General features: G+C 68.4%; 220 protein-coding genes, 3 tRNA genes, 1 rRNA gene, 1 other RNA gene and 1 pseudogene. 114 read left to right on the forward strand and 112 right to left on the reverse strand.

Translation table 11 applies throughout. From position 1 onward, the window contains the following. Window positions 1-110 (reverse strand): 16S ribosomal RNA (locus NO930_RS00005); the annotation flags it as partial. Window positions 111-579: 469 nt separating this feature from the next. Next, complete coding sequence (locus NO930_RS00010; protein WP_137784511.1) at window positions 580-909, reverse strand: non-histone chromosomal MC1 family protein; 330 nt, start codon at window positions 907-909, stop codon at window positions 580-582. Window positions 910-1,111: 202 nt separating this feature from the next. Between NO930_RS00010 and NO930_RS00015 the strand changes: the two genes are divergently transcribed. Beyond that, the gene (locus tag NO930_RS00015) at window positions 1,112-1,315 is read left to right on the forward strand and encodes an AbrB/MazE/SpoVT family DNA-binding domain-containing protein (protein ID WP_049984018.1); all 204 of its coding nucleotides are present in this window, start codon (window positions 1,112-1,114) and stop codon (window positions 1,313-1,315) included. Between the two features lie 135 nt (window positions 1,316-1,450). Next, entirely contained in the window at window positions 1,451-2,506 is a 1,056-nt protein-coding gene (locus NO930_RS00020) for a quinone-dependent dihydroorotate dehydrogenase (protein WP_256402103.1), read from the forward strand. 42 nt (window positions 2,507-2,548) lie between these two features. Here the strand turns inward: NO930_RS00020 and NO930_RS00025 are convergent, their stop codons facing one another. Beyond that, window positions 2,549-5,257, reverse strand: a complete 2,709-nt coding sequence (locus NO930_RS00025; protein WP_256402105.1) for a valine--tRNA ligase — start codon at window positions 5,255-5,257, stop codon at window positions 2,549-2,551. A gap of 61 nt (window positions 5,258-5,318) precedes the next feature. Beyond that, window positions 5,319-5,996, reverse strand: coding sequence for a class I SAM-dependent methyltransferase (locus NO930_RS00030; protein WP_137783335.1), 678 nt, complete (start codon window positions 5,994-5,996; stop codon window positions 5,319-5,321). A 212-nt stretch (window positions 5,997-6,208) separates the two neighbouring features. Here NO930_RS00030 and NO930_RS00035 point away from each other — a divergent pair, with 212 nt between their 5' ends. Further along, window positions 6,209-6,652, forward strand: a complete 444-nt coding sequence (locus NO930_RS00035; protein WP_137783334.1) for a DUF2391 family protein — start codon at window positions 6,209-6,211, stop codon at window positions 6,650-6,652. A 29-nt stretch (window positions 6,653-6,681) separates the two neighbouring features. Here NO930_RS00035 and NO930_RS00040 read toward each other — a convergent pair whose 3' ends face one another. Then, window positions 6,682-7,278, reverse strand: a complete 597-nt coding sequence (locus tag NO930_RS00040) for a magnesium transporter (RefSeq protein WP_137783333.1) — start codon at window positions 7,276-7,278, stop codon at window positions 6,682-6,684. Further along, window positions 7,275-7,847 (reverse strand): magnesium transporter, encoded by a 573-nt coding sequence (locus NO930_RS00045; RefSeq protein WP_137783332.1) that lies wholly within the window; start codon window positions 7,845-7,847, stop codon window positions 7,275-7,277. The genes NO930_RS00040 and NO930_RS00045 overlap by 4 nt, the downstream gene beginning before the upstream one ends. 281 nt (window positions 7,848-8,128) lie before the next feature. Here NO930_RS00045 and NO930_RS00050 point away from each other — a divergent pair, with 281 nt between their 5' ends. Beyond that, window positions 8,129-8,707 carry a DUF7090 family protein gene (locus NO930_RS00050; RefSeq protein ID WP_137783331.1) on the forward strand — a complete coding sequence of 193 codons (579 nt, stop codon included), beginning with the start codon at window positions 8,129-8,131 and terminating at the stop codon, window positions 8,705-8,707. A 75-nt stretch (window positions 8,708-8,782) separates the two neighbouring features. Here the strand turns inward: NO930_RS00050 and NO930_RS00055 are convergent, their stop codons facing one another. Further along, window positions 8,783-9,697, reverse strand: a complete 915-nt coding sequence (locus NO930_RS00055) for a DUF7089 family protein (RefSeq protein ID WP_256402106.1) — start codon at window positions 9,695-9,697, stop codon at window positions 8,783-8,785. Next, window positions 9,697-9,786 carry a hypothetical protein gene (locus NO930_RS14130; RefSeq protein WP_425601432.1) on the reverse strand — a complete coding sequence of 30 codons (90 nt, stop codon included), beginning with the start codon at window positions 9,784-9,786 and terminating at the stop codon, window positions 9,697-9,699. The genes NO930_RS00055 and NO930_RS14130 overlap by 1 nt, the downstream gene beginning before the upstream one ends. A 177-nt stretch (window positions 9,787-9,963) precedes the next feature. Here NO930_RS14130 and NO930_RS00060 point away from each other — a divergent pair, with 177 nt between their 5' ends. Next, on the forward strand, window positions 9,964-10,455 hold the full coding sequence (locus tag NO930_RS00060) for a hypothetical protein (RefSeq protein ID WP_256402107.1): 492 nt from the start codon (window positions 9,964-9,966) through the stop codon (window positions 10,453-10,455). Window positions 10,456-10,541: 86 nt separating this feature from the next. Here the strand turns inward: NO930_RS00060 and NO930_RS00065 are convergent, their stop codons facing one another. The 4 genes from NO930_RS00065 to NO930_RS00080 form a co-directional block, all read right to left on the reverse strand. Continuing rightward, complete coding sequence (locus NO930_RS00065; RefSeq protein ID WP_137782925.1) at window positions 10,542-11,723, reverse strand: aspartate kinase; 1,182 nt, start codon at window positions 11,721-11,723, stop codon at window positions 10,542-10,544. 344 nt (window positions 11,724-12,067) lie between these two features. Then, on the reverse strand, window positions 12,068-12,763 hold the full coding sequence (locus tag NO930_RS00070) for a Zn-ribbon domain-containing protein (protein WP_137782924.1): 696 nt from the start codon (window positions 12,761-12,763) through the stop codon (window positions 12,068-12,070). A 192-nt stretch (window positions 12,764-12,955) separates the two neighbouring features. Next, window positions 12,956-13,393, reverse strand: coding sequence for a DUF2073 domain-containing protein (locus NO930_RS00075; protein ID WP_137782923.1), 438 nt, complete (start codon window positions 13,391-13,393; stop codon window positions 12,956-12,958). Continuing rightward, the gene (locus NO930_RS00080) at window positions 13,393-14,034 is read right to left on the reverse strand and encodes an Era-like GTP-binding protein (RefSeq protein WP_049984005.1); all 642 of its coding nucleotides are present in this window, start codon (window positions 14,032-14,034) and stop codon (window positions 13,393-13,395) included. Before NO930_RS00080 ends, NO930_RS00075 begins: the two co-directional genes overlap by 1 nt. 1,159 nt (window positions 14,035-15,193) lie before the next feature. Between NO930_RS00080 and NO930_RS00085 the strand changes: the two genes are divergently transcribed. Beyond that, window positions 15,194-16,957 carry a Cdc6/Cdc18 family protein gene (locus NO930_RS00085; protein WP_137782922.1) on the forward strand — a complete coding sequence of 588 codons (1,764 nt, stop codon included), beginning with the start codon at window positions 15,194-15,196 and terminating at the stop codon, window positions 16,955-16,957. 52 nt (window positions 16,958-17,009) lie between these two features. Here the strand turns inward: NO930_RS00085 and NO930_RS00090 are convergent, their stop codons facing one another. After that, entirely contained in the window at window positions 17,010-17,921 is a 912-nt protein-coding gene (locus NO930_RS00090; RefSeq protein ID WP_137782921.1) for a S24/S26 family peptidase, read from the reverse strand. A gap of 93 nt (window positions 17,922-18,014) precedes the next feature. Here NO930_RS00090 and NO930_RS00095 point away from each other — a divergent pair, with 93 nt between their 5' ends. Continuing rightward, window positions 18,015-19,673 (forward strand): DNA-directed DNA polymerase II small subunit, encoded by a 1,659-nt coding sequence (locus NO930_RS00095; RefSeq protein WP_256402108.1) that lies wholly within the window; start codon window positions 18,015-18,017, stop codon window positions 19,671-19,673. Window positions 19,674-19,845: 172 nt separating this feature from the next. Here NO930_RS00095 and NO930_RS00100 read toward each other — a convergent pair whose 3' ends face one another. The 4 genes from NO930_RS00100 to NO930_RS00115 all read right to left on the reverse strand — a co-directional run bounded on the left by NO930_RS00100 (window position 19,846) and on the right by NO930_RS00115 (window position 22,627). Beyond that, window positions 19,846-20,478: an IMPACT family protein gene (locus tag NO930_RS00100; RefSeq protein WP_137782919.1), complete on the reverse strand. Its 633-nt coding sequence runs from the start codon at window positions 20,476-20,478 to the stop codon at window positions 19,846-19,848. After that, window positions 20,475-20,966 (reverse strand): hypothetical protein, encoded by a 492-nt coding sequence (locus tag NO930_RS00105; protein ID WP_256402109.1) that lies wholly within the window; start codon window positions 20,964-20,966, stop codon window positions 20,475-20,477. The genes NO930_RS00100 and NO930_RS00105 overlap by 4 nt, the downstream gene beginning before the upstream one ends. 40 nt (window positions 20,967-21,006) lie before the next feature. Then, window positions 21,007-21,612, reverse strand: a complete 606-nt coding sequence (gene pspAB, locus NO930_RS00110) for a PspA-associated protein PspAB (RefSeq protein WP_137783246.1) — start codon at window positions 21,610-21,612, stop codon at window positions 21,007-21,009. A 100-nt stretch (window positions 21,613-21,712) separates the two neighbouring features. After that, window positions 21,713-22,627, reverse strand: a complete 915-nt coding sequence (locus NO930_RS00115; protein WP_256402110.1) for an MBL fold metallo-hydrolase — start codon at window positions 22,625-22,627, stop codon at window positions 21,713-21,715. A 115-nt stretch (window positions 22,628-22,742) separates the two neighbouring features. On the opposite strand from NO930_RS00115, the gene NO930_RS00120 reads away from it, so the two are divergent. Both NO930_RS00120 and NO930_RS00125 read left to right on the forward strand, forming a co-directional pair. Next, a complete protein-coding gene (locus NO930_RS00120) occupies window positions 22,743-23,699 on the forward strand; it encodes an NAD(P)H-binding protein (RefSeq protein ID WP_256402111.1) in 957 nt (318 codons plus the stop codon). Next, entirely contained in the window at window positions 23,696-24,364 is a 669-nt protein-coding gene (locus NO930_RS00125; RefSeq protein WP_137783249.1) for a DUF7530 family protein, read from the forward strand. Before NO930_RS00120 ends, NO930_RS00125 begins: the two co-directional genes overlap by 4 nt. Window positions 24,365-24,504: 140 nt before the next feature. On the opposite strand, the gene NO930_RS00130 is transcribed toward NO930_RS00125, so the two are convergent. Further along, window positions 24,505-24,672: a DUF5786 family protein gene (locus tag NO930_RS00130; RefSeq protein WP_230455336.1), complete on the reverse strand. Its 168-nt coding sequence runs from the start codon at window positions 24,670-24,672 to the stop codon at window positions 24,505-24,507. Between the two features lie 194 nt (window positions 24,673-24,866). On the opposite strand from NO930_RS00130, the gene NO930_RS00135 reads away from it, so the two are divergent. Next, window positions 24,867-25,916, forward strand: a complete 1,050-nt coding sequence (locus tag NO930_RS00135) for a DUF5784 family protein (RefSeq protein WP_137783250.1) — start codon at window positions 24,867-24,869, stop codon at window positions 25,914-25,916. Window positions 25,917-25,972: 56 nt separating this feature from the next. Here the strand turns inward: NO930_RS00135 and NO930_RS00140 are convergent, their stop codons facing one another. Further along, entirely contained in the window at window positions 25,973-26,257 is a 285-nt protein-coding gene (locus NO930_RS00140; RefSeq protein WP_137783251.1) for a DUF5789 family protein, read from the reverse strand. Window positions 26,258-26,400: 143 nt separating this feature from the next. Between NO930_RS00140 and NO930_RS00145 the strand changes: the two genes are divergently transcribed. From NO930_RS00145 to hemB, 3 genes are all read left to right on the forward strand, one after another. Beyond that, entirely contained in the window at window positions 26,401-27,198 is a 798-nt protein-coding gene (locus NO930_RS00145) for a PHP domain-containing protein (RefSeq protein WP_256402112.1), read from the forward strand. Between the two features lie 101 nt (window positions 27,199-27,299). Then, complete coding sequence (locus NO930_RS00150) at window positions 27,300-27,464, forward strand: DUF6757 family protein (protein WP_199242194.1); 165 nt, start codon at window positions 27,300-27,302, stop codon at window positions 27,462-27,464. 139 nt (window positions 27,465-27,603) lie between these two features. Continuing rightward, entirely contained in the window at window positions 27,604-28,584 is a 981-nt protein-coding gene (gene hemB, locus NO930_RS00155; RefSeq protein ID WP_256402113.1) for a porphobilinogen synthase, read from the forward strand. A gap of 330 nt (window positions 28,585-28,914) precedes the next feature. On the opposite strand, the gene NO930_RS00160 is transcribed toward hemB, so the two are convergent. Beyond that, the gene (locus tag NO930_RS00160; protein WP_049983993.1) at window positions 28,915-29,157 is read right to left on the reverse strand and encodes a ferredoxin; all 243 of its coding nucleotides are present in this window, start codon (window positions 29,155-29,157) and stop codon (window positions 28,915-28,917) included. Window positions 29,158-29,313: 156 nt separating this feature from the next. On the opposite strand from NO930_RS00160, the gene NO930_RS00165 reads away from it, so the two are divergent. After that, entirely contained in the window at window positions 29,314-29,568 is a 255-nt protein-coding gene (locus NO930_RS00165; protein WP_092566782.1) for a DUF7967 family protein, read from the forward strand. A 58-nt stretch (window positions 29,569-29,626) separates the two neighbouring features. Here NO930_RS00165 and rnpB read toward each other — a convergent pair. Beyond that, window positions 29,627-29,988, reverse strand: an RNA gene (rnpB, locus tag NO930_RS00170) — RNase P RNA component. Window positions 29,989-30,146: 158 nt separating this feature from the next. Here rnpB and NO930_RS00175 point away from each other — a divergent pair. Continuing rightward, window positions 30,147-30,749: a TIGR00296 family protein gene (locus NO930_RS00175; protein ID WP_137784038.1), complete on the forward strand. Its 603-nt coding sequence runs from the start codon at window positions 30,147-30,149 to the stop codon at window positions 30,747-30,749. Window positions 30,750-30,779: 30 nt separating this feature from the next. Here NO930_RS00175 and NO930_RS00180 read toward each other — a convergent pair whose 3' ends face one another. Next, entirely contained in the window at window positions 30,780-31,943 is a 1,164-nt protein-coding gene (locus NO930_RS00180; protein WP_256402114.1) for a nicotinate phosphoribosyltransferase, read from the reverse strand. 63 nt (window positions 31,944-32,006) lie between these two features. After that, window positions 32,007-33,815 carry an Hvo_1808 family surface protein gene (locus tag NO930_RS00185; protein ID WP_256402115.1) on the reverse strand — a complete coding sequence of 603 codons (1,809 nt, stop codon included), beginning with the start codon at window positions 33,813-33,815 and terminating at the stop codon, window positions 32,007-32,009. A 74-nt stretch (window positions 33,816-33,889) separates the two neighbouring features. On the opposite strand from NO930_RS00185, the gene NO930_RS00190 reads away from it, so the two are divergent. From NO930_RS00190 to NO930_RS00240, 11 genes are all read left to right on the forward strand, one after another. After that, window positions 33,890-34,465 carry a cysteine hydrolase family protein gene (locus NO930_RS00190; protein ID WP_137783741.1) on the forward strand — a complete coding sequence of 192 codons (576 nt, stop codon included), beginning with the start codon at window positions 33,890-33,892 and terminating at the stop codon, window positions 34,463-34,465. A 91-nt stretch (window positions 34,466-34,556) separates the two neighbouring features. After that, the gene (locus NO930_RS00195) at window positions 34,557-35,114 is read left to right on the forward strand and encodes a hypothetical protein (RefSeq protein WP_256402116.1); all 558 of its coding nucleotides are present in this window, start codon (window positions 34,557-34,559) and stop codon (window positions 35,112-35,114) included. Between the two features lie 95 nt (window positions 35,115-35,209). Next, a complete protein-coding gene (locus NO930_RS00200; protein WP_255511567.1) occupies window positions 35,210-35,338 on the forward strand; it encodes an HVO_2523 family zinc finger protein in 129 nt (42 codons plus the stop codon). 205 nt (window positions 35,339-35,543) lie between these two features. Then, a complete protein-coding gene (locus tag NO930_RS00205; protein ID WP_256402117.1) occupies window positions 35,544-36,509 on the forward strand; it encodes a phytoene/squalene synthase family protein in 966 nt (321 codons plus the stop codon). 3 nt (window positions 36,510-36,512) lie between these two features. After that, entirely contained in the window at window positions 36,513-36,722 is a 210-nt protein-coding gene (locus NO930_RS00210) for a hypothetical protein (protein WP_137783738.1), read from the forward strand. Between the two features lie 64 nt (window positions 36,723-36,786). Continuing rightward, the gene (gene hisD, locus NO930_RS00215) at window positions 36,787-38,064 is read left to right on the forward strand and encodes a histidinol dehydrogenase (RefSeq protein WP_256402118.1); all 1,278 of its coding nucleotides are present in this window, start codon (window positions 36,787-36,789) and stop codon (window positions 38,062-38,064) included. A 177-nt stretch (window positions 38,065-38,241) separates the two neighbouring features. Further along, window positions 38,242-39,459, forward strand: a complete 1,218-nt coding sequence (gene phnD / locus NO930_RS00220) for a phosphate/phosphite/phosphonate ABC transporter substrate-binding protein (RefSeq protein ID WP_256402119.1) — start codon at window positions 38,242-38,244, stop codon at window positions 39,457-39,459. 3 nt (window positions 39,460-39,462) lie between these two features. Beyond that, complete coding sequence (phnC, locus tag NO930_RS00225) at window positions 39,463-40,353, forward strand: phosphonate ABC transporter ATP-binding protein (protein WP_256402120.1); 891 nt, start codon at window positions 39,463-39,465, stop codon at window positions 40,351-40,353. Between the two features lies 1 nt (window position 40,354). Continuing rightward, entirely contained in the window at window positions 40,355-41,155 is an 801-nt protein-coding gene (gene phnE / locus NO930_RS00230; protein ID WP_137783430.1) for a phosphonate ABC transporter, permease protein PhnE, read from the forward strand. Beyond that, complete coding sequence (gene phnE, locus NO930_RS00235; protein ID WP_137783431.1) at window positions 41,155-41,955, forward strand: phosphonate ABC transporter, permease protein PhnE; 801 nt, start codon at window positions 41,155-41,157, stop codon at window positions 41,953-41,955. The genes phnE (NO930_RS00230) and phnE (NO930_RS00235) overlap by 1 nt, the downstream gene beginning before the upstream one ends. Beyond that, window positions 41,952-42,638, forward strand: a complete 687-nt coding sequence (locus tag NO930_RS00240) for an HAD family hydrolase (protein ID WP_137783432.1) — start codon at window positions 41,952-41,954, stop codon at window positions 42,636-42,638. The genes phnE (NO930_RS00235) and NO930_RS00240 overlap by 4 nt, the downstream gene beginning before the upstream one ends. A 44-nt stretch (window positions 42,639-42,682) precedes the next feature. On the opposite strand, the gene NO930_RS00245 is transcribed toward NO930_RS00240, so the two are convergent. Then, window positions 42,683-43,390, reverse strand: coding sequence for a DUF8054 domain-containing protein (locus NO930_RS00245; protein ID WP_137783433.1), 708 nt, complete (start codon window positions 43,388-43,390; stop codon window positions 42,683-42,685). 127 nt (window positions 43,391-43,517) lie between these two features. Between NO930_RS00245 and NO930_RS00250 the strand changes: the two genes are divergently transcribed. The 7 genes from NO930_RS00250 (at window position 43,518) to hisG (ending at window position 47,131) form a co-directional block, all read left to right on the forward strand. Further along, window positions 43,518-43,892 carry a HesB/IscA family protein gene (locus NO930_RS00250; protein WP_049983979.1) on the forward strand — a complete coding sequence of 125 codons (375 nt, stop codon included), beginning with the start codon at window positions 43,518-43,520 and terminating at the stop codon, window positions 43,890-43,892. Window positions 43,893-43,998: 106 nt separating this feature from the next. Then, window positions 43,999-44,244, forward strand: a complete 246-nt coding sequence (locus NO930_RS00255; protein WP_137783434.1) for a DUF5816 domain-containing protein — start codon at window positions 43,999-44,001, stop codon at window positions 44,242-44,244. 98 nt (window positions 44,245-44,342) lie between these two features. Beyond that, complete coding sequence (locus NO930_RS00260) at window positions 44,343-44,678, forward strand: DUF7116 family protein (RefSeq protein WP_137783435.1); 336 nt, start codon at window positions 44,343-44,345, stop codon at window positions 44,676-44,678. 167 nt (window positions 44,679-44,845) lie between these two features. Continuing rightward, complete coding sequence (locus NO930_RS00265) at window positions 44,846-45,046, forward strand: dodecin (protein ID WP_137783436.1); 201 nt, start codon at window positions 44,846-44,848, stop codon at window positions 45,044-45,046. Between the two features lie 107 nt (window positions 45,047-45,153). Then, window positions 45,154-45,831 (forward strand): DUF7119 family protein, encoded by a 678-nt coding sequence (locus NO930_RS00270; protein WP_137783437.1) that lies wholly within the window; start codon window positions 45,154-45,156, stop codon window positions 45,829-45,831. Between the two features lie 48 nt (window positions 45,832-45,879). Further along, a tRNA-Lys gene (locus NO930_RS00275) sits at window positions 45,880-45,953 on the forward strand. A 287-nt stretch (window positions 45,954-46,240) separates the two neighbouring features. Next, on the forward strand, window positions 46,241-47,131 hold the full coding sequence (gene hisG / locus NO930_RS00280) for an ATP phosphoribosyltransferase (protein ID WP_256402121.1): 891 nt from the start codon (window positions 46,241-46,243) through the stop codon (window positions 47,129-47,131). A gap of 55 nt (window positions 47,132-47,186) precedes the next feature. Here the strand turns inward: hisG and NO930_RS00285 are convergent, their stop codons facing one another. From NO930_RS00285 to NO930_RS00300, 4 genes are all read right to left on the reverse strand, one after another. Beyond that, a complete protein-coding gene (locus tag NO930_RS00285; protein ID WP_256402122.1) occupies window positions 47,187-47,432 on the reverse strand; it encodes a GIY-YIG nuclease family protein in 246 nt (81 codons plus the stop codon). A gap of 69 nt (window positions 47,433-47,501) precedes the next feature. Further along, a complete protein-coding gene (locus tag NO930_RS00290) occupies window positions 47,502-48,245 on the reverse strand; it encodes a DNA polymerase sliding clamp (RefSeq protein WP_256402123.1) in 744 nt (247 codons plus the stop codon). A 194-nt stretch (window positions 48,246-48,439) separates the two neighbouring features. Then, on the reverse strand, window positions 48,440-49,714 hold the full coding sequence (locus NO930_RS00295) for an MFS transporter (RefSeq protein WP_137783115.1): 1,275 nt from the start codon (window positions 49,712-49,714) through the stop codon (window positions 48,440-48,442). 64 nt (window positions 49,715-49,778) lie between these two features. Further along, on the reverse strand, window positions 49,779-51,200 hold the full coding sequence (locus NO930_RS00300; RefSeq protein WP_256402124.1) for a phosphohexomutase domain-containing protein: 1,422 nt from the start codon (window positions 51,198-51,200) through the stop codon (window positions 49,779-49,781). 90 nt (window positions 51,201-51,290) lie between these two features. Here NO930_RS00300 and NO930_RS00305 point away from each other — a divergent pair, with 90 nt between their 5' ends. The 5 genes from NO930_RS00305 to NO930_RS00325 all read left to right on the forward strand — a co-directional run bounded on the left by NO930_RS00305 (window position 51,291) and on the right by NO930_RS00325 (window position 54,982). After that, on the forward strand, window positions 51,291-51,842 hold the full coding sequence (locus tag NO930_RS00305; RefSeq protein WP_256402125.1) for an NADPH-dependent FMN reductase: 552 nt from the start codon (window positions 51,291-51,293) through the stop codon (window positions 51,840-51,842). An 83-nt stretch (window positions 51,843-51,925) separates the two neighbouring features. After that, window positions 51,926-52,474 carry a Holliday junction resolvase Hjc gene (gene hjc / locus NO930_RS00310; RefSeq protein WP_137783112.1) on the forward strand — a complete coding sequence of 183 codons (549 nt, stop codon included), beginning with the start codon at window positions 51,926-51,928 and terminating at the stop codon, window positions 52,472-52,474. A gap of 88 nt (window positions 52,475-52,562) precedes the next feature. Then, entirely contained in the window at window positions 52,563-53,489 is a 927-nt protein-coding gene (gene rio1, locus NO930_RS00315) for a serine/threonine-protein kinase Rio1 (RefSeq protein WP_256402126.1), read from the forward strand. 82 nt (window positions 53,490-53,571) lie between these two features. Then, on the forward strand, window positions 53,572-54,324 hold the full coding sequence (locus NO930_RS00320) for a hypothetical protein (protein ID WP_137783110.1): 753 nt from the start codon (window positions 53,572-53,574) through the stop codon (window positions 54,322-54,324). 115 nt (window positions 54,325-54,439) lie between these two features. Continuing rightward, a complete protein-coding gene (locus NO930_RS00325; RefSeq protein ID WP_092561759.1) occupies window positions 54,440-54,982 on the forward strand; it encodes a KH domain-containing protein in 543 nt (180 codons plus the stop codon). An 18-nt stretch (window positions 54,983-55,000) separates the two neighbouring features. Here NO930_RS00325 and NO930_RS00330 read toward each other — a convergent pair whose 3' ends face one another. From NO930_RS00330 to trpY, 6 genes are all read right to left on the reverse strand, one after another. After that, window positions 55,001-55,657, reverse strand: a complete 657-nt coding sequence (locus NO930_RS00330) for a lactate utilization protein (RefSeq protein WP_137783109.1) — start codon at window positions 55,655-55,657, stop codon at window positions 55,001-55,003. A 308-nt stretch (window positions 55,658-55,965) separates the two neighbouring features. Next, complete coding sequence (thsA, locus tag NO930_RS00335) at window positions 55,966-57,615, reverse strand: thermosome subunit alpha (protein ID WP_256402796.1); 1,650 nt, start codon at window positions 57,613-57,615, stop codon at window positions 55,966-55,968. Between the two features lie 215 nt (window positions 57,616-57,830). Further along, window positions 57,831-59,168, reverse strand: a complete 1,338-nt coding sequence (gene hemL, locus NO930_RS00340; RefSeq protein WP_256402127.1) for a glutamate-1-semialdehyde 2,1-aminomutase — start codon at window positions 59,166-59,168, stop codon at window positions 57,831-57,833. A gap of 256 nt (window positions 59,169-59,424) precedes the next feature. Further along, on the reverse strand, window positions 59,425-61,143 hold the full coding sequence (locus tag NO930_RS00345; protein ID WP_256402128.1) for an ammonium transporter: 1,719 nt from the start codon (window positions 61,141-61,143) through the stop codon (window positions 59,425-59,427). A 524-nt stretch (window positions 61,144-61,667) separates the two neighbouring features. Next, window positions 61,668-62,699 (reverse strand): DNA repair and recombination protein RadA, encoded by a 1,032-nt coding sequence (gene radA, locus NO930_RS00350; RefSeq protein ID WP_137783092.1) that lies wholly within the window; start codon window positions 62,697-62,699, stop codon window positions 61,668-61,670. A 222-nt stretch (window positions 62,700-62,921) separates the two neighbouring features. Beyond that, on the reverse strand, window positions 62,922-63,422 hold the full coding sequence (gene trpY / locus NO930_RS00355) for a TrpY family transcription regulator (RefSeq protein WP_137783093.1): 501 nt from the start codon (window positions 63,420-63,422) through the stop codon (window positions 62,922-62,924). A gap of 165 nt (window positions 63,423-63,587) precedes the next feature. On the opposite strand from trpY, the gene NO930_RS00360 reads away from it, so the two are divergent. Then, a complete protein-coding gene (locus tag NO930_RS00360) occupies window positions 63,588-65,813 on the forward strand; it encodes an ATP-dependent DNA helicase (RefSeq protein WP_256402129.1) in 2,226 nt (741 codons plus the stop codon). Window positions 65,814-65,886: 73 nt separating this feature from the next. On the opposite strand, the gene NO930_RS00365 is transcribed toward NO930_RS00360, so the two are convergent. Beyond that, window positions 65,887-66,261: a DUF7473 family protein gene (locus tag NO930_RS00365; RefSeq protein WP_137783095.1), complete on the reverse strand. Its 375-nt coding sequence runs from the start codon at window positions 66,259-66,261 to the stop codon at window positions 65,887-65,889. A gap of 106 nt (window positions 66,262-66,367) precedes the next feature. Beyond that, complete coding sequence (locus NO930_RS00370) at window positions 66,368-66,925, reverse strand: TATA-box-binding protein (RefSeq protein WP_049983960.1); 558 nt, start codon at window positions 66,923-66,925, stop codon at window positions 66,368-66,370. 86 nt (window positions 66,926-67,011) lie between these two features. Here NO930_RS00370 and NO930_RS00375 point away from each other — a divergent pair, with 86 nt between their 5' ends. The 3 genes from NO930_RS00375 (at window position 67,012) to rpiA (ending at window position 70,295) form a co-directional block, all read left to right on the forward strand. Next, window positions 67,012-68,121: a THUMP domain-containing protein gene (locus NO930_RS00375; protein ID WP_256402130.1), complete on the forward strand. Its 1,110-nt coding sequence runs from the start codon at window positions 67,012-67,014 to the stop codon at window positions 68,119-68,121. Window positions 68,122-68,273: 152 nt separating this feature from the next. Then, on the forward strand, window positions 68,274-69,401 hold the full coding sequence (locus NO930_RS00380; protein ID WP_256402131.1) for an ORC1-type DNA replication protein: 1,128 nt from the start codon (window positions 68,274-68,276) through the stop codon (window positions 69,399-69,401). A 129-nt stretch (window positions 69,402-69,530) separates the two neighbouring features. Beyond that, window positions 69,531-70,295: a ribose-5-phosphate isomerase RpiA gene (rpiA, locus tag NO930_RS00385; protein ID WP_256402132.1), complete on the forward strand. Its 765-nt coding sequence runs from the start codon at window positions 69,531-69,533 to the stop codon at window positions 70,293-70,295. Window positions 70,296-70,403: 108 nt separating this feature from the next. Here rpiA and NO930_RS00390 read toward each other — a convergent pair whose 3' ends face one another. Then, complete coding sequence (locus tag NO930_RS00390; protein WP_004047560.1) at window positions 70,404-70,571, reverse strand: DUF1931 family protein; 168 nt, start codon at window positions 70,569-70,571, stop codon at window positions 70,404-70,406. Window positions 70,572-70,754: 183 nt separating this feature from the next. Between NO930_RS00390 and larB the strand changes: the two genes are divergently transcribed. Then, entirely contained in the window at window positions 70,755-71,540 is a 786-nt protein-coding gene (gene larB, locus NO930_RS00395) for a nickel pincer cofactor biosynthesis protein LarB (protein WP_137783722.1), read from the forward strand. Between the two features lie 9 nt (window positions 71,541-71,549). Here larB and NO930_RS00400 read toward each other — a convergent pair whose 3' ends face one another. The 3 genes from NO930_RS00400 to NO930_RS00410 all read right to left on the reverse strand — a co-directional run bounded on the left by NO930_RS00400 (window position 71,550) and on the right by NO930_RS00410 (window position 75,458). After that, the gene (locus NO930_RS00400; protein WP_256402133.1) at window positions 71,550-73,328 is read right to left on the reverse strand and encodes a histidine kinase N-terminal 7TM domain-containing protein; all 1,779 of its coding nucleotides are present in this window, start codon (window positions 73,326-73,328) and stop codon (window positions 71,550-71,552) included. Window positions 73,329-73,407: 79 nt separating this feature from the next. After that, window positions 73,408-74,817, reverse strand: coding sequence for an MFS transporter (locus NO930_RS00405; protein ID WP_256402134.1), 1,410 nt, complete (start codon window positions 74,815-74,817; stop codon window positions 73,408-73,410). Window positions 74,818-74,864: 47 nt separating this feature from the next. Next, window positions 74,865-75,458 (reverse strand): DUF7474 family protein, encoded by a 594-nt coding sequence (locus tag NO930_RS00410; protein WP_137783065.1) that lies wholly within the window; start codon window positions 75,456-75,458, stop codon window positions 74,865-74,867. Window positions 75,459-75,667: 209 nt separating this feature from the next. Between NO930_RS00410 and mdh the strand changes: the two genes are divergently transcribed. Further along, a complete protein-coding gene (mdh, locus tag NO930_RS00415; protein ID WP_137783064.1) occupies window positions 75,668-76,582 on the forward strand; it encodes a malate dehydrogenase in 915 nt (304 codons plus the stop codon). A gap of 47 nt (window positions 76,583-76,629) precedes the next feature. Here mdh and NO930_RS00420 read toward each other — a convergent pair whose 3' ends face one another. Next, on the reverse strand, window positions 76,630-77,934 hold the full coding sequence (locus NO930_RS00420) for an O-acetylhomoserine aminocarboxypropyltransferase/cysteine synthase family protein (RefSeq protein WP_256402135.1): 1,305 nt from the start codon (window positions 77,932-77,934) through the stop codon (window positions 76,630-76,632). Between the two features lie 136 nt (window positions 77,935-78,070). Here NO930_RS00420 and NO930_RS00425 point away from each other — a divergent pair, with 136 nt between their 5' ends. Beyond that, window positions 78,071-79,297 (forward strand): SPFH domain-containing protein, encoded by a 1,227-nt coding sequence (locus tag NO930_RS00425; protein WP_137783062.1) that lies wholly within the window; start codon window positions 78,071-78,073, stop codon window positions 79,295-79,297. A 38-nt stretch (window positions 79,298-79,335) separates the two neighbouring features. Here the strand turns inward: NO930_RS00425 and NO930_RS00430 are convergent, their stop codons facing one another. The 3 genes from NO930_RS00430 to uvrB form a co-directional block, all read right to left on the reverse strand. Then, on the reverse strand, window positions 79,336-79,935 hold the full coding sequence (locus tag NO930_RS00430) for a hypothetical protein (RefSeq protein ID WP_256402136.1): 600 nt from the start codon (window positions 79,933-79,935) through the stop codon (window positions 79,336-79,338). Window positions 79,936-80,022: 87 nt separating this feature from the next. Beyond that, on the reverse strand, window positions 80,023-80,556 hold the full coding sequence (locus NO930_RS00435; RefSeq protein WP_137783060.1) for a hypothetical protein: 534 nt from the start codon (window positions 80,554-80,556) through the stop codon (window positions 80,023-80,025). 95 nt (window positions 80,557-80,651) lie between these two features. Further along, on the reverse strand, window positions 80,652-82,706 hold the full coding sequence (uvrB, locus tag NO930_RS00440; RefSeq protein ID WP_256402137.1) for an excinuclease ABC subunit UvrB: 2,055 nt from the start codon (window positions 82,704-82,706) through the stop codon (window positions 80,652-80,654). 425 nt (window positions 82,707-83,131) lie between these two features. Between uvrB and NO930_RS00445 the strand changes: the two genes are divergently transcribed. The 9 genes from NO930_RS00445 to argF all read left to right on the forward strand — a co-directional run bounded on the left by NO930_RS00445 (window position 83,132) and on the right by argF (window position 92,614). Then, on the forward strand, window positions 83,132-84,358 hold the full coding sequence (locus NO930_RS00445) for an argininosuccinate synthase (protein WP_256402138.1): 1,227 nt from the start codon (window positions 83,132-83,134) through the stop codon (window positions 84,356-84,358). Continuing rightward, window positions 84,359-85,861, forward strand: coding sequence for an argininosuccinate lyase (gene argH, locus NO930_RS00450; protein WP_256402139.1), 1,503 nt, complete (start codon window positions 84,359-84,361; stop codon window positions 85,859-85,861). A 272-nt stretch (window positions 85,862-86,133) separates the two neighbouring features. After that, a complete protein-coding gene (gene lysW, locus NO930_RS00455; RefSeq protein ID WP_049983816.1) occupies window positions 86,134-86,322 on the forward strand; it encodes a lysine biosynthesis protein LysW in 189 nt (62 codons plus the stop codon). A gap of 34 nt (window positions 86,323-86,356) precedes the next feature. Further along, window positions 86,357-87,274 carry a lysine biosynthesis protein LysX gene (gene lysX, locus NO930_RS00460; protein ID WP_256402140.1) on the forward strand — a complete coding sequence of 306 codons (918 nt, stop codon included), beginning with the start codon at window positions 86,357-86,359 and terminating at the stop codon, window positions 87,272-87,274. Then, entirely contained in the window at window positions 87,271-88,377 is a 1,107-nt protein-coding gene (gene argC / locus NO930_RS00465) for an N-acetyl-gamma-glutamyl-phosphate reductase (RefSeq protein WP_256402141.1), read from the forward strand. Before lysX ends, argC begins: the two co-directional genes overlap by 4 nt. After that, window positions 88,374-89,327 (forward strand): acetylglutamate/acetylaminoadipate kinase, encoded by a 954-nt coding sequence (locus NO930_RS00470; RefSeq protein WP_256402142.1) that lies wholly within the window; start codon window positions 88,374-88,376, stop codon window positions 89,325-89,327. Before argC ends, NO930_RS00470 begins: the two co-directional genes overlap by 4 nt. Continuing rightward, entirely contained in the window at window positions 89,324-90,451 is a 1,128-nt protein-coding gene (locus NO930_RS00475) for an aspartate aminotransferase family protein (RefSeq protein ID WP_256402144.1), read from the forward strand. The genes NO930_RS00470 and NO930_RS00475 overlap by 4 nt, the downstream gene beginning before the upstream one ends. Beyond that, on the forward strand, window positions 90,451-91,620 hold the full coding sequence (locus tag NO930_RS00480; protein ID WP_256402145.1) for a [LysW]-lysine hydrolase: 1,170 nt from the start codon (window positions 90,451-90,453) through the stop codon (window positions 91,618-91,620). The genes NO930_RS00475 and NO930_RS00480 overlap by 1 nt, the downstream gene beginning before the upstream one ends. Window positions 91,621-91,714: 94 nt before the next feature. After that, entirely contained in the window at window positions 91,715-92,614 is a 900-nt protein-coding gene (gene argF, locus NO930_RS00485; protein WP_137782542.1) for an ornithine carbamoyltransferase, read from the forward strand. A 28-nt stretch (window positions 92,615-92,642) separates the two neighbouring features. On the opposite strand, the gene NO930_RS00490 is transcribed toward argF, so the two are convergent. Next, window positions 92,643-93,755 carry a pyridoxal-phosphate-dependent aminotransferase family protein gene (locus NO930_RS00490; protein ID WP_256402146.1) on the reverse strand — a complete coding sequence of 371 codons (1,113 nt, stop codon included), beginning with the start codon at window positions 93,753-93,755 and terminating at the stop codon, window positions 92,643-92,645. Between the two features lie 277 nt (window positions 93,756-94,032). Here NO930_RS00490 and NO930_RS00495 point away from each other — a divergent pair, with 277 nt between their 5' ends. Both NO930_RS00495 and NO930_RS00500 read left to right on the forward strand, forming a co-directional pair. Beyond that, window positions 94,033-96,384: an amino acid permease gene (locus tag NO930_RS00495; RefSeq protein WP_256402147.1), complete on the forward strand. Its 2,352-nt coding sequence runs from the start codon at window positions 94,033-94,035 to the stop codon at window positions 96,382-96,384. A gap of 177 nt (window positions 96,385-96,561) precedes the next feature. Beyond that, window positions 96,562-96,894, forward strand: a complete 333-nt coding sequence (locus NO930_RS00500; protein ID WP_137782544.1) for a hypothetical protein — start codon at window positions 96,562-96,564, stop codon at window positions 96,892-96,894. A gap of 4 nt (window positions 96,895-96,898) precedes the next feature. Here NO930_RS00500 and NO930_RS00505 read toward each other — a convergent pair whose 3' ends face one another. From NO930_RS00505 to NO930_RS00525, 5 genes are read right to left on the reverse strand one after another with little or no spacing between them, the layout of a single operon-like run. Then, a complete protein-coding gene (locus tag NO930_RS00505; RefSeq protein WP_256402148.1) occupies window positions 96,899-97,978 on the reverse strand; it encodes an Mrp/NBP35 family ATP-binding protein in 1,080 nt (359 codons plus the stop codon). Between the two features lie 11 nt (window positions 97,979-97,989). Further along, window positions 97,990-98,778 (reverse strand): TorD/DmsD family molecular chaperone, encoded by a 789-nt coding sequence (locus NO930_RS00510; RefSeq protein WP_199242121.1) that lies wholly within the window; start codon window positions 98,776-98,778, stop codon window positions 97,990-97,992. 6 nt (window positions 98,779-98,784) lie between these two features. Then, window positions 98,785-102,042 (reverse strand): molybdopterin-dependent oxidoreductase, encoded by a 3,258-nt coding sequence (locus NO930_RS00515; RefSeq protein WP_256402149.1) that lies wholly within the window; start codon window positions 102,040-102,042, stop codon window positions 98,785-98,787. After that, window positions 102,039-103,310, reverse strand: a complete 1,272-nt coding sequence (gene nrfD / locus NO930_RS00520; protein ID WP_256402150.1) for an NrfD/PsrC family molybdoenzyme membrane anchor subunit — start codon at window positions 103,308-103,310, stop codon at window positions 102,039-102,041. Before nrfD ends, NO930_RS00515 begins: the two co-directional genes overlap by 4 nt. Window positions 103,311-103,314: 4 nt before the next feature. Then, window positions 103,315-104,358, reverse strand: a complete 1,044-nt coding sequence (locus tag NO930_RS00525) for a 4Fe-4S dicluster domain-containing protein (protein ID WP_199242122.1) — start codon at window positions 104,356-104,358, stop codon at window positions 103,315-103,317. A 339-nt stretch (window positions 104,359-104,697) separates the two neighbouring features. Here NO930_RS00525 and NO930_RS00530 point away from each other — a divergent pair, with 339 nt between their 5' ends. After that, entirely contained in the window at window positions 104,698-106,536 is a 1,839-nt protein-coding gene (locus NO930_RS00530; protein ID WP_137782547.1) for a bacterio-opsin activator domain-containing protein, read from the forward strand. A gap of 11 nt (window positions 106,537-106,547) precedes the next feature. Here NO930_RS00530 and NO930_RS00535 read toward each other — a convergent pair whose 3' ends face one another. Continuing rightward, window positions 106,548-107,795, reverse strand: a complete 1,248-nt coding sequence (locus tag NO930_RS00535; RefSeq protein WP_256402797.1) for a CobW family GTP-binding protein — start codon at window positions 107,793-107,795, stop codon at window positions 106,548-106,550. A 134-nt stretch (window positions 107,796-107,929) separates the two neighbouring features. Between NO930_RS00535 and NO930_RS00540 the strand changes: the two genes are divergently transcribed. From NO930_RS00540 to NO930_RS00565, 6 genes are all read left to right on the forward strand, one after another. After that, window positions 107,930-108,145 carry a hypothetical protein gene (locus NO930_RS00540; protein WP_137783746.1) on the forward strand — a complete coding sequence of 72 codons (216 nt, stop codon included), beginning with the start codon at window positions 107,930-107,932 and terminating at the stop codon, window positions 108,143-108,145. Window positions 108,146-108,356: 211 nt separating this feature from the next. Next, window positions 108,357-109,808 (forward strand): APC family permease, encoded by a 1,452-nt coding sequence (locus tag NO930_RS00545; RefSeq protein ID WP_256402151.1) that lies wholly within the window; start codon window positions 108,357-108,359, stop codon window positions 109,806-109,808. Beyond that, on the forward strand, window positions 109,798-110,451 hold the full coding sequence (locus NO930_RS00550; protein ID WP_137783748.1) for a potassium channel family protein: 654 nt from the start codon (window positions 109,798-109,800) through the stop codon (window positions 110,449-110,451). Before NO930_RS00545 ends, NO930_RS00550 begins: the two co-directional genes overlap by 11 nt. Window positions 110,452-110,540: 89 nt before the next feature. After that, window positions 110,541-110,837, forward strand: coding sequence for a DUF7990 family protein (locus NO930_RS00555; protein ID WP_049983831.1), 297 nt, complete (start codon window positions 110,541-110,543; stop codon window positions 110,835-110,837). Window positions 110,838-110,865: 28 nt separating this feature from the next. Then, window positions 110,866-111,837, forward strand: coding sequence for an ArsA family ATPase (locus NO930_RS00560; RefSeq protein WP_256402152.1), 972 nt, complete (start codon window positions 110,866-110,868; stop codon window positions 111,835-111,837). Between the two features lie 275 nt (window positions 111,838-112,112). Continuing rightward, window positions 112,113-113,969: a carbon starvation CstA family protein gene (locus NO930_RS00565; RefSeq protein ID WP_137783236.1), complete on the forward strand. Its 1,857-nt coding sequence runs from the start codon at window positions 112,113-112,115 to the stop codon at window positions 113,967-113,969. Between the two features lie 100 nt (window positions 113,970-114,069). Here the strand turns inward: NO930_RS00565 and NO930_RS00570 are convergent, their stop codons facing one another. Further along, window positions 114,070-114,741: a DUF8052 family protein gene (locus tag NO930_RS00570; protein ID WP_137783237.1), complete on the reverse strand. Its 672-nt coding sequence runs from the start codon at window positions 114,739-114,741 to the stop codon at window positions 114,070-114,072. Continuing rightward, the gene (locus NO930_RS00575; protein ID WP_137783238.1) at window positions 114,734-115,114 is read right to left on the reverse strand and encodes a cupin domain-containing protein; all 381 of its coding nucleotides are present in this window, start codon (window positions 115,112-115,114) and stop codon (window positions 114,734-114,736) included. The genes NO930_RS00570 and NO930_RS00575 overlap by 8 nt, the downstream gene beginning before the upstream one ends. Before the next feature lie 133 nt (window positions 115,115-115,247). On the opposite strand from NO930_RS00575, the gene NO930_RS00580 reads away from it, so the two are divergent. The 4 genes from NO930_RS00580 to NO930_RS00595 all read left to right on the forward strand — a co-directional run bounded on the left by NO930_RS00580 (window position 115,248) and on the right by NO930_RS00595 (window position 116,964). Further along, window positions 115,248-115,481 carry a DUF8007 family protein gene (locus tag NO930_RS00580; protein WP_137783239.1) on the forward strand — a complete coding sequence of 78 codons (234 nt, stop codon included), beginning with the start codon at window positions 115,248-115,250 and terminating at the stop codon, window positions 115,479-115,481. 57 nt (window positions 115,482-115,538) lie between these two features. Continuing rightward, entirely contained in the window at window positions 115,539-116,225 is a 687-nt protein-coding gene (locus NO930_RS00585; protein WP_256402153.1) for a DUF5828 family protein, read from the forward strand. A 45-nt stretch (window positions 116,226-116,270) separates the two neighbouring features. Next, complete coding sequence (locus tag NO930_RS00590) at window positions 116,271-116,510, forward strand: DUF8001 family protein (RefSeq protein ID WP_137783241.1); 240 nt, start codon at window positions 116,271-116,273, stop codon at window positions 116,508-116,510. Between the two features lie 64 nt (window positions 116,511-116,574). Continuing rightward, window positions 116,575-116,964, forward strand: a complete 390-nt coding sequence (locus tag NO930_RS00595) for a helix-turn-helix domain-containing protein (protein WP_256402154.1) — start codon at window positions 116,575-116,577, stop codon at window positions 116,962-116,964. Between the two features lie 38 nt (window positions 116,965-117,002). On the opposite strand, the gene NO930_RS00600 is transcribed toward NO930_RS00595, so the two are convergent. Then, a complete protein-coding gene (locus NO930_RS00600) occupies window positions 117,003-117,596 on the reverse strand; it encodes an IMP cyclohydrolase (protein WP_137783243.1) in 594 nt (197 codons plus the stop codon). Window positions 117,597-117,818: 222 nt separating this feature from the next. On the opposite strand from NO930_RS00600, the gene NO930_RS00605 reads away from it, so the two are divergent. Continuing rightward, window positions 117,819-117,891: transfer RNA gene (locus NO930_RS00605), tRNA-Gln, on the forward strand. A gap of 148 nt (window positions 117,892-118,039) precedes the next feature. Here the strand turns inward: NO930_RS00605 and cgi121 are convergent. The 12 genes from cgi121 to cheY all read right to left on the reverse strand — a co-directional run bounded on the left by cgi121 (window position 118,040) and on the right by cheY (window position 131,407). Then, complete coding sequence (gene cgi121 / locus NO930_RS00610) at window positions 118,040-118,669, reverse strand: KEOPS complex subunit Cgi121 (protein ID WP_425601433.1); 630 nt, start codon at window positions 118,667-118,669, stop codon at window positions 118,040-118,042. After that, window positions 118,666-121,113 (reverse strand): ATP-dependent DNA helicase, encoded by a 2,448-nt coding sequence (locus tag NO930_RS00615; protein WP_256402155.1) that lies wholly within the window; start codon window positions 121,111-121,113, stop codon window positions 118,666-118,668. The genes cgi121 and NO930_RS00615 overlap by 4 nt, the downstream gene beginning before the upstream one ends. A 67-nt stretch (window positions 121,114-121,180) precedes the next feature. Further along, complete coding sequence (gene htpX / locus NO930_RS00620) at window positions 121,181-122,053, reverse strand: zinc metalloprotease HtpX (RefSeq protein WP_137783382.1); 873 nt, start codon at window positions 122,051-122,053, stop codon at window positions 121,181-121,183. A 77-nt stretch (window positions 122,054-122,130) separates the two neighbouring features. Beyond that, window positions 122,131-123,867, reverse strand: a complete 1,737-nt coding sequence (gene flaJ, locus NO930_RS00625) for an archaellar assembly protein FlaJ (RefSeq protein WP_137783383.1) — start codon at window positions 123,865-123,867, stop codon at window positions 122,131-122,133. 57 nt (window positions 123,868-123,924) lie between these two features. Next, complete coding sequence (locus tag NO930_RS00630; protein ID WP_137783384.1) at window positions 123,925-125,598, reverse strand: type II/IV secretion system ATPase subunit; 1,674 nt, start codon at window positions 125,596-125,598, stop codon at window positions 123,925-123,927. A gap of 21 nt (window positions 125,599-125,619) precedes the next feature. Then, on the reverse strand, window positions 125,620-126,372 hold the full coding sequence (gene arlH / locus NO930_RS00635; protein ID WP_137783385.1) for an archaellum protein ArlH: 753 nt from the start codon (window positions 126,370-126,372) through the stop codon (window positions 125,620-125,622). Further along, window positions 126,373-126,843 (reverse strand): archaellum stator protein ArlG, encoded by a 471-nt coding sequence (arlG, locus tag NO930_RS00640; protein ID WP_256402156.1) that lies wholly within the window; start codon window positions 126,841-126,843, stop codon window positions 126,373-126,375. Continuing rightward, on the reverse strand, window positions 126,844-127,317 hold the full coding sequence (gene arlF, locus NO930_RS00645) for an archaellum stator protein ArlF (protein WP_137784512.1): 474 nt from the start codon (window positions 127,315-127,317) through the stop codon (window positions 126,844-126,846). After that, window positions 127,307-129,214: a FlaD/FlaE family flagellar protein gene (locus NO930_RS00650; protein WP_256402157.1), complete on the reverse strand. Its 1,908-nt coding sequence runs from the start codon at window positions 129,212-129,214 to the stop codon at window positions 127,307-127,309. Before NO930_RS00650 ends, arlF begins: the two co-directional genes overlap by 11 nt. 101 nt (window positions 129,215-129,315) lie before the next feature. Continuing rightward, a complete protein-coding gene (locus NO930_RS00655; RefSeq protein ID WP_256402158.1) occupies window positions 129,316-129,846 on the reverse strand; it encodes a chemotaxis protein CheD in 531 nt (176 codons plus the stop codon). Next, a complete protein-coding gene (locus tag NO930_RS00660) occupies window positions 129,843-131,051 on the reverse strand; it encodes a chemotaxis protein CheC (RefSeq protein ID WP_256402159.1) in 1,209 nt (402 codons plus the stop codon). Before NO930_RS00660 ends, NO930_RS00655 begins: the two co-directional genes overlap by 4 nt. Then, window positions 131,051-131,407 carry a chemotaxis protein CheY gene (cheY, locus tag NO930_RS00665; RefSeq protein WP_137784070.1) on the reverse strand — a complete coding sequence of 119 codons (357 nt, stop codon included), beginning with the start codon at window positions 131,405-131,407 and terminating at the stop codon, window positions 131,051-131,053. The genes NO930_RS00660 and cheY overlap by 1 nt, the downstream gene beginning before the upstream one ends. Window positions 131,408-131,670: 263 nt before the next feature. Here cheY and NO930_RS00670 point away from each other — a divergent pair, with 263 nt between their 5' ends. Then, window positions 131,671-132,120 carry a zinc ribbon domain-containing protein gene (locus tag NO930_RS00670; RefSeq protein WP_256402160.1) on the forward strand — a complete coding sequence of 150 codons (450 nt, stop codon included), beginning with the start codon at window positions 131,671-131,673 and terminating at the stop codon, window positions 132,118-132,120. Window positions 132,121-132,165: 45 nt separating this feature from the next. On the opposite strand, the gene NO930_RS00675 is transcribed toward NO930_RS00670, so the two are convergent. From NO930_RS00675 to NO930_RS00690, 4 genes are all read right to left on the reverse strand, one after another. Next, window positions 132,166-132,945: a DUF7500 family protein gene (locus NO930_RS00675; protein ID WP_256402161.1), complete on the reverse strand. Its 780-nt coding sequence runs from the start codon at window positions 132,943-132,945 to the stop codon at window positions 132,166-132,168. 84 nt (window positions 132,946-133,029) lie between these two features. Then, window positions 133,030-133,752 carry an archaellin/type IV pilin N-terminal domain-containing protein gene (locus tag NO930_RS00680; RefSeq protein ID WP_256402162.1) on the reverse strand — a complete coding sequence of 241 codons (723 nt, stop codon included), beginning with the start codon at window positions 133,750-133,752 and terminating at the stop codon, window positions 133,030-133,032. Between the two features lie 2 nt (window positions 133,753-133,754). Beyond that, window positions 133,755-134,372, reverse strand: coding sequence for an archaellin/type IV pilin N-terminal domain-containing protein (locus tag NO930_RS00685; RefSeq protein WP_256402163.1), 618 nt, complete (start codon window positions 134,370-134,372; stop codon window positions 133,755-133,757). A gap of 378 nt (window positions 134,373-134,750) precedes the next feature. Then, window positions 134,751-135,089, reverse strand: a complete 339-nt coding sequence (locus tag NO930_RS00690; protein ID WP_049983856.1) for a hypothetical protein — start codon at window positions 135,087-135,089, stop codon at window positions 134,751-134,753. A gap of 186 nt (window positions 135,090-135,275) precedes the next feature. On the opposite strand from NO930_RS00690, the gene NO930_RS00695 reads away from it, so the two are divergent. After that, complete coding sequence (locus NO930_RS00695; protein ID WP_008847358.1) at window positions 135,276-135,614, forward strand: helix-turn-helix domain-containing protein; 339 nt, start codon at window positions 135,276-135,278, stop codon at window positions 135,612-135,614. Between the two features lie 70 nt (window positions 135,615-135,684). Here the strand turns inward: NO930_RS00695 and NO930_RS00700 are convergent, their stop codons facing one another. Continuing rightward, window positions 135,685-136,413, reverse strand: a complete 729-nt coding sequence (locus NO930_RS00700) for an RAD55 family ATPase (RefSeq protein WP_137783498.1) — start codon at window positions 136,411-136,413, stop codon at window positions 135,685-135,687. A gap of 144 nt (window positions 136,414-136,557) precedes the next feature. Between NO930_RS00700 and NO930_RS00705 the strand changes: the two genes are divergently transcribed. Together NO930_RS00705 and NO930_RS00710 are read left to right on the forward strand one after the other, a co-directional pair. Continuing rightward, the gene (locus tag NO930_RS00705) at window positions 136,558-137,121 is read left to right on the forward strand and encodes a response regulator transcription factor (protein ID WP_137783497.1); all 564 of its coding nucleotides are present in this window, start codon (window positions 136,558-136,560) and stop codon (window positions 137,119-137,121) included. A gap of 143 nt (window positions 137,122-137,264) precedes the next feature. Continuing rightward, on the forward strand, window positions 137,265-138,770 hold the full coding sequence (locus tag NO930_RS00710) for a molybdopterin-dependent oxidoreductase (protein ID WP_256402164.1): 1,506 nt from the start codon (window positions 137,265-137,267) through the stop codon (window positions 138,768-138,770). A 25-nt stretch (window positions 138,771-138,795) separates the two neighbouring features. On the opposite strand, the gene recJ is transcribed toward NO930_RS00710, so the two are convergent. Beyond that, window positions 138,796-140,214, reverse strand: a complete 1,419-nt coding sequence (recJ, locus tag NO930_RS00715; RefSeq protein ID WP_256402165.1) for a RecJ family nuclease — start codon at window positions 140,212-140,214, stop codon at window positions 138,796-138,798. A 179-nt stretch (window positions 140,215-140,393) separates the two neighbouring features. Here recJ and NO930_RS00720 point away from each other — a divergent pair, with 179 nt between their 5' ends. Continuing rightward, on the forward strand, window positions 140,394-141,707 hold the full coding sequence (locus NO930_RS00720; protein WP_256402166.1) for an O-acetylhomoserine aminocarboxypropyltransferase/cysteine synthase family protein: 1,314 nt from the start codon (window positions 140,394-140,396) through the stop codon (window positions 141,705-141,707). Window positions 141,708-141,712: 5 nt separating this feature from the next. Then, complete coding sequence (gene metX / locus NO930_RS00725; protein ID WP_256402167.1) at window positions 141,713-143,008, forward strand: homoserine O-acetyltransferase MetX; 1,296 nt, start codon at window positions 141,713-141,715, stop codon at window positions 143,006-143,008. Between the two features lie 90 nt (window positions 143,009-143,098). On the opposite strand, the gene NO930_RS00730 is transcribed toward metX, so the two are convergent. After that, entirely contained in the window at window positions 143,099-143,587 is a 489-nt protein-coding gene (locus NO930_RS00730; RefSeq protein ID WP_137782878.1) for a DUF5807 family protein, read from the reverse strand. A 305-nt stretch (window positions 143,588-143,892) separates the two neighbouring features. Here NO930_RS00730 and NO930_RS00735 point away from each other — a divergent pair, with 305 nt between their 5' ends. After that, window positions 143,893-146,325, forward strand: a complete 2,433-nt coding sequence (locus NO930_RS00735; protein WP_256402168.1) for a DEAD/DEAH box helicase — start codon at window positions 143,893-143,895, stop codon at window positions 146,323-146,325. A gap of 1 nt (window position 146,326) precedes the next feature. Here NO930_RS00735 and NO930_RS00740 read toward each other — a convergent pair whose 3' ends face one another. From NO930_RS00740 to NO930_RS00755, 4 genes are all read right to left on the reverse strand, one after another. Next, a complete protein-coding gene (locus tag NO930_RS00740; RefSeq protein WP_137782876.1) occupies window positions 146,327-147,154 on the reverse strand; it encodes an MBL fold metallo-hydrolase in 828 nt (275 codons plus the stop codon). Window positions 147,155-147,257: 103 nt separating this feature from the next. Beyond that, window positions 147,258-147,761 (reverse strand): Tfx family DNA-binding protein, encoded by a 504-nt coding sequence (locus tag NO930_RS00745; protein ID WP_256402169.1) that lies wholly within the window; start codon window positions 147,759-147,761, stop codon window positions 147,258-147,260. Window positions 147,762-148,013: 252 nt separating this feature from the next. Next, on the reverse strand, window positions 148,014-148,490 hold the full coding sequence (locus tag NO930_RS00750; RefSeq protein WP_137782874.1) for a TRAM domain-containing protein: 477 nt from the start codon (window positions 148,488-148,490) through the stop codon (window positions 148,014-148,016). A 125-nt stretch (window positions 148,491-148,615) separates the two neighbouring features. Further along, the gene (locus tag NO930_RS00755) at window positions 148,616-148,963 is read right to left on the reverse strand and encodes a hypothetical protein (protein ID WP_137782873.1); all 348 of its coding nucleotides are present in this window, start codon (window positions 148,961-148,963) and stop codon (window positions 148,616-148,618) included. A gap of 95 nt (window positions 148,964-149,058) precedes the next feature. On the opposite strand from NO930_RS00755, the gene NO930_RS00760 reads away from it, so the two are divergent. Beyond that, window positions 149,059-149,331: a glutaredoxin family protein gene (locus NO930_RS00760; RefSeq protein ID WP_256402170.1), complete on the forward strand. Its 273-nt coding sequence runs from the start codon at window positions 149,059-149,061 to the stop codon at window positions 149,329-149,331. A gap of 7 nt (window positions 149,332-149,338) precedes the next feature. Here NO930_RS00760 and NO930_RS00765 read toward each other — a convergent pair whose 3' ends face one another. Next, entirely contained in the window at window positions 149,339-151,027 is a 1,689-nt protein-coding gene (locus NO930_RS00765; RefSeq protein WP_256402171.1) for an HVO_2922 family protein, read from the reverse strand. A 266-nt stretch (window positions 151,028-151,293) separates the two neighbouring features. Here NO930_RS00765 and ligA point away from each other — a divergent pair, with 266 nt between their 5' ends. The 3 genes from ligA to NO930_RS00780 all read left to right on the forward strand — a co-directional run bounded on the left by ligA (window position 151,294) and on the right by NO930_RS00780 (window position 155,480). Further along, a complete protein-coding gene (ligA, locus tag NO930_RS00770) occupies window positions 151,294-153,528 on the forward strand; it encodes an NAD-dependent DNA ligase LigA (protein WP_256402172.1) in 2,235 nt (744 codons plus the stop codon). Window positions 153,529-153,591: 63 nt separating this feature from the next. After that, entirely contained in the window at window positions 153,592-154,653 is a 1,062-nt protein-coding gene (locus tag NO930_RS00775; RefSeq protein WP_256402173.1) for an ABC transporter ATP-binding protein, read from the forward strand. Next, window positions 154,650-155,480 (forward strand): ABC transporter permease subunit, encoded by an 831-nt coding sequence (locus tag NO930_RS00780; RefSeq protein ID WP_137782869.1) that lies wholly within the window; start codon window positions 154,650-154,652, stop codon window positions 155,478-155,480. Before NO930_RS00775 ends, NO930_RS00780 begins: the two co-directional genes overlap by 4 nt. Before the next feature lie 22 nt (window positions 155,481-155,502). On the opposite strand, the gene NO930_RS00785 is transcribed toward NO930_RS00780, so the two are convergent. The 3 genes from NO930_RS00785 to NO930_RS00795 all read right to left on the reverse strand — a co-directional run bounded on the left by NO930_RS00785 (window position 155,503) and on the right by NO930_RS00795 (window position 159,535). Continuing rightward, window positions 155,503-157,446 carry an ATP-binding protein gene (locus NO930_RS00785; protein ID WP_256402174.1) on the reverse strand — a complete coding sequence of 648 codons (1,944 nt, stop codon included), beginning with the start codon at window positions 157,444-157,446 and terminating at the stop codon, window positions 155,503-155,505. Window positions 157,447-157,661: 215 nt separating this feature from the next. Beyond that, on the reverse strand, window positions 157,662-157,991 hold the full coding sequence (locus NO930_RS00790) for a DUF8022 family protein (RefSeq protein ID WP_256402175.1): 330 nt from the start codon (window positions 157,989-157,991) through the stop codon (window positions 157,662-157,664). Next, window positions 157,991-159,535: an acyl-CoA carboxylase subunit beta gene (locus tag NO930_RS00795; RefSeq protein ID WP_137783655.1), complete on the reverse strand. Its 1,545-nt coding sequence runs from the start codon at window positions 159,533-159,535 to the stop codon at window positions 157,991-157,993. The genes NO930_RS00790 and NO930_RS00795 overlap by 1 nt, the downstream gene beginning before the upstream one ends. A 294-nt stretch (window positions 159,536-159,829) precedes the next feature. On the opposite strand from NO930_RS00795, the gene NO930_RS00800 reads away from it, so the two are divergent. From NO930_RS00800 to rpl12p, 3 genes are read left to right on the forward strand one after another with little or no spacing between them, the layout of a single operon-like run. Further along, a complete protein-coding gene (locus NO930_RS00800; RefSeq protein ID WP_137783654.1) occupies window positions 159,830-160,468 on the forward strand; it encodes a 50S ribosomal protein L1 in 639 nt (212 codons plus the stop codon). Continuing rightward, entirely contained in the window at window positions 160,465-161,505 is a 1,041-nt protein-coding gene (locus tag NO930_RS00805) for a 50S ribosomal protein L10 (protein WP_256402176.1), read from the forward strand. The genes NO930_RS00800 and NO930_RS00805 overlap by 4 nt, the downstream gene beginning before the upstream one ends. 18 nt (window positions 161,506-161,523) lie before the next feature. Then, the gene (rpl12p, locus tag NO930_RS00810) at window positions 161,524-161,862 is read left to right on the forward strand and encodes a 50S ribosomal protein P1 (protein WP_256402177.1); all 339 of its coding nucleotides are present in this window, start codon (window positions 161,524-161,526) and stop codon (window positions 161,860-161,862) included. A gap of 126 nt (window positions 161,863-161,988) precedes the next feature. Here the strand turns inward: rpl12p and NO930_RS00815 are convergent, their stop codons facing one another. Both NO930_RS00815 and NO930_RS00820 read right to left on the reverse strand, forming a co-directional pair. After that, complete coding sequence (locus NO930_RS00815; protein ID WP_137783980.1) at window positions 161,989-162,249, reverse strand: hypothetical protein; 261 nt, start codon at window positions 162,247-162,249, stop codon at window positions 161,989-161,991. Window positions 162,250-162,337: 88 nt separating this feature from the next. Beyond that, complete coding sequence (locus NO930_RS00820) at window positions 162,338-162,808, reverse strand: hypothetical protein (protein ID WP_256402178.1); 471 nt, start codon at window positions 162,806-162,808, stop codon at window positions 162,338-162,340. Between the two features lie 166 nt (window positions 162,809-162,974). Between NO930_RS00820 and NO930_RS00825 the strand changes: the two genes are divergently transcribed. Continuing rightward, window positions 162,975-163,166, forward strand: a complete 192-nt coding sequence (locus NO930_RS00825) for a hypothetical protein (RefSeq protein ID WP_137783982.1) — start codon at window positions 162,975-162,977, stop codon at window positions 163,164-163,166. An 86-nt stretch (window positions 163,167-163,252) separates the two neighbouring features. After that, window positions 163,253-163,468, forward strand: coding sequence for a DUF7472 family protein (locus tag NO930_RS00830; RefSeq protein ID WP_137783983.1), 216 nt, complete (start codon window positions 163,253-163,255; stop codon window positions 163,466-163,468). A gap of 3 nt (window positions 163,469-163,471) precedes the next feature. Here NO930_RS00830 and NO930_RS00835 read toward each other — a convergent pair whose 3' ends face one another. Together NO930_RS00835 and NO930_RS00840 are read right to left on the reverse strand one after the other, a co-directional pair. Continuing rightward, window positions 163,472-164,692, reverse strand: coding sequence for a DNA primase (locus NO930_RS00835; protein ID WP_256402179.1), 1,221 nt, complete (start codon window positions 164,690-164,692; stop codon window positions 163,472-163,474). Between the two features lie 63 nt (window positions 164,693-164,755). Beyond that, on the reverse strand, window positions 164,756-165,427 hold the full coding sequence (locus NO930_RS00840) for an HVO_2922 family protein (RefSeq protein WP_256402180.1): 672 nt from the start codon (window positions 165,425-165,427) through the stop codon (window positions 164,756-164,758). Between the two features lie 214 nt (window positions 165,428-165,641). Here NO930_RS00840 and NO930_RS00845 point away from each other — a divergent pair. From NO930_RS00845 to thrC, 4 genes and pseudogenes are all read left to right on the forward strand, one after another. Continuing rightward, window positions 165,642-165,845 (forward strand): annotated as a pseudogene (locus tag NO930_RS00845) (DUF8107 family protein); the annotation flags it as partial. A gap of 108 nt (window positions 165,846-165,953) precedes the next feature. Continuing rightward, a complete protein-coding gene (gene upp, locus NO930_RS00850; RefSeq protein ID WP_256402181.1) occupies window positions 165,954-166,631 on the forward strand; it encodes a uracil phosphoribosyltransferase in 678 nt (225 codons plus the stop codon). Window positions 166,632-166,710: 79 nt separating this feature from the next. Next, the gene (locus NO930_RS00855) at window positions 166,711-166,923 is read left to right on the forward strand and encodes a DUF7569 family protein (protein ID WP_256402182.1); all 213 of its coding nucleotides are present in this window, start codon (window positions 166,711-166,713) and stop codon (window positions 166,921-166,923) included. Between the two features lie 93 nt (window positions 166,924-167,016). Then, the gene (gene thrC, locus NO930_RS00860) at window positions 167,017-168,300 is read left to right on the forward strand and encodes a threonine synthase (RefSeq protein WP_256402183.1); all 1,284 of its coding nucleotides are present in this window, start codon (window positions 167,017-167,019) and stop codon (window positions 168,298-168,300) included. A 162-nt stretch (window positions 168,301-168,462) separates the two neighbouring features. On the opposite strand, the gene serA is transcribed toward thrC, so the two are convergent. Next, window positions 168,463-170,067: a phosphoglycerate dehydrogenase gene (serA, locus tag NO930_RS00865; protein ID WP_256402184.1), complete on the reverse strand. Its 1,605-nt coding sequence runs from the start codon at window positions 170,065-170,067 to the stop codon at window positions 168,463-168,465. A gap of 285 nt (window positions 170,068-170,352) precedes the next feature. On the opposite strand from serA, the gene NO930_RS00870 reads away from it, so the two are divergent. Then, window positions 170,353-171,639: a hemolysin family protein gene (locus NO930_RS00870; RefSeq protein ID WP_256402185.1), complete on the forward strand. Its 1,287-nt coding sequence runs from the start codon at window positions 170,353-170,355 to the stop codon at window positions 171,637-171,639. A gap of 102 nt (window positions 171,640-171,741) precedes the next feature. Continuing rightward, the gene (locus NO930_RS00875; RefSeq protein WP_137784480.1) at window positions 171,742-172,572 is read left to right on the forward strand and encodes a hypothetical protein; all 831 of its coding nucleotides are present in this window, start codon (window positions 171,742-171,744) and stop codon (window positions 172,570-172,572) included. On the opposite strand, the gene NO930_RS00880 is transcribed toward NO930_RS00875, so the two are convergent. The 5 genes from NO930_RS00880 to NO930_RS00900 form a co-directional block, all read right to left on the reverse strand. Continuing rightward, the gene (locus tag NO930_RS00880) at window positions 172,556-174,049 is read right to left on the reverse strand and encodes a HEAT repeat domain-containing protein (protein WP_256402186.1); all 1,494 of its coding nucleotides are present in this window, start codon (window positions 174,047-174,049) and stop codon (window positions 172,556-172,558) included. The genes NO930_RS00875 and NO930_RS00880 overlap by 17 nt on opposite strands. Window positions 174,050-174,203: 154 nt before the next feature. Next, window positions 174,204-174,800: an RNA 2',3'-cyclic phosphodiesterase gene (thpR, locus tag NO930_RS00885; RefSeq protein ID WP_256402799.1), complete on the reverse strand. Its 597-nt coding sequence runs from the start codon at window positions 174,798-174,800 to the stop codon at window positions 174,204-174,206. Window positions 174,801-174,915: 115 nt separating this feature from the next. Beyond that, window positions 174,916-175,122, reverse strand: a complete 207-nt coding sequence (locus tag NO930_RS00890; RefSeq protein WP_137783796.1) for a DUF8015 family protein — start codon at window positions 175,120-175,122, stop codon at window positions 174,916-174,918. Further along, window positions 175,122-175,322, reverse strand: coding sequence for a hypothetical protein (locus NO930_RS00895; protein WP_137783795.1), 201 nt, complete (start codon window positions 175,320-175,322; stop codon window positions 175,122-175,124). The genes NO930_RS00890 and NO930_RS00895 overlap by 1 nt, the downstream gene beginning before the upstream one ends. A gap of 46 nt (window positions 175,323-175,368) precedes the next feature. After that, on the reverse strand, window positions 175,369-177,192 hold the full coding sequence (locus NO930_RS00900) for an excinuclease ABC subunit C (protein ID WP_256402187.1): 1,824 nt from the start codon (window positions 177,190-177,192) through the stop codon (window positions 175,369-175,371). A 194-nt stretch (window positions 177,193-177,386) separates the two neighbouring features. Between NO930_RS00900 and NO930_RS00905 the strand changes: the two genes are divergently transcribed. Continuing rightward, window positions 177,387-179,012 (forward strand): methyl-accepting chemotaxis protein, encoded by a 1,626-nt coding sequence (locus NO930_RS00905; RefSeq protein WP_256402188.1) that lies wholly within the window; start codon window positions 177,387-177,389, stop codon window positions 179,010-179,012. A gap of 63 nt (window positions 179,013-179,075) precedes the next feature. Here NO930_RS00905 and NO930_RS00910 read toward each other — a convergent pair whose 3' ends face one another. Continuing rightward, complete coding sequence (locus NO930_RS00910; protein ID WP_158298387.1) at window positions 179,076-180,218, reverse strand: mandelate racemase/muconate lactonizing enzyme family protein; 1,143 nt, start codon at window positions 180,216-180,218, stop codon at window positions 179,076-179,078. A 199-nt stretch (window positions 180,219-180,417) separates the two neighbouring features. Here NO930_RS00910 and NO930_RS00915 point away from each other — a divergent pair, with 199 nt between their 5' ends. The 3 genes from NO930_RS00915 to NO930_RS00925 all read left to right on the forward strand — a co-directional run bounded on the left by NO930_RS00915 (window position 180,418) and on the right by NO930_RS00925 (window position 182,812). Continuing rightward, window positions 180,418-181,878, forward strand: a complete 1,461-nt coding sequence (locus NO930_RS00915; protein WP_256402189.1) for a cytochrome P450 — start codon at window positions 180,418-180,420, stop codon at window positions 181,876-181,878. Next, complete coding sequence (locus tag NO930_RS00920; protein WP_256402190.1) at window positions 181,875-182,048, forward strand: hypothetical protein; 174 nt, start codon at window positions 181,875-181,877, stop codon at window positions 182,046-182,048. The genes NO930_RS00915 and NO930_RS00920 overlap by 4 nt, the downstream gene beginning before the upstream one ends. Window positions 182,049-182,131: 83 nt before the next feature. Then, entirely contained in the window at window positions 182,132-182,812 is a 681-nt protein-coding gene (locus NO930_RS00925; RefSeq protein WP_137783154.1) for a molybdenum cofactor guanylyltransferase, read from the forward strand. A 46-nt stretch (window positions 182,813-182,858) separates the two neighbouring features. On the opposite strand, the gene fdhF is transcribed toward NO930_RS00925, so the two are convergent. Continuing rightward, window positions 182,859-185,000 (reverse strand): formate dehydrogenase subunit alpha, encoded by a 2,142-nt coding sequence (fdhF, locus tag NO930_RS00930; protein ID WP_256402191.1) that lies wholly within the window; start codon window positions 184,998-185,000, stop codon window positions 182,859-182,861. 262 nt (window positions 185,001-185,262) lie between these two features. On the opposite strand from fdhF, the gene NO930_RS00935 reads away from it, so the two are divergent. After that, window positions 185,263-186,432 carry a glutathione-independent formaldehyde dehydrogenase gene (locus NO930_RS00935; RefSeq protein WP_137783156.1) on the forward strand — a complete coding sequence of 390 codons (1,170 nt, stop codon included), beginning with the start codon at window positions 185,263-185,265 and terminating at the stop codon, window positions 186,430-186,432. Between the two features lie 60 nt (window positions 186,433-186,492). Here the strand turns inward: NO930_RS00935 and NO930_RS00940 are convergent, their stop codons facing one another. After that, entirely contained in the window at window positions 186,493-186,660 is a 168-nt protein-coding gene (locus NO930_RS00940; RefSeq protein WP_199242187.1) for a hypothetical protein, read from the reverse strand. Between the two features lie 198 nt (window positions 186,661-186,858). Between NO930_RS00940 and NO930_RS00945 the strand changes: the two genes are divergently transcribed. Beyond that, the gene (locus tag NO930_RS00945) at window positions 186,859-187,011 is read left to right on the forward strand and encodes a hypothetical protein (protein WP_196219634.1); all 153 of its coding nucleotides are present in this window, start codon (window positions 186,859-186,861) and stop codon (window positions 187,009-187,011) included. On the opposite strand, the gene NO930_RS00950 is transcribed toward NO930_RS00945, so the two are convergent. Next, window positions 187,008-188,126, reverse strand: a complete 1,119-nt coding sequence (locus NO930_RS00950; RefSeq protein WP_256402192.1) for a CobW family GTP-binding protein — start codon at window positions 188,124-188,126, stop codon at window positions 187,008-187,010. The two genes, NO930_RS00945 and NO930_RS00950, sit on opposite strands and share 4 nt — an antisense overlap. A gap of 102 nt (window positions 188,127-188,228) precedes the next feature. On the opposite strand from NO930_RS00950, the gene NO930_RS00955 reads away from it, so the two are divergent. Next, window positions 188,229-188,894, forward strand: a complete 666-nt coding sequence (locus NO930_RS00955) for a hypothetical protein (RefSeq protein ID WP_256402193.1) — start codon at window positions 188,229-188,231, stop codon at window positions 188,892-188,894. Window positions 188,895-188,912: 18 nt separating this feature from the next. Here NO930_RS00955 and yqeC read toward each other — a convergent pair whose 3' ends face one another. Continuing rightward, the gene (yqeC, locus tag NO930_RS00960) at window positions 188,913-189,677 is read right to left on the reverse strand and encodes a selenium cofactor biosynthesis protein YqeC (RefSeq protein WP_256402194.1); all 765 of its coding nucleotides are present in this window, start codon (window positions 189,675-189,677) and stop codon (window positions 188,913-188,915) included. A gap of 113 nt (window positions 189,678-189,790) precedes the next feature. Here yqeC and NO930_RS00965 point away from each other — a divergent pair, with 113 nt between their 5' ends. Beyond that, window positions 189,791-191,650: an aldehyde ferredoxin oxidoreductase family protein gene (locus tag NO930_RS00965; RefSeq protein WP_256402195.1), complete on the forward strand. Its 1,860-nt coding sequence runs from the start codon at window positions 189,791-189,793 to the stop codon at window positions 191,648-191,650. Window positions 191,651-191,662: 12 nt separating this feature from the next. On the opposite strand, the gene NO930_RS00970 is transcribed toward NO930_RS00965, so the two are convergent. Both NO930_RS00970 and NO930_RS00975 read right to left on the reverse strand, forming a co-directional pair. Continuing rightward, window positions 191,663-192,208 (reverse strand): 2'-5' RNA ligase family protein, encoded by a 546-nt coding sequence (locus NO930_RS00970; protein WP_256402196.1) that lies wholly within the window; start codon window positions 192,206-192,208, stop codon window positions 191,663-191,665. A 3-nt stretch (window positions 192,209-192,211) separates the two neighbouring features. Next, window positions 192,212-192,400 carry a DUF7554 family protein gene (locus NO930_RS00975; protein ID WP_137784129.1) on the reverse strand — a complete coding sequence of 63 codons (189 nt, stop codon included), beginning with the start codon at window positions 192,398-192,400 and terminating at the stop codon, window positions 192,212-192,214. Window positions 192,401-192,489: 89 nt separating this feature from the next. On the opposite strand from NO930_RS00975, the gene serB reads away from it, so the two are divergent. The 3 genes from serB to NO930_RS00990 all read left to right on the forward strand — a co-directional run bounded on the left by serB (window position 192,490) and on the right by NO930_RS00990 (window position 195,097). Continuing rightward, window positions 192,490-193,137 (forward strand): phosphoserine phosphatase SerB, encoded by a 648-nt coding sequence (gene serB, locus NO930_RS00980; RefSeq protein ID WP_137784128.1) that lies wholly within the window; start codon window positions 192,490-192,492, stop codon window positions 193,135-193,137. A gap of 92 nt (window positions 193,138-193,229) precedes the next feature. Then, window positions 193,230-194,042 carry a lycopene cyclase domain-containing protein gene (locus NO930_RS00985; protein WP_256402197.1) on the forward strand — a complete coding sequence of 271 codons (813 nt, stop codon included), beginning with the start codon at window positions 193,230-193,232 and terminating at the stop codon, window positions 194,040-194,042. After that, window positions 194,039-195,097 carry a Brp/Blh family beta-carotene 15,15'-dioxygenase gene (locus NO930_RS00990; protein WP_256402198.1) on the forward strand — a complete coding sequence of 353 codons (1,059 nt, stop codon included), beginning with the start codon at window positions 194,039-194,041 and terminating at the stop codon, window positions 195,095-195,097. The genes NO930_RS00985 and NO930_RS00990 overlap by 4 nt, the downstream gene beginning before the upstream one ends. Window positions 195,098-195,112: 15 nt before the next feature. On the opposite strand, the gene NO930_RS00995 is transcribed toward NO930_RS00990, so the two are convergent. The 5 genes from NO930_RS00995 to NO930_RS01015 all read right to left on the reverse strand — a co-directional run bounded on the left by NO930_RS00995 (window position 195,113) and on the right by NO930_RS01015 (window position 200,947). Continuing rightward, on the reverse strand, window positions 195,113-196,000 hold the full coding sequence (locus NO930_RS00995; RefSeq protein WP_256402199.1) for a YkgJ family cysteine cluster protein: 888 nt from the start codon (window positions 195,998-196,000) through the stop codon (window positions 195,113-195,115). Window positions 196,001-196,085: 85 nt separating this feature from the next. Further along, window positions 196,086-197,255 (reverse strand): ABC transporter ATP-binding protein, encoded by a 1,170-nt coding sequence (locus tag NO930_RS01000; protein WP_256402200.1) that lies wholly within the window; start codon window positions 197,253-197,255, stop codon window positions 196,086-196,088. Beyond that, window positions 197,245-199,050, reverse strand: a complete 1,806-nt coding sequence (locus NO930_RS01005) for an ABC transporter permease (protein ID WP_256402201.1) — start codon at window positions 199,048-199,050, stop codon at window positions 197,245-197,247. Before NO930_RS01005 ends, NO930_RS01000 begins: the two co-directional genes overlap by 11 nt. A gap of 7 nt (window positions 199,051-199,057) precedes the next feature. Continuing rightward, window positions 199,058-200,356 carry a thiamine ABC transporter substrate-binding protein gene (locus NO930_RS01010; protein ID WP_256402202.1) on the reverse strand — a complete coding sequence of 433 codons (1,299 nt, stop codon included), beginning with the start codon at window positions 200,354-200,356 and terminating at the stop codon, window positions 199,058-199,060. A gap of 57 nt (window positions 200,357-200,413) precedes the next feature. Beyond that, window positions 200,414-200,947, reverse strand: coding sequence for a hypothetical protein (locus tag NO930_RS01015; RefSeq protein ID WP_137783623.1), 534 nt, complete (start codon window positions 200,945-200,947; stop codon window positions 200,414-200,416). A 122-nt stretch (window positions 200,948-201,069) separates the two neighbouring features. Between NO930_RS01015 and NO930_RS01020 the strand changes: the two genes are divergently transcribed. Beyond that, window positions 201,070-201,813 (forward strand): MBL fold metallo-hydrolase, encoded by a 744-nt coding sequence (locus tag NO930_RS01020; RefSeq protein WP_137783622.1) that lies wholly within the window; start codon window positions 201,070-201,072, stop codon window positions 201,811-201,813. Window positions 201,814-201,986: 173 nt separating this feature from the next. Then, window positions 201,987-202,727, forward strand: a complete 741-nt coding sequence (hisA, locus tag NO930_RS01025; RefSeq protein WP_256402203.1) for a 1-(5-phosphoribosyl)-5-[(5-phosphoribosylamino)methylideneamino]imidazole-4-carboxamide isomerase — start codon at window positions 201,987-201,989, stop codon at window positions 202,725-202,727. Between the two features lie 24 nt (window positions 202,728-202,751). Here the strand turns inward: hisA and NO930_RS01030 are convergent, their stop codons facing one another. Both NO930_RS01030 and NO930_RS01035 read right to left on the reverse strand, forming a co-directional pair. Then, window positions 202,752-203,543 (reverse strand): universal stress protein, encoded by a 792-nt coding sequence (locus NO930_RS01030; protein ID WP_256402204.1) that lies wholly within the window; start codon window positions 203,541-203,543, stop codon window positions 202,752-202,754. Between the two features lies 1 nt (window position 203,544). Further along, entirely contained in the window at window positions 203,545-204,927 is a 1,383-nt protein-coding gene (locus NO930_RS01035; protein ID WP_256402205.1) for an APC family permease, read from the reverse strand. A 132-nt stretch (window positions 204,928-205,059) separates the two neighbouring features. Here NO930_RS01035 and hisB point away from each other — a divergent pair, with 132 nt between their 5' ends. Further along, complete coding sequence (gene hisB, locus NO930_RS01040) at window positions 205,060-205,656, forward strand: imidazoleglycerol-phosphate dehydratase HisB (RefSeq protein WP_256402206.1); 597 nt, start codon at window positions 205,060-205,062, stop codon at window positions 205,654-205,656. Window positions 205,657-205,677: 21 nt separating this feature from the next. On the opposite strand, the gene NO930_RS01045 is transcribed toward hisB, so the two are convergent. The 3 genes from NO930_RS01045 to NO930_RS01055 form a co-directional block, all read right to left on the reverse strand. Continuing rightward, on the reverse strand, window positions 205,678-205,935 hold the full coding sequence (locus tag NO930_RS01045) for a DUF7561 family protein (RefSeq protein ID WP_137784547.1): 258 nt from the start codon (window positions 205,933-205,935) through the stop codon (window positions 205,678-205,680). A 149-nt stretch (window positions 205,936-206,084) separates the two neighbouring features. After that, window positions 206,085-206,168, reverse strand: a tRNA-Leu gene (locus tag NO930_RS01050). 30 nt (window positions 206,169-206,198) lie between these two features. Then, window positions 206,199-207,356 (reverse strand): PAS domain-containing sensor histidine kinase, encoded by a 1,158-nt coding sequence (locus tag NO930_RS01055; RefSeq protein WP_256402207.1) that lies wholly within the window; start codon window positions 207,354-207,356, stop codon window positions 206,199-206,201. 109 nt (window positions 207,357-207,465) lie between these two features. Here NO930_RS01055 and NO930_RS01060 point away from each other — a divergent pair, with 109 nt between their 5' ends. Both NO930_RS01060 and NO930_RS01065 read left to right on the forward strand, forming a co-directional pair. Beyond that, a complete protein-coding gene (locus NO930_RS01060; RefSeq protein WP_256402208.1) occupies window positions 207,466-208,023 on the forward strand; it encodes a DUF309 domain-containing protein in 558 nt (185 codons plus the stop codon). 87 nt (window positions 208,024-208,110) lie between these two features. Beyond that, entirely contained in the window at window positions 208,111-208,914 is an 804-nt protein-coding gene (locus NO930_RS01065) for a M14 family metallopeptidase (protein WP_256402209.1), read from the forward strand. Here the strand turns inward: NO930_RS01065 and NO930_RS01070 are convergent, their stop codons facing one another. Then, window positions 208,915-209,304, reverse strand: a complete 390-nt coding sequence (locus NO930_RS01070) for a cupin domain-containing protein (RefSeq protein ID WP_256402210.1) — start codon at window positions 209,302-209,304, stop codon at window positions 208,915-208,917. It lies immediately after the preceding gene. A 146-nt stretch (window positions 209,305-209,450) separates the two neighbouring features. On the opposite strand from NO930_RS01070, the gene NO930_RS01075 reads away from it, so the two are divergent. From NO930_RS01075 to NO930_RS01090, 4 genes are all read left to right on the forward strand, one after another. Further along, window positions 209,451-210,638, forward strand: coding sequence for a CBS domain-containing protein (locus NO930_RS01075; RefSeq protein WP_137783424.1), 1,188 nt, complete (start codon window positions 209,451-209,453; stop codon window positions 210,636-210,638). An 89-nt stretch (window positions 210,639-210,727) separates the two neighbouring features. Further along, a complete protein-coding gene (locus NO930_RS01080) occupies window positions 210,728-211,603 on the forward strand; it encodes a tetratricopeptide repeat protein (protein ID WP_137783425.1) in 876 nt (291 codons plus the stop codon). Further along, window positions 211,604-211,903 carry a DUF424 domain-containing protein gene (locus NO930_RS01085; RefSeq protein ID WP_137783426.1) on the forward strand — a complete coding sequence of 100 codons (300 nt, stop codon included), beginning with the start codon at window positions 211,604-211,606 and terminating at the stop codon, window positions 211,901-211,903. Between the two features lie 10 nt (window positions 211,904-211,913). Continuing rightward, a complete protein-coding gene (locus NO930_RS01090) occupies window positions 211,914-212,321 on the forward strand; it encodes a hypothetical protein (protein WP_256402211.1) in 408 nt (135 codons plus the stop codon). Between the two features lie 61 nt (window positions 212,322-212,382). Here the strand turns inward: NO930_RS01090 and tatC are convergent, their stop codons facing one another. Then, entirely contained in the window at window positions 212,383-213,507 is a 1,125-nt protein-coding gene (tatC, locus tag NO930_RS01095) for a twin-arginine translocase subunit TatC (RefSeq protein ID WP_137783428.1), read from the reverse strand. A 120-nt stretch (window positions 213,508-213,627) separates the two neighbouring features. On the opposite strand from tatC, the gene NO930_RS01100 reads away from it, so the two are divergent. The 4 genes from NO930_RS01100 to NO930_RS01115 all read left to right on the forward strand — a co-directional run bounded on the left by NO930_RS01100 (window position 213,628) and on the right by NO930_RS01115 (window position 221,486). After that, entirely contained in the window at window positions 213,628-215,865 is a 2,238-nt protein-coding gene (locus NO930_RS01100) for a twin-arginine translocase subunit TatC (RefSeq protein ID WP_256402212.1), read from the forward strand. Between the two features lie 71 nt (window positions 215,866-215,936). Continuing rightward, window positions 215,937-218,891 (forward strand): excinuclease ABC subunit UvrA, encoded by a 2,955-nt coding sequence (gene uvrA / locus NO930_RS01105; protein WP_256402213.1) that lies wholly within the window; start codon window positions 215,937-215,939, stop codon window positions 218,889-218,891. 116 nt (window positions 218,892-219,007) lie between these two features. Next, on the forward strand, window positions 219,008-220,330 hold the full coding sequence (gene hisS, locus NO930_RS01110; protein ID WP_256402214.1) for a histidine--tRNA ligase: 1,323 nt from the start codon (window positions 219,008-219,010) through the stop codon (window positions 220,328-220,330). Between the two features lie 82 nt (window positions 220,331-220,412). Beyond that, window positions 220,413-221,486, forward strand: a complete 1,074-nt coding sequence (locus NO930_RS01115) for a CNNM domain-containing protein (RefSeq protein ID WP_256402215.1) — start codon at window positions 220,413-220,415, stop codon at window positions 221,484-221,486. A 31-nt stretch (window positions 221,487-221,517) separates the two neighbouring features. Here NO930_RS01115 and NO930_RS01120 read toward each other — a convergent pair whose 3' ends face one another. Beyond that, window positions 221,518-221,940, reverse strand: coding sequence for a DoxX family protein (locus NO930_RS01120; RefSeq protein ID WP_256402216.1), 423 nt, complete (start codon window positions 221,938-221,940; stop codon window positions 221,518-221,520). A gap of 85 nt (window positions 221,941-222,025) precedes the next feature. Then, window positions 222,026-222,619 carry a DJ-1/PfpI family protein gene (locus NO930_RS01125; RefSeq protein WP_137782785.1) on the reverse strand — a complete coding sequence of 198 codons (594 nt, stop codon included), beginning with the start codon at window positions 222,617-222,619 and terminating at the stop codon, window positions 222,026-222,028.

Raw genomic sequence — 222,619 nt, forward strand, 5'->3', positions numbered from 1 at the left:
GTAGTTTGGCCACGTGTTACTGAGCTATTCGCCACGAGTATGAACTCGTACGACTAGCATGGCTAAATCGAATCCCAATAGCAATGGCCTCCGGCAGGATCAACCGGAATGTATACCTCTGTACCTGGTTCCCGGTACAGAGGGGGTGTTGGCGGGTGTTGACTCGTTGTCAACACACCATTGCATGGTCTGATATGGTGTCCAGTGCACCCAGCGACCTGGATGACACCGAACGACCACGGCTCACATCAGATTTCCTCTTACGCCGGAGCGCAGGGGGCGAAATCCTCATCTTCGCGGACCTGATTGTACCCTTCGAGGGGATATAAACCCGTCGAAGCGTGTCAGGTCCAGCGAAACCGGGCCGAGTTGAACGGCCCGAGTTCGCGGATGCGTTCTTCGCATTAGTCACGATGGCCGGGTTGTATTTAACCCCGTCGAACTATCGGCGCTACGTCATGCGGTTTCATGCCGGGGGGCGTCGCGCCGAACGGCTCCGAAACCGTCGAGAGAGGGGGACGAGATTCGCGGCGTTGCCACTGGACCTCCGGCGGTCTCGTAAAAAATCGTGCGAGAGAGCTACGCTTCGTCGATGTACTCGATCCCCTGTTTCGAAACGTTGGCTTTGGTGATGTCGTTGAGGTCGTTGAGCCAGAAGTCATCGTCCGCGTCGTCGACTTCGGGAGCGCTGTCCTTCCACGCCCATCCCTCGTACTCGTGGACTTTCTTCGTCCCCTTTTCTCGGAGGCGAAGCGTGATCCGTTCGGCCTCGTCTTCTGAGGGAGCGGGATCGAGAGTTCGTGCTGCCTTGAGCGCGGCCTGCCGAGGCATATTTCCGGAGAATTCGCTCGTTTCCGATCCGTCTTCGTCTCGAAGGGCAAAGTTTCGCTTACCGTCTTCACGTACCATGGTTTATCCTCCATGGGAACCCAGCACACAGTCGATAATAAATATATCGGGGAAATGAAAGCTGAGGTGCAAAACATTTATATAGTAACTCCGCTCCGCCTAGCGATTCTAGGTAGATGTAACCGGGAGCCGGGCGGTCCGGCAGGGTATGTAAACAACACTTATGTGTCTGCTATGGCGAAGTGCGACCAGTACAACCGCGATGGTCCGTAAAAAGAAGCTCAGCCCGAGTGGTGCGAAGGACGACGACGGGAAGTACCACAACGTCCACGTGAACCTCCACGAAGACGAGCTCGCTGTCGCCGGAATGGAGATAGGCGACGAGGTGTTCGTCCGGGTCCGAGACGGGAAGATAATCATTCAAAAGGCGGATTCGAGCCCCGAAGACCTCGAACACGATTTCTGAGTATCGGCCGAACCGCGGTGTTCCCACCACAGACGCGACCGGAGCGAGGGTACGCGCCGCCACAGCGGGCTGGGTCATCGGTGCGGCGCCGCGTCGGTCGGCGGATTGATACCTGCTCGTACTGAGTCGGAAACGATGAACGCGTACGACCTGTTGAAGCCGGTGTTGTTCAGGCTTCCACCGGAGACCGCACACGGGCTGACACACAAACTCTTGGAAGTGACACAGGGGACGCCGGTCGCGGCGTCGCTCCGGTCTCGGTACGCGGTCGACAGTTCTCGCCTGAGCGTGAACGCGTTCGGGCTCGAATTCTCGAATCCGGTCGGAGTCGCCGCCGGGTTCGACAAGAACGCGGAGATCCCCCGTGCGCTCGCGTCGCTCGGCTTCGGCCACGTCGAGATCGGCGGCGTGACGGCCGAGCGCCAGCCGGGGAATCCGCGCCCGCGGCTGTTCCGTCTCACGGAAGACGAGGCGTTGATAAACCGGATGGGGTTCAACAACGAGGGCGCGGACATCGTCGGGGAGCGGCTCGATCGGGAGCCGCTTCCCGACGTTCCGGTCGGGGTGAACATCGGAAAGTCGAAGACGACGCCGCTCTCCGACGCGGCCGCCGACTACCGATACACCTACGAGCGCGTGGCAGAGGCGGGCGACTACTTCGTCATCAACGTCTCCAGCCCGAACACGCCCGGTCTCCGGGATCTCCAGAACCGCGAGGCGCTGGAGGAGATTCTCGGAACGCTCTCCGACGCCGGGGCCGAGCCCCTCCTCGTGAAGCTCTCGCCCGATCTACCGGAACCGGCCGTGGAGGAGGCGCTGGCCGTCGTCGACGAGTGCGGCCTAGACGGCGTTATCGCGACGAACACGACCACGTCGCGGCCCGATTCGCTGCAGAGTCCGAACCGCGCCGAGCGCGGGGGACTGTCCGGACGACCGATCAGAAACCTCGCCACCGAACGCGTTCGATTCGTAGCCGAGCGGACGGACGTTCCGGTGATCGGGGTTGGTGGGGTCACGGACGCCGAAAGCGCCTACGAGAAGATACGCGCCGGAGCGTCGATCGTACAGCTGTACACCGGGCTCGTGTACGAGGGGCCGACGGTCGCGCGCGACATCAACGAAGGCGTCCTCGAGCTGCTCGAACGAGACGGGTTCGAGACGGTCGAGCAGGCGGTCGGCGCAGACCTGTAGCGTGGAGGAGACGCCCGCAACTGCAGACGAAACGGGAGACTGTTACGCGTCGTTGTTCACGATGACGACCACGTCGTCGGCTTCGAGCAGTTCGCCGTCACCACGGTACTGTCGGGTTTTTTCGATCGAGAACTCGTCGGCGAGGAGGGTGACGCCCGCGACGTGGAGTTCGTCGCCGTCGATCTCGTAATCGTCCTGCGCCAGCGCCGCCTCGATGTCACCGACCTGGTCGCCGTACTTCGGGCCGACCGTGGCGTAATCGAGATCGATTCCCGTGATCACCGTTTCGACGGGCGCGTCGGCGTCGGGGTGGACCGTGAGATCGGCGACGTGCATCACGCCCGTGATGTCCGCCTCGAAGCCGCGAACGTCCGCGTACACCTCGACGGCGTCGAGTTCGGCGTTCAGGGGGAGCTGGTTCTCGCTTTTGTACTTCCGGATGACGCCGACGACGGCTGTCGCGGCCGCGCCCGCGTCGCGGTCGGCGTCGACGCCGAGCGGTTCGGGCCAGTCGGTGAGGTGGATCGAGTCGGTGGCACCGCCGGCGGCGTCGTTCGGCTCGACCGCGTCCGCGTACATGTCGTGCCACAGCTCTTCGGTGACGTGTGCCAGGAGCGGCGCGAACAGTTTCAGGAACCGACGGTGAGCGGTTCGAAGCGTGTACGCCGCGGCGTCGTCGTCGCGCTGTTTGGCGATTTCGAGGTAATCGTCACAGAACGTGTTCCAGAAGAAGCTGCGGAGGCCGTCTCGGGCCTTCGAGAACTCCCGGTTTTCGAGCAGGTCGGTGAGACGGTCGATCTCCGAGTCGAGTTCGGCGAGGAGCCATCGGTCGAGTTCTCGGAGGTCGCCGTCGTCCGGTTCGGCGGGGAACGGCTCCGGGGCCAGCGACTCGACGAGCTTCGACGCGTTCCACAGCTTGCGGATCAGCTTCTCGCCCGCGCGGAGGTCCTTCTCCTTGAACGGGAAGTCGTCGCCGACCGCGGTGCCGGCGGCCCAGTAGCGCGTGGCGTCGACGGGGAACTCTTCGAGCACCGCCTCGGGTTCGACGACGTTACCGACGGACTTGGACATCTTCTCGCGGTTCTCGTCGAGGACGTGACCGTTGATCATCGTCTCCTCGAATGGGACCTCGTCGGTGTGCTCGTAACACTTGACGAGGGTGTGGAACAGCCAGAAGCTGATGATGTCGTGGCCCTGCGGGCGGAGGTCGAACCGGTATAGCTCGGGGTGCTCCATGGTGAACTCCTCGGCCTCCGCGTCCCAGTCCCAGCCGGCGTTGATAAGCGGGGTGAGACTGGAGGTGGCCCACGTGTCGAGCACGTCGTCCTCGGGTACGAACTCGTCGTGTCCGCACGCCGGGCAGGCGTCGACGGGCGGGTCGTCCGAGAGGGGGTCGACGGGCAGGTCCGTCTTTTCGGCGACGATCTCCTCGTCGCACTCGGCGCAGTACCACACGGGGAACGGAATTCCCGAGGAACGCTGTCGCGAGATGAGCCAGTCCCACTGGAGCCCTTCGACCCAGTGTTCGTACCGCGTGAACATCTTCTCGGGAGACCACTCCATCTCCCGGCCGATGTCGAGGTACTCGTCGGTCTTATCGAGCATCTGAATGTACCACTGCTCGGTGACGAGGAACTCGACGCTCGTCCCGCACCGCTCGTGGACGTTGACGGTGTGGGTGATCGCGCGGCGCTCTTCGAGCGCGCCCGCCTCGTCGAGGTCGGCGACGATGGCCTCTCGGGCCTCCCCCGAGTGGAGCCCCTCGTACTCCTCGGCGACCGCGGTCATGTGACCGGACTCGTCGATGGCGACGCGGAGGTCCAAGTCGTGGACTTGGTACCACTCGATGTCGTTCTGGTCGCCGAAGGTACAACACATCACGATCCCGGAGCCGGTCTCCATGTCGACGCGCTCGTCGGCGATGATGGGGACCTCGTGGCCGAACAGCGGGACTTCGGCGGATTCGCCGACGAGCTGTTGATTCTCCTCGTCGTCGGGGTGGACGAAGACGGCGACGCACGCGGGGAGAAGCTCCGGGCGCGTCGTCGAGATGGTGAACGTCTCGGCGGCCTCGTCGGCAGTGTCGGCGGCCTCGGCAGCGGCGTCGCCGCCGTTCGCGCCGGTCGCCTCGTCCCGCACGACCGGGAACGCGATGTCGTGGAAGTGGCTGTCCTGCTCGTCGTCTTCGGTCTCGACCTGCGAGATGGCGGTCTCGCACTCGGGACACCAGATCGCGGGGGCTTTCTCGCGGTACTCGCGCCCCTGGTCGTACAGATCGACGAACGAGAGCTGGGAGACGCGCTGGACGCGCGGCTCGATGGTCTGGTAGGTGTGGTCCCAGTCGACGGAGACGCCGAGTGCCTGGACGTTCTCCGTGAACTGCTCCTCGTAGTCGGCACAGACCTCCCGGCACTTCGCTTGGAACTCGCGTCGCTCGAAATCCTGGTGGCGGATGTCGAGTTCGTCCTCGGTCAGGCGCTCGGAGGCGATCCCGTTGTCGTCGTAGCCGAACGGAAAGAAGGTCGTTCCCCCGTTCATGCGTTCGAAGCGCGCGACGAAGTCTTGGAGGGTGAATCCGTAGAGGTGGCCCATGTGGAGGCTCCCCGACACCGTCGGCGGCGGGGTGTCGATGGAGAAGACGGTGTTCGGATCGACCGGGTCGTCGTCGGGATACGCGTACGTCTCCTCGTCGACCCATCGCCGCTGCCAGCGCGGCTCGACGGCGTCGGGGTCGTACTCACCACTGGGCATTTCACACGCACGTTCCGGTGGTTCCCTCTTAACGGCCTCGGTTGTGCAGAGGCCGATCGGATCAGGGCGCGACGCCGACGGTCAAGAGCGTCCCCCACGTTCGGTAGCGGTCCACCATCTCTTCGCGGGAGTCCCAGTCGTCGGTCGGGAACGCCGACTCGGGCGGGATGTCGATCTCGCGGTCCGAGACGGCGTCCTGTTCAGCGACGTACAGGCCGGCCTTCCTGAACGCCTCGCGGTACTCAGCGCGCGACCAGCGCGTCATCTCGATGGATATCTTCTCCTGCCACGCGTGCGTGGACTCGCTCTCCTCGAAGAAGTTCACCGCACAGTAGAACGTTCCGCCAGGTCTCAGCACGCGTCGGACCTCTTCGAGGGTGTGAACCGGATCGCTCGCGTAGTAAAACGCCTCCATCGAGAAGACGTGGTCGAGGGAGTCGTCAGCGAAGGGGAGGTCGTCGAAGTCGCCGACCAGGAATCCGACCGCGTCGTCGTCCGTGTACCCGCGTGCGTTCCGGACCATTTCGGGTGCGCCGTCGAGCCCATATCCGCGGCCGATCCCGCGCTCGCGCAGCGCGCGGAGGGCGTAGCCGGACCCGGTACCGAGGTCCAACACGGCGTCTCCCGGTTCGACCGGCATCCGCGCGAGAACGTGTTTTGCAGTGTGCCAGTGTCTGTCTTCCATGCCACGGTCACGCCCCGAGGCGGCCCAGTCGTCGAACTCCTCTCGAACACTCATACATGCCCGCACGCGCGGGCGAGTGAAAACGAGTTCGGAGAGGCCGCGTTCGGAGGAGCCGAGAGACGAACGCGTTCGGAGAGCGAAGAGAGGACGCGGATCCGAAGTGAACACGGAACCCGGCGAGAGGCCATCGGGGGAGGCGCTAAATCATAACGATGTCGTCGCGGCGGAGCGCCGGTGTTTTATCGGTTCGTCTCGCTTCAGAGCGCATGAAGCGGCCGAAGACCCTCCGCCGACCGAAGTTCCGCGTCGCCGACTCCGCACAGCAGGCGGTCGGTGGGTTCCTCCTCGCGGGACCGTTCGTCGTCACCGAGGAGGTGTGGGTACTCGCTGCAGGAATGAACTGGGTTCAAGGAGTGTTGACCGCCGCGATCGCCGCGCTCATCGGCTACGCCGCGCTCTACCGGGCCGACACGGACCGCGATCCCGAGGACGAGCGGGACATCGTCGGGATACCGATGCGGTTCGTCTCGCTCATGATCGTCGCGTTCGGGTCGGTGCTCGTGCTCGCGGTGCTTTTCGACGCGCCCGACACCTTCCTCGTCGAGGCGGGGGTCACCGGCGTCGAGTTGTGGGCGACGACGTTCAAGGCCGTCTCGGTCGGGGCCGTCTTCAGCGTCGTCGGCGCGGCGACCGCCGACAGCGTGTTCTGAGATCGGCCGATCGTGATGCGGTCGCCGGGTCACACCACGAGTGTGACGACGGCAAAGAGGATCAACACGCCGGCGATGTCACAGACGTTGGTGACGACGGGGATCGTCGTGTCGTCGGGGTTGAGACCGACTCGATAGGACGCCTCCACCGCGGCGACGCTGGTCACGACGACGAGCCCCGCGAGAAGCATCCCCGACGACAGGGAGACGAGAAGCACCCGACCGAGACCGAGCGCACCGCCCAACGCGAGGCCGATTGCCCACGCGGCGACGCCGACGACGCCGAAGACGGTTCCCGCGAGCGCGAAGACGGCACCGGCGTTCGCGCGGAGTTCGGGGTTGGCGAGGCTCAGCTCGTAGGTCCCGAGGTGCAGTTGGGTGGTGAGCCGCGAGCAGGTGATCGACGCGAGATTCCCCGCCGTGCCGATCTGGACCGGAACCAACACCAAGAGGGCCGGGTACCGGACCAGCGTGGCCTCGTACGTCTGGAGGACTGTCCCGGAGACGAGTTGCAACACGGAGAGAACCGCGAGGAGCGGGACCATCGTGCGGACGATCCGAGGGATAGACCACTCGTCGGGCAGCGGGCGGTCTGGGCTTTGGGAGGCGTCTCCGGGAGCGCTCATACCACGCCCCCCACGACGACGACGCCGACGAGGAGGAAGAAGACGCCGAAGACGTCACCGAGGGTCGTCACGACGGGACCGATCACGTTGTCGGGGTCCAGTCCTCGGCGGTAGCCGACGAAGATGACCGTAATGAGAACCGATATCATGAGCACCGCCGAGAGGAATCCGGCGACGACCATGATCCCGACGAGTTCGAGGAGGCTCCCGTCTGAACCGAGGAGACCGAGCCAGAGGTACGTAACGACCGCGATGAACACGGAGACGCTCATTCCGTTGATGAACGAGGCGACGATAGCGTTCGTGAGTCGCCTGTCCAACTGGAAGCGCGGCTCGATGAGCCCTTGATGGAGCCCGGTCGAGAGGCGCGCGCCGAGAGAGCCGTACACGCCGCCGCGGGTCGCGAGGAACGCGGGCAACAACAGGAGGAGCCCCGGAACGTCGGCGATGAACGATCGCATCGTCTCGGTCCCGAGGATCGTCCCCGCGAACAGCCCCGCGACGAGGCTGACGAGTATCACGGGGAGCGCCTGCCGGTAGACGTCGCGAGCGGTCGCGTGGCCGGGCATGGAGTGGACTCTCGTAGGGAACGATGAAAAAACCGACCGAGTCGGCGGTCCCGGAAAACGACCCGACCGAGTCGGTGGTCCCGCGACGTCAGCCGTTGGCTTCCGCCTCGTGACTCTGCGATCCCGGGAGTTCGACGCGAGGGCGGACCCGGGGGACCGGCCACAGTCGCACCGGACGGACCGGTGACGTGAGCGGGCGTGGCCGACACCGGTCGGTGCTGTCGCGGACGGCTTCCTGTCGCGTCCCGCACGATTAAGTCGGTCCGCCGACTTCCGTTCGTATGGACTACTCGCTCGCCATCGAGAACGGGCCGGAAACGATCCCCGGTGGGACGGGGCTCTTGCTCATCCACCCGAGCATCGGCGAGACGGACCGGATCGACACGGACTTTCTGAAGACGGACACGGACGCGTTCCTCGTCGTCTCCACGCGAACGACCGCCCGGGAGGTCGAACAGAAGTTGGAGTACTACGACGTCGACGAGACGAAGGCGACCATCCTCGATACGCTCTCCGTCGAGCGGGGCTACTCCCGCCGGTCGGCAGAGAACGTGTACTACGTCTCCGCACCGGACGACCTCGACGGGGTCGTCGATCGCGTCGAGCGGTTCCTGACGGAAAACGACGGGAAACGGCGCGTCTCCGTGGACTCGCTCACAGAGATGGCGTACTACGCCGACGACGAGGCGGTCTACGAGGCCGCAGCCGACATTCTCGATCTCCTCGACGAGCACGACGCGGTCGGGATATTCCACCTCTCCGAGGAGGTCCACGAGGTCGCGACGCTCGATCGGTTCCGCGATCTGTTCGAAGGGGTCATCGAGCTGGACGGAGACGGAGACGTCGAAGTCGACATCTGAGTGTAGGGACCGATCAGCGTTTGCTGCTCCGCCGATACGTTAGTGACTTCTCCGATCAATCGGTGACTTCTCCGATCAATCGGTGACTTCTCCGATCATCGAGTCGAACGTCTTCTCTGCCCACTTCACCGCGTACGACGCCCCGCGGTCACGGTACGCCGAGGTGTCGAGCGCGGCGAACGGTGCGGGGAGATCTAGGCCGTGTCGGACCGCTGAGCACGCGTACTCGGTCGCGCTCGCGAAGTCGGTCTCGCCGCGGGCGACTTCCGCGGGGAGATCTCCGAGACGTCCGTCGAGGCGATCGCCGGCGTCGGTCCACGCCTCGAACAGCCGGGAGACGGCGGGACCTCGGAGGTGAGAGGCGGCCGGCTCGGCGTCAGACAGGTCTCTCCACGAGGCGAAGACGTCTCGCGTGTGGAGTCCGACCCACGCGTCGAACAGCGCAGTCGCTATCTGAAAGACGTCGGTCGGAGTCTGTCCGGTCGTCGACGCTCCCGTCTCTGGGTCCGGACGGCGTATCGCGGCGTCGAGATCGCGGTACCGGTCGGCGAAGAACGGGAGGAAACTCTCCGGGAGGTGAGTCGACGGCGTCGCGTCAGGGAGCGCCCCCGGCGCGGGATCGGCCCCGATCTGGACCAGCCGATCGGCGATCAGGAACGCGAGGAAGTCGTCTGGGGTCCCCTCCGCGCGAGCCTTGACGAGCACCGCCTGAGGGTCCGTCTGGGTGGTTCGGACGACGGTTCCGCCGCCGGGGAGTCCGACGGTGAAGGTTGGGCCCGCGTACGTTCGAAGTAGCTCTGGGACTTCTGACGGGAGCCACTCGGACGGAAACGACGCCGGGGCGAGTCCGTCGACGAACAGTCCGAGATCTTCCGCCGCGGCGGGCGGGAGGGTCTCGAAGTCGGTGTCGACATCGAGGACCGGTGAGTCGGGTGCGTACTGATCCCGGACCGCGTCGAGGTCGTCGTCGAGCGGGCGGGAGGAGAACATCAACCGAAGACGTACGAGAGGACGATGAGAACGGACACGACGGCCGAAACGCTGATCGTACCGAACACGATCTGAGTTGGTTTGTTCATGTCTCCCGTCGGGCATCCCATCGCTTAAATCCATCTCACTCGGTTCGTGACGACTGGATCGTAGCGCCGGGCCGCCGGCCGTCACAGACGCCGTGTCGTCACGCGGTTGGTCGGTCTGTTGCAGGCCGGGTTTTGTTGCAGGCTGGGTTTTATACGAACACTCGATGAACTCACGGTATGCGGATTCGCGACGCACTGGAGGCCGATAGCGGGGCCATAGCCGCGGCGACTGATCGACCGCGGAGCGTCGTGATCGACACGATCCACGAGCGCTCCGTTCGGGTCGCGGTCGCGGAGACGGACGAGGAGTGGTCGGGATCAAACGGCGATCGATGGGAAGAACACGGCGGCCCGAAGGAGATCGAGAGTGACGCTGGCGGCGACCGCGTGATCGGGTTCGTCGCGTTCGACGCGCGCGGCGACACGGTTCACGTGAGTGACTTCGCAGGGGAGGACGCGGTGGTTCGTCGGTTGCTCGACACGCCCCTCCGGTTCGCGGCCCGAGAGAGAATGTCTCTCGAAGTGGTCGTACCGACCGACGATGACAGACCGGTGTTATCGGAGATGGGGTTCGAGGCCATCGGATCCGGGCCGCGGTTCCGCGGGCGAGAGACGACTCGGTACCGGATCGACGCCGACGACGTCGACATGGACATCGATACAAGATAGCGACACGGAGGATCGACGTCTCGAAACGCGAGAGTGCAGCGACGTCTCGAAACGCGAGAGCCGGAACGGTCCGACCGGCGGTTAGCTCAGTCGAACCGCTGCTGAACTATCTCGAGTGCGTCTTCTCGGTCGTCCCAGTCGACGAACACCGCGACGGACGTGGCGCTCGTGATGAGGTCGATAATGTTGATGTTGGCCTCCGCGATCGGCGCGATGATGTCCTGTATGACGCCGGGACGGTTCGGGAGTTCGCCGCCGGTCACGCGGATGACCGCGATCGGATCGGCGACGGTGACAGACGAGAGCGCCTCGTCGGTGACGACCGCCTCGTGAAGCAGCGCCTCGGCCGTCTCGGCTTTGTCGACGTCGACGTAGAACGTGACCGAATCCATCCCCGAGGCGACCGCGTCGATGTTGATCTCCTCTTCGCGGAGCGCGCTCGCGAGCTGTGAGAGGATTCCGGACCGATTTCGGATGGCTCGCCCGGCGATGGTGAGACACGCGAGGGGCTCCTCGCGCATGTCGATAAGACTCTCGAACTGCCCCTCGATGCGCGTGCCGCCGCGCAGCAGGTCTCCGTGCTGGTAGTGGACGACTCGAACGTCGAGGTCCTCGTCCTTGTACGAGAGCGCCGACGGGGCGACGACCTCCGCGCCGCGGAACGAGAGGTTCCGTAGTTCGTCGACGGTGATCTGGCCGACGTTCCGCGCGCCTTCGACGACGCGGGGGTCGCCCGTCATCACGCCTTCGACGTCGGTGACGATCACGACCTCGTCCGCGTCCATGTAGTTTCCGAGCATGACGGCGGTCGTGTCGGACCCGCCGCGACCGAGCGTGGTGACGTTTCCGTCGTGATCCTCGGCGAGGAATCCGGTGATTATCGGGACGACACCGTCCATTCGGGAGGCGATCTCTCTTGCACGCTTTTTCGTCTCCTCGATGTCCACTTCGCCCACCTCGTTCGTGATGACAGGCCAGTCCGGGTGGCCGGGCTCCAGGAACACCGCGTCGATACCGCGGACCGAGAGCGCGGCTTTCAACATTCGAACGCTCGTCCGCTCGCCCATAGAGACGATCTCCGCGCGGTCGGCGTCGTCCGTCTCGAAGGTGATGTCGTCGAGGAGGTCGTCGGTCGTCGACCCCATCGCGCTCGCGACGACGGCGATTTCGTGCCCGGTCTCGACCGCGCTCGCGACCGAGTCAGCCGCGCGTTCGATCCGATCGCCACTTCCGAGGCTCGTTCCGCCGAACTTGGCGACTACGCGCATGCGATTACCCCCTGACAGTTACGGGAAGCGTGACGACAGTCACGAGGGGCGTGATCGCGACGGATGCCGGATCTCACGAAAGATGCTCCGGCGTCGAGCCGTCGCCGTGCCAATAGTGAACGCGGGCGGAAACCGCTGTCTGGAACGTGACCGGTAAACATGCGCACCCCTATCAGGGGAAGCCGCATAACTGTGTCTTCTTCGACATTGGACGAGGAAATGACAAATGTGGGTAGTAGAAACCCGTGTCGTGTGCAATAAACCCACATATGGGCAGTATTTTCGGTTGAGGGCCGGGAGTATCTGGGTTGCTGGCAGAAAAGCCGGTGAAATGAAAACCCGAATTACTCGTCGTCGATTCCCCACGCGTCGGGCATCTCGATGACGTATCGACCGTCCTCTTGGAGAGAAATGATGTATTCTTGACGGTCGTACAGTTCCATCAAATTGAGCTCGTACTGTCCCGGACTCACGATGCGAATGCTTTCGAACTGCTCGTTGAGTTCCTCGCGAAGGTTGTCGATATCCGGGCGGGACTCCGCGGGTACGTCGGAAGCGTACTCCTCCGGAGGCGGGCCGTCGGATCCCGACGAGTCGGTGACGTCGCGGCTTGCTCGGTCCAGTTCGTCGGGCGAGACGACGTCGGAACGAGCGCTCGCCTGAGCGGTGTCCTCCTCGCTGCGTCCGCGAACCTGCTCGGAATCGGCACCAGACCGCGACGACGAGGGATCAGAGGGAGAGGACGGGTCCGGAGCAGACGACGAGTCCGAAGCAGACGATGGATCCGAGGCAGACGACTGAGATGATTCAGAAGTCGGCTGGGCGGGACCTGTCGGCTCGTCCGGTTGGGTCGCCTCGCTCGATCCGCTCATCTTGTCGGCTCTCGTCGGTCGTTCTCGATCAGGCGTGGAGCCGTCAGAAGACGAGGCGCTCTCGGGTTTGAACTGGAATTTGTTGCCACCACAGTCCGGACAGCCGGAGAGCATCTCTTTGGATCCGTCGGGAAACGTCCGGCCGCAGGTGGTACATTGGTGTGGCATTTATATTGGTGAATGTCGGCTGAGGTGATTTCGAGCGCGTGGGCGTCGGTTTCGAGCGCGCGTGAGTGGTTGCATTGACCGGATGGGTTGAATGGTTGGTTGACCGGGTGGCGTTAGGTATGTGACGTCGTGGGGTGTGTTACGTCGTGGGGTGTGTTACGTCGTGGGGTGTGTTACGTCGTGGGTATGCCATTATTTCCGTGAGACCAACGTGCTGATGAGGTTCTCGTCTTTGTGCAGCGTCTCGATGCGGTTGGCCGGGCCGATGACGGTGAGCTTCTGTGCCGATTCACGGCCCATCAGTTTGTCGAGGAAGCTCTGGTCGCTCGCCTCGGCTTTTGGATAGGTCTCGATCTCGATTCCGGTGAAGTCGTCGGGGCTGATCTCGGTCATCGTCACCTCGATCAGCTTGGATTCCTCGTCCGGAGAGAGGCCTTCCTCCAAGATGACGATGTTGCCGTCGCGGACGCCGTCGAGGATGAGGCGGATCTTCTCCATGCTGGTGAGCCCCTGCATTCGAGCCCCGCTTATCATGTCGATACGGACGCCGCTGTCCGACGACTCCCCGTCGGACACGGGATCGTCGGAGGGAGCGTCACCACCGTCGACGTTGGGGGTAGGTTCAGGCATCAGCCGAAGTACTCCGCGATCTTCGTATACACTTCGTCCATGTTTTCGCCTTCGAGCGCCGACAGCGGGATCGTCTCGTGTTGCGGGAAGGCGTTCGCGATCTGTTTGACGTCTGAGTCGGGGAGATCCGTCTTGTTGGCGAGGATCAGCGCCGGCAAGTCCTGTGACTCGATGATCCCGATGAGCATCGTGTTTACCTGCGTGAACGGATCGGTCGTGGAGTCGAGGACGTAGATGACACCGTCTACGTCTTCACGCAGCCAGTGCATCGCCTCGGCGACGCCCTCCGTGGCCTCGCGAGAGCGGCGGACAGCGTCGTCTTTGTCCATGTCGTGGTCGAGAAACTCCTTGTAATCCACCTTCGTCGTCACGCCCGGGGTGTCGACGATGTCGATCGTGACCTTCCGACCGTTCCGCTCGATTTCGACGTTCTCCTTGCGGCGGGCGCGTCGGGTCTCGTGTGGAATGTGGCTCTCTGGTCCGACGGCGTCTCCAGTCCAATCACGCGCGATCCGGTTTGCGAGGGTCGTCTTCCCGGCGTTCGGCGGTCCGTAGATCCCGATCCGCTTGGGCTCTTCGGCCGCGAACAACCCGTCCGTGACCCGTGATATGCTGTCTTTGAGATTCGTTAGCAGTCCCATCCTGACCTCCAGATTCTGTGTTCTCTCCCAAACGCTTCGTGCCGCGTGGTATCGCTCGGTACTGTGTACCTGCCGGCAGTTCGGGGAATTGTCGTAGAATCCACGCCCCTCTCACTTAACAACTGCGTCAGACACACCGATGGGGTCGATAGACGGCCGACTGTTGGCGGCGTCACCGTAGTCAGACGAGAGTCGTTCGGTCAGTCTGCATGTGGAATGGTAGAACGCACCATGAGTACGTTGATCATACAACCTCGACCCGTAGCGTCCGTTCCAGCTGTATCGTCTCCCTCCCCCACCCCTTCGTTTCGACTGGAAACGTGATTAGGAGGGTGACACCGCGAGCGGGTTACTTTTCATCTCTTCTCAATCAGTTAAATAATAGAAAGACGATCACACAATATATTGATCTAGCGTACCGAGGGTACTGTTACATAGTATAGTATATAAAACCATCCGGTTCAGGATCCGAGTTTTACCCCACCCCTCCATATCCGAGTTCCACCCGAAACGAAGGGGTGTGGGGGTACACATCACCGGGTACACATCACCGGGTACACATCACCGGGTACACATCACCGGGTACACATCACCGACGACTACTGATGTTACGTGGTATCAGCACAAACTGGTACCAACGGACGGCCGCTTCTCTGATATGCCAACACTCACCGCGATATTCCCGTTGTCACCATCAAAGCGCATCCGCTTCTATCACCCCGATACATCCGTCTGAAACGCGGTTGAGACTCCGGGTACGACAGTCCACGCTGTGGATAGGCTATTGATCACACGTCACATAACACGGTATAACACCTCACGCTGTGAGTAGCTCCGTCTGACTCTGTTCTGTCTCTGTTCTGTCTGTCTCTGTTTCGGGTTCGGACTGATCTCCGGCTCGGGCTTAGACCCGGATCCGGCTCCGCAGCGGATGACGTATCGCAGCGGATGACGTATCGCAGCGGATGACGTATTCGTCTGCCAGGCTCCGTCGTTTCGGGTCTGGAGAGCAACACTTTTGTGCCACCTATTCGTCTGGTTCGACTGCATCAACTGGACACATTGAACGAACGCAATCGTTGAATGTCGAGGTCTCAACGCAGTACACAGCACACTTCATCCGCGCGTGCGGATCTTCCACCTGAAATAGGGGGGTTACATGGACGAAGACGAACATACACCGCAGGCGGGCGAACCGGGAGACGACGACCAGTCCAGCGAGGAATCTTCCGAGACGGGGGAGGAACCCACCACCGGCCCTGCCGAATCGTTGTCTCCGTCGTCCCCGACACGTTCCCGGTCTACCGACGAGACATCTCCGTCACCCACTGATTCCGAGCCAGATCGCGACCCCGACGCGCCTGCCGATTCCACCTCGAACGAGTCTCCTTCGGCCACCCCCGCTTCGAGCGTTCCGGATGGCGTCTCTTCTGGCACGACGAGCACCACGGACGGCGACATCGACGTCGGCAGCGGCGGCAGGGACAGGTCGTCGCCGGACGTCGACTTCGACGGTGTCGTCCTTGACGAGGAAGAGGACAATCAGGGGCTGTTCGACGACCTCCTCTCGGGTGAGCCCATCTTCGAGAACAAGGAGGTGCTTCGCCCCTCGTACACCCCGCACGAACTGCCTCATCGGAACGATCAGATCAATCGGATGGCGACCATCCTCGTCTCTGCCCTCCGCGGTGAAACGCCGTCTAACATTCTCATTTACGGCAAGACGGGCACCGGAAAAACGGCGTCCGCGAAGTTCGTCTCACAGGAACTCGAATCGACGTCACAGAAGTACGACGTCCCGTGTGAAGTCGAGTATATCAACTGCGAGGTGACAGACACCCAGTATCGCGTGCTGGCCCAGCTCGCGAACACCTTCATCGAAAAGAACCAGCAGGTCATCTCCGACCGGCTGGACCGGCTCAGGGACCTCCGTACTGCGGCCGACGACGACCCCCGGACGCTCTCGGAGACGGAGTTTTCGACCATCGACGATCTCGATGCCCGCATCGCGGAGCTCGAATCCGACGCCGACGAGATGGAGGAAGTCCCGATGACCGGCTGGCCGACAGACCGCGTCTACTCCACGTTCTTCGAGGCCGTGGACTACCACGAGCGCGTGGTCGTGATCATGCTCGACGAGATCGACAAGCTCGTCGAAAAGAGCGGCGATGACACGCTGTATAATCTCTCCCGGATGAACTCCGAACTCGACCGCTCGCGCATCTCTATCATGGGAATCTCAAACGACCTGAAGTTCACCGACTTCCTCGACCCACGGGTCAAATCGAGTCTCGGTGAAGAAGAGATAGTCTTCCCGCCGTACGACGCGAATCAGCTCAGAGACATTCTCCAGCACCGCGCCGACATCTCGTTCAAACAGGACGCGCTCACCGACGACGTGATCCCCCTGTGTGCGGCCTTCGCCGCTCAGGAACACGGTGACGCCCGGCGCGCGCTCGACCTTCTCCGCACCGCCGGCGAACTCGCCGAACGCTCGCAGGCCGAAGTCGTCGCCGAAACTCACGTGCGGCAGGCACAGGACAAGATCGAACTAGACCGCGTCGTCGAAGTCGTCCGGACGCTCCCAACACAGAGCAAGATCGTCTTGTTCGCTGTTATCCTCCTCGAAAAGAACGGTGTCCACAACATCAACACCGGTGAGGTATTCAACATCTACAAGCGACTGTGCGAGGAGATAGACGCCGACGTCCTCACCCAGCGCCGCGTCACCGACCTCATCAGCGAACTCGACATGCTCGGCATCGTCAACGCCGTCGTCGTCTCGAAGGGTCGCTACGGCCGAACCAAGGAGATGGGACTCTCGGTTCCAGTCGAAGAGACGGAGGCGGTCCTCCTTTCGGACTCGCGGCTCGGCGACATCGAAAACGCTCAGCCGTTCGTTCAGGCTCGGTTCGACAACTGACTCACACAGCGTCGCTGCCCGCACAGACACCCTCTCACATCTCCTCTTCCACTTACCCGGCGACCGCGTCGATCGCGTCTCTCGGCTCCGCTTTCCCCGTGGCGACCAACCGGACGTATCCGAGGTAGGGGACGCGAACCCGAGCGACACCGGTCACCCAGTCGCGCTTGACCGGCTCGGCGATCCCCCGCGCTTGATCGTAGACACCGTTGTTATCGCCGAGCGTGATGTAGCCGCCGTGCGGGGCGGGACAGTTGCGGAGGTCGCTGCAGCTCTCGGCGCTGTGATACGCGCTGTCGGCCCTATCGTACCAGTTCTCGCCCTCCTCTACGTGAAACATCGCCCGGTGGATGATCGGCGAGGCCGTCCGCCCCGGCGGCTGGTAGATCACCACCGATCCGTAGGAGCCGAACGTCCGGTAGTCGACCCGTTCGCCGACGTCGTGCGTCACGACGCCGGTCTCGTCATCTGCGGCGTCGGGCGCGAGCCGACCTGGCTCCGTGACGAACACCAGATCGCCGACTTCCATGTTCGGCTCCATACTTCCGGATTCGACGGCGACCATCGGCGGCCACACCCCACTGACACCGAAGAGAAGCAATCCGACCGCGAGCACGATCGCGACGCTTGAGAGTATCTCCCGAATCCACATCAGCGCGCCCTCTCTGTCGTGTCGGAACCGATCCCACAGCCCCCGATCCGACTCTACTCCGTCTCCATCGGACTGCGTCGCCCCCCTGTGATCCGTCCAGTCGGACGGGTCCGAGGATCTATCCCCCCCTATCGCGCCGTCGCGCTCTCCCCCTCCGACATCCTCCGACGACTCGTCACTCTCCAACGACTCGTCACTCTCTCCCGGCTTGCCGACCTCTCCCGGCTTGTCGACCTCTCCCGGATCGTCGCCCCCCGGATCGGTTCCGTCGGAGCGTCCTTCGTCCGACCCCGTCCGATCCCCTTCGTCCATTGCAGTCAGGTTGCGGGGTTTCGGTCATAAGCTTCCGGGTCCGCTCCGATCGGTCCCGGAACCGTTTTGAGCGGTACTCCCCTTTCGGTCTCTGTGCCGCTGGAGTCCAACGCTCGTATCGTCAGGGAGCTGGCCAACCGGGGATATAACGCCGAACGTGAGGCAGTCACCCTGTTGGCAAACGAGTCCGACCCCGAAGCCGCCATCGACGCCGCCGTCGACACGGCTCCCGACGACGCCCTCCGAATCACCGCGGATCACGTCCGGGCAACCGCCGACGATCGGTCTCTCGACCCGTCCGACGCGTCTCTCGACTCGATCGACGCGTCTCCCGACTCGACCGACTCAGGTGAGAAATCCCCCACGCAGAACCCCAACTCCTCCACTGACGCTGCCGCCTCGCCCGACCGATCTCCAGTCGAAACGGAGGGGTCTGTCACAGGACAGCCCCGGAACGAGGACGCCACCCAACGGTCACGTTCGGGAGAGGAGTCGTCTGCGGTAGCGTCGTCCGACTCTTCGGCTCGCTCCCCGGGCGAATCCGCCCAGCGTGAGATCTCGGTCGGAAACGACATGACCGGACACAGCACCGGGACGGGCGAGTACGCGGACTTCGTCCGAACCTTCAGAGACCGCTACGAGCGGCTCTCGAAGCTGCTCCGCGGACGCGTCAATCACCGACCCGCCGAAGCCATCGCGGACATGCCGGGCGGGAGCGACGCCGCGATGATCGGATTAGTCAACGACGTCCGCTCGACGAAGTCCGGACACTGGCTCGTCGAACTGGAGGACACGACGGGGACGTTCCCGGCGCTGATCATGAAAGACAGGGGGCTCGCCGACGTCGTCGACGAGATTCTCATGGACGAGTGTCTCGCGGTAGAAGGGACGCTCGCCGACGACTCCGGCATCCTGTTCGCCGACTCGCTTCACTTTCCCGACGTTCCCCGGACTCATCAGACCGGCGCGGCCGACCGCCACGTACAGGCCGCGCTCATCTCCGACGTCCACGTCGGCAGCGACGAGTTCATGGCCGACGCCTGGAGCCGGTTCACCGACTGGCTCCACACTCCCGAAGCGGAGCCCGTCGAGTACATCCTTCTCGCCGGCGACATGGTCGAGGGCGTCGGTGTCTATCCCAACCAGGACGAGGAACTGGAGATCGTCGACATCTACGAACAGTACGAGGCGTTCGCGGAACACCTCAAGGAAGTGCCCGGGGACACGGAGATCGTGATGATCCCGGGCAACCACGACGCCGTCCGGCTCGCGGAGCCGCAGCCGGGGTTCAACGACGAAATCCGCTCGATCATGGACGTCCACGACGCGCGGATCGTCTCGAATCCGGCCACAGTCTCCGTCGAGGGCGTCGACGTGTTGATGTACCACGGCGTCTCACTCGACGAGGTGATCGCGGAGTTACCCGAGGAGAAAGCGAGCTACGACGAGCCGCACAAGGCGATGTATCAACTACTCAAAAAGCGACACGTCGCCCCGCAGTTCGGCGGGCACACCCGCGTTGCACCCGAGGAACGAGATTACCTCGTCATCGACGACGTTCCGGACGTGTTCCACACCGGTCACGTCCACAAGCTCGGCTGGGGGAAGTACCACAACGTCCTCGCGGTCAACTCCGGCTGCTGGCAGGCACAGACCGATTTCCAGAAATCCGTCAACATCGACCCCGACGCCGGGTACGCTCCCATTCTCGATCTCGACACCCTCGATATGACGGTCCGGAAGTTCACGTAGTTCACGGCTCCCCATTGAATTCAGCTCTACCGGACCCAACGGCTTACGTCGGATACCGCGGCCACCGCCCCCGTGAGCTGATACTCGTCCGCGGCGCACTGGACGGGAGCGCGACGCACCGCCGTGGGAAGCCACCAGCGTCGCCTGTTCGCCACACCGACGGTCTCGTCGGCTATCGATCGATCTCCACCCGACCGCTCGTCGCGTCGTTGAGCCGCTCGACCAGTTCCGTCACTTCATCGATCGGTACCCGAAGCTCGAACCGCACCCGCTCGCCGTAGTCGGCGTCGAACTCCACTCCCGTCGACTCGATCACTCCTCGGACCGTCCCCGAGTCGTCGTACTCGGTCCCGACGACGAGAGTGCGGTGCGGCCGCTCCTCGACCACCCCGGCCGCGTCGACGCCGTCCTTCACCGCGCGCGAGTAGGCGCGCGCGAGACCGCCGACGCCGAGGTTCGGTCCGCCGTGGTACCGCGTCACCACCGCGACGACGTTGCGGATCTCCCGCTGCTGGAGCACGTTCAGCGCCGGCTTTCCGGCCGAGCCGGTCGGCTCGCCGTCGTCCGACGAGTACTCCCTGAGCATCACTTCGGCCTCGGAAACACGCTCGGAGGGCTCGCCGGCGGGCACTCGATAGGCCGGCACGTTGTGAGTCGCGTCGTCGTACTCGTCGGCGACGGCATCGACGAACGCCTCCGCCTCGTCGACCCCGCCGACCGGTGCGACGTGCCCGAGGAACTTCGATCCCCGAACGTCGAACCGCGCGGTCGCGCGTTCGGCGACCGTTCGATACGCCTCTGTCACGAGGCGGTCTCCTCGCGGTCCTCGCGGTCCGAGTCGTCTCTCCGGTCGTTCCCGTCACCGCCCCGTCGCCGCTCGACCGCGACGCTCGTCGGCGGCGCGAGCCGATACAGCGCGAGGTAGGCTCCGATCCCGCCGAGCTCGACGACCGCCGCGGCGATCGCGAGGGGGTCCGCAGAGAGCGTCGCGGGGGCGTCTGCGCCGTGCCACGCGAGGTACCCGACGAGGAAGGTCCCGAGCGTTCCCGCACCGAGCGCGTACAGTCGGCGGTACTCCCCGCCTCGGAGGGTCGCGGCGGCGACCGCGACGGCCAGCGCGCTCCCGGTGACGAAGAGGTACGGGCGCGCGTCGGGCGGTGCCGCGAGCCGCGGCCACGCCCACAGCAGGTGGATCGCCGCGGCGGCGACCGCGGTCTGGACGGCGACACCTCGGAGGATTCGCTTTATTTGGCTATCGTGTCCCGCGGTCGACGCGTCCGTTTCGTCGCTCATGGGTCCGCACTCATACGGCGGTTCGCGGCCACACTTCGGTTCACTCCCACGGGTGGTTCCCCGGTTCGTCCGGCCACAGGGGGTACCAGTACGACTCGTCGTCTTCGAGGCCGAGCTCGCCGTCGAGGACCGACTGGAGCTTGAACTCGATCCGCTGGTTCCGGTCGTTCGTCCCCCTCGGGGCGAACGGGTAGTACGCGCCGCGGCGGAACGAGTAGATCCAGTAGGCCGGGCCGTCGCCGCTCTCGAAGCCGAAGACCCCAGCGAGCAGCCGCGAACCGAACCCCTCTTCGATGAACTGGTCGGCGGCGAAGTGGACGCTCGTCACGAGGTCCTCCGGGTCGTCGTCTTCGAGCACGAACCACTCGTAGCCGTGGTCGTCCTCGTGGCGGTGGAATCCGGTTCCGGTGTCGATCTCTCCCGCTTCGAGGATCGCTTCGACCGTCTCGACGGCGTCGTCGAAGCGAGTGCTGTCGACGCCGGAGAAACACAGCGCCGCCTCGCCGCAGTGGTCGTACCCGAGGTCGGCCTCCATCGTCATGTACGCGGTCGACATCCCGAAGAGGTCCTCGGGGTCGGCCTCGCGCGTCGCGTCCGTCTCGGCGCTCGTCCCGAGCACGGCGCGGATCGTGTCGAAGATGCCCATCTATTTCGGCGTGTAGTGGCCGAGGGTTTAGGACGTTTCCGTCGCCACCTCCGTCAGCGTCGCCCGGCGCGTTGGCGTCGGGGCCTCCGGCGCGTCCCGGTCACTCCTCGTCTTCGACGTAATCGAGATACGCGAGGACGCCACGCGTGTTCAGACCGGCGTTCGCGCGCGCACGTTCCGGGTTCCAGTAGTCGACGTCTCGGCTCGCGGTCTCGAAGTGCTCGACGACCGCGTCGTCGTCGCTCAGTTCCTCGCGTTTCGCCCGGACGGCTTCGACCCACTCCACGTACGCCCGCTTGGCCTCGCCGGCCAGCACCGGATCGTACTCGCGGGGACCGAAGTGGCCGAAACAGAGGTAATCGGGGTCGAGGTCGTCGATCGTCTGGATGTCGTCGAGACACTGATTGAGATCGAACTGCGGCGGGGGACTCGTCGCGACGATCTCGTCGGCTTCGGGGACGTAGATCCCGGCGCCGTCGGCCGCGAAGACGACGTCGGCGTCCGGGTCGTGATACACCGCGTGGTGCGGCGCGTGTCCGGGCGCTTCGTGGACGACCAACTCCCGCTCACCGAGGTCGATCCGGTCTCCCTCGGCGAGTCCCGATATCCGATCTTCGGGCACCGGAGCGGGGTCGTCGTAATACTGCCACTGGTCCCCGACCGCGGACTTCGTCCCCTCGACGAGCGCCTCGGGATCGACGAGGTGTCTGACGCCCTTCTCCGGAACGAGCACCTCGGCGTCGGGATAGCGTTCGGCGAGGTGGCCCGCACCCCCCGCGTGGTCGAGGTGCGCGTGAGTCGCCAGTATCCAGGCGAGGTCGCCCCGACCGATCCCGATCTCCTCTATGGTCTCGAACAGCGCCTCTCGGTTCCCGCCCGTCCCGGTATCGACGACGATCGGCCGCTCCGTGTCGTACACGTACACCGCGCCGTACTCGTCCGTGTCGAACATCCCGGTGTCGTGGACGTACAGGTCCTCGACGCCGCGGACCGGTTCGAACGCTCCAGCGTGCATGCCGCAACCACCGCTCTGTGACCCCTTTTACCAATCGGTATCCGCCGCCGCCCGGTCGCGGTCCCCGTCACGTCCCGGGGTGGGGGATTATTGTCCGCCGGTCCGATGGATATCTATGCGAGTGCTCGTCACCGGCGCGACCGGCTTCGTGGGGAGCCGACTCGTCCCGGCGCTGCTCGACAGCGGTCACGAGGTGACTGCTCTCGTCCGTGACGCCTCGGCGTACGCCCCGCCCGACGGCGTCCGGGTCGTCGAGGGCGACCTCCTCGAACCGGAGACGCTCCCGCCCGCCTTCAGGACCGACGACGGCGTCCCCGTCGACGCGGCCTACTACCTCGTCCACTCGATGGACGGCGGTCCCGGGTACGCCGAACGAGACCAGCGGTGCGCGCGTCACTTCGTCGACGCGGCGTCGAACGAGGGCGTCGAACGAATTCTCTACCTCGGCGGCCTCGGCGAGGACCGCGCGGAACTCTCCGAGCACCTCCGGTCCCGACGCGCGGTCGAGCGCATTCTCGCCGACGGCGATCCGGCGCTCACGACGCTTCGGGCCGCGATCATCGTCGGTGCCGGAAGCGCCAGCTTCGAGGTCATCTACGACCTCTCGCGGCGGCTTCCGGTGATGATCACGCCGAAGTGGGTCGACACGCTGTGTCAACCGATCGCGATCGACGACGTGATAGCCTACCTCCTCGGCGCTCTCACCGCACCGGAGACGGCGGACGACACCTTCGAGATCGGCGGGCCGGACGTGCTGACGTACGCCGAGATACTCCGGACGACCCGCCGACAGCTCGGCCACCGTCTGCGAATCCTCAGAGCGCCGGTGTTGAGTCCGGACCTCTCTGCGGCGTGGCTCCGGTTCGTCACCGACGTGAACCCCTATCTCGCCCGCTCGCTGGTCGAGGGGCTCCGGAACACCGTGATCGTCGAGGACGACCGGATCCGAGAGATCGTCCCCGTCGAGTTGACTCCGTTCCCGGTCGCCGTGGCGCGCGCGATCGACGAGTCCCGAACGAGTGAATCGTCGTCGGACGGCGGCGACGCCGGCGAGAGAGCACCCTCGTCATGACGCGCGAGTACGGCGAGACGTGGGTGTACGAGAGTCTCGTCGGCGGTATTCCGGGACTGGGGCTCTCCCGAACGCTCGCGGTCGCGATCCAGTTCGTGCTGTTTCAGGTCGGCGTCCTGACGCTGGGGTGGTACTACGGGGTCTGGAACGCGGTCGTCGCCGGCACGGTCGCGGTGGTCGTCGCGGCCGCCGGGAGCGTCGAGATGCACCGACTGGGCGAGCGGAATCGACTGCTTCCGACTCCGCCGTCGCACAAACGCCTCCTGTTCGGGTCGAGCATCGAGATCGTGTTGGGCGTGCTGGCGTTCATCGCGCTCATGACGTACCTGTTCGCGTGGGACGGAACTCTCATCGACCGGCTGTTCGGAGTGGACCCTCCGGTTCCGGTCGTCTACCTCACGCTTCTCATCTTGTGGGACCTGACGTACCGGATCGGCACCTCGTGGTGGAGCGCCGTCGTCGCGCTGTGGCGCGCGGTCCACGTCGATTTAGATCCCGACGCGACCGCGACGGTTCGTCGACTCGACGCCGAAAACATCGGGTTTTCGGCGCTTCAGCTCGCTCTCGTCCCGTTTCTGTTCACCGAACCGATACTGCTCGGCGCGGTCGTCGGTCACGTCCTCGCGGTCGCGATCGTCTGTACGGCGGCGATCCTATTGTCGTGAGTCCGGTGCCGACGTGCTGTCGTGAGTCCGGCACTGGTCGGTGTGTCGAGTGCGGTGACCACGGCATTCGTGGCCCGATCGATCCGGACGGCGCGCGGCCGTCTCACCGACGAAACTGGAAAAGACTCCGTCCGCTCCGCTCACGCGCCGTTCAGCTCTTGGAACTTGTCGAGGAGTGCCTCCGCGGAATCGCCGGAGTCGTACGTGAGCGACCCGGAATACTCCGGGCGCTCGGCGTCGAAATCGGCGTCGACTTCGCTGGTCTTCTTCTCGCGACGCTCGTGTTCGGCCTCGTCATAGGCACCCATTGACATGGTACGGCTTCACTTGGACGCTGTCTGGTAAATATGTATCGGTGAAACACCTACGTCTCGAAACGAACGGCCGCGTGACGATCTCGCGCCGGAGCGCGACGGCGTGGGAACCGGCGGAACGCGCTTTTCGACGCACGTGCCTCTCGTCCCACCGGAACGAATTAATCACCGGCCGCGGTACGATCGCCGTGGCACAACCGCTCCGATTCAGGCGCGCCCCCGGTCGCTGGGACGCGGACCGCGTTCGATCGACGCTCGAACGCCCGCTCGACGAGAACCTCGGAGCGACCGCGGGGAGCCCGTGGTTCGGTTCGCCCCCGGGGTACGACGCCCGCCGGTTCGATATGGACGACGGCTCGTTCGCGCTGTTCTGTTGGACCGACGACGACCGCGATCCCCCGCCCGGCGTCTCCGGCGGACCGGTCGGCTACTGGATCGGCAACACCGAGACCCCGAGCGAACTCTGGCGGACGGACAAGTACGGCTTCGACGCGGTGCCGTACCCCGTCTCGCGGTGGGTCCAACGCGAACTGCTCGCCGCGCTTCACGACGACGAGCCGTGGCTCGCGGCGTATCCGCACGTCTCGTGGTACTTCCTCCCGGTGTTCTGTTCGAAGGACGGCGCGGAGACGACCCGCGCGTTCTTCCGCGACCACGCCGCCGGGTTCCCCGACGCGACCCGCGAGGAGGGAACCGGCTTCGTCGAGGCCACGCTCCGCCCGGGCACGCTCGACCCGTATCGCGAGACCATGGCCGGAAAGCTCGGGACGTCCATCTCTCCCGACGTCGTCCGGATGAGCGCCGCCATCGCCGAGTTCACCGCCGCGTGGCTCCTCTCCGACTCCGGGTACGAGGTCACGCCCGAGATCGAGGTGACCACGGGCCACTCGCTCGACTTCCGGGCGACGGACCCGGACACCGGCCGCGCCTCGCTCGTCGAGGTGACGCGTCCGCAGCCGGTGTCGTCCCGGTCGGCGAGCGACCCGGTCGCGGCGGTCCGCGACACAGCGGAGACGAAGACGAGCGGACAGCTGGAGGCCCACGGCGGCGGGGTCACGCTCCTCGTCGACTGCTCGTCGTTTCCCGCTTCCGACTGGAAGCGGATCCGCGAGGCGCGACCGGCCGTCCGACACAAACCCGCGGTCGTGCTCCGCGCGCGTCCCGACGGCCACGTGGAGGGGTACCGAAAGGGATCGCTACCGATAGATCTCTCTCCGGCGGTCGACTGGCTGTCCTAGCGATCGGCAGGTACGACGGAATCCGCAAAAAACGGAACGGGCGGCTGGCTGCCGGCTCAGAACGAGACCGGCGAGGGTCCGTCCTCGGCGTCGGTCGTCGGGTCGCGGTCCGAGTAGAACCGCCGACCGATCCCGCGGTGACAGACACCGGCGCGGAGCGTCGTGAACACGTCTTCCGCGTCGTCGAAGGTCTGCTCACCGAATCGCTCCAGCACGTCTCCGAGACGCTCGGAGCCGTCGGCGAGCTCTACGGTCGCGTTCCCGTGGGCCGCGATCAGTTCTTCCGAGGTCGTCGGATATTGGTGCCGTTCGAGTCGGTCGTCGACGCCGTTCAAGCGCATCAACTACTCCAAATCGCCGATGGTTCTTAATGATTGTCCATGTATGACCTTAGTTCGGGGAATCCGATTATAGTTCCTTATATTGGTTCGCGTTACCGTGATCCAATCGCCGTCGATTAGTACGCCGCCGGCGAACTCGGTCCATGAACACGGATCGGTTCGTCGCGGACCTGCACGCGCACACGACGGTCTCCGACGGGACGATGACCGTCGCGGAACTCGTAGCGACGGCGCGGGAGTCGGCGCTGGACTGGGTAGCGGTCACCGACCACGACCGGATCCATCCGGCCCTCGACGCGCCCGTCGTCGAGCGCGACGGCGTCCACGTCGTTCGGGGTATCGAACTGCGCGTCGACGCCGGCGACGAGCGGATCGACCTCCTCGGTTACGCCGTCGAACACACGCCGGCGCTCGACGCGGAGATCGAGCGACTCCAGACCGACCGGAAGCGGCGCGGAGCCGCGATCTGCGACGCGGTCGAGGCGCAGTTGGGGATCGACCTCGGGCTCGATCCGCGTCCCGGGCTCGGCCGCCCTCACATCGCCCGCGCCATCGATGAGTCGCCCGCGCCGTACGACTACGCCGAGGCGTTCGAGGAACTGATCGGCGACGACGGCCCCTGCTACGTCGCCCGCGAGGTGACGGACCTCGACCGCGGCGTCGACCTCCTGTCCGAGGCGGCCGCGGTCGTCGGACTGGCACATCCCTTCCGCTACGACGACGTCGACGCGGCCCTTGACATCGCCCGCGACCTGGACGCAGTCGAGCGGTTCTACCCGTACGGTCGCCCCGTCGACGACGCTCGCGTCGAGCGGGTCGCTGCGGAATCCGACCTCCTCTTGACCGGAGGGAGCGACGCCCACGCCCGGACGCTCGGCGAGGCGGGACTGACCGCCGAGGCGTTCGCGCCGGTGCGGGACCGGTTACCAGCGCCGCCGTAACCGACGCACTCGGCCGCTACCCGCGCCTCGCCGCGCCCCCGGATTCCGAACCTTCCGGATCGACGAACAAGGTTAAGCCCGACGCCGATAGAGTGGACGATATGCGGTGTCACTACTGTGAACGAGAGGCCACGTACGAGGCCGAACAGAGCGGCGTGGTCGTCGGACTCTGTGAGGAACACTTCAAAGAGCGCGTCGAAGAGCTCGCGGAGTCCGACGAACTCGCCTCGCTCCGCGACCGGATCGACATCGAATCACAGGAGTAGTTCCCGTCTCACGCCGTCGTCGGACCCGCCCGCCGCTCCCGCACGCCATCTCCTACCCTCTATCCACCGTCCGACCGCTCCTTTTGGCGCGCTCGCCGGTGACGGAGCATAAAAGGCCGACCGGAGCCAACCCCCGGCCATGCACCCGACCGACCGGCCGCGGCGGCTCCGGACCGACGGCGTCCGCCCGCTCGTCAGCGAGACCTCGCTTTCGGCCGCGGACCTCGTCGCCCCCGTGTTCGTCGACGCGACGACCGACGAGCGCGTTCCGATCGAGACCATGCCCGGCCACGAGCGCGTCCCCGTCGACGAGGCCGTCGACCGCGTCGAAGAAATTCTGGAGACAGGGGTCGAAGCGGTCATCTTCTTCGGAATCCCCGAGTCGAAAGACGCCGAGGGGGCCCGCGCGTACGCCGACGACGGCGTCGTCCAGCGCGCGATCCGTCGCGTCGACGCCGAGACCGACGCGTACGTGATCGGCGACGTCTGCCTCTGTGAGTACACCGATCACGGTCACTGCGGCGTGATAGAGCCGTCTGCGGAGACGGACCCGACCCTCACCGTGAAAAACGACGAGACCCTCGACCTGCTCGCCGAGACCGCGGTGTCGCAAGCGGACGCGGGCGCGGACATGGTCGCCCCCTCCGCGATGACGGACGGACAGGTCCGGGCGATCCGCGAGGCGCTCGACGCGGCGGGCCACGAGGACGTGGCGCTCATGAGCTACGCCGTCAAGTACGAGTCGGCCTTCTACGGCCCGTTCCGCGACGCCGCCGACGGCGCGCCCGCGTTCGGCGACCGCCGGCACTACCAGATGGATCCCGCGAACCGCCGCGAGGCGCTCCGGGAGGCTCGGATCGACGCCGAGGAGGGCGCGGACGTGCTGATGGTGAAGCCCGGGCTCCCCTACCTCGATATCGTCGCCGACCTCCGCCGGGAGTTCGACCACCCGATCGCCGCGTACAACGTCTCCGGCGAGTACGCGATGATCCACGCGGCCGCGGAGAAGGGTTGGCTCGACCTGACCGAGACCGCCCACGAGTCGCTGCTGTCGATCAAGCGCGCCGGCGCGGACCTGATCGTGACGTACTTCGCCGAGGACCTGGCCGAGCGGCTGTAGCGCGGGCACCGACGACGTAGCGCGGACACCGACGACGTAGCGCGGGCACAGACGACCCGGAACACCGGAGCCGGGCTGTCCGCCCCGGCGCGCCGGCGAGCGGTCGCCATCGGCGACCGCGAGACCGTCCGCGAGGGAGCCCGCGGCGGCGTTCGTGAGCGCCGCCGCGGCGAGGCTGGGGAGGCGTGAGGTCGGCGATCGCCGACAGCCCAGCCGATCGGACCTTCCCGCCCGCGCCTCCATCGCCGCCCGCGCCGCCCCGCTGCCCCGCTGCCCCGCTGCCCCGCTTCCCCGCCGCCCTCGCCGCCCGCGCCGCCGCCTCGCCCCCTATCAGACGACCTGTTCGCCGTCGTCGTCGTACACTTCGATCGCGTCGACGGGGCAGGTCCGCGCCGCGAACTTCGCGTCGAGTTCCTCGCCGTCCGGCACGTCGAGGACGAACAGGTCCTCGTCTCGCTCCTCGCTCCCTCGCAGGTCGGCTTTCCCGTCGGTCATGTCCTTCTCGAAGGCGTCCCACTCGGCCACGCACTGGTACATCCCGACGCAGGTGTCGCGGTCGAACTCCACGTACATGTCCACCGCTTCGGCGAGGCGGTACAAAGCGATGGCGACGAACGACAGAGAGTGACGCCGAGCGACAGAGCGTAACGACTCGACGGGGACGGGCCGTCCCCGACGACCCGCCATCCGACCGTCCCGTTTAACCATCGGTGGGACCCACGGGCGCGTATGACCACCGTCTGGCTCGTCGACCGCCAGTTCGATTCGAAGGGACTCGTCCGGCTCACCTACGCCACTGAGGACGGCGAGCGCATGCACACGAAGGAACTGGCCGAACAGCGGCTCGTCACGGGCGACGGGATCACGGCCGGCCGCGAGGTCGACGAGAGCGCCCTCGGCGAGACCCCGGCCGACGAGCGCGAGCGGTTCGCCGCGGAGGCGTCGCGGATGGCCGCCGAGCACGACCCGGACGACGTGGTGTGAGACTCGTTCGGACGCCGATCGGCGACTGCCCCCGGCCGCGCCGCTCGGCGTGCGAGCGGACTGAGGGGAGTAAGCCCCCTTCGGTTCGTCCCGACATTCGGCTGAGCGTCCGCGCCGTGGCCGGACTACCTTGTGGCGCGGACTTGCACCGGCGAGGATTCGCCGTTCCATCCGTTCCCACCCGTCTGCCCTCACCGGGTTAGCTCCCTTCCCTTGCGGGTCGGTTCGCTCGTTCGCGGGGGCCCCGCGAACGCCGCCGGTCGCCGAAGCGACCGAACGCGGATCATCGGTCGAGGTGGGGGGTGTCGTTGCTGTTCCAGAGCCAGCCGTCTCCGACTCCGGGCGTGTGCCCGGTCGCCCGTCCGGCCGGTGGGGGGACTTTCCTCATGCCGGAGGCACGGGAGTCGGGCTCCCTCTGTCCGTTCTCCTGTTTTCGTCGGCCGCGAATAAGCGATCCGGTCATCGACGATCTCGGTCCGGTCGTTGACGACGCCCCGGTCGCACATCCCGTGTGAGCGGAAGTGAGACACCGGCTGGCAAGGGAAGCGTTCAAGTCGTCAGGAACGTAATGGACTCTCATGTCCGAGGCTCAGACCGTTCAGCTGTCGTACGACGACGGTGCACGAGCGGTCGAACTCGCGCGGGAGGCGGTCGAGTCGTTCGTCCGACACGGACAACGAGAACAACCGGGAAGCATGCGCGAAGCGTTTTACGCCCGAACTGGCGCGTTCGTCAGGCTGGAATCCACGCGCGGTCGAGGCCGGCTCCGGGGCTGTGCCGGCGCGTGGAAGACGTCCGACCAGCTCGGCCACGCGATCGTCGAGGCCGCTATCAAGGCCGCCTCCGGCGACTCCTGCGGGTCCGAGGTCGAACCCAAAGAACTCGACAATCTCACCGTCTCCGTGTTCGTCGTCTCGAACACGGTGCTCACGAACGACCCCCTCGCGGACCTCGAGATCGGCACTCACGGCGTCGCCGTCGACGGCGGCAACGCCCACGGCTGGCTCTATCCGACGGTGCCCGTAGAGAACGACTGGTCGGGTGCCGAGTTCCTCTCGCGCGCCTGCCGGAAGGCCAAGCTCGCGCCGAACGCGTGGGAAGACGACGAGACGATGGTGACGCTCATCGAGGGACAGGTGTTCCGAGAGCGCCCCGACGGCGGTGCGGTCGAGGAGCTGTAGACGGTATCGATCTCCGGCTTCGAGACTTCCTCACTCCGTTTGCTTCGCGTAGCCGACCGCTTCCGCGTCTACGAGCGCCCTCTCCGCCGCGGCGTCGAGGTCGAACGGAGCGTCGTCGACGATTTCGCCGCCACGGATCACCGGCACCATGAGCGACTCGGCGTCGTCGGGCCCTGCCCGGTCAGCGAGCCCGACCGCGTGCGCGCCGTCGGCGGTCCGATACACGTCTTTCGCGCCCGAGAGCTTTCCGCGCTTCGCGGCGGGCTCGCCGTCGACGCTGACCAGATCGAGCGCGAAGTCCACCGGTTCCGCGTTCGAGACGTAGCCGCCCACGCCGAACCCGTCGACCACGTCGCGGAGCTCGCGGAGGTCCGTGGGACCCAGCCCGCCGGAGACGTACACGTCGACGTCGGCGTGCCCGCGCGCGTCGAGTTCCCACTGCACCTCTCTGACGATGTGTCTGAAGTCCCCGCGCCGCGACCCGGTGGTGTCGAGCCGAACGCCGTCGAGATCGTCGCCGAGCGTCTCGACCGCGCGGAGGACCTCGTCGACCTCGTCGGAGTAGGTGTCACAGAGTGCGATTCGCGGGACCGACTCGTCGACGCCCTCGTCGAACGCCCGCCACGCCGCCTCCTGCTCGCCGCGGCCGAAGCAGATCGCGAGCGCGTGCGGCATCGTCCCCGACGCCTCTCGGCCGATCAACTCGCCCGCGGCGACGTGCGAGAACCCGTCGAGGCCTCCCACGAGCGCGGAGCGTTCGACGACCGCGGCCATCGAGGGATGGACGTGTCTCGCGCCGAACGAGAGAACCTGCGCGTCCGGCGCGGCCGCCCGGCAGTCGAGCGCGGCGGTCGCGATCCCGGACGCGTGCGAGAGGAACCCCAGGAGCGACGTTTCGAGCCGGGCGAACGCGAGGTACGGCCCCTCGATCCGCATCACCGGCCCGCCGTCGAACAGGCGTCCCTCGGGGATCGCGTCGACGTCGACGTCGCGGCCGGCGAGCAGCGCGACGGCGTCTTTCAGTCCGGCGACGGCCTCGAACTCGCCGTCGGGGAACTGGTCTGCCGTCACCTCGGCGACGACCCGGGGGTTTCGGCCCGCTCGTCGCAAGGCCGTCTCGGTCCGATCGAAGTACGCGTCCGTCGCCCGGCCGTCGCGGATCGCGTCCGCGCCGACGATGTCGAACTCGGTCATATCGGGCGTAGGTCCGCCGGGGAGGAAAAGCCATCCGAGTCCGGCCCCGCCGCCTGCCGCGTCTCAGCGCCGCCGACGGGCCGCGACGGCGATCGCCGCGACCACCGCGACGAGGGCGGCTACGACGCCGAATCCGGGCGTCTCCTCGTCGGTGTCCGACCCGATCGAGTCGTCGGATCCCCCCTCGCCAGACCCGCCGCCGCTCTCGGAGTCGGGGCCGCTTACGTCGCCGCCGTCGGCTCCGTCGAAGTCGCTCTCGCCCTCGTCGACGCCATCGCCCGCCGCGTCGGACCCGCTCGCGGTCCCGGGGAGATCGAGCCCGATACCGGGCCGGAGTTCGAGCACGCCGCCGGGCTCCGGCGCGTGCACGACGGTCACCGTGGTGTTCTCGCGGGTCACGCCGTAGGCTCCGGGGAAGTCCCCGTCGTCGATCTCGTACACGTCGCCCGTCACGTAGGGGTCGTCGCCGTGGGCCCCGAGCATCGTGCGGTACGTCTCGTAGAACGCGGTCGCGTCCGCCCGCGTCTGCCACTCGGTCACCCAGACGTAGCCGTCGCGCGTCTCGCCGCCGTCGTCGTTCCGATACGGGTACAGTTCGTCGCCGGCCCAGCCGGCCGTCGCCTCGTGCGCGTAATTGTAGTTGGCGCGGGTCCGGAGGCTCGCCTCGGGCCGCGTGTGGATCCGGACGTTCGCCGCCCGGCTCTCCGTCGGCTCGAGGACCGGGTACCCGTACTCGAAGCTCTGGTACCAGAACATGACGAACATCGAGGCCTCCCCGGCGGTCTCCGCGCCGTCGACACCCTGGTTCGGGTACGTCTCCCACCCGTCGGTCGCCGTGTCCTCGAACTCGACCGCGCGAGTCTCGTACCCCGGTCGTTCGTGGATGACCTCGGCGGTCGACTCCGGCGGGTCCGTCATCGTCTCGTTGACGGCCGACCACCCCTCCGACTCGACGAGCGACTCGACGTAGAACGCCCCCTCGGCGTACGGCTGGAGGACGGTCTGGAGGATTCCGAAGTTGTAGTCGGCCGCCGATCCGCCCCCGCCACCGCCGCCAGACGGACCGTCCAAACAGCTCCAGTTGTCGGCACAGCGCGTGGCGTACCGCTCTTCGATGTGGACGGCTTCGCCCTCGACGATCCCGTCGACCGCGAGGTCGCCGTCCTGCGTGGCACCGACGTACCGGGGACGCGTGAGGTCGTGATACTGGTCTTGCATCCCGTGAACGAGCTCGTGTGCGAGCGTCGACGGGTCTATCTGAACCGCCTCGCCCTCGGGGACCACGAGGACGATCCGGTCTTGTGCAGGTGAGTAAAACCCCGAGACAGCGCCGCCGAACACGGTGTCTATCTCCGCTGCTGCGGTCGTGTCCTCGCCGACGACGAACAGCGCCTCCCACACCTGGTCGTTCCAGCGCTGCGACGCCGAGAGCGACCCGTTCGTCTCCCCGGCTCCACCGCCGCCCATCGACCCGTTCGCGAACTCCGCCCGCGTGACGGTCTCGACCGGCACGCCCTCGCGGAAGGGCCGCTCGCGGATGTGTTCGACCCGCGCCATCGTCAGGTGCGTCAGGGCCTCCAGCTCCTCTTCCGTGAGTCCGTCGTCCTGATCGAACGACAGCTCGTCCTCGTAGTGGGTCCCGTTCCAACAGCCGACTACTTCGGTGTTGTCGCCGGTGTCACACGTCGCCGGCGTCGCGCTCGACGTGGCCCCCGGACCCGACGCGGCCGTCGCGGGCTGTGGCGGCTCGGACGCGAGGGTCGGCGAGGAAGCGTCCGCGACGCCGCCGACATCGGCCGCGGCGACGCCGCCGCCGACTGCGAGGAGGGCTACTGCGGCGAGGACGAACGAAAGGGTGTGAACCCGTCGCATATGGCCGATTGCAGTCGACCGGGTAAGTAGTTTGTCGGTCCGGTTTTTTCAGTCGCGCCGCGTAACCCCCGTCCATGCCGTACGATCCGACCGAGACCGCGGTGATCGTCGTCGACATGCAGAACGGCTTCTGTCACCCCGACGGGAGCCTCTACGCGGAGCCGAGCGAGGCGGCAGTAGCGCCCGTCTCGTCGCTCGTCGAGCGCGCGCGAGACGCCGGCGCGAGCGTCGTGTACACCCGCGACGTCCACCCGCCGGAGCAGTTCGACGGGGCGCACTACTACGACGAGTTCGACCGGTGGGGCGAACACGTCGTCGAGGGGTCGTGGGACGCCGAACTCGCGGACGGCCTCGACGTGCGAGACGCCGATCACGTCGTCGAGAAACACACCTACGACGCCTTCTACCGGACGGACCTCGAAGGGTATCTCGACGCGCACGGCATCGCAGACCTCCTGATCTGCGGGACGCTCGCGAACGTCTGCGTGCTCCACACCGCCGGCAGCGCCGGACTGCGCGATTACCGCCCCGTCGTCGTCGAGGACGCGCTCGGCTACATCACCCCGGAGCACCGCGACTACGCCGTCGACCACGCCGACTGGCTGTTCGGCGAGACGACGACGCGAGACGCCGTGTCGTTCGCCGAGTGAGACCGGTCACCCCGCTCGCGGTCTCTCCGTCGATTATCAGCCGCGTGAATCGGCGTGAAACGCTTTTTACCCCTGAGTCGGACCCTCGGCCATGGAACTCAGTCGACGCGGCGTGCTCGGTGGGATCGGGTCCGCGTTCGCGATCGGCGCGATCGGCTTCGCCGGAGCGACCACCGTGACCGACGAGGGGAGCCTCTCGACCGACGCCGGGAGCGCGCCCGGCGTCGGCCCCGACGGCGACGGAGCCGGCGGTAGCGGCGAGGCCGACTCCGTCGCCGTCGACTCGTCCGCGCCGTTCGAGGCCACGCTGCTCGCCGACGGCGACGACGCCGGCACGCTGTTCGACGCGGCCGACCTGTCCCGCGTGCAGGGCGTGATCTCGGAGGAGCGCGAACACCTCGTGTACGTCGCCCTCTCCGAGGCCGGCATCGGAGCGGTACAGGACCGGCTCGCCGAGGCGGGCGCGACCGACGAGCCGAACCGGTTCGTCGTGTCGATGAATCTCGACGGGACCGAGGTGCGGCGCGTCGAACTGGACGAGTCCCGCGTCACGGCGCTCACGGACGACGAGTGGGGCGGCGTCCTGACGCTCCCGTTCGGGCAGGAACCGGTCGCCGTCGAGGTCTACGAGTCGCTGGCGAGCGAGTGATCGGCGCGGTGACGCGGGTGAGCGAGTGATCGGCGCGTGGGCGAGCGCGGCCGGCGAGCGGGACGATTATGCCCACGCCGGTCACATCCGATCGCATGGACGACTCGGCGGAGCCCGGCGGACGGCCGTGTCCGATGTGTGAGACGCCGATGTATCACCGACACTGCAAGTACGTCTGTCCGGCCCACGGCGTCGTCTACGACTGTAGCGACACCTTCTACTGAGCGTTCTCACGCCGTCGGCTCCCGGTCCGTGCGACCGCCGACTCCCGGTCCGCGCGAGTCGACGTGCGGCCGTATCGACCCCTCTCGGCGGCGGTGATCGCTCCGAAATCGACACCGTGCGAACTGTTATGTTCGTGGAGTCCCAGTTTTGTTCCATGATTGGCGACCCGCTACCGATCCGCCCTGCCGGCCCGCAGAGGGCAGCATGGTAGAGAAGACACAGGTCGCCCGGAGCAAGCGGATCCAACGCCGCACCGGCAAGACCTTCCACGTCGCGACGCGGGTGCTCCCGGAACGGATCCGCCGCCCGACGTACGTGCTGTACGGCTTCTTCCGGATCGCAGACGAGATCGTCGACGCCCCCGACACCGGCCCGCCGGACGAACAGCGCGCGGAACTCGAACGGCTCCGCCGAGCCGCCCTCGGCGAAGAGCAGGCCGACGATCCGGTGTTGGACGCGTTCGCGACCGTCTGTGCGGAACGCGGCATCGAGGACGGCGACGTCCACGCGTTCGTCGACGCGATGGAGAGCGACATCGACACCGACCGCTACGAGACCTACGAGGAGTTGGAGACGTACATGAACGGGTCGGCGGCGGCGGTCGGCCGGATGATGACGGCGATCATGGACCTGGATCCGGAGACGGAGGCGCGGGCGCTCCCGCACGCGACGAAACTCGGCGAGGCGTTCCAGATGACGAACTTCATCCGCGACGTCCGCGAGGACGTCGTCGAACGCGACCGGATCTACCTCCCGCTCGAAACGCTCGACGCGCACGGCGTGAGCGAACGCCAGATCCTCGAGCTGGAGTTCGACGACCGCGTCGCGGCCGCGATCCGCTCGGAGCTCGCTCGCACCGAGCGGCTCTACGAGGAGGGGGTCGCGGGGATCAAGTACCTCCCCGAAGACTGCCAGTTCGCGGTGCTTCTCGCGTCGGTCCTGTACGCCGACCACCACCGGCTCATTCGGAACCTCGGATACGACACCGTCTCGACGACGCCGGAACTCTCCCTGACTCGGAAGCTCTCGCTTCTCGTCCGGACCCGCTGGAAGTGGCAGTGGACGCGCGACCCGGAGGCCGTCTTCTACGAGATGTGCCGCGGCTTCGACGCCTCCCGCGACCACCGCGAGCACGGACCGCACGGCCCGAGCGTCGCCCAGACCGACTGAGCGATGGACCGGTCCCGATTCGTCTCTCTCACGCTGCTCGCGTTCGGTCTCGGCTGCGCGGCGTTCATCCTCCGCGGTCTGGCTCGGACGTTCGGCTCGTATGACCTCGCCGTGGCGGTGTCCGCGCCGGTCCTGTTCGCCGCCGTCGCGCTCCTCGCGGGTCTTTCTGTCCGCGCGGCGCTCGACGTGACGGGCGTTCGCCCGCTGGAGTGATGGATCTACTCCCCGGGGCTCCCGAGTCGGAATCTCCTTCCCGCCGCGGCCCCGAGACGGCCGCATGAACGTACGAACCGTCGCCGATCTCTCGCCGGCCGAGCGCCGCGCCTTCTTCGAGCGCGACGCCGGCGTCGAGGCGGTGCGCGACGACGTGAGCGACATCGTCGGTCGGGTGCGCGAGGAGGGCGACGCCGCGCTGCGCGAGTTCTCAGAGGAGTTCGACGGCGTGGCCGTCGGCAACATCGACGTCACAGACGACGCCGAGCGCGCGCACGCGGAACTCGACGACGCGAACGACCCCGTCCTCGACGCGGTCCGCGACGCCGCCACGAACATCCGCGAGTTCCACGAGCGACAGCGTCCCGAGGACTGGCGCGAGGAGTTCGGCGACCGCGAGCTCGGTCGGCGGTTCCGCCCCATCGACCGCGCCGGCGTGTACGTCCCCGGCGGGGCGGCGGCGTATCCCTCCAGCGCGCTGATGGGCGTGATCCCCGCGACCGTGGCCGGCGTCGACCACGTCGCGGTCGCGACCCCGCCCGCCGACGACCTCAATCCCGTCACGCTCGCGGCGATCTCCGAGGCCGGCGCGGACGCCGTGTATCAGGTCGGCGGCGCACAGGCGATCGCCGCGCTCGCGTACGGGACGGAGACGGTGACGAACACGCAGAAGATCGTGGGGCCCGGTAACAAGTGGGTCACCGCCGCGAAGGCGGTCGTACAGGGCGACGTCGAGATCGACTTCCTCGCGGGCCCGAGCGAGGTGCTCGTACTCGCCGACGACACCGCAGACCCCGAGCTGGTCGCGGCCGACCTCGTCGCGCAGGCCGAACACGACCCGAACGCCTCGGTCGTGGCCGTCACCGACGACGCGGACCTCGCCGCCGCCGTCGCCGACGCGGTCGACGCACAGGTCGCGGGCCGCGAGCGCGAGGAGACGATCCGGGCCGCCCTCGACAACGAGGCCTCCGGAGTCCTCCGCGCGCGCTCGATGCCGGAGGCCGTCCTGTTCGCCGAGGAGTACGCCGCAGAGCACCTCTCGATCGTGGCCGACGACGACGAGGCGCTGCTCGCGCGGATCTCGAACGCCGGCTCCGTCTTCCTCGGGCCGCACTCGCCCGTCGCCGCCGGCGACTACGCCACCGGGACGAACCACGTCCTCCCGACGAACGGCGGGGCGAAACGCTACGGCGGCCTCTCCGTGGACACGTTCCTCCGGTCGTCGACGGTCCAGCGGCTCGACCGCGACGCGCTCTCGGACCTCTCCGAGACGATCACGACGCTCGCTGACGCGGAGGGGTTAGAGGCGCACGCCGAGAGCGTCCGCAAGCGGTTCGAGTAGGGCACAGAGCGTGCCGAACACCTTTTTGCGGCCGCGTCTCGCGCTCCAGAGAGATATGTACCGGTCAGTTCGACACCGATCGATACGGAGCGGCACGGAGGATCTATATCCGGTCGAAACTGCTACGTACGGGTCATAGCAGCCTTCTTACGCCGATACTCGTATCACGCATTCGTAATGGTGGACGATTCCGGAGGACGGACGGAAGCGAGTTCGAGACGGCGGTTCATTCTGGCTGGCGGCGCTGTCGGGATAGCCGGTCTGGCCGGCTGTTCCGGCGGCTCCGGCGGCGGCTCGTCCGGCGAGACCGTCGGGACGGGAGGCTCCGGCGGGGACGGCGGGAGCGGAGACTCCGACGAGTCCGGGGATCCGCTTTTGGCCGAGTCGAGCGCGTTCGACGCGCAGGAGCCCAACTGGGAGGAGAACAACTACCTCGCGACGCCGCTCGTCGACGCCGGGTACGAACGCGGCGGACAGGCGGACTTAGAACGGATGGGCAACCGCGAGGTCGAGGAGGTACCCCACGGTGAGCCGGTTCGAGAGACGCCCGAGGACGAGAGCGAGTGGCTCGAACCCGACACGCTCGTGTTCACCGAGAGCCCGAGCGAGGACGTCCAGGGGCGCTACGAGGAGGACTTTCAGGCCGTCTTCGACCGCATCGAGGAGGAGACCGGCCTGCCGGTCGAGTACAACCGGGTGAACAACTACGCCGCCTCGGTCGAGGCGATGCGCTCCGAGCGCGCGCACATCGCCAACTTCTCGACCGGGACCACCGCCTTCGCGGTCAACCTCGCCGGCGCGGTGCCGTTCGCGGCCGGCGTCGCGCCCGACGGCGCGTTCGGCTACCGGCTGTTCGCCACGGCCCGTGCCGACGCGGACGAGATCCAGAGCGTCGAGGACTTCGCGGACGACGACGTCCGGATGGCTCACGCGGAGCCGGCTTCGAACTCCGGGCACCAGGCCCCCTCGGCGCTCTTCGACCAGTACTTCGACGTGACCGCCGGCGAGGACTACGAGATCAACTTCTCCGGCGGCCACTCACAGACCACCCGCGGGATCGCGGCCGGCGACTACGACGCCGGCCCGATCTGTTCGACCTGCATGCTCGACACCGTCGAGGCCGACAGCGGCCTGAGCTTCGACGAGTTCAAAGTCGTCTGGGCGTCCGCCCCGTTCCCGAACGGCCCGATAGCCTACCGGTACAACCTCCATCCGGACATCATCGAGGGGATCCGGGCGGCGTGGCTCGATTCCGACTTCGCGGACACGCGGTACGCGGAGCGCACCGGCTACGAGGAGTACGTTCCCGTCGAATACCGCCGTCACTGGTACGACATCATGGTCATCCAGCGGTACAACGGCGTCGAGTACACGCAGGGCTCGCTGAGCGAGTGACCGATGACGCTCGACGTAACCGGCCTCCGGAAGGTCTACCCGACCGGCGACGAGGCGCTGAAGGGAGTCGACGTCTCGGTCGGGGGCAGCGAGACGACGGCGATGATCGGTCCGAGCGGCGCGGGAAAGAGCACGTTCATCAGGTGTATCAACCGCCTCACGGAGCCGACCGAGGGGTCGATCGAACTCGACGGCACCGACCTGACCGGACTCGACGACGACGGCCTCCGCGAGGCGCGCCGCGACATCGGGATGATATTTCAGGAGTACAACTTGGTCGAGCGGCTCACCGTGATGGAGAACGTGCTCACGGGACGGCTCGGATACGTCTCGGGCTGGCAGGCGTTCCGGCGCTCGTTCCCGCCCGACGACGTCGAGCGCGCCTACGAGATTCTGGAGCGAGTCGGGCTCGGCGAGATGGAGGACAAGCGCGTCGACGAGCTGTCCGGCGGGCAGCGCCAGCGCGTCGGCATCGCCCGCGCGGTCGTCCAGCAGCCGACGATCCTCCTCGTCGACGAGCCGACCTCCAGCCTCGACCCGGAGACGTCGAACACGGTGATGCGGCTGCTCACCGAGATCGCGGCCGAGCGGGAGATCCCCGTGTTGATCAACATCCACGAGGTCGACCTCGCGACCGAGTACGCGGACCGGATCGTCGGCCTCCACGACGGCGAGGTCGTCTTCGACGGCCCGCCGGACGACCTTCACGACGGGGCGCTCGACCGCGTGTACCGCGGCGGCGACCCGCCCGAATCGGACGCGCCGCCGGCGGACGAAACGGCCGCGTCCGACTCGTCCGTCGGGTCGGAACCGGGCGGGGAGCGGGCGTCCGCAGACGGGGTCGTGTCCCCCGACGGCGGGACGACAGACCGGCCGGGGCCGGGTGAGCCCTGAGATGGCGGCCGAACGGCGCAGCTGGCGACGCCCCACGGCGTTCCGCCGCCGGGAGTTCACGTGGGCCGCCTACCTCGGGCTCGCTGCGTTCTTCCTCTGGTCGGCGTGGGGCGTCGGCGCGGACCCGTCCCGGATCGCGAGCGGGCTGGGGCGGGGCCTGACGCTGCTCGGCGACTTCTTCCCGCCGGAGGCGACGCCGCGGCAGGCCCGGCGGATCGCCGACAAGATGGTCGAGAGCGTCGCGATGGCGATGGTGTCGACGGTCACCGGGATCGCGATAAGCGTCCCCGTCGCGTTCATGGCCGCCGAGAACCTCTCGCCGAAGCCGCTGTACTACCTGAACCGCGGGTTCATCTCGCTGTCGCGCGCGCTCAACGCGATCATCGTCGCAATCCTCGTCGTGAAGGCGGTCGGTCTCGGCCCGCTGGCCGGCGTCATCACGATCACGTTCAAGACGGTCGGCTTCTTCGCGAAGCTGCTCGCGGAGGACTTAGAGGACATCGACATGGGGAGCGTCGACGCAGTGCGGGCGACGGGCGCGTCACCGATCCAGACCCTCGTCTACGGCGTCGTTCCCCAGATAATCCCGCGGTTCGCGGGGCTCAGCGTCTACCGCTGGGACATCAACATCCGGACCTCGACCATCGTCGGCATCGTCGGCGCGGGCGGGATCGGCTCGGTGCTTCTCACCGCGTTCAACCGGTACGCCTACCAGTACGTCACCGCCATCCTGATCGCGATCATCGCCGTCGTGCTCGTCGCGGAGGGCGTGAGCGCGGTGGTCAGACGGAGGTACCAGTGATGTCCGGAATCGACGCCGCTCGGTCGTGGGACCGGTTCGACCGCCGCCGACGGATCGGCCGGTTCCTCGGCCTGCTCGGCGCGTTCGTCGTCTTCGCTGCCTCGTGGCGGTACCTCGACACGGGGATCACGAACGTCGAGACCGTTCCCCGGGAGATCCGCGACCTCCTCACGCGGATGTATCCGCCGGACGTGGCGTACGCCCCGGAGATCGTGGAGCCGCTGATCGAGACGGTCCACATCGCCGCGCTCGGCACCGCAGGCGCGCTCGTGCTCGCGATTCCGGTCGCGCTGCTCGCGGCCGAAAACACCACGCCCAACGCCGCGACCTACTGGCTCGGAAAGCTGATCGTGACCGTGAGCCGGTCGGTGAACACGATCGTCTGGGCGCTGATCTTCGTCGTCGTGTTCGGCAGCGGCCCCCTCGCCGGTGCCGTCGCCATCGCGTTCCGGTCGGTCGGCTTCCTCGGGAAGCTGCTCGGCGAGGAGATAGAGGAGATCGACTTCGGACAGGTCGAGGCGGTCCGCGCCGCGGGCGCCTCCTCGGTGCAGGTGCTCCTCTACGGCATCCTCCCGCAGGTCAAGCCGGCGCTCGTCGGGCTCAGCGTCTATCGGTGGGAGATCAACGTCCGAGACTCGACCATCCTCGGGTTCGTCGGTGCCGGCGGCATCGGCGTCCAGCTGTTCCGCGCGGTCAACGCCTTCGCCTGGCAGTCAGTCGCGACCATCCTGATCGTCGTCCTGGGGGTCGTCCTCGCGAGCGAGGCGATATCGGCGTCCGCACGGAGGATGGTGCGATGACGCCTCTCGACGCGTCCGGCTCCGAGGCGCTCCTCTTCGACATGGACGGCGTGATCCTCGACGGCTGGGGAACCGACGAGGTGGTCCACGCCCGCGCGGTGGACGACGTGCTCGCGGACCGAGACCTGGACGCGAGCGACGACGTGTGCTCGACGCTGGCGCGAAACGCCTACGACGACGACTTCCGAGCCGCCTGCGAGACGCTCGGTGTCGATCCGGCCGCGTTCTTCAGCGCGCGCGAGGAGCGCAGCGCGACCCGCTCCGTCGAACGGCTGGCCGCCGGCACGCGGCGACTCTGTCCCGACGTCGACGCGCTCGACGAACTGGTCGACCGCGCTCCGGTCGGGCTCGTGAGCAACAACTACGATCCGACGGTGTCGTTCGTCGTCGACCACTTCCGGCTCGACGCGTTCGCCTTCGCCCGCGGTCGGGACCTCGGTCCGGAGGGATTCCGCCGACGGAAGCCGGACCCGCACTACCTCAACGAGGCGCTCGACGCGCTCGACGCCGCTTCCGGACTCTACGTCGGGGACCGCGCGACCGACGTCATCGCGGCCGAACGCGCCGGCCTCGACGCCGTCTTCCTTCGCCGCGACCACAACGCGGACGTCGACCTCGCCGTCGAGCCCGCCGCCGAGATCGCGAGCCTCCGCGACCTCCCCCCGCTGATCAACGCGCCCTGAGAGCGCATCGCGTTCACCTGTTCTCGCTCGCGGTCGCTAGCGCGTCAGCGCTGGTCGCCGAAGAGGATCGCGTCGCAGTCGGTACAGGCGCGGACGGACAGGTCCGGGTCGCCGTTCGGATCGTCGAGGCACTGCCCGAGCGTCGTCTCCGCTATCGGTCCGTCACAGACGGGACAGGTGTCGAGAAGCATCCGGATGGGACGGGCCGCCTCACGGGAGAGCGCGTCGCCGACGCCCCGCTCGCGAAGCTCCGACGCGGCCGCGACCTCGGCGAGCGCTATCGCTCGGGGGAGCCACACGCCGGGCGCTCCGGCGAGCATGATCCGCCCGTCGTGAGCGTATCCAGTGACGCCCTCCCCGGAGATCGCGGCCGCCCGCTCGGCGAGGCTCTTATCGTCCTCGTCCCGGAGCGACCCGATCCGCGCATCGAGCGCCTCGCGGAACGACTCCGTGAGTCCGACCGTCTCTTCGTCTTCGGCCAGCGCGTCGATCTCGATGAGCCGCGACATCACGGTCTCCGGATCGATCGCGTCCCCGTCGCCGACGCCTCCGACGGCCGCGGCGTCGGACTCCGGGGGCGATTCCGGCTCCGATGGCGCGTCTGTGGCGTCGCGGGCGGCCGAGTCGCTGTCTCCGGACTCTCCGTCTGTGGCGTCTGCGGTGTCGGCGTGTGGATCGGTCACGCCTTGGCGGTCGTCGTCGAGCGAGGTAGGTCTGACGGCCGCGGCCGCTCCCGCGCTGACCCCGCCCACGTTGCGGCTGTCCGGGCGACGCGGAACACCCGAGTCACCGGGCCGTCGCGTCGATGTAACCACTCAGGGTCACGCCGGCCGCGGACTCGCCGGCAGGGTTTTGACCGCGCAGACGAAACGAGCGACCATGAGTACCGAGACGGCCGACACAGACGGCGGCGGGAGCGAGCCGGCGATCGAGGTGACCCCCGACGCCGCGTCGGAGGCCCTCTCTCTCCTAGAGGGCGAAGGCCTCGACACCGACGAAGCCGGACTGCGGCTGTTCGTCCAGCAAGGCGGCTGTGCGGGCCTCTCCTACGGGATGCGTTTCGACACGGAGCCGGAGGCCGACGACCTCGTCGTCGAACACCACGGGCTCCGCGTGTTCGTCGACCCCGCGAGCCAGAACTACATCGGCGGAAGCACGCTCGATTACGAACACGGCCTTCAGGCAGCCGGATTCGAGGTCGAGAACCCGAACGTCGTCTCCGAGTGCGGCTGCGGCGAATCGTTCCGGACGTGACCGACTCTTCCCACCGATCCCGCGCTCGACGCTCGCGATAGCTCGATCTACCGCGCGTCTGTCTCCGAGTCGCGTTTTTATGCCCGTCCGGACGGTACCGGGTCGTATGAGTCTCGACGCCTCGACGACCACCGACGGTGAGCGCGTGTACACCGACCGGACGCTGGCCGAACGCGGCGCGGACGGCCCCTTCTACGTCGTGTTCGAAGACGCCGACGGATCGTCGCGCTGGGGGTTCCGGTGTGGCAACTGCGACTCCTTCGACACCGCGATGGACACGATGGGCCGGATCCAGTGTACCGACTGCGGGAACATCAAGAAGCCCGACGAGTGGGACGCGGCCCACGAGTGACCCGCCGAGCGCCCGCCACGTCCCACGAAGGACGCGTGCTCGCGCCGCACCAGAATCGTGAGAAACTTTATCACGGATGGCGGCCAACGTCGAGATAGATGGCCCCTGCGAGCATCCCACCGACGACGGAGGCCAGAGACGTCTTTCGTGAACTCGGATACACCGTCGGAGAAGACGGGCGCGAGTTCGTCGCAGAGCGGAAGTGGCGGCGCGTCCTCGTGACGGTGTTGTGTCTCGACGACGACCTCGACCCGTATCTCGCAGACGGAGGCGACACTCCTCGGCTGCGGTGTTTCGTCACCTGGCGCGAGAACGCGGGCGACCTCCGGGACCGACTCGTCTCGAAGAAGCCGCCGTACGACTGGGCGGTCATCGGCATCGAGGACGACGGCGCGGACTTCGCGGTGATGGAAGGCGCGCCGGGCAGTCCGTAGCCGCGTCGACCGTTCGGGTCCCGCCGACTGCAGGCAGTTAGTTCCCGTCGACTCCGAGCGGTCAGTCCCCGCCGACTGCGGCCGGCCGGTCTTTCTCGTCTGCCTAGTCCTCACCGACCGTAGCCGGGGATACATTCAAATCCCCGTGTTCCGAACCAACACGTGACATGGTATTTAAGAAGATCACGATGATCGGTACGAGCGAGGAGAGCTTCGAGGCCGCGGCCGACGACGCGATCGACCGCGCCGAGGACACGCTCGAAAACGTCTACTGGGCGGAGGTACAGGAGTTCGGCGTCGAGTTACAGGAGGCGGTCGACAGAGAGTATCAGGCCGAAGTCGAGATCGCCTTCGAGCTGGCCGACTGAGAGTCGCGACCCGGGCGGCACGGACGCCGCGGCTCCCGTGTCCTAGTCGGGAGCGAAACCTGCCCGAGTGCCGGCCGCTTATGTAGGCGGCCGCGAACGAATACGACATGACCGAGGACTCACGCGCGGACCGTCGCTCGCCCGTCGGCGAGCCGGTCGTCCGGTCGGACCCGGCCGTCACGGGCGAGCGCGCCGCCGAGGCGGTCGGCTTCGACCCGGACGACCCCGAGAGCGTTTCCGAGGCAGCCGAGACGGTGGCGCGCTTCGCGTCCGGCGACGTCGGCGACGACGACCACGTGTTGATGCTTCGCGGCGCGGCCGCGTGCGCGGCGCTCGTCCGCGGCGTCGGGTCGTACAAGACGGCGGCCGAGCGCGCCGGCGACGACGTGAGCGTGGCGTTCATCCGCAAGTGGGCGCGCGTCCACGACCTCCCGCAGGCCATTCGCCGGCAGGTCGCGAGCGGGCAGATAGCGCCGAGCGCGGCCAAACACATCGCGCGGCTCGGCGGCACGGACCGCTACCTGCTGGCGTGGGCGACCATCGACGGCGACCTGACGGTCCGGGAGGTCCGATCCATCGCCTCGGCGGTCAACGACGGCAGCGACGTCGAGAGCGCGGTCCGCGAGACGGGCGTGCAGCTCGGGCACGTCGGCGTCGACCTCCCGCTCGACACCTACGTCGAACTCCGGCGGCGCGCCTCGAACGAGAGCCGCGACCCCGGCGACATCGTCGGGGCAGCGCTCGACGACTACTTCGACGCGGACGGCGCGTCCCGGTCGCCGTAGCGCGTTTCTAAACGTTTATCCGTGGTGTGCTCGTAGTCGCGTCCGTCTGGGCCGGTAGCTCAGTTAGGGAGAGCGTCCGGCTTTTAACCGGACGGTCGGGGGTTCGAATCCCTCCCGGCCCGTGTCCTGTCGCGAGCATATCGCGAGCGACAGGTCTCGGTGAGGGATTCGAAGCAGGGAACGGAGCGAAGCGGAGTGACCGTGGTTCGAATCTCGTCGCATCCGTTGGATGCGACTGACCCACGCTCGCTTCGCTCGCGTGGATCCCTCCCGGCCCGTACTTCTCGCGGCGAGCACTCCGCGAGCCGAGAAATCGTCGGCGGGGTGAGTTCGAACGAACCCGCTGCTCACCGCCGACCGCGCTCGCCCGGACGAAAACGTTTCCCGCGCGCCCCGCGAGTCGTCGGGTATGCGCATCGCCGTCCCCAACAAGGGCCGCTTACACGAGCCGACGCTCTCGCTTCTCGAACGCGCCGGCCTCCACGTCGAAGAGACCGCGGACCGCCAGCTGTACGCTGACACGGTCGACCCCGAAGTGACGGTGCTTTACGCACGCGCGGCCGACATCCCCGAGTACGTTCGCGACGGCGCGGCCGACCTCGGCGTCACCGGCCTCGATCAGGCCGCGGAGTCCGGCGGGGTCGCCGACGACCCCGGGGGGGCCAGCGACGACGACCTCGTCGACCTCCTCGATCTGGGGTACGGCTCCTGTCGCTTAGTGCTCGCCGCGCCGGAGGACGGTGACGTCACGGCCGTCGAGGATCTGGCGGGCGCGACGATCGCCACCGAGTTCCCGACGGTCACCCGGGAGTACCTCGATCGGAAGGGAATCGACGCCGACGTGGTCACGGTCACGGGCGCGACGGAACTGACTCCCCACGTCGACATGGCCGACGCCATCGTCGACATCACCTCGACGGGGACGACGCTGCAGGTGAACCGCCTCGCCGTGATCGACGAGGTGCTCGCCTCGTCCGTGCGGCTGTTCGCCCGCGCCGACGTCGCGGACGACCCCAAAGTCGAGCAGGTGCGGACGGCCTTCGAGTCCGTGCTCGCCGCCGACGGCCGCCGCTACCTGATGATGAACGCGCCGAAATCGCGTCTCGACGAGGTGAAAGACGTGATCCCCGGGCTGGGCGGCCCGACCGTGATGAACGTGGAGGCCGACGAGAACGGCAACGGGATGGTGGCCGTCCACGCCGTCGTCGAGGAGCGCGACGTGTTCGCGACGATCTCGGAGCTCAAGGAGGTCGGCGCGAGCGGCATCCTCGTCACGGAGATAGAACGCTTGGTGGAGTGATCGGACCGGCCGGCGTCCGGCTGCGTCCCCGTTTCGATCAGGTGTCCGTCTCCGGTTACGTCTCGATCAGTCGGTCTTTCTCCGGGCGCGTGAGCGACTTGATCGCGTGTTCCCTCGACATCGCCGCCGACTTCGAGTCGAACGACTCGACGTGTCGTAGCGTCACCGGCGTCCGCCCGCGGGTGTACTTCGCTCCCTCGCCGGCGTCGTGTTCGGCGACGCGTCGCTCGACGTCGGTGGTGTATCCGGTATAAAGGGTCCCGTCGGCACACTCGATAACGTACACGTAGTGGTCTGTCACGGGAGTGTGTGGGTCTCGGTCGAGTTCGCGAGGCGGTCGGACGGCGCGGTGACGAACCGTTCGGCCGGCTCAGTCGCTCTGGATCCGCGGTGCGAGCATGAACGTCACGTTGCCGAGCCCCTCGGCGAAGCCGTAGTGAAGTTTGACGGGGAACTCCTCGCCGAGTTCGACGGTGACCTCGGCGTCGGAGGGGATCGCCTTGTTCATGTCTTTGAGATAGTCCAGGCTGAAAAGCGAGTCCGCGGGACCGGCGGTGAGTGCGATGAGGTCCTCGCGGGTGAGTTCCAAGTCGACGTCGTCGGTGTCGCCCTCCGCCTCGATGTAGAAGGCCTCGTCGCTCTCGTCGACGCGGAGTCGGATGTGGTCGGAGACCATGTCGGCGGCCGTGATCCCCCGGCCGATCTGTGCGCCCTCGACGACGATCTCGGCGGCGAGATCGAGGTCGGGGATGTCCGGCTCCTGGCGGATCGAGTCGGGGTCGATGAGCGCGAGGGTGTAACTCAGTCCGTCGATCTCGATGTGGAGTTTCCGGGTCTCCTCGTCGAGTTCGAGGTGGATCAGGTCGCCGGAGTTGGCCATGCCGGCGATGTCTTCGAGGCGGGCGAGGTTGACGCCGATAACGCCGCCGTCGGCCTCGTAGGACTCGAACGCGGCGGCTTCGAGAGTGAGATCGACCATCCCGACGTTGGCGGGATCGACCGCCCGGATCGAGAGTTCCTCCTCGTTCAGGCGGATCTTGCACTCGTCGACCAACACGCTCACCGAGTCGAGCGCGTCCTGAAACGTCGACGCGCCCACGATGGCCTTGAACATATACGTTCGGCTAGGGCGGTATCACCTAAAAAGGCACCCGATCGGAGCGGCATCGCCCCGCCGGGCGGATGTCGCTGGAGCGGCCGGATCGGCGGTGAGTGAGACGCCCGCTCGGAGCGACCCGGGCCGCGCCGCATCGAACGCGAGGACGCCGACTGTGGGTCCCGCCGACGTCGGTGAAACGGCCGTGCGACTCACGGCCGCCGTCTGCGCGCGAACCAGACGGCACAGCAGATGGCGACCACGACGGCGACGGTCGTGACCGAGAACGCGACCCGGTAGCCGAAATCTGTGTACGCGACCGCGCCCGCCACGACGTCTTCGGTCCGGTACCGGTCGAGGACGGCACCCATCAGCGGCGGCAGTGCGGCCCCACCGAAGAATCCCGCCCCGTTGACGGTCGCCGTTGCGACACCGCTGGCCCCGGCCGGGTACTGTTCTTTTATCACCGGTAGCGAGAGCATCGTGACCCCGAGACTGAACCCGATCACGAAGTAGACGACCGCGATCACCGGCAGCGGCGGCGCACCGAAGATCGGGATCACCCCGAGTGCGGCCGCGAAGAGTCCGAGTCCGGCGATCATCGGTGCCAATCGGCGTCCGATTCTGTCGGAGATCCACCCGACCGTCGGCCCGCCGATCAGCATCCCAACGGCCCCGACCAGCGTGTAGTACGACGCGGTCGTGACCGGGAGCCCGTGGACGACGACCAGGTACGGTACGCCCCAGAGCCCGATCACAGTCAGGATCGTTCCCATGGAACAGAAGAAGACCGCGGAGAGGAGCCACTGGTCGGGGTCGGCGAGCAGCGTCCGCACGTGGCTGACGGTTTCGCCGAACGTCACCGCGGGCCGCTCGGGGACGTTATCGATCGGATCGAGCCCGGCCGCGGCCGGCGATCGACGAACGAACAGCCAGACGCACCCTGCCGCGACGAGCCCGAAGCCCGCGAACGCGAGGATCGTCGACCGCCAACCGAACCACCGGATGAGATACGCCAGCGGCGTCGTCGCGACGATCGCGCCGAGCCCCGCGGTCCCGGCGGTCAGTCCCGTCATCGTTCCGAACTCGTCGGCCCGAAACCAGTTCGCGCAGAACCTGATCGTGGAGATGAAGACGACCCCGCTTCCGAACCCGATCACCGCTCGAAAGAGGAACGCCGAGCGGTATCCGCCGCTGAGGGCGAATCCGATCGCACCGCCGCTGAGGGTGACGGCCCCCGCCGTTCCGACGAACCGTGCACCGTACCGATCGGCCAGCATTCCCGTCGGGATCTGGACGGCCGCGTAGATGACGAAAAACGAGGCGTGAAGCGTCCCCAACTGGGCCGCCGTCACTCCAAACGCCGAAATCAACCGTTCGGACAGCACGGCCGTCGACAGCCGGTGGACGTTGACGAGTAAGAACACCCCGACGAGCGACCCCCAGGCCACCCAGCGCCGTCGTGTCGGGTCAGAAAGAAGCTGCATACTCCCCCCTCTTCGCACCGGGCCGAAAATACCCTTGGGTCGACCCGACCGCCCCGTCCGGCTCCTAGATCAGCGGCTCGACGATATCGCGTCCCTCGTCGAGCAGATCGTCGACCGCCGCGTCCGAGTCGGCCTCTGCGTACACGCGGAGCTTCGGTTCGGTTCCCGAGGGCCGGACGAGCAGCCACGACCCGTTCTCTAAGAGGAGCTTGAACCCGTCGAGGGTGACCACCTTCGCGACCGGGGAGCCGCACACCGCCTCGGGGATGTGGTCTTCGAGGTCGTCGAGGACCGCCTCCTTCCTCTCGTCGGGGCAGTCGAGCGACACCTTCCCGGCGGCGATGTGACCGTGTTCGTCGAGCAGCCGGTCGACCCGGTCGTCGAACGGCTCCGCGGCGTGTGCGCTCGCGGCGAGGAGCGCCATCAACACGCCGTCCTTCTCCCGGACGTGTCCCCGAAGGGTGAACCCGCCGGACTCCTCGCCGCCGAACAGCGCGTCGTGGTCGCCCATCGCTTCGGCGACCCACTTGAAACCGACCGGCGTCTCGTACACCTCCTCGCCGTGCGCCTCCGCGATCCGGTCGACGAGGAACGTCGTCGAGACGGTGCGGACCGCCGGGCCGGCGTCGGTTTCGAGCAGCCGGTCGTAGCAGGCGGCGTAAAACAGGTTGGCGTCGAGCACGCCGCGGTCGGGGGTGACGACCGCGATACGGTCCGCGTCGCCGTCGTTGGCGACGCCGAGATCGATGTCGCTCTCCGGGTCCGTGACGCGGTCTGCCAGCTCGCCGAGGTGTTCCGCGGAGGGCTCGGGGGAGTCGCCGCCGAACGTCACGTCGCGGTCACAGCGCAGCCTGACCACCTCGGCGCCGGCGGATTCGAGGAGCGCATCCGTGACCCCCCGACCGCTCCCGTGCATGCCGTCGTACGCGACCGTGAGTCCGGAGAGATCGACGCCGCCTCCGGGCCCCCCGGCACCCGTGCCCGCCGCGACGTTCCCGACGACCGCGCGAGCCGCCTCCGCGTGGCTGCTCACGAGATCGACGCGCGAGACCTCGCCGCGCTCGGCCTCGGGGAGCAGCTCCGGCTCCGCGAGCCGATCGACCACGTCCTCGGTCACGTCCGGAAGCGCGGGCGCGCCGTCGTGCGGAATGAACTTCACCCCGTTGTACTCGGGCGGGTTATGCGAGGCGGTGACCATGCACGCGCCCGCCAGCCCCCGGTCGACGATGGCGTGGGCGATGACCGGGGTGGGTACGTCGCGTTCGGGCAACAACACGTCGAAGCCGTTGCCGGCGAGCACTTCCGCGAGGCTCTCGGCGAACCCTTCGGAGGTTTCTCGCGCGTCGTAGCCGACCGCGACCGGCTCGTCGTGACCCGCCGCTTTCAGGTGGTCTGCGACCGCCTGCCCGACGATCCGCACGCGCTCGTCTGTGAAGACGTCCAGCGTGGCCCGCCATCCGTCCGTGCCGAAGGCAATCTGATCCATGTCCGTCACGTCGTAGGCGGGAACAATAAGGCCCGGTGTCGTCCGGACGGCGAACGCTCCCGTTTTATCGCGGCGGTCCGAAGCCGCCACATGACTCGAATCGTCGCCATCTCCGGGAGCCGACGGGAGGGGAGCACGACGCGAGCCGCCCTCCGTGTCGCCCTCGACGCCGCGGGCGACGCCGGAGCGGAGACGGACCTGATCGACCTCGGCGCGGTCGACCTCCCGCTATATCACCCGGACGAGGACGCCCAAGGCGACAGCGAGGCGCTCACGCGGCGCGTGCGCGAGGCCGACGGCGTGCTCGCGGGCACTCCCGTCTACCGCGGATCCTACTCGTCGACGTTCAAGAACTTCCACGACTTCTGCGGCTCCGACGAGTACGCCAACACCGCGGTCGGACTGCTCGCGACCGCCGGCGGCGGCTCCTACGGCGGGACGCTCGAACACCTCCGGTCGACGTTCCGGAACGTCCACGCCTGGACGGTTCCCGACGAGGTGGGGATAGAGCGCGCCTCCTCGAAGGTCGCGACGGGCGGAGACCCGCATGACCACCCGCGGATCACCGACGACGACCTCCGCCGGCGCACCGAGCGACTGGGTCGGGTCGTACTCGAACACGCGGAGCGGATGCGGGGGTGAGGACGGCGGCGTCCGCCGCGCGGGCTCCGCGACCCGTCGCCCTTTTGAGCGCCTCGCGCCTACGGCGTCCATGACCGAATCGGGTGACGACGACCGTGGCTGCTAACCGGAAGGGCGACCGCCGCGAGCGAGAGCTGGTGAACGCGCTGGACGACGCCGGGTTCGCCGTGATGCGCGCGCCGGCCAGCGGCTCGTCGACGGAGCGGGAGCTGCCGGACGTGCTCGCCGGCGACGGCGAGACGTTCTACGCGATCGAGGCGAAATCGAGCGCGGGCGACCCGATTTACCTCACCGGCGAAGAGGTCGAGGCGCTGCTGTTTTTCGCCCGCAACTTCGGTGCGAAGGCGCGGATCGCGGTCCGGTTCGACCGCGAGGACTGGTACTTTTTCCATCCCGGCGACCTGTACACCACGGACGCGGGCTCGTATCGCGTGAAAAAGGAGACGGCGCTCGCGGACGGGACGGACTTCGCCGAGTTCGCCGGCGAGACGCGGAAGGTGACGCTCGACGAGGTCGGCGGCGGAGGCGACGGCGAGGACGGTTCGGACCCAGAGACCGAAGAGCGCCGGGCGGTCTTGGAGGCCGTCCGAGACGGACACATGCCGGTCGACGACGCGCTCGACGTGTTGTGACGCCTCTGTGGCGCGGTCGACGCGATACCGATGGCGGTTCGATCCGGACCCTCTCGCTTATCCCTCGCGATGTCGAACGTCCACCCGAATGAGCGATTTCGGCCTGTTGGAGCCCGCTGACGACCCCGGCGACGAGTGGGAACAGCTCGACGTCTCCGACACCGAGGCCGACCGGATCGCGCGCCGGCAGGACCGCGAGTTCGACGAGTTCCGCAAGCGGATCAAGGACACGGAGCAGTTCAAACTGCAGGAGTCGGTGTTCGACGACGCGACGCTCGCGGCCGTCTACAAGCTCGTACAGGACGGCTACGTCGATGCCTTCGGCGGCCCGGTGTCGACCGGCAAGGAGGCGAGCGTCTTCGAGGCGCTCGGCGGGCAGGCCGGCGAGCGACCGGAGCCGGGCTCGGCCGCGGCCGGCGGCGGCCCGGAGGGCGTCCATCCGGAGCGGGAGGTCGCCGTGAAGGTGTACCGAATCAACTCCTCGAACTTCAGACAAATGCGCGAGTATCTGGAGGGCGACCCTCGGTTCGAGGGGATCGCGAACGACAAGAAGGCGGTCGTGCTCGCGTGGACTCGCAAGGAGTTCGCCAACCTCGAACGCGCCCGCACGGCGGGCGTGCGGGTCCCCGAGCCGATCGCGGTCCAGCGGAACGTCCTCGTGATGGAGCTCGTCGGTCACGCCGACGACCGCGCGCGTCGACTGAGCGAGGTCGACGTCGAGAACCCCGAGACCGCCTACGAGGTCGTCCGCGAGTACATGCGACGGCTCTACCGCGCCGGCCTGATCCACGGCGACCTCTCCGAGTACAACATGATCATTCACGAGGGCGAGCTGGTGGTCATCGACATGGGACAGGCGGTGACGGTTCACCACCCGAACGCCGGCGAGTTCTTAGAGCGCGACTGCGAGAACGTGGCTGCCTTCTTCACCCGACAGGGGATCGACGTCGACCCGGACGACCTCCGCGCGTACGTGACCGAACCGGAGCCCGACCCGAGCGGCTCGCCGGAGTAGGGGTGACCCGAGGAGTCGGACGAACGGGCCGAGTGATCGGGCGAACGGACACACTGATTTGGCTCCCGATCGATGCGCACCCATGCCCTCCACCACCGGTCCCTCGCCGGCGAGCGACGCGATCGAGTCGGCCGCCCGCCGATACCACCGGGCCGAACGCGCCGCCAGTTGGCTCGTCGCTCTCCTCGCCGTCGCCGTCGTTCTGGCGGCGATCGACACGCTCTCGCTCCTCCCGGCCGCCGCGGTCGCGGTCGGTATCGTCGCCATCGCCCGCGTCCCGCTCGTGTCCCGAAGCGGGCACACTCGACTGATCACCGACGCCGAACCGACGGCGGTCGTCGCCGCGTTCCGGAGCGCCACTCCACCGATACTCGCCTTCCAGTGGGCGGTCGCGGACGAGGTCGATCCCGGCAGCGGGGTCGGCGCGAGCGACGACGGACGCGACTCCGTCGGAGGCTCGCCGACCCGCGCGACCTACGAGCTCTCCTACCTGTTCGGTCTGCGGTCGGTGTCGATGTCCCTCGTGGTCCGGTCGCTGGACGCTGCGAACGGCATCGGATCGGCCGGAGTCGACACTGGAGCGGCCACGAACGGGAGCGACGCGGTCGACACGCTCGAAGTGAGTGCCACGGCCGGCGGGCGGCCGTGGGGCACCTACCACGTGTCGGTGCGCGAGGCCGACTCCGGGACGGTCGTCGACGCGGAGATGACGACCGACAGGCGGTTCGACCTGCGGTCGGTTCCGCAGGCGCTGGTCGCGGAGCGGTACGTCGAGGCAGTCTTCGCTGCTCAGGGGTACCGAGTCGCCGACCGCTCGGTGTCATGGTCAGTGTGACCGACCCGCACGGGAAGAAGAGAACCCACGGTAGCCGGCCGCACGCGTCCGGTATCAGCACCCACACCGTCGCTCTCGGAACACGTTTAAAAGGCTTCGCCGGGTAGCGATCCGCATGCAACACGTGACGGTTCCGCAGGACCGGATCGGCGTCGTCATCGGCGCTGGCGGCGAGACGATGCGGGAGATAGAGGAGCGGGCGAACGTGCGGCTCGACGTCGACTCGGAGTCGGGGAGCGTCGCCATCGAGGAGCGGGACGACCCCGTCGCCGCGATGGTGGCACCCGACGTGATCAAGGCCATCGGCCGCGGCTTCAAGCCGGAAACGGCGCTTTCGATCCTCGACCACGACCTCCGCACGCTCGACCTGATCGACCTGTCCGAGCACACCCGCAACGACAACGACCTCCAGCGGAAGAAGGGTCGGATCATCGGTGAGAACGGCCGGACGCGGGAGCTACTCGAAGAGCTGTCCGGCGCGAACGTCGTCGTCTACGGCTCTACCGTCGGCGCGGTCGGCCAGCCGGAGGAACTGGAGGTCGTCCGCCGGGCGGTCGGGATGCTTCTCGACGGCGCGCCGCACGGCGCGGTGTACTCGTACCTCGAACGGATGTCGAACGAGCTCGACGACGACGTGAGCTTCAACGCGCCGCAGTAGCGCGCTGGGACGCCGCAGCTAGTAGCCGAGCTGCTCGCGCACGAGGACGACCGTCGTCCGGCCCTCCTCCGTCTCGCGGCGGTAGACGAGCTGTTTGGCGATCGCCGACTCGACGCCGTACGCCTCCTGAGCGCGCTCGTTCTCCAGCGGGTACGCGACCGACTCCAGCCGGTCGAACGCGTCCGAGAGCGTCGGGACGATCTTGTTCGTGCCGCTGACGATGACCACGTTGCCGGCGGCGAAGGGATACGCGCCGATCCGGCTGCCGGAGAGATCGGCTGCGACCAGCTCGCCCGTCTCGGCGATCGCGTTGATCCCGCCGAGGAAGTAATCGGCCGTCTGCGACTCGCGCCGTGCGGCCTGTCGCTCGGCGTCGTCGTCGATGCTCCAGATCTCGTCGGGGAGACTCTCCCACTCGTGGTCTCCCTCGCTGAGGAACTCGTCGAAGCCGATCTCTTCGAGCGTCGTCGAGTGCCCGTTCATCACCGACGCGCCCGCGGGGATCTGCTCCGTGACCGCGTCGAGCGCCTCCTCGGCGTCGTCGACGACGACCACGTCGAAGCCGCGCTCTTCGAGGCTCTCTACCGTGGCCTCGACCGTCTCCTCGTCGGCAGGCCGGTCGAGCGTCTCGTCGATCTCGGTGTCGTCCGCGTAGTCCGCTTTCTGTTGTGACATTGTGATTCGAAATCGAACGGACCGCGCCGCGCCGCCCACGGCGGACCCGTCTCGTGGATCGATCGGAGGCGCGGACGCCACTTAACGACTCGCGAACACCCGTGTCGGGTGGTTACACCGATGTTATCGCCTAATAGTGAACCGGCCGCTCGTCCGCCGAACGACGAGCCGGCGGCTGCGCGGTCGTCGCGTCGTCGATAAAAATCGCGTGTCGTCGGAGCCCGCAGTGGGCGCGACGGTCGGTCGGAAGACGGTTCGGCGGAACGGCTGCGGTCGGAGTCAGGGTGGGTGTGAGCTCTCGCCGAACTTCACATCGCGCCGCCCATGCCGCCCATGCCGCCCATGCCGCCCATGCCGCCGGGCGCGCCGCCGGGGCCGCCCTCGTCGCCGTCGTCGTCGGAGCCGCCGCCCTTGAGGTCGCCGGCCGCGATGACGTCGTCGATGCGGAGGATCATGACGGCCGCCTCGGTGGCGGACTCGATGGCCTGGGTCTTGACGCGGAGCGGCTCCACGACGCCCTCGGCCTCCATGTCGATCACGTCGCCCGTGTAGGCGTCGAGACCCGCGCCGAACTCGCCGCCGTCGTGGCGGGCGCGGAGGTCGACGAGCGAGTCGATGGGGTCGAGACCCGCGTTCTCGGCGAGCGTGCGCGGAACGACTTCCAGCGCGTCGGCGAACGCTTCGACCGCGAGCTGCTCCCGGCCGCCGACGGAGTCGGCGAAGTCGCGGAGCTGGAGGGCCAGCTCGGCCTCGGGCGCACCGCCGCCGGGCAGGACCTGCCCGTCGAGAAGCGTGGTGCGGACGACGCCGAGCGAGTCCTCGATGGCGCGCTCGACCTCGTCGACGACGTGCTCGGTGCCGCCGCGGAGGATGAGGGTGACGGACTTCGCTTCTTCGACGTCCTCGACGAAGATGCGCTCGTCGCCGCCGATGTCCTTCTGGGCGACGGAGCCGGCGAAGCCGAGGTCGTCCGACTCGATGTCGTCGAGGTTGGAGACGACGCGGCCGCCCGTCGCGCGGGCGAGCCGTTTGAGGTCGCCGGATTTCGCGCGGCGGACCGCCAGGATGCCCTCCTGTGCGAGGTAGTGCTGGGCCATGTCGTCGATGCCGTCGCCGACGAAGACGACGTCAGCGCCGATGTCGACGAGGTGGTCGACCATCTCGCGGAGCTGTTCTTCCTCCTGGTCGAGGAACTGCTGGAGCTGGTCGGGGTCGGTGACGTTGACCTCGGCGTCGATCTCCGTCTCCTTCACTTCGATAGCGCCGTCGTACAGCGCGACGTCGGCGTCCTCGACCGCGAAGGGCATGTTCTCGTCGACGCGCTCCTTGTCGACGATGACGCCCTCGACGAGCTCGGACTGGTCGATCGAGCTACCGACGACCTTCTCGACGGAGACGTTCTCCGTGTCGATGTCGTCGTCGTCGGCGACCGCGAGCACGGCGTCGACGACGAGCTCGGCGAGCAGGTCCTTGGAGTTCTCCGCGCCCTTGCCCGTCATCGCGGTCTGGGCGATCTCGACGAGCGTGTCGTAGTCGTCCTCGGAGACGTCGATGGCCTCCTCGTCGAGGATCTCCTTGGCCTTCTCTGCGGCCTGACGGTATCCCTGTGCGAGCGTGGTCGCGTGGATGTCCTGGTCGAGAAGCTCCTCGGCCTGATCGAGGAGTTCACCGGCGACGACGACGGCGGAGGTGGTCCCGTCTCCGACCTCCTCCTCCTGCGTCTCGCTCACCTCGACGATCATGTTGGCCGCCGGGTGGTCGATGTCCATCTCTTTGAGGATGGTGACGCCGTCGTTCGTGACGACGACGGACCCGCCGGAGTCGACGAGCATCTTGTCCATCCCTTTCGGGCCGAGCGTGGTGCGGACGGACTCCGCGACCGCCTTGCCGGCCGTGATGTTCATGTTCTGGGCGTCCTTTCCGGAGGTGCGCTGCGACTCCTCGGAAAGTACAATCATGGGCTGATTGCCCATCCGCTGGCGCTGTGACATTACAGCCCTTGATTGTTTGTGATTCTATATAAACCTTTTGCTGGCGCCGTGCGAAATCGCCACACGGGGACGGTTATACTTCTGGTGTGTGGCTCGTTATCACGGGTGTTTATATAGAACGGCAGACAGTCAAAAGCGCCGCAGTCGGTACGATACGATCGGAACGAACGGAACGAGACCGATCAGATCGCTTCGCGGTACGCGTCCAGCGTCTTTTCGACGTCTGCCTCCGTGTGCGCGTAGGAGGTGAACTGGCACTCGAACTGGTTGGCGGTGAGGAACACGCCGCGGTCTTTCATCTCCTGCCAGAACACCCGCTCCCAGCGGTCGGTCTCCGCGGCCGCCACGTCCGCGCCGGTCTTCGGGCAGGCGTCGTACCGCCCGCAGTCCGGGTCCTGCCGGCACCCGCCGGCACAGCGGTCGCTGGAGTCGTCGGTGGCCTCGCGGGTGAATATCGTCTTGAACATCGAGTCGGTGCCGACGACCGTGTACTCGGGCGCGCGCTCGGCGCAGATCTCGGCTATCCCCTCGCGGAGCTTCCGCCCGAGGCGGTTGACGTGCTCGTACACGTCGTTCTCGGCGGCGTACTCCAGCGTGGCCTTGCCCGCGGCCATCGTCACGGGATGACCGGAGAAGGTGCCGGACTGGAACACGTCGCCGGCGGGCGTGAACCCCTCGATCACCTCCGCTTTCCCCCCGATCGCGCCGACGGGGAACCCCCCGCCGATGATCTTCCCGAAGGTGGTGACGTCGGGCGTGACGCCGAACTTCGACTGCGCGCAGCCGAGGCCGCCGACGCGGAACCCGGTGATCACCTCGTCGAAGACCAACAGTGCGCCGTGGTCATCACACAGGTCTCGGAGCGTCTCGTGGTAGCCGTCGACGGGCATCACGATCCCGGTGTTCGCCAAGATCGGCTCCACGAGCACCGCGGCGATGTCGTCCCCGTGTTCGGCGAACACCTCTTTTGCGGCCTGCGGATCGTTGAACGGGATCGGGAGCGTGTGTTTCGCGAACTCCGCCGGAATCCCCGCCGTGGAGGGGTGGGCGTCCCCCGGCGACCCTTCGACGAGCGTCGACTCCTGTGCGCCGTGGTACCCGCCCTGCATCACGACGATCTTGTCGCGGTCGGTGTGCCCTCGCGCCAGTCGCACCGCGGAGACGGTCGCCTCCGTCCCGGAGTTGACGAACCGGATCGACTCGACGCTCGGGACGTGCCGGGCCACGAACTCGGCGTGTTCGACTTCGACCTCCGTGGGCGCGCCGTACATCGGCCCCGCCGCCGCGTGCGACTGGACCGCCGACTCGACCGGGTCCGGGAGGTCGTGGCCGTACAGGAGCGGCCCGTACCCCATCACCCAGTCGACGTACCGGTTGCCGTCGGCGTCGATCACGTGGCCGCCGTCCCCGCGTTCGACGAAGAAGGGATGTGGCATCGTCGCGCGGACGGAGGAGTTGACCCCGCCGGGCGAGACCGACAGCGCGCGGTCGTACAGCTCCCGTGAGCGCTCGTGGTTCATGTCTCGGCGTTCGGCCGGCGGATGAAAGTAACTGCCGACCCGCGGCCGTCGCGGCCGTTCGGGCTCGTTCCGATGCAATCCGTCCCGGCGCGTCGCCGCCGCGTTCCGTCGAGCGTCTCCAGCCCCTTCGAAACCGGACGACCGCAAAAAAGCCGCCTCAGTTCGTCGCCCGATCAGTCGGTTCGATCGGCCGGTTCGATCGGCCGATTCGATCAGTCGATCGAATCGGAGCCCGCGAGCCGTATCGTTGCCGACCTCACACGGCCTCCGGACCGGTCGTTCCGGTGCGGACCTGCAGTGCGTCCTCGACCGGCATGATGAACACCTTGCCGTCGCCCGGCTCGCCGGTCTTGGCCGCGTCGGCGACCGCCTCGGCGACCTCGTCGGCCGGGATGTCGGCGACGACGATCTCGATTTTCACCTTCTGGTGGAGGTCGACCGTGAACTCCTCGCCGCGCCACTGGCCCTTCTTCGCGGGCTGGCTGCCGCGACCGGAGACGTTCGTCACGGTGAGCGAGGGCGCGTTGATCTCCGCGAGCGCCTGTTTTATCGCACCGAGCTTGTCGGGGCGGACGACTGCCGTGACCATCTTGATCTGCGTACCGGCCTCCTCGCCGCCGTCAGCGCGCGGCGAGTCGTTCGTGGTGTCGACGACCGACGGGCCGCCGTCGGTCGCAACGCGGTCGCCGCCGAACTCGGGGTAGGTCTCGACGCCGTGTTCGGAGATGTCGAGGCCCTCCTGCTCGTGCTCGGCGGTGACGCGTGCCGCACCGCTCACCTTGAGCGCGTACCAGACGACGGCGGTCGCGGTGAGCGTCCACCCGCCGATGATGACGACGCCGACGAGCTGTGCGATGAAGTGCGCACCGACGCTGGCGCTGAGCTGTCCGGGTGCGGCGACGAACGGGAACAGCAGGGTTCCCAGCACGCCGGCGCTACCGTGGACGGGGAACACCGCACAGACGTCGTCGATCTTGAGCGTGTCCGAGACGAACTCGAAGACGATCGGGAGCTGTCCGCCGGCGAGGAGGCCGACGACCAGCGCGCCCCACCACGCCGTGGTGTCCGGAATGGCAGTGATACCGACCAGTCCCGCCAGCAGGCCGTTCGCGACGTAGAGCGTGTCGACCTTTCCGGTCTTCAGCCACACGACGAGCGCGGCGCCGATCCCGCCGGCCGCCATCGCGATCGTCGTCCCCATCGCGACGAGGTTGAGGGTCAGCGTGTTGAACATCCCGCCGCTGACCACCGAGGCCGTACCGACGTTGAAGCCGTACCACCCGAACGCGAGGATGAGCGTTCCCAGCACGGCGAACGTCAACGAGTGTCCGGGGATGACGTTCGTCGAGCCGTCCTCGGCGTAGCGGTCCATCCGCGGACCCAGCACGGCGGCGGCCGTGAGTCCGGCGATACCGCCCATGCCGTGGACGATCATGCCGCCGGCGAAGTCGTGGAACGCGGTTCCGGTCAGCTGTGCGACGAGTCCGTCGCCGGAGGCCGACCACGTGAACGCGATGACCATCGGGTATATGACCGCGGCCAGGAGGAACGTGTAGGTGACGTACGCCCGGAGCTTCGCGCGGCCGGCGACCGCGCCGGAGACGATGGTCGCCGCCGTCATCGCGAAGACGGCACCGTAGAGCCAGTTGACGTACGGCCCGACCGAGCCGGCGGAGACGGCGAGTTCACCGCCCGAGAACAGCGTCCCGGCCGCTGAGACGGGTCCGCCGGAGCCGCTCATCACGCTGGTGAACGCAGTTCCGATGAGGAAGAACACCGTTACGCCCACGCTCCACGTCAGGAGGTTCTTCGTCAGCTGGTTGGCGACGTTCTTCGAGCGCACCTGCCCCGCTTCGAGCATGGCGAAGCCGGCGTGCATGAAGAAGATGAGGAACGTCACCATGAGGATCCACGTTCCGTTCATCGCGGACGCGAACGTGCTCGGGTCGACGCTCGCGAGGACGCCGGTCGTCACGAGGCGACCACCCCTACTGCCCGTTCGTCCGTTGAGCAACGCGCTTCGTTCGTGTTCATGTGCTGAATCACATTTCCACCCGGGGAATGGGAATTATATAAATGCTAGAGTTGAAATACTAAAGAAATATTTGAAATAATGCAGGCGATGTCCGATCTACTGCAGAATCAATTGTATATAAGGACGTAAAGCGCGAGATTGTCTGGCAATACTTGCGATCTCTGCTGACGAATGTATTGTAGGAAATCAGACACAAACGCGCAGTTTCACCGATCAGACGGCTCACGACGCGGCGCGCGGCCGCTATCGGCGAGTATTGCCGACCCGATCTGCAGCCGATCGGCACCGCGCGCGGCCGTCTCGCCGTCTGTCCCCCCAAACCGGCCGATACCGGCCGATTCGCGAGCCAGATGTAGAATTTGACGTTTGTCAACCTCGGATCGAAACGAGAACCGGTGCGTCCACTCGGAACGGAAGATAGGGGTCTGTTTGGCTACCGATCTCGCGTGTCGGACGATATCCGGTTACTCCGGCTTCAGTCCCTCGCCTTGGACGCGCATCACGGCCTCGCCGTCGGCGAGGTTCGGCGCGTCGACGAGCCGGACGATCCGCTTGTTCCCCTTCGACTTCCGGAGGTAGATCCGGAACGTCGAGGCGTGTCCGAGGATGTTCCCCCCGATCGCTTGAGTCGGGTCCCCGAAGTACGAGTCGGGGTTCGACGCGACTTGGTTGGTGACGAGGATGGCGGTGTTGTACAGGTCGCCGAGTCGCATCAGGTCGTGCAGGTGTTTGTTGAGCTTCTGCTGACGCTCGGCCAGTTCACCCCGGCCGACGTACTCGGCACGGAAGTGAGCGGTGAGCGAGTCGACACAGACGATTCGGATGGGCCACTCGCCCTCTTCGTGTTCTCCCGCGAGCTCCTTGGCCTTCTCCGCGAGGAGGATCTGGTGGTTGGAGTTGAACGCCTTCGCGACGTGGATCTGGTCTAAGAACGCCTCGACGAGCTCCTCCATCGCCTCCTCGTTTCCGGGCGTGCCTTCGATCTCGCGCCGTTCCATCTCCTCGGCGAGGATCTCGTCGTCGAGCCCGCGAACCATGTCGTCGATCCGCTCCGGCCGGAACGTGTCCTCGGAGTCGACGAAGATACAGCCGCCGTCGAGTCCGCCGTTCTCCGGCGGAAGCTGCACGTTGACGGCCATCTGATGCGTGACCTGCGACTTGCCGGACCCGAACTCGCCGTACACCTCGGTGATCGATTGGGTCTCTATCCCCCCGCCGAGCAGATCGTCGACCTCGTCGATCTGCCACGAGAGCTTCCCGATCTCCTGCCGGCGCTCCAACACGGTCGCTCCCGTCTCGAACCCGCCGACGTCGGCCGCGTCGCGGGCGGCGTTGATGATGTCCGCCGCCGAGGACTCGCCGATGTCGGCGGTGTTGGACATCTCGCCGGGGCTCGCGACGGCGATCGACTGATAGCTCTCGAACCCGTTCTCGACGAGCTTGTCTGCGGTCGCGGGGCCGACGCCGGGGAGGTCTTCGAGTTCGTCTTCAGGCATGTACGCCTTCCTTGCTCGCCATCGGGTATAAAGACTGGTTTACACCCTAGTGAAAGTGAAAATCCAGCGCCCCGCCGTCGCTCGACGATGTGACATCCCTCGAACGGCTTCACGGTTGGCGCGTACCCGGATCCGCTGGCGAAACTGGTCGTGTGTCGCACCGCGATCACCCCTCTCCGTGACTCATCTCCCCCCCAACTCCCGGCGTCCCCGCGGCCTTCCTCAGAACCCGACGCGACGGACGTAGCCGAGATCACGGATCTCGACCAGCAGTTCGCCGGGAAGGTCGGCGTCCGTTATGACGTACAGCTTCGGGTCGTCGGTGAACTCGGGATCCTCGCTCAGAACCTGCCGGATCGAGACGCCGTGATCGGCCAGAATCCCCGTTACCTCGGCGACGATGCCGGCCTCGTCGGCGGCCGCGACCTCGATAGTGAGCACCGTGAGATCGAGCACCGGTGCGAGATCCATCAGGCTCGGCACCGACGAGATGTTCGTGAAGATACGCTTCAGCTCCGGATCGTCTAAGATCGCGTCCGTCGTCGAGTCGACCACGCGCCGATCGACGTCGAGTTCGCGCGCGATCCCGGTGTACGGGATCTCGATGCCGCCGGAGACCACGCGCCCCTCTTCGTTGACCGAGAAGCCACGCTCCAAGAAGAGCCGGATGACGGCCTGCTGGCTGGGTGACCCCTCGAACTTTTCGAGGATCTCGTCGAACATTCGTTACTCCGGCTGGTCCCCGCTCGGTGTTAAACCGTCGGGTGCGCCGGAGCGGCAACTCGCCTGAGCGCCGGACCGACGCGGCTCCGGTTCCGCCGAGCCTCCCACGACCACTTTCGCCCCGCCACCCGACCGTTTTTAGCCGATGCCGCCGAATCTCACCCCGTGTCAGAGCCGTCGCATCTGCGGTTCTTCCCATACGAGGAGCCGTACCCGAACCAGCGCGAGGCGATGGACAGGGTCGCCAACGCGCTGGACCGCGGACAAGACGTGCTGTTCGAGGGCGCACCCGGTACGGGGAAGACCCTCTCCGCGCTCGTGCCCGCGCTCGAACACGCGAGGGAGCACGACCGCACGGTGGTCATCACCACCAACGTCCACCAGCAGATGCGCCAGTTCGTCGAGGACGCCCGCGCCATCACGCGCGAGGAGCCCATCCGCGCGGTCGTGTTCAAGGGTAAGTCCTCGATGTGTCACATCGACGTGGACTACCAGGAGTGTCAGACCCTCCGCGACACCACCCGCGACTTGGTCGAGACCGAGAGCGAGGTCCGCGAGCTTGAGGCGCGCCAGCGCGAGCTGTTGTCCGAGAGCCGCGAGGGCGACGCGGGCGCGGCGGAGGCGCGCGAGTCGGTCATGGAGGCGCTCGACGAGCTGGAAGACGAGATCGACGAGTACGAGACCGCCAACGTCTGTGCGCACTACCGGAACAACCTCACGCGCGACACCGAGGAGTTCTTCGCGTGGCTCTTCGACGACGTGCGCACGCCGGAAGACGTGTACGCGTACGCGGACGAGCGCGAGCTGTGCGGCTACGAGCTGTTGAAAGAGGGCATGGAGGGCGTCGATCTCGTCGTCTGCAACTACCACCACCTGCTCGATCCGCAGATCAGAGAGCAGTTCTTCCGGTGGATCGACCGCGACCCCTCGGAGATCGTGACCGTGTTCGACGAGGCGCACAACGTCGAGGACGCCGCCCGCGACCACGCGACTCGGACGCTGACCGAGAACACTCTCGACGCCGCCCTCGACGAACTGGCGGAGAGCGACGACTCGCGCGCCGAGGCTGCCGAGCACGTGGTCCGCGCGTTCCGCGACGCGCTCGCGGAGACCTACGACGAGGCGCTCGGGTTCGGCGACCGCGACTCTGTCGGCGAGGCGTGGGAAGACGTGTCGATCGCGAACGACGACCGCCGCGACGACCTCACGCTCGCCTTCCTCCGTCAGTACGAGGGCGCGGGAATCGACACCGAGACCGAGCTCGCGGTCCAGCTCGGGCAGGCGATAGACGAGGAGTACGAGCGGCGCTACCGGGACGGCGAGACGACGACACGCAGCGAGTCGCAGACGCTTCAGGTCGCTCGGTTCGTCTCGACGTGGATGGACGAGGGGACGGAGCTCGGACAGTACCCCGTCGTCTCGGTCCGCCGCGACGCGGCGACGGAGGAGGTGTACGGGCGCGCGGAGCTGTACACCTGCATCCCTCGCCGGGTCACCGAACAGCTGTTCGACGAGGTCGCCGCCTCGGTGCTGATGAGCGCGACGCTTCGCCCCTTCGACGTCACCGAGGAGGTGCTCGGGCTGTCCGACGCCGCGTCGATCGCCTACGGGATGGCGTACCCCGAGGCGAACCGCCGGACGTTCGCGGTGGACGTTCCGCCGCTGTTCTCCTCGGAGCGCAACGATCCGGAGACGCAGGAGACCGTGGCCGCCCTCCTTCGGGACGCGATCCGGTTCACGCCCGGGAACACCCTCGCCTTCTTCCCCTCGTACGCCGAAGCGGAGCGGTACTACGAGCGCCTCGGCGGCGGGGGTGGCGGAGCCGGCGGAGGCAGGGGCGGCAGCGCGTCCGACCCCGGCACCGCGGACCTCGGCGACCTCTACCTCGACGGTCCCGGCGAGGACGAAGAGCGGCTCCGCCAGCGGTTCGTCGAGAGCGAGAACGCGACGCTTTTCACCTCGCTGTGGGGGACGCTCGCCGAGGGCGTGAGCTTCGACGCCGACGACGCCCGGACGGTCGCGGTCGTCGGCGTCCCCTACCCGCATCTCTCCGACCGGATGGAGGCGGTTCAGGCGGCGTACGACAGGGCGTTCGCCGACCGCGACCGCAGCCGCGATCCGGGGTGGACGTACGCGGTCGAGGTCCCGACGATACGCAAGACTCGACAGGCGCTCGGACGGGTCGTCCGGGGGCCCGACGACTTCGGGGTTCGGATCCTCGCCGACCGCCGCTACACGACGGCGGACATGGGGAAGTACTCGGTCCGCGGGTCGTTCCCGCCCGAGGAACGCGAGGAACTGATCGACGTCGACCCGACGAAGCTGAAGTTCGCGATGCTGAACTTCTACGGCGACCACGACGCGTACGACGGGCCGCCGCCGGAGCCGTGAGAGGGCGGTCGACCACCCGGTCCGCGGGCCTTTCGGTGTGACTGCACTACCTCCGCGACCGCGGCGACGGGTCTCACCCGGGCATCGACGCCAGAAGCACGCCGATCCCGAGCACGATGATCCCGAGAAGTGTCGTGATCACCGCGTGTATCGCCGTCATCACGACGACCGCGCGGCGGGGCTGGTCGTAGCTCCACGCGAACATGACGCCGTCGACGAGGAGCGCGAGGGGGACGAGAAGCGCCTCGGTGACCGAGAACGCCCCGCCGACGACGCCGATCACCGCCGGAAGCGGACCGATGTAGAGCGCCCTCCGGGGGTCGACGTCGCCGAGGACGTTCCGCGCGGCGAGGTGGGCGGTGACCGAGAGGAACGCGGCGAACACGAGCGTCGTGCCCAACACCGATATCGGCGTGACCGCCTGAAGCGGGACCGCTTGAAGGCTCATGGCCGATGTACGAACCAGCGGTAAAAGTGATCTCGGTCTCGACGCGGCCTCCTGACCGGCCTCGGACCCGCCGCGGCCGCCGAACCGGGCGTCTCCCGCGACCCGCTTACCCGAGCAGGCCGAGTCCGTCCAGTTCCTCGGTGATCACGTCGACGGCGGCGGCCGCGTCGTCGGGGCTCGTCCCACCGGTGATGACCAGCTTCCCGCTGCCGAAGAGCAGCGCCACGACGTCCGGATCGTCGATCCGATAGACGAGACCGGGGAACTGCTCCGGTTCGTACTCGATGTGTTCGAGTCCGAGGCCGATCGCGATCGCGTTCAGGTTGAGGTCCTCGCCGAGGTCGGCGGAGGTGACGATGTTCTGTACCGTTATCTCGGGGTCGCCGACGGGGATCTGTAGCGCGCGGAGCTCCTCGAAGACGATGTCGAGGCTCTCGTGGACGGCGTCGATGGAGTTCGCCCCGGTACAGACGATCTTGCCGGACCGGAAGATGAGCGCGGCCGACTTCGGATCGGTCGTGCGGTAGACGAGCCCGGGGAACTGCTCGGGGTCGTAGTCGGCACCTTCGAGATCCATCGCGACGCGCTGGAGATCGAGTTCCTGGTCGATCCCCGTGGAGGCAACGACGTTCTCGATCGTGATCGTTTCCTTCGGGTCGGCCATCACTGGTTCGACGAACGCTCGAAATGAATAAAAAGGTGGCTAGTCGAACCGCTACGCTCTTGCGACCGGCCGCCGGACGCCGTGGCGTGTACTGGCTCGAACTCGCGGGAGAAGAGGACGCGTTCGCAGCGTACGAGGCGTCGACCGCGGCCGCCGGCGTCGACCTCCTCGCGCCGGGGATCGCGAGCGCGGGGAGCCTCGGCAGCACCGAGGGCGCGAACGCCTCGCCGGTTCGGCGGCTGGCGTACACCCGCGCGGCCCACGAGGCGGTCGCCCGGGCCGACGCCGACCTCGACGCGGCGGTCGCCGCGCTGGAGGCCGCGCCCATCGACCGGACCGGAACGGTGGCCGTCAGGGCTCGGAACGTCAGGAACACCACCGCCGTCTCGACGAACGCGGCCGAGCGCGCGCTCGGTGACGTCCTCGTCGCCCGCGGCTTCGCGGTCGACCTCGACGACCCCGACCACGTCCTCCGCGCGCTGTTCGCCGCCGGCGACCGCCCCGACCACGCGGCGGTCGCGGGCGCGGACGGCGGCGACGCGTCCGTCTGTGCGCTGGGGTGGACGGCGACCGAGGCCGACCGCGACTTCGCCCCGAAACCGACCGACCGACCGTTCTTCCAGCCGGGGAGCATGGCCCCGGCGGACGCCCGGGCGTACGCCAACCTCGCGGGTGCAGCATCCGGGCGCACGCTCCTCGATCCGATGTGCGGGACGGGCGGGCTGCCGCTCGAGGCCGGACTCGTCGGTGCCGACGTCGTCGCCTGCGACGCGCAGTCGAAGATGGTCCGCGGGACGCGTCGGAACTTTCGCGAGTACCTGGACCCGCCCCCCGCCCTCCGAGGCGACGAACGCGACCGAGGCGACGGACGCACGATGGAGGACTGGGCCGACCGTCCCGCGTGGCACGTCGCGCGCGGCGACGCCACCGATCTGCCGGTGCGCGCCGACGCCGTCGACGGGGTCGCCTTCGACGCGCCGTACGGTCGACAGTCGAAGATCGCTCGCCACGAGCTAGCAGACCTCGTCTCCGGCGCGCTCGCGGAGGCCGCGCGGGTCGCTCCCCGCGCGGTCGTGGTCGCAGACAGGGACTGGCGCGCCGAGGCGCGCGCGGCCGGCTGGACGGTCGACGCCGTTTTCGAACGCCGGGTCCACCGGTCGCTGACGCGCCACGTGCTCGCGCTCGACCGCGAGTGAGCGCCGTCCCACGGCGATTCCGGGCGGCGAGACCGTCCCGTGAGTGAACTCCCGCCCGGCGAAAACGCGGCTGTGAGGCTCGCAGACGGCTCGCTTCAGTTTCACCCGCCCTGCGGGCAACGATTAAGTAGACGGCCTGACGTGGTGTGGACATGACCGGGGACGCCGGCGGCGACATGCTGTCGTGGGACGAGTCGGTGTTCCGCGACGAGTCCGTCTTCGAGATCGACCACGTCCCCGAGACGTTCCGGCACCGCGAGAGCCAACTAGAGAGCTTAAAATACGCGCTTCGACCCGCAGTCCGCGGGTCCCGCCCGCTCAACACGGTGGTGCGCGGCCCTCCGGGGACGGGCAAGACCACCGCGGTCCAGAAGCTGTTCGGCGAACTCGGCACCCGCACCGACGTCCGGACCGTTCGGGTCAACTGTCAGGTCGACTCGACCCGGTACGCCGTCTTCTCGCGGCTGTTCGAGGGGATATTCGACTACGAGCCGCCCTCCTCCGGGATCTCCTTCAAGAAGCTGTTCGGCCAGATCACGGACCGACTCGTCGAGGAGGACGACGTCCTCGTCGTCGCTCTCGACGACGTGAACTACCTCTTTTATGAGAACGAGGCCTCAGACACCCTTTACTCGCTTCTGCGTGCCCACGAGGCACACTCCGGCGCGAAGATCGGTGTCATCGTCGTCTCATCCGATCTCGGCCTCGACGTGATCGACAACCTCGACACCCGCGTGCAGTCGGTGTTCCGCCCCGAGGAGGTGTACTTCCCCGTGTACGGCGCGGCAGAGATCTACGACATCCTCTCGGAGCGCGCGAAGCGCGGCTTCCACGACGGCGTCATCGGCGACGGCGAACTGGAGCGCGTCGCCGACCTCACCGCCGACAGCGGCGACCTCCGCGTCGGGATCGACCTGCTCCGCCGGGCCGGACTCAACGCCGAGATGCGCGCCTCGAAGACGATCGCCACCGAAGACGTCGAGTCGGCGTACGACAAATCGAAGCACGTCCACCTCTCGCGGTCGCTCCGGGGGATCTCGGAGTCCGAGCGCGACCTCGTCCGCGTGCTCGCCGAACACGACGGGAAGCGCGCCGGCGAGGTGTACGAGGCGTTCCACGACGAGACCGACCTCGGGTACACCCGCTACTCCGAGATCGTCAACAAGCTGGACCAGCTCGGCGTGATCGACGCCGAGTACGCCGACGTGGACGGCCGCGGACGCTCCCGCGAGATCTCTCTCGCGTACGACGCCGAGGCGGTGTTAGACCGGCTGGAGTGACTCGTCAGCCCTCTCCGGCCTCGACCCCGATCTATCCTATCCTGCTCTGTCCTATCCTGCTCTGTCCCGCTCCGCTCTGATCCGCCGCGCGCCGACGCCTTTTCAATCACCCCCGCCGACTCTGGAGTCATGAAGACGAGCGGCGGGAGCAACGCGGCGAAGCGCAGGGCCGGCGAGTCGGCGGCGGCGGCGGTCGACGACGGCGACGTGGTCGGGCTCGGGACCGGCTCGACGGCCGCACACGCGATCCGCCGGCTCGGCGAGCGCGTCGACGCCGGACTCGACGTACGCGGCGTGCCGACCTCCTTCGCGAGCCGCGAACTCGCCGCCGATCAGGGGATCCCGCTCGTGGACCTCGATCGGGCGGTCGGCCCGGACGCACCCGGGATCGACCTCGCGATAGACGGCGCAGATCAGGTGGTCACTGTCGCCGAGAGCGGCGGTGGTGCCGGCGAACACACCGGCGGCACCGGCTCTCTCGGTCCGGCGAACGCGCTCGTCAAGGGCGGGGGTGCCGCTCACGCCCGCGAGAAGCTCGTCGACACGGCCGCGGACCGGTTTCTCGTCGTCGCCGACCCCTCGAAGGAGACGGCGGTGCTGGATCGGCCCGTTCCAGTCGAAGTGCTCCCGGCTGCCCGGTCGGTCGTCGCCGAGGCGGTACGGTCGGCCGGCGGCGACCCGGAGCTTCGCGCGGCGGAGCGGAAGGACGGCCCGGTCGTCACCGACAACGGGAACCTCGTGATCGACTGCACGTTCGGCGGCATCGCGGACCCGAGCGCGCTGTCGGCGACGCTCTCCGGGACGCCGGGCGTCGTCGAACACGGCCTCTTCGTCGACCTCGCAGACGAGATCCACGTCGGGACCGAGACGGGTGTGCGAGTCGTGACGCGATGACCGACCGCCGCGTGACTACGTCGACCGGCTCCGTACGCGGACGGTCGCGTCGCTCGCGGATGCAGGCCAGTACGACAAAATAATCGACGGACCGCGAACGCGTCCGTCTTAGAGGTCGCGAGGCTGGACCGTCTTCCGGTCGTTAGCCTCGGCGCGGCGCGCAGCGTCTTCGAGCAGCTCGTCCACTTCGTCGTCCAGCGCGTCGTAGAAGTCCGAAGCGACGTTCTTGTCGTCCAGGGCTTCCTTGACGGCCGCTTTGACAATAAGGTCTGCCATGCGCTCGACGCTATCCGTCGACCGTTAATAAGAGTTCCTGAATTCGCCCGCGAGGGACGTCGTGCGGGCGGTTCGCGGCGATATCCGTCACCGGACACTGATAAACCTTGTGAGAGCCGGGACGGCGAGCGGCGGTTCGGCCCCGATCGATAGCTTCGACATCGTTCGCCACCGACGACCGGTATGCGCGACACGCTAGAAGCGCTCGACGCCGGCGATATCGGCGTTTCGGAGGCCGAATCGCGGCTGGCTGGCTACGCGACCACGAGAGCCGGACGGTTCGACGCCGCCCGGGAGGACCGCCGCGGGATTCCGGAAGCGATCCTCGCCGAGGGGAAGACGCCAGCGGAGGTCGCGGCGCTCACCGCGACCGCGGTCGAGACGACCGGCCGGGCGCTCGTGACCCGAGCGGACGACGACGACGCCGCCGCGATCCGGACCGAGGTCGACGGAGGCCTCATCGGGCGGTCGGCGGAGGCCTCGCCGAGCGTCGACCACGACGAGCGGACGGGGACCGTCGTCGTCCACGCGGCCGACTTCGATCCGCCGTCTCTCGCCGCGACGGTCGCCGTCGTCTCAGCCGGAACGGCCGACGCCGCGGTCGCCGGCGAGGCTGCCGCGGTCGTCCGCGAGGTCGGCGCGACGGTCGACCGAGTGGACGACGTCGGCGTCGCGAACCTCGACAGAATCCTCGACCAGCGCGACCGGATTCGCGAGGCCGACGTCGTCGTCGTCGCCGCCGGCCGCGAGGGGGCGTTACCGACCGTCGTCGCCGGCCTCGTGGACGCGCCGGTGATCGCGCTGCCGGTCTCGACCGGCTACGGCGTCGGCGGCGAGGGGGCCGCGGCGCTGTCCGGCGCGCTTCAGTCCTGCTCGGTGCTCACGACGGTGAACGTCGACGCGGGCTTCGTCGCCGGCGCGCAGGCCGGCCTCATCGCGCGGGCCGTCGACGCGGCCCGCGACGCGTGAGTCCCGCGGTCACGGTTCCGTCCCGCCGACGGGGATCGTCACCGTCACCGTCGTCCCGCGCGGGTCGCGGTCGGCGTAGTCGACGTCGGCCCCGATCGCGTCGGCGGCCCACCCCACGACCCAGAGCCCGAGCCCCGAGCCGTGTTCGAGCGCCGTCTCCCGTCCCGACTCTACCGCGCTGACCTCGTGGGACGGGACCCCAGGCCCGTCGTCTTCGACGGTGAGGACCCACCGCCCGCCACCGGCGTCTCCGCCGGACTCCACGCCGGAACCGTCCGCCGAATCCTCTCGCCGGAGCGATACTCGGACCCACGTCCCCCCGTCGTCACGCTCGACGCCGTCCCCGTCGTGGTGGTCGACGGCGTTCTCGACGGCGTTCTCCGCGATCGCACGGAGCGCGTCCCGTCTGAGTCGAACCGTCCGATCGCCGCCGTCGTCACCCTCGCCGGCGTTCCCGGGAAACTCGATCACGGCGTCGGGGTCACGGTCGCGGGCGTCGGACACGACCGACCCGACGACGTCGTCGACGCTCACCTCGGTCGCCTCCCCGTCGTCAAGCACGTCCTCGATGGTCCGGGCCTTCTCGCCGAGGGCGGCGAGCGCCCCGGCGCGCCGCTCTATCGCGTCCGCCATCCGGACGAGTTCGGGGTCGTCGAGCCGCTCCGCGAGCAGTTCGCCGTACCCGTGGACGACGCCGGCGTCGTTCCGGAGGTTGTGTCTGAGCACGCGGTTGAGCACCGTCAGCTGCTGGCGACGCCGCTCCCGCTCAGTCACGTCGGAGAAGACGACCGTGCGTCCGACGCGGGTGCCGTTCGGGTCGGCGAGCGGCGCGGTCGACACCGCGTACGTGCGGCGGCGTCCGTCGACGACGAACTCGACCTCTCCCCCGTCTCCGTCGAGCGATATCGAGGTGTCGAGGAACGCGTCGAGGGGGCGGTCGCGGGCCGTCTCGGCTGTGACGCCGAGCAGCGACTCCGCCGCCGGGTTGAGCCGGACGATGTGGCCGTCGGGCGCGAGCGCGACGATCGGGTCGGCGAGGTCGTCGACCGCGGTCCGCTCTGCGGCGCGGCTGGTCGTCGGATTGCGGTCGAACATCTCTGCGCGGCCGAACGCGTAGGCGTCGAGCAGGGCGTGAGGCACGAACATGATCGGCGCGAACTGCAGCTGCGGGACCGGACCGACCCCCAGCGTCCACGCGACGAGCGCGAAGCCGGGCGGCAGCGAGCTCAGTGCGACGGCCGCGGTCTCGCGCCGATACAGCGGGCCGTAGCTGAGCAGCGTGTCGACGAGCAGGAACACCGCGCTGGCGACGAGCACGCTCTCGACGGCGACGACGACGTACGCCCACGGCCCGAGCGCGTACGTGACGGTCTCGACCCCGAAGACCGGAGTCGACCGGAACGCGGTCCAGAACCCTCCGTGGAGCGAGTTCGTGAGGAGCGCGAGTGTGGAGAAGCCCCCGAACGCGACGACGGCCGCGAACAGCCGGCCGCGGATCACGTCTCCCCGCCCCGTGTACTCCAGCGCGAAGCCGAGAAAGCCGACGCCCGTCCAGACGATTCCGAGCCACATCGCCGCCTCCAGCGCGGCTCGGAGCAGGGGGTCTGTGACGAGCAGGCCGACCCCGTAGGAGAGACACCAGGTCGCCTGCGCGAGGAAGACGCCGAGAAACCAGTCGACGCCGGGGCGACCGCGGTGTTCCCGTATCGTCCACGCGAGCCAGAGCGCTCCCGTGCCGCCGGCGATGGACCCGACTGCGGGCCATGCTGGAACGGCGTCGAAAGCCATGTGTGGCTACGACGGAGACGGATGGCCTAAAGCTGTCGTGCGATCGCTTCGGCGCACGCCGGGCGCGACATCGCCGAGTTCACGCCGCCGAGCGTCGCCCGAACGCGACGGCGACGGGGACGAGGAGCACCGCGCCGACGAGGAACGGCGACGCGACCGCGACCGTGTACAACACCGCCATCAGCGGCGGGCCGACGGTCCGCCCGAGGCTCGACGCGCCCTGCGTGACGCCGAAGGCCGCGCCCTGATCCGTGTCGGCGGCCGACGCCGAGACGAGGGTCGCGAGCGAGACGTTCACGAGTGCGTTCCCGAGCGACAGCGCCGCCAACGCGGCGAGCAGCGCCAAAAGCGGGAGCGTGAGCCACGCCGGGCCGCCGACCGCGACGGCACCCGATAGCCGGTCGACGAGCCCGGTCGCCGGAATCGCGACGAGCGCGACCGCGAGCACGACCGACCCGGCCGCGACGAGCGTCCGCGACGAGACGACCCGCGAGAGCCGCCCGACGAGCACGCCCTGATTCACCGCCCCGAGGACGCCGACGTAGGTGAGCAGGAACGCCGCGGCCGTCGCGTCGTAGCCGAACGCGTCCGCCACGTACGGGATGAACATCACCTGTACGCCCGCGAACGCGACCGCGACGACGAAGTACGCGAGCGTCAGCGGTCGGAGCGCCGCCGAGGAGAGCGCGTCGCGAAACTGACCGACCGCGGTGGTGCGCCGGCTCCTCTCCGGGTCGGTCGTCGGCCGAGTTCGGTTCGGCTCTTCGAGGAAGGCGAACCCGACGGCGACCGCGAGGAAGCTCATCCCCGCCGCTGCGAAGCTGGGGAGCGAGTACGCCGTCGCCGGAACGAACGCCGGGAGGAGGGCGTCGGCGCGGGCCACCACCGCGTCGGCGGCGAGCAGCCCGCCGATCGCCGGGCCGAAGACGAAGCCGAGCGCGAACGACGCGCCGACGAGCCCGAGCGCGCCGGCCCGTCGGTCCCGCGGGGTGATGTCGGCGACGTACGCCTGCGCGGCGGCGATGTTGCCGCCCATCGCCCCCGCGAGCGTCCGCGAGGCGAAAAGCGTCGTCAGCGCGGCGGCCGTCCCGAAGCGCGCGCCAGCCTCCCCGGCGTAGCCGAACGTAACCCACGCGACGCCGGCGGTCGCGAGCGACGCGAGCAGGACGGGCCGCCGTCCGATCCGGTCGGAGAGTCGGCCGAGCGTGGGCGCGGCGAGGAACTGCGCGAGCGAGTACGACGCCGCGAGCAGGCCGATAAAGGCGTCGCTGACACCGAAGGACCGCACGTAGAAGGGTAAGATCGGGATCACGATCCCGAACCCGACGAGATCGATGAACACGACGCCGATCACGACCGCGAGCGCGCGCCGCGGGTTGGCGACGGCGGGGGGCCGTTCGGGGTCGGCGTCGCGGTCGCCCTCGCCGCCCGCGTCGCGGTCGCCCGCGTCGCCGCCGATCGACGCGACTCCGGCCTCCGGGTGTGTCACGGTGGCGAGAGGTCGCGCGGAAACTTAAGAAGGCGGTCGGATCGGTGCTACAGGTGGCGTTCGATGACGCGTTTCGCGGCCTGTCCCTTCTCTTTCCACCCGTATCCCTCGTCGTAGACGTGGCGCTTTCCGTCGACAAGCTCCTCGGGCGTCGACTCCTCGAAGCCGCCGCGGTCCCACGCGCCCGACTCGCGGAGCCACTCGATCACGTTCTCTCTGGTCTCCGGCCACGAGAGCCCGACCATCTCGTACCACGCGACCATCGCGAAGACGGCGTTGTCGTGACAGCCCGGGACGGAGCCGTGCTCGTAGACGGTCCGCATCGGATCGCGGGTCGGCTCCGAGACCCGCTCTTTGAACTCCGCGGCGGTGAGCAGCCGGAGCCGGTCACCGTCCTCGACGACCCGCTGGTCGCGTTCGAGCGCGCCCAGCGCGGCCTTGTGGAGTCCGCCCCACTCGCCGTGGACCGCCTCGCGCAGGGTCGACTCGGTCAGTCCCTCGCGCTCGGCGGTGAGGACGGTCAACAGGTCCGTGTACGCCTTCTCGATGGTCGGCCAGTTCACCCCCTCGAAGTCGCAGTCGGCGTCGTGGAGGCTGTTTGTCGTCCGGCAGCCGGGACACGGGTAGCGGAACGTCGGCACGAGCGGAACTGGGACGCCGCCGAAGTTAGTGGTTTCGCGACGGCGTTCCGGCCGGGACTGCGCGCTCGGACCAAGGATCTGCGCGCCTCTGCGCCGGCACCTGCATCACACCTGCGTCACGTCTGCGCCGGTCCTGAGACCCGTCCGCGCTGGCGCCCGCCCGCGGTTCCGAAACGTTTACTCGACAGCCAGACGCGAATACACACCGTATGACAAAAGTCAGCGTTGTCGGTGCGGCGGGGACCGTCGGAGCGGCGGCCGGGTACAACCTCGCGTTGCGCGACGTGGTCGACGAGCTCGTCTTCGTCGACATTCCGGACCAGCGCGAGACGACCATCGGGCAGGCGGCCGACACGAACCACGGGATCGCCTACGACTCGAACACGACCGTCCGGCAGGGCGAGTACGCGGACACCGCCGGCTCGGACGTCGTCGTGGTCACGGCCGGCATCCCGCGCAAGGAGGGCCAGACGCGGATCGATCTGGCCGGCGACAACGCGCCGATCATGGAGGACATCGGCTCCTCGCTCGCAGAGCACAACGACGACTTCGTTACCGTCACCACCTCCAACCCGGTCGACCTCCTGAACCGCCACCTCTACGAGGCGGGCGACCGCGACCGCCACAAGGTCGTCGGCTTCGGCGGTCGGCTCGACTCCGCGCGCTTCCGGTACGTCCTCTCCGAGCGCTTCGACGCGCCCGCAAAGAACGTCGAGGCGACGATCCTCGGCGAGCACGGCGACGCGCAGGCACCGGTGTTCTCGAAGGTGCGCGTGAACGGCCGCGACCCCGAATTCGACGCCGACGAGAAAGAGGAGATCCTCGAAGACCTCCAGGAGTCGGCGATGGACGTGATCAGCCGGAAGGGCGCGACCCAGTGGGGCCCCGCAACCGGCGTCGCCCACACCGTCGAGGCCATCCTGCGCGACACCGGCGAGGTGCTCCCCTGCTCCGTCGTGCTCGACGGCGAGTACGGCTACGACGACACCGCGATCGGCGTCCCCGCGAAGCTCGGATCGAACGGCGTGGAAGAGGTCGTCGAGTGGGACCTCGACGAGTACGAGTCCGACCTGCTCGACGACGCCGCGGAGAAGCTCTCCGAGCAGTACGAGAAGATCGCGTAGATCGCCGCGCGACGCGTCGATAGTTCGGTCGCCGCTTCGAGGGCCGCTCAGGCGGTCGCGCGCTCGATCGCCGCTTCGAGGTCGGCGACGATGTCTGCCGGGTCCTCGATGCCGACCGAGAGCCGCACCATGTCGCCGGTGACGCCGGCGGCCTCCTGTTCCTCTTCGGTGAGCTGCTGGTGGGTCGTCGAGGCCGGGTGGATGACGAGCGTCTTCGCGTCGCCGACGTTCGCGAGCAGCGAGGCCAGGTCCGCGTTCTCGACGGTCCCCTTCGCGGCCTCGTAGCCGCCCTCCAGCCCGAAGGTGATCATCCCGCCGTAGCCGCCCTCCAGGTACTCCGTCGCCTCCTCGTGGGTCTCGTGGCTCTCTAAGCCGGGGTAGTTCACCCACGCCACGTCGTCGTGCTCGTCGAGGTACTCCGCGACGATCCCGGCGTTCTCGCAGTGGCGGTCCATCCGCAGCGGGAGCGACTCCGTCTGCTGGAGCGTGTTCCACGCGTCGAACGGCGACTGCTGGTCGCCTAGGTCGCGCAGCCCGCGGGTGACCGCCGCGAACGTGAACGCCGCCTCGCCGAACGCCTCGACGTAGTTGATCCCGTGGTAGGCGGGGTTGTCCTTCGCGATCTCCGGGAACTTCTCGGGGTGCTCCGCCCACGGGAACGAGCCGCCGTCGACCAAGATTCCGCCGACCGTGGTGCCGTTGCCGGTGAGCCACTTCGTCGTCGACTCCCAGACGAGGTCCGCACCGTGCTCTAAGGGCTGACAGAGGTACGGCGTCGCGAACGTGTTGTCGACGAACAGCGGGACGCCGTGGTCGTGGGCGATGTCGGCGATCCGCTCGATGTCGGGCGTGACGAGGGCGGGGTTGCCGATCGTCTCGATGTGGACGTAGGCGGTGTCCTCGTCGATGGCGTCGGCGTATCCCTCGTAGTCGAGGGGGTCGACGAACCGCGTCGTGATGCCGCGGCGCTCGACGGAGTGCGTGAGGTACGTGTAGGTTCCGCCGTACAGCGCCGACGAGGAGACCACGTTGTCGCCGGCGGACGCGAGCATGAACGTCGCCAGATCGAGCGCGGCCATGCCCGACGAGGTCGCGACCGCGCCGACACCGCCTTCGAGCGAGGCGATCCGCTCTTCTAAGGCGGCGTTCGTCGGGTTCATGATCCGCGAATAGACGTTGCCCGCCTCCTCTAACGCGAACAGCCGCGCGGCGTGGTCGGCGTCCTCGAACTCGTAGGAGGTCGTCTGGTAGATCGGCGTCGCCCGCGCGCCGGTGGCGGGGTCGGGAGCCGATCCGGCGTGGACGCTTCGGGTGCTGAACTCGCGGGGTGCGTCGTCGTCGTCGGATGGCATGTACCACTCTGCACGCGCCGGACTCTTAAAGCCGCCCGCAGTCGCCGGCGTTTCCGCTATCTCGGATCGGATCGCGAGGCGAGCGGGCTCCGCTCCTCGTGCCAACGGTTAACAGCGTCCGGCCGTAACGTCTCACATGGGAACTAACGGTCCGCGCGGCGACACCGTCGACATGTCGGACGCGGTCGGGGCGGTCCCCGACTCCGTCTGGCAGTACCTCGCGCTCGGCGTCGCGGTCGTCGTCGGGTTCGCCCTCCTCAACCAGAACCTCGTCTTCGGCGTCGCCGCGCTCGCGCTGCTCGTCGCGGTCGTCACCGTCGTTAGTGCCGTCGAGATCGTCGACGCCTACGAGAAAGAGGCGCTCACGGTGTTCGGCGAGTACCGCAAGCTGCTCGAACCGGGCGTCCACCTCATCCCGCCGTTCGTCTCCCGCACGTACCCGTTCGACATGCGGACACAGACGATCGACGTGCCGAGCCAGTCGGCGATCACGCGGGACAACTCGCCGGTGACCGCTGACGCGGTCGTCTACATCAAGGTGATGGACGCCAAGAAGGCGTTCTTGGAGGTCGACGACTACAAGCGCGCCGTCTCGAATCTCGCCCAGACCACGTTGCGGGCCGTCCTCGGCGACATGGAACTCGACGACACGCTCTCGCGGCGCGATCAGATCAACGACCGGATCAACGAGGAGTTAGACGAGCCGACCGACGAGTGGGGGATCCGCGTCGAGGCCGTCGAGGTCCGCGAGGTGAGCCCCTCACAGGAGGTCCAGCGCGCCATGGAACAACAGACCGGCGCGGAGCGTCGTCGTCGGGCGATGATCTTGGAGGCGCAGGGTGAGCGTCGCTCGGCGGTCGAGCAGGCCGAGGGTGACAAGCAGTCGAACATCATCCGGGCGCAGGGTGAAAAGCAGTCGCAGATCCTCGAAGCGCAGGGCGACGCGATCTCGACCGTGCTCCGCGCCCGCTCCGCGGAGTCGATGGGAGAACGCGCCATCATCGAGCGCGGGATGGAGACCCTAGAAGAGATCGGCAAGGGCGAGTCCACGACGTTCGTCCTCCCGCAGGAACTCACGAGTCTCGTGGGCCGCTACGGCAAGGCGCTCTCCGGCTCCGACGTCCAACAGATGGACGGGCTGGAAAGCAAGGAGTTCGACGAGGAGACGGAGAAGATGCTCGGCTTAGAGGACATCGAGAGCGCGCTCGAACAGCTCGACACGGTGGCAGACAGCGACCTCCGGACCGACGAGACTCGAGACGCGGACACGGCCCGCGACACCGGTATCGCCGGAGAGGAAGACCTCGACCGCGAGGCCGACCGAGACGTGGATCTGGAGACCGAGACCGAGCGCCCGGGATAACGCGGACACGGATTTCTGACGCTCGGAGTTCGTCCGCGTCAGGGTCGCCACGTCCCCGGATCGAGCGCCCAGAGCGACCCCACCGCGACCGCGCCGGCGACGCCGCCGGAGGCGAGCGCGAGCGGGGCCTCTGACCCGCTCGCGACCGCGGCGAGCAACAGCGCCGACCCGACGAGCAGCGTGACCGTGTCCTCGGTCGTCGCGGCGCGGACCACCGGCGCTATCGCCCCGCCGCCGAGGGCACCCGCCGCGACTACTGCCGGAAGCCCGCTCCCCAGCGCCGTGAGCGCCTCCGGAGCGGCGAACGCGGCGAGCGGCGCTCCGAAATCGGTTCCGATCCCGGTGCCGAGCGCGAGCGCACCGACGGCACCCAGCGCGGGCGAGAGGAGTGCGGCGCGCGCGGAGAGGTCGGCGTCGACGAGCGCGGCCGCACCGGCGACGAGAAACACCGATCCGGCCGCGAGGAGCGCGGGCGCGGCGAGAAGCGAGAGCGGCGACGGCGAGACCGCGGCGGGGCTGCCGGACGCGCCTCCGGCTTCGGGGACGATCACGGGCGCGACGGCGGCCGCGCTCGCGAACGCGACCGCGGCGAGCGCGAGGAGGACCGATCCGCGGATCCGGCGGGACACAGAGAGCATACCGGCGAGAGGCCGCCGAGCCACTAAACGATCGCGGGACGCGGCCGCGACTGGTGGGGGCGGACGCAGTTTGGTGGACGTCGACGCTCAGATCGTCACGCCGGCGCGCTCCCTGTCGACGGAGACGATGACGCGCTCCGGCGTTCCCTGTCGGTCGGTGAGTCTGAGCAGCAGGGTCTTGACGACCGGGTCGTCGAGCTTCTCGACGTCGACGTCGGGGCCGGGCTGGTCGAGCGCGACGCGGAGCGCCCCGTCGCCGATGCGGCTGATGGCCCCGAGTCGCAACTCGACCTCGGGCGCGGTGAGCCGCTGGGCGACGACGAGGATCGACTCGCCGCCGTCGTCGACGAACTCGGTCGCGTCGACGAACGACCGCGTCTCGGCCGCGTCGGAACGGAGCGCCCCGAGCGCGCTGGCACCCGACTGGTACGACGCCGCGTGGACGTGGAGCTCTGCCGGGAGCGCGCGGATGCTCTGTCCCTCGACGAGGGGGTTCCCGTCGACGTAGCGGCTCCGGACGTCGAGGTCTCGGGGGGTCGACGCGGCCACGTCGCGAATCCGGTCGGTACAGCCCGCGGTGGCGGCGGCGAGGGCTCCGACCACGACCGCGCGTCGGTACATGGGCTCGACTCCGGCGGTGTCGGGTAAAAATCTCTCCCTCGGCGTTCCGTCGGCTGAGAATCGGCGCGCCGACGCCAGGCGACCCGAAGGCCCGACTACTCCTCGCCGATCGGCGCGGGGACGCCCTCGTCTCCGTCGCCGATCTCGAAGGCCCGGCGGAGCTCGGCGATCCGGTCGCGGATGTCGGCGGCCAGCTCGAACTCCAGGTTGCTCGCGGCCTCGTCCATCCGGTCTTCCAGCGCGTCGATCTGCGCTCTCGCCTCCTCGGCGCTCTCCACGTCGCCGACGCTGACGGAGGAGGTGTCCGTCTTCGAGCCCGGCAGGTTCGTCTCGCCGACGGGCTTGTCGATGGTGGTCGCCTCGTACCCGTGCTCGTCGTTGTACTCCAGTTGTATCTCGCGGCGGCGCTGCGTCTCCTCGATGGCGGCCTCCATCGAGTCCGTCGTCCGGTCGGCGTAGAGGACGACCTCGCCGTTGACGTTGCGGGCGGCCCGCCCCATCGTCTGAACGAGCGTCGTCGTGGAGCGTAAGAACCCCTCCTGGTCGGCGTCGAGGATCGCCACGAGGCTCACCTCGGGGATGTCGAGTCCTTCCCGCAGCAGGTTGATCCCGACGAGCACGTCGATGTTGCCCAAGCGGAGGTCGCGGATGATCTCGTGGCGCTCCAGGGTGTCCGTCTCGTCGTGCATGTACGCCACGTCGATACCGGCCTCCTCGAAGTACTCCGTGAGGTCCTCCGCCATCCGCTTCGTGAGCGTGGTGACGAGGACGCGCTCGTCGCGTTCGATCCGCTCGTCGACGCGTTCCAAGAGGTCCTCGACCTGTCCCGTCGCCTCCGTCACCTCCACCTTCGGATCGACGAGGTGCGTGGGGCGGACGATCTGCTCGACGATCTGCTCCGAGGTCTCGCGCTCGTAGTCGCCGGGCGTCGCCGAGACGTAGAGGGTGCGGTCGGTCTTCGCCTCGAACTCCTCGAACGTCAGGGGGCGGTTGTCGTAGGCGGTCGGCAGCCGGAACCCGTTCTCGACGAGCGAGTCCTTCCGCGACTTGTCGCCCTCGTACTGTCCCTTTATCTGCGGAATCGTCTGGTGTGACTCGTCGATCACGGTGAGGAAGTCGTCGGGGAAGTAATCGAGTAAGGTGTACGGCGCGTCGCCCGACTCGCGGTCGTCCATGTGGACGGAGTAGTTCTCGATCCCCGAGCAGTAGCCCGCTTCCCGGAGCATCTCCAGGTCGAAGGTCGTGCGCTCCTCGATTCGCTGGGCGGCCACCAGATCGCCCTGTCGCTCGAAGTAGCTCACGCGCTTCTCCATCAGATCTTCTATCTCCGCTATCGCCCGCTCCAGCTTGTCGTCCGGGATCGAGTAGTGCTCCGCGGGGTGGAGCATGACCGCGGGCTCCTCGCTCACGACCTCGCCTTTCATCGGGTCGACTTTCACAATCCGGTCGATCTCCTCGCCCCACAGTTCGACGCGGACCGCGTACCGACCGTACATCGGGTATATCTCCACGGTGTCGCCGCGCACGCGAAAGGTGCCTTGCGTGAAGTCCACGTCGTTGCGCTCGTAGTTCAGGTCCACGAGGTCGGCGAGCAGCTGGTCGCGACCGACCGCCTCGCCGACCTCCAACCGGAGCGCCATCTCCCGGTAGTTCTGCGGGTCGCCGAGCCCGTAGATGGCGGAGACGGAGGCGACAACGATGACGTCGTCACGCGTCAGGAGCGAGCGCGTCGCGGAGTGGCGGAGGCGGTCGATCTCCTCGTTTATCGACATCTCCTTGTCGATGAACGTGTCCGTCTGCTCGACGTACGCCTCCGGCTGGTAGTAGTCGTAGTAGGAGACGAAGTACTCGACGGCGCTGTCCGGGAACAGCTCGCGGAACTCCTCGTACAGCTGGGCGGCGAGCGTCTTGTTGTGGGCTAAGACGAGGGTGGGCTGGTCCAGCTCCTCGGCGACCCACGAGACGGTGTTCGTCTTGCCGGACCCCGTCACGCCGAGGAGCGTCTGTCTGTCAGCGCCCCCCTCGAACCCCTCGACCAACTGCGCTATCGCCTCGGGCTGGTCGCCCGCGGGCTCGAACGGGGCGTCGACGCGGAGGGGGCGATCGACGGTCGGACGGTCCTCCGAGAGGGGGGAGTCGGCGTCGCTCACGATACCCGCCGTTGGGCGGCGAGACACTTGAGCGGCGCGGCGGCACGGTGGCTGGCGTGCTCCTCCTCTCGCCTCGCGCGCCCTCGCCGACTCGACCGCGCCAGCGAGGCGTCCCCGAGACACGTAGCGGAACGGTTTTATATCGAAACCTCACAACTACCTGCTAATGACCGCGGCGGCTCGTCCGGCGGCCACGCTCTTCCGAGGCCGACGAGCCCCGCGACCGCGACGAGGCGTCCGACCGCGACCGGTTTCCGGCGCGGCGCGACGACTGGCCCCCCGAGGCCAGTAACTTTCCCCCGTCGCGTTCGCGCCGTTTCGTTCCCGAGAGTGACAGCTTCGTCCGTCGGTAGCGACCGCGCCGCAATTTTGTTCCAATCTCTAAACCGTCGAATTTAAGGGGATAGGCCGGATCTACTCCGATAATGACGAGCGTTGCACTCGCGTTCAGCGGCGGACTCGACACGACAGTGTGCGTACCGCTTTTGAAAGAGGAGTACGGCTACGACGAGGTCATCGGCGTCAACGTCGACGTCGGCCAGCCGACCGAGGAGTTCGACGAGGCGGAAGAGACCGCCGACGCGCTGGGGCTCGACCTCCACGTCGTCGACGCGAAAGAGGAGTTCGCGGAGCTGTGTTTCGACGCCGTGAAGACGAACGCGACGTACCAGGGGTACCCGCTGGGGACCGCGCTGGCGCGTCCCGTCATCGCCGAGGCCATTCTGGGCGTCGCCGAGGAGGAGGGCTGTGACGCCATCGCGCACGGCTGCACGGGCAAGGGGAACGACCAGCTCCGGTTCGAGGCCGTCTGGCGCGGCTCCGATCTGGAAGTGATCGCTCCCGTCCGCGAGCTCGGCCTCACCCGCGAGTGGGAGATCGACTACGCCGCGGAGAAGGACCTGCCAGTCGAGGCCGGCGACGGCGGCGTCTGGTCGATCGACGAGAACATCTGGTCGCGCGCGGTCGAGGGCGGCGAGCTCGAGAACCCGGACTACGAGCCGCCGGAGGAGATCTACGAGTGGACCGCAGAGCCCGAGGGCGAGACGACCATCGAGGTCGCCTTCGAGGAGGGCGTCCCGGTCGCCGTCGACGGCGAGGCGATGGACCCGGTGCCGCTGATCCAGCACCTCAACGAGTACGCCGGCGGCTACGGGATCGGCCGCACCGACGTGATGGAAGACCGCATGCTCGGGCTGAAGGTGCGCGAGAACTACGAGCACCCGGCCGCTACCGTCCTGCTCACGGCACACCAGGCGCTCGAAGACCTCGTCTTGACGAAGAACGAGCGCTCGTTCAAGAAGGGGATCGAACAGGAGTGGTCCGAGAAGGCGTACCAGGGCCTCGTGTTCGCGCCCGTCGTCGACGCGCTGAACGCGTTCGTCGACGAGACGCAGGACGTGGTGACCGGCACCGCGACCGTGAAGGTCTCCGGCGGCAACTGCCGCGTCGTCGCCCGCGACTCAGAGTACGCCGTCTACTCCGAGGAGATGGCCTCGTTTAACACCGAAGACGTGGCCGGCATCGCGCAGGAGGACGCCACGGGCGTCGCGAAGTACCACGGGCTCCAGGAGCGTCTCGCCAACGACGTGAAAGCGGCGGTCTCGAAGCCCGAACTCGCCAGTGACGGCGGAGAGACTGCGGACGAGGAATAGATGACCGACGACGATCCCACAGTGACCGCCGAGGGTGCCGAGGACGCCGACACCGCCGTCCGCCGCGACCGCTTCAGCGGCGGTCCCGCTCGCGGATTCCTCTCCAGTCTCGCCGCCGACGCGGCGATCTTCGAGGCGGACCTCGCGGTCGACCGCGCGCACACGGTGATGCTCGCGGAGCGGGGGATCGTCGAGAGCGCGGTCGCGGGCGAGATCCTCGCGGCGCTCGACGCCGTCGAGACCGCCGGCCACGCCGATCTACCGGACGGCGAAGACGTCCACGAGGCGATCGAGACGGCCGTGATCGACCGGGTCGGTCCCGACGGCGGGCGGATGCACACGGCGCGCTCGCGCAACGACGAGGTGGCGACCTGTATCCGGTACCGCCTGCGCGAGGACCTGCTTGCGGCCGCGGAGGCCACCCTGGCGCTGCGGCGGGCGCTCGTCGACGTCGCCGGCGAGCACACGGAGACGGTGATGCCGGGATACACCCACCTCCAGCCCGCTCAGCCGACGACGGTCGCGCACTACCTGCTCTCGTACGAAGGCGGGGTCGCGCGCGACACGGCGCGGCTGTTCGACGCCTACGGGCGCACCAACCGCTCGCCGCTCGGCGGGGCCGCGTTCGCGGGCACGCCGTTCGACATCGACCGCGAGCGGACCGCCGACCTGCTCGGGTTCGACGGGCTCGTCGCCAACTCGATGGACGCCGCCTCCGCGCGCGACTTCCTCGCCGAGGGGGCGACCGCGTGCGCGACGCTCGCGACGACGCTGTCCGGGCTCGCAGAGGACCTCGTCCTCTTTTCGAACAAGGGGTTCGTCGAGCTGTCCGACGACTACGCGTCGACCTCCTCGATCATGCCCCAGAAGAAGAACCCCGACACGCTGGAGCTGACCCGGGGGGTCGCCGGCGACGCGATCGGCGAGGCGACCGGAACGCTGAGCCTGCTCAAGGGGTTACCGCGCGCGTACAACCGCGACCTCCAGCGTGCACACGCGAGCGTGTTCGAGACCGCGGACGACGTGCGGGAGGCGGCCGAGGTGGCGGCCGGCGCGGTCGCGACGGCCGACTGGAACGAGGCGGTGCTCGCCGACGCCGCGGGCGACGGCTTCTCGACGGCGACCGGCGTCGCCGACCTGCTCGCCATGGGGGGACTCCCGTTCCGGACCGCCCACGAGATCGTCGCGACCGCGGCCGAGCGCGTCGCCGACGCCGACTCGCCGGCGGCGGCCGCCGCAAAAGTTGACGAGGCCGCTCGAACGGTGACGGGCGAGCCCCTCTCGGCGTACGTGAGCCGCGAGGACGTCGAGGCCGTCTTGGACCCCGCCGAGAGCGTCGCGAGCCGCGACTCCGCGGGCGGGCCCGCACCCGACGCGGTCGCGCCCGACCTCGACGCGCGCCGCGAGTCGCTCGACGCGGACGAAGCGACGCTCGCGGCGCGTCGGAAGGCGCTCGCGGACGCGGAGACCGCTCTCGACGCCGAGGTGAGCGAGTATGTCTGAAGTGACCACGATATCCGGGGTGACCGACGATGTCTGACAGACGCCGACAGCCGGACCGGCTGCGACGACCGCAGCGGTCGGCGGTCGGTCCGCGCCCGCCGGCGGCGACCCCGTTCCCGCGAGGGGGCGAGGTTCGTACTGATTCTTGACACGAAACGGAACGAGGTGTCGTTTCGTTCCGGTTTTACGCGAGTAGCGGCCGCTTCGGTTAGTGTAATTTATCAAACAAGTTCGAAGCCTTTATGCGCTCTCGACGCTGACACCGATCCACGATGACGAGCGACACCGATACGCTGGTGGCGGAGGACCCGATCACGGGCGACGAGATCGAACTGCCGGCCGACGTCGAGGTCGGCGAGATAATCGACAGTCCGGTCACCGGAACCGAGCTGGAGGTCATCTCCCTCGACCCCGTCGTGTTAGAGGAGGCCCCCGAGCTCGAGGAGGACTGGGGCGAGTAACGTCGATGGTGACGACCGCGCCGAGGTGGTCCGCGTGAAGGTCGGGATCCTCTACTCGCGGATCCGGAAAGACGAGAAGCTGCTGCTCTCCGAGCTTCGCGACCGCGGCCACGACGTCGAGAAGATAGACGTCCGCAAGGAGCGGTTCGGCCTCGACGCGACGACCGCGGCCGTCGACGACCTCGACATCGTCGTCGACCGCTGTCTGTCGACGAGCCGGTCGCTGTACGCGACGCGCTTTCTCGACAGCTACGGCGTCCCCGTGGTCAACTCCCCCGAGACGGGCGACGTCTGTGCCGACAAGGCGAAGAACTCGCTCGCGCTCGCCGAGGCCGACGTGCCGACGCCCGCGACGGAGGTGGCGTTCACCAAAGACGCCGCCCTCGAAGCGATCGAGTCGTTCGGCTACCCCTGCGTGCTCAAGCCGGTCACGGGCTCGTGGGGCCGGCTGATGGCGAAGATCGACTCGCGGAACGCCGCCGAAGCGATACTGGAGCACAAGGAGACGCTCGGTCACTACGAGCACAAGGTGTTCTACGTGCAGGAGTTCGTCGACAAGCCCGGCCGCGACATCCGCGTGCTGGCGGTCGACGGCGAGCCCGTCGCGGCGATGACGCGGTCGTCCGACCACTGGCTCACGAACGCCGCGAAGGGCGGCGAGACGAAGTCGTTCGATCTGGACGACCGCGCGCTGGAACTCGTCGAGCGCGCCTCCGACGCGGTCGGCGGCGGCCTGCTCGGCGTCGACCTGATGGAGGTCGGCGTCGACGCGGACTCGGGCCCCGCCGAGGGCGGCGCGGACGGGTACACCGTCCACGAGGTGAACCACACGGTCGAGTTCAAGGCGCTCGACGCCGCGACCGACGTCGACGTGCCGGCGACGGTCGTCGACTGGCTGGAGGAGAAGGCGGTCGAACTGGCCGACGCCGAGGCCGAGGAGGCGGACGCATGACGGCCGACTCCGACGCGGCCAACGACGCCGACGCGACGGCCGCGACCGACGCCGTCGCCGACGAGACCCTCACCGCGAGCGTCATCGGCGGCACGGGGTTCACCGGCGGCGAGCTGTTGCGCCTCCTTTCCGGACACCCCAACTTCGAGGTCGTGCAGGCCACGTCGAGGTCGGCGGACAACATGACCGTCGGGCGCTCGCACCCGAACCTGCGCGGGCTCGACCTGCGCTTCTCGGACCCGGACGAGCTGGCGTCCGTCGACGTGCTCTTTTCGGCGACGCCGCACGGCGTCTCGATGGGACGGGTGGACGAGTACTTCGAGGCGGCGGACACGGTCGTCGACCTGTCCGCGGACTTCCGGCTGCCGGAGGCCGAGCTGTACGACGAGTGGTACGACGGCCACGAGTCGCCGGAGTACCTGGAGCGCGCGGAGTACGCGCTCCCCGAACTCAACCGCGAGAACCTCGCCGGGGCGGACCTGATCGCCGGCGGCGGGTGTAACGCGACCGCGACGATCCTCGGACTGAAGCCGCTCGTCGACGCCGGCGCCCTCGACCCGGATACCGACCGGGTCGTCGTCGACGTGAAGGTCGGCTCCTCGGAGGGCGGTGCCGGCGGCGGCGCGGCCTCCTCGCATCCGGAGCGCTCGGGCGTCGTGCGCCCGTACGCGCCCACGAGCCACCGTCACGAGGCGGAGATCGAGGCGTACCTCGGGCTCTCCGTCTCCTTCACCGTTCACGCGGTCGAGATGGTCCGCGGCGCGTCGGCGACCTGTCACGTCTTCCCCGGCGAGCCCGTCTCGAAGGGCGACCTCTGGGGCGCGTATCGCGACGCGTACGCCGACGAGCGGTTCATGCGGATCGTCTCCGGCGGGGGCGGCGTCTACCGCTACCCCGAGCCGAAGGCGGTCGCCGGCACGAACTACGGCGAAGTCGGCTTCGAGCTCGACCCCGGTAACCGGCGCGTCGTCGTCTTCTCTGCTATCGACAACATGATGAAAGGCTCCGCCGGGCAGGCGGTCCACGCGGCGAACGTCGCGCTGGGGCTGCCCGAAGAGGCGGGCTTAGAGTTCGAGGGGCTCCACCCCGTGGGGTCGCCATGAGCGGGAACGACACGCGGAGCGGTCGGCCCGCACCCGACGCGGTCGCAGACGGCGGCGCGCGCGCAGGCGATCCGCCCGTCGTCGTCAAGATCGGCGGCGCGAAGGCGGTCGATCCGGCCGGCGCGGTCGGCGACGTGGCGAGCCTCGTCGCGGACGGCCGCGAGGTCGTCGTCGTCCACGGCGGCTCGACGGTCGTCGACGAGGTCATAGAGCGGCTCGGGATGGAACCGGAGTACGTCGAGTCGGCCTCCGGCGTCACCGGCCGGTTCACCGACGCCGAGACGATGGAGGCGTTCACGATGGCGATGGCGGGCAAGCTCAACACCGAGCTGACGGCGCTGTTCCGCGAGGCCGGCGTCGACGCGGTCGGACTGAGCGGCGTCGACGGCGGGCTCCTCTCGGGGCCGCGCAAGTCTGCGGTCCGCGTGGTCGAGGACGGCAAAAAGAAGATCAAACGGGGCGAACACTCCGGCCGGATCGAGTCTGTCAACGCCGACCTCCTCGCGGGGCTCCTCGCCGACGGCTACACGCCCGTCGTCTCGCCTCCGATGGAAGGGAACGAGGGCGACGGCGGCGTCACCCCGGTCAACGCGGACGCTGACCGGGCGGCCGCCGCGGTCGCGGGCGCGCTCGACGCCGACCTCGTCCTGCTGACCGACGTGGCGGGCGTCTACGCCGATCCAGACGACCCCGACACGCTGATCGCGTCGGCGGCGACGGCCGACGAACTCGCGGCGGTCGAAGACGCCGCCGAGGGGTTCATGGGCAAGAAGGTGATGGCGGCCAAAGAGGCGCTTTCGGGCGGTTCCGGCCGCGTCGTGGTCGCCGACGCCAACGTCGACGATCCCATCGTCGCCGCGCTCGGCGGCGCGGGGACGACGATCGAGCGGACGGCGCTCGGTGAGGACGCGGAGGACGCGGAAGCCGAAACGGAGGGCGAGACCGCATGAGCGGGTTCGTCTTCTCCGAGAAGCCGATCGAGATCGCCTCCGGCGACGGCGTGTACCTCACCGACACCGACGGAACCGAGTACCTCGACTTCGGCGCGAGCTACGCGTGCACGCCGGTCGGGCACTGCCACCCCGAGGTAGTCGACGCGGCGACGAGCCAGCTCGAGGATCTGATGTACGTGCAGGCGTCGTACCCGCACGCCGCGCGGACGGCGCTGTACGAGCGGCTCTCCGACGCCGGGCCCGGCGACGTCGACAACGTCTGGCTCTGCAACTCCGGGACGGAGGCCAACGAGGCCGCGCTGAAGTTCGCCCGGCACGCGACGGGCCGCGAGAAGATCGTCGCGACCACGCAGGGGTTCCACGGCCGCACGATGGGCGCGCTCGCGACCACTTGGAAGGGGAAGTACAAACAGGGGTTCGAGCCGCTCGCGGGCGGCGTGGAGTTCGTCGAGTACGGAGATGAAGAAGCGATGCGCGAGGCGGTCGGCGACGAGACCGCCGCGGTCATCCTCGAACCCCTGCAGGGCGAAGGCGGGATCAACCCCGCTCCGACGGCGTACCTGCAGTCGGTCCGCGAGGCGACCGAGGAGACGGGGGCCGCGATGATCCTCGACGAGATCCAGACCGGGCTCGGCCGCACCGGGTCGCTGTGGGCGGCGGAGACTCACGACGTGGTGCCCGACGTGCTCACGACGGCGAAGGGGCTCGGCAGCGGGCTCCCGATCGGCGCGACGCTCTGTCGCGACTGGATCGCCGAGGACGCCGGGAACCACGGCTCGACGTTCTCCGGCGGCCCGGTCGTCTCGGCCGCCGCGGGAGCGACCCTCGACGTGATCGAACGCGAGGAGCTCTCGGCGCACGCCGACGACGTGGGCGCGTACCTGCGCGGCGAGATCGAAGACCGCCTCGGCGACGACGTCCGGGACGTCCGCGGCGACGGACTGATGGTCGGGATCGAGGTGAAACGCGGCTCGAACCGCCTGCTTCGCGATCTGGCCATGAACCACCAGATACTCGCGCTGCCCGCGGGTCGCACCGTCTTGCGGCTGCTTCCGCCGCTGACGATCGACCGCGAGCACGCCGACGCCGTGGTCGACGCGATCGCCGAGGTGATCGGCTGATGGCGGCCGGCAAAGAGCGGGAGAGCGACGAGCGAGCCGACGCGGACCGCGCCGGCGACGTCGTCGCCGGCGGCGGCTACCCCGCGGCTTGCGACACCCCCGCGCGGAAGCTCCTGTACGACATGGTGTCTATCCCATCGCCGTCGGGCGAGGAGGAACGGGCCGCGGAGCGGCTCGTCGACTTCTTCGAGGCCAACGGCCGGGAGGCGTGGATCGACGACGCCGGAAACGTCCGCGCGCCGGCGAACGACGCCGTGCTGCTCACCTCACACGTCGACACGGTGCCGGGCGACATTCCGGTCGAGGTGCGGCCGGCACCGCCGGAGGACGAACTGCCCGAGCCGTCCGACGTTCGAGTCGGTGACCCCGGTGACCCCGTGCTGTGGGGTCGCGGGGCGGTCGACGCGACGGGACCGCTCGTCACGATGGCGGTCGCGGCGGTGAAGACGGGCGTCTCCTTCGCGGGCGTCGTCCGCGAGGAGGTCGACTCCGGCGGCGCGCGTCACCTCATCGACGACCGCGACGCGCCGGACGCGGTGGTCAACGGCGAGCCGTCGGGGTGGCAGGGGATCACGCTCGGCTACCGCGGACTGCTCGAAGGGACGTACGTGAACACGAGCGAGTCGGGCCACTCCTCGCGGCCGGAGCCGAACGCGATCCAGCACGCGATAGACTGGTGGCACGGGGTCGAGGAGACGTTCACCCCGGAGGATTCCGACACCGCGGTGTTCGATCAGGTGACGACCAAGCCCATCTCGATCGACGGCGGGCTGAGCGACGACGGGCTCGCCGTGGAGACGACGATGGAGGTGCAGCTTCGAATTCCGCCCTCGCGCCCGGCCGACGAGATACACGAGCTGGCGGAGGCGGAGCTGTCGACCGGATCGGTCCACTGGGGCGACCCGATGCCGCCCGTCATGGAGAGCCCGCGAACGGATCTCGCGCGGGCCTTTCGCGTCGCGATCCGGGCGGCCGACGGCGACGTCCGGCTCCTGCGGAAGACCGGCACCAGCGACATGAACCTCTTCGCGGCCGCGTGGGACTGCCCGATGGTCACCTACGGCCCCGGGAACTCCGATCTGGACCACGCCCCGGACGAGCGGCTCCCGCTTCCGGAACTGGACCGGGCCGTGACCGTCCTGACCGAAGTCTGCCGCAAGCGACTGTAACCGCCTTCCGAGACGCCGTCGCCGAACGACTCGCCCTCGAACGAAACGACCGCTCTCGAACGACACCACGCTACCACACCGTACAACCGACACGATGCCACTCGCTACCGACGACTTCCTCGACATCGACGACGTGACGCCCGCCGAACTGGACGCCCTGCTTTCCCGCGCCGCCGCGATGAAGGCGGGCGAGACGGACCCCCGACTGGCGGACGCGACGCTCGGGATGATCTTCGAGAAGCCCTCGACCCGGACCCGCGTCTCCTTCGAGACGGGGATGACCAGACTGGGCGGCCACGCGATGTTCCTCGGCCCCGACGACATACAACTCGGCCACGGCGAGCCGTTGCGCGACACCGCACGCGTGCTCGGCCGGTACGTCGACGGCGTGATGGCCAGGCTCTTCGACCACGAAGACGTCGAGGTGCTCGCCGAGTACGCGGACTGTCCCGTGATCAACGGGCTCACCGACGAGGCGCATCCCTGCCAGACGCTCGCGGACCTCCTCACGATCCGCGAGACCGTCGGCGAAGACGCCACGGTCGCGTGGATCGGCGACGGCAACAACGTCGGGCAGTCGTTCGTCGTCGGCGCGGCGATGGCCGGGATCGACGTCGAGGTCGCGACGCCCGCCGACTACGGCATGGACCCCGCCGTCTTCGATCGGGCGGCCGCGTTCGGCGCGGACGTGGAGCCGACGACGGACCCCGCGACGGCGATCGACGGCGCGGACGTCGTCTACACCGACGTGTGGATCTCGATGGGACAAGAAGACGAGCGCGAGGAGAAGATGGCCGCGTTCGACGGCTTCCAGGTGAACGCGGACCTCCTCGCCGGCACCGACGCGCGGGTGATGCACTGTCTGCCCGCTCACCGCGGCGAGGAGATCACGGACGACGTGCTCGAATCCGACCGCGCGCTGGTGTGGGACCAGGCCGAAAACCGGATGCACGCACAGAACGCGCTGCTCGTCGAACTGCTCGGAGCGGAGTGACGTGTCCGAGCGTCTTCGGGCGTCTCCGCTAGAGCCCGGCGACGTCTTCGATCGCGTCGGTCAGTTCCTTGACGCTCTCGACGGTGTGTTCGCCCATGTGCCCGATCCGGAACGTCTCCTCGCCGAGCTGTGAGCCGTACCCGTTCGAGAAGGCCATGTCGTACTCCTCGCTCACTTCTTCGATCGTCGCGGCCACGTCTATCCCCTGCGTGTTCTCGATGCAGGCGACCGTCTGGGACTCGTAGCCCTCCTCCGGGAACATCGCGAAGTGCTCGTCGGCCCACTCGTGGACGTACTCCATCATCTCACGGTGACGCTCGTCGCGGGCGTCGTGGCCCTCCTCCAGCATGTGTTTCATCTGTTTGCGGTACGCTAACATGACCGGGATCGCGGGCGTCGAGTGGGTCTGTCCCTTGCGGTCGTAGTAGTCGATGGTGCGACGGAAGCCGCCGTACCACGAGGAGGTTCCCTTCTCTACCTCGCGGTCGTAGGCGTCGTCGCTGACGACGCAGACCGCGAGTCCCGGCGGCATCGCGAACGCCTTCTGGGTCGACGCGAAGATCACGTCGATGTCGTGTTCGTCGATGTCGACGTAGTCGCCGCCCAGAGCGGAGACCGCGTCGACGACGAAGTACGTGTCCGGGTACTCCGCGACCACGTCGCCGATCTCCTCGATCGGGTTGCGGACGCCCGTGGAGGACTCGTTCATCACGGTCGCGACCACGTCGTAGTGCTTGTCCGTCGATTCGAGGTGTTCGCGGATGTCCTCGGGCTTGACGGCCTCGCCCCACTCGTACTCCAGCCGGTCGACGTCCTTGCCGAGCCGCTCGGCGACGTTGGCGTGGCGCTCGCTGAAACTGCCGCAGGTCGGCACCAGGATGTTCTCGTCGACGAGGTTGAGCGTCGACGCCTCCCAGAACTCCGTGCCGGAGGCGGTGAGGATGACGACCTCGTTTTCGGTGCCGAGGAACTCTTTGGTGTCCTCGACGATGGTGGTGTACAGATCGGTCATCCGGTCCATCCGGTGGCCGAACATCGGCTGTGCCATCGCCTCGATCACGTCCTCGCGGACCTCGGTCGGCCCGGGGATGAACAGCGTCTTGTCGTCGTAGTCGTCGCGGTATTCGCGTTTCTTGGTCACGGGATCCACCTGATGATCGGTACGGGGGCGCGTGCCGGTATGTTCCTTGTGGTATCTCCGGACCCCCGGGTCGCGCGTTCGCCCGTCTCGCCCGGAACCGCCCCCACCTAACAGAGTCCATTCCACCTCACAGAGCCGCCGACCACGCCGCGGAAAGTAGCCGGGTTTATACGAACAGAGGAGAGAAACAAGGTATGATACACGCACGGAGAGTCACAACCGCCCGAGGGGTAGCCACCGTTTCCGGGGCCGTCGTGACCGGCAGAGGTGGCCCGCCGTGAGCGGCGACGAGGAACTCGCGAAGGACCTCGGCCCGCTCGCGGCGCTCACGATCGGGATCGGGACGATGATCGGCGCGGGGATCTTCGTGTTGCCCGGTACCGCGGTCGCTCGCGCCGGCCCGCTCGCGGCGCTCACGTTCGTCCTCGGCGGGATCATCGCGCTTTTCACCGCGCTCTCCGCGTCCGAACTCGGCACGGCGATGCCGAAGTCTGGCGGGGCGTACTTCTACGTCAACCGCGCGCTCGGCCCGATGTTCGGCTCCGTCGCCGGCTGGGCCAACTGGCTCGGACTCGCCTTCGCCTCCGCCTTCTACATGTACGGCTTCGGCGAGTACGTCAACGCGCTCGTCGGACTCGGCCCCGTCGGGCTCGGGTTCGTGACGTTAGAGGCCGCACAGGTGATCGGCCTCGCAGGCGCGCTGTTGTTCATCGCGGTCAACTACTTCGGCGCGAAAGAGACCGGCGGACTCCAGATCGTCATCGTCATGTCGCTTCTGGGTATCCTCGCGGTCTTCACGGTCGTCGGCCTGCTGAACGCCGACATGGAGTCGCTGCGGCCGATCGCGCCGCCGGGGACGACGAGCGAGGTGTTGCCCGTCACCGGGATCATCTTCGTCTCGTACCTCGGGTTCGTGCAGATAACGTCGGTCGCAGAGGAGATCAAAAACCCCGGCCGCAACCTTCCGCTCGCGGTGCTCGGCTCGGTCGTCATCGTCACCGTGGTGTACGCGCTGTTCCTCGTCGTGCTGCTCGCGGCGGTGCCGAACGAGCTGGTCGCGAACAACGAGACCGCCGTCGTCGACGCCGCGAGACTGCTGTTCGGCAACTACTCGGTGTTCGGCTACTCGCTCGGAGCGGTCGGCGCGGGAATGTTACTCATCGGCGGGCTGCTCGCGACCGCCTCCTCGGCGAACGCGTCGATCCTCTCGTCGTCGCGGATCAACTTCGCGATGGGCCGCGAGAAGATCGTCACCCCCAAGCTCAACGAGATCCACGACCGGTTCGGGACCCCGTACAAGTCGATCGCGCTCACCGGCGCGCTCATCCTCGTCTTCCTCGTCGCCGGCGGCGTCGAGTCCCTGTCGACGATGGGGTCCGTGCTTCACCTCATCGTCTACGGCCTGCTCAACCTCGCGCTCATCGTGATGCGGGAGTCCGAGGTCGAGGGATACGACCCCGACTTCGAGGTCCCCTTCTACCCGGCCGTTCCGATAATCGGGACCGTGTCGTCGTTCGCGCTGATCGTGTACATCGATCCGACGATCATCCTGATCTCCTTCGGTCTCGTGGTCTTCGCTCTCCTCTGGTACCTCGTGTACGCCCGCGAGAAGGTCGAGGCCCGCGGCGTGTTGGGGACGTGGATCCTCGACCGCTCCGACGAACTGCCGGAGCAGGCCGTCTCCGCGGCCACGTCCGTCCAGCCGAGCGGCGGCGACTACCGCGTGATGGTGCCGCTCGCGAACCCCGCGACCGAAGAGCACCTGATCACGCTCGCCTCCGCCATCGCCAAACAGCGCGACGGGACGGTCGTCGCGGTCAACATCGCGAACGTGCCCGACCAGACCTCGCTCGAAGCCGCCCGCGACCGCGGCGCACACGACGCCGCCCACGACCTGCTCGACCGCGCGAAAGAGGACGCCGAGACGTTCGGCGTCGACGTCGAGACGCACGTCGTCCTCTCTCACCGCGTGTTCGAGGAGGTGTTCGACGCCGCCCGAACCTACGGTGCCGACCTCACCGTGATGGGCTGGGGCGAGGACTCTCACGGCGCGCCCGGCCGCGCCGAGTCCGCGATCGACGAACTGGCGTACTCGCTCCCCTCCGACTTCCTCGTGTTCCGCGACCGCGGGTTCGACCCCTCGGGGATCTTGGTGCCGACCGCCGGCGGCCCCGCCTCCGACCTCTCCGCGGCCGTCGCCCGGATGCTCCAACTGGAGTTCGACGGCGAGGTCACCCTGTTGCACGTCGCCGACGACGAGGCGGAGGGCCGGCGGTTCCTCTCGGCGTGGGCCGAGGAGCACGACCTCGCGGACGCGACGCTGCGCATCGAGTCCGGCGACGTGGAGACGAGCATCGAGCGGGCCGCCCGCGACGCCACGATGCTCATCGTCGGCGCGACGGAGAAGGGGCTGCTCTCGCGGCTGGTCCGCGGCTCGCTCGTCTTACAGGTGCTCGATGAGGTCGAGTGCTCCGTGCTGCTCGCCGAGAAGCGCAGCGACCGCGGTCTGCTCGCCCGGCTCTTCGGCGGCGGTGCGCGGTCCAACGATCTGATCGACGAGCCCGAGACGCCGGCCGACACCGGCGTCACGACCGACCCGTCTACGCCCGACCCCGACGAGACGGAATAGCGTCTTCCGTTTCCGCTTTCGTCCGTTCCGCTCTGCTTTCGTCTGCCTCGTCTTCTTTCACCTGCTCTCGTCCGTTCCGTTCTCGTCTGCTCTCCGCTCGCTTCTTTTTCGGCTCGCTTCTTTCCGCGCTCGCCGGAAACGGATCGATTTTTACTGACGGATACGAGTACCACAGGCATGGCAGTTTGTGACAGCCCGGGGGACGGTCACGGAACGGTGACGCTCCCGGCGGTGATACCGTTCGATCTCGACCACCTCACCCGGATGAGCTGGGAGCTCGGATCGCGCACGGTTCGTGACCCCGACGCGACGCGAATCGGGCGATGGTGTGCCGAATCCCGACGCTGGGAGCTTTCGGCCTTCGACGTCACTCGCGACACCGTCGTTCTCAGAGTCCACACGCCGGTGGGACGCACGCGGTTCTACGGAGCGATCGCCGCGGAGGCGGAGCCGGCCCTGCGGACGCTCGCCGACACCTCCGAGTGGGCCGCCGTCGACGAGGAGACCTGAGCCGCTACCCGCCGCCGCCGGCGGTCCGTTGACGAGCGCGACGGCGCAGGACACCGACGTTGTTCGCGACGGCCCCCGTCAGGTCCCGAAACGCCGCGGCCGTCGCGCCGTCGCCCCGAGCCACGACCGGCTCGCCGTCCTCTGCTCCCGTTCGGATCGCCGGGTCGAGCGGCAGCGACCCGAGATACGGCACGTCGACTTCCTCGGCCAGCGATCGGCCGCCGTCTTCCCCGAAGACGTCGTGTGTGTCTCCGCAGCTCGGACAGACGAACCCGCTCATGTTCTCGACGACGCCGAGCACGTTGGTCCGGTACTCCCCGAACATCTGCACGCCGCGGCGGGTGTCGTCCACCGCGACTGACTGCGGCGTCGTGACGACGACCGTTCCCGTCACGGGGAGGTGTTGGAGCACCGTCAACTGGACGTCGCCGGTGCCCGGCGGGAGGTCGACGACGAGGTAATCGAGCGGCCCCCACGAGACGTCGCCGAAGAGGTCGGTGAGCGTGTTCTGTGCGACGGGACCGCGCCAGACGACGGGGTCGTCCTCGTCGATCAGCAACCCGACGCTCATCAGTTCGACCCCGTGAGCGGTCGGCGGTTCGATCCGGTCGTCACCGTCGACGGTCGCCACGCCGGGGTCCTCGTCGACCCCGAGCATCTGCGGGACGTTCGGGCCGTACACGTCGGCGTCGAACAGCCCCACGTTCGCTCCCCGGTCCGCCAACCCCGCGGCGAGGTTGACGGCGACGGTGCTCTTTCCGACCCCGCCCTTGCCGGAGGCGACGGCGATCACGTTTTTCACCTCGGGCAGTACCGAGGACTCTCCCGCGTCGAGACGCGGCACCGTCGCGGAGAGACGCGCGTCGAGTCCCGCCTCCTCGACCACCCCGCGAACGCGGTCTGCGATCGTGGCTTCCTCCGGCGCGTGCGGCGCGCCGAGCGCGAGTTCGATCGACGCCGTCCCGTCGTCGACGGTGCTGTCGGTGACGAGCCCGGCGCTGACGATGTCCGCGCCGAGCGCGGGATCGTCGACGGTGCGGAGGCGGTCGCGGAGGTCTGAATCGGTGATGTCTGTGGATGTCATTGGTGAATCGGCTACGCGTGTTCGGTGTCCGACGGGCGGTCGTCCGACTGTGCTGCGACCTCGCTCGCGTCCCACGCGGCGAACGTCCGTGCGAGCCGCGCGATCCCGGCGAAGACGCCTTCGGCCGCGTCCTGTTCTGCGACCGCCTCGTCGAACCGGTCGAGCCACCCCAACCGGGAGAGCGTCTGCGCTTGGAGATCGCACACGGCGTCGACGGCCGGCTCGTCGCCGCCGTCTTCGAGGAGCGTCGCCTCGCGCTCACACAGCGCGCGCATGAACTCGAAGCACGCGGCCACGTGGTCTGGGATGCCGTCGCCTCGTCGGGGGGAAAACCCCGCGGCGGCGTACAACTGCGCCATGTCGGCGGCCGGGTCGCCGAGGAGTTCACCGGCCTCGCCTGCGGTGTGGTACCGCGAGTCCGACTCGAACTCCTCGCTCGGTTCGGTCGCGTGGGCGGACGCGAACGGCGGAACGTAGTGGCTCCCGGGGACGACGAACAGGGTGTCGTACCCGACGGCGAGGGAGTCTGCGTCGTGGCCGTCTCCGTCCGGGATCGCCTGCTCGCCGTCGATCGGTAGCGCGTCGGCGACGGCCGCGAACGCGTCCCGCTCGAACGCCTCGGCGATCGCCTCCGTCTCGCCGTCGAACGCCGCCGCCAGCAGTCCGTACAGCCGAGCGCGAGCCGTCGCCAGCGCCGCTCCGTCCGGGCCGTCCGTGGCGTTCGCGTCGTCCGGATCGCCCGGATCGGTCGAATCGTTCGCGTCGTCCGGATCGGTCGCGTCGTTCGTGTGTGCGGACATCTCAGATCACCGCCGCTCCACGTCGACGAAGGCGTCGTACTGCGCGTTGCTCCCGCCGACGAGATCCGAGAGGCCGGTGTCGCCGAGCTCCTCGTCGAGCGGCTGGACGTGGTTGATCGCGAAGCCGGCGTCGCGCCCCTTCGCGTACCCCCCTTCCTCGGTCATCGGCTCGTCGAACTGGTAGTCGCTGTGCCCGTCTGCCTCGACAGCCTCCCGCGTCTCGCCGTCGATCGTCTCCGCCGTCGCTCCGTCGCCGGTCCGCCCCCAGCCCCACATCGCGCCGACGACGCCGGGGCGGATGCCGCTCGTGACCATCGCGACCGCGTCGACGGTCTCGCGTCCGGCGTCGAGGGCGATCTCGTCGCCGTTTTCGATCCCGCGCTCCTCGGCGTCTCGCGGGTTGATCCACACCGGATTCTCCGGGCGCGTCTCGCGGAGCCACGGGCTGTTCTGGGTGCGGTGCATCCCCTGTGTCCGCGGCTTCCAGTTTATCAGTCGCAGCGGGCGATCCCGATCGTCGTCGCCGCGCACCGCGGCCTGCACGGTGCCGTCGTAGTGCTCGACGTCGTCGACCTTCGGAAGGGGGTCGAACCGCTCGCCGGTGAACGAGTGTTTCCCGTTCGGCACGACCTCGCTGTAGAAGTCGACGCGCGACTCGAGTTTGTACCGCATGTGCTCGCCGTCGTAGGCGTTCGAATCGCGCGCTCGCTCGGCGTAGTCGTAGTCGTGTCCGTGTTCGCCGAACGCCTCGTCGTACTCCCCGGCCGGCTCCTCGAAGCGCCCGCCGCGGTTCAACACGGTGACGACCTTCGGCCACTCCTCGTCCGTGACCGCGGCCTTCCAGCGGTCGAGGTCGAACTGGTCGCCGAGGCCGTTCTCGTGACTTTCGCGGAACACCCGACGCTCGTCCGCGCTCGCGTCCGGGACCGGATCGCGGTCGTACGCGATGTTGGCGGCGAGCTTCACGTAGAAGTCCTCGGCCCGTTCGAGCGGCCACAGGTCGCCTTCGGCGTCAGCGATCGCGTCCTCGCCGACGCCGGGCAGACCGAGCTCCGACCACAGGTCTATCAGCACGTCTTCGAACGGACGCGCGTCGGGGACGACGGACACCGCCGGCTGGCTGATCTTCTCGTCTGCCAGCCGCTTGTTCGGGTACGTGCCGAAGTTCTCCCACCGTTCGAGGTAGGTCGGCTCGGGCAGGATGTAGTCGGCGTACTGGCTCGTCTCGCCGATGACCGTGTCCGAGGCGACAATAAGCGGGATCGTGTCGGTGTCTCTGAGGATCGCCGGGATCTCGTCGCCGCCGGCGACCGCCATCACGTGGTTGTTCGAGTACGGTCGGATGAAAAGCGCCTCGACGCCGTACGGGTACTCGTCGGCGGCGCTGCCGTAGAGTTCCTGGGTCGCCTGCGGCGGCGCGACGGGGAACCACGGCCGCTTCGCCGGGTAGCCGTCGTCGCGCTCGAAAAGCGAGGTGTCCTCGTAGTTGATCCCCCCTCGGAGCAGCGGGATCCCCCACGGCGAGCGGCCGTCGGGCACCGACCCGAGATCGTATCGGCCCGACATCGTGTCATAGCCCGCGTACGGGGTGATCTGTCCGCCCTTCCAGTCGTAGTTGCCGATGAGGTGCTGGAGGGTGGCGATCGCCCGCGTGTTGTAGAAGCCGTTCGTGTGCTTCGCCGGCCCGCGGTAGGCCATGATCGCGGCGCGCTTGCCGTGACTCGTGAACTCGTCTGCGATATCGGCGATCTGTTCGGCCGGCACGCCGGCCATCTCCGCGTACTCCTCGACGGTGTGCTCGAAGACGCGCTCGCGGTACTGGCTCCAGACGCTCCGCACCGCCGCGCCCTCGACGGTCACGTCCACGTCGAGGACGGCCGTGTCGACCTCGCTCGCGGGGCGGGGCTCGCCGGTGTCGGCGTCGATCACGACGAAGTCGTCCGCGGTGTCAGCGTTCTCGTCGACCAGCCCGAGGTCGCCGGCGCGCGCCTTCGGTCCCGCGTCCTCGTCGACGAGGACGAGGTGGGTCGCGTCGCTCCACGTCGGCTCGTCGTCGTCGCTCGCGGCCGACTGCGAGGGGTTCTGGAGGTACGTCAGGTCGTGGCGGTCGTTCTCGATGATCCATCGGGCCATCCCGAGCGCGAGCGCGCCGTCCGCGCCGGGCTCGACCGGCACCCACGTGTCGGCCTTCTCGGCGGTCTTCGACAGGCGCGGATCGATCACGTCCATCCGCATCCCGTCTTCGATGGCGTTCGTCAGCTTCGGCGCGAGCCACGTCGGCCCCTTGTTCGCGACCATCGGATTGGTCCCCCACGCGATGAGGTACTCGCAGTTGTCGATGTCGGGGTACTGCCGCTTCTTTTGAGCCGCGTGCGACCGCACGTTACCCATCACGCTCGAGACGCCGCAGGTCCCGGCGTGGTGGACGCTGTTTATGGATCCGAGCCCCTGGTGCCAGAGCCGGTTCCGGATGAAGTTGCGGCGGAACCCGCCCACGTCGACGATCTGGTTCGACTTCGGTCCCAAGTCGGGGTGGTCGGTGTCGATGAGGTCCTCGGCGTACCGCTCGTCGAACGCCGACTTGGACAACTCGCCGTTCTGGACGGCCTCCCAGTCGCTCATCACGTCCTCCTTCGGAGCGTACCCCCAGACGTCTTCGAGCCCGGGATGCCCCAGCTCGTCGTCGCCCTCGACGATATCTTGGATAGCCTGTTCCCACGAGACCGTCTTCCACTCGCCCGACCCGCGCGGACCGACCCGCTTCATCGGCTTTCGAACCCGGTAGCTGTCGAAGGCCGTCTGAATGCCCGCCTGCCCCTTCAGGCAGATCCGACCCCCGGAGAGCGACCACCGATCGGTGTCGACGTCGCCGCTCCCCTCGACGTCGCCCATCGCCACGTCTTCCGGGTCGCTCCCGTAGGGGACCTGCGAGAACGGCTGAGTGTTGAGGAACGAGTACGGGTTCCCCGCCAGCTTCCGGACGAGCGAACTGTACTCGCCGGTGCCGCTCCCGTCGGCGAGTTGCACCTTGACCGGACAGAACGTGTTACACTGCCCGCAGGTGGTGTGGATCACGTCGCTCGCGTCGTACTCGCCGTACTCGTCGCCGACGTAGTGGTGCTCGTCGTCGGTCCACAGGTCGTCGACGTCCACGTCGACCGCGGCGTTGCTCGCCGCCGCGATGACGCCGATACTCCCGACCGCCTTGATCAAGTCCCGGCGCGAGACGGTCGCACCGTCTCCGTCGGAATCGTCTGCGCTCATTCGTGGTCACCTCCAGAAAGCGGAGTCAGCGGAAGCGTCTCTGCACCGAGCGTGTACAACAGCAGCCCGACGCCGATCATGCCGACGCTCGTCCCCCACTCGACGAGCGTCGGGAAGTACGAGCCGTGGGGGAGTCCCTCCATCACCGGCATGACCTGCGCCGGAACGACGATGTTGAACCGCACCGCGATGATTCCGATGACGACGCTCAGGCCGGCGATCACCATCACTCCCGGCGTGCGCCGCCACGATCGCTTGCTCAACAGGACCATCGGGAACACCCAACTGAATCCGACCATGAACCACCAGAACGACCACGACATCGGCCCGTACATGATGACGTTCCAGGTCTCGATCTCGTGGGGGTGGAGGCTGGCTATCGCGATGAACGTCTCGATGGCCGTCAGCGCCGCGTCGACGACGATGAAGCCGATCAGAAGCTGCGCGAGGCGATCGAGCAGATCCGGGTCGACCGCCTCGCCGTCGAACAGCCGGGTCCGGAGCACGTAGATCAACATCACCAAGGCGGTCCCGCTGAGAAGCGCCGAGATGACGAAGATCACCGGGAACAGCCCGCTGTTCCAGTACGGTCGGGCCTTCGAGACGGCGAACAGCACGCCGGTCCCGCCGTGAACCATGAAGATGGCGAGCGGGATCCCGACGACGCCCGCCCGCTTGAGCCAGCGCCGATCGAACGCCCGTGACGCCTCGCTCGTGTCCAGCCGCCCGAGCGCGAGCGTCGCGTAGAACCGCTCTTTGAGCCCCGAAGTCCGATCCGCGACGCGCGCGAGGTCGATACGCATCGAGAAGTACAGCTCCGTGACCAGTATCGCGATGTACGCCACGTAGGCGTGGACCTCCCACGAGAGCGCGGAGGTCAGCTGACGCCAAATGAACGGGAAGTACATCCGGTCCATCCGCCCGAGGTCGATCCACACGAAGAGCAGCGCCACGGCCATGCTGATGATCGCAGCGAACAGCGCGTCGCGGTCGATGCGGTGCATCCCCTCGACCTCGAAGACGTTGGCCATCGTGCTCACGAGGAACGCGCCGGCCGAGAGGCCGACGAAGTAGATGTAGAAGGCGACCCACGCCCCCCACGGCACGATGCTCGTGAGGTTGGTGCTCGCCATCCCCCCCGTGATCCGGAGGTACGTCGCGTACGCGCCGACGGCGACGAGCGCGGCGACGAAGGCGTACCACGCCACGCGGAGTCGTCCGTCCTCGAAGCCCGGATCGAAGTCGAATCGCGTGTGTTGTGTCGCCATCGTCCTACTTGAGGTAGTAGACGTTGGGGTCCGTCCCCTCGTCTTCTTTCAGTTGGAACGCGCGGGAGGAGTCGGCCATCTTCGCGACCTCGCTTTCGGGGTTATCGAGGTCTCCCATGTTCCGCGCGTCGCCGATACAGGTCTCGACGCAGGCCGGTTCCTCGCCGCGCTCTAAGCGATGCGTACAGAAGCTGCACTTACGGATGTTGCCGATCGGCGATTCACCCTCTTCTCGCGGCCCCCGATCGACGCCGTACTCGGGGCTCGTCACTTCGCCCGCCCCGTCGACTTCGTCGTCGTAGTTCTCGCCGAAGTCGAAGTACCGCGCGCCGTACGGACAGGCGATGTTGCAGTACCGGCAGCCGATACACCGGTCGTAGTCGATGTTGACCACGCCGTCGTCCATCTTGTACGTCGCCGAGACCGGACACACCTGCACGCACGGCGGGTTGTCACACTGCATGCACGGGCGCGGAACGTTCGTGCGCGTGACGTTCGGGAACTCGCCGTGTTCCTCCTCCATCACGACGTTGTACGACACGCCCGGCGGGGTCCGGTTCTCGGACTTGCACGCGACCGTACACGAGTCACAGCCGACGCACTTCTGGAGGTCTATCACCATCCCCCACGTCTCGTCGCCCGCGCCGATCCCGCCGCCCGCGTCGCCTCTCCCCTCGCCGTCGACCTGCGCCGACTCCGTCGACACGGTGTCCATCGAGCCGACGGCACAGCTCAGCGACTCGGCCGTCTCCGTCGAGACGGTCTGGTCGCCGGCGTCGACCGCCGGGTTCGGCGTCTCTCGGTACGCCTCGCCGAACTCGTCCGCGGCCGCCTCGTCGTACTTCTCCCAGTACTCGTCGCCGGTGATCTCTCCCCGGGCGACGCGCTTCGCGTCCTCGGCCATCGCGACACCGAGGTCCGTGTCCGCCTCGACGTCCGCGAGCTCCTCTCTCGGATCGGGCCGTTCGTCCTCCACCATCGCGTCGAGGTCCGCCTTCCCGACGTCCGGAACACCGGGGAAGACGTCCCCGTCGTCTGCGGTACTCATCGCCACCACCCGTGACCGCTCGTCGCGCCGGCGGACGGTCGATCCGGCCGGTCGGTTCTGGCGTTCATACACGTATACGTACGCAGACACCGGTGGAAAGGGTGGTACCAATACTGTTTGATCCGGGCCGTCTCCCGGAATACGCCCCATATTGCGGGTACCAATACTGTTTGGATCGGGGATGTCGGACGCGCCACGCGCGGCGAGGGGACGCGCGCGCCAACCACGGCTGTTATCTGCGAGAACAGGAAAGACGTCGGACATGAACGGGCTGTGCCAAGCCGAGCGGTCGGTCGCTCCGGCCGGACCCGCCGACCGCCTGACGCCGACACGGATCACATGAACTGGATCATCGCCTCCTCTATCGTCCTGCGGCTTCTCGGCGTCGGGTACTCGGTCCTGCTCCTCGTCCGAACCCGCGACCGCCGGTTCGGGTTCCTGACGCTGCTCCTGTCCTTCATGACGCTTCGCCAACTTCTCACGGTCCAGACGGCGACCACCGGGGTCGAGGAACTCCCCGGTCTCGTCGTGAGCGTGCTCACCCTGATCACGGTGTACTACCTCTCCGAGTACGTCGACGAGGAGGCCGCGATCAAAGCGCAACTTCAGTCGGCCAACGACCGCCTCCGGAGCTTTCGCAAGGCGATCGAACACGCCGGACACGCGATCTTCCTCACCGATCCGGACGGGACCATCGAGTACGCGAACCCGGCCGTCGAGACGGTCACCGGGTACGAGCCGGACGAGGTGGTCGGCGAGAACCCGCGGCTCTGGCAGTCGGGCGAACACGACGAGGCGTTCTACGCTGGGCTCTGGGAGCAGATCGAGTCAGGATCGGTCTGGGAGGGTGAGCTGACGAACCGCCGGAAGTCGGGAGAGCTCTGCTGGATCGACGCGACGATCGCCCCGATCACAGAAGGCGGTGACGTCGAGCGCTACGTCGCGATAGAGCGCGACGTCACGGAGCGGAAGGAACGCGAGATGCACATCGAGGAGCAAAACGAGCGGCTGACGCTTCTGAACAACACGAACGCGATGCTTCGAGACGTCAACCGCGAACTCGTCTCCGCGTCGACCCGGGAGGAGATCGAGTCCGCGGTGTGCACGCAGTTCGCTTCCTCGGACCTCTTCGACGCGGCGTGGATCGGCACTCGGGGCCTCGTCGACGACACGGTGGCCCCGCGCTCGCGGGCCGGCATCGACGCCGACGCGGTCGACCGTCACATCGAGACGCTGTGTGCCGCCGATCCAACCCCGATCACGGAGGCGTTAGACGGGGAAACGACCGTCGTCGCCGACGTCGAAAGCGACGCGGAGGCCGCCGAGACGCGGAGCGTCGTCGTCCCGCTCGCGTACCGCGGCGCGGAGTACGGCGTCCTCGTCGTGGTGACGCGGGATCAGAGCGCGTTCGACCTGCTCGAAGACCCCCTCTTCGCGGAGCTCGGCAGCACCGTCGCGGACGCGATAAGCGCCGTCGAGAGCAAGCAGACGCTCGCCGCGGACAGCGTGACCGAACTGGAGTTCCAGTTGCGGGGCATCGACGAGCCGCTGGCGACCATGGCGGCACGGCTCGACTGCACCGTCACGGTCGAGCACGTCGGCGGCACCCGCGACGGCACCCACGTCCAGTACGTCACCGTCGACGCCGATCCGGACGCCGTCGCCGCACACACCGACGAGTCGGCTCACGTCGAGACCACACAGCACGTGTACAGCTACGAGGACCGGTCGCTGTTCCGGCTCGCCGTCGACGAGCGATCGATCGTCGCGACGCTGGCGCAGTACGGAGCCGAGATCGGAACGCTCTCGATCAGCGGGTCGAGCGGACAGCTGATCGCACGCGTCGCCAGTTCGAACGATATCCGAACCGTCGTCAACGCGCTCCGGACGGCGTACGACGACCTGACGCTCGTCGCACAGCGCGAGCGCGACCGAGACGTCCGGACCGAGGCCGGCTTCCGGAAGCAGTTGGCCGCGGCGCTGACGGACCGACAGCGCGAGGCGGCACGCACCGCGTACTTCGCGGGCTTTTTCGACTGGCCCCGCGAGCACACCGGCGAGGAGGTCGCGTCGATGATGGACATCTCACAGACGACGTTCACCCAGCACCTGCGCGCAGCCGAAAACAAGCTCTTCGCCGCGCTGTTCGACGACGCGACGACCGGCGAGGCGGGGTGACTGTCACGCGTTCACGGTTCTCTGAGCGCGACCTCGTCTCCCTGCTCGGCCGGGAACGGCGTCTCGTCGCCTGCACCCGGTCCGCCGCCCCCGAACTCGTCCCACTCCTCGTCGGTGGCGAGCGCGTCGTCGAGCCGGTCGATAAGGGCGTCTTCGTCCACGTCCGTGCCGATGACGACGTACTCCGTCAGCCGGTCGCCGTGGTCGTCGTCCCAGTCGAGCTCCGGGCGGTTCGACCGGAGCATGTCGCGCTCGACCGCGGGGAGGCTCGCTATCCACGGACCGAGCGCCTCGACGCGGACCGACCGTCCGGCCTGTCCGACCTGCTGACGCTGGTCCGTGCCGGCGACCCAGAGCGTTCCCTTCGAGCGGACCACGTCGTCCGGAAGGTCGCGGAGGAGCGCGGCGATCCGCTCCGGGTGGAACGGCCGTCGGCGCCGGTAGGTGAACGAGGTGACCCCGTAGACTTCGTCGGGATGGCGGTGGTCGTGTCCGCCGTGAGCGTCGCCGGCGCCCTCGTGTGCGTGGTCTCCGTCGTCTCTCGCCTCGTCGAGCGCGCGCTTCCACCCCGGGAGGTCGCCGACCTCGCTCTCGTCGAAGATCCCCACGTCGAGAATCCGGTCCGGGTCGACGGCGGCGAACTCGGTCACGACCGTCTCGGCGCTCGGCTGGAGCGCCTCGACGAGCCCGACCGCCTCCTCGATCTCCGGGTCCGTGCAGAGGTCCGCTTTGTTGCACACGACCACGTTCGACACCTCGATCTGCTCGACGAGGAGGTCGGAGAGCGGGCGGTCGTCGCCGGCGTCGGGGTCGGTCAGCCGCTCGGGGACGTCCGCTCCGGAGAAGGCGTCGATGAACTGTCGCGTGTCGATCACGGTGACGAGCGCGTCGACCCGGTAGCGGGCGGCCGCGCGCGACTCCGTGGTGAACAGCCGCGCGACCGGCGCGGGCTCGGAGATGCCCGAGGACTCGACGACCAAGGCGTCGAAGCTGCGCTCGTTCGCGAGCCGCACGACCGCGGTCTCCAGGTCGTCTTGTAGCTCACAACAGATACAGCCGTTCGACAGCTCCGTGACGCCCTCGACGTCGACCTCCGACTCCTCCGCGATCAGGTCGGCGTCGACGTTCACGTCTCCCATGTCGTTGACGAGGACGGCGATGTCGCGGTCGCCGGCGGTAGAGAGGAGGTGGTTCAAAAGCGTCGTCTTGCCCGCCCCGAGGCTCCCCGAGAGCACGGTCACCGGGATCCGGTCGGTCATGTGATCCGTTCCGTCGGCCGCCCCCTTCAACTCCTCGCCGCCGTGCGTCTCGACCGCTCGATTGCGGACGCGTAGCCGGTCGCCGTCCACCGAAAGCCGATACGTTGATACGTTCGGCCCACCGACCGCGGACCATGTTCCAGTACCTCTCCGTGGTGGGCGTCGCGGCGGTCGTCGCGACGATACTGATGGTCACCGCCATGCTGTATCTCGTCTGGGGCGCTATCACCAACGACGCTCACTCCCCGACGCCGGACACCGGAGACAATCCCGAACTCGACGACGGGTCTGAGGCCGCGGACTCGACCGACGCTCAGGGCGAGTTGACGGCCGACGGCAACTCGGCTTGACACCTTCCCCGCGCTGAAGCGCGAGGCTCTCCTCTCGATTCTCCGCAACCGACTGCGACCGTAGACGGTATCTCGTCTTCGTGGCCGCAGACGGTATCTCGCTTTTTCCGAACGGATCTCTCGGTGAGAGATCCATCCCCGGTACTGAAGTGTGCCGAACTGGCTACACTACGAACGCAATGGCTGCTGAACGACTCTCTGGGTGCGCGTAATGAGCGGTAGCCAGACTCGATCGCCGGACGCCGAGCTCGGGCTGCTCGACGCCACCATGATCGGGATGGGCGCGATGATCGGGGCTGGCATCTTCGTTCTCACGGGACTCGCGGCCGAAATCGCCGGACCGGCGGCGATCGTCGTCTTCGCGCTGAACGGCGTCGTCACGGCGTTCACCGGCCTCTCGTACGCCGAACTCGCCGCGTCGATCCCGAAAAGCGGCGGCGGGTACGCGTTCGTCCGCGAGATATTCGACGACCTGTCGTCGTTCATCATGGGGTGGATGCTCTGGTTCGCGTACATGATAGCCGGCGCGCTGTACGCGCTCGGATTCGCGCCGAACTTCCTCGAACTGCTTCACGTCTACGGGCTGGTTCCGCCGCCGGAACAGGTGGGAGCGATCGCCGTCCCGGTCGTCGACGCGGCCGTCCCGATCGCGTTCCTGCTGGCGTTCGTCGCGGTGCTCGGCCTAGTGGCGCTCAACGCCGTCTCGACGGCGGCGAGCGGGAGCGCAGAGACCGTCTTCACCGTCGTCAAGGTGTGTATCCTCGTGGTGTTCGTCGGGTTCGGATTCGCGTCCCCGATGTTCTCCGGCGCCGAGTTCCAACCCCTGTTTCCCGACGGCAACGGCGCGGCCGCGGTCCTGCCGGCTATGGGTCTCACGTTCATCGCGTTCGAGGGGTACGACCTCATCACCACCGTCACGGAGGAAGTGGAAAATCCCCGCGAGAACATTCCGAAAGCGATCTTTTTCAGCCTCGCGGCGACCGTGGTCGTTTACCTGGCCGTCGTGACGGTCGCCGTCGGAACGCTCGGAGCCGCCGGGCTCGCGGACGCCGGCGAGGCCGGCATCGCCACCGCGGCGACCTCGTTCATGCCGACCGGGTTACCGATCATCCAAAACGGTGGAGCGCTCATCGTCTTCGGCGCGGTGTTCTCGACTCTGACCGCGCTGAACGCGGTCGTGATCGCTTCCTCGCGGGTCGCGTTCTCGATGGGGCGGGAGGGACAACTGCTCCCCTCGTTCGGCCAGATCCACCACCGCTACGGGACGCCGTTCGTCGCGATCCTCGCCAGTGCGGTCGTGATGCTCGGGTCGGTGGCACTGCCGACACAGAGCGCCGGGAACATGTCGAGCCTGTTCTTTTTACTGTCGTTCATCATCGTCAACATCGCCGTGATCAGGCTCCGCCGGGAGCGGCCGAACATGAATCGCCCGTACACGGTCCCCTTCTATCCGGCTCCGCCACTGATCGGTATCGCGCTCAACCTGATCCTGACGGCCGTCCTCGTGGAGTACCTACTCCGGACGGACCCGCTGGCGCTCGGGCTCAGCGCGGGATGGATCGGCCTCGGCGGCGTCGCCTACGTCGGCCTCAACAGGCTACGGACGCCGTCGACGGGAGACACTGCGGCTGTCGACACCGAGGAGGACACCAATGACCAGTAACCTTGACATCATCATCGCGGGCGGCGGACGCGTCGGCTTCCAGACGGCCGAGATACTCGCCGACCGCGGCCACGACGTGACGATCATCGAACGCGACGAGCGAACCGTCTCAGACATCGCCGACGAGTGGACGGCGACTGTGATCGAGGGTGACGCGACCGACCCGGACATCATCGAACAGGCCGGCATCGAACGGGCCGACGCGATCGCGGCGCTCACGGGCGTCTCGGGACTGAACCTCGCGGTGTGTCTGGCCGCCGCCGAGCTGGCACCCGACATCCGAACGGTCGCGCGCATCGACAGCGCGGTCGGCGACGCCTACACCCGGTTCGTCGATGCCGTACTCTACCCCGAGCGTGCCGGTGCCCGCCTCGCGGCGAACGAGATCCTCGGCAGCGACGTCCAGACGCTCGCAGACGTGACCGGGACGCTCGACATCATGCTCGTCCGCGTCGCAGAGGGGGCCCCAGCCGCCGGGAAACAACTGACCGACGTTCGGTTCCCAGCGGGAACGCTGATCGTCTCGGACGACGACGGACAGCGGATCGCTCGCTCGGACACGACGCTCTCGCCCGGACGTCGCTACGTCGTCGCTGTCGAGCCGGACGTCGCCGAGGAAGTAATGAACCTGATGCGGGGGTGAGACCGGCTCCCTGCGGCCGCGCCTTCGCAGATGCGTGATCGGGACGCACCCGCGATAGCTTTTAATCGACGCGAGCGTCACGGTCAATCATGAGTATCGCAGACCGAATCGCGGTCTTTCGCGCGGAGCTCGAAGAGTGGCTCCGCGGTCTCTACCACGGCATGATCACGCACCCGGCCTACGAGAAGATAGAGAAGGAGGCCGAAGACGCCGAAGACGAGTTCATGCTCGCGTGTTTCCCCGACGCCTTCGGCATCCCGTCTCCGGTCTCGTACTACACCGCCGAGCTGCTCCCGTACCTCGAAGACGAGTTCGAGGCGTGGGAGCGGCGGCTGTGGGACCGCGAGAGCCTCATCGAGCGGAAGGGCCAGCAGTACCACTTCTGATGGACGCGACAGCCACGGAGGACCGGTGATGGAGCGGTTCGTTTTCTTCGGCGGGAAAGGCGGGGTCGGCAAGACGACCGTCTCGTGTGCGTACGCCTATCGCTGTGCGGACGCCGGCGTCAAAACGCTCGTCGTCTCGACGGACCCGGCACACTCGGTGTCGGACGTGTTCGACCAAGAGTTCGGCGACGACCCGGAGTCGGTCGCTGGCGTCGACCGGCTGGACGCGATGGAGATCGACCCGGAAGACGAGATGCAACGTCACCTCCAAGAGATCCGAGAGGGGCTTTCGGAGCAGGTGTCGACCGCGATGGTCTCCGAGATCAACCGCCAACTGGAGATGTCCCACGGCACGCCGGGCGCGTACGAGGCCGCCCTGTTCGACGCGTTCGTGACCGTGATGCGCGAGGAGAGCGACCCGTACGAGCGAGTGGTCTTCGATACCGCGCCGACGGGGTCGACGCTCCGATTGCTCGGTCTTCCCGACTTTCTCGGCGACTGGATCGACCGGCTGTTGTACAAGCGAAAACAGTCCATCGACCTCTTCGAGAAGGCGGCGATCGGCGACATGGAGCCGCGGCGGCTGATGGACGGCGACCCGGTCTTGGAGCGGCTACAGCGGCGCAAGGAGTTCTTCGAATACGCGGGCGACGCGATGCGAAACCACGCCGCGTTCTTTCTGGTGTTGAACCCGGACCAGCTCTCCGTCAACGAGACGGGACGGGCGATCGAGGGGTTCACCGACCGCGACCTGCGGGTCCGCGGACTCGTCGCGAACAAGCTCACGCCGGCACCCGACGCCGACGAGGACGGTCGCGGTGCCCGCTACCTCCGAGACAAGGTGGAAACCGAGCGCGACCGGATCCAACAGGTCCGTGAAGGGTTCGAACCGCCGCTCGTCGCCGAGATCGAGTCACGCACGCGCGAGGTTCGCGGAGACCTGCTCTCGGACGTAGCCGGGGAACTCGACGTCGAGACGTCGCCGCCGAACCCGACGTAGCCGGGGAACCCGACGTCGAGACGCCGCCGCCGGCCCGCCGCGGATCGGCGGCGATCGACGCGAACCGACGGACCGACGCGCACGGCCGTCCGGCCGAAGAACGCGCGCGAACGAGTTCCCGCGGAGTCGCTGGTTAATTTCACATTGCGAACGAGTAACAAGGTCTCGATCGGCGTCTCGTCTCGGCCGGGGCGGCCGTTTTTCCGCCCGTCCTCACGAGTGAAGACAATACTTAAGTATTCGATCGTGAACCAATACCACGAGGCAGGGAACCAATGACAAGTGTAATCTGGATCGTAGCTGCCGTGCTCGGCACGTTCACCGTAGGGTATATGGGATACTCGCGGTACCTCTCGCGGTTCGTCGACCTCGACGACAGCCGAGAGACGCCGGCACACAAGTACGAAGACGGACAGGAGTACGTACCGGCGAAAAAGCCGGTGCTACTGGGGCATCACTTTTCGAGCATCGCGGGCGGCGCACCGATCGTCGGCCCGATCACGGCGGGAGCCATCTGGGGGTGGGTCCCGGCGCTTCTGTGGGTGGCCATCGGCAACCCGCTGATGGGGGCGGTTCACGACTTCATCTCGCTGTCGAGTTCGATCCGACACGAGGGCCGGTCGATCGGGTACATCGTCGGTCAGTACGTCGGTGAACGCGGGAAGGACCTGCTGTTGTGGTTCGCGTTCCTCACGATCATCCTCGTCGTGGCGGTGTTCGCGCTCGTGGTCGGCATCGTGTTCAACGCGTACCCGCAAGTGACGACCGCGAGCTTCGTGTACATCCTCTTGGCGCTGGCGTTCGGGGTGTACCTCTACCAGCTCAACGGTCCGTTCATCCCGGGGACGATCCTCTTCGTCGCCGGCGTGTTCGCCGGCGTCTGGCTGGGGATTCAGTACCCGGTCGCGCTGTTCGAGCTGGCCGGCGACGCCAGTCACCCGGCGGGCACCTTCGTGCTGTTCAGCGGGACCGGAAGCTGGGTCCCCGGCGCGTCGGCGCTCGGCGGCAACACCGCGGCGTGGATCCCCGTGATCATGGTGTACGGCGCGATCGCGAGCGCGCTCCCGGTGTGGGTGCTTCTCCAACCGCGCGACTACCTCTCGTCGTTCCTGCTGTACGCCGGGGTCGGCGGCGGAGTCATCGCGATCATCGTCGGCACGATCCTCGGAACGTCCGGCCAGCCGCTCGTCGTCGACTCGTCGATCGGCATGTTCGAGGGCTTCTGGGGCGTCGAAGCGGCGGGACTGTACCCGCTCTTCCCGCTGCTTTTCATCACGATCGCCTGCGGGACGATAAGCGGGTTCCACTCGCTCGTCTCCTCCGGAACGACCTCGAAACAGCTGAACAAGGAGAGCGACGCCCGCCTCATCGGCTACGGCGGGATGCTCGGCGAGGGGTTACTCGCCGCGCTCGCACTCTCGACGCTCGCGGTCGCCGGCTTCGCCGGTGACGCCGCAGCCGGCGGGATCGGCGGCGCGCTGCCGAACTTCGCGAGCGGCGGCGGGATCATCCTCACGAGCCTCGGCATTCCGGAGACGATCGGTGCCGTGTTCATGGCGCTCGTGCTAGTGAGCTTCCTTCTCACCTCGACCGACACCGCGGTCCGACTGGGTCGGTACATGATGGAGGAGATCGTCGGCATGGACGACGGGATGACGGTAAGCGGGCTCTCGCCGAACCTCGGCTCGATCGCCCGCGGTCGGTACACCAACCCGCTCTTCCAGATCGGCATCGGCTACCTGCTCGTCATCTCCGGCGAGTGGGCGACGCTGTGGGCGCTGTTCGGCGGCGCGAACCAGCTGCTCGCGGCGCTCGCGCTGTTGACCGCCACCGTCTGGCTCGCCAACTGGGACGAGTCCAAGCAGCTGATCTCCACGGGTCTCCCGATGGCGGTGATGGTGACCATCACCGTGCTCGGCCTCACGTGGCTGGCGTTCTATCAGAACCTCTACACGAACCTGATCGGCGGCGGCGCGGACACGCTCGGCGCACAGATCTCGTCTGTGACGCAGATGATCCTCGCGCTCGTGCTGATCGGGCTCGCGCTGTCGCTCGTGAAGATCGGCCTCGGCAACATTCGGTCGGTCCGCGGCGGCGGTGAGACGCCGGCGGCAGAACCGAGCGACGACTGACGCCCTCGCGGTCCGGTCCGACCGGGGTCCCCTGCTCCGTTCCTCCACGCGGATCGCTTTTTCACCCGTTCCACAGACGACGCGTCCGTCTGGCGGTCGCTCACCGCCAGAATCGCTTCGCGAACCGCGAAAAGAACCCCTCCTCGGGCTCTTCGACCGGCTCCCACAGTCGAAACGCGCCGGCGACGTCTGCGACCTCGCTGGCGACGAGGCGTTCTTCGGCCGGCGCGACGACGACGAGGTTCACCTCGTAGTGGCCGTAGTAGCCGAGCTTCAACAGGGTCCGGTCGCGAAACCCCTCGACGAAGTCGGCGACCGCGTCGGGGACCCGGTCCGCGACGAGCACGACCGTGACGTCGGTGCCGTAGTGCTGCTCGTCGCCCTCGACGCGGTCGTCGGCGACGTCGTGGGCGAACTCGACGAGCCGCTCGACGTCGGCGACCGCGGGAACCTCGACCCGGCGCGCGAACACGTGTTCCATCATGTCGTGGTCCGCGTAGCTCAACGCGGGGTGGAGGAACTGCTTCTGGTTGCGCAGCCGCATCCGCGCGTACAGCTCGAACCGCTCGCCGCGCTCGACGACGTCGGACTCCAGGTCGTAGCTGTACATGAGCCGGTCGGAGACGCGGTCGAGGTACTCGTCGTCGTAGTCCGGGACGTTCTCGCGAATCTCCGCCGGGAGCGTCTCGGGATCGGGACGATCGGTGTCGCGACCGCCGTCGCCTCGCCCGTCAGTCGGATCGCCGCCGTCGCCGCCGGCGTGTTCACTCATCCGCGGGGTCGTACGCGACCGCGTCGTCCGCGGCCGGCGGAGCGCCGATCGCGAGCACCGTTACGGGACCGCCGGCGTCGTCGGGGTTGTACGCCCGCTGCGGGCTCTCGGGGTCGACGACGAACAGCTCGTCCGTCTCGATCTCGTAGGTCCCGTCCGGCGTCTCGACGGCGAGCGTTCCCGACAGCACGTAAAACGCCTCCTGTTGGGTTTCGTGGTAGTGGTACGCGAGCGGCAGCTGCTCGCCGGGCTCGGCGCGGAAGCGGTTGATAGCGGCGTGTTCGAGTCCGCCCGGATCCGAGAGCTTCCGGCACTCGCAGGGTCGGTCGGGTGCTGGATCGACTGCGTCCGCGTCGACGACTCGATATCCCATGCGAGCCAGTTCCACGGAGTAGTAAAAAGGCCGTCGGGCCGCGGCGGTAGGCCGGACCGCCGGCATCACTCGACTGAAGGGCAGTCAGCGGCGGGTTTTAACTCCGTGGAGCGGAAGATTGTAACAGAGAATCATGTCCGACCAAGAGATCCGAACCGAGGCGTGCGGTCGGTGCTCGATGTCGGCGGTCGTCGGCGCGGTGAGTGACGATCAGGGCGACGAGGAGCGCGCGGAGCGCGACCCGTTCGGCGAGGCGCGGATCGAGGTCGACGAGTCCTCGATCCGCCGCGTGTCGCCGGCGGGATTCCTCAGCGATCTCAAAGATCGGATCGACGCGCTCGGGCGACGCCTCGCGTACGGGAAGTAGACGCGACCCGTCAGGTGAGAGACTTATACCGGTTCGATTCCTAGCGGGGTCAACGCGATGGAAGAGAGCATCTCCGGGTTCAAGATCCGCGGGGACTGGGGCGACGTCGTCGAACACGGCGAGCGGATCGCACTCGCGCTCCGTGAAACCGGAGTCGACGGCGACGCGTACCACGACTTCGACGACTGGCGGCCGAAGTCTCACGAACGTATCGACGAAGACGTATCAGAAAAGACCGCAGAACAGGCCTCCGTCAGCGAAGGCGAAGGCGAGCGGGCCGGAAAGACGCCGGGAGAAGACCTGCAGACGGCCGGAGAGAAGCTCACTGAGTCCTACGAGAAGGTCGGCGAAAACGACACCGAAAGCGCCGTCGAGCGGTGGGGCGAGTCGATCGGACACGTCGCCCGCGCGGCCGACTCCGCGAGCCGCAAGGCGCTCCGGAAGGTCGAAGACACGGTCTACCGGAAGGTGATGACCCAGATGGCACCGTACTACTTCGACAACGAACTCGTCAGCGCCAACGTTCAGGAGGTCGGCCGCGGCGAAGCCGGCGAGACGTTCGTCTTCGAAGTGAACATCAACGACGACGATCTCAAAGCCGAGGTGAGCGACGTCCTCGCCGAGTACGAGTCGGAGATCGACCGCTGGCACGTCGAAGCCGAGAAGCGGACGGAAGACGTCGCCGCGGCCGAAGGCGTCGAACCCCCCGAAACCGAGGGTGGTCCCGACTCCACGACGACGTGACCGACGCACCGAACGGATTTACTTCCCGGACCTCGAACTGCGTCCATGACTGAGGTGCTTCGGGTCGCCGCGGGCGAACTGTCGGCCGACGAACTGATAGACGCCCTCAACGACGGACGGCGGATCCTCGTCGACGTCGAAGTCGCCGGCGGGTCACACGAGGTCGTGCTCCGATACGACGGAGAGACGTATCACTGTGACACGCCGACGAACCTCCACCGCCACGCGGACGAATCGGAGATGCGCGGCTGTCTCGACCAGATGGGATACGCGGCCGCGGAGTGACTCGCCCCGTGACCGGCTCCGACGGGACACCGATGTTTAACCCGGGCGGGGTCGAACGACGGCCATGAGCGATCCCGAGATCGAGGACCTCGTCGGCGACGTGTCCCCTTCGTTCGAACACGTGCTCTCCTGTGTGTTCGGCGTTCGCGACCACGAGAGCCGCACGTACCTCGTGTTGCTCGATCATCCGGGAAGCACGGTCGCCGAACTCGCGTCGACGCTCGACCGGGACCGATCGAACGTGAACCGGTCGCTCTCGACCCTGCGAGAGAAGGGGCTCGTCGAGCGCCGCCGGCGGCTCCTCGACTCCGGCGGATACGTCTACCAGTACACCGCGATCCCGATCGCGGAAGCGAAGACCAGACTCCACGACGCACTCGACGAGTGGGTCGAGGGCGTTCACGCCGCGATCGACGGGTTCGATCCCCATGCCGACACCGACGAACTCGAATAGCCCGCGGTCTCGACGCCGGCCGCGGTTCCGTTGACGGACTACGAGGTGTCGTTGTCGAACGCGAGCGTGACGCCGTCGTCGTCGACGGTCGCCCCGGCCGCACACACCGGGTGTTCGAAGTCGGCGGCGAGGACCTCCGTCGCCGCGTCCGCCGCGTCCGCGGCCGCAAGCGGGTACGGCTCCGGACTGTCGGTCTCGTAGGTCGCGACGATCGTCGGCTCGTCGACCGATTCGACGAGCAACGCGTCCCGTCGGACGGTCCCGACCGTCGCGGTGTCTGCCTCGACGACGCCCGCGATCCGCGGGGTGTCGTAGTCGTCCTTCTCGAAGTCGAGCGCGAGCAGCGCGGCCGCGAGCGCGTCACGAGCCGGATATCCCCGTTCCAGTTTCTCCGCGATCGGGTCGACGTGCGAGCCGTTGCCGACGACGGCGCGCGCGTCGCCGGTCGGCGCGCGGACCGCCCGCGCGCAGTTGTACGAGACGTACGGGTTGTCCGTCTCGGGCGCGTCCGGCGTGGGACCGACGGTGAGCGTCCCGTCGCGGTCGATCACGCGACGGTTCGGGAACGACCGAGAGGAGACCCGATACGCTCCGATTCCGGGAGCGACGACGACGAATCGTCCGACGTACATACAGATTCGTGGCGATTGTGTCCGCTAAAACGCATCGATCTGTTCACGTTCGTCGATCGAATTCTCGTTCGATGCGTCGGCCCGTCCGCGCCCGTGACCGACCGTCCCGCCCTCCGCGGCACGTCGCACACGAGGTGTGCCGAGTCGGACGCTGTGAACGACTCGCAGAGCGCCCCCAACGCGCAACGCTTACAAACACCCGTTGGCTACGAGTGAGTGCACAGTCCATTGGGGTAGTGGCCAATCCTGTTGCCTTCTGGGGGCAACGACCCTGGTTCGAATCCAGGATGGACTATTCTCGCGGTCCGCGTCCTCCGACGCCGATCGACGTCACCGCCAACGGCGGCCCGCGCTCCCGCGGAAGTCAGAATTTCAACTGGAACAATATCTCCGCCACGTAGTGCGTTTTCCACTTGAAAAAAAGGGGTCGCAGGACGTCGGACTCACTTCCCTACGTCCAGCAGCGCGACGCGCTCCCGGACGATGTCGGCGATGTCGCCGTCGACCGCGTCGAGTTCGCGATCGCCGATATCGAACGCCTCACGCACGCGGTCCTCGTCGAACCCGTGCGCCGGTCCGCGGTCGTCCGCTGGGGCGAACGGCGTGCGTTCCTCAACCGCCGTGACGGCTACGTCGACGTCGGCCGCCGGTCGATCCGTGCCCGACACCGCACCGAAGTCGACGAACAGGAGGGCGACGCGGTTTTCTCTTTCCGCGACCCCGAGACGGAGCGCCCGGTCGATCTGACGGCGTCCGGCCGCGTACAGGAGTATCTCCACGCCCGGGTCGCGGGCGACGGCCTCACCGCGAGCGATCGCGCGGGCGGCGAGACGGGTCGCCTCCCGCAGGTGCGCCTCGGAGACGACGAGGTCGGCGTCGAACGCCTGCACGACCGTCCCGGTCTCGGTCGATATCGCGTCGAGTTCGCCGAGAAACGCGTCGAGGTCGTCGATGCGCGCGGAGCCGTACCGGATACGGTGTGGGGGAACGGGCGGATCGACGGCGGTCGTTCCGCCGTCATCTCGGGCGGACGCGGTCCGGTCTCCCGCCGTCTCGGAGCGGTCGCCCGTCACTGAAAATCACCCAGACTCGCCTGTCCTTCCCCGTCGTCGTCGCTCGCGGAGCCGGCCGTCGCCGCCGCGGACGCCGAGCTGTCGGGGCGGACGTCGTCCATCGACGGATCCTCGCGCCCGGCGTGTTCGAGGATCCGCTCCGCGGTCCGCTCGCGCCCCCGGAGCGCACCGAGCACGACGGCCTTATCGGCCTCGCGGAGGTCGGCGCGGCTCTCGACGCCCGCCTCGTACAGCCGCCGAGCGCGCTTCCGTCCGACGTTTCGAACGCCGGCGAGGTCGAGCAGTTCCTCGCGAACGCCGTACTCGATCCGCTTTCTGGCCTCGCGGACCGCGACGACGACGTCGCCGTCGACGTCCTCGACGTCGCCGGCGAGCGTCTCGGCGGCTCGGAGGAGCCACTCCGCGGTCTCGACCTTTCCGCGGATGTCCCCCGGTCCCACGCCGTACCGCTCTGCGATCCGGTCCTCGTCGGCCTCCGTGGCCCAGTCTTCGAGCAGCCGAGCCGTCTTCAGCGACGCGAGCCAGTCTTCGAACCGTACGTCCTCGTACTCGGAGGGAACGTCGCCGAGGAACTCACCCTCCCGCTCGTAGCAGACCTCCGTGTACTCCTCGCGATCCCCCGATTTCAGGTAGAGTTCGTACATGTCCGGCGTGCGGCTGACGAGGTGGTAGAGCCCGAGCGGCGTCACGTCCGGCGGCGATCCCGCGGTGTCGGCGTCGATGTCGTCGCCTCCCTCGTCGGCGGGCGCGCCCTCGCTCGGCTCGGCCTCGCCGGCGCGCGCGTAGGTACCGAATCCGCGGTCGTCACCGGCGGCTCGGACGAACTCGCCCGTGTCGCCGTCGTCGTTCGCCTTTCCGGCTTCTCGGAGTCCGTCTATCATCTCCGCGGCGCTCATCGGGTCGAGGTAGAGCCGCGAGACGGTGTGGCCGATCCCGGTCGCGGTGAGGCTCTCCGCCCCGTCTCCGCGGTCGCGGTCGAGGAAGCCGTTGACCGCCAGGTAGTCGAGGACGGTGTCGGTGACCGCGGCGAGTCGGCCGTCGTCGTCCGTCTGGGTCGCGTAGAGCGTGTTATCGAGAAACGAGAGCAGTCCGTCGCGCGTGGACGCGAAGCCGGAGGCGACGGTGGCGAGCACGTGGGTCCGGAGCGCGGGCTCGGCCGCGAGCTTCGAGCGGACGGGCTCGGGGTCGGCCCAGACGTACCGCTCGAACAGCTCGTCTTTGGTGTCGGCGTCGCTCGCGAGCAGCACCGCCTCGCCGTACGGGTCGAGCCCGGGCCGCCCCGCGCGCCCGCACATCTGATGGATTTCGAGCACGTCGAGCGGCTTCATCCCGCCAAACTCCCCGTCGTAGCGCCGCCAGTCGCGGACGATCACCCGACGGGCTGGCGTGTTGACGCCGGCGGCCAGCGTCGGTGTCGCTGAGACGCACTTGATCAGTCGGTCGCGGAACGCGTCTTCGACGAGGCTCCGGTGCTCGCTCGCGAGCCCGGCGTGGTGGAACGCGGACCCCCGCTCGACGGCGTCCGCGAGGTCCGTTGCGGTGTCCGCGTCGGAGACGCCACGTATCTCCTCGGCGAGGTCGCGGAGTCGGTCGCGCTCGTCGTCGGTGAGCCGCGACGCGGTGACGTCGGCGAGCCGCCGAGCCGCCGACTCGGCGTTGCGCCGGGAGTTGACGAAGACGAGCGACGACCCGCCCTGTCCGTCTTCTTCGGTATCCAAGGCGTCGGCGACGAGCCGGGGCGTCTGATCCTCGCCGCGGTCCACCGTAACCTCCCGTTTGCTCCCGTCGTCGAAGTCGATAGCGTTGCCGTAGTGGACCCCGATCCGGAGGTCGATCGGCCGCCAGTCGGACTCGACGAGTTCGGCGTCGAGCCAGTCGGCGATCACGTCGGCGTTGCCGACCGTGGCCGAGAGCGCGACCGTCTGGAGTCCGGGGTTCACCTTTCGGAGCTTCGCCAGTGTCACTTCGAGCGTCGGACCGCGATGTGAGTCGTCGACGAGGTGGACCTCGTCGCTCACGACGCAGGTGAGGTCGTCGATCCAGGGCGCGCCGTTGCGGATGAGCGAGTCGACCTTTTCAGAGGTGGCGACGATGACGTCGCGGGTCGCGAGCCACTCGCCGTCGGACTCGTAGTTCCCCGTGGAGACGCCGACCGTGACCCCGTGGTCCTCCCAGCGCTCGAACTCCGCTTTCTTCTCGCTGGCGAGCGCGCGTAGCGGGACGATGTAGAGGGCCTTGCCGCCGCGTTCGACGGCCGCGAGCATGGCGAGTTCGGCGATGAGCGTCTTCCCGGAGGCCGTGGGCACCGCGGCGACGAGGCTCTCGCCGTCGACGACGCCGGCTTCGACGGCCGCCCGCTGTGGCGGGTACAGCTCCGCGACGCCCTCCGATTCGAGCGCCTCGCCGACGCCCGCGGGGAGTCCGGAGAGCGAACTCGGTTGCATTACAGGAGGGTGGGTGTCGATCCGATTTAAACCGTCGGAAGCGGGCGGTGAGAGAACTGGCGGCGGTCTAGGCCGTCTCCATCTCGCGTTCCAGCTCGCGGAGCCGCTCGACTCGGTTCTCCGTCGAGGGGTGCGTCGAGGCGATCTTCCCGATGAACCCGGCTCGGATCGGGATGATGAAGAACGCGTTCATCTCGGCTTCCTGCCGCAGGTCCTCCTGTGGAACGCGGTCCATCCGGCCGTCGATCGTCATCAGCGCCGAGGCGAGCGCGCCGGGCTTGCCCGTGATAAGCGCCGCGCCGCGGTCGGCGGTGTACTCGCGGTACCGCGAGAGCGCGCGGATCAGGAGGAACGAGACGATCCAGACGAGGATCGACACGAGGATCGCGACGATCACCGGCGCGCCCTGTCGGTTGTCGCCGCTGAACAGCCACCCCCACCGCACGATGAAGAAGGCGATAGTCGAGAGGAACGAGGCGATGGTCATCACCATCACGTCGCGGTTCTTCACGTGCGCGAGCTCGTGGGCGAGCACGCCGTCGAGTTCGTCGTCGTCGAGCGAGCGCAACAGGCCCGTGGTCACGGCGACCGTCGCGTTCTTCTTGTTGCGGCCGGTCGCGAACGCGTTCGGCACCTGCGTGTCGGCGACGGCGACCGTCGGCTTCGGGAGGTCCGCCTGCTGGCTCAGGCGCTCGATCCGACGGTGGAGGTCGGGGTACTCGTCGGCGCTCACCTCCCGCGCGCCCATGCTCCGAAGCGCGAGCTTGTCGCTGAAGAAGTACTGGGCAAGCGAGAACGCGCCGAACATCGCGAGCGTGAAGATGATCCCGACGTTGAACACTTCGATCAGGACACCGATGAACACGACGTAGAGGGCGAAAAGCAGGAACATCGTGACTCCCATCCGTCCACGGAGTCCCCAGTCGGTCTTCCAGTCCATGCCCGTGAGTTACCGTTCGCGGCGTTAAAGCTTGCCGGAGCGGACAGACGACGGCGCCCGAACTGCGGCGACCCGAGTCAGATGGACAAGATCGCGTTGACGAGCGTCCGGGTCGCCATCGCGGTCACCGCGCCGAGCCACGTCAGGAGCACGAAGTGGATGTACCCGTTCGCGGGGTTGCCGCCGTCGATCCGGCGGATCATCTGCGAGGAGAGCGCGGCGTTGAACAGCACGACGGTCAAGAGGAGGTACTCGATGAGCGGGATGTCGTACGCGCCGGGGTAGACGATCTGTCCGATGTCCATCTGTTCGAGTCCGAAGTCCGCGGTCAGCTCCGCTAAGATCGCGACGATCTCCAGCCCGATGAAGAAGGCGAACGTCGCCGCCGCCGTGATCCCGTACAGGAGTCCGATGAACGTCAGCGCCGCCTGTCGACGCTGCTCGCGAAGCTGGTTCACGGCGTTCATGTTCTTCGAGATCAGCTCCCCGAGCATCTTCGGATCCCCGCCCATCTGTCGGCCGACGAGGTACATCTCCGAGAACTTCTGGATGAGGTACGACCGCGTGTCGAACGTGAACTCGCGCCACGCACCCTCGGTACTGATACGCATGTTGAGCCGCCGGTAGAGCCGCTCGATGGCCGGCGAGAGGTCCCCGAAGTTCTTCTCGCGCAGCGTGGTCAACACGTCCGTCGTCGTCGACTGCTTCGCGCTCTCGGTCGCGCCGAGCGCCCGGACGAACGAGGGGAACTCGGCGTCGCGGGCCGTGATCGCCTGCTCCGCGTTCCGCAGCACCACGCCGGTGATGATGAGCGGCGAGATGGGCACGGCGAGGTACAGCGGGAGCCGCACGTCGTCGATGAAAAAGAGGAGCCCGGGAAGCCCCGGTCCGTAGCCGAACATCCCGGCGGCCGTGATCCCGATGATCACGAAGGAGAGCCCCCCGCCGATCCCGAGCGACGCCCACAGCTTCAGGTCGCCCGGGGCGCGCTCGTCCGGGTGAAACCAGATCGGATCGTACGGCGAGGTCGCCCGGATCATCGCGTAGAAGCCGAGCTGGACGAAGACGAAGAGCACGATGACCGCCGCCACCGTCGCGGTCGGGTCGTTCCCGGTCAAGATCGGGAGCACGATGGCGAAGACCAACGCGAACGTCATCGAGAGGATCATCGACATGTACAGGTCTTTCATGACCTCCAAGTTCGCCAGCGAGGACTCGTACAGCGTCTCGTACTTCGCGAGCATGACGTCCTGTTCGGAGACGAGGAACTCCTCTAGCGACTGTCCCGCACCCATCGTGTACCCGAGTCGGTCGAAGAAGTCGGCCATCGCGTCCGAGGGGACCTCCTCTGCGCGCCGACGACACGCGTCGTCGAGGCTCTGGTTCCACGTGTCGACGAGGTGGACGACGCGTCGGATCTCCTCTGCTGCGACGCCGTACTCCTCTTCGCGCGCCAGCGTCCGGAACACCTCCATGCGGTCGATGTTCGTCGTCGACAACACCGTCATGTGCGTCATCACGAGATGTAGCTGGTTGTCGATCTTCGTCTCCAGACTGCTGAGGTAGATCTTCGGGTAGATCACCGCCGCGACCAGAATGAGCCCGCCGAACATCGGAACCGGAACGCGGGCCGCGAGGGGCAGCGGAAGGACGAACATACCGACGACGCTCGCGAGGAACACGAGCACCGCGGGGAGCAGCACGAAGCCGACGTACTGCCCCTTCGAGATGTCGAGCTTCTCGTAGGACTCGAGGACCTCCGAGGTCAGATCGGCCGCGGTCGCGAGCCCGTTCCCGACCTGTTTCACTGCCATCGGCTGTGGTGACCCCGCTTTCCGCCGTGGTACTCACCGCCTCCGTTCATCTCGAAGTCACCTGACGTTCCGGTGCATGTCGAAGGGAAGCCCCTCGACGCCGTCGCGCTGGAAGGAGTTGATCGCGTCGTTGACCTCGTGGTAGCCCAAGATCCCCTCCTGAATCATCCGGTTTATCAGCTCCGCGCGGAACTCGAGGTCGTCGTAGATGTCGCGGGTGTCCGCGTAGCCGAGCAGCGTCGCGATCTGCTCTTCTAACACGTAGGAGTTGTTCATCCCCTGGAAGACGATCTCGTCTTCGACTGGGTCCCAGCTGAACACCTCGCGGGTGACGACGCCCTCCATCTCTTTCGAGTACCCCTCGATCTCCTGAACGCTCGTCACCCGACGCAACACCTTGTCGCCCTGTTTCACCCGGTTCTGGAACAGCGCCACGTCGGCGTTGTCCATGAACGTCTCCGGGACGTTGATCGGCTCGGAGGTGAACCGCTGGATCATCGAGACGATGTCTGACGCGTGGAAGGTAAGCATGACCGGGTGACCGGTCTGGGCCGCCTGGAACGCCATGCGACCCTCGGCACCGCGGACCTCGCCCACGATGATGTAGTCGGGGCGCGACCGCAGCGCGGCGGCGACGAGATCGAACATGTCCACGTCCGAACTGCCCTCACCGCCGCCCTCCCGGGTCAGCAGCTGCTGCCACGTGCTGTGCGGCGGGATGACCTCCGCCGTGTCCTCCGCGGTGTAGATCTTGGAGTCGTCGGGGATGTACGAGAGGATGGCGTTCAGCGTCGTCGTCTTCCCCGAGGCCGTCTCTCCGACGACGAACACCGTCTGTTCGTTCTCCAGACAGAGCCAGAGGTACGCCGCGAGTTCGGGCGACAGCGTCCCCCAGTTCGTGATCTGGTTGATAGACAGCGGCACCTCCTCGCCCTGTCGGATCGTGAGCGAGGACCCCTTCAGGGAGACGTCGTCCGAGTAGATGATGTTGATACGCGAACCGTCCGGCAGCGTGGAGTCGACGATGGGGTCGGAGTCGGACAGCGGGTCGCCGATCCGCTCGCCCATGTTGCGGAGCCAGTTGTCGAACTCCTTCGGCGTCCCGAAGTCGACCGTCGTCTCCAGCATCCCGAACGTCCCGTGGTCGACGTGACACTCCTTGGGGCCGATGACGTGAATGTCCTCGTTCGCCGGGTCGCGCATCACCGGTTCCAGCGGTCCGAGCCCGACGATGTCGCGGTTGAGCCGGTATCGGATGTTCTGGTAGGTCTCCTCCGTGACGGAGAGTTTCCCCATGTTCCGCACCTTCGAGAGCCCCCGCCGCCAGCCGGTCGTGTGGTCGTCGACGTGGGTCACCTGCTCTAACAGCTCCTCTATGAGGTCGTCGTACTCCGCCTCGGAGTCGGGCGCGCTGTGTTGACCGCTCACGGAGAGCAGCCGGTTTTTCACCTCGTTGAGGATCTGCGCCTGCGGCCCGGACACCTCCGGCTCGATGGCGTAGTACTTGGTGTCCTGTCCGAGGTCGCCGTAGATGTGGCTGTATATGGGGCCGCCGACCGGGTAGATGACGTTCGGCCGGTTCGACTCGTACTCCGATTTCGGCTCCTCGATGAACTGGGGGAACTCTCCGGTGATCTGTTTGAACTCCCGGAGGTGCTCACGGAGATGCGGCCGCCGCATGGCTGCTTTCCGGAGTTCTTCGGACGGTTTCGCGGTGCCGTGTTCGGTCATGATATCTTTGTGGGTTGGTGGCTACGCGACGCTGCGGCTCTCGATGACGATTCCGGTCCCGGACCGAACCGAGAACCCGATCGTGTCCCCGACCTGTTCGCCCATCCCGGCGAACCGCTTCACGTTGATCTGTCGCCGGATGTCGTTGCCGACCTCGATCATCTCCAGTTCTAAGAAGACGTCCGCGATGGAACGGAACGGGCCGATGGCCTCGTCGTCGACGGCGGAGGGATCCACGGTCAACACGACCACTTTCCCCTGCGAGATTATCTCTCTGAAAAAGGAGATGATCTCGAGGGCCGCCTGCCGCTCCTCGTTCTTCCTGACGAGCGCTTCGAAGGTGGGATCGTTCCGGAAGATGGCGTCGAACGTGTCTAAGAAGACGACGTCCGAGTTCCACATCGCCTCCGCGTTCATCAGCCGCTTGAGGAGCTCCTTGCGTTCGCCGTCGCCGTCGGAGAACGCGCCGCCGGAGTCGAAGTCGGCGTGCAAAAAGAGCAGCTCCTCGTTCAAGAGCGGCTTCACCATGTCGTACTCCAGCGAGTGCATCTGGTCGATGAAGCCGCGGACGGTGAGTTCCGTCGACATCATCGTGACCGACGCGCCCTCCTCGACGAGCCCGTAGGCGAACCGCTGCGAGATGGCGCTTTTGCCGGCCCCGTAGTCGCCCTCCATGAGGACGATACTGCCGCGCGGGATCCCCCCGCCGAGCTCCTTGTTGAGTCGGTCGCGCTCGCCGAGCCCGATCGAGAGGAGGTTGTCAGTGCGGGGCATTTACGCCTCCACCCGGAACTGGAACAGTTCCTCGTCGCCGTTGACCGTCAGGTACACGCGGTGGTCGGTGCCGGAAGCGAGGTTCCCGACGTCTATCGTGAGCCGGAGCACGTCGCCGCGGCTCCACGCCGCGCCGTCGCCGGCGGAGACGAGCTCGCCCGTTTTCGCGTCCGGTCTGACGTACGATCCGTCGAAGAGCACGTCGAGCCCGGAGCCGTCGGGCGCGAGCCGGTAGGTGCCGGTGTTCTTTATCAAGAGCGTGACGGTGTCGTTGCTCGCGTCGTACACACCCCCGCCCGGGTCGGAGATGACCGTGACGTCCGTGCGGAGCGTCTCGGTCGCGTCCAGTCCGGCGTCGTCGACGGCGGCGCTCACCCGGTCGACGCCGGTCGTGATCGTCCCCACGACGCCCGCGGCGATCACGAGGCTCGCGATGAACAGGATCAGGTGTGAAACGGGAACGCTCGCCATCTAGCTCACCTCCGTCACGGTGGCGGCGTCGCGGACGCCGGACTCGACCACGAGGACGACGCGGGTCTCGCCCCCGACGATAGCGGTCGAGAGGTCGGTATCGTCGACGTCGACGACCAGCTCCTCGCCGCCGAGCCAGAGGTCGGTATCGCCGTCGCCGTCGACGGTCGTGTCCGCCGCCTCTCCGCCCACGTCGACGTACTCGTTACCGACGACGAGCGTCGCGTCGCCGGCGACGAGGCCGACCGCGCCGTCGTTTTCGGCGGTCACGGTGAGCGTGTCGGTTCCCGTATCGAACGTCGCGTTCGTCACGGTGAAATCGGTGTTCTGCTGTTGTAAGGCGCGCTCGTGCATCCCGTGTTGGGCGTCGGTGACGCGGTCGAGGCCGTTCGCGGCCACGGGGTAGAACGTCGTGAACGCGAAGAACAGCCCCGCGACGATGATGGCCGTCGAGGCGGAGACGCTAACGCCCATCGCCCCACCCTCCGTCGGCCGGATCGGCCCGGTCGGAACGCGGGTTCGGATCGTTCATCGGTCGCGGCGACCCGCCGTTCCGGTCGCGCTCGCTCGCTCGCTCGGTGCGGCGGTCGGACCGCTCGTCGCGGCGACCGTCTCCTCCCTCGCGGTGGGCGGACCGATCGGTCCGCGCGTCGGCGTCCGGGTCGTGTCCGTTCTCGCGGCGGCCGTTCGCGTCGCGGCGGTCCTCTCCGTCGCGTCTGCGACCGTCGCCGCGCCGATCGCTCCCGCGGCGGTCGGGGTGGCCACGAGACCCCCCTCGGCCGCTTCGTCCGTTGATCGACGGTGCGCCCCCTCCCACGAGCGACCCGCCGGCGAGGTCGTCCCACCGGTCCAAGAGCATCAGGTGACCGCTCGTCCCGTTGAGCTGGGTCACGTATCGGAGACTCCGCGTGTGGTGTTCGCGGACCAGTCGGTCCGTGCCGGGGCGGTCGACGACGTTGCGGTCGATCGTACCGAACCCGGAGAGGAAGTCGCGCAGCCGCGCGGCCGCCTCCGGCCCGACCCACTCGATCCGCTCGTAGTAGTTGATCGCGCGAACCGCATCCGTGACGTCGCTCTCGGAGACCAGGAACTCCAGCCACTCCATCACGAGGAGGTCGCCGACGTAATCGCCGGGAAGCTCCGTGAGGTACGGCTTTCCGCGCCCGCCGGAGAGGTCGTCCGTGCCGACGTACTCGAAGCCGTCGCCGCTCGCCTCTGCGGGGTCCCCGCCGGGGCGTGGGCCGCGCGAGCGATCCGGTTCGGGCTCGGCGTGACTGCTCGGTTCGGGTTCCGGCTCTGGTTCGGCGGGCTCGTCGGCGAAGGGGTCCGCGTCGGACGCCTCTTCGTCGAAGCCGTCCCCGGCCCCGAAGCCGTCGTCGGCGTCGTCGAAGCCGTCGTCGGCGTCGTCGAAGCCGTCGTCGGCGTCGTCGAAACCGTCGTCGGCGTCGTCGAACGGATCGACCTCGTCGTCCGCGCTCTCGCCCGGCTCGTCGAACGGGTCCGTTTCGTCGCCGGGGCCGTCGTCTCCTTCGTCGGCCCAGTCGGCCTCCCCGGCGTCGTACTCCTCTTTCAGCTCGCTGAAGCTCTTTCCATCGTCGTTCATGTCGTCTCCGTCGTCCGCCGTCGCAGTCTCGGACGCGGTGGCGGTATCGCCGTCGTCCGTCTGTTCGTCCGCCTCTAGCTCCCCGAACGCGTCGTCCTCGCCGTCTCCGTCTTCATCGAACTCGTCGTCGAGGAGGTCGTCGTCGAAGAACCCGTCCGCGTCTGCGCTCGCGACGTCCTCGTCGAGGTCGTCGTCCTCGCCGCCCTCCTCGTCGTCGTCGAAGAGGCCGAACGACCCCTCGCCGCCGCCGCTGACGCTGTCGAACCCGCTCGAATCGTCGACGAACGGGTTGATGCCGCGGGTGACCATCTCGTAGATGTCGAGCAGGTTCCGAACGTCCTCTTCGATGTCGTCGACCGCGGCCGATATCTCCTCGTTCTCCGACCTGACCGTCGAGACTGTCGACGACAGCGAGGCGACCTCGTTTTCGAGGTCATCGAGCCGTTTTTCCAGCTCGTCGGTGTCGGATCCGCCGCCACCGCCCCCGTCGTCGAAGCCGTCGTCCCACTCGTCCATGCCGTCGAAATCGTCGAAGCCGTCACCGCCGCCCATGTCTCCGCCCATTCCGCCGCCACCGCCCATCCCTCCGCCACCACCCATCCCTCCGCCGCCGAAGGGGTCGTCGTCGCCGCCCATGCCTCCCGAATCGTCGTCGGATCCGTCATCGTCGTCGAGAAACCGATCGAGGACGCTCGCACCGACGAGCCCCAGCGTGGCGACTATCCATGCAGCCGTCGGAGCTCCCCACACCGGTAGTTCGAGGCCCATTACCAGCATCAACCCGCAGAACACACTTTAATGCACCTCTCAAAATATCAACAGTGAGAAGACGGCGCGTGGACGGCTCGGAGCGTTCGTTCGAGACCGGCTCAAAGCGTCCGTTCGAATCCGTCTGCCGCTCGGACCACGAGCCCGCCGTCGGCCCGGAGCTGCACCGTCCGTCCGACGCCGTCGCCAACGTCGCTCGCGACGATCGGCACGCCGGCCGCCGCGAGCGACTCCTCGGCTCGCTCGACGTTTCGCGGTCCCACCGCGTCGGTGAGGTCCAGCATCTCTGCGCCCCCGGCGATGCGCGCTTCGAGCCGGTCGCCGGACGCGCCCGACCGGCGGAGCCGCTCGATCAGCGTCGCGATACCGGCGTCGACGTACTTCGCCGGCCGGGCGGCCGCGGAGCGAGCGTCGTCTTCGCTCGGCAACATCGCGTGTAACAGCCCGTGCACTTCGGCGTCTCGATCGACAAGCCCGACGGCGACGCACGACCCGAGTCCGCTCGTGGTGAGCGTCTCGCCGTCCGTCGCCACCGCCAACTCGCCGACGCCGACTCTGATTCGTCCGGGGTCGACGCCGGTCTCGTCGCTCTCGGAGGCCCGCCGGCCGCGAGACGGCGACGAGTGGCTCACGGCTCCGAGAGCTGTGCCAGCGCGTCGGCCAGTTCGCGCTCGTCCGGGAGCGCGTACACGTCACACCGCGCCTCGACGCCCTCCGTCCGGATCGCGGCGTCAATCACGAACCCGTAGTCCTGTCGCTGACTCAGCTTCGCGACGAGCGGGCTGATCGTCGCGGAGCCGATGTCGTGGACGAACTCGGGCGGCGAGTGCGCGATGGACGTGCCGAGCACGTTCGCCCACCCGTCGATGAATCCGCTCGTCATCACGTTTCCGAGCTCACAGAGGGCGTTTTCGGCCATGTCTCCGAGCGGTTCGTCCGGCTCCATCGGGAGCATCGCCTCCGCGATGGTCGCCGCGGAGGACTCCTCGAAGAGGATCGCGAGGTAGCCGCTCGGCTTGCCCTGTAGCTCGAACACCGTCCCGGCGTGCGGCTCGACGCCCACCTCGGCCGGCACGTCGGCGAGCGGGACGAACCGGAGCCGGCTCACGTCGACCGTCGTCTCCAGCCCGGTCATCATCGCGATGTTGTCGGCGGCGTTCGCCGAGCCGCGCTTGGCCAGCGACGCGAACGTCGAAAGCGACTCGTACGGGACCGCGGGGCCGCCGACGTCGCCGTCGCTTCCCCCGGCCGCTGCCGCCTCGGTTCCCGGCGCCGCGGCCGCCGCGGTCTTCCCGACGATGAGGTCGCGGAACTGCCCGGAGTCGGGAAGCATGTAGATCGAGAAATCCAGGTCCGTTGTCGTCGCGTCGAGCCGGCTCTCGAAGAGGAACACGCCGTCGCCCGCGAGCGCCCCGTCGGGGAGCACCGCGGCACCGTCCGCCTCGAAGTACCGCGGCGGCGTCATGTCGATCGCCGTACCGAGGTAGTTCGCCCAGCCGTCGAGGAACCCTCCCAGTGCGATGTTGCCGACCTCGCTCACCGCGCTGTGGCCCATCGACTGGCCGCCGGGCAGAAGCGACAGGAGGGCGTCGACGTTGTCGGCGTCGAACGCGAGCACCGCCTCGCCCTCCAGTCCGCCGCGGAGCCCGACGCTCACGCCGATGGACTCCCTGCCCGCGAACGCCTCCGCGAGATCCTCGCCGCTGGCGACGCTCGCCCCGGTGACCTCGACCGCGAGGTCGGTGCCGGTCAGTTCGGAGAGCGCGTCGGCGGCCTGTTTCGCCCCCCGCTCCGAGAGGCGGTTGCAGGCACCGAGCGCCCGGACGTCGACGCGCATTATACCGCCGATCCGATGGCGTCGAGCACGTTCGGCTTCTGGAACGGCTTCGTGATGTACCCCTCCGCGCCCGCCTTGATCGCGGCCTTCATCTTCTCCTCTTGACCGACGCTCGTACACATGATCACGGTCGCCTCGGGATTGTCCTCCATGATCTCCGTCGTCGCCTCGATCCCGTCTCGGATGGGCATCACGATGTCCATCATCACCAGGTCCGGTCCGTGCTCCTCGTACATGTTGACCGCCTCCACACCGTTTTCCGCCTCGCCGACGACCTCGAACTCCCCTTCGAGGATCTCTCGCAGGAGATTCCGCATGAACTCCGAATCGTCCGCGATAAGCACGCGCGTTGCCATAGTTATCCGGAGAACGGAGGAGCCGTCACTTAACCGCTCGCCCGCGGTTCTCAGCGGTGAGAACTACTGGATGTTCGTCGTCGCGCACGCACCCCCGATCGGCCGTCTGCCGATCGGCGACGGACACGCCCTCTGCGTATCAGATGTGAAAGCCACACGCCGACGCTCGGGGCCGGTTCTCTCGAATCCGGTGACGGAGCGGGGATCGACCGAACGCCGCGGTCCGAAGAGTTAAGACCGATCACGCTGGGAATCAGATGAGGATGAAGTCGTGTCCCCGGTGTGAGGCGTCGATCGATGACGAGGCCCGCTACTGCGCCGAGTGCGGCGCGCCGCAGACGGAAGCGGCCGCCGAGGAGCTCGACGAGTACGTGCAGCGACAGGCACAGCAGGTGGCGGCCGACGCCGGAACCGGCGGCAGCGCGGGCGACGGCGGCTCCGACGACGGGTTCTCCCCCACCGAAGCGCTCTCCGACCGCGAACAGCTCTGGCGGCGGGGGTGTTACGTGCTCGGCTACGGGACGATCGTCGTCGCGATCACACAGATCCCGCGGGTCGGCGCGTTCCCACTGGTTCTCGCCGGCGTCGCGATCCTCCCGCCGGTCCGCCGGCTCACCGCCGAGCCGCTCGGGAGCCCGCTGAAACGCGAGGCCATGGCCGGTATCTACGCCGTGTTCGCGCTGATCGGTGCCGCGCTGTTGTTCCTGCTGTAGCGAGCCCGACTCGGAGCCCGCCGCTCACCCGACCGGAGCTCGCGCTCACTCGATTCTGAAGCCGCCGTTCTCCTCTGCCGCACGCACGAGGTCGCCGATGCTGTCGCTCGCCGTGAGTCCCTGGCTCGTCGCGAACCGCTTTATCGCCACCGGGGGCACGTCGACCGTCGTGTCCGCGGCGACGAGGAGCAGCCCCAGCGCCTCCGGCGTCGGCGAGTTCGGGCCGGCGTTCGCCGCGAACCAGCTCACGAGCGCGTCGAACGTCGCGGTCACGTCGTTCGAGACCATGCGCTGGCGCGTCGTCTCCCCGTCGACGTGGAGGGTCGCGTCGATCCCGTACGTGAACCCGTCGTCGTCGAAGGAACTCGCGAGCCACCGACTCACCGCCTGTCGGTCGACCGCGGGAGCGCCGCCGCGCTGTGCGTTCCCGCCCGCGTGTCCCCCGGGCGCTTGTGTCCCCGGGGGCTGACCGCCGGCGGCCTGCCCGCCACGTCCGGTGGGCGCGCGGTCGCCGCGGCCGCCACTCCGTCGGCCGCCCCCGTGTCCGCCCTGCCCACCGCCCCCGCGCTGCTGCCCGCTCGCACCGCCGGCGGCCGCGCTCTCCGCCTGCCCGCCTCCCGGCGGACGGCGCGCGTCCGGGTTCTCGGGGTCGGCCGGCCTGAACGCGGAGTCGTCGCCGGCGGCGCGGTCGGGCTGCGATCGCCCGACGTTCGGCCGGCCGTTCGTCCCGACGACGTACCGGCTCTCCCCGATCTCGACGACGTTCTCGTCGTCGGTGAAGTCGAGTTCGTCGGGGTCGGCTGGCGGTGCGTCGTGGTCACTCATGACGTAGTCGTTATCGCGCGATAAAATAGGTGTTCCGGGCGGCCGACCCGCCGAGGAAGTGGTTACGGGGCTGTGCGAGGCTCGTTAGAGCCGGACGGCTTCGCCGTCCTCGCTGTAGAGGTCGGGTGAGTTGAGTTCAACAGCCGTTGTTGCCGACGACGGTGAGACAATCTCCAGCGAAGACGTCTGGCTTTCACCAAAGGCCTCCTCACCGGTCTGGTGAGCGTAGGTGAAGCTACCATCGTAAACTTGCGTCGTACCATCAAGGCCCTCTGCAGTGAGACTTCCGAATGGTTCGGCACCGGGGTTGACAACAATAGTGTAGTCGTTTTCATTGTTCAACACAGCGTCGTCACCGGAGACCCAGCCACCGGAACTGTTCTGAACTGCGAACTTACTCGCATTGAGTTGACTCACATTATACGTACCATCCAGGGTATTCCCATCAGCAGCCACGTCGGTGAAGACGAGATTTGCCTGTCCATTGGGACCCACTGCTTGGATTGTCGCCTCTGAAAGGTCAATTTGGCTAGACCCAGCAGCACCAGAGACTGAGAGCCGAATTGCTTCAAGTTCGCCTGTGGACTCGCTCCCAACAATTCCGACCTCACTTGTCACATCAATTCTTTCGGAGACGAGGTCTGTACTTTCTTGTCCGGTCGCTTCTGCCTGCGATTGTAGGAACCCGGCTGTGTTGATCAGAACACCTGCAGCGATCGCCGCCACAAGCACCATCGCGATGAACACGATGAGGGTTCCGATCCCCACTTGACCGCGGTCTTCGTTGTTAGTAATGGATTCGAACATTATTATAGCCTCACTGAAGTCTGATCCTGAGTCAGCGTCGTGGGGACGCGGAGCTCAGTGCTCGTTGTTGCACCAGAGGCGGTGGTGAACGTCACAGTTAAGCGATCACCCGACTCAAGCCCGCCCTCTGCGGTATCGTCGTTGTACGCGAAATCACCGGACGTAAGGTCCAATGTGATTTCTGCGCGGTCGCCAGATTCTGTTAGCACGACCTCGTCACCTGTCTCTCCAGTGAACATCTCGATGTTGCCCTCTGCGAGCGTCGAAGAAACCTGGCCACCGGTACCGATCAGTTCGACGCTCACTTCTGTAAGATCGATATTTCCGGCACCCGGCGACTGTGCGACGGTCATTTGGAGTTCGTCGATCGCACGTTCATCACCGTTGCCACTGATGTTGAGGTTAGTCACATTACCGGACTGACTCACGACCTGCAGCCGGTCGCTCACCTGACTTGTACTCTCTTCGCCCGTTGCCTCAGCCTGCGTCTGAAGGAAGCCGGCCGTGTTGATCAGAACACCCGCGGCGATCGCCGCCACGAGCACCATCGCGATGAACACGATGAGGGTTCCAATCCCCACTTGACCGCGCTCTTCCTCGTCCATGATTGCTTCGAACATTGGTTGTGTTGCGTCGGCCCCCGGCCTGCCCGGCGGGCGTTACCAGAGGAGAGTAGGAATTCCCTATTAAACACTCTGTGCCGATTATTCGACTTGATAAACAACTGCAGTCGTGCGATTTTGGTATTAATTTCATCCCGTTATATGTGTATCTTGGATGCACTCGAATCCCGGAGTTATTGGAAGTGATATCGGCGCGTCACGGGGTGTCGTCGCGGATCTCGGACATCGAGGCGACACCCTGTTGGCGCGCGCATGAGCGTTCGTCTCGTCCGTGACGTGACACCGACCCGGTCGGTCGTCGCTCGCGCGACTAGCGGGTCGCGCGTCTCCGACGTCTCGAAGTAGTACGGCGACGGCGGTTCTCGCCCGTTCGTGCTACCGGTCCTGGATCCGCGTCAGCTCCGACTCCGGGATCACGAGCTCCTGCGTCCCGGGCTCGTAGACGACGAGGCTCCCGGCGACGAGCGCCATCGAGGCCGCGAACAGCCCCGTGGTGATCAAAAGCAGCGCCTGCGCGTTCGCGAAGCCCGTCCGAAAGGCCGCGATCGGCGTCCCCACGGCGGCGACGACGACGAGACCGAATCCGACGGCGAGGTACGCCATCGCCGTTCGACCGGACGACCGGTACGCCGCGACCGCGAAGGCCACGAGCGTCGCGCTCGCGCCGGCCAACACGGTAGTCGTAACGAGGTACAACCCCTCGATGAACTCCATACGCTCCGTCCGCAAACTCGACGTATAAACCTACGGTGGCGACTATCACGGGCGATAACACCTGGGCGAGCGCTTCCGACAGTAATCGTCCGTGCACGCACACCGAGACGCTACCGGAGCGCGTTCCCGACCGGGCGATATCACCGGTATCCTTTTAACGTCAAAAAATCAACTGCGATAACGTGAATGGTGGGGGACGACCTGATCACGGTTCTCGGTAACAAGTACAACACGGACATCCTGACCGCGACAGGCGACGCGATGTCGGCGCAGGACCTCAGCGACGAGCTCGACGTGCCGATCGCGACGTGTTACCGACGGATCAACGAGCTCGAAGAGGCGGACCTCCTCGAACTCCACGACCGGCCGCTCTCGGACGAGCACCGTCGAGTGAAGGTGTACCGCCGGAAGGTCGACGGCGTCGAGGTCGACTTCCGCGACGGGCTCACGGTCGAGGTCGAAGAGCGCTCCGCGGTGAAGAACCGTCTCGACGACGTCTGGCGGGACCTCTCGTCGGGACAGTGACGACTCGGACGACTCGGATGTCTCGGCGTCGGGGACGCGGCCGTCTCCCTCCCGCCGATGGGACTCCCGCCTAAAACGACGGCTCGTCGGACCGCCCCATCATCGAGAACCCGCCGGCCCGCTCGTGGACCGTGATCCCTCCCTCGCCGATCTCCATCGGGAAGATGTCGGTGTCGATGTCCTGTTTCCGCATCTTCGCGACCCAGACGTACCGGTTGACGCCGGAATCGGTCGGCGTCTGGATGAAGTAGATGTTCCCGTCGGTGAGGAAGTTCTCCAACCCAACCTCCGTGTCGGGGAAGACGGCTCCCTGTTCGTTGATCAAAAGCGAGGTGAGGCCGTTCGCTTTGAGGATGTCGGAGAACTTCAGGAGGTACGTCCGCTTCTCCTGTTCGGCGTCGAAAAAGAGCTGGAACATCGACAGCGAATCGAGCACGAGCCGGTCGAACTCGCCGTCTTCGACCGTGTCGAGGAGGTGATCGACCGCCGTCGAGAAGTCAGTCTCGCGCAGCATCTCGCGTTTGTCCAATATCACGATGTCGCCGTCGTCGACGAGTTCACCGAACCCGTCGAGGCCGATCGACTCCGCGGCACCGCGGATGTCGGATTCGTCCTCCTCGAAGGAGACGTACACGCCGCGTTCTCCGTGCTCCGTGGCCCCGTGATGGAGGTACTGGATGCCGAAGATGCTCTTTCCGGTACCGGGATTGCCGGAGACGAGAACCGTCGATCGCTCCGTTATACCGCCGGTGAGGATCGAGTCGAGTCCCTCGACCCCGGTGGAGACGAGTTCAGACATTCGTCTCCGTGTTTGCGACGAGAGCATATAAAAGACGATCCGATCGACCGGCTGCGCAGACGGCGACAGCTTTATTTCTCGACACGCCGCCCGTTCGTGTATGTCCGGTGAAGCGTCTTCCGTCGACCTCGGTGGTGACCGGCGGTGAGCGATCCCTCGGTTCTCGTCGTCGAGGACGAGCCCGACATCGCCGCGCTGTACGCCGGCTTTCTCGAAGAGCGATACGACGTGGCCGTCGCCGAAACGGCCGCGGACGCGATCGACCGGATCGACGCCACGTTCGACGTCGTGCTGCTCGACCGCCGGCTTCCCGATGGGAGCGGTGACGACGTGCTCGAGCACATCCGCGACGCCGGCTACGACTGCCGGGTCGCGATGGTCACCGCGGTCGAGCCCGACTTCGACATCGTCGATATGGGGTTCGACCTGTACCTCACCAAGCCGGTCAGTCGCTCGAACCTGCTGGCGGCGATCGACACCCTCCTGACGCGGAGCGAGTACGACGACCTCATTCAGGAGGCCGCCGCGCTCGCCAGCAAGCGCGCAGTCCTCAACTCGCAGAAGCCCGCCGCGCAGCGAGAGGGGAACGAGGCGTACACCGAACTGGTCGAACGGCTCGACGCCCTCGATACCGACATCGACGACCTCAGCGAGTCGCTCTCGTCCGACGATTACCGGGCGATGTTCCGCGACATCGGCGAAGCCTGACTGACTGACCGAGCGATCGCCGCACTACGTGCGTCCCCTGTTCTCGCCGCCAGCCGCAACCGCCTCGATCCGCCGCGGTCGTCGACGGCTGCGTCCGAGCCGCCGAAAGCGCCATTCAAGTGACTGCGCCACTACCACGTTACATGGGTATCGGTACCACGAGACGCGATCTCTCCCTCGCGGTCGCGGCCGGCGCGGCCGCGGTCGCCGGCTCGTACCTCGCCGCCGGCTGGTCGCGCTCGTTCGTCGTCGCTCCGCTCGACCAAGCGATCGTCAACCGAACGCCCGGACCCGTCGTGACGGTCGCCATCGAGACGCTCGGCGATTCAGGGCACCTGTTACACGTCGCGCTGGCGCTCGCCGTCGCGACCGGCCTGTTCGGTGCGCTGTCGCTGATCGGGCAGCGGATCGCGGTGCGAACCGACCGACCATGGACCGGCGTCGCGGCGGCCGGCGGCGGGTCGTGGCTGCTCGCCGTCGGAATGACGGGGGCGCCCGTTCCGGCACTCGGGGCTGCGTTTCCCGTGGCGGTGATAACCGCGCTCGGAAACGGCGTGTCGGCGAGTGACGGTACACAGCCCGTCGACGCGGCGCGCCGACGGGTGCTCCGCACGGTCTCGGGGTCGCTCGCGTTCGTCGTCGCGGCGGTCATCGGACGCGAGGCGTTCGAGGCCGGCCCCGGGCCGGGAGACGCCTCTGACCCGCTCCCCGACGCCCCGCGATCAGAGGGCGTCGAGACCCGTATCCGAGACGTCGAATCGGCCTCGCTCACGCTCGAAAGCGACGACCTCCTCGGGATGGTGAGTCCGATAGGCGAGTTCTACAACGTCGACATCGCGCAACTCGATCCGGAGGTCACCGCGGCCGAGTGGTCGCTGACGTTCACCGGTGAGACCGGCTCCGAGCGGACGGTCACGTTCGACGACTTGATCGACCGCCCCGTCGAACACCGAGCGATATCCCTTCGATGCGTCGGCGAACGGCTGAACGGGCGAAAGCTCGACACCGCCGTCTGGACCGGCACCCCGATCCGGCCGCTCCTCGAGTCGGTCGACCCCGGGGGCGACTGCGACTGTGCGATGGTGCGCGGCGAGGACGGCTACTACGTCCAGTTCCCGGTCGACGTGCTCGCCGAGGGGTTCCTCGCGTGGGGGATGAACGGGAAGGCACTCCCGACCGGGCACGGCCACCCGGTCCGCGTCCTGATTCCGGGTCACTGGGGCGAGACGAACGTGAAGTGGCTCTCGGAGATCGACCTGCTGAACGTCGAGGAAGACGGATACTGGGAGGAGCGCGGCTGGGAGGGGACGGGCGAGGTGAAGACGGTCGCCAAGCTCTGGGACGAGGGGATCACGGAGCGACCCGACGGGCGGATCGAACTCGCCGGTCACGCCTACGCCGGGACGCGCGGGATCGAGCGGGTCGAAGTCTCGACGGACGGCGGCGGGTCGTGGACCGACGCGACCCTCTCCGATCCCCTCCCCGACGGAGACGTCTGGCGACAGTGGCGGCACGTCTTCGACCCGGACGGCACGCACGAGGTGGTCGTCCGCGCGGTCGACGGCGAGGGGACTCGGCAGACTCTAGAGTCGTCGGACCCGTCGCCGTCCGGGGCGTCGGGTTGGGTCCGTCGGACCGTCGGCGAGTGACGCTCACGCCGCCGGACGAAGTCGCTCAGAGCTGTTCTCCCACCAGCCTGTCGGCCTCCGCGAGGAAGGCGTCCCGCTCGTCGATCGGGATCGTCGCGCCCGCGGCGACGTCGTGGCCGCCGCCGTCGCCGCCGACGGCGCGGCTGGCCTCTCGCATCACGGCAGAGAGGTCGAGTCCCCGCCGTACGAGCGCGTGCGACCCGCGCGAGGAGACCTTCAGTTCATCGGCGCTCTCCTCCGCGAACGCGATCACGGGCTTCGAGCGGTCGACCGCCGGCGACCCGATCGCCATCCCGGCGATGATGCCGACGATCGTCTCTCGGATCCGCGAGCCGGCGTCGAACCACTGGAGGTTCTCCTCGTGGGTGACGCCCTCCGTTTTCACCCACTGGAGCCCCTCCGAGAGGTTCCGGCGGTGGGTTCGGAGCAGCCGCCGCGCCTCCGCGAGCGCGTCGACCCGGTCGCCGAGACACACCGCGAGCCCGACGTCCGCTCGATCGTACCGCGCGGTGGCGTTGAGAAGCGTGGAGAACTCGCTCACGTCTCGCAGTTCGGTTCCGGCCTCCTCGTCGACGAGGGTGTAGGAGGTGCCGACGAGCGACTCGATCCGGTCGGCGGGAACGCCGGAGGCGACCGCGCGGCGCATCAGTCCGGAGGCGAGCGTCTGTCGCTCCGCGGCGTCCAGGTCGACCCAGCGCCGCCACTCGCCGTCGCGTTTCGCGTCGATATCGAGGTCGGCGAGGAAGGATATCGCGCCGGCCTCGTCGTTCGAGACACCGGGTATCGTCACGTCGGAGGCGTACTCCAAGAGCTTCGGGAGCGGGCGGGTCTGTCGCCCGTACAGGTCGAGATCCGTCCGCGTCTCGATCACTCCGGCGTCGACCCCGTCGCGGACGATGGCCGCGTTGGCACCGACGAGCTCGCCGTCGGAGTCCTGCATGTCGCCGACCGCGCCGACGACGGCCAGCGCGGCGAGGTCGCGATTGTCGCCGTCGGACCCTTCGAGCGCCCGCGCGAGGACGTAGCTCGCGCCGGCTCCGGACAGCTCGCTCGCGCCGTTGATCCCTTCGAGGAGCGGGTTCAGGTGGAGCTCCGTGTCGGCGTCGGCCGGCTGGTGATGGTCGGCGATTACGGGCGTGAACTCGCCCGCGGCCTCGTGCTCGGCGATGGCGTCGAGCTGTCCGGAGCCGAAGTCGGTGAAAAGCACCGTCTCGTAGCCCGTTGCAGCGATGCCCTCGATGGCCGCGTCGTCGAGCTGTTTCTCGAAGACGACCTCGTGGTCGATGCCGGCGCGCGCGAGTGCGGTCGACGCGACCGCGGCGCTCGTGAGCCCGTCGGCGTCGATGTGCGACGCGAGGAGGACCCGATCCGCCGCGCGCAGCCGCTCGGCGCACGCGGTCGCGCGATCGGCCAGATCCGGAACGGGAGAGTCGGCGACTGCCATTACCGTCCGATGGCGCTCGATGGGGGATAAACTCACGCCTCGGGCTGTCGGGTCCGATAGCCGGTCGTCTCGTCGCAGACGCGCCAAATCGAACCGGCCGCGGCTCGGGCTCCACCGGCAGAGGCAACAGTTGCCGTAACTGGCAGTTATAGATGTGTCTAGATATATGCACTACACACATGACACGTGGGTTCAACACCCGGAGTCTCCACGCCGGTGCCGAGGTCGATCCGGCGACCGGGTCGCGCGCGACCCCGATCCACCAGACGACCTCGTTCGTCTTCGACGACGCTGACGCGGCGGCGGACCTGTACGCCCTCCGAGCGGAGGGCAACGTCTACTCGCGGATCGCGAACCCGACCGTGCGCGTCCTCGAAGACCGTCTCGCTGACCTGTCCGGCGGCACCGATGCCGTCGCCACCGGTTCCGGGATGGCGGCGTTCGACGCGATCACGACCGTGCTCGCGAGCGCGGGCGACAACGTCGTCGCCAGCTCGGAGATGTACGGCGGCACCGCGTCGTACCTGTCGACCATCGCGAATCGCCGGGGGATCGAGACCCGGCTCGTCGACACCCTCGACGTCGACGCCTACGAGGAGATGATAGACGACGACACCGCGTTCGTTCACGTGGAGACGGTGGCGAACCCCTCGCTCGTCGTTCCCGATTTCGAGGCGATAGCCGCCATCGCCCACGAGCACGCGGTGCCGCTCGTGGTCGACAACACGTTCGCCACCCCGTACCTCTGTCGGCCGTTCGAACACGGCGCGGACGTCGTCTGGGAGTCGACGACGAAGTGGATCACGGGCAACGGCACGACCGTCGGCGGCGTCGTCGTCGACGGCGGCCAGTTCCCGTGGGACCACCCGGACGCCGACTACGACGAACTCGACGGGCAGTCGCCGTCGTTCCCGATCGATTTCGTCGAGCGGTTCGGCGATTCCGCCTTCGCAAACGTCGTCCGCCAGCGCGGCGTGCGGACCACCGGCGGCCAGCAGTCTCCCTTCGACGCGTGGCAGACGCTTCAGGGGCTCAACACGCTCCCGCTCCGGATGGAGCGCCACTGCGAGAACGCCCGCGCTGTCGCGGAGTTCCTCCGCGACGACGACCGGGTGGAGTGGGTGACGTACCCCGGATTCGACGACCACGACAGCCGCGAGAACGCCGAACGGTATCTCGACGGCGACGGGGGGATGGTCACGTTCGGCGTCGACGGCGGCTACGAGGCCGCGAAGACGCTGTGTGAGTCCGTGGACCTGACCAGTTTCCTCGCGAACATCGGCGACGCGAAGACGCTCGTCATCCACCCCGCCTCGACGACGCACGCGCAGTTGGACGAGACCCAACAGCGACTGGCCGGCGTCTTCCCCAACATGCTTCGCCTCTCCGTCGGTATCGAGGACGCAAACGACGTGATAGCCGACCTCGACCGCGGGCTGGCCGCGGGTGAGCGCGCGGCGGACGAGGCGGGAGCCGACGGGTCGGAGGTGTGACTCGCGTGAGCGCCATTCCAACCGACCACGGCGTCGCCGAACTCGGCGAGTTCACCTTCGAGTGCGGGCAGTCGGTCCCGGAGCTGGAGGTGGCCTACGAGACGCACGGCGAGTTCGAGGGCGACAACGTCGTGCTGATCTGTCACGCGCTCACCGGCAGCCAGAACGTCGCGCGCTCGCCCGCGGCCAGCCGGGATGAGAGCGCCCGCGGAGCCGGGCAGGCCGGGCAGGCCCGCGCGTGGTGGGACGACATCGTCGGCCCCGGGAAGGCGATCGACACGACCGAGTACTACGTCGTCTGCGCCAACGTCCCCGGTTCCTGTTACGGGACGACCGGACCGACGAGCGAGCGACCGCCCGACCTCGATCTCCCCGACGAGCCGGACCACGACCGGTGGGGGACCGCGTTCCCGCCGGTGCAGGTCGAAGACTGGGCGCGCGCGCAGCGCCGCCTCCTCGATCACCTCGGCGTGGGTCGGCTGCGAGCCGTCGTCGGCGGTAGCGTCGGCGGCATGAACGTCTTGGAGTGGGCGAAGCGGTACCCGGACGACGTCGACCGGATCGTCGCGATCGCGACCGCCGGCCGTCTCGACGCGCAGTGTCTCGCGCTCGACGCCGTCGCTCGCCGCGCGATCCGCGCGGACGCGCACTGGAACGAGGGGAACTACTACGGTGACGACCGGCCCTCGCCGGACGAGGGGCTCGCCTTGGCCCGACAGATCGGCCACATCATGTACCTCTCGAAGGCCTCCATGGAGCGGAAGTTCGGCCGTCGCTCTGCGGGTCGCGACTCGCTGACCCGCGAGGAGGGCGACCTCGGGCTCCCGCCGGAGCCGACGGCGGCGTTCTTCCCGTATCGGGAGGTCGAGTCGTACCTCGACTACCAGGCCGAGGGGTTCAGCGAGCGGTTCGACGCGAACAGCTACCTCTACCTCACGCGCGCCATGGACGAGTACGACCTCTCCGCGGGCCACGGCACCGACGCGGACGCGATCGCCGCCTTCGAGGGCGAGGCGCTCTTGGTGAGCTTCACCGCCGACTGGCACTTCACGGTCGAGCAGTCCGCGTCGCTCGCGGACGCCTTCCGCGAGCGCGACGTGCCCGTGGCTCACCACGTGATCGACTCCGATCACGGTCACGACGCGTTCCTCGTCGAACCCGAACACGTCGGGCCCCCGCTCCGCGACTTCCTCGTCGACGGCGTCGCGGGCCGTGCCGTCTCCGACGACGGCGGCGACGACGAGGACCCGCGTCCCGAGTCGGACCACGCGCCCGTCCACGCGAGCCTGTTCAGGGGATGACCGACGGTGCGGGCGGCACGCGACCTGACCCGTGGTCGGAGCGGTCTGTGCCCGCCTCGGCTCACCCGGCGCGGTCTGTGCCCGCCTCGGCTACTCGTCCCGCTCGCCGACCACCCACTTGTGCGAGTAGCTCTCGCCACAGGTACAGTGGGCGTACGCGTGGACCACGTCGCCGTCGGCGTAGAGCCCGCCGACCTCATCGTTTTGCGCCTCGGCGAACGCGAAGACGAACTGGACCGCGTGGTCGGTCTCGGAGTCGGCGTCGGGGTCGTCGTCGCCGGAGCCGGCGTCGCCGTCGACGCGCTCACCGTCACCGAACGGGCAGACGCCGCCGTCGAGCGAGCGCGCGATCTCGCCGTCCGCGCCCATCGCGGTCTTCGCGAACTCCATCGCCCCCATACCCGTGCCGGCCTCGAACGCCGACCGTCCCGTCTCGCCGTCGAGGATCAGCCGGACCCCGTCGTCGGTCTCGGTACCGACCGACCGAAGCCGAGAGTCGTCGTCGAGATACGCGTCGCTCACGAAGAACACTACGTCGTCGAGCCGCTCGCCGGCGAGGAACTCGTCGAGGTTGCTCATGCCGGCCGGACGCGCGTGAGCGGTAAAAGGCGTGCGAGTCGCGCGCTCGTCTCACGGGCGATCCGAGCCCGCCACGCCGGACGTACCGATGCCGACGCGGCTGGAATCGGGGTAACTGTTAATACGTACCACTGAGATCCGTCGCCTGATGAGCGCGCAAACCCCATCCGGAGATCGACTCGTCGAGTGGGCACAGCTGGTCGACGAGACGGTTCCGGAGGAGGTCCGAGAGGACCGTCCCGCCGAGCGATAACTTTCACCCCGCTTCGCGAAGGCTTTAGGCCGGAGGCGGCGTAGGCCCGCCGATGGCGACCGAGGCCGCCGGAATCGACCGATCGCTGCTCGTCGACGACTTCCTCCAGCACCGCCGCTACCAGGTCCAACTGGCCGACGCGGCCGCCGCCGACCACACTCTCGTCTGTCTCCCGACCGGCCTCGGCAAGACCACGGTCAGCTTACTCGTCACCGCAGAGCGCCTCCACGAGGCGGGCGGGAAGGCCCTCTTTTTGGCCCCGACCAAGCCGCTCGTCCAACAGCACGCGGAGTTCTACCGCGAGGCGCTCTCGATTCCGGACGACGAGATCGTCGTGTTCACCGGCGACGTGAAACCCGACGACCGCGCCGCGGTGTGGGAAGACGCACGCATCGTGATCGCGACCCCGCAGGTCGTCGAGAACGACCTGGTCGGCAACCGGGTCTCGCTTTCCGACGTGACCCACCTGACGTTCGACGAGTGTCACCGCGCGACCGGCGACTACGCGTACGTGTACATCGCCGAGCGCTACCACGCCGACGCCGCGGACCCGCTCGTCACCGGGATGTCGGCGTCGCCGGGCGGCGACACGGAAGAGATCGAAACGGTGTGTGAGAACCTCGGGCTCCGTAACGTGGAGGTGATGACCGAGGACGACGCCGACGTCGGCGAGTACACCCACGACACCGACGTCAGTTGGGAGCAGGTCACCCTCCCCGACGAGGTGCTCGCGATCCGCGACGCCCTCAACGAGGTGATCACGGACCGGCTGGAGAAGCTCAAGCAGCTGGGCGTGACGAATACGACGAACCCCGACCTCTCCCAGCGCGACCTCAACGAGATGCGGGGGAAGCTCAAGAAGATGATGGACAACGACCAGTCGGACGGCTACAAGGGGATGAGCACCCACGCGGAGGTGATGAAGCTCCGCCGGGCCGTCGAACTCGTCGAGACGCAGTCCGTGGAGTCCGTCCGGCGCTACTTCGAGCGACAGCGCGAGGCGGCCCGCTCGTCGGGCGCGTCGAAGGCGAGCCAGCGGATGGTCGCGGACCCCAAGGTGCGAGACGCGATGCGGAAGGCCGAGTCGTTCGACGGCCTCCACCCGAAGTTCTCGAAGGCCCGCATCCTGCTCGCGGAGACGCTCGGCATCAACGAGGGCGAACGCGCGATCTTGTTCACCGAGTCCAGAGACACCGCCGAGGCGCTGGTCGAGTTCCTCTCCGCCAGCTTCGACGTCCGGAAGTTCGTCGGTCAAGGCGACAAGGAGGGCTCCGACGGGATGAGCCAGAAACAGCAGCAGGAGACCTTAGACGAGTTCAAAGACGGCGCGTTCGAGGTGCTCGTCTCCACGAGCGTCGCCGAGGAGGGGCTCGACGTCCCCGAGGTCGACCTCGTGTGTTTCTACGAGCCGGTTCCCACGGCCATCCGGTCGATTCAGCGGAAGGGACGGACCGGCCGGCAGGCGGAGGGGAAAGTCGTCGTTCTGATGGCGGAAGACACCCGCGACGAGGCGTTCTTCTGGATCTCGCGGCGGCGTGAAAAGAAGATGGAAAGCCAGCTCGCAGACCTGAAGGAGGCCACCGACGACATCGAGGAGTCCGTCGGCGACGACGGGCAGGCAGGACTCGACGCGTTCGCCGAGGAGTCCGAGACCGACAGCGACGGGGAGACGACCGCGCCCGACAGCGACGGGGGGCCCGACAGCGACGGAGACAGCGTCGACGGCGAGGGCGACGCCGGACTCACCGACTTCGCCGCGGAGGTGCGCGACGGGGGTGACGACGGCGACGACGGAAGCGAGGCCGACGGCGTCGTCGCGACCGCCGGCGTCGACGAAGGCGTCGAGGTCGTCGTCGACCAGCGCGAGCTCGACTCCTCGATCGCGAAGGACCTCTCGACGCGGGACGGTCTCGTCACCCGGCTGGAGACGCTCGCGGTCGGCGACTACGTGCTCTCGGACCGCGTCGCCGTCGAGCGGAAGTCCGCCGCCGACTTCGTCGACTCGATGCTCGACGCCGACCGCTCGTTGTTCGAGCAGATAGGTGAGCTCTCACGGGCGTACGCTCGGCCCGTAATGATCGTCGAGGGGGCGAACCTCTACGGGCAGCGCGACATCGACCCCAACGCGATCCGCGGCGCGCTCGCGTCGCTCGCGGTCGACTTCGACGTGAGCGTTCTGCGGACCGAAGGCGAGACGGACACCGCCGAACTGCTCGCGACGATCGCCTGCCGCGAGCAGGAGACGCGCGACCGCGAGATAAGCGTCCACGGCGAGAAGACGACGAAGACCCGCGCGGAACAACAGGAGTACGTCGTCTCCGCCATCGCCGACATCGGCCCCGTCACCGCTCGCTCGCTCTTGGAACACTTCGGCACCGTCGAGGCGGTGATGACGGCGCGCGAGGAGGACCTGCTCGCGGTCGACGGCGTCGGACAGGTGACCGCGGAGCGCATCCGCGAGGTCGTCGGGAGCGAGTACGAGTGACCTACAGTTCGTACACCTCGCCGTCGACCGCGAGCGGCTCCGCGAACGCCTCGTCGACGGGATAGTAGTGTGCGAGGTGGACCAGTCGCGTCCGCGCCGCGTCCAGTTCGTCGGCGAGCGCCAGCGCCCCCTCGCGGGTCATGTGCTTCGTCCCGAACGTGCGCGGGACGCCGTCTGCGTCCTCGTGGCGGCCGCCGATCGGGTGGTGGTGACAGAGCGACGCGGGGACGATGGCGTCGGCCAGGAGGAGGTCGGCCCCGGCGAGCGCCTCGCGCGAGCGCTCGGGTATGTCGTAGCTGGTATCGCCCGTCAGCGAGAGCTTTGCACCGGTTTCCGGATCCTCGATGATGACACCGAAACACAGGAGCGGCGGGTGATCGACGGGCACCAGCCGGACCTCGAACCCGCACGTCTCGAACGGGGCGAACGGCTCGCGGGCGTGGACGCCGATCCGGTCTTCGAGGTAGTCGTACTTCCGGCGGATCGTCTCCGCGACGCTCTCGTCGGTCGCCGGGTCGGTCTCCGCGGGCGCGTGGACCGGGAGCCCGTCGACGAGCCGGTAGACGTTGCCGAGCCCGTCGAGGTGGTCGAAGTGGATGTGGGTCACGAGTCCGGCGTCCGGAAGCGGGACGTCGGCGTCGAGGAACTGGCTCCGGAAGTCGGGACTGAAATCGACGAGCAGGGCCTCGCCGGTGCGGTCGTTCTCGACGTGCACGGAGAACCGCGAGCGCGACACCCCTCGTTCGCGCGCCGCCTCGCAGGTGTCACAGTCGCAGCCCACCGTCGGCGTCCCGGTCGTGTCACCGGTTCCGAGGAGCGTGACGCGCATGGACAGCCGTCCTCGGGCCACGGACTTAGCGTCCGCGGTCGGGGATTCGTGAGATGGACCGGGTCGGTCGCTCGTCGCCGTCTCGCCGCGCCCGCGGGCTCGGCTACGGCTGTCGCACTCGGATCCGTCCGTCGGCGTCGACGGTGACGAAGAGCCGGGAGCGGACCTCCCGGCCGTGGACCGCGTCGCCGGCGCGGTCCCCTATCGCCTTCATCAGCTCCGGCGCGGTCTGGTTCACCTTCACGCCCGCCTCGTCGCAGGCGTCGTACACCCGCTTCGGCGCGTCGTAGAGGTCCGTTCCCGCGCCGATCTCCACTCTGACCGGCGCGGAGAGCGCCTCCGCAAACGCGACCGTCTCGCGGGCGCGCTCCACGTTGTCGCGGGCGCTGGCCTCGACGCTGGAGACGTTCGCCCGCGACGTGCCGAGTCGGTCCGCGATGTCCGACTGCCGGAGCCCTCGTTCCCGCAGCGCGAGCACCTCGGCTTGCCGGTCCGTGAGGACGCTCTCGTCGGCGTCGAATCCCGCTCGTTCGAGCAGATCCGCGGCGTTGACGTCGTCACGGTCGGCGTCCGGATCGGAGTCGGCCGAGCCGTCGTCTGCGACCATGCCGACACAGACGAGACGAGCGTTCAAAAAACGGCGGTTTCGGGGCGAATGGACTCCGGTGCCCAGTGCGCTCCGACGCGTCCGCGTTCGGTACGTGTCTCCGCGTGGTGCGTGCTCTCCGTATCGTTGGATCATCCGATCGGCGACGAGAGGGTCACGCGGACGGAGAGCGTGTGTCACGCGACCGGAGGGTGTGTCACGCGACCGGCGGCGTTCGGACTGTCCGTGGGGTGGGGCCGCCCCGGGAGCCGGTCACTTGCCCCAGAAGTTCTCTCGGCTGCCGAGCCGTTCGCGGTCCGGGCGGTCGCGGCGGCGGTCGCCCTCGTCGTCTTCGGCGTCTGCGTCCGCGTCCGTCTCGGCCGCGTCCGCGTCGCCGTCCTCCTCGTCGGGATCGTCGGGGAGGCGCTCGACGACCTCCTTCGCGGTCGCGTGGCTCGATTTCACGCGGTGGATCCGCACCTCGGCGCGCGCCGGGGGGAGGAGCCCGTCGACGAGCACGATGAAGCCGTCGTCTGTGCGGCCGACGCCCGACCCGCTCTCGTGGATGTCGTCGACCTCGACGACGACCTCCTCGCCGGGCTGCACCGGCTGCTGTTTCAGCTCGTAGATCGGCATGTCGTAGTGGCTACACCACTCCGCGCCGCCCTTGTTGCCGTAGTGTTGACACCCCATCCCCTGGATCTGTTCGTCGAATCTGGGGCAGTCGTCGGCGAGTGGACAGTCCGCCATACCGTACAGGAGTTCGGCCGCCGTTGTAAACGTTTTCGACTCTCAGACCGAAATTCGACGGAATCAGGCGTCTCACGCGGCCGAGCGGTCGCTGATCGGGAACGGCGGCGTTACGACCGCGACGGTCACAGGAACTCGCGGACCTCCGAGTACCACATGTCGTGGTGGTCGACGGCACCGATCGCGTCCGCCACGTCGACCGCGATCGCGTGCCAGCACCGTTCGTCGGGGTCTGCCGGATCGAGGTTGTACGTCGCGTCCGCACAGGTGCACTCGCCGTCTTCGACCACGTACTCGTCCTCGTGGCCGACGACGACGGTGAAGTCTCTGTAGCGTTTCACTCGCCCCTCGCCGACCGCCTCGATCGCCCGCTTCCCGCGGTCGCCGTGGTCGTCGACGACGGCGGCGGCGATCGGACCGGTCAGCTCCCCGGTCTCGGCGAGCGCCTCGCGCCAGTCGTCGACCGGCTCCATGCCGCCCCGTTCTCACGCAGTCCGTTAAACACCGTCGGTCAGTCCGACGATCCCGATCACAACCGATTCACCGCTGCCGCTCGAAGCGCTCGACGATGAGTGAGACGGACCCCTCGGAGCCGGTTCCCGTCACGGTGTACACCCGTGAAGACTGTTCGCTCTGTGTCGCCGCCCGAGAGGCGATAGAGGACGTGGCCGCAGACCTCGACGTGGCGATCGACCTACGGATGGTCGACGTCGACGAGGACCCGGAACTCGCGGACGAGTACGGCGAACGCGTCCCGTACGTGCTCGTCGACGGCCATCCGGCCTTCAAATACGAGGTCGACGAGCGCGAACTGCGGTTGAAACTGTTGGCGTCGTCGTGACCGCCCGCTATTCGACCGTCTCCGTGTCGGCACCGGGCGCGTTCTTTTTCACGCTCGTGACGCCGTCGACCGCGTTCGAGCGCGAGGCGTATCCCTCACCGGAGTCCGCGATGACGTTGCCGTTGCGGTGGCGGAGCCGCCAGCGCCACTCGTCGGCGGCGTCAGCGTAGATCTCGAAGGCGGCGTTTCCGACTTCGAGAGCGTCTGCGTCGGGTGCGTAGCTCCGAATGCGCTCGATCGCGTCCTCCGCGCCCGCCTTCGAGGCGTATCCCTCGCCGGAGTCGGCGATGATGTTGCCGTTGCGGTGTCGGAGTCGAAAGCGGTACTCGTCGGCGGCGTCAGCGTACAGTTCGAACGTCGCGGCCGCGCTGCCGTCGCTATCGCCGTCCGCCTCGGCCTCCGATTCGAGATCGTCTATGCCCGCCGCCGCGGCGTTCTTCCGCACGCTGTCGAGCCCCTGCCGGGCCTTCTGACGCGAGGCATACCCCTCACCGGAGTCGGCGAGCACGTTCCCGTTCTCGTGGATGAGCCGCCAGCGCCACTCGCCCGCGGCGTCCGTGAACACCTCGAACGCGGCGGGAGCGATCCGGAGATAGTCCGCGGCAGCGACGTGGTCACCGATCCGATCGAGCGCCCGCTTCGCGTTGGACTTCGAGGCGTACCCCTCGCCGGAGTCCGCGATGACGTTGCCGTTGTCGTGGCGGAGCCGAAAGCGCCACTCGCCCGCGACGTCTTCGAACAGTTCGAACGTGGCCGCGGTCGTGATCGCCTCGTCTTCGCTCGGCACGGCGATGTCCGGATCGGCGGCGTCGTCTGGTTCCGGCCCGTCGTCTTCGGCGAGCGATTCGGCCTCCTCGACTGCCGTCTCGATCCGTAACACCCCGGCACCGCGAGCGTTCCGCCTGACGCTGTGAAGCCCTTTATGCGCTTTCCCGCGGCTGCTGTATCCCTGTCCTGACGTGGCGATGACGTTTCCGTTGCGGTGGCGGAGCCGCCAGCGCGGCCTGCCACCTGCGTCGTCGAACATCTCGAATCGGGCCTTGCTCTCGCGCAGGGCTGCCGTTTCGGCCCGCGCGGACGCGACTTCGGCGTCGAGATTCGTGACCCGCTCCTCGGCTGCGGCCCGTTGGTCTCGGGCTGCGTTCAGTTCGTCCCGCGTCGTCGCCAGATCCTCACGAGTCGACGCCAGCTCTGCGGCAGTCTCGTCGCGCTCCGTCACGGTGGCGGTCGTTTCGGCCTGCATGCGCTCGTAATCCTCGTACACCGGATCGGATAGCAGCGGCACGACCGTCCCGGCGAGCCCGATCAGGAGCAGTCCGATCCCGTACAGAGCGATCACCGTCGGATCTCCGGAGGCGGTGAACCAGCCGTCGGGAAAGATGTTCACGAACCACACCACACCGGCGACGCTCACGGCCGTACCGAGGTACCCGAGGTACGTTCCGGTCCGCCGGAGCGGGAAGCGAATGACCGCACCGAGCATGATGAACGGCGGTGCAAGCGCCGCGAACGCGTACCCGATACCCCGCGTCGTCGTCTCTGAGTCGGTGAACAGAAACAGTACGACACCGGCGAGGCCGAGAACCACGCCGAACCCGAACAGCCAGTACCCGTTCACCTCGTCCGCGGTCCTCGGCGTTCCGATGCGTCGCTCGTACACTCCGCCCCCGGAACTCGCTTGGCTGTCGTCTACCATGGTGGTGAATCGACGGCCAGTTGGTTATATGTATGGGTGCGTGACAGGTAATATCCACGACGCGATTAGATACCGATGATACGCCCGATTATCGATAAAAAGACCCGAATTGAGATGTATACGCTATCCGAAAACAACGGGTCAAAGTGGCAGACTCTGACCTTGTGGGATGAAGTCAAGTCACACGCCGTGCTCCGCTGGGCGGCCGTCGTCCAGACGCTGACGCGAACGGGCGTTTTTAATCCGAGCCGCCCAAGGGTAGTCCGATGACGAACGCGCAGTCCGGGTCGACGGCCCGGTACGCGGACCCGGACGAGAACCCGTACGTCGAAGCGCCGCCGACCGACTTCGAGCCGGCCGAGTCGCTCTCGGCTGACGCGGCAAAAGCGCAGGCGGCACTGCTTCGGGACGCGATCCGGGAACACGATCACCGGTACTACGTCCGGGCCGATCCGCTGATCGCAGACGAGACGTACGACCGGCTGTTCACGCGGCTCCGGACGCTCGAAGAGGCGTTCGACCTCTCGACGGAACACTCCCCGACGCGACGCGTCGGCGGCGAGCCCCTCGACGAATTGGACACCGTCGAGCACCTCGCGCCGATGCGGTCCATCGACAACGCGACCGATGCCGACGCGGTCCGCGAGTTCGACGACCGCGTCCGCCGCGGCGTCGCGGACGCAGGGCCCGACCCGGACGCGATCGAGTACGTCTGTGAACCGAAGTTCGACGGGCTCTCGGTCGAAGTCGTCTACGAGGACGGCGCGTACGTTCGCGCCGCGACCCGCGGGGACGGGACCGAGGGGGACGACGTGACGGAACAGGTGCGAACGATCCGGTCGGTCCCGGAACGGCTCCGGGGCGACGCGCCCGCGCGGCTCGCGGTCCGCGGCGAGGTGTACATGCCGCGGGACGCCTTCGCCGCGTACAACGAGGAGCTGATGGAGCGCGGCGACGAGCCGTTCGCGAACCCCCGCAACGCCGCCGCCGGCACGCTCAGACAGCTCGATCCCGCGGTGGTCGCCGAGCGCCCCCTCGACGTCTTCTTCTTCGACGTGCTGGCGTGGGAAACGCTCGAGACTGAGGGGGCGGACGGTTCGAACGGTTCGAACGGCACAGACGTCACCGACGACGCGGACGGCGACGAGCACGGCGGAGGCCGCTCGCGCCGGCCCGACACCCACTGGGCGGAGTTCGACGCGTTCGACGCGTTCGGGCTCCGGCGGACCGACCGGACCGAGCGGGTCGACGACATCGACGCGGCGCTCGACTACCGAGACCGCCTCATGGCGGACCGCGACGACCTGAACTACGAGATCGACGGCGTCGTGATCTCGGTGAACGACCGCGAGGCGCGCGACGCACTCGGGTCGACGGCTCGGGCTCCCCGATGGGCGTTCGCGTACAAGTTCCCGCCGCGAACCGCGACGACGACCGTGGAGGGGGTCACCGTACAGGTCGGGCGTACCGGTCGTCTCACACCCGTCGCCGAGCTGGCTTCCGTCGACGTCGGCGGGGTCACCGTCTCGCGGGCGACGCTGCACAACCCGGCCGAGATCGAGGCGCTCGGGGTGAACGTCGGTGACCGCGTCCGGATCTACCGCGCCGGAGACGTGATCCCCTACGTCCCCGACGTGGTCGAGAAGCGCTCTGCGGGGACGTACGCGTTCCCCGAGACGTGCCCGGTCTGTGACGCCCCGGTCGAGCGCGACGGGCCGCTCGCCTTCTGTACCGGTGGGCTCGGCTGTCCCGCGCAGTTGGAGCGGGCGATCGAGCACTGGGCCCGGCGCGACGCCCTCGACATCGAAGGGCTGGGTCCCGAACGCGTCGAACAGCTCCGCGAGGCCGGGCTCGTGGAGTCCCTTCCGGACCTGTACGACCTGACCGTCGAGGACCTCGCCGACCTAGAGGGATGGGGCGAGACGAGCGCAGAGAACCTGGTAGCCGAACTCGACGAGACTCGATCCCCCCCGCTCGACGACTTCCTCGCCGGGCTCGGGATCCCCGACGTGGGTGCGACGACCGCCCGCGCGCTCGCGACGCACTTCGGCGACCTCGACGCGCTCCTCGACGCCGACGAGGACGCCCTCAGCGAGGTCGACGACGTCGGTCCCGAGGTCGCCGACTCGATCCGGACGTTCCTCGACCGCGAGGAGAACCGAACTGCGATCGCGGAACTCCGCGACCGAGGGGTCGACCCCGAACCGGTCGAGACGGACGCAGAGGCCGAGACGGCGGACGCGCTCTCCGGTCTCACCTTCGTTTTCACCGGCTCGCTGTCGGTGACTCGCGGCGAGGCGCAGGCGCACGTCGAGGCGCGCGGCGCGTCGGCGACCTCCTCCGTCTCGGGAAACACCGACTACCTCGTCGCCGGCGACGATCCCGGTCGCTCGAAGCGGGACGACGCCGACGACGAGGACGTTCCCGTGCTCGACGAGGACGCGTTCGCCGACCTCCTGACCGAACGCGGCGTGGAGTGGCCGCCAGCGGGAGACGAGTAGGGAGTCCAGCACGGCGTCTCGACCCACAACTCTTTATCGGGAGACGCGGGAACGAGAGTGTATATGACCGCCATCGAACTGCGGGGCGTGACGAAGGAGTTCGCCGACGTCACGGCCGTTCGGGACCTCGACTTGACCGTCGAGGAAGGGGAGGTGTACGGCTTCCTCGGTCCGAACGGGGCCGGCAAGTCGACGACCATCGACATGGTGCTCGACCTCGTCCGGCCGACGGAGGGGACGGTGGCCGTGCTCGGCCGCGACGCCACCGACGACGGCGTCGACATCCGTCGCCGGACCGGCGTCCTCCCCGACGGCTTCTCCGTGTACGACCGGCTCACGGGCCGAAAACACGTCGAGTTCGCGATCCGGTCGAAGGAGGCAGGCGACGACCCGGACGCGCTCTTGGAGCGGGTCGGGCTCCTCGGCGACGCGGACCGCAAGGCCGGCGGCTACTCCAAGGGGATGCGCCAGCGGCTCGCCCTGGCGATGGCGCTCGTCGGCGACCCCGACCTGCTCATCCTCGACGAGCCCTCCTCGGGGCTGGATCCGGCCGGAGCGAAGGAGATGCGCGAGATCGTTCGCACGGAGTCGGACCGCGGCGCGACGGTGTTCTTCTCGTCGCACGTGCTCGAACAGGTCGACGCCGTCTGTGACCGCGTCGGCATCCTCCGCGACGGCGAGCTCGTCGCCGAAGACTCCGTCGAAGGCCTCCGCGAGGCAGTCGGAAGCGAGGAGACGCTGGAGATCGCCGTCGACGCGGGCGGTGCACCCGGGGCGCTCGACGCCGCCGTCGAGGCGGTGCTGGCTCTCGACGGCGTCAGCCGCGTCGACCGCGCCGGCGACACCCTCGTGGTAGACTGCGCCGACGGCGCGAAGACGCAGGTGATCGCGGCGGTCGAAGACGCCGGCGTCACGGTCGACGACTTCCACACCCGAGAGGCGTCGCTCGAAGACCTCTTTCTGGCGTACACCGAGGGGAACGCCCCGGCGACTCGCGGCGACGCCGAGGCGGGCACTGCGGCGGGCACCGAGAGACACGACACGCCTCCCGATGCGACCGCCGACGCAGCCACCAGCGACGGCGGCGATGGAGCGACCGCCGCCGGCGAGGAGGTGGACGAATGAGTCTCGTCGCCGTCGCGGAGAAGGACTTCCACGACGCGGTCCGTTCCCGAGGGATGGCGATCCTCGTGGCGCTGTTCTCGGTGCTCGTCTCGGTGTTCGCGTTCGTGATCCGCCCGACCGGACAGAGCGAGCAGTTCGCGACCGAACTGCTCTTACGGTTCTTCGTCGGTCCCTTCCTGGTGACGACGCTCGTCCCGCTCGTCGGCGTCGTGATCGGCTACAACGCGGTCAGCGGCGAGCGCGAGTCCGGTTCGCTGAAGCTGCTCCTGTCGCTGCCGCACTCGCGGGCCGACGTGGTCTTCGGCAAGGTGGTCGGCCGCGGAGCGGCGCTGTCGCTCGCGGTGGGTGCCGGATTCTTACTGCCCGCCGTCGTCTTGGCCGGCCTCTCGTGGACCGGCCAGATCGCGGCGTTCAACGCCGGCTCGTACCTCGGATACACCGTCTTCGCCGCCGTCCTCGGCGTCGTCTTCGTCGCCATCGCGGTCGGGTGTTCGGCCGCCGCCTCGACGCAGCGACGGGCGCTGATAGGCGGCGTGGCGATCTACGTCCTCTTCGTGCTGCTTTGGGGCGCGATCACCGGACAAGTGCTCGGGGCCGCGAGTCCGCTTATCGACCCGCTCCCGGTGTCGACGACGCAGATCCGGACGTTCCTTCAGGTCGCGAACCCCACCGCAGGGGTCGAAGCGCTGACGAACGCGTTCCTCGGCGGGCAGCTGTTCACCGGCGAGTCGGTCAACCGACAGATCTCCGCGGCGTCGATGCTCGTGTTCTGGACGCTCGCGCCGCCGCTCGTCGGGCTCTGGAAGTTCGACGCAGACGACCTCTAGGCCGCGCCGCCGACGCGATCGGCTACTCTAACACGACCAACACGTCGCCCATGTCGACGCTGTCGCCGTCGGCGACGTGCACGCTCGCGACGGTGCCGCCGCGCTCGGCGACCACGTCGTTCTCCATCTTCATCGCCTCCAGCACGCAGACCACGTCGCCTGCAGCGACCTCCTCGCCCTCGCTCACGTCGACGGAGAGGATCGTTCCCTGCATCTCGGCCTCGATCGCCTCGCCGCCCTCGGCGACGTCGACCCCGCCGTCGCCGCCGTCGTCGGACGTGGCCTGCGGGGGGCGCTGCTGGCCGCCACCGCCTCCGCCGGTACCGCTCTCCGGCACCGGAATCGCGGGCGCACCGCGCTCTTCCAGTTCCACCTCGAAGCGCTTCCCGTTCACCTCGACGGTGAACTCGCGTTCGGTCACCTCCTCGTCCTCGCCCTCGTCTCCGTCCGCCGAACCGATGGTCTCGGACCCCCACCGCTCCTGTGCGTCTTCGACCAGCTTCCGGTCGAGTTCCTCGTCGAGGTACTTCGTCGTGTGCGTGCCGTCGACGAACCGCTCGTCGCCGAGCATGAGCCGGTGGAACGGAACGATCGTGACCACGCCGTCGATGTCGTACTCCGCGAGCGCTCGTTTCGATCGCGCGAGACACTCCCCGCGGTCTTCTCCCCACACGATCAGCTTCGCGATCATCGAGTCGTAGTCGGTGACTAACTCGTCGCCCTGCCGGAGCGCGTCGTCGACGCGGACCCCGATCCCGCCGGGCGGGTCGTACGTCTCTAACGAGCCCTCGTTGGCGGGCTGGAACTCTTCTGCGGCGTTCTCGGCGTTGATCCGGAACTCGATAGCGTGGCCCGAAAGCCCGACGTCGTCTTGGGAGACGGAGAGCCCCTCGCCGCTCGCGACCCGGAGCTGTTCTTTGACGATGTCGATCCCCGTCAGCTCTTCCGTGACGGTGTGTTCGACCTGGATCCGGGTGTTGACTTCGAGGAAGTAGAAGGGCGTGTCCGGTCCGAGCGGCTCGTCGGGGTCGCGGTCGGGGTCCTCCTCGACGAGGAACTCGACCGTCCCGGCGTTGGTGTAGTCGGCGGCGGCGACGCCGCGGCGGGCCGCCTCGCCGATCTTCTCTCGCAGCTCCTCGGAGAGCGCCGGAGAGGGGCCCTCCTCTATCACCTTCTGGTGGCGGCGCTGAAGCGAGCAGTCGCGCTCGCCGAGGTGGACCACGTCGCTCTCGTCGAGCGACCCGCCTCCGTCACCGGATGCGTCGCGGGCGCTCTGGGCGCCGTTTTCATCGCCGGACTCTCCGCCGGTCGGATCGTCCGCGACGATCTGCACTTCGACGTGTCGCGGCGTCTGCAGGTAGCGTTCGAGGTAGACGGAGTCGTTCGAGAAGTACGCCTCCCCCTCGCGTTTGGCCGATTCGAGCGCCTCTTCGGCCTCCTCGGCGCTCTCGACGACCTTCATGCCGCGGCCGCCGCCGCCACCCTCGGCTTTGATCGCGACCGGGTAGCCGTGCTCGTCGCCGAACTCGCGGACCGCCTCGGGCTCCGTGACCGGCTCCGTCGTCCCGGGGACGATCGGCACGTCGGCGTCGGCCATCACCCGACGGGCGTGGGTCTTCTCGCCGAGCCGCTCCATCGCGTCGCTCGACGGGCCGATCCACGTGATCCCGTCTGCGCCCTCGACCCGCGCCGCGAAGTCGGCGTTCTCGGCGAGGAAGCCGTACCCGGGGTGGATCGCGTCGGCGTCGGCGGCGCGGGCGGCCTCGACGACCGCCTCGCCGTCGAGGTAGGAGTCCGCCGCTCGCGCGGGACCGACGTTGTACGCCTCGTCCGCGTATCGGACGTGGCCGCCGTGTTTGTCGGCGTCGCTGTACACGGCGACGGTGTCGACACCGAGCTCCGCACAGGCGCGCATCACCCGAACCGCGATCTCTCCGCGGTTCGCGACGAGAACCTTATCGAACATTCCTGCGGGAGTCTTCCACCATAACCCACCTCATTCTATCGGTCCGCGCCGAAGTTCGGAGCGATCGGCGGGACGGATCGGTCCCCGACCAGACGCGAACCGCGCGGCCGGCCCGCTCTTTGTCGCGGCCGGTCCGTTCTCATCGCCGCAGTCTGACCGGGGCGACCGTCCGCTCCGGCCGCTCCGGCCGACCGTCTGATCCGGACCCACCCGAGTCAGAACCGGTCGGCGCGCCCCGCGGCGGTCCACGGGTCCGTCGGCGCGCCGTCCGCGACGCGGACTCGCCGGCGCTGTAGCCGGTCGATCCGACCGACGAACGACCACCGGTCCCCCTTCCAATCGTCCGCGCTCTCGCCCGCGGCGGCCGCGGCGGCCGCGGCCGCTTCGCCGTCTCGGAGGTGCGCGGCGACGGCCGCCGCGATCGCGGCGGCCTCCGCGTCGTCGGCGTCGTCGGGGATCGTCAGCCCGGCGAGGAGGTTGGGGGACGTCTGTCCCGTTCGATCTGGCTCCCGGTCGTCCGCGGGCTTGGGTGCGTCAGCCGCCATCAGATCGGGATGTTGCCGTGCTTTTTGTCGGGCTGGTCCTCGCGCTTCCCCTTCAGCATCTGGAGGTCGGATATCAGTCGCGCACGCGTCTCCGTGGGTTCGATCACGTCGTCGATGAACCCCCGATCGGCGGCGGTGTAGGGGTTCGCGAACTCCTCGCGGTACTCGTCGATCAGCTCCTGTCGGCGCGCGTCCGGGTCGTCGGCCTCGGCCAGCTCCTCGCGGTAGAGGACGTTCACCGCGCCCTTCGGGCCCATCACCGCGATCTCCGCGGTCGGCCACGCGTAGTTCACGTCGCCGCCGATGTGCTTCGACGACATCACGCAGTAGGCACCGCCGTACGCCTTCCGAGTGATCACGGTGAGAAGCGGGACCGTCGCCTCCGAGAAGGCGTACAACAGCTTCGCTCCGTGACGGATGATCCCGTTGTGCTCTTGATCGGTGCCGGGCATGAACCCGGGAACGTCCTCGAAGGTGACGATGGGGATGTTAAAGGCGTCACAGAAGCGGACGAACCGCGCGCCCTTCTGGCTCGACTCGATGTCGAGCGTGCCGGCGTTCACCCGGGGGTTGTTGGCGACGACCCCGACCGAGTGGCCGTCGAGCCGGCCGAAGCCGACGACGACGTTCTTCGCGAAGTTCTCTTGAACCTCGAAGAAGGACCCCTCGTCGACGACGCTACCTATCACCTCCTTCATGTCGTACGGCTTTCGGGGGGCGTCGGGGACGATCTCGGTCAACTCGTCGTCCGCGCGTTCGGGGTCGTCCCACGGCTCCACGCGCGGCGGGTCCTCGACGTTGTTCGCGGGCAGGTACGAGAGCAGCCGCGCGATGTCGTCGAGCGCGTCCTCCTCGCTCTCCTCGGCGAAGTGCGCGACGCCGGAGGTCGACGAGTGCGTGACCGCGCCGCCGAGTTCCTCGAAGCTCACCTCCTCGCCGGTCACCGTCTCGATGACGTCCGGCCCGGTGATGAACATGTGCGAGGTGTCCTTGACCATGAACGTGAAGTCCGTGATCGCGGGGGAGTACACCGCGCCGCCCGCACAGGGGCCCATGATCGCCGATATCTGTGGAATCACGCCCGAGGCCTCCGTGTTGCGTCGGAAGATCTCCGCGAACCCGCCGAGCGAGGCGACGCCCTCCTGAATGCGCGCCCCGGCGGAGTCGTTGAGGCCGACGACCGGCGCGCCGACGTCCATCGCCTTGTCCATCACCTTACACACCTTCTCGGCGAACACCTCGCCGAGCGAGCCGCCGAAGACGGTGAAGTCGTGTGCGAACACGAACGTCTTTCGCCCGTTCACCTCCCCGTATCCGGTCACCACGCCGTCGCCCGGAATCTGCTGTTCTTCCATCCCGAACGTGTGGTTTCTGTGGGTGCGGAAGCGGTCGAACTCGTGGAACGTCCCGTCGTCGAGGAAGTAGTCGATGCGCTCGCGCGCGGTCATCTTCCCCTTCTCGTGTTGGGACTCGATCCGGTCTTCGCCGCCGCCCTTCGCCGCCGCCTCCCGCCGCTCGCGGAGGTCGTCGATACGGTCGTCCATCGTCACGCCGGACCACCCTGAATCATTACCTCGACCGTCACGAAGCGGCGTCAAAAGGATTCCCCTATCCGACGTTTTCGGGATCGACGCCCGTCGATCCGCTCCCCCGACGACCGCGCCGCCGACGTGGGGGCGGTCGAACCGCGCAGACCGACGCTCACTGCCCCTGTCTGCGGTTCACACGCGGACGGGCGGTTCGACGCTTTTAAACCTCCGATGGACCACTTTCCGCTGAGACAGGCTTCGCCTGTTTCACTGACCCGTAGGAGCGACCTGCGTACTACGGAGGTGAAAATGGCAGACACAATACAAGAGGCCGTGACACTCGCACTCGACGATGCCCCCGAGCGGAACTTCCGCGAGACGGTGGACATCGCTATCAACCTGCGAGACCTCGACCTCAACGATCCGTCGAACCGCATCGACGAGTCCGTCGTGCTGCCGGCTGGAACGGGGCAGGAAACACAGATCGTCGTCTTCGCGGAGGGCGAAACCGCCGTCCGCGCAGAGGAGGTCGCTGACGAAGTGCTCGACAGCGACGACCTCGAAGACTTAGGAGACGACGACGACCGCGCTAAGGATCTGGCCGACGAGACCGACTTCTTCGTCGCCGAAGCCAACCTGATGCAGGACATCGGTCGGTACCTCGGTACCGTCCTCGGTCCGCGCGGGAAGATGCCTACCCCACTGCAGCCGGACGACGACGTCGTCGACACCGTCAATCGGATGAAAAACACCGTGCAGCTCCGGTCGCGCGACCGGCGCACGTTCCACACTCGCGTCGGTGCAGAAGACATGGGTGCCGAAGCGATTTCGGACAACATCGACGTCATCATCCGCCGACTCGAAGCGAACCTCGAGAAGGGGCCGCTCAACATCGACGGGATCTTCGTGAAGACCACGATGGGTCCCGCGAAGGAGGTGCCCGTATGAGCTCGGTCCGCAAGACCGAGACGATCCCGCAGTGGAAACAGGACGAGGTCGACGAACTCGTCGAGTTCATCGACTCGTTCAACTCCGTCGGGATCGTCGGCGTCGCCGGCATCCCGAGCCGCCAGCTTCAGGCCATGCGCCGCGAGCTTCACGGCTCCGCGGACGTCCGGATGAGCCGCAACACGCTCACCGTCCGCGCGCTCGAAGAGGTGAACGATGGCGTCGAGGACCTGACCCAGTACGTCTCGGGTCAGGTCGCGCTCATCGGCACGAACGACAACCCGTTCGGCCTCTTCAAGCAGCTCGAAGCCTCGAAGACGCCCGCCCCGATCAACGCGGGCGAGGTCGCCCCCAACGACGTCGTCATCCCCGAGGGTGACACCGGCGTCGACCCGGGACCGTTCGTCGGCGAACTCCAGACGATCGGCGCGGCCGCGCGCATCCAGGACGGCTCGATCATGGTCACCGAGGACTCGAAGGTCCTCGAAGAGGGCGAGGTCGTCGACGACGACCTCGCGAACGTCCTGACCGAACTCGGCATCGAGCCGAAGGAGGTCGGACTCGACCTGAAGGGCGTCTACTCCGAGGGCGTCCTCTTCGAACCGGACGAACTGGAGATCGACGTCGACGAGTACGAGGCGGACATCCAGGCCGCCGCGGCCGCCGCACGCAACCTCTCCGTCAACGCCGCTTACCCGACGGCCGCCACCGCCGGCACCCTTCTCGCGAAGGCGTCCGGCGAGGCGAAGTCCGTCGGGCTGTTCGCGGAGATCGAGAGCCCGGACGTCGTGCCCGACCTCATCGGGAAGGCCGACGCCCAGCTCCGCGCGCTCGCCGCACAGATCGACGACGACGAGGCGCTCCCCGCGGAGCTACAGGGGGTCGAGGCGGCCCCGGCTCCGGCGACGGACGACGCCGACGACGAACAGGCGGAGGAAGACACAGAGGAGACGAACGACGCCGAGGACACCGACGACGACGCCGACGAGGACGACGGCGACGACGGCGGCGAAGGCCTCGGCGCGATGTTCGGCTAACACTACGAGGACACACCAATGGAATACGTTTACGCTGCGCTCATCCTGAACGAGACTGGCGAAGAGATCAACGAAGACAACATCACCGGCGTGCTGGAAGCCGCCGGCGTCGACGTCGAGGAGTCCCGCGTCAAGGCGCTCGTCGCCGCGCTGGAAGACGTCGACATCGAGGACGCCATCGAGACGGCCGCCGCGGCCCCCGCCGCCGGCGCGGCCGCCGGCGGCTCCGCGGACGACGGCGCGTCTGACGACGATGACGACGAGGCCGACGCCGCCGACGAGGAGGACGAGGAGGACGAGGAAGACGACGAGGAAGAAGGCGACGGCGGCGAAGGCCTCGGCGAGCTGTTCGGCTGAGACCCGCCCGACCGCACTCACGCCGTCTCGACAGACGTCGAGACGCGTTCCGAATTCTCACATTTTCGCGCCCGCGAGCGGCGCCGCTGGCTGGACGCCGGCACGTCACGGCCTCCGGTCGATCGATCAGTCGTCGACCGACTCGTAGTGCTCCTCTGCGGTGCGGTGGTACTGCTCGGCCGGCGACCGGGCCCCGACGTAGAGTCGCACGTCGGGGAACGACAGCAGCGCCCCGAGCACCGTCAGCGCGCTGCCGACGAGGAGCGCCCACCCCCAGCCGGTGAAGATGCCGACGGTGAACTGGAGCGTCCAGACGGCGGCGGCGACCGCGAGAACGCTCACGGCGAACCCGGCGCTGACCTCCGCTCCCCCAGAGTCGGTCGTCATGGCCGACCGTTCTCGTCGTCGGCAATAAGCTGTCGCCGCCGATTCTCGTCCGTGAAAACACGCGGTTTCCCGCGCCGCCGCGGTCCGGTCAGCTATCCGTTTCGAGTCGGTCCGAGGGACTGACCGCCGTCGCGACGGCGGTGCTGTGGTTCACGACGAGTCCGACTCCCACGAGAGCGCCGTACGCGGCGATCGCGAGCCAGCCGTAGCCGACGACCGCGAGCCCGTCCGCGCTCATTCCGCCGAGCACCCAGCCGAACGACACCGCGGCCCACGCGGCGAGCGCGCCCGCGTAGAGGGTGAGCGGCGTCCCCGTGAGCGAGGACCGTTCGAAGCGGTCGAGGCGGTCGTCGGTCGCGTCCGCCTCGACGGCCTCCTCTCGGCGGGTGAACAGTCCCGCGGCGACGACCGTCCCGGCGGCGGCGACGGCGAACCACGCGTATCCGACGACCGGGATCGCCACCGAGATCACGCCGAGCGCCCACAACGCCGTGAATCCGCTGACGATCACCGCGAGCGCACAGTACCCGCGGAAGCACTGCGTTATCACGTGTCTCATATAAGATGAGATATCATACTGAAGTGTTATAAAATCCCCGCCGAAACGGTCACCGGCCGACACCACGGTCCGGCGACCGTGACGCGTCTCCAGCGGTCGCCCCGACAGTATCCGACGTGATAACGTCGTCCGCGAGTTTTTAACCCACTCGGAAGAATCGGGGACAATGAAAATCGTCGACGGCGACAAGGTCGAGTGCGATCGGTGCGAATCGGTGTTCCCGATAGAGGACGTCTCGCTCCTCGAAAAAGAGACGAACCGCGACTACGAGCGCGTGCTCTGTGCCGACTGTCTCGGGGTCGTCGGCGTTCCCAAGGGGTACACGCTCCGTCGGGACATCAGTCACCTCGCGGGGTGAGCCGCCGCGTTCTCGGAGCGGACCGCCTCGCAGTTCGCTGCCCGTCCATCGAAGTGCTTTTTTAGCGGCGAGGGGAACTCGCGGACATGGAAATCGACGCGGAACTCCGTCGGCAGATCACGGTTTCGCTGCTGGCGGCCGCGGCATTCATTCTCGGCCTGATCGGCATCGGTCTCACCTTCGGCGGGTCGGCCGCGCTGCCGGAGGCCGGCGCTATCGCTCTCGTCGCACTGCTGGCCGGATTCGTCCTGTTGATGGCGCTCGTCGGCGCGTACCTCATCCGCGCGAACGGCGGAGACTGAGCCTCAGCCGGCCGCGTCCGCGTCCGCGTCCGCGTCCTCTCCGTTCTCGATCGCCCCGTCTGCGCGCCGTTCCCGCCAGTCCGTGACCTCGTCGGCCGCGGCCACCTGCTTCTCGTAGTACGCGAGGGGATCGACGGCGACCTGCATGTGATCGTCCTCGTTGTGACAGATCCCGTAGTTGGCGAGCGTCTCGCAGGTCGGGGGCGGGTACTGCGTTCCCCGGTCGTCCCGCAGGTACTCGGTCTGATACCGGATCCCCTCCGCGTCGAGGCTCGTGTCGGCACAGAAGGCGACGACCTCGTCCGGCGTCATCCCGATGCCGACGAGAAACGCCATCAGCGCGAACGACTCGGGTGGGGACAGCTCCGCGCCACGCTCCGCCTTCTCGATCAGGTTCGTCATACACGGGGGGAACAGGTCGGGGGCGACGACGTCGACCGGTCCGGCGTACGTCCGCTCGGAGAGCAGCCGCTTGAGGTCTGCGACCCCCGACTCCAACTCCGCTGCGATGCCCCCGTCGTCGGCCAGTTCGAAGGGCAGTCCCTCGCGGACGCGTTCGGTGACCGCGGATTCGAGCGCGCGCAGGAGTTCGTCGCGAGAGAGGCGGACCGCGCCGTCGGCGAGCGCCCGGTTGACGAGCCGCCACGACTCTCCCCACGACGGCGACGTGAGGCCGAGGTACGACCCCACCGCGACGCGGTAGTGTCCGGCTCCGGACCCCGTGCTTCCGCCTTCGCTTCCGATCGGGGCTCCACCGGCCCCGCTTCCGCCGGCCGCGCCCCCGCCGAGCGGGGCGCTCCCCTCCGCCCGAACCGCGTCGTCGAGGTCGAACTCGGCGAGCACGCCGTCGAGCGTGACGGTCGGCGTCGATACCGATCGGAGCCCGTCGTCAGTCGCGAGGTCCTCGCGGACCCGGTCCATCGCGGTCGCCGCCTCCGCGGCGGCGTACTTCTCGATGGCGGGCTCGGAGTCGAGGAGCGAGACGAGGATCCGCGCTATCGGGTACGAGAGCAGTTCGGCCTGCGTGTCGTAGTCCGACTCGTCCGGGAACCGTCCGCTCTCCGATTCGACCGTCCCGTCGAGTAAGGCGCGCTCGACGCGCTCGCGGCCGCGCTCGACCGCCGGCGCGTCCGCCGCGACGAGCTCCGGCAACGACACCGCCGCGTCGGCGACGGCCTCGCGGGCGCCCGCGAAGAACGGGTACTTGGCGTCGAGCACGTCCATGTCCGCTCCGAGGTAGCGACGGCCGGCGAATAAGCGGTGCGGTCCGCGGCGGGCCGGGCGCGGCTACTCGCTCCCGGTGTCCGGTTCGTCGCCCAGCTCCTCGACCGGCGCGCCCGGCGCGTTCGATTTCACGCTCCGGAGCCCCTGTTTCGCCTTCTGTTTCGAAGCGTACCCCTGGCCGCCGTCGGCGATGATGTTGCCGTTGTCGTGGCGGAGTCGCCAGCGCCACTCGTCCGCGTTGTCCGTGAACAGCTCGAACGCCGCGCTGCTGCCGCCGTCTTCGGGCGGCTCCTCGCCGCGATCGACGTCGATCACGTGGCCTCCCGGTGCGTTCCGCTGGACGCTCTCGATGCCCGACCGCGCGTCGCGCTTGTCGGTGTACCCCTCACCGCCGTCTGCGATGATGTTGCCGTTGTCGTGACGGAGCCGCCAGCGCCACTTGTCGGCCCTGTCGACGTACAGCTCGAACGCCGCCTTGCTCGCGACGGCGTCGTCGTCGATCTCGCCGTCGGCCTCGGGCCACTCCATCTCGACTTCGAGGTGGACCGTCTCGCCCTGTCGCTCGAGCTCCACCTCGACGTCCGGTTCTGCCGCCGGGTCGGCCGTCACGGTTCCCGCCTCGTCGACGGGCACGGGCTCGCCCCGACGGAGCGCCCGAGCGATGCGTCGGAAGTACGTCGCCATCGCCTGTCTGCTCCGCGGCCGTCGCGACTCGTGGACCGTTTCGTCTGTCATACGGGTACACGTCACACCCGGCGCACAAAACGCTATGCCCCGCGTTCCCGACCGGTCGGACGCACGGACAAGAGCTAAGTGCCGTTCTCTCGGGTGTCGACGTATGAGCGAGGAGTCGGAGCGCGTCGAGAGCCCCGAGGGAAGCGGCCGCGCTGGCGACGAGTCGACGGAGACCCCTGAGGGCGGCGCGGACGCGGAGGCGACCAGCGAGGAGACGAAGGGGATCCGCGAGGGCGTCGAGGAGTCGACGGGCGACCCGCGGCTCGTTCTGCTCTTGAACGCCGTGCTGTCCGGGTGGCTGGCGTGGACGGCCGTGTGGGGGCTCGACCTGCTGGGCGTCGTCGACTACGGTCTCGGCACCGTCGCCGGCCTCGCGGTCGCGATCTTCGCGCTGACGTACGTCGTCGTGTTGCGGTGAGCGTCGCGCGGTCGTGTTGCGGTGGGTGTCGCGCGGTCCGGTCACGCCTGCGGACGGGTCGGACGCGGTTCGCCATCTTTTAACCCGAACGCGACCGGACATCCGCCGATGACCATCGAAGACCGCGACAACGCGCACCTCATCACGCACGCGCTGGCGACGGACACCCTCTCGCGGCTCCGCGACGCCGAGACCGAGCAGGTCGCGTTCCGCAAGGGGCTGGTGAAGCTCGGCCGCATCTGCGGGTACGAGATCATCGACGGCGCGATGGAGACCGAGTACGTCCCGGTCGAGACGCCGCTCGAAGAGACGACGGGCGAGCGCGTGAAGGGGCTCGACGACGTCGTCATAATCAACGTCCTCCGCGCGGCGACTCCGTTCGTCGAGGGGCTGCTCAAGGCGTTCCCCCGCGCGAAACAGGGCGTCATCTCCGCCGGCCGAGACGAGGACGCGGGGATGACCGACGACGGCGAGTTCCCGATCACCATCGACTACGTGAAGCTGCCGGAGATCCGGCCCGAGGACACCGTGATCGTCGCCGATCCGATGCTCGCGACCGGCTCCACGATGGCCGCCGTCCTCGATCACGTCCTCGCGAAGGCCGACGACTTCGAGGACCTGTTCGTCCTCTCTGCGGTCTCCGCGCCCGACGGACTCGTCCGCGTGAACGAGGCGGTTCCCGAAGCCGACCTACTGACGGTCGCCATCGACGACCGCCTCGACGACGAGGGGTTCATCGTCCCCGGTCTCGGCGACGCCGGCGACCGCGCGTTCCGGACGGTCTGAGGCCCTCCTGACGCCGGGTGTGCGGACCGCGTCGCACGGGGCGACGTACATTTAAGAACCGTCACCGCGAGCGATCGGTATGAGCGACGCGGCGACGAGCGAGCCCTGTGACGCCTGCGGCGACCCCACGACGGACGCGCTCGCGCGGACCGTCCGTCTGAGCGTCGACCGCGCGAACATCGACACTCAGCGCCTGTGCCCCGACTGCTTCGCCGACTGGATCCGGCGATATCAGGACCGGATGGCCGGTCGCGACGGCGACGGTGGGGACTCGGAGATCATCGTCGACTGACGCGCCCGTCGCGTTCTGACCCCGTGTCCGTGCCCCGGCAACGTCCGACCGGACCGCCCGTCTTAAGCCTCGTCGGCACGGACGCCGAAGCAAATGGATCTCGCCATCGACGCCCCCGCCCCGTCGGCACCCGACTGTGCCGACGACGGGACGTGGCTCGCCTGTATCGAGTGCGACGAGACGTTCGCGCCCTTCGCCGACGTGCGGTACACCTGCGACGAGTGCGGCGGCTTACTGGAGGTTCGCTACGACGACCCGCCGACGTTCGACGAGTTCGGCGCGGGCGCGCCGACCGAGGGCCCCGACCGCGGGGTCTGGCGCTACCGCGAGGCGCTCCCGTTCGATCTGGGCGTGACGCTCCCGGAGGGCGACACTCCGCTGCACCGCGTTCCCCGCATCGAAGACGAGGTCGGCGTCGACGCGCTCCGGATCAAACACGAGGGGATGAACCCCACCGGCTCGTTCAAGGACCGCGGCATGACCGTCGGCGTCCGCGTCGCCAAGGAGCTCGGCGTCGGCGCGCTCGCCTGCGCGTCGACCGGCAACACCTCCGCGGCGCTCGCGGCCTACGGCGGCCGCGGCGACATGGAGACGCTCGTGTTGCTCCCGCAGGGGAAAGTCGCGGCGGGGAAGGTCGCACAGGCCAGCCTCCACGGCGCGCGCATCCTCGAAGTGGACGGCAACTTCGACGCCTGCCTCGACATCGTTCAGGAGCTCGCCGCCCGCGGCGAGGCGTACCTGCTCAACTCGCTCAACCCCTTCCGGCTGGAGGGCCAGAAGACGATCGGCTTCGAGATCTTAGAGGCGTTCCGCGACGACTACGGGACGTTCCCGGACCGGATCGTCCTCCCCGTCGGCAACGCCGGCAACACCTCGGCGCTGTATAAGGGGTTCCGCGAACTCGTCCAGTCGGGCGCACTCGCCGTCGACGAGGTTCCCAAGCTCACCGGCGTGCAGGCGGCGGGCGCGGCCCCGATGGTGGAAGCGATCGAAGAGGGCAACGACGAGATCCGCCGCTGGGAGGAGGTCGAGACCCGTGCGACCGCGATCCGCATCGGCAACCCCGTCAACGCGCCGAAGGCGATCCCCGGAATCAGAAACACCGGCGGCACCGCGGTCGCCGTCGAGGACGACGAGATCACCGAGGCGCAGCGACAGCTCGCCGAGGAGGGCGTCGGCGTCGAGCCCGCCTCCGCCGCGAGCCTCGCCGGGCTGAAGAAGCTCCGCCGCGAGGGCGTCGTGGACGACGGCGAGCGGGTCGTCTGCCTGACGACCGGCCACCTGCTGAAAGACCCCGACGCGGCCTACGAGGCCGGCGGGGACCCCGAACCCGTCCCCAACGACGTCGACGCCGTGGTCGAGCACCTCCACGAGTGACCGGCGGCGTGTCGGCGACAGCGCAGGCCCCACTTGACTGCAACTGACGACTCGGCTGCCGTCACGCTCAATCTAAAAACCGACGCCAGACCGGTCTACCGTCGTATGCCGTGTGAAACTCCTGCGTGGAAACTACGGTCCGGATAGCCGCGGAACCGACGTTTACTCCGCCTGTCGCTCGTCCGCGCCGTCCAGCGTGATCTCGGTGATCTCCACGATCCGGTCGTCGCCGAGCAGCTCCTCGATCGCGGCGTCGGGCACGTCCTGGTCGAGGTTGTAGACGGTGAGCGCCTCGCCGCCCTGCGTCTCGCGGGCGTTGAACATCCCGGCGATGTTGACGCCGTGGTCGCCGAGGACCGTGCCGATGAAGCCGATGACGCCGGGCTCGTCGGTGTTGCGCGCGACGAGCATGTTCCCGTACGGGACCGCGTCGACTCGGAACCCGTCGATACGGACGATCCGAGCGTCCTCGCCGGCGAACAGCGTCCCTTCGACGGAGATCTCGTCGTCGCCGTTGTGGACGGTGACGCGGACCAGGCTCTGGAAGTCCTCCGTCTGGCGGGTCTTCGACTCGGTCACCTCGATGCCGCGTTCCTCCGCGAGCCGCGGGGCGTTGACCGCGTTGACCTGCCACTCCAGCGGCTCGAAGACGCCCTTGAGCGCCGACGCCGTGACGAGGTCGACGTCCTCGGCGGCGATGTCGCCCTCGTAGGTCGCTTCCACCTCGGTGATGCGCCCGTCGAGAAGCTGTGCGGCGACCTTGCCCGCGGTCTCCGCCACGTCGAGATACGGCTCGATCCGCGGGAACGCCGTCTCGTCGACCGAGGGCGCGTTGAGCGCGGTCAATACGGGCTCGTCGGCGAACGCAGAGAGGACGGCCTCGGCGGTGTCGACGGCGACGTTCTCCTGGGCGGCCTCGGTGGAGGCCCCGAGGTGCGGGGTGACGACGACCTCCTCGACGTCGAGAAGCGGAGAGTCGGTCGGGAGCGGCTCCTCGGCGAAGGAGTCGAGCGCGGCGCCCGCGAGCACGCCGTCGTCGACCGCCTCCGCGAGCGCGTCCTCGTCGACGATGCCGCCGCGCGCGCAGTTGATCAGGTAGCCGCCCTCCAGCTGGGCCAGCTCGTCCTCGCCGATCATCCCCTCGGTCTCGGGTAAAAGCGGCGTGTGGATCGTCGCGAAGTCGCCCGCCGCGAGCGCGTCGTGGAGGTCTTCTACCAGCTCCGCCCCGAGGCGGTCCGCGCGCTCCTCGGAGATGTACGGGTCGTAGACGACCAGGTCCATGCCGAGCGAGTCGAGCCGCTTTGCGACCTCCTGCCCGACGCGGCCGAGGCCGACGATGGTGAGCGTCTTGTTGTTCACCTCGGTGCCGAGGAACTCGCCTTTCGCCCACTCGCCGTCGACGAGGCGGCCGTGCGCCTGCGGGATGGAGCGCGCGACGGCGAACGTCATCGCGACGGTGTGCTCGGCGGCGGCCCGGACGTTCCCGTCCGGCGCGTTGGCGACGATGACGCCGTGGTCGGTCGCGGCCTCGATGTCGATGTTGTCGACCCCGATCCCCGCGCGCCCGACGATGACGAGGTCCTCTGCGGCCTCGAAGACGGCCTCGTTCACGTCGGTGCCGGAGCGCACGATGAGCGCGTTGGCGTCGCTGACAGCGGCCAAGAGCGCGTCGCCCTCGGATTCGTAGTCCGTTTCGACTTCGTGGCCGGCGTCTCGGAGTCGGTCCAACCCCGCGTCCGCGATGGGGTCGGTCACGAGTACCTTCATACGCGTGTCCACCGGCGGCGCGAGGTTAACCCTTTCCGAATCGCGCCGTTTTGCCGCCCAGACGATCCGTAATCGTGCACACCAACCCCTGCCGTTTCCCGTGGAAAGTGGCCGTTCGTGGGTATCCCGCGGAGCGCGGTCGGCCGCGCGCTCGCGCCCCGACGACGCGGACTCGTGTCACGCCGGCGGGCGGACCGCGGATCCGGCCGGTGCTCGCGACGCTCGGCCGGCTCGTTCCGACGCGTGCGGCGGTACTGCCTTTTATACCCGGACACATGGCCCGGTATGGACTTCACTATCGCCCTCGCGGGCGTCGCCGCTATCGTCGTGCTGACGGCCGTAAGCGCCTTTTTCTCCAGTTCCGAACTCGCCGTCTTCTCCGTGGCGAGCCACCGCGTCGACTCGCTCGTCGCGGCGGGCGTTCCCGGATCGGAGTCGCTCGCCGCGCTGCGTGAGGACTCACACCGCTTCCTCGTCACCGCCCTCGTGAGCAACAACATCGCCAACATCGCGGCCGCGTCGGTCGCGACCGCGGTGTTCGTCCGGTTCGGGTTCTCCGCCGGCACCGCGGCGACCGGATCGACCGCCGTCACCTCCGTGTTCATCATCGTGTTCGGCGAGATCGCACCGAAGTCGTACGCGGTCGCACACGCGGAGCGACACGCGCTGCGCGTCTCGCGGCTCGTCCTCGCGATCCAGCGCGTCCTCCGTCCGGTTCTGTACCTGTTCGAGGCGCTCTCGGGCGTCGTCAATCGGTTCACTGGCGGAGAGTCGTCGATCGAGTCGTACCTCACCCGCGAGGAGATAGCGACGCTCGTCCTCTCCGGAGAGGCGGCGGGGGCGCTCGACGCGGACGAGAGCGCGATGATCCGCGGCGTCCTCGACCTGGAGTCGACCCGCGTGGCGTCGGTGATGGTCCCGCGCACGAACATGGTCGCGCTTCCGGCGACGGCGACCCCCGCGGACGTGCTCTCGACGGCCGCGAGCGAGGGCGTCACTCGGCTGCCGATCTACGGAGAGAACCGCGACGACGTGGTCGGCGTCGTCGACGTGCGCGACGCGATCCGCGCGACCGAGGCCGGCGACGACCTGGCGAGCGCCCTGCGGGACCCGACGTTCGTCCCGGAGACGCAGCCGCTCGACGAGCTGTTCGAGCGGATGCGAAGCGAGGGGTTCCGGCTCGCCGTCGTCGTCGACGAGTTCGGCGCGGTCGTCGGCCTCGTCACGCTCGAAGACGTGGTCGAGGAGGTGGTCGGCGAACTCGTCGGCCGGTGGGAGCACGACCACGTCGACGTGGTCGCGCCGGACGCGGCGGTGGTCCGCGGCTGGACGACCGTGGCGCACCTCAACGAGACGCTCGGGCTCTCGCTGCCGAGCGAGGGCGTCGAGACGGTCGCCGGGCTGATCACCCAGCGGCTCGGTCGCGTTCCGGCCGAGGGCGACCGCATCGAGATCGGTGCTTCCGCGCTCGTCGTTACGGACGCGACTGCGACGCGGGTCGCTCGCGTCCGCGTCGAACACGCGGGCGCTCCCGGAACCGACGGGGACACCGGCGAAGCGGGAGACGCGTAACCGACGGTCCGACGATTTCCCGTAACACAACATACATATCCGTCGGTCCGGTTCTCTCGGTACGCGCGTTCTCATGAAGGCTCGATGCGTCGGTGGTCACCGATGATGGCTCGTTGGAAGTGCGGCCACTGCGCGTTCCTCGCGTGGGCCGACGACCGCGACGCGATGCGTGAGGTCACCGGCTCGCACCTGCTGGCGCACGCCCCCGACGCCGTGACCCGCTCCGATTTCCGGACGAACTGGGACTGCCCGTACTGCGCCACGGCGAAGACGGCCTACGACGCCGACGGCGCGGTCGACGAGTTCAAAACGCACCTCCACGAGCACGTGGCCGACCGGATCGTCGACGGCGCGCACGTGGCCGACCGCTTCGACTGGAACGGGACCGTCCGGATCGACGCCCCCGTCGACAGCGACGGCGCAGACGCCCTCCGCGCCCACTTTCACGGCCACGCCGACCTGGTGATCGCGGTCACGCCCGACCCCGAGCGGTTCGTCAGGCTCCTCGACGACCGGCTCGACGCGTGGCCGCGCCGAACCGTCGTCGTCAGCACCGAGGAGTATCCGTTCGACGACGAGGACGAGATCGGCGTCGACGACGGCTCGATCGAGATGGTCGAGATCGACCCCCGACTCGGCCCGGACGAGCTTGGCGAGACCATCTCGCGGATCATCGACGTGAACCACGCCGCGGGCGACGTGCTCTCGCTCGAAGTCAGCGTGTTCCACGAGATCGTGTCGTCGTTCGACGTCCGGACCGCCTGCGCGTTCGTCCGGATGCTCTCGGCGCGGATCGGCGACTCAGGCGGCGCGCTCCAGCTGTACGTCGACGGCGACGCCGACCCGAACGTCTCGACGGTGATGAACTTCCTCGACGACGAGGTCGACTTGGGCATCACGCCCGCCGACGGCCGGTTTATTCGCCGCTCGTGAGGCCGGTCGCGTCCCGTCCGTCCGATCTTTCGGTCCCACTCTGCTTTCTCTCGTCCGCCTCAGACCGCGGGTCCCTCCCGTCCGTCCGGTCCGCGTGCCGTTCGGTGTAGTCCGCCGGCCACCGCACGTAGACGTACTCGATCGCCCGGTCGACCGCCGACGCGGCCGTCTGCCGCTTGATCCGCCGCAGAACGCGACGCGCGCGCCGCTTCGTGTCCGGTCGCGTCGCCGAGTCTTCCGACAGCTCTCGGAGCGCGCGCTCGGCGCTCGGCGTCGCGACCAGCGGCAGGTACGCGGCCGCGATGTCCGCCGTCTGCTCGTCGGGGTGGTCGAGGGCGTCGAGGAGCTGCGAGACCGCATGGGACGGATCGGACCCAGTCCCGTCTCCGTCCGCCTCCTCTCGGCCGCCGGTTCCGCCGTCCACGTCCGCCTCCCCGGCCGATCCGCTCTCGTCGCCGGCGCGTGCGGCCACGGCGAGTTCGCCGAGGAGCCACGCGGCGCACCGCTCCGTCTTCGCCGTGGCGCGGTCCGGCCGATCGCCCGTCACGATCGCCGCGAGGAGCCGCTCGACATCCGAACCCTCGCCGTCGGGCGTTCCCGTCGCGGTTCCATCCCCGCCGTCTCCGGTCGGAACGAGCCGCTCGCGGACCTCTCGGCCGCGGATCGCCTCTCCTTCGGCGACCAGCCGAACGACCGACACCGCCGCGGCGTACCGCACCGACGGGGAGGGGTCGTCGAGTGCGTCGAAGAGCACCGACGCCGCGTCGCGCCGGTCGATGCCGTGCAGTCGCTCGACGGCGAGCCGCCGCAGCGGCTCGCCCCCGACGTCGACGGCCGTCGCGAGGAGGTCGACGGCGTCGCCGGTTCCGACCGCGACCAGCGCGTCGACCGCGGCGCGCCGGACCAGCGTGTTCGACGTCCCCAACAGCCCTCTGATCGGCTCGACGGCCTCGCCGCCGAGGTCGGCGTAGGCGCGAACCGACCGAGCCCGGACCCGCGGGTCGCCGTCGTCGAACGCGTCCCGGACGACCGCGACGGACCGCTCCGTCCCGTACGACGCGAGTCCGGTCGCCCCGACCATTCGATACTCGCCGAACTCGCTCGTGAGCCACCGCGCGAACAGCTCCTCGGGCCCGCGCTCGCCCGAACTCTCTCGCTTTTCGATCTGGGTTGCGACCCGCCGTACCAGCTCGTCGAGGTAGCGGTCCCCGTGGAAGTACAGCGAGTCGATGGCGGCCGCGCGCACCGCCGCGTCGTCGTCGGTGAGGGCCACGCGGAGCAGCCGGTCGGCGATCGCTCGCTCGCTCGCCGCCATCGAACTCGACGGGTTACCGAGCGCCGCTGCGGCCTCCTTCCGCGTCGCCGCGTCGTTGCGCCCGTCGAGCAGCGCGAACGCCTCCGGCCGCGAGTCCGCTCCGCCCCGGTCGCCTCGTCCGTCTCGTCCGCTCTCACCGTCGCGGTCGTCGGACCCGCTCATCTCACCGCCCCTGCATCGCGCCGTCGGCCGCGGCTCGTCGCTCCACCCGCAGCGTCACCCCTTCCACCGGCACGCGATACGTCGTCCATCTGTCAGGCACTCACCGCGCGCCCGGATTAAACGTACCCCCGCGAGTATCAGCGGCGAGAACCGGTCACCCGAGCGCGAACGTCGCCACCGTCTCGTACTCGGGTCCGTCGGGCGTCAGCGTCGATTCCATCAGGCGGACCTCGTCGACGCCGAACCGGCCGAACTCGGGGTCCCGTTCGCGGACGACGCGCCGAACCAGCGCCTTTCCGCGGGCGTCGCTCATCCGGGCGAGGGTGACGTGCGGGGTGAACGCGTGGTCCGCGGGGTCGACGCCGAGCGCGGTGGACTCCGCTTCGAGCGCCTCGTGTAGCGCGGTCAGTTCCCGGGTTCCGTCGCCGATCCCCGCCCAGACGACGGAGACGTAGTCCATGTCGGGAAAGACCCCCAGTCCCGCGAGTTCGCACTCGAAGGGGTCGACGGGTCCGCCGTCGGTTTCGGCGGTTTCGACCGCCCGCTCGCCGGCCGCGATCACGTCGTCGACGGCGGGGTGATCGCCGTCGGAATCGGACTCGGCGTCGACCTCTCCGAGGAACTTCAGCGTCACGTGCGCCTGCGTCGGGTCGGTGATATTCAGTCCCTCAGCGTCGCCGAGGTCGGCCTGTGTCTCCGCGATCGGGTCGGCGAGGGCGTCGGGGAGGTCGACGGCGAAGAACGCGCGCATGGCGGCCGGCGGTTGGGTTCGCGATCGGAAGACGCCGTCGGCGGCGTCTACCCCCCCCGGCGCGGTCGGCACGAGCCGACCGGGGGCGGAGACGCGCGAACGGTCCCGCGGTCCGTCAGCGGTCGTGTGGCGGATGTACGAAGAGTCCGTCTACGACCGGGAGGCTCGCCGCGAGGGCCGCGGTGGCGACGGCGGTGGTCCACCCGTCGAACGCCAGCGCGGCCACGGCGTACCCGCCGGCGAAAAACAGGGGAACGAGCGCGAGCTGTAGGTCCGCGCGCTCGGGAGCGTCCGGCGCGTCGAGCGCGGTCGAACCACTCATCAGTCCATGTACCCCAAATCGCGGAGCTTCTGTGCGATCTGGCGGGCCTCCGTCTCGGAGACCGTCTCGTCCGCCTCCATCTCGCGGACGACGACGTGTTTCACGAACTCCTTGACGGAACCGAACGGCTCGTCTTCGATGTACGCCTCGACGTCCGCGACGAACTCCTTGCGCAGCGAGATGGTGGTGTAGTCGCTCATTGCCGAGGCGATGACACGCCGCCGTGAAAAGTCTAATTACATCTAATTACAGCTTCGTCCGGAGCGTCTCCGCGGTCGCGTCGCCGACGCCGTCGACGTCGGTGAGGTCCTCGCGGGAAGCCTCGCGGACGCTCTCGACGGAGCCGAACCGCCGCAGGAGCCGGCGGCGCGTCTCGGGGCCGACGCCGGGCACGTCGTCGAGGACGGTCTTCACCTCGTCGCGGACGGTTTGGTGGTACTGGACGGCGAAGCGGTGCGCCTCGTCGCGCACGCGCTGGAGGAGGTGGAGTTCGGGCGCGTCCTCTGGCCATCGCTCGGTCCCAGCCGGCGTCACGACCAGCTCCTCGGACTTCGCTAGGGCGACGACCGGCACGTCCCATCCCGTCTCCGCGAGCGCGTCGCGCGCCGCGCCCAGCTGTCCCTCGCCGCCGTCGATCAGGAGGCAGTCGGGGTCGGGCCGGTCGTCCGCGCCGTCGAGTGCGCGCTCGGCGCGCCAGCGGACCAGCTCGCGCATGTTCGCGTAGTCGTCGTTGCGCTCGGTGAGCTTCTTGCGGCGGTAGTCGGCCGTCTCGGCGCTCCCGTCGACGAAACAGACGTCGGAGCCGACCACGGCGGTCCCCTGCGCGTGGCTCACGTCGAACCCCTCGATCCGAGCCGGTCGCTCGACGCCCAGCCGGTCGCCGAGCGCTCCCACGGGGTCGTCGCGGCCGCCGCGCTTGCGGGCGTTCTTGAGCGCGAGTTCGACGAGCTTCGCCTCCCGACCCGCGCCCGGAACCCGCACGGAGACGCCCTCCGCCTCCAACCAGTCGACCACGTCGGGGTCCGACGGGCGCTCGGCCGAGTAGATCGCGTCCGGGAACTCGCGCTCGGCGTAATACTGCGTGAGAAACGCCGACAGCACCGTCGCGGGGGTGTTGGCGTCGGCGTCTCCGATCTTCGTATCGCCGTCGTCCCCCCCGTCGCCGTCGTCGACTCTCTCGCCGTCGGCTCTCCCATCGCCGTCGTCACCGCCGACCGCCGCGTCGAGCCGGTGTCGGCTCCGATCGACGAGCTGTCCCCGCTCGCTGTGGAGCCGGGCCACCCGGGCCGTGTCGCCCTCGACGACGGCCGCGAGCACGTCGACGGTCCGGTCGTCCCCGCGGTCGCTCACGGCCTCGCCGCCCTCGCCGTGGAACGCCTCTACCGCCTCTAGGCGGTCTCGAAGGTTCGCGGCGCGCTCGAACTCGGCGCTCTCCGCGGCGGCCTCCATCCGCCGCCGCAGGGGGTCCGCGAGCGCGCCCGTTTCCCCCTCGAAAAAGCGCTTTGCGGCGGCGACGTCCTCGGCGTAGCTCGCGGGGTCGATCTCGCCGGTGCAGGGGGCAGAACAGATCCCCATCTCGTAGTCGAGGCAGGGGCGGTCGCGGTTCGCGTACTTGTGGTCCGAACAGCCGCGGAGCCCGTACACGTCCCGAACCGCCTTCACGACCGTCTCGACGCGCCCCTTGTCGGTGAACGGCCCGTACGCGACCGCGCCCTCCTCCGGGTCCCGGGTCACCTCGATCCGCGGGACGGAGTGCTCGGAGAAGGCGACGAGCGGGTACGACTTGTCGTCTTTCAGCCGGACGTTGTACCGCGGGCTGAGGCGCTTGATGAGGTTCGCCTCCAAGAGCAGCGCCTGCGTCTCGGTGTCCGTGACGGCGAACTCGATCTCGTCCGCCCGCTCTACCATCCCGCGGATCCGCCCCGAGCGCGGGTCGGTGTACGACCGGACCCGGTCCCGGAGGTCGACGGCCTTCCCGACGTACAGGGTGGTGTCGCCGCGCCGGAACTGATACACCCCGGGCTCGGTCGGGAGCGCCCCGGCCCGTTCGCGGACGGCGTCGGCGTCCATCTCTCGCACGCGGATAGTCGTCGAACGCGCTTGAACGCTGCGGGGCCGCGGCGAGTGTCGACCGCGCTCCTCCTCGCATCGCCTCGCGCCGACCGCGCCCGCGGCGCACCCGCTCGCCCCGCGCCCGCTAGTTATCAGCCGTGAGTCTCGGAGACGACCGTTTATATAGGTCGTCTGGCGACCCCCACACAGATATGAGGAGACTTCGAGGGCTGCTCCGGCGGGCGCTCGGATACGACCGGGACTCGCGGTCGGTCCCGGACGGCGGTATCGTCGTGGACGACGCCGACCGATCGGCCCCCGCGGACGCCGACCGACCGGCCGCCGACGTCGGCGGGGACGAAACTGGTTCTCACGAGGTGCGGGAGGAAGACGGCGTCAACCGCGCGGGAACGCTCGCGGGGGCCGGCTTCGAGCAGGTGTTCAACGCGACGAGCGTGCCGACCTTCATCTTGGACTGTCAGGGCAACGTCGCCGAGTGGAACGAGGCGATCGTCTCGCTTACCGGGTCCGAGCGCGAGGACGCGATCGGTCACAGTCACGTCTCCGAACTGTTCTATCCCGACGGCCGTCGGGCCGACACCCTCGCCGACAAGGTACTCGACGCCCCGGAGAACGCCGACGAGGTGTACGGCGTCGAGCGCTGCGACTCCGCCCGCAACCGCTACCGCGACACCAGCACGATGGTCGACCGCCACGGCGACGAGAAACACATCGAGTTCACGGCCACCGTGCTGTACGGCGACGACGACGAGGTCGTCGGCGTCACCGAGGTCGTCATCGACCGGACCGACGACGTGAAAGACCGCGAGGCGACGAGCCGGCTGGTCACCGAGATCCGCCAGACTGCGGAGACGATCGGCGACGGGAACCTCGACGCTCGCGCGGAGCGAAAAGCGGAGTTCGACCGGCTCGACGACGAGCTGCTCCGCGTCGTCGACGTCGTCAACGGCATGGCCGCGAACCTCGAAGACCTCTCGAACGGCGTCCACGAGCAGGCGCGCGAGATCGACGCGACCGTCGAGGAGGCGAGCGCGGCGGCAGACGAGATCGCGGAGAACGTCGACGAACAGAACGAGCTGTTAGAAGAGAGCGTCTCGGAGATGCAGTCCTTCTCGGCGGGGATGGAGGAGGTCGCCGCGACCGCGGACCAGGTCGACTCCGCGGCCGTCGCGGCCAGCGAGGCGGCGGACGAGGGGCTCGACGCCAGCGAGGACGCTCGCGCGGCGACCGAAGACGTCGTGGAGATCGGTGACGAGCTGGTCGAGAGCGTCGGCGCGCTCTCCGAGCGGATGGACGACATCGAGGAGGTGATCGAGGTGATATCGGACGTGGCCGAGCAGACGAACCTGCTCGCGTTGAACGCCAACATCGAGGCCGCGCGCGCCGGCGAGGACGGCAACGGTTTCGCGGTCGTCGCAGAGGAGGTGAAAAAGCTCGCCGACGAGACCCGCGGTTACACCGAGGACATAACCCAGAGTCTCGATCAGTTACAGGCGCAGTCGGAGGAGACGAGCACCGCGGTCGAGCGCTCGCACGAGCGGATCGACGACGCCGGCGAGGAGATCGAGACGGTCCTCGACGCGCTCGAAGAGATAGCCGACGCCGTCGACGAGGCCGCCGCGGGCGTCGCGGAGGTCGCCCGTACCACCGACGATCAGGCCGCCACGGTCGAGGAGCTCACCTCGTCGCTCGAGGCGGTCCGCGAGCGCTCCGACCGCACCGAGGAGGCGACCGACCGCATCGTGGCCGCGACCGACGAACAGGAGGCCGCCGTCGACGAACTCATCACGCGCGTCGAGCGGCTCGACGCGAACTGATCGCGGCCGTCGAATCGCGGCGGCGTCGCGAGACCGTCCGCTCCGGCTTCCCGCCCGAACCAGTCAGTCCATCCGGAACGAATCGAGCACGTCCGGATCTATCTCGACGCCGATCCCCGGCGAGTCCGGTATCGCAACCGAGTTCCCGTCGTTCGTTATCGGGTCGACCGCGAGGTCTTCCCGAATCGGGTTCGGCGTGCGGTCGAACTCGAGCATCGGTTCCCCGGGAACCGTCGCGAGCACTTGCAGACTCGCGCCGAGCGCGATAGCGCTCCCGAAGACGTGCGGAACGCACTGGACGTTGTACGCGTCCGAAAGCGTGGCGACCCGCCGGGTCGAGGTCAGTCCGCCCGCACTCGTCACGTCCGGCTGGGTTATCCCGACGCCCTTCGCGTCTAGTACGCGGGCGAACTCGTGTTCGAACGCCCAGCACTCGCCGCCCGCCAGCGGGACGTCGAGCTCGCCGTTGAGAGACTCGTAGTTGTCGACCGCGTGGGGGCGAACGGGTTCTTCGAACCAGTAGACGCCGAGGTCAGCGAGCCGTTCTCCCACTCGTCGGGCCGTCGCGACGTCGTACGCGTGGTTCGCATCGGTCATCAGGCGGATGTCGTCACCGACGGCCTCTCGGATGGCACGGACGAGTTCGACGTCCTCCTTCCATCCCCACGGGAAGTCGGGATGGCGCTGGAATCCGATCTTGTTCTTGAGCGCGTCGAACCCCGCGTCGACGTGTCCCTTCGCCTCGTCGACGATGCGACCTTTCAGCGTCTCGAAATCGTCGGTATCGGTCCAGAAGTGTCCCGTCGCGTACGCGCGGACGCGATCGCGGCGTCGCCCGCCGAGCAGTTCGGAAACGGGAACTCCCAGCGACTTCCCGTACGCGTCCCAGAGCGCGATGTCGACCCCGCTCACGACGCTCGCCGGCGTGTAAGAGTGATACGAGGCGGTCAGTTTGAACACGAGGTCGTCGTGGATCTGCTCGACATTCCGAACGTCTCTGCCCTCGATCCACGGCGTGACGTACTCCTCGATTATCTCGCGGTTGCCGGCGACCGGTCCCCAACACTCTCCCCAGCCGGTGATCCCCTCCTCGGTTTCGACTTTGATGAGACAGTACTGACGGCTGGAGATCCACTTCTGTGCGATCGCGATTCGCTCGTCCAGCTCGCGGCGAAGCGGGATCGCTTCGATGCTTTCGATTCGCATGACACTCATGTGCAAACACCGTCTATTTAAAAACCGCTATCGCGTCCGCAGACGGGGCATCGCCATCACCGCAAGACCCCGATCGCCCGCAACTCGGCACGGAGTCCTCCTCCGTCTGAGGGGCGAGACGTTACGTTTCGGGGTTCCCGTGATTCCGCCGCCGCCGAACGTTTAACCCCGACGAGCCCCCAGAACTCGTATGTCCGTTACGCCGCCCGGACCCATCGGCGACCCCCTCTTCGGCAACGGCCGGCAGTACGCCGACGACCCCTTCGGATTCATGCGCGCCTGCGCCGACAGCTACGGCGACGTGATCCGGTTCGATCTGGGCCCCCGCGAGACGTATCTGCTCGCGAACCCCGCCGATGTCGAGCGCGTCCTCGTCGCCGACGCGGAGCGGTACCGCAAGCCGCAGTTCGGCGACGGGGCGATGGACCGACTGCTCGGACAGGGGCTCCTCATGAGCGAGGGCGACACGTGGCGTCGCCAGCGCGACCTCGCGAACCCGGCGTTCCACAACAGCCGGATCGCCGCGCTGTCGGGGACGATGGTCGAGCACACGCGGGATCACATCGCCGACTGGACTCCCGGCGAGACCGTCGACGTGCAACTGGAGTTGGCCCGGCTCACGGTACGGATCATCGTCTCTGCGATGTTCGGAGCCGACATTAGCGACGAGGAGGTCAAAACGGTCCAAGAGGAGCTTGAGCCGCTCGGTGCCCGGTTCGAGCCCGATCCGCGGCGGTTCCTCATCCCGAACTGGGTGCCGACCCGCGAGAACCGCGAGTTCGACGCGGCCGTCGACACCCTCGAATCGGTGATCGACGGCATCGTCGAGCGCCGTCTCGGGACCGAGCGCGACCCCGCCGCCGATCCGGCCGGCCCCGAGGGCGTCGCGGTTCCCGGTCCGGCGGGCGATTCCGACGGCGACCTGCCCATGGACCTCCTCTCCGTCCTGCTCCGCGCTCGCGACCGCGGCGAGCAGACGGACGAGAACCTCCGCGACGAACTGGTCACCATGCTGCTCGCCGGCCACGACACGACCGCGCTCACGCTCACGTACACCTTCTATCTCCTCTCGAACCACCCCGACGCCCGCGAGCGGGTCGAAACGGAGGCGGAGGCCGCGACCGGTGGGGGTCGCGCAGCGGACGACGCGGCCGCCGGTGGGGGTCGCGCAGCGGACGACGCGGCCGCCGGTGGCACCCCCCCGACCGCGGCCGACGCCCGCGAGATGACGTACACGGACCGCGTGCTCAACGAGGCCATGCGCCTGTATCCTCCCGTCTACACCCTGTTCCGCGAGCCGAAGCTCGACGTGAAACTGGGGGGATACCGGATCCCGGAAGGATCGGCGCTCATGCTCCCGCAGTGGGTGATCCACCGGTCGCCGCGGTGGTACGACGACCCCGAGACGTTCGACCCCGGCCGGTGGTCCCCCGAGCGCCGGAGCGAGCGCCCCCGGTTCGCGTACTTCCCGTTCGGCGGCGGGCCGCGTCACTGCATCGGCAAGTCGTTCTCGCTTCTGGAGGCCAAGCTGATCCTCGCCGAAGTGTGCTCCACGTACGAGCTCGACTACGAGGGCCCCGATCTGTCGCTCCGCGGGTCGCTGACGATGCACCCCGACCACCCGGTTCCGATGCGGATCCGCGAGCGGTGAGCGGGCCCTACTGCCGCCGCTGCGGCGAGCCGCTCCGCCGGGGGGCGATCGCCGCCGAGCAGCGCGCCTGCTGTCTCAACGCGACTCCGTTCGCGGGCGTCTGTCCGACTCACGGACCGGTCGGCCCGCACCACGCCGTCGACGACCCGAACGTCGCAGACGCGGAGTAGCCGGCGACCCGCCGCCGGCGCTCTCGCCCGCGTCGCCCGCGTCGACCGCAACGCCGAAGACCGTCGCCGCCGACGGCCCTTTCGTGACCAGCGGAGCCATTCTCGCGGGCGGCCGCTCGACCCGGTTCGGCGACGCCGACAAGGCGGTCGCGGAACTCGCGGGCGTCCCGCTGATCCGTCGCGTGGCCGACCGGCTCGCGGGCGCGAGCGAGCCGATCCCCCCGGGCGCGGCTCGCGCCGCCGGCGGCGACCCGGTCGTCGACGACCTCGTCGTCAACTGTCGGGACGATCAGCGGGAGGCGATCGCGGCCGCGCTGGACGGGGTCTCACTTCCCGTCCGCTGGGCGATAGACGAGGAGCCCGAGCTCGGTCCGACCGCGGGGATCCGGAACGCCTGCCGGACGGCTCCGGGCACCTACGCCGTCGTCGTCGCCTGCGACATGCCGTTCGTCGACCCCGCGTTCGTCGCGACGCTCGTCGAGGACGCCGCGGGCCACGACGCCGCGGTGCCCCGGCTCGACGATCGGTGGCTCCAGACCACACAGGCGGTCTACCGGACGGCCCCGATGGCGGCCGCCTGTGACCGCGCGCTCGCCCGCGGCGACCGGAAGGTACTGGCGGCGCTCGACGAACTTGACCGAGCGGTCGTCGACGACGCGGCGATCCGCGCTCGGACGACGCCGCGCACGTTCACCAACGTCAACACCCGCGAGGACCTCGCCGACGCCGCGGCGGTCGTCGAGCGCGCGCTCGACGACCGGTGAGAAGACGGACGGTGACCGGACGCCGCCTCGTCGCCCGCCGACTCGGTCAGTCGTCCGCGGACGCCGCCTCGTCGCCCGCCGACTCGATGGAGACGTCGATCTCGGCGGCAGCGGCCTTGTACTCCGGAATCTTCGCGCGCTCGTCGAGCACGTCGTTGGTGAGGCGGTTCGCGGAGGCGGCCGCGAAGTGCGGCGTCGTCCAGACGACCCCCTCCTTGATGTCCTCGGTGACGTCGGCGCGGACGCGGATCTCTCCGCGTCGCGATCTGAGCGTCACGTAGTCGCCGTCGTCGATACCGTATCGCTCGGCGTCGTTCGGGTGGACGTCGACGAAGTTCTCCGGGTGCTGTCGCGAGAGCGTCGGCGAACGTCGGCTCATCGTTCCGGTGTTGTAGTGCTCTTCGAGCCGGGCGGTGGTCAACACGAGCGGGTACTCCTCGTCGGGCGTCTCCTTCGGCTCTTGATGGACGACCCCCTCGATGCGGCCGAGGCCGTCGTCCGTCTCGAATTCGTCTTCATAGAGGTACGAGTCGCCCTCGTCGCCCTCCTCGTAGCAGGGCCAGTGGATCCCCGTCTCGCCGAGCGCGTCGTAGGTCATCCCGTGCATGATCGGACACACCTCTCGGAGCTCCTCGAACACCGCCTCCGGCCCGTCGAAGTCGAACTCGTCGCCTCCGAAGAGCCGCGTCCCGACCTCACAGAGGATGTCGAGGTCGTGCCGCGTGTTCTCGTGGACCTTGTGGACACCGCGCATGCGCTGGACGCGGCGGTCGGTGTTGGTGACGGTCCCGTCGCGCTCGGCCCACGTCGTCGCCGGGAGGACGACGTCCGCGAGCTCGGCGGTCTCGGTCATGAAGATGTCTTGGACCACCATGAAGTCGAGCTCCTCGCGGAACCGACGCTCGGTCCGGTTGCCGTCGGGCTCGCTCATGATCGGGTTCTCGCCCATGACGTAGAGGCCGTGGACGGTGTCCCCGATCGCGTGGGAGATCTCGACGTTCGTGAGCCCGGGCTCGTCGGGGACCTCGAAGCCCCACACCTCCTCGACCGACTCGCGGGCCTCGTCGTCGTCGACGAGCTGGTAGCCGGGGAGGACGTTCGGCATCGCGCCCACGTCACAGGTCCCCTGCACGTTGTTCTGTCCGCGGAGCGGGTTGACGCCGGTGCCGGGCCGGCCGAGATTGCCCGTGATGAGCGCGAGGTTGATCTCGTTTTGGACGTTGTCGACGCCGCAGGTGTGCTGGCTCATCCCCATCCCGGTGAAGATGGCGGCGTTGTTCGCCATCGCGTACTTCTCGGCGGCGAGTTCGATGTCTTCGAGCGGGACGCCCGCCTCCTCGGCGGCCGCCTCCTTGTCGAAGTCGGCGAGCGTCTCCTTGAGGTGCTCGAACCCCTCGGTGCGCTCCGCGACGAACTCCTCGTCGATCCAGCCCGCGTCCGGCTCTTCCTCGTGGCGCTCCAGTATCGTCTTGAGGACGACGTTCAACAGCGGGATGTCGCTCCCGGGGTTCAACTGCAGGTGCATGTGGCGGTCGGTCTCGCCGATCTCGAACGACCGCGTCGTCTTGTTCGCGTGCGGGTCGACCTGGATGACCGTCGCACCCTCCAAGACGGCCTGCCGGAAGTACTGGCTGTTGGCTATCGGGTGCTGCTCGCCGGGGTTCGCGCCCTGGATCCACAACACGTCGGCCGCCTCTTCGAGGTCGGCCATGCTGTTCGTCATCGCGCCCATCCCGAGGCTGGTCCGCAGCGCCCAGACGGTCGAGGCGTGACACATCCGGGTACAGTTGTCGACCTGATTGGTGCCGTACCGCCGCGCCAGCTTCTGGATGAGGTAGTTCTCCTCGTTGAACGTCTTCGAGGAGCCGAAAAAGCCCATCCCGTCGGGACCGTGCTCCTCGCGAATCCCCTCCATCTCGTCGACGACCCGTCCGAGCGCCTCGTCCCACGTCGCCTCTCGGAACTCGCCGTCTTCTTTGATCAGCGGCTCCGTGAGACGGTCCTCGTGGTCGACGACCTGCGTCGCCGCGCCGCCCTTGATGCAGACGCTCCCCTCGTTGACCGGGGCGTCGCCCCACGGCATGAACCGCATCTCGCCCGGCTCGTCGCCTTCGAGCACCTGAATCCCGCAGCCGACGCCGCAGTACGGACAGATCGTCTTTACCCCGTCGTCCGGTCCGCTAGCCATCTGCCTCACCCTCCCTGTGTGCGCTCATGTAACATGATCTATCGTCCTGCTCAATGAGTGTGTCGATGGCCCGCGTCAACTGGATAGTGCGGCGGTCTCAGCGTGTCTCCACACGCCACGACCGGTAGTCGCGTTCGGCACGCGACACACGGTGTCGTGCTTCATGAGTCATGTTATTACATTTCAATATTATATTATTAACCATATACATAACGGAAAAACATTTACTACTATTTGCTAACATGGTACATTCGGAACCAGTATGAAAGCAGTAGTGTATCAGGGGCCGTACGACGTAGACGTAGAAGAGGTAGAGGAACCGGAGATCGAACACCCGAACGACGTGGTCGTCGACATCACCACCTCTTGTATCTGTGGCTCCGACCTCCACATGTACGAGGGCCGGACCGCGGCCGAAGAGGGGATCGTCTTCGGTCACGAGAACATGGGGATCGTGAGCGAGGTCGGCGAGGCGGTCTCGACGCTGGAGGAGGGCGACCGCGTCGTGATGCCGTTCAACGTCTCCTGCGGATTCTGTCAGAACTGCGAGGAGGGGTTCACCGGGTTCTGTACCAACGTCAACCCCGGCTTCGCCGGCGGCGCGTACGGCTACGTCGCCATGGGACCGTACCCGGGCGGACAGGCCGAGAAACTGCGCGTCCCGTACGCCGACCACAACGCGCTGAAGCTGCCGGAGGGGCGCGAACACGAGGACGCGTTCTCGCTTCTCGCGGACATCTTCCCGACGGGCTGGCACGGCACCGAACTGGCCGACCTCCAGCCCGGCGAGTCCGTCGCGATCTTCGGCGCGGGCCCGGTCGGGCTGATGGCCGCCTACAGCGCGAAGATCAAGGGCGCGGCCGAGATCTACGTCGTAGACCAGGTCCCGAGCCGACTGGAACTGGCCGAGGAGCACTGTGACGCCCACGCGATCGACTTCTCCGAGGGCGACCCGGTCGACCAGATCATCGAGAAACACGGCGGGATGGTCGACAAGGGCGTCGACGCGGTCGGCTACCAGGCGACCGACCCCGACGACGTCGACGAGGACACGGAGGACTACTCCTACCAGCCGGCCAAGGAGAATCCGGCGGTCGTGCTCAACAACCTGATCCGGGTCGTCCGACCGACGGGCCAGCTCGGCGTTCCGGGACTGTACGTCCCCGAGGACCCCGGCGCGCCGGACGACATGGCCGCGCAGGGGCGGCTCGGCATCGACTTCGGGAAGTTCTTCGAGAAGGGACTCAAGTGCGGGACCGGCCAGTGTAACGTGAAGGAGTACAACCGGTACCTGCGCGACATGATCATCGAGGGCCGCGCGGACCCGTCCTGGGTCGTCTCTCACCGGGTGGACCTCGAAGAGGCCCCCGAGATGTACGAGGCGTTCGACGCCCGCGAGGAGGGCGTCACGAAGGTCCTGTTGGAGCCCTGAGCAAACTCGACGCCGACACCACCCGACAAGTTCGCTTTTTTTGCTCGTCCGCGACCCGTCTCACGCCCGGAGCCACGCCTTCGGGTGGTCCGTCCGGAGGTGGGTCTGGTACTCCCGGACGAGCGCCGGGTACGAGTCGGCCACGCAGTGCCAGTCGCACAGCTCACACTCTCGTTCGACGCCGTCGTCGTCGTCCCGAACGTGTCCGCCGCGTCTGTACGTTGGCATGGGTTGGTCCGTCGACGCGGGGGCTCCCGTGTCTGTGGTACGTACGCACTCACCACGGTTCAGGCTGTCGACGGTGTCGCGCGGGCGCACTCAGATGCGTCGCACCCTCTTCGCTCGCCGGCCTCGCGCCCCGCGTGCGAACTCGCGCCGTCCCCTTTCGCCGAAACGGGTATGTCACCGGGGCGCGTGGGTCCGGGCATGTGTCAGTACTGTAACTGGGCCTTCCACGACGGGTGGGGGGAGCTGTTGAAGTACGACGAGACCTACCAGTCGGCGATAGAGACGGAGACGGAGTCGACCCACGGGTTTCACGACGAGTGGGACGACCTGCGGAGCGAATTGGGTATCTAAATCGGGAACACCGCGCCGGGGTCCGCGGTCGGCTCCCCCTCTTCGGCCACCAGTCCGTTCAGTTCCTCGCGAATCCCCGCCTCGTCGAGGTCTTCGCCGATGAACACGAGCCGCGTCCGGCGGTCGTCGTCCGGTCCCCACTCGCCTATCGGTCCCGCCTGCACCGACGGCCCCGCCTGACTCACGCCGACGACCTCGTCGGTGCCCGCGACGCGGACCACGCCCTTCGCCCGGACGATCGACCCGTCCCAGTCGTCGAGCCACGCCGCGAGCGCCTCGGGGTCGAGCGGGTCCGAAGAGCGGTAGACGAACGAGCCGACCCCGTGTGCGGCGGCCGCGCCCTCAACGTGGTCGTGGTGGTGATCGTGGTGCGCGTGATCGCCTCCCGACTCCTCCTCTGCGATCGCGCGCTTCCAGCCGGCCGACCGCTTCGCCGTCTCGAAGTCGAACCGTCCGGTGTCGAGCACGTCGTCGGGGTCGACCGCGGAGTAGGTGGTCCGGATCCGTTCGGCTCTGGGACCCAATCGCTCTGCGACCGACTCGATCCGGTCGAGCACGTCGTCGGGCACCATGTCGGTCTTGTTCACGAGGAGCACGTCGCAGAACTCGATCCCCTCGACGAGCACGTCCGCGAGCGGGCGGTCCGTCTCCGGCTGCGCGCCGCCCGGCAGCGCCTCGCCCGCGTCGAACTCCTTCCAGAAGCCGTAGGCGTCGAGGACGGTGACCATCGTGTCCAGTCGGAACCGCTCTCGGGGGTCGACGTCGCTGTCCTCGGTCCCCTCGGTGAACGCCCGCGCGATCGGTACCGGCTCCGAGATGCCCGAGGACTCCACGAGGAGGTAATCGAACTCCCGCGACTCGGCGAGCGCCGCCGCCTCCGAGAGGAGGTCGTCCTGCAGCCGACAGCAGATGCAGCCGTTCGAGAGGTCGACGACCCCCTCCTCGTCGTTCTCGCGGGCGATCAGGTCGGCGTCGACGTTCACCTCGCCCATGTCGTTCAGGATGACGGCGATCCGACGGTCGCCGGGGTTCGACAGCAGGTGGTTGACGAGCGTCGTCTTGCCCGCACCGAGATAGCCGCTGAGGACGGTCACCGGGATCCGGTCGTCTGTCATATGTGCTAGCAGTGACCACGGAGGTATCAAACGATCGATCACGACGGTCCGGGGCGCGACCGAGACGAACGTTCATAGGCGAAACTGCCGTACTGGCTGCCGATGGAGCTGAGCGAGCCCGCCGTTCGCGACCGTGCCGGCGAGTACGCGGACTCAGAGCCGCTGTACGACGTGGAGCGTCAGCACGTCGAGACGGTGGCGAGGACGTTCGCCGGCGACGAGTACGGCCGACGCGACGCACAGTGGATAGTCCGGTGGTACTTCCGACGGTACCTCGGCGACTATCCGGACGGCGACCGACGCGAGCGGGAGGAAGCGTTCCGTGACAACGACTTCGGCGACGTGGTCGACGCGCTCGACGCCGCGATCGAAGCGATACGGGCGACGGACGGGGACGCGCTGGGCGGGGACGAGACGGCGGACGAGAGCATTGCCGCCCTCTCGGGCGACCGCGACGTCGACGCCGCCCTCTCGGCGCTCGCGGCGCTCGACGGGGTCGACGTCGCGGTCGCGTCCGGATTCCTCCAGTTCCTCGCGCCCGAACGGTTCGTCGCGGTCGACCGCCGGACGTGGCGCGTGCTCGCCGCCGCCGGCGAGCTCGACGGGCCCTACCCGGACCCGCCGTCGGTCGCGGACTACCGGCGGTTCGACGCCGCCTGCCGGTCGGTGATGGAGCGCACCGGGGTCGACGCGTGGACGCTGTATCGGGCGCTCTGGCGGTCGTTCTCGGTGCTGTCCGACGACTCTACGGCTCCCGAAGACGCGTGAGGTTGCCGCCCGAGTCACCTACTCGACCACCTCGACGACCGGGTCGTCCGCGGCGTCGCCCGCCTCGACGAGTCGAGTGAGAAGGACCCGTGGGACGTCGGCGCGGTCGAGGACCTCCTCGGCGATCTCGCGGGCCGCGGCCGCGTCCGCCCCGTCGTCCACCTTGTTTATCATCGGAATCGCCGTCGCGCCGTCGGAGACGCGCTTCAGCCCGCCGTCGGGGCTCGCGAGCACGGCCGCGACGTCCGCGGGACGGACCGGCTCGCCGAGCGCGCGTCCCGTGATCGCGGCGACGCGCTCCGGCCGGTGAACCGACTTGTCGGCGAGCGGTTCGCCGACGACGTGCGCGCTCGCGATCGGGACGATCACGTCCGCGGTCGCCGGGACCTGCGGTTCCCTGTCGCCGGGCGCTTTGAACTCGCGGAGGCGCGCCCCGTCGGCCTTGACGAGGGTCGCGCCGGGTGCAGCGTCGGCGACGTCGGAGACGGTCTCCGCGTCGTACCCCAGATAGCGGTCCGCGCGGTCGCGGTCGGGGACCAGTCCGAGCGGCCAGTCGTCCGCGCCCGCCGCGTCGATCGCGGCGAGCGGATCGTCCGTCACTCGGACGGTCGCGACCCGGTCGTCGAAGATCGGGATCCGGACGCTGGCGGTCACCACCGGGCGGTCGAGTCGGTCGGCGAGCGCGAACAGCGTCGACTTCTTGCCGCCCGCGCCGACGACGCAGACCGTGGCGTCGCGGGCGTCGAGCGCGGTCGTCAACTCCGTGGCGTCGGCGTCGCTCATGAAGACGCCTTCGGCTCCCCCGCGCCTCACTCTGACGGTCGGGTCGCTCTTCGCCGCGGACGACGCGTCGACGGCGAACAGATTGATACGTCTCCGCCGCGCAGACCGCTTGGATGAGTCGCACTCGCACGCACGTCCTCCGGGTCGATCTCTCGACCGGCGAGACCGCCCGCGAGTGCGTCCCGCGGGAGTGGCGGCGCGACTACGTGGGCGGGAAGGGCCTCGGCGCGCGATACCTCTACGAGGAGCTGTCGCCCGGGACCGACCCGACTGGACCGGAGAACCTGCTCGCGTTCCTCGGAGGGCCCCTCTCCGGGTACCTGCCCGGCGAGACGCGATACGCCGCGGTGACGAAGTCTCCGCTCACCGGCGGCTTCCTCGACTCGTACGGCGGCGGCGCGTTCGCCGCTCGGCTCGCGGGCTCGCTCGACGACTGCCTCGGGCTCCTCGTGACCGGCGCGGCCGACCGCCCGGTCCGGATCGAACTGGCCGGCGGCCGCGCCCGGGTCGCGGACGCCGAGGCGTGGGGCGCGGACACGGCCGAGACGGCCGCCGCCTTCCCGGACGCGGCGGTCGCCTGCGTCGGCCCGGCGGGCGAGCGCGAGGCGGCGTACGCGACGATAGCCAGCGACGGCGGCGACCACCACGCCGGTCGCGGCGGCGCGGGCGCGGTGATGGGGTCGAAGCGGCTGAAGGCGGTCGTCGCCCGCGACCCGCCTCCCGCCGTTCCGGACGCCCTCGCCGCCCTCCGCGACCGAGACGCCGCGGCCTACGCTCGGGAGGGGACCGGCGAGTGGCAGGCGGCCGGGGAGACGATAGAGACGGTCGATTACGCGAACGAGGTCGGCCTCCTCGCGGCGGAGGGATGGACGGCGACCGGCTTCGCGGGCACCGACGACATCGGCGTCGAGGCGGCGGCAGAGCGCGCGACCGGCCGCGAGCGAGAGAGCGACCGCGTCCCGGGCGGCTTCCGGATCGACACGCCGGACGGCGAGGTCGTTCCCCGCGGCGCGGCGCCGATCTCGCTCGGTGCCGGTCTCGGCATCGACGACTTCGACCGCGTCGCCGAGCTCTGCGGCGTCTGCGACCGGCTCGGCCTCGACGTGATCGACGCGGGCAACGCGGCCGCGTGGGCGATCCGAGCCGACGACGCCGGCGTCGTCGATTGCCCGGTCGAGTTCGGCGACGCGCGCGGCGTTCGACGGCTACTGGAGGCGATCGCGGCCCGCTCGGACCCTGCCGACCTCGACACGACGCCGGGGCTCGCCGACGCGCTCGCAGACGGGGTCGACGCCGCGGCGGCGCGGTTCGGCGGCGAGGCGCTCACGCCGACGGTGAAGTCGATGGCGCTGCCCGGGTTCGACCCTCGAGCGGCGGTCGGCGTCGCGCTCGCGTACGCGACGAGCGACCGCGGCGCGTGCCACAGACGCTCGCGGCCCCAGGACCGCGAGCCGTTCGCCGCCGACGGGCGCGGGCCGCACGACCGGGTTCGGCCCGTGATCGGCGAGCAGAACGCTCGATCGGTGCTGTGGAGCCTCGTCGTCGACGACTTCGTCGGCGAGGCGGCTTGGACCGACCTCGGTGCGGAGTGGCTCGCGGCGCTCGACCACCCGGCGGTCGCCGGCGCTTGTCCCGCGGCGGGCGGCGGCGACGCGCCGGACCGGGTGCAGAATCTCGCGGCGACGGGCGAGCGGATATGGACGCTGACGCGCCTGTTCAACGCCCGCGAGGGGTTCGACCGGACGGACGACGCGCTCCCCGCTCCGCTCCGGACGGAGGCGGCCGACGGCACCGCCGGGATCGATCCCGAGTCGTTCGACCGGCTGCTCGACCGGTACTACGCCGCCCGCGGGTGGGGACCGACCGGCCTCCCGACCGCGGCGACCGTCGACCGGCTGGGACTGGCCGGCGTCGTCGACGACGCGACGCCGCTCGACGACCGCCGGATCGACCTCCCGTCGCGGGGCGGGTGACGGCGGGCCGGGTCACACCTCGACGGTCGCGGCGACCTCGCGGGCCGCGGGGTCCCACACGTCGAGCGCGTGGACCCGCCACCGGACGGGGTCGACCTCGCCCGCGACGAGGTCGGCGACGACGCCCGCCTCGGGGTTCCCGCCGCGCGCCAGCGTCACGTGCGGGACGTAGTCGTCGCCCTCGATCCCCTCGACCGCGCCGAAGGCGGCACAGAGCCGCCGGTGGAGTCGGACGAGTCCGTCGCTCTCGATCGCGAGATACACCACCGGGCCGGAGCCGGCGGCGGGCGAATCGAAGACGCCGATCCCCGTCGCGGCGACGCCGAACGGCGAGGTTCGGGCGAGCGGTCGCCGCAGCCGCTCGCGGAGCCGGTCGAGCGCGACCGTGCGGGGCGGGGCGTCGGTCTCATCGCCGTCTCCACTCACGTCGTTCACCCCGAATCGCTTGCAGACGAGCGTGTGGCGGTCGCGGACCCGATCGAACCCCGTGAGTTTCGGGTGGAGATCCCTCGCGAGCCGCGGTATCGCAGGGGGAACCGGGACGTTGAGGCTGAACACGCCTCAGAGCCGATCGGTGAGCCGTAAGGCGATGAGGACGATGATTGCGACGGCGAGGAGCATCGGGAGCGCGTCCAACAGCGCGAACGTCAGATCCAACACGACCCCGAGGATCTCCAGGAGAAGCCACACGATCACGAGCCCCAAGATCACCTTCAGGAGATCGTCGACGTCGACGTCTGCGCGGTCCATACCGGAAGCGAACGCGTCCGCCGCGGAAAATCCCATCGGCGCGTCGCGGATCACGCGGTTACAAAAGTCTCCCCCGCCGACGGTCGGTCATGAGTCTCATCGCGTTCGACTTCGACGGCACGCTCTCCGACTCCGAGATGACGGTCCTTCTGGCCGAGCGCGCGGGCGTCGCCGGCGAGGTCGCCGAGATCACGGAGCGGGCGATGAACGACGAACTGAGCTACGCCGAGAGCCTGTATCAGCGCGCGGAGCTTCTCGGCGGGCTCGACGCCGAGGAGGTCGAGGCCGCCTTCGGCGAGGTGACGCTCCGGCCCGGCGCGGGCGAGCTGATCGAGCGGCTGCAGGCCGACGGCCACCACGTCGCGGTTCTCACGGGCGGGTTCGAGCGCGGGGTCGAGCGCGCGCTGGCGGCGGCGGGCGTCGAGGCCGATACGATCGTCGCGAACCGGCTGCCGATGTCCGGCGGGCGGCTCACCGGCGACGCAGAGGGACCGCTCATCGAGGGGACGAAAGACGACGCGCTCGCCGCGCTGGCCGACGACCTCGGCTACCCGATGGACGCGACCGTCGCGGTCGGCGACGGCGCGAACGACCTCCCGATGCTCGAAGTCGCGGGCCTCGCGGTCGGCTTCGTCCCCAAGGAGGCGGTCCGCCCAGCGTGCGACACCGTGGTCGAGGCGATGGTCGAACTCGGGGACGTGCTCGAAGAGCGCGGCGTGCTTTCCGCGTCGGACTGAGACGCCAGATCCGCCGGAGATAATTTGGGCGGGGGGCTTAACAGCGTCCCGTCCGAATTCCGACGCATGGTCGGTCCGATCGAGGTGGCGCGGTGACCCCGGCGCTGACGTACCTCCAGTTCCACCTCGTCTTCAGCCTCCCGCTGCTCGCGGTCCTGTGGCGCGTCGCGCCACGGTACACCGGGGCTCGTCGCCGCCGGGCCGCCGGCGGGATCGCGGTGCTCGTCACCATCGCGTACGCGTACACGACGCCGTGGATCAGTCACATGATCGGCCGCGGCGCGTGGTCGTACGCCGACGGCGCGGTGCTCGTCCGAGCGCTGTCGATCCCGCTCGGCGAGTACCTCTTCTTCGCGATCCAGACGGTCGCCGTCGCGCTCGCGTGCCACCGGATCGGCTTCGATCCCGCGTTCCGCGACGGCGACTTCGCTCGGCTCCCCCGCGCCGCCGGGGTCGCGGTCGGACTCGCGCTCGTTCCCGTCGGGATCGGGCTCGTCGCGGTCGGTAACCGGTTCCTCTACCTCGGCGGCCTGCTCGCGTGGGTCGGGCCGGTGGTCGCGCTTCAGTGGGGCGTCGGCGGCGGCTACCTCGCCCGCACGTCCCGCGTCTGGGTTCCGGCGACGCTGCTGCCCGCGGCGTACTTCTGGGTCGCGGACCGGATCGCGATCGGGGTGGGGACGTGGCGCATCTCCTCGGAGTTCACGACCGGCGTCGCCCTCTTCGGACTCCCGATAGAGGAGATGGCCTTCTTCGTCGCGGCCGGGCTGATGACGGTCAACGGGATCGTGTTGTTCGAGTGGGCGCTCGACTGGCGCGACCGCCGGAGAGCCGTCGACGACGCTCCCGCGGTCGAGGCCGCGGACCCGGCGCCCGCTCCGGTGCCCGAGCCGGTCGACGACGGATGACGGCCCGCGTCCGGTCCCGCGTCGACCGCTGGTTCGCTCGGCGTCCCGCGCTCGCGCTCGCGGCGCTGCTCCCGGTCGGGGCGGTGACCCCCTTCCTTCCGGTCGAGGTCGGCGTCGCCGCGTTCGCGCTCGGCACGCTCGTGGTCGGGATGGCACACGGCGCTATCGACCACCTCGTTCCGCTGCGCGCCGCGGGCGTCTCGGCTCGCCGGTCGTTCGCGGCCGTCGGCGGCGTCTACGCGGTCCTCGGCGGCGCGGTCGTCGTCGGATTCGCGCTCGCTCCCGCGGCCGCGTTCGTCGGGTTCGTCGCGCTCACGTGGCTCCACTGGGGACAGGGCGACGTCGCGACGCTCGCGCTCGCGGGCGTCGACCACCTCCCGACGACGGGCGAACGGGGGCTCGCCGCGGTCGTTCGCGGCGGACTGCCGATGGCCGTCCCCCTGCTCGCGCACCCGGACGAGTACCGGCTCGTCGCCGAGTGGACCGTCGGGCTGTTCCTCGCGGAGTCGGCCGCGTCGGCCGCCGTCGACCCGATTTTCTCCCCCGCCGTGCGAACCGCCACCGCCGGGGTCATGATCGGGGCGACGCTCGCGTCGACCGGCGCGGGCTACGTCCGCGTCCGCGCGGGGGCCGACCGCCGCGGCTGGCTCCGCGACGCGGCCGAGGTCGCTCTCCTGTGGGCGTGGTTCCTGCTCGCCGCGCCGGTGTTCGCGATCGGCGTCTACTTCGCGCTGTGGCACTCGCTCCGGCACGTCGGCCGGCTCGTCCTGTTGGATCCTACGGCCGCGAGCGCGGTCGAGGCCGGCGACCTGCGCGGCGCGCTCTCCCGGTTCGCGCGCGACGCCGCACCGCTCACGCTCGGCGGGTTCCTCGTGGTGGCAGCCGTCGGGCTGGCAGTGCCGCGGGGCCCGGCCCCGGCCGCCGGTGCGGTCGCACCCGGCGACGCGCTCGCGGTGTCGCTCGTCGCCATCGCGGCGCTGACACTTCCCCACGTCGCGGTCGTCGCGTGGCTCGACCGCCGACAGGGCGTGTGGCGCTCGGGACCGTTCGGGTGACTCCGAGCGACGCGCTCACTCCCACCCCGGCGTCCCCGGTGCTCCGGCGTCGTCTTCCAGCTCGCTGACCAGCCGGTCCCGCTCTCGGTCCGACATCGCCGCGAGCGAACCCCGGTCGCCCGCGCGCTCGCGCCACTCGCGGGCCGCCCGTCCGACCCACGAGTCGGCCTCTAAGGCGCGCGCTTCGGCCTCGGCGGCGCGCTCGCGATTCACCGACAGCGACGCGGGCCGCGACCCGACGGCGACGCCGACGAACCGGGACCGATCGACGGCGGTCGCGTCGCCCTCGCGGAGGCGGGCGACGACCCCGTCGAGTTCGTCGGGATCGGGGTGGGCGAACACGGTCGATCCGAGCGCCTGCGGGCCGAACGCCGGCGGCGGCACGTCGTCCGGGGCCGCGTCGTCGAGCAGGCGTTCGCCGCCGCCGGCGGCCTCGACGCGCTCGCACTCCGTCTCGGCGTCCAGCGCGAGGTTGTGTGCGGGGTAGCTCGCGCAGGTCCGCGGGTACCGGTCCGTCCCGTGGATCCGACACTGGAGAGTCGTCGGGTCGAGGAAGGCGCAGGTGTCGAGCCACCGCGGCTCGTCGGTGCCTATCGGCGCGACGGGCTTCGGCGGCTTGCGGAGTCCGACGACGAAGACGGGCCGACTATCGACGGCCGCGAGGTCGGTCCCGCCGACGGCGACGCGGTCGTCGCCCTCCGCGGGCTCGAACAGCCGAGGGACGAGCACGTCGCCGAGGCCGTCCTCGACGAAGCGGGCGACCTCGTCGCGGGTGAGCGGCACCAGGTCGTAGGCGTCGTCGAGCGGGGGACGCGAGCCCGTCCGGTCGGAGCCGGCGGCAACCGGATCGAGCGGCCGCCAGTCGACACAGCAGCCGGCGCACCCCTCACAGCGGAGGTCCATCGTGGTGGCTGTGATAACGATGCACACGCGTATAAGGGCTCGCGACGCGTCGCGGACCCGTCTCTCGCGGCTGCCGCTCCCGTGATCACTCGCTTTCGACGCCGATCACGTGAGCGTCCGCGGGGTCGAACCCCACGGCGACCTCGCCGGAGAGCGGGTCGCGTGCGCGGATCACGATCTCGCGCCCGCCCCAGTCGAGCGTCATCCGCGTCGTCTCGCCGAGGAACTCCGCGTTCGCGACGGTCGCCGTAATGCGATTCCGACCGCCGCCGATCCGCAGGTGTTCGGGTCGGACGCAGACCGTGATCCGGTCGCCGGGACCGGGCGACGTCCGCGCGTCGCGGTCTCCGAGTCCGACCCGAAACCGCTCGCCGTCGACCTCGATCGCGGTCTCGTTTCCGTCGCGTGCGCCGTCGTCGAGTGCCCCGGTTTCGCCGTCGACCGCGCCGTCTCCGCCCCTCTCGCCCTCGGCGTCCGCCGTCCCGGACGCGCCGACGACCCGTCCGGTAAACACGTTGTTGTCGCCGACGAACTCGGCGACGAACCGCGTCGCGGGCTCGCGGTACACCGTTCGGGGCGGCGCGACCTGCTCCGGCGTCCCCCCGGACATCACGGCGACGCGGTCGGAGATCGCAAGCGCCTCCTCCTGGTCGTGGGTGACGTAGACGGTGGTGATCCCCAGCTCGGACTGGATCGCTTTGACCTGCACGCGGAGCCGCTCGCGGAGCCGCGCGTCGAGCGCGCTCATCGGCTCGTCCAAGAGCAACACGTCGGGTCCCGGTGCGATCGCGCGCGCCATCGCCACCCGCTGTTTCTGCCCGCCGGAGAGGCTCTCGGGGTCGCGGTCGGCGGCGTCGGGGAGATCGACCAGCTCCAGAAGCTCAGCCACGCGCTCTCCTCGCGTGACGCCCCCGGGCGGGTCCGCGAAGTTGAGCCCGTACCCGACGTTCTCGCCGACGGTCATGTGGGGGAACAGCGCGTAGTTCTGGAAGACGACGCCCACGTCGCGCGCCTCGGGCGGGACGCCGGCGACGGAGTCGCCGCCGAACCGTATCGCACCCTCCGTGGGCGCTTCGAACCCCGCGATCAGCCGGAGCGTCGTCGTCTTCCCGCAGCCGGAGGGGCCGACTAAGGTGAAAAACTCGCCCTCGCGCACCCGGAGGCTCACGTCGTCGACCGCGGCGGTGTCGCCGTAGCGTTTGGTGACACCGTCGAGTTCGACGGCTACCGGGGCGTGCGACTCCTCAGAGCCCACGGCTCTCACCCCCGAGCCGCTCGATCACGACGAAGCTACAGCCGGTGACGACGAGCAAGACGACGCCCATTGCGGTCGCCGGTCCGAGCCGCCGACCGATGAAGCGTTCGATGGCGATCGGCATCGTGTACGCGTCGGCCCCCGTCGCGAGCACGACCGTCGCCGTGAACTCCCCGATCGAGATGGCGAACGCGAACGCCGCGCCGGCGACGACGGCCGGCCACACGAGCGGTAGTTCCACGTCCCGAAGCGCCCGCGCCCGAGACGCGCCGAGCGCCCGCGCCGACTCGACGAGCGACCGGTCGAGCGCCTCCAGTCCGGGCGCGACGGTTCGGACGACGAACGGGTACCCCGCCACCGCGTGGGCGACGACGATGGCGACCGCCCCGGACGCGGTGACCCGCCACCCCGCGACCTCCACGCCGAAGACGAGCCCGCGAAGCAGGCCGAGCCCGACGACGATCCCGGAGACGGCGAGCGGGGCCATCGCGGCGGCGTCGACCAGCTTCCGGCCGCGGTAGCGCCGGGTCGTCAACACGGCGACCACGACGCCCATCGGCAGCGCGAGCAGCGTCGCCCCGACCGCGAACCCGAGCGAGTTCCGGATCGCGGGCCACGGTCTGACCTGAAACGCGGCCGCGGTCCGCTGTCTCGCGGCCAGGAACCGGTAGTGCTCCAGCGTGAGCGCCCCGTCCCCGCCCGTCACGCTCGCGAGGATCATCGACGCGATCGGCGCGAGGAAGACGACCGCGGCGACGGCGACGTAGGCGGCGAGTCCGACGCGCGACACCCACTCGCGGACCGTCGGCGTCGACGGCAAAAGCGGCTTGCGGGGGAGCGGTCGCGCCCCGCGCGACCGGACCGCGCTTTGCGCCTCGTACCGGAGGTACGCGAGCAGCACGCCGAGCGAGATGACGAGTTCGATGATCGCGAGCGCGGCCGCCTCGGCGTAGCTCAGGTCGCGAACGAGCCGGTAGACGAACACCTCGACGGTCGCGAGCTGGAACCCGCCGAGCGCGAGCACGATGGGGAACGTGCCGAACGTGAACACGAACGTGAGCGCCGCGCCCGTCAGCACCGCCGGGTACACCTGCGGTGCGACCACGTCGACGAAGGCCCGCACCGGTCCCGCGCCGAGGCTCCGCGCCGTCTCGACCGCGCCGGCGTCGACCGACTCCCACGCCGCGGTCGTCACCCGCGCGACGAGCGGGGCGTTGTAGAAGGCGTGGGCGATCACGATCGCCTCGAGCGTGAACAACAGGTCCACCGCCGGGAGCCCGAGCGCGCCGAGGACCGCGTTGAGCGTCCCGTTGCGCCCGAAAGTGGCGACGAACCCGACCGCGACCATGATCGACGGGAGCACGAACGGAACGATGGTAAGCGACCGAATCGTTCGCCGGCCGGGGAACTCGAAGCGCGCCAGCAGGTACGCGGCCGGGAGGCCGAGCGCGACGCTCGCGACCGTCGACAGCGCGGCCTGATACGCGGTGAACCCGACGATCCCGAGCCGCCGGTCCGGCGAGACGAGGTCGCGGGCGACCGCCGTCGGGGACTCGCCGGCGAACAGCCGCGCCGCCTCGCCGAAGTAGAACGGGTCGCGGAGGATCTCCGCGAACGCCCCGAGAGAGACGCCGCCGTCGACGCGGACCGCCTCGATCAGGACGGTGGCGACGGGGTAGTAGAAGGCGACGACGAGCGTGGCGCTCGTCGCGACCGCGAGCAGCGTCAGCAGCCGCCCTTCGAGGCGGTCGGGGAGGGACCGGCTCCCGTCGCTCCGACGATCGCGGTCGCTCACGGCGCGATCAGTTCCCGACGAACTGGCGTTCCCACGCTTCGATCCACTCGCCGACAGAGCCCCGTAGCTCGTCGTACGTGAACGTCACCGGATCCGCGGGCTCCTGTGCCAGTTCGGCGTAGTCGTCCGGGAGCGTCGCGGTGTCGGTCGCCGGGAACGCGACGTTCCGCTGGGCGATCTCGCCTTGGACTTCGGGATCGAGCATGAACGACATGAACTCGCGGGCGAGATCCGGCGTATCGGTCTCGGCGAAGACGGCCATCCCCTCGGGAGTGGCGTACGCCTGATCGTTCACGAATCGGATCTGGTGTTCTTCCAAGTTCGCGCCCTCCATGTCCGCGAACACCTGATCGGTCGAGTAGGAGACGACCATGGGAGCCTCGCCGTTCGACCACGCGGTGTAGGCGTCGTCCCACGACCCGAGCACCCGCACGTCGTTGGCCTGGAGGTCCGCCCAGTAGTCGAGGTAGTCGTAGTCCGGGTCCCCGTCCTCGCCCTCGACGGTCCCGTCCGGCCCGTCGCCGAACCGATTGACCGTGTGTAGAAGGAAGGCGCGGCCCGTCGCGGACGACCCCGGGTTCTGCGCGATGAGCGCCCCCGCGTGCTCGGGGTCGAGGAGCCCCTCGAAGGTCGCCGGGGCCTCCGTCTCGGTCCCGTCGTACACGAGGCTCACGTACCCGGTGTCGAAGGGGACGGCGCGGCCGAACGGGTCGAACGACAGCCCGTCGCGGACGTCCTCGGCCCCGTCGATATCGCCCGCCTCCGCGAACAGCTCGTCGTCGAGCTCGCTGTCGACCCGCACCAGGTCCTCGGTGTTGAAGCCGACGTAGACGTCGGCGTCGATCCCGACGCCGGACTGCGCGCGCTCGACGTAGTAGTTGATCTCGTTGTCCGGCGTCGCCCACTCCAGCGTGGCGTCGAACCGGCTCTCGAACTCCTCTTTGAGCCACTCGCCCGGGCTCACCGACGGCGCGTCGATGAAGTTGGTGTACGTCGCGACGGTGAGCGTCGGGGTCTCGTCGTCTCCCCCGTCGTCCCCCTCGCTCGTGTCGCCACCCGCGCCGCCGCCCTCCCCGTCAGATCCCGCACCGTCGCCAGCCCCCTCGTCGTCGTTCGTCCGTTCGGCGCTACAGCCCGCGAGCGCGGCGGCTCCGGCCGCCCCGCCGAGCGCGAGGACCCGGCGTCTGGTGTGCCGGTCGGTCGCGCCGACCGCCTCGGTGTCGCCGGCGCGGTCGCCGGAGCCGTCCTCGTCGCTGCCGGTGTCGCTCGGGAAACCCCGACCGTCGGTCGTCTCGTCGTCGGTCATTACCCAGTGATTACACCGGGTAGTTATAAAACGGTCCGTGTCGTCCCGCGCGCCGCGTCAGAAGAATCCCTTGACGGCGTTTATGACGCCCCACGTCACCTGTTTCACCACCTTTCCGTCCTCACCGGTGATGACGATCCCCTCGACCGTGCCGTCGGTCCGCTCGCCGTTCCGGACGTTCTGGACGAACCCGGACACGGGATCCTCGCTCGTCGCGAGCGACTGCGCCGTCTCGCGAGTCATGAGCATTTTGAGGCCGGCGTCGTCGTCTCTCGACTGTTCGAGTTCGGTGATGGTCCCGTCGTCGGCCATCCGGAAGGAGAACACGACGTCCGTCTCGACGATGTAGACGTTGACGGTGTTACCTCTGATCCGATCGTACACCCGCTCCTCGGCGAAACTCATGTCGACTTCGCCGACGTTGCTGTTGTACTGCGACTGCATCTGCTCTAGGTCGCCGAAGAGGTCGTCGGCCCACGCCGGCTGGTCGGCCGACTGACCGCCAGACTGCGCGGCGACCGACCCCGCACCGCCGACGAGCGCGACCGCCACGAGGAGCGCGACGGCGACCCGGACGATAGTCGATGGCATACGCGGTCCTTCGCGGGCGACCTATTTGGAGATTGGGACCGCGGCGCGGAACGTCGCCCCCGCCGTGCGATCGGATCCACGAGGACAGTCAGTTATTTGCGCCCCGGCGGTCTTCCGGCGGCATGGACGAGACGACGGTCAGATTCCTCGGCACCGGCGACCCGCTCGGCACCGGTGGCCGGCTTCAGACCAGCATCCACGTCGACACGGGCTCGACGCGCCTGCTCGTCGACTGCGGGGCGTCGGCGCTATCCGAGATGAACCGCTACGACCTGGACCGCAACGAGGTCGGCACGATCCTCCTCACGCACCTCCACGGCGACCACTTCGCCGGGATTCCCTTCTTCGTGCTCGACGCGCAGTTCGCCTCCGATCGGACCGAGCCGCTCACGATCGTCGGTCCGCCCGGGACCGAGTCGCGGGTCACGGAGGCGATGGAGGTGTTCTTCCCCGGCCTCTCCGAGGTGGATCAGGCCTTCGACATCGAGTTCGTGGAGATCGAGCCCGGAGCGACGACGAGCGTCGGCCCGATCGACGTGCGCCCGTATCTCGCCGACCACCCGAGCGGCGACCCCTCCTACGCCCTCCGCGTCGAGGTCGACGGTTCGACGGTCACCTACTCCGGCGACACGGCGTGGGTCGACGACCTCGTCGACGCCGCCGCCGGAGCCGACCTCTTCGTCTGCGAGGCGTACGCCTTCGACGCCGACATCCCGTACCACATGACGTACACGACGTTCCTCGAACACGAGCCGGAGATCGACGCCGACCGGACGATCCTGACCCACATGAGCACCACGATGTTCGACCGCCTCGACGAGGTCGACCACGAGTGCGCGACCGACGGGATGGTAGTCGAGATCTGAACGCCTCCTGCGGGTTCGACCGCGGGTGTCTGACGGGGCTCGCCCGTCGCTTCGCGATCCGCGAGTCTGCGCCTGTCCGACCCGCGAGCCTGCGCCTGTCCGACCCGCGAGTCTGCGCCTGTCCGACCCGCGAGACCGACCGCTTTAATCGCCGCCCGCCACTTCGCTCCCGTATGACTCACTTCCCCGAGTTCGAGGTCATCCCCGCGGTCGACGTGCAAGACGGCGAGGTCGTCCAGTTGGTCGGCGGCGAGCGCGGCACGGGCAAACGCTACGGCGACCCCGTGGAGGCCGCAGAGCGCTGGATCGACGCGGGGGCCGAGACGCTCCACCTCGTCGACCTCGACGGCGCGTTCGAGGGCGAGCGCGTCAACGCCGACGCGATCGAGGCGGTCGTCGAGGCGGTTCCCGGGGACGTGGGACTTCAGCTCGGCGGGGGCATCCGCACCGCCGAGGGCGCGCGCGACCTCCTCGATCTGGGGCTCGACCGCGTGATCTTGGGTACCGCGGCCGTCGAGTCGCCGGAGATAGTCGCCGCGATCGACGAGACCCACCCCGACAGCGTCGTCGTCAGCCTCGACGCGAAAGACGGCGAGGTCGTCGTCTCGGGGTGGACCGAGGGGACCGGCCTCGATCCGGCCGAGGCCGCGAGTCGCTACGCGGACCTCGGCGCGGGCGCGATCCTGTTCACGAACGTCGACGTCGAGGGACAGCTGGCGGGGATCGATCGGGCCGCGGTCGAACGCGTCGTCGAGGCGGTCGACGTCCCGGTCGTCGCCTCGGGCGGAGTCGCGACGACCGACGACGTGGTCGCCCTGAAGGAGGCCGGCGCGGCCGCGGTCGTCGTCGGCACCGCGCTCTACGAGGGAACGTTCACGCTGCGAGAGGCGCAGGCGGCAGCGGACGGGGTCTGATCTCGCTCTCCGACACCTCCCGTCTCACTCCTCGGGGCGCGCGCGCTGCACGACGAGCACGGGCCCGAGGAACCGATCTGCGACCTGCTCGGACGGCATCCCGAACACGAACGTCGTGACCGAGGGATCGGTCTCGCCCATCACCACCGCGTCGTGTGACGCCGCCCGGTCCGCGATGGTGTCGATCGGAACGTCGGCGTCCTCGACGACCGTTTCGAGCGCCTCGGGGTCGACGCCGCGCTCGACGAGGTCCGACCGTACTCCGCTCAGGAACGACTCGCCGTCTTCGGGCGACTCGCCCTCGTTGAGGGCGTGATACAGCGTCACGTCCACGTCCGCGTCGGCGAACAGCCCGGCGACGAGTCGCGTGTTCCGCCCGACGCCGACCGTGCCGCGGAGCGCGACGAGCACCGACTCCACGCGCTCCGTGCTGTTCGGAACCAAGACCGCGAGACAGTCGTGCTCGTAGATGAGCCGGTCGATCGTGGTGTCCTTGTCGTGTGTAAACACGAGTCGTGTCTCGACGTCGGCCCCGCCCGCGGCGAGCGCGCCGGCGAACTCGTCGAGCTTCGACATCGCCGTCTCGCCGAACTGCTCGCGCGCCTGCTCGGCCGCGGTCTGTTCGGGTATCACGTGGTAGCCGCAGAGCACGACGTGGGCGTTCGCGAGCAGTGCGGACGTGCCGCTCGGAAGCGACTCGCCCTCTAACACCTCGATCGGAACGAGCACCGAGGGGCGACCCTCGGACTCGCCGCCGGCCTCGGAGTCGGCTCCTGTCTCGGTCGGTTCCCTGTCGTCCGTCGGTGTCTCGGTCATTTCAGAAGTCACCCTTGAGTTCGACGTCGGTCGCGTAGTAGCGGTACCAGCCGTACGCCGCGATCATGACGGCGACCCCGACGCCGATCGACGCGGGGCGCATGAACGCGATGAGCGCGAAGCTCGCGAGCGCGCCGACGCCGGCGACCGCGAGCCCGGCCGGACAGCGGAACGACGGGTCGTACCACGACGGACTCTCCCGCCGGAGCTGTATCAGTCCGACGCAGATCAGCCCGTACATCACCAGATGGAGGAACGAGGCGACCTCCGCGAGCAGCTCCACCTGTCCCGTCGCCGCCAGGACGACGATCGGGCCGCCGGCGAGCCCGAGCGCGACGTGCGGCGTGCCGTATCGGAGGTTGAGCCGGCTCGCCGCCTCGGGGATGATTCCGTCGCGGCTCACCGCGTACACCGCGCGGGAGGCGCTGAGTATCGAGGCGTTCGCGCTGGAGAACGTCGCCAACAGCCCGGCGACGACGATCGCGAGCGCTCCGGGAAATCCGACGAACGAGCGGGCGACCTCGACCATCGCGATCTCGCCGAACTCGCCGAGACGGGCGCTGCCGAACGCGCTCGTGGCGACGAATATCGTGACGACGTAGAAGACGCCGACGAGGAGCACGGACCCGACCATCGCCAGCGGCAGGTTCCGGCTCGGATCCGTGATGTCGCCCGCGACGGTCGCGACCTGCGCGAACCCGAGGTACGACGTGAATACGAGCGCCGCCGTCTGGAGGACTGAGAGCAGCCCACCGGGCGGGAAGAACCGCTCCGGCACGCGCTCTGCCCCGAACACGCCGAGCGCGTCGAGGGAGCCGTAGCTCAAAAACAGCGTGAGGATGACCAGAAGCGAGATGACGATCGCGTTCTGCAGCGAGGCGGTGTTCTCCGTTCCGAAGAGGCTCAGGACCGTGAGCCCGACGCCGAACGCGACGCCGAGGGGGATCGCGGGGTCGACCGGGAGCGCGATCCCCGCTTCGAGGAACACCTGTCCGGCGTAGCTGCCGAGCCCGACGAGGTAGAACGCGGAGGCGAACACGAGCCCGAGCCAGAGCCCGATCCCGACGACCGCGCCGGGGGCGGTCCCGAGCCCGCGGGAGATGAAGAAGTACCCGCCGCCGCTTCTCGGCATCGCCGTGGCGAGTTCCGACGCCGGTAACGCCACGAGCAGCGCGACGACCGCGCCGATCGCGAAGGAGAGCGCGGCCGCGGGACCGGCGTTCTCGGCCGCGAGCCCCGGAAACACGAATATTCCCGCCCCGATCATCGTCCCGACGCCGATCGCGAGCCCCCCGACGAGCCCGATCGTCCGTTCGAGTTCGCCCTCCCCTGTGTCGGCGTCGATCACGTCGGCGAGCGCCTCCGGCGCGTCGGATCCGGCCATACGGTTCGAAGCTACTCTCGGCGCAGTGATATATCCACCGTCGGTCGCCTCGTCCGCGGTCCTGTCGCCTCCTCCCCCGAGCGACACTCCGCCACCCGCAATCCCCTTAACGACTCCCGCCGACGGTCGGGTATGAGCGAACACGACCGCGTCGCGGCGGTCTCCCGCGAGACGGCCGAGACGACGATCGACCTCACCCTCGCTATCGACGGCGACGGCGACAGCGAGGTCTCGACCGGGGTCGGCTTCTACGACCACATGCTCGAATCGTTCGCGAAACACGGCCTCTTCGACCTGACCGTCGACTGCGACGGCGACCTGGAGATCGACGACCACCACACCGTCGAGGACGTGGCGATCTGTCTGGGCGAGGCGTTCGACGAGGCGCTCGGCGACAAACGCGGGATCCGGCGGTACGCCGACCGGCGGGTCCCGCTCGACGAGGCGGTCGCGAGCGTCGTGGTCGACGTCGCCGGCCGCCCGTACTACGACTTCTCGGGCGAGTTCTCACAGGAGCAGATAGGCGAGTTCACGAGCGTCATGGCCAACCACGTCGCGCTCTCTCTGGCGCACAACGCCGGACTCACGCTTCACGCCGAGATCGAATCGGGCGACAACGCTCACCACGAGGTCGAGGCGCTGTTCAAGGCGTTAGCGCGCGCGCTCGACGACGCGACGCGGATCGACGAGCGGCGGAGCGACACGCCGAGCACGAAAGGCGAACTGTAGCCGACCCTCCGACGCCCCCGCTCACCCCCAGTGCCAGAAGGAGTTCCCGTCCTCCTCGACGGGATCGGTCCGCTCGCGGAGGTCGGCCACGTCCGCGGCGGTCGGCTCGCGGTCGTCCGGCAGCCGTTCCATGCAGTCGAAACAGAGGAAGAACTCGGAGCCGTCGGTGAGTTCGAGGGTGAGTCCCTGCGTCGACTCGAACGCGAAGTTCCACAGGTCGCCGATACCGCCGGCGATCCTGACGGACCGCTCGCAGACGTCACAGGACTCCGAGGCCATGCCCCGGCTAGCGGCTCCGGCCGGTAATGGGTATCGCTGCACGGCGAGACGAGCGTGCGGCTCCCGTCGCATCAGCGTTCGAAGTGAATTTTGCGAGGGAAGAGCGCTCCGAGAGCGTCTTCCGCATCACGGGGTGTGGACCCCGGCGATGCGAGGGGAGGGATTTGAACCCACGGACCTCTACAGGAGCGGATCTTGAGTCCGCCGCCGTTTCCGGGCTTGGCTACCCTCGCACGCGGCCGGTCCTACTCCGGCAGTGCCCTTTATCTCGTCGGTTCCGCACCGATAAGCGTCGCCCGGAAGCCGCCCGACGCCGACTCGCCGACGTCCAGTTCCCAGCCGTGCGCGGCCGCGACGCGCTCGACTATCGCCAGCCCGATGCCGGTGCCACCGTCGTTCGAGACGCCGAACTCGGTCAGCTCCTCAACGCCGTCGTCGACGTCGTCGAGCCCCGGTCCGTCGTCGGCGACGTAGATTCCGCGGTCATCGACTCCGACGCGGACCGTCGGCGCGTCGCCGGCGTGGTCGATCGCGTTCCCGATCAGGTTCCCGACCGCCCGCCTGAGGAGGTCTGCGTCGCCCCGGACCGGCTCTGCGTCCTCGACGACCAGCTCGGCGGCCGCGGCCGGCTCGCCGAAGTCGCCGGACTTCCAGCAGTCGGTCGCGAGGTCGCCGAGGTCGACCGGTCCGGCGTCGATGCCGATCGCCTGGGGATCGCGGGCCATCACGAGCGCGTCGTCGATCAGCGCCTCGATCCGGTCGAGCGCCTCGTCCGCCGGATCGAGCCGGTCGAGGTCGCCAGTCTCCCGCGCCAGATCGAGGTACCCCTGCGCGATCCCGAGCGGGTTCCGGAGGTCGTGCGAGAGGAAGCCGGCGAGCCGTTCGAGTCGGTCGTTGAGCCGCTCCAGTTCCCGCTCGCGCTCGACGCGCTCCGTGACGTCGCGGATGACGCCCACGACGCCGACGACCTCGTCGGCGCGCTCGATCGGGGTGAGCCGCGTCTCCGTCGTCACGCTCGACCCGTCGGCGAGCGTCGTCGTGAGCTGGACGCGCTCGTCTGCCGCGTCGCCGGCGAGCACGCGCTCGACCGCCTCCCGGTAGCGCTCGCCCGTCTCCGGGTCCCAGTACCCCTCGTCGACGACCCGCTCCGGGTGGGACCCGTGGAGAACCGCCTCGGAGAACTCCGTCACCTCGCGGAGCCGGTCGTTGACGAACACGCGGTTCCGGTCCGCGTCGAGCACGTACGCCCCGTCGCCGAGCGCGTGGACGATCGACTCGGCGGCGTCGATCGCCTCGCTGCGCTCGTCGCGCTCGGCGGAATCGGTGCGGTGGGTGTCGCCGGTGCGGTCCGTAGTGCCGGCCGATTCGCCGACTCCGCCCGCCTCGGTGTCCCCCAACGCCGGCTCCTCTGCGGGCTCCATGCGCGGTCCTACGGACCGGATCGTAAAGTGTTCCCCGGGTATCGGCAGACGGAAACGGATCGCAGACGCCCGCGAAACGATTAGGTCGCTGCGCGCGAGAGGTCGCCACATGGACGATCACACCCGCGATCCCGGCGTCGCGCCGCCGCTCGGGAACCCGACCGGGTGGCACGCGCCGGAGCGGGACGCGCTCCCGCCGGCCGACGCGGACCGCGACGGCGACGCCGACGACGCGCGGGTCGCGAGCGGCTACTGGGAGCACGCGACGCTCCGGCGGGCGACGGAGCACGGCGTCCGGCTGTTCAACGCCGGCGAGTTCCACGAGGCGCACGACTGCTTCGAAGACGAGTGGTACAACTACGGGAGCGGCACCGCGGAGTCCGCGTTCCTCCACGGGATGGTCCAGGTCGCCGCGGGCGCGCACAAGCGCGCCGACTTCGAGAACGACGCCGGCATGCGGTCGCTGTTCGAGACCGCCCTGCAGTACCTCGATGGCCTCCCGGGCGACTTCTACGGCGTCGACGTCGACGAGGTGCGCTCGACGCTCTCTCGCGCGCTCGACGACCCCGCCGTGATCGACGGGTGGAAGATCCCGCTCGACGGTGCCCGACCAGAAGCGTACCCGGCGGACTACGAGTACGCCGACCGGATCGACGAGACGCACTGAGTCCGTCGTCGGTGCGGCGGCGTCAGGTGCGTCCTCGGTCCGACCGCGATCCGAACGCCACTTACCGCCGGACGACGTGGTCCGTTCATGGACGTCTACGAACTGGGCGAGGGCGAGCCGGAGGTCGCGGTCGTCGGCGCGATCCACGGCGACGAGCCCTGCGGTGCCCGCGCGATCCGACGACTCCTCGACGCCGACCCCGACGTCGAGCGACCGGTGCGGCTGATCGTCGCCAACGAGCCGGCGCTCGACGCCGGCGTCCGCTACCTCGACGTCGACCTCAACAGGGTGTTCCCGGGCGATCCCGCCTCCGACGCGCACGAAGATCGGCTCGCGGCCGACCTGCTCGACGCGGTCGAGGGGTGTACCACGCTCGCGATCCACTCGACGCAGTCGTACCCGGAACCGTTCGCCGTGATCGACTCGATGGACGAGGTCGCTCGCGCGACCGCGCCGCACCTCCCGGTCGACGCCGTCATCCAGACGGACGCGTTCACCGAGGGTCGGCTCATCGAGCACCCGCACACAATCGAAGTCGAGGCGGGGCTTCAGGGCTCCGAGAGCGCCGCCGACAACGCCTACTGGCTGACCCGGGCGTTCCTCGCCGCGACCGGAGCGCTCCCAGCGCCGGGGGCGGAAGACGTGCTCGACGCCGGCGGGCGCGAGGACGTGGCGGTGTTCCGCCTGCGCGACCGCATCCCGAAGCCGGCCGCCGAGGAGTACGAGGTGTTCGCGCGCAACTTCGAGCGCGTCGAGGCGGGAGACCGGTTCGCGGCCGCCGACGGCGAGCCGCTCCGCGCCGCGGAACCCTTCTACCCCGTGCTCTTATCGCCGTACGGCTACCGCGACCAGTTCGGCTACGTCGCCGATCGGGTCGGCACGCTGGAGTAACTACTCGACCAGTTCGATCGCGTCGTCGCCGTTCGGCACGACGCAGATGAACGACCCCGGCTCGTCGCCCTCGTTTCTGTACCAGTGTTCGACGCCCGCCGGGATGAGCAACGCGTCGCCGGGGTTCACCGCGTGCTCTCGGTCGCCGATCCCGACGACGTACTCGCCCGAGAGCACGTACTGCTCGTGTTCGATCTCGTTCGTGTGGCGCGGGACCGCCGCGCCGGCCGCCAGCTCGAACCGCCGCATCGCGAAGTGCGGCGCGCCGTCCGACTCGTCGAGGAGGACGCGCTTCGTCAGTCCCTCCGCGGCGTCGACCGTCTCGGCGTCGACCGCGTCCGTCCGCTTCAGCACCGCCCCGTCGACGGCCGGCGTGTCAGTTTCGCTCATACCGGGTCCTCGGCGGCGCGAGGACATAAATCGTGGCGGGCGGGATCGCGGCGGCCCGGTAGGCGTCTCGGAGCCGCGATCTCCCGAACGCCACCTCGAACGGCCACGCCCGGGTGTTTAAGCGGCCACCAACCCAATCCGAGCGTATGCGTGGAATCAAAGTCGGGACCGCTCTCGGCATCCCGGTCAGGCTCAACTGGACGTTTCTCATCGTGCTTCCCCTTTTCGCCTATCTCATCGGGTCGCAGGTGGGAATGATAGCGGGCGTGATGAACGACGCGCTCGGGGCGGGTATCGACCCGGCCGCGATCGGGAGTGGGATCACCCCATGGGCGCTCGGACTCGCGGCCGCGCTCGGACTGTTCGTCGGCGTCCTCCTCCACGAGTTCGGCCACTCCATCGTCGCGATGCGGTACGGCTACGAGATCGAGTCGATCACGCTGTGGCTGCTCGGCGGGCTCGCCAACTTCGCGGAGTTCCCCGAAGACTGGAAACACGAGTTCTGGATCGCGGTCGCCGGCCCCGTGGTGAGCGTCGCGGTCGGCGCCGCCTGCTACGGCGTGTTCGTGCTCGCGCCGGCCGGCGCGAACGCCGTCCTGTTCGTGTTCGGCTACCTCGCGCTGTTGAACGTCGTCCTCGCGGGGTTCAACATGCTCCCGGCGTTCCCGATGGACGGCGGACGGGTGCTCCGGGCGCTCTTGGCTCGGAGCCAGCCGCACGCACAAGCGACCCAGCGCGCGGCCGCCATCGGCAAGATGTTCGCCTTCTTCATGGGTCTCTTCGGCCTGTTCACGTTCCAGCTTCTGCTCATCGTGTTGGCCTTCTTCATCTACATGGCGGCCTCGGGCGAGGCCCAGCAGACGACGCTGAAGGCCGCCTTCGAGGACGTCACCGTCGCCGACGTGATGACCCGCCGCGAGGACCTCCACACGGTGACGCCGGACACCTCCGTCGCCGACCTGATGAGCCGGATGTTCGAGGAGCGTCACACCGGCTACCCCGTCATCCACGGCGACGACCTCGTCGGGATGGTGACGCTCGAAGACGCGCGCTCGATCCGCGAGGTCGAGCGCGACGCCTACCGCGTCGACGACGTGATGGCGACGGACGTGGTCGCGGTCGGGCCGGGGGCCGACGCGGTGACCGCGCTCCAGACGATGCAGCAACACGGCGTCGGTCGGCTCCCCGTCATCGACACGCAGGGGCGACTCGTCGGGATCATCTCACGGTCCGACCTGATGACCGCGTTCAACATCATCCAGACGGGCGGCACGCCGAGCGTCATCAGCGGTCGGCGACAGATCGGCGGCGAGGGCGGTCCCGGCGTGTTCTGAGACCGCCTCGACAGCACGACCCGCCGTGACGGCGCGCTCGCCGGTCGCTGACGCAACCCTTACGCGTCGTGACCGCCAAACGCGGCCATATGACCGACGAACGCGACGACGACCGCCACGAGTTCTCCGCGGGGCAGGGCGTCGACGCCGACTACGAGGAGTTCACCCTCGACCCGGAAGAGCTCGACGCCGACCCCACCACGGTCGACCCCGTCGACTCGCGGGTTCTCACGGATATCCTCGACCGACGGAACGTCGGGAGCGACGAGGTCGACGTCGAACAGCTCGTCGACGTCGGGCTCTCGTACATGGGGATCAACCGCTTCGAGGAGGCCACGGAGACGTTCGAGCGCGCGGCGCAGTTCGCCGAGGAGGACTCCCTCGACGCGCAGGAGGCGTGGGTGAACAAGGGGGCGGCCCACGCCGAGTTAGAGGAGTTCGACCAGGCGATCGGCGCGTACGAGGAGGCGCTGCGGATCGACGACAGCTCCGAGCACGCCGCGACCGCCGAGACCAACCTCGCGTACGCGCTCTGGGAGTCCGGCCGCGGCGAGCAGGCGCTCGAACACGCCGAGCGCGCGGTCGAGACCGATCCCCGGTTCGCCGAGGCGTGGTACAACCGGGGGTTCCTGCTCGTCGAGCGCGGGCTCGCGGAGGACGCCGTGAGTTGTTTCGACAACGCGATCCGCCTCGGCTACCGCAACGCCGACGTGTTAGAGGAGAAGGCCCGCGCGCTGGAGGAGGCGGGCGACCACGAGCAGGCGGAGGAGGTCGCAGACCGTGCCGACGAGCTGCGTCAGGAGACCGAAGAGCAGCTTATCGACGAACAGACCGGGCAGGCACCGGGGCCGGGCGGCGCTGGCGGTCGCGGCGGCGCTGGCGGCCGCGGCGGCCGAGGCTCCGGCGGTCGAGGCGACGAGCAGCCGGAGCGCGAGCTACAGGGCGAGGGACCAGAGGGCTTCTGAATGCTCCTCCGCGAGCGCGAGACCCCGAAGGGGACGCTCGTCTCCGTCTGTGACCCCGACTGCCTCGGCGAGACGTACGAGGACGGACCGGTGACGCTCACCGTGAGCGAGGAGTTCTACGGCGGCGACGACGCCGTCGAGGCGGACGCGGAGGCGGTCGTCGCCGGTCTCCACCGCGCGCAGGTCGCGAACATCGTCGGCACCGAGTCCGTCGCCGTCGCGGTCGAGGCCGGGCTCGTCGACGAAGAGACCGTCTTGGAGTTCGAGGAAACCCGACACGCCCAACTACTCTGGCTGTGAGGATCGGGACATGCAACGACTCACGCGGTCCGAGCTCGCGTCGCGGCTGCGTCCGTTCGCCCCCGGCGACGCCTTCTGGGCCCGAGCGGTAGCGTCCGGAGAAGCCGCCATCGGCGTCGGGCCCGAGGCGCTCTCCGACTGGGTTTCCGACGACGACCACCGTGACGACGGGAGCGACGACGCGGGACAGACAGACGGAAACGGAAGCGACGAGCCGGCAGAGCGGTCTCGCGGCCGCTCGCACGCGACCATCGAGCGCGTGGAGGGACGCGAGACCGGAGGCACGCCCGGACCGCTCGCCACCGGTGACATGATCGACGTCGGCGAGCGGTCGTTCGTCGTCGTCGCCGTCGACCGGACCCCGGCCGGTGGGGCGACGTACCGGATCGACCTGGTTCCGGAGCGCGAAGCGACGTGAGAACGGGCGCGGTCTCGATCCGAACGTCCACCGCGCCGATCCAGGCGTCCGTCACGCCGAGCTAGTTTCCGGTCCAGCGTAAGACCGCGAGCGTCCCCTCGAAGAGGACGATCATGGTGAGCGTCACGATGATCGGAGCCATCCCGGTCGGGTCCGGGCTGAACAGAAAGGCGATCCCGAGGAACGATCCCCAGAATATCAGCCGCTTCGCCTCCAGCCACTGGCGGGTGACGATGTTCATCATGATTGCGAGCATGATGAAAAGCGGGATCTGGAAGACGATCGCCATGAACGCGAGCATGATGACGATCAGGTTGAACGTCTCCGCGAGCCCGAAGGCGATCGTCGCGGCGTCGGAGGTGTAGGTGGTGAAATACGAGAAGATCGCGGGCAACACGAGGAAGTGCGCGAACGCGATGCCGATGCCGCCGAGCACGAGGCTCGTCGGGACCGCGGCGAGGTAGTACCGCCGCTCGTTCGGGTACAGTCCCGGCTTCATGAACCGGTAGGTCTGGTAGACGAACGCGGGGAGGCCGACGACGACGCCCGCGAGCCCGGCGACCTTCAGCCGGGTGAGCGGCAGTTCGAGCGGGCCGTACAGCCGCGGGCGGTTTTCCATCGGCGCGGGGATGTGGTAGCTCCAGAAGTAGTTGATAAGCTCCGTCGACTGCGCCACCACGACGAGCGTCGCGATCCCCCCGAAGATGAAGACGACGGCGAGCCGTCGCATCATCTCCTCGATGTGGTCCGCGAGCGGCATCTCTTGGTCCGACTCCGGGGCGCTGATGCCGCCTATCTCTTCCTCGTCGGACGGCGACCCGCCGGTGTCGCCGCCGGCGTCTTCTGTGTTGTCGGCATCTTCGGCGTCGCTGTCGCCGTCGTTCCCGGCGGTGTCGTCGCTCGTCTCCCCCTCGTCTACGGGGTCGGTGTTTTGCCACCGCGCGGACCCGTCGTGTCTGTCGAGCGGAGTCAGCTCGGCGGACTCGGACTCGTCTTCCGCCGCGTCGTCGGCCGGAGACGCGGACTCGTCGCTCGTGGCCCCGTCGCTCCCGACGCCGTCGGTGGTGGGTTCGTCGCCCTCGTCGGAATCCGCCGCGGTGTCGCCGCTGTCGGCCGTCCCGTCGTCGCCGACCGCGTCGTCCGTCGGAGCCGAGGAGTCGTCGCGCGACCGGTCCGAGTCGTCCATTCACTCTCTCTACGAAACCGGGTGACTATAGGCCTTTTCGGATAGCCGCGAGCGCCGAGGCCTCGCGGAACCCGAACGCGGTCGAAAAGGTTGATAACGGCGACGGACTTCGACTCCCGTATGGCGAGTGCCCTCGACGAGGATACCCAGCAGTCGCTCGCGGCGGGCCGCGAGTCGGCGAAGGCGTTCCTTCGGTCGATCCAGAAGGACCTACAGAAGGTGTTCGTCGTCTTCCTCCTCGGCTTCCTCGGGACGTTCTGGGCGCTCCGCACGTTCGTCTGGGAGTTCCTGTACACGGTCACCAGATCGAACATGTCTCCCTCGGTGGCCGCCGAGGCGGACGTCATCGCGACGACCCCGTTCGAGGTGATCCTGCTGCAGGCGAAGATCGGCCTCATCGTCGGCGCGATCACCGCCCTCCCGGCGCTCGTCTACGTCTCGCGCACCGAACTTCGCGCTCGGGGCGCGTGGCCGCAGTCGCCGATCCCGCGCTGGAAGCTCGCCGGCATCGCGCTCCTCGGGTTCGGACTCTTCGGCGTCGGCGTCGCATACGGCGTCTACGCCTTCTTCCCGATCATGTTCTCGTTTCTGGCCGGGTTCGGACTTGAGGCCGGCATCCAGCCCACGTACTCCATCGTGATGTGGACGGAGTTCATCGTCTTCCTCTCCCTTTCCTTCGGGCTCGCCGGCCAGATGCCCCTCCTCATCACCGGGCTCTCCTACTCGGGTATCGTCCAGTACGAGACGTTCCGCGACAAGTGGCGCTACGCGGTGGTCGCCATCTTCGTCTTCGGTGCCGTCTTCTCGCCGCCGGACCCGTTCACGCAGCTGATGTGGGCGTTCCCGCTCGTGGCGCTGTACGGGTTCAGCCTCTACCTCGCGAAGCTCGTCGTCACGGCCCAGCGAAGCTCGGACCGCATCGACGTGCTCGGCGCGGCCCGGAACCACTGGAACGTCGTCGGCGGAGCGGCTGTCCTCGGCGGCGGCCTCGTGTACGCCTTCTACGAGTACGGCGGACGCGCGGCCGCGAACGGGCTCCTCCGGCTGGCGAACAGCGACTGGCGGTTCCTCGAACCCGGGACCGGATTCGGCGTCGATCCCGCCACCGGACTCGGAATCTACGCCGCCGCGTGGGCGCTCGCGGCGATCGCCGTCGCGACGCTGTGGGCCGTCTACGCCGACCTCGACACGACGAGTCCGGGGTACCAGTACGGCGACCCGACCGCGGTCGACATCGCCGATCTCGACGCCGCCGGGGTCCGCGCCGCCCCCGACGACGTCTTCGCGCAGATGGACGAGGCCGAATCGCTCGGGCTCGCGCAGGCCGCCATGGACGACGACGACCCCGAGAAGGCGCAGGCGATCCTGGACCGATACGACGCGGTCGCCGACGCGGACGGCGGGGACTCGGGAGCCGACGGAAGCGCAGACAGCGGTGCGGGCGGTTCCGGCGGCAGCGGCGGCGCCGGCGGCTCCGGCGACGACGGACTCGTGGGCGCGATGCAGGACCGAACCTCCCGCGCGAGCACGACGTTCCTCTCGGAGCTCACGGACGGGAACGAAGACGAGGCGGAAGACGACATCGGCGGCTATTACACGGACCTGAAGTTCATCTTCGACTCGCTTCGGTCGCGCTCGTTCCGGCTCGTCGCCGTCTTCAGCGCGGTGATGGCGGCCGCGTTCACGTGGCTGTACCTCGGCGGGCTCGCGGCGGTCCGGAACGACCTCGAACGCCGCGTTCCCGCCCAGATAGAGGGGGGGATCAACATCATCACGCTCCACCCCGTCGAGGCGCTGATATTCATGGTGAAGTTCTCCCTCTTGCTCGGGGTCATCGCCGTGTTCCCGGTGCTCCTCTACTACGCGTGGCCCGCGCTGCGAGAGCGCGGCTTCGTCGCCGGTCGGATCTATCAGGTGTACCTCTGGGCCGGCGCGCTCGGTGCCGGCATGATCGGCGGCTTCGCGCTCGGCTACGCGTACATCGCGCCCGGGCTCATCGGATGGCTCGTCACGGACGCGGAGCTGGCGAACATGGTCATCACCTACCAGGTGAGCGACTTCCTCTGGCTCGTCATCTACACGACGATCGGGATCGGCTTCCTCGCCGACATCCCGATCGCGATGCTCCTGCTGAACAACGCCGGAATCCCGTACCGCGCCTTCCGCGAGCGCTGGCGCGAGGTCCTCATCGGCATCATGCTCGTCGCGGCGGTGTTCACCCCGGCCGACGTGGTCACGATGCTGCTCGCGACGGTGCCGCTGATGATCGCGTACGGCGTCGGGGTCGGCGTGCTCTTCGTCGTCACGCTCGGCGGGCGTCGCGACCTCTCGCCGCCCGCGGAGTTCGTCGGGCGGTGACGCGTCGCGCGCCGTGACACGCCCTTCGCGACCGACGAGTATTCCCGCGCGCGACCGCAAGAGACGGTGAAATGAGCAAGGACTACATCGAGGTCCGCGGCGCGGAGGAACACAACCTCTCGGACCTCGACGTCCGGATTCCGCGGGAGGAGTTCACCGTCGTCACCGGGCTCTCCGGCTCGGGGAAGTCGTCGCTCGCGTTCGACACCGTCTACGCCGAGGGACAGCGCCGGTACATCGAGTCGCTGTCGGCGTACGCCCGCAACTTCCTCGGGCAGATGGACAAACCGCAGGTGGAGTCCGTCGAGGGGCTCTCGCCGGCCATCTCCATCGACCAGAAGAACGCCGCGAACAACCCCCGCTCGACCGTGGGGACCGTCACCGAACTGCACGATTACCTCCGGCTGTTGTACGCCAGAATCGGCACCCAGTACGACCCCGTCACGGGCGAGGAAGTCGGCGAGCAGTCCGCACAGGACATGGTGCGCCAGATACTCGAACTCCCCGAGGGCACCCGAGCGAAGGTCGCCGCGCCGGTCGTCCGCGACCAGAAGGGGGCGTTCGAGGACCTGTTCGCAGACCTCGTTAGCGAGGGGTACGCCCGCGTCGAGGTCGACGGCGAGCCCGTGGACCTGACGCTCGACGATCCCGAACTCGACCAGAACTACGACCACACGATCGACGTGATCGTCGACCGGGTGACGGTGAGCCCCGACGCCCGATCGCGGATCACGGACTCCGTCGAGACCGCGCTGGAGGAGGCCGGCGGATCGCTCAAGCTGATCGTCCCCGACCCGCCGGAGGCCGTTCCCTTCGCCTCGAACACCCGCTCGACGGGGTCGCTCGCCGAGGACGCCGACGGCGACGACCGGCTCGTAGTGGAGTTCTCCGAGGAGCTCGGCAACCCCAACTCCGAGTTCCAGTTCTCCGCGATCGAGACGCGCTCGTTCTCCTTTAACAGCCCGTACGGTGCCTGTCCGGAGTGTGAGGGACTCGGTTCGACGAAGGAGGTCGACGAGGGCCTCGTCGTCGAAGATCCATCGAAACCCCTCAAACACGTCTTCGAGCCGTGGAGCTACGACCGGACCTACTACTCCCGACAGCTCGACAACGTCGCCGACCACTTCGGCGTCTCGCTTTCGACCCCCTTCGAGGAGCTCGACGAGTCGGTCCGGCGGCAGTTCCTCTACGGCACCGACGACCGCGTCCACTTCGAGTGGACCACGAAGAACGGCACCAGAGAGAAGACCGAGCGGTTCGAGGGCGTCATCCCAAACTTGGAACGCCGCCACGTAGAGACCGACTCCGAGCGCGCCCGCGACCACATCGAGGAGTACATGGCCGTGACGACGTGCTCGGAGTGCGACGGCACGCGGCTGAAAGAGCAGTCGCGACACGTCCTCGTCGCGGACACGCCGATCACCGAGGTGAACCGCATGTCGATCGCCGACGCCCGCGAGCACTTCGAGGGACTGGAGGCGAAGCTCGGCGAGCGCGACACGAAGATCGCCGAGGAGATCCTGAAAGAGATCCGCGCGCGGCTCGGCTTCATGGAGGAGGTCGGACTGGAGTACCTCACGCTCGACCGCGAGGCCTCGACGCTGTCCGGCGGCGAGAGCCAGCGGATCCGGCTCGCGACGCAGGTGGGGTCGGGGCTCGTCGGAGTGTTGTACGTGCTCGACGAGCCCTCGATCGGGCTCCATCAGCGCGACAACGACCGGCTGCTCGACACGCTCACCGGCCTGCGCGACCTGGGGAACACCCTGATCGTCGTCGAACACGACGAGGAGACGATGCGCCGGGCCGACGAGATCATCGACATGGGCCCCGGACCGGGAAAACGCGGCGGCGAGATCGTCGCGCAGGGCGACTTCGACGAGGTCGTCGACGCCGACGAGTCGGTCACGGCCGATTACCTCGCCGGTCGAAAATCGATCCCCGTGCCCGACGAGCGACGCGACCCGGACGGCGAACTCGTCGTCCGCGGCGCGCGCCAGCACAACCTCGCGGACCTCGACGTGGCGGTCCCGCTCGGCACGCTCACCGCAGTCACCGGCGTCTCCGGCTCCGGGAAGTCGACGCTCGTCAACGACATCATCTACAAGGGGCTCGCCCGCGAGATGAACGACAACACGAGCGTCGACCCGGGCGAGCACGACGCGATCGAGGGGATAGACGAGATCGAGACGGTGCGGCTCATCGACCAGTCGCCGATCGGGCGGACGCCGCGCTCGAACCCCGCGACGTACACCGACGTGTTCGACCACGTCCGCGAGCTGTTCGCGGAGACCAAGCTGGCGAAGCGCCGCGGCTACGAGAAGGGCCGGTTCTCCTTCAACGTGAAGGGCGGCCGCTGTGAGGAGTGCGGCGGGCAGGGCACCGTCAAGATCGAGATGAACTTCCTCTCGGACGTGTACGTCCCCTGTGAGGAGTGCGGCGGCGCTCGGTACAACGACGAGACGCTCGACGTCGAGTACAAGGGGAAGACGATAGCCGACGTGCTCGACATGAGCGTCGAGGAGGCGTACGACTTCTTCGAGAGTCACCAGGGGCTCAGCCGGCGGCTGAAGCTGCTGAAAGACGTCGGGCTCGATTACATGGAGCTCGGTCAGCCCTCCACGACGCTCTCGGGCGGGGAGGCCCAGCGCGTCAAACTCGCCGAGGAACTCGGCAAGCGCGCGACGGGCGACACGCTGTACCTGCTCGACGAGCCGACCACGGGGCTCCACAAGGAGGACGAGCGGAAGCTGATCGACGTGCTCCACCGCCTCGTCGACCGCGGCAACACGGTCGTCGTCATCGAACACGAACTCGATCTCGTGAAGAACGCCGACCGCGTGATCGACCTCGGTCCCGAGGGCGGCGAGGGCGGAGGGGAGCTGGTCGCGGGCGGCACTCCCGAGGAGGTCGCCCGCGACGACGACTCCCACACCGGGCGGTACCTCCGCGACATGCTGCCCGCCGTCGAGATCGCCGGGCCGCGAGACGACCGCCGGAAGCCCGCGGCGGCGACCGACGACGACTGAACCGGGCGAGCGGTGTGCGTGCGTAGGCCCCGGGCCGCCACGCGACGACTTCTCGACGCCGCGCGACCACGCCGCGAAAGGATGCTTTCAAGCGGTCGGTCGCCGAACTCGCGTTCATGCACGACGGTCTGAAAGGATTTCGCGACTTCTACCCGGGCGAGCAGTCCGCTCGTCGGGCGGTGACCGACGCGATCGAAGACGCCGCGAGCCGCCACGGGTTCCGCGAGATCGCGACGCCCGCGCTCGAACGGACCGACATGTACGTCGACAAGTCGGGCGAGGAGATAGTCGAGGAGCTGTACGCCTTCGAAGACAAGGGCGGTCGCGGCGTCGCGATGACGCCCGAACTCACGCCCACCGTCGCCCGAATGGTCGTCGCGAAGGGCCAAGAGCTGTCGAAACCGATCAAGTGGGTGTCGACTCGCCCGTTCTGGCGCTACGAGCAGGTCCAGCAGGGGCGGTTCCGCGAGTTCTACCAGACGAACATCGACGTGTTCGGGTCGTCCGCCCCGGAGGCTGACGCCGAGGTGCTCGCCGTCGCCGCGGACGCCCTGACCGATCTCGGCCTCACCGCCGACGACTTCGAGTTCCGCGTCTCTCACCGCGACATCCTCGGCGGGCTCGTTCGGGCGCTCGCCGCCGACCCCGAGGACGTCGACACGGCGGCCGCGATCCGCGCCGTCGACAAGCGCGCCAAGGTCGACGACGGCGAGTACCTCGGCCTGCTCTCGGACGCCGGGCTCGACCGCGCGACCGCCCGCGAGTTCGACGACCTCATCTCGGACGTGGACGCCCCGGCAGACCTCGACGCGGTCGCCGAGGCCGGCGGCGCGGACGTCGAGGCCGCCGTCTCGAACCTCCGCAACGTGCTCGCCGCCGCCGACGACTTCGGCGCCGGCGAGTTCTGTGACGTCTCGCTCACGACCGCCCGCGGGCTCGACTACTACACCGGGGTCGTCTTCGAGTGCTTCGACTCGACCGGCGAGGTGTCCCGGTCCGTCTTCGGTGGCGGGCGCTACGACGACCTGATCGAGAGCTTCGGCGGCCAGCCCACGCCCGCGGTGGGCGTCGCGCCCGGTCACGCCACTCTCAAACTGCTCTGTCAGCGCGCCGGCGTCTGGCCCGACGAGGAGCTGACCACCGATTATTACGTCCTCTCCGTCGGCGACACGCGAGCCGAAGCGGCCGCGCTCGCCCGCGATCTTCGCGCGATCGACGACGACGTGGTGGTCGAAGAGGACGTCTCCGGCCGCTCGTTCGGCGCACAGCTCGGCTACGCCGACTCGATCAACGCCGAGACGGTCGTGGTCGTCGGCGAACGGGACTTAGAGAACGGCGAATACACGGTGAAAGACATGGAAAGCGGCGACGAGACGACCGTTCCGGTCGAGGAGTTCCCGCCCGACGAGGGGCTGCCGACGTACGAGGACTACGAGTAGCGCGCTCACCGATGAGCGACGGAAGCGACCCCGACGGGCGGGTCCTCAACGCTTTTCAGTCGCGCGCAGGGACGGTGAGACGATGATCCCGCTCGCAGCCATGCCCCCCGTCGAGATCGGTCTCCGCGTGCTCGCCGGTGCCGCCCTCATCCTGATCAACGCCTACTTCGTCGCCGTCGAGTTCGGGCTGACCCGGCTCAGGCAGTACCCCGAATCGGAGATCGACACGCCGGGGTTACGGCGGGCCTGGGAGATGACCGACGACTTGGAGTTCTATCTCACGACCTGTCAGGTGTGGATATCCGGGACGTCGATCGCGCTCGGTATCGTCGCGGAGCCGGGGCTCGCGGCGCTCTTCTCACCCGTGTTCGAGAACACCGCGCTCGCGTCCGCCGGGGCGGGCTCGCTTCTGGCCTTCTTTCTCATCAACATGGTCCACCTCACCCACGGTGAGCAGACGCCGACGTACCTCGGCGTCGAACGCTCGAAACAGGTCGCCGAGTACGGCGCGCGGCCGCTGTACTGGTTCGCGTGGCTCATCTCGCCGCTCATCAAGGTCGGCGACTGGGTGGCGAAGGCGACGCTCCGGCTGTTCGGCGTCGAGATGACCGGCGCGTGGACCGACGCCGAAGAGGACGTCGTCGAATCGCGCGCGCAGTTGCGAAGCCGCCTCGGATCGATGATGGAGGAGGTCGACCTCCCGGCGGAGCGCCGCGAGGAGGTCCTGAACGCGCTCGACGTCGACGAGGTCGCGGTGGCGGAGGTCCTGACCCCGGCCGACGAGGTCGTCGCGCTGTCGACCGAGGCGTCCCCGACGGAGAACCTCGACCGGATCCGCGACACGCCACACAGCCGGTTCCCGCTCGTCGGGAGCGATCTCACCGAGTTCGAGGGGATCGTGTACGCGCCGTCGATCGTGAGTCACTTCGAGGACCTCCGGACGGGCGACCTGACGTTCGCCGAGATCTCGGCACCGCCGATGACGATCGCGGCGGAGACGAGCGTCAGCGACGCGTTCGACCAGTTTCAGGCGGAAGGACAGGAGCTCGCGCTCGTGATTCGGGACGGCGAGGTCGTCGGACTGGTGACCGCGACCGACGCCCTTGAGGCGGTGATGGGCCAGCTCGAAGACCCGCTCGACGCGGGCGACCTCTGAGGGCGGGTCACCGCGCGGTCGAGGTGATCGCCTACTTATACGCCTCCCGCAGGAACACCAGCGCCCCGCCGAGCATCGCGAGGTTGCCGAAGAAGGCGAGCCGCTCGCCGCTTTTGTCGTCCTCGTCGGCGTTCCAGAAGTCGTGCATCGTCGCGGTCACACCGACGAGGAACGTAACGGCCGCACCGGTCGCGATCCGCGGGAGCCGCCAGAGCGCGACGCCGACGCCGGCGGCGACCATCGTCCCCGAGGCGAGCGGCGCGGCGACCTCCGGGAGCGGAACCCCGGCGGACTCGGCGTACTCGATCGTGTCGTCCATGTCGCGGAAGTCCTCTGACGCCTGCGCGGCGAGACCGATCCCGAGGAGCACCCGACCGAGCCGCGAGGGTGAGTCGCCTCCCTTTTCGGCCGCCCCGGTCGGATTCGCCGCGTCGTCTTCGTCAGTTTCGGTCATACCTCGATCAACGGTAGCACGCATCATAAATCGGGGTGGCGAGCGGCTCGGGGCTGCGGGACCGATCTGACCCGCGGCCGCGGCGTCAGTCCGCGGTTGCCGCCGCCGCGCCGTGGTCGATCTCCGTGCCGAGGAGGTCGAGGAACGCCGCGATCCACTCGGGGTGGTCGGGCCACGCCTGTGCGGTGACGAGGTTGCCGTCCGTGGTCACCTCGTCGACCCACGAGCAGCCGGCGGCCTCAACCTCGGCCCGTACCGCCGGATACGCCGTCATCTCGTAGCCGTCGAGGACGCCGGCGGCCGCGAGGATCTGCGGCCCGTGACAGACCGCCGCGACCGGCTTGTCGGCCTCGAAGAAGTGGCGCACCGCGTCGAGCACCGCCTCGTAGCCGCGGAGGTACTCCGGCGCGCGTCCGCCGGGGACGACGAGGGCGTCGTAGTCGGCCGGGTCGACCTCGTCGAACCCGTGTGTGAGCGCGAAGTCGTGGCCGCGCTCTTCCAGGTACGTCTGGTCGCCGCGGAAGTCGTGGATCGCGGTCTTGACGCTGTCGTCCGCCCCCTTCTCCGGACAGACCGCGTGGACCTCGTGGCCGACCGCCTGAAGCGCCTGAAACGGCACCATGATCTCGTAGTCTTCCCCGAAGTCGCCGACGATCATCAGTATCCGAGCTCCTGTCAT

Origin of the sequence: Halorubrum salinum (assembly GCF_024494575.1) — an archaeon.
Lineage (GTDB): Archaea > Halobacteriota > Halobacteria > Halobacteriales > Haloferacaceae > Halorubrum > Halorubrum salinum.

What these genes read in the sequence shown, in the direction of transcription:
- NO930_RS00010 (WP_137784511.1), bottom strand. Translation starts at nt 909, where the DNA reads ATGGTACGTGAAGACGGTAAGCGAAACTTTGCCCTTCGAGACGAAGAC.
- NO930_RS00015 (WP_049984018.1), top strand. Translation starts at nt 1,112, where the DNA reads ATGGTCCGTAAAAAGAAGCTCAGCCCGAGTGGTGCGAAGGACGACGAC.
- NO930_RS00020 (WP_256402103.1), top strand. Translation starts at nt 1,451, where the DNA reads ATGAACGCGTACGACCTGTTGAAGCCGGTGTTGTTCAGGCTTCCACCG.
- NO930_RS00025 (WP_256402105.1), bottom strand. Translation starts at nt 5,257, where the DNA reads ATGCCCAGTGGTGAGTACGACCCCGACGCCGTCGAGCCGCGCTGGCAG.
- NO930_RS00030 (WP_137783335.1), bottom strand. Translation starts at nt 5,996, where the DNA reads ATGAGTGTTCGAGAGGAGTTCGACGACTGGGCCGCCTCGGGGCGTGAC.
- NO930_RS00035 (WP_137783334.1), top strand. Translation starts at nt 6,209, where the DNA reads ATGAAGCGGCCGAAGACCCTCCGCCGACCGAAGTTCCGCGTCGCCGAC.
- NO930_RS00040 (WP_137783333.1), bottom strand. Translation starts at nt 7,278, where the DNA reads ATGAGCGCTCCCGGAGACGCCTCCCAAAGCCCAGACCGCCCGCTGCCC.
- NO930_RS00045 (WP_137783332.1), bottom strand. Translation starts at nt 7,847, where the DNA reads ATGCCCGGCCACGCGACCGCTCGCGACGTCTACCGGCAGGCGCTCCCC.
- NO930_RS00050 (WP_137783331.1), top strand. Translation starts at nt 8,129, where the DNA reads ATGGACTACTCGCTCGCCATCGAGAACGGGCCGGAAACGATCCCCGGT.
- NO930_RS00055 (WP_256402106.1), bottom strand. Translation starts at nt 9,697, where the DNA reads ATGTTCTCCTCCCGCCCGCTCGACGACGACCTCGACGCGGTCCGGGAT.
- NO930_RS14130 (WP_425601432.1), bottom strand. Translation starts at nt 9,786, where the DNA reads ATGAACAAACCAACTCAGATCGTGTTCGGTACGATCAGCGTTTCGGCC.
- NO930_RS00060 (WP_256402107.1), top strand. Translation starts at nt 9,964, where the DNA reads ATGCGGATTCGCGACGCACTGGAGGCCGATAGCGGGGCCATAGCCGCG.
- NO930_RS00065 (WP_137782925.1), bottom strand. Translation starts at nt 11,723, where the DNA reads ATGCGCGTAGTCGCCAAGTTCGGCGGAACGAGCCTCGGAAGTGGCGAT.
- NO930_RS00070 (WP_137782924.1), bottom strand. Translation starts at nt 12,763, where the DNA reads ATGCCACACCAATGTACCACCTGCGGCCGGACGTTTCCCGACGGATCC.
- NO930_RS00075 (WP_137782923.1), bottom strand. Translation starts at nt 13,393, where the DNA reads ATGCCTGAACCTACCCCCAACGTCGACGGTGGTGACGCTCCCTCCGAC.
- NO930_RS00080 (WP_049984005.1), bottom strand. Translation starts at nt 14,034, where the DNA reads ATGGGACTGCTAACGAATCTCAAAGACAGCATATCACGGGTCACGGAC.
- NO930_RS00085 (WP_137782922.1), top strand. Translation starts at nt 15,194, where the DNA reads ATGGACGAAGACGAACATACACCGCAGGCGGGCGAACCGGGAGACGAC.
- NO930_RS00090 (WP_137782921.1), bottom strand. Translation starts at nt 17,921, where the DNA reads ATGGACGAAGGGGATCGGACGGGGTCGGACGAAGGACGCTCCGACGGA.
- NO930_RS00105 (WP_256402109.1), bottom strand. Translation starts at nt 20,966, where the DNA reads ATGAGCGACGAAACGGACGCGTCGACCGCGGGACACGATAGCCAAATA.
- pspAB (WP_137783246.1), bottom strand. Translation starts at nt 21,612, where the DNA reads ATGGGCATCTTCGACACGATCCGCGCCGTGCTCGGGACGAGCGCCGAG.
- NO930_RS00115 (WP_256402110.1), bottom strand. Translation starts at nt 22,627, where the DNA reads ATGCACGCTGGAGCGTTCGAACCGGTCCGCGGCGTCGAGGACCTGTAC.
- NO930_RS00120 (WP_256402111.1), top strand. Translation starts at nt 22,743, where the DNA reads ATGCGAGTGCTCGTCACCGGCGCGACCGGCTTCGTGGGGAGCCGACTC.
- NO930_RS00125 (WP_137783249.1), top strand. Translation starts at nt 23,696, where the DNA reads ATGACGCGCGAGTACGGCGAGACGTGGGTGTACGAGAGTCTCGTCGGC.
- NO930_RS00130 (WP_230455336.1), bottom strand. Translation starts at nt 24,672, where the DNA reads ATGGGTGCCTATGACGAGGCCGAACACGAGCGTCGCGAGAAGAAGACC.
- NO930_RS00140 (WP_137783251.1), bottom strand. Translation starts at nt 26,257, where the DNA reads ATGCGCTTGAACGGCGTCGACGACCGACTCGAACGGCACCAATATCCG.
- NO930_RS00145 (WP_256402112.1), top strand. Translation starts at nt 26,401, where the DNA reads ATGAACACGGATCGGTTCGTCGCGGACCTGCACGCGCACACGACGGTC.
- NO930_RS00150 (WP_199242194.1), top strand. Translation starts at nt 27,300, where the DNA reads ATGCGGTGTCACTACTGTGAACGAGAGGCCACGTACGAGGCCGAACAG.
- hemB (WP_256402113.1), top strand. Translation starts at nt 27,604, where the DNA reads ATGCACCCGACCGACCGGCCGCGGCGGCTCCGGACCGACGGCGTCCGC.
- NO930_RS00160 (WP_049983993.1), bottom strand. Translation starts at nt 29,157, where the DNA reads ATGTACGTGGAGTTCGACCGCGACACCTGCGTCGGGATGTACCAGTGC.
- NO930_RS00165 (WP_092566782.1), top strand. Translation starts at nt 29,314, where the DNA reads ATGACCACCGTCTGGCTCGTCGACCGCCAGTTCGATTCGAAGGGACTC.
- NO930_RS00175 (WP_137784038.1), top strand. Translation starts at nt 30,147, where the DNA reads ATGTCCGAGGCTCAGACCGTTCAGCTGTCGTACGACGACGGTGCACGA.
- NO930_RS00180 (WP_256402114.1), bottom strand. Translation starts at nt 31,943, where the DNA reads ATGACCGAGTTCGACATCGTCGGCGCGGACGCGATCCGCGACGGCCGG.
- NO930_RS00185 (WP_256402115.1), bottom strand. Translation starts at nt 33,815, where the DNA reads ATGCGACGGGTTCACACCCTTTCGTTCGTCCTCGCCGCAGTAGCCCTC.
- NO930_RS00190 (WP_137783741.1), top strand. Translation starts at nt 33,890, where the DNA reads ATGCCGTACGATCCGACCGAGACCGCGGTGATCGTCGTCGACATGCAG.
- NO930_RS00195 (WP_256402116.1), top strand. Translation starts at nt 34,557, where the DNA reads ATGGAACTCAGTCGACGCGGCGTGCTCGGTGGGATCGGGTCCGCGTTC.
- NO930_RS00200 (WP_255511567.1), top strand. Translation starts at nt 35,210, where the DNA reads ATGGACGACTCGGCGGAGCCCGGCGGACGGCCGTGTCCGATGTGTGAG.
- NO930_RS00205 (WP_256402117.1), top strand. Translation starts at nt 35,544, where the DNA reads ATGGTAGAGAAGACACAGGTCGCCCGGAGCAAGCGGATCCAACGCCGC.
- NO930_RS00210 (WP_137783738.1), top strand. Translation starts at nt 36,513, where the DNA reads ATGGACCGGTCCCGATTCGTCTCTCTCACGCTGCTCGCGTTCGGTCTC.
- hisD (WP_256402118.1), top strand. Translation starts at nt 36,787, where the DNA reads ATGAACGTACGAACCGTCGCCGATCTCTCGCCGGCCGAGCGCCGCGCC.
- phnD (WP_256402119.1), top strand. Translation starts at nt 38,242, where the DNA reads ATGGTGGACGATTCCGGAGGACGGACGGAAGCGAGTTCGAGACGGCGG.
- phnC (WP_256402120.1), top strand. Translation starts at nt 39,463, where the DNA reads ATGACGCTCGACGTAACCGGCCTCCGGAAGGTCTACCCGACCGGCGAC.
- phnE (WP_137783430.1), top strand. Translation starts at nt 40,355, where the DNA reads ATGGCGGCCGAACGGCGCAGCTGGCGACGCCCCACGGCGTTCCGCCGC.
- phnE (WP_137783431.1), top strand. Translation starts at nt 41,155, where the DNA reads ATGTCCGGAATCGACGCCGCTCGGTCGTGGGACCGGTTCGACCGCCGC.
- NO930_RS00240 (WP_137783432.1), top strand. Translation starts at nt 41,952, where the DNA reads ATGACGCCTCTCGACGCGTCCGGCTCCGAGGCGCTCCTCTTCGACATG.
- NO930_RS00250 (WP_049983979.1), top strand. Translation starts at nt 43,518, where the DNA reads ATGAGTACCGAGACGGCCGACACAGACGGCGGCGGGAGCGAGCCGGCG.
- NO930_RS00255 (WP_137783434.1), top strand. Translation starts at nt 43,999, where the DNA reads ATGAGTCTCGACGCCTCGACGACCACCGACGGTGAGCGCGTGTACACC.
- NO930_RS00260 (WP_137783435.1), top strand. Translation starts at nt 44,343, where the DNA reads ATGGCCCCTGCGAGCATCCCACCGACGACGGAGGCCAGAGACGTCTTT.
- NO930_RS00265 (WP_137783436.1), top strand. Translation starts at nt 44,846, where the DNA reads ATGGTATTTAAGAAGATCACGATGATCGGTACGAGCGAGGAGAGCTTC.
- NO930_RS00270 (WP_137783437.1), top strand. Translation starts at nt 45,154, where the DNA reads ATGACCGAGGACTCACGCGCGGACCGTCGCTCGCCCGTCGGCGAGCCG.
- hisG (WP_256402121.1), top strand. Translation starts at nt 46,241, where the DNA reads ATGCGCATCGCCGTCCCCAACAAGGGCCGCTTACACGAGCCGACGCTC.
- NO930_RS00290 (WP_256402123.1), bottom strand. Translation starts at nt 48,245, where the DNA reads ATGTTCAAGGCCATCGTGGGCGCGTCGACGTTTCAGGACGCGCTCGAC.
- NO930_RS00295 (WP_137783115.1), bottom strand. Translation starts at nt 49,714, where the DNA reads ATGCAGCTTCTTTCTGACCCGACACGACGGCGCTGGGTGGCCTGGGGG.
- NO930_RS00300 (WP_256402124.1), bottom strand. Translation starts at nt 51,200, where the DNA reads ATGGATCAGATTGCCTTCGGCACGGACGGATGGCGGGCCACGCTGGAC.
- NO930_RS00305 (WP_256402125.1), top strand. Translation starts at nt 51,291, where the DNA reads ATGACTCGAATCGTCGCCATCTCCGGGAGCCGACGGGAGGGGAGCACG.
- rio1 (WP_256402126.1), top strand. Translation starts at nt 52,563, where the DNA reads ATGAGCGATTTCGGCCTGTTGGAGCCCGCTGACGACCCCGGCGACGAG.
- NO930_RS00320 (WP_137783110.1), top strand. Translation starts at nt 53,572, where the DNA reads ATGCCCTCCACCACCGGTCCCTCGCCGGCGAGCGACGCGATCGAGTCG.
- NO930_RS00325 (WP_092561759.1), top strand. Translation starts at nt 54,440, where the DNA reads ATGCAACACGTGACGGTTCCGCAGGACCGGATCGGCGTCGTCATCGGC.
- NO930_RS00330 (WP_137783109.1), bottom strand. Translation starts at nt 55,657, where the DNA reads ATGTCACAACAGAAAGCGGACTACGCGGACGACACCGAGATCGACGAG.
- thsA (WP_256402796.1), bottom strand. Translation starts at nt 57,615, where the DNA reads ATGATTGTACTTTCCGAGGAGTCGCAGCGCACCTCCGGAAAGGACGCC.
- hemL (WP_256402127.1), bottom strand. Translation starts at nt 59,168, where the DNA reads ATGAACCACGAGCGCTCACGGGAGCTGTACGACCGCGCGCTGTCGGTC.
- radA (WP_137783092.1), bottom strand. Translation starts at nt 62,699, where the DNA reads ATGCCTGAAGACGAACTCGAAGACCTCCCCGGCGTCGGCCCCGCGACC.
- trpY (WP_137783093.1), bottom strand. Translation starts at nt 63,422, where the DNA reads ATGTTCGACGAGATCCTCGAAAAGTTCGAGGGGTCACCCAGCCAGCAG.
- NO930_RS00365 (WP_137783095.1), bottom strand. Translation starts at nt 66,261, where the DNA reads ATGAGCCTTCAAGCGGTCCCGCTTCAGGCGGTCACGCCGATATCGGTG.
- NO930_RS00370 (WP_049983960.1), bottom strand. Translation starts at nt 66,925, where the DNA reads ATGGCCGACCCGAAGGAAACGATCACGATCGAGAACGTCGTTGCCTCC.
- NO930_RS00380 (WP_256402131.1), top strand. Translation starts at nt 68,274, where the DNA reads ATGACCGGGGACGCCGGCGGCGACATGCTGTCGTGGGACGAGTCGGTG.
- rpiA (WP_256402132.1), top strand. Translation starts at nt 69,531, where the DNA reads ATGAAGACGAGCGGCGGGAGCAACGCGGCGAAGCGCAGGGCCGGCGAG.
- NO930_RS00390 (WP_004047560.1), bottom strand. Translation starts at nt 70,571, where the DNA reads ATGGCAGACCTTATTGTCAAAGCGGCCGTCAAGGAAGCCCTGGACGAC.
- larB (WP_137783722.1), top strand. Translation starts at nt 70,755, where the DNA reads ATGCGCGACACGCTAGAAGCGCTCGACGCCGGCGATATCGGCGTTTCG.
- NO930_RS00400 (WP_256402133.1), bottom strand. Translation starts at nt 73,328, where the DNA reads ATGGCTTTCGACGCCGTTCCAGCATGGCCCGCAGTCGGGTCCATCGCC.
- mdh (WP_137783064.1), top strand. Translation starts at nt 75,668, where the DNA reads ATGACAAAAGTCAGCGTTGTCGGTGCGGCGGGGACCGTCGGAGCGGCG.
- NO930_RS00420 (WP_256402135.1), bottom strand. Translation starts at nt 77,934, where the DNA reads ATGCCATCCGACGACGACGACGCACCCCGCGAGTTCAGCACCCGAAGC.
- NO930_RS00425 (WP_137783062.1), top strand. Translation starts at nt 78,071, where the DNA reads ATGGGAACTAACGGTCCGCGCGGCGACACCGTCGACATGTCGGACGCG.
- NO930_RS00430 (WP_256402136.1), bottom strand. Translation starts at nt 79,935, where the DNA reads ATGCTCTCTGTGTCCCGCCGGATCCGCGGATCGGTCCTCCTCGCGCTC.
- NO930_RS00435 (WP_137783060.1), bottom strand. Translation starts at nt 80,556, where the DNA reads ATGTACCGACGCGCGGTCGTGGTCGGAGCCCTCGCCGCCGCCACCGCG.
- NO930_RS00445 (WP_256402138.1), top strand. Translation starts at nt 83,132, where the DNA reads ATGACGAGCGTTGCACTCGCGTTCAGCGGCGGACTCGACACGACAGTG.
- argH (WP_256402139.1), top strand. Translation starts at nt 84,359, where the DNA reads ATGACCGACGACGATCCCACAGTGACCGCCGAGGGTGCCGAGGACGCC.
- lysW (WP_049983816.1), top strand. Translation starts at nt 86,134, where the DNA reads ATGACGAGCGACACCGATACGCTGGTGGCGGAGGACCCGATCACGGGC.
- argC (WP_256402141.1), top strand. Translation starts at nt 87,271, where the DNA reads ATGACGGCCGACTCCGACGCGGCCAACGACGCCGACGCGACGGCCGCG.
- NO930_RS00470 (WP_256402142.1), top strand. Translation starts at nt 88,374, where the DNA reads ATGAGCGGGAACGACACGCGGAGCGGTCGGCCCGCACCCGACGCGGTC.
- NO930_RS00475 (WP_256402144.1), top strand. Translation starts at nt 89,324, where the DNA reads ATGAGCGGGTTCGTCTTCTCCGAGAAGCCGATCGAGATCGCCTCCGGC.
- NO930_RS00480 (WP_256402145.1), top strand. Translation starts at nt 90,451, where the DNA reads ATGGCGGCCGGCAAAGAGCGGGAGAGCGACGAGCGAGCCGACGCGGAC.
- argF (WP_137782542.1), top strand. Translation starts at nt 91,715, where the DNA reads ATGCCACTCGCTACCGACGACTTCCTCGACATCGACGACGTGACGCCC.
- NO930_RS00500 (WP_137782544.1), top strand. Translation starts at nt 96,562, where the DNA reads ATGGCAGTTTGTGACAGCCCGGGGGACGGTCACGGAACGGTGACGCTC.
- NO930_RS00505 (WP_256402148.1), bottom strand. Translation starts at nt 97,978, where the DNA reads ATGACATCCACAGACATCACCGATTCAGACCTCCGCGACCGCCTCCGC.
- NO930_RS00510 (WP_199242121.1), bottom strand. Translation starts at nt 98,778, where the DNA reads ATGTCCGCACACACGAACGACGCGACCGATCCGGACGACGCGAACGAT.
- NO930_RS00515 (WP_256402149.1), bottom strand. Translation starts at nt 102,042, where the DNA reads ATGAGCGCAGACGATTCCGACGGAGACGGTGCGACCGTCTCGCGCCGG.
- nrfD (WP_256402150.1), bottom strand. Translation starts at nt 103,310, where the DNA reads ATGGCGACACAACACACGCGATTCGACTTCGATCCGGGCTTCGAGGAC.
- NO930_RS00525 (WP_199242122.1), bottom strand. Translation starts at nt 104,358, where the DNA reads ATGAGTACCGCAGACGACGGGGACGTCTTCCCCGGTGTTCCGGACGTC.
- NO930_RS00530 (WP_137782547.1), top strand. Translation starts at nt 104,698, where the DNA reads ATGAACTGGATCATCGCCTCCTCTATCGTCCTGCGGCTTCTCGGCGTC.
- NO930_RS00535 (WP_256402797.1), bottom strand. Translation starts at nt 107,795, where the DNA reads ATGACCGACCGGATCCCGGTGACCGTGCTCTCGGGGAGCCTCGGGGCG.
- NO930_RS00540 (WP_137783746.1), top strand. Translation starts at nt 107,930, where the DNA reads ATGTTCCAGTACCTCTCCGTGGTGGGCGTCGCGGCGGTCGTCGCGACG.
- NO930_RS00545 (WP_256402151.1), top strand. Translation starts at nt 108,357, where the DNA reads ATGAGCGGTAGCCAGACTCGATCGCCGGACGCCGAGCTCGGGCTGCTC.
- NO930_RS00550 (WP_137783748.1), top strand. Translation starts at nt 109,798, where the DNA reads ATGACCAGTAACCTTGACATCATCATCGCGGGCGGCGGACGCGTCGGC.
- NO930_RS00555 (WP_049983831.1), top strand. Translation starts at nt 110,541, where the DNA reads ATGAGTATCGCAGACCGAATCGCGGTCTTTCGCGCGGAGCTCGAAGAG.
- NO930_RS00560 (WP_256402152.1), top strand. Translation starts at nt 110,866, where the DNA reads ATGGAGCGGTTCGTTTTCTTCGGCGGGAAAGGCGGGGTCGGCAAGACG.
- NO930_RS00565 (WP_137783236.1), top strand. Translation starts at nt 112,113, where the DNA reads ATGACAAGTGTAATCTGGATCGTAGCTGCCGTGCTCGGCACGTTCACC.
- NO930_RS00570 (WP_137783237.1), bottom strand. Translation starts at nt 114,741, where the DNA reads ATGAGTGAACACGCCGGCGGCGACGGCGGCGATCCGACTGACGGGCGA.
- NO930_RS00575 (WP_137783238.1), bottom strand. Translation starts at nt 115,114, where the DNA reads ATGGGATATCGAGTCGTCGACGCGGACGCAGTCGATCCAGCACCCGAC.
- NO930_RS00580 (WP_137783239.1), top strand. Translation starts at nt 115,248, where the DNA reads ATGTCCGACCAAGAGATCCGAACCGAGGCGTGCGGTCGGTGCTCGATG.
- NO930_RS00585 (WP_256402153.1), top strand. Translation starts at nt 115,539, where the DNA reads ATGGAAGAGAGCATCTCCGGGTTCAAGATCCGCGGGGACTGGGGCGAC.
- NO930_RS00590 (WP_137783241.1), top strand. Translation starts at nt 116,271, where the DNA reads ATGACTGAGGTGCTTCGGGTCGCCGCGGGCGAACTGTCGGCCGACGAA.
- NO930_RS00595 (WP_256402154.1), top strand. Translation starts at nt 116,575, where the DNA reads ATGAGCGATCCCGAGATCGAGGACCTCGTCGGCGACGTGTCCCCTTCG.
- NO930_RS00600 (WP_137783243.1), bottom strand. Translation starts at nt 117,596, where the DNA reads ATGTACGTCGGACGATTCGTCGTCGTCGCTCCCGGAATCGGAGCGTAT.
- NO930_RS00615 (WP_256402155.1), bottom strand. Translation starts at nt 121,113, where the DNA reads ATGCAACCGAGTTCGCTCTCCGGACTCCCCGCGGGCGTCGGCGAGGCG.
- htpX (WP_137783382.1), bottom strand. Translation starts at nt 122,053, where the DNA reads ATGGACTGGAAGACCGACTGGGGACTCCGTGGACGGATGGGAGTCACG.
- flaJ (WP_137783383.1), bottom strand. Translation starts at nt 123,867, where the DNA reads ATGGCAGTGAAACAGGTCGGGAACGGGCTCGCGACCGCGGCCGATCTG.
- NO930_RS00630 (WP_137783384.1), bottom strand. Translation starts at nt 125,598, where the DNA reads ATGACCGAACACGGCACCGCGAAACCGTCCGAAGAACTCCGGAAAGCA.
- arlH (WP_137783385.1), bottom strand. Translation starts at nt 126,372, where the DNA reads ATGCCCCGCACTGACAACCTCCTCTCGATCGGGCTCGGCGAGCGCGAC.
- arlG (WP_256402156.1), bottom strand. Translation starts at nt 126,843, where the DNA reads ATGGCGAGCGTTCCCGTTTCACACCTGATCCTGTTCATCGCGAGCCTC.
- arlF (WP_137784512.1), bottom strand. Translation starts at nt 127,317, where the DNA reads ATGGGCGTTAGCGTCTCCGCCTCGACGGCCATCATCGTCGCGGGGCTG.
- NO930_RS00650 (WP_256402157.1), bottom strand. Translation starts at nt 129,214, where the DNA reads ATGGGCCTCGAACTACCGGTGTGGGGAGCTCCGACGGCTGCATGGATA.
- NO930_RS00660 (WP_256402159.1), bottom strand. Translation starts at nt 131,051, where the DNA reads ATGCGCGTCGACGTCCGGGCGCTCGGTGCCTGCAACCGCCTCTCGGAG.
- cheY (WP_137784070.1), bottom strand. Translation starts at nt 131,407, where the DNA reads ATGGCAACGCGCGTGCTTATCGCGGACGATTCGGAGTTCATGCGGAAT.
- NO930_RS00670 (WP_256402160.1), top strand. Translation starts at nt 131,671, where the DNA reads ATGAAGTCGTGTCCCCGGTGTGAGGCGTCGATCGATGACGAGGCCCGC.
- NO930_RS00675 (WP_256402161.1), bottom strand. Translation starts at nt 132,945, where the DNA reads ATGAGTGACCACGACGCACCGCCAGCCGACCCCGACGAACTCGACTTC.
- NO930_RS00680 (WP_256402162.1), bottom strand. Translation starts at nt 133,752, where the DNA reads ATGTTCGAATCCATTACTAACAACGAAGACCGCGGTCAAGTGGGGATC.
- NO930_RS00685 (WP_256402163.1), bottom strand. Translation starts at nt 134,372, where the DNA reads ATGTTCGAAGCAATCATGGACGAGGAAGAGCGCGGTCAAGTGGGGATT.
- NO930_RS00690 (WP_049983856.1), bottom strand. Translation starts at nt 135,089, where the DNA reads ATGGAGTTCATCGAGGGGTTGTACCTCGTTACGACTACCGTGTTGGCC.
- NO930_RS00695 (WP_008847358.1), top strand. Translation starts at nt 135,276, where the DNA reads ATGGTGGGGGACGACCTGATCACGGTTCTCGGTAACAAGTACAACACG.
- NO930_RS00700 (WP_137783498.1), bottom strand. Translation starts at nt 136,413, where the DNA reads ATGTCTGAACTCGTCTCCACCGGGGTCGAGGGACTCGACTCGATCCTC.
- NO930_RS00710 (WP_256402164.1), top strand. Translation starts at nt 137,265, where the DNA reads ATGGGTATCGGTACCACGAGACGCGATCTCTCCCTCGCGGTCGCGGCC.
- recJ (WP_256402165.1), bottom strand. Translation starts at nt 140,214, where the DNA reads ATGGCAGTCGCCGACTCTCCCGTTCCGGATCTGGCCGATCGCGCGACC.
- NO930_RS00720 (WP_256402166.1), top strand. Translation starts at nt 140,394, where the DNA reads ATGACACGTGGGTTCAACACCCGGAGTCTCCACGCCGGTGCCGAGGTC.
- NO930_RS00730 (WP_137782878.1), bottom strand. Translation starts at nt 143,587, where the DNA reads ATGAGCAACCTCGACGAGTTCCTCGCCGGCGAGCGGCTCGACGACGTA.
- NO930_RS00735 (WP_256402168.1), top strand. Translation starts at nt 143,893, where the DNA reads ATGGCGACCGAGGCCGCCGGAATCGACCGATCGCTGCTCGTCGACGAC.
- NO930_RS00740 (WP_137782876.1), bottom strand. Translation starts at nt 147,154, where the DNA reads ATGCGCGTCACGCTCCTCGGAACCGGTGACACGACCGGGACGCCGACG.
- NO930_RS00745 (WP_256402169.1), bottom strand. Translation starts at nt 147,761, where the DNA reads ATGGTCGCAGACGACGGCTCGGCCGACTCCGATCCGGACGCCGACCGT.
- NO930_RS00750 (WP_137782874.1), bottom strand. Translation starts at nt 148,490, where the DNA reads ATGGCGGACTGTCCACTCGCCGACGACTGCCCCAGATTCGACGAACAG.
- NO930_RS00755 (WP_137782873.1), bottom strand. Translation starts at nt 148,963, where the DNA reads ATGGAGCCGGTCGACGACTGGCGCGAGGCGCTCGCCGAGACCGGGGAG.
- NO930_RS00760 (WP_256402170.1), top strand. Translation starts at nt 149,059, where the DNA reads ATGAGTGAGACGGACCCCTCGGAGCCGGTTCCCGTCACGGTGTACACC.
- NO930_RS00765 (WP_256402171.1), bottom strand. Translation starts at nt 151,027, where the DNA reads ATGGTAGACGACAGCCAAGCGAGTTCCGGGGGCGGAGTGTACGAGCGA.
- ligA (WP_256402172.1), top strand. Translation starts at nt 151,294, where the DNA reads ATGACGAACGCGCAGTCCGGGTCGACGGCCCGGTACGCGGACCCGGAC.
- NO930_RS00775 (WP_256402173.1), top strand. Translation starts at nt 153,592, where the DNA reads ATGACCGCCATCGAACTGCGGGGCGTGACGAAGGAGTTCGCCGACGTC.
- NO930_RS00780 (WP_137782869.1), top strand. Translation starts at nt 154,650, where the DNA reads ATGAGTCTCGTCGCCGTCGCGGAGAAGGACTTCCACGACGCGGTCCGT.
- NO930_RS00785 (WP_256402174.1), bottom strand. Translation starts at nt 157,446, where the DNA reads ATGTTCGATAAGGTTCTCGTCGCGAACCGCGGAGAGATCGCGGTTCGG.
- NO930_RS00790 (WP_256402175.1), bottom strand. Translation starts at nt 157,991, where the DNA reads ATGGCGGCTGACGCACCCAAGCCCGCGGACGACCGGGAGCCAGATCGA.
- NO930_RS00795 (WP_137783655.1), bottom strand. Translation starts at nt 159,535, where the DNA reads ATGGACGACCGTATCGACGACCTCCGCGAGCGGCGGGAGGCGGCGGCG.
- NO930_RS00800 (WP_137783654.1), top strand. Translation starts at nt 159,830, where the DNA reads ATGGCAGACACAATACAAGAGGCCGTGACACTCGCACTCGACGATGCC.
- NO930_RS00805 (WP_256402176.1), top strand. Translation starts at nt 160,465, where the DNA reads ATGAGCTCGGTCCGCAAGACCGAGACGATCCCGCAGTGGAAACAGGAC.
- rpl12p (WP_256402177.1), top strand. Translation starts at nt 161,524, where the DNA reads ATGGAATACGTTTACGCTGCGCTCATCCTGAACGAGACTGGCGAAGAG.
- NO930_RS00815 (WP_137783980.1), bottom strand. Translation starts at nt 162,249, where the DNA reads ATGACGACCGACTCTGGGGGAGCGGAGGTCAGCGCCGGGTTCGCCGTG.
- NO930_RS00820 (WP_256402178.1), bottom strand. Translation starts at nt 162,808, where the DNA reads ATGAGACACGTGATAACGCAGTGCTTCCGCGGGTACTGTGCGCTCGCG.
- NO930_RS00825 (WP_137783982.1), top strand. Translation starts at nt 162,975, where the DNA reads ATGAAAATCGTCGACGGCGACAAGGTCGAGTGCGATCGGTGCGAATCG.
- NO930_RS00830 (WP_137783983.1), top strand. Translation starts at nt 163,253, where the DNA reads ATGGAAATCGACGCGGAACTCCGTCGGCAGATCACGGTTTCGCTGCTG.
- NO930_RS00835 (WP_256402179.1), bottom strand. Translation starts at nt 164,692, where the DNA reads ATGGACGTGCTCGACGCCAAGTACCCGTTCTTCGCGGGCGCCCGCGAG.
- NO930_RS00840 (WP_256402180.1), bottom strand. Translation starts at nt 165,427, where the DNA reads ATGACAGACGAAACGGTCCACGAGTCGCGACGGCCGCGGAGCAGACAG.
- upp (WP_256402181.1), top strand. Translation starts at nt 165,954, where the DNA reads ATGACCATCGAAGACCGCGACAACGCGCACCTCATCACGCACGCGCTG.
- NO930_RS00855 (WP_256402182.1), top strand. Translation starts at nt 166,711, where the DNA reads ATGAGCGACGCGGCGACGAGCGAGCCCTGTGACGCCTGCGGCGACCCC.
- thrC (WP_256402183.1), top strand. Translation starts at nt 167,017, where the DNA reads ATGGATCTCGCCATCGACGCCCCCGCCCCGTCGGCACCCGACTGTGCC.
- serA (WP_256402184.1), bottom strand. Translation starts at nt 170,067, where the DNA reads ATGAAGGTACTCGTGACCGACCCCATCGCGGACGCGGGGTTGGACCGA.
- NO930_RS00870 (WP_256402185.1), top strand. Translation starts at nt 170,353, where the DNA reads ATGGACTTCACTATCGCCCTCGCGGGCGTCGCCGCTATCGTCGTGCTG.
- NO930_RS00875 (WP_137784480.1), top strand. Translation starts at nt 171,742, where the DNA reads ATGATGGCTCGTTGGAAGTGCGGCCACTGCGCGTTCCTCGCGTGGGCC.
- NO930_RS00880 (WP_256402186.1), bottom strand. Translation starts at nt 174,049, where the DNA reads ATGAGCGGGTCCGACGACCGCGACGGTGAGAGCGGACGAGACGGACGA.
- thpR (WP_256402799.1), bottom strand. Translation starts at nt 174,800, where the DNA reads ATGCGCGCGTTCTTCGCCGTCGACCTCCCCGACGCCCTCGCCGACCCG.
- NO930_RS00890 (WP_137783796.1), bottom strand. Translation starts at nt 175,122, where the DNA reads ATGAGTGGTTCGACCGCGCTCGACGCGCCGGACGCTCCCGAGCGCGCG.
- NO930_RS00895 (WP_137783795.1), bottom strand. Translation starts at nt 175,322, where the DNA reads ATGAGCGACTACACCACCATCTCGCTGCGCAAGGAGTTCGTCGCGGAC.
- NO930_RS00900 (WP_256402187.1), bottom strand. Translation starts at nt 177,192, where the DNA reads ATGGACGCCGACGCCGTCCGCGAACGGGCCGGGGCGCTCCCGACCGAG.
- NO930_RS00905 (WP_256402188.1), top strand. Translation starts at nt 177,387, where the DNA reads ATGAGGAGACTTCGAGGGCTGCTCCGGCGGGCGCTCGGATACGACCGG.
- NO930_RS00910 (WP_158298387.1), bottom strand. Translation starts at nt 180,218, where the DNA reads ATGCGAATCGAAAGCATCGAAGCGATCCCGCTTCGCCGCGAGCTGGAC.
- NO930_RS00915 (WP_256402189.1), top strand. Translation starts at nt 180,418, where the DNA reads ATGTCCGTTACGCCGCCCGGACCCATCGGCGACCCCCTCTTCGGCAAC.
- fdhF (WP_256402191.1), bottom strand. Translation starts at nt 185,000, where the DNA reads ATGGCTAGCGGACCGGACGACGGGGTAAAGACGATCTGTCCGTACTGC.
- NO930_RS00935 (WP_137783156.1), top strand. Translation starts at nt 185,263, where the DNA reads ATGAAAGCAGTAGTGTATCAGGGGCCGTACGACGTAGACGTAGAAGAG.
- NO930_RS00940 (WP_199242187.1), bottom strand. Translation starts at nt 186,660, where the DNA reads ATGCCAACGTACAGACGCGGCGGACACGTTCGGGACGACGACGACGGC.
- NO930_RS00945 (WP_196219634.1), top strand. Translation starts at nt 186,859, where the DNA reads ATGTGTCAGTACTGTAACTGGGCCTTCCACGACGGGTGGGGGGAGCTG.
- NO930_RS00950 (WP_256402192.1), bottom strand. Translation starts at nt 188,126, where the DNA reads ATGACAGACGACCGGATCCCGGTGACCGTCCTCAGCGGCTATCTCGGT.
- NO930_RS00955 (WP_256402193.1), top strand. Translation starts at nt 188,229, where the DNA reads ATGGAGCTGAGCGAGCCCGCCGTTCGCGACCGTGCCGGCGAGTACGCG.
- yqeC (WP_256402194.1), bottom strand. Translation starts at nt 189,677, where the DNA reads ATGAGCGACGCCGACGCCACGGAGTTGACGACCGCGCTCGACGCCCGC.
- NO930_RS00965 (WP_256402195.1), top strand. Translation starts at nt 189,791, where the DNA reads ATGAGTCGCACTCGCACGCACGTCCTCCGGGTCGATCTCTCGACCGGC.
- NO930_RS00975 (WP_137784129.1), bottom strand. Translation starts at nt 192,400, where the DNA reads ATGGACCGCGCAGACGTCGACGTCGACGATCTCCTGAAGGTGATCTTG.
- serB (WP_137784128.1), top strand. Translation starts at nt 192,490, where the DNA reads ATGAGTCTCATCGCGTTCGACTTCGACGGCACGCTCTCCGACTCCGAG.
- NO930_RS00990 (WP_256402198.1), top strand. Translation starts at nt 194,039, where the DNA reads ATGACGGCCCGCGTCCGGTCCCGCGTCGACCGCTGGTTCGCTCGGCGT.
- NO930_RS00995 (WP_256402199.1), bottom strand. Translation starts at nt 196,000, where the DNA reads ATGGACCTCCGCTGTGAGGGGTGCGCCGGCTGCTGTGTCGACTGGCGG.
- NO930_RS01010 (WP_256402202.1), bottom strand. Translation starts at nt 200,356, where the DNA reads ATGACCGACGACGAGACGACCGACGGTCGGGGTTTCCCGAGCGACACC.
- NO930_RS01015 (WP_137783623.1), bottom strand. Translation starts at nt 200,947, where the DNA reads ATGCCATCGACTATCGTCCGGGTCGCCGTCGCGCTCCTCGTGGCGGTC.
- NO930_RS01020 (WP_137783622.1), top strand. Translation starts at nt 201,070, where the DNA reads ATGGACGAGACGACGGTCAGATTCCTCGGCACCGGCGACCCGCTCGGC.
- hisA (WP_256402203.1), top strand. Translation starts at nt 201,987, where the DNA reads ATGACTCACTTCCCCGAGTTCGAGGTCATCCCCGCGGTCGACGTGCAA.
- NO930_RS01030 (WP_256402204.1), bottom strand. Translation starts at nt 203,543, where the DNA reads ATGACCGAGACACCGACGGACGACAGGGAACCGACCGAGACAGGAGCC.
- NO930_RS01035 (WP_256402205.1), bottom strand. Translation starts at nt 204,927, where the DNA reads ATGGCCGGATCCGACGCGCCGGAGGCGCTCGCCGACGTGATCGACGCC.
- hisB (WP_256402206.1), top strand. Translation starts at nt 205,060, where the DNA reads ATGAGCGAACACGACCGCGTCGCGGCGGTCTCCCGCGAGACGGCCGAG.
- NO930_RS01045 (WP_137784547.1), bottom strand. Translation starts at nt 205,935, where the DNA reads ATGGCCTCGGAGTCCTGTGACGTCTGCGAGCGGTCCGTCAGGATCGCC.
- NO930_RS01055 (WP_256402207.1), bottom strand. Translation starts at nt 207,356, where the DNA reads ATGGAGCCCGCAGAGGAGCCGGCGTTGGGGGACACCGAGGCGGGCGGA.
- NO930_RS01060 (WP_256402208.1), top strand. Translation starts at nt 207,466, where the DNA reads ATGGACGATCACACCCGCGATCCCGGCGTCGCGCCGCCGCTCGGGAAC.
- NO930_RS01065 (WP_256402209.1), top strand. Translation starts at nt 208,111, where the DNA reads ATGGACGTCTACGAACTGGGCGAGGGCGAGCCGGAGGTCGCGGTCGTC.
- NO930_RS01070 (WP_256402210.1), bottom strand. Translation starts at nt 209,304, where the DNA reads ATGAGCGAAACTGACACGCCGGCCGTCGACGGGGCGGTGCTGAAGCGG.
- NO930_RS01075 (WP_137783424.1), top strand. Translation starts at nt 209,451, where the DNA reads ATGCGTGGAATCAAAGTCGGGACCGCTCTCGGCATCCCGGTCAGGCTC.
- NO930_RS01080 (WP_137783425.1), top strand. Translation starts at nt 210,728, where the DNA reads ATGACCGACGAACGCGACGACGACCGCCACGAGTTCTCCGCGGGGCAG.
- NO930_RS01085 (WP_137783426.1), top strand. Translation starts at nt 211,604, where the DNA reads ATGCTCCTCCGCGAGCGCGAGACCCCGAAGGGGACGCTCGTCTCCGTC.
- NO930_RS01090 (WP_256402211.1), top strand. Translation starts at nt 211,914, where the DNA reads ATGCAACGACTCACGCGGTCCGAGCTCGCGTCGCGGCTGCGTCCGTTC.
- tatC (WP_137783428.1), bottom strand. Translation starts at nt 213,507, where the DNA reads ATGGACGACTCGGACCGGTCGCGCGACGACTCCTCGGCTCCGACGGAC.
- NO930_RS01100 (WP_256402212.1), top strand. Translation starts at nt 213,628, where the DNA reads ATGGCGAGTGCCCTCGACGAGGATACCCAGCAGTCGCTCGCGGCGGGC.
- uvrA (WP_256402213.1), top strand. Translation starts at nt 215,937, where the DNA reads ATGAGCAAGGACTACATCGAGGTCCGCGGCGCGGAGGAACACAACCTC.
- hisS (WP_256402214.1), top strand. Translation starts at nt 219,008, where the DNA reads ATGCACGACGGTCTGAAAGGATTTCGCGACTTCTACCCGGGCGAGCAG.
- NO930_RS01115 (WP_256402215.1), top strand. Translation starts at nt 220,413, where the DNA reads ATGATCCCGCTCGCAGCCATGCCCCCCGTCGAGATCGGTCTCCGCGTG.
- NO930_RS01120 (WP_256402216.1), bottom strand. Translation starts at nt 221,940, where the DNA reads ATGACCGAAACTGACGAAGACGACGCGGCGAATCCGACCGGGGCGGCC.
- NO930_RS01125 (WP_137782785.1), bottom strand. Translation starts at nt 222,619, where the DNA reads ATGACAGGAGCTCGGATACTGATGATCGTCGGCGACTTCGGGGAAGAC.